We start from the raw sequence: 229,873 nt of genomic DNA, 5'->3' as shown, positions 1-229,873 counted from the left end.
TGCGCGACGAGGATATTCGCACCCAGCACGGTCAACGCACCCAGGACGACGCCGCTGCGGCTCCCGTATCGCACGACCCCGCAACGGAGTCTGCGGACGACTGGCGGTCGGAGAAAGCACTGACGGGTCATGCGGATTCCGACCGCACCGATCCGGGCTCGCGGACACCGCGCGCCGCCACCCGCGGAGCCGCGAGTGACGTAGTTGCATCCGTGCGATCCGCCGGGCGCAAGATCGCCCAGTCCGCGCCGGCCCGGAAGATCCCCACGCAAATGGACGCCATGATGAAGGGCGCCTCGTTCGTGATGTCCTCGGGTAAGCGGATGTCACTTGCGGAAAAGGGCCTGCCGCTGGGTCGTGTGGTTGCGGGTCGTGATCATGCAATCGGTTGGCTGCCCGGTGTGGTGGGTGGTTGGACCGACCAGCGTGACGTTCCAGAACCGCCCAAGCAGTCCTTCCGCAACTGGTGGAAGAAGCACGAAGGTGAGACCGAGCAGCGGCTGGCCCAGGACGGCGTGGTCGCTTCCGACCCCAGCGACGGTTCTGCGGACGGGCCCGCGACCGAGCCGCCCCAGTCCAGCAACGGCAACAACGATCAGGACGGAGCGCAGCGATGAACGCGGACGCCAAAACCGAGATCTTGGCCCGCATCCGCGGCGCACTGACCGACCAGCCGGTTGTGCCGGAGACGCCGCGCGCCTACCGGAAGACGTCGGAGCTGTCCCGCGAGGAGATCGTGGAGATGCTCGAGGACCGGCTGCTCGATTACAAGGCGAATGTATTTCGTGAAACGGCGGAGTCCGTGGCCGAGCGCATCGCAACCCAACTGGGCGCATCGGCTCGCTACGTGATTCCGGAGGGATTCGATACGGCGTTCCTACCGGAGGACACGGCCGCCCGCCGTGTGATCATGGATCCCAATGATGCCCGTAAGGCGTCGGCTCTGAGTGTGCGGGAACTGAACCAGGTGGATGCGGTGGTGACATCCTCCACGGTGTCCTGCGCGCAGACGGGGACGATCTTCCTGTCCGGTCGCCCGGATGAGGGCCGCCGCGCCATCACGCTGGTTCCGGATCACCACATTTGCATTGTGCCGTTGGACTCGATCGTGGAACTGGTCCCGGAAGCCATGGCGCGGGTGGAACCGACCGCACCCACCACCATGATTTCCGGCCCGTCCGCCACATCGGACATCGAGTTGGAACGAGTGGAGGGCGTCCACGGTCCCCGCACCCTGGACGTGATCCTGCTGGGTTGATCCGCAGGGCCGCCCGCGACGGATCGGGCGGCCGTGCGGCTCACCAGGAGGAGTCGCCGCGGGTCAGTGCGTCGTAGCCGGAATCCACGAACAACACCTGACCGGTGATCTTGCCGGCTGCGGTGGAGGTCAGGAAGCAGATGGCGGCGGCGATGTCCTCGGCGCGGGCCGGACCGTTCAGGGGAGAGGGCATGCCCTGCTCCATTTGCTGGCGGCCCTCTTCGGTGGCGAAGAGCTGCTCGGTCATGGGCGTGATGACCACACCGGGAGCTACGGCGTTGAGCGAGATCCCCGCACCGGCGAACCCTTCGGTGGTGGCATTGCTGCGGATCCAGCGGGTCACGGCCTGCTTGGAGGAGGAATAGTTGAGATAACCGGCCATTCCGCCCGCGGCCACCAGCTGCTCGCCGATCGCTGCGGCGGTTGCACGGTCACCGTTGAGCATCGCCTCGAGGAGGTCGTCATGGGCTGGGTGCAACGACGCCGCGCTGGCGGTGATGCATACCCGCGGCGCATCCGACTGGTTGAGCAGGGGGAGCAGGCCCTCTACCGTTCCCACCGCGCCGAAGAAGTTGACGGCCACGTCCAGGGGAGCCTGCAACGAGGTTCCGGCATTGGCGATCACGCCGTCCACCACGGAGGTCAGTTGCGAGATCTCTTCCGCCATCCCGGCGATGCCCTCCTCGGTGGAGAGGTCCGCGACCACTTCCGTATTCTTGAGATCAACGCCGATGACCCGGTGGCCTTCTTCGATGAGCTGAGCGGCAGAGGCCTGACCGATGCCGGATCCGGCTCCGGTGACCACATAGACGCGAGGGGCAGCAACTTCAGTGTTGGGCACGATCTCTCCTCAGTGACACGGCCGGCCCCAGTGACTCGACCGTCAGTTTCATGGTGACACGTGTGACTGTTAAGGCCCCGAGAAGCTCTCCATATCGTCGATCTGGGCAGAACCCCTCCCACCCTGAAGTCTGGTGTGAGGTAACTGCAGCGGCGCAATCTGGTGTGAGGTCAGTGCAGAATTCTGGCCCACATCCCGCATTTGCCTCCCTTGAAACTGCCGGCAGCGTTAGTAGCGCGGCAGTGACGGGTCCACCTGGTCGATCCAGGCGAGCACACCGCCGTCCAGGTGCTTCACCGTGTCCTCCCGCAGCGCGTAGTCCCCCCGCAATGCACCGAGAGCCTGAGCGGAGCGCACTCCCGCCTTGCAGTGCAGAATCACATTGCCCTCCGCCGAATCCGGCAACGCGGACACACCGCGGTCCAGGATTTCCTGCAGCGGGACCTGTATTGATCCCGGGATGGAGACCAGATCCCGTTCCCAGTCTTCACGCACGTCGATCAGCGTGAAGGACGTTTCACCCAGGGAGCGGGAGGTCAGCAGCCCGGCCAGCTCCGGGGCGGTGACGGTTTCGTGGGAGGCGGGGGCGGCGTCGTCGGCGGGAGGGACCCCGCAGGCCACGGCGACCTGCGAGAGATCGGTGACCGGAGGGCGATCGGGATCCGGTAGAACGGTGAGTTCGCGCCAGGTCTGGGCGAGGGCGTCGTGGATGAGCACACGCCCCACCAGCGGGCGGCCGACACCGGTGATCAGTTTGAGCGCCTCGGTGACCATGACCGACCCGATGGTGGCCGGGAGCATGCCGAGCACGCCGCCCTCGGCGCAGGAAGGAACCTGACCGGGTGCCGGTGCCTCCGCGAAGAGGTCGCGATACACCGGGCCGTGGCCGGACCAGAACACGGACACCTGCCCGTCGAAGCGCAGGATGGACCCCCAGACCACCGGGATCCCCACGAGTTCGGCGGCGTCGGACACCAGATACCGCGTGCCGAAGTTGTCCGCGCCGTCCATGACCAGGTCGTAGCCGGAGATGACCTCCACGGCGTTCTCGGTGCTCAGGCGCTCGCCGTGCGTGATGACGGTGACCAGGGGATTCAGGCGAGCCACGGCGTCAGCGGCGGAATCAACCTTGGCGCGGCCGATGTCGGGCATCCCGTGTATCACCTGACGTTGCAGGTTGGACACGGAAACCACGTCGTCATCGACCACACCGAGGGTCCCCACTCCGGCCGCCGCAAGGTATTGCAGGGCGGGTGCCCCCAGGCCTCCGGCGCCGACCACCAGAACGCGCGCGTTCTTCAGTCGCCGCTGGCCATCGACTCCGAGTTGCGGGAGCGTGAGGTGGCGGGAATAGCGTTCGAGTTCATCGCGGCTGAGCTCTGGGGCGGGCTCGACGAGGGGCGGGAAGGGGGACGGTGCGGTCATGAAACGTGCGACTCCGAGTCTGACGGGGCGGGTGAGGACAACGGTGAAGACGACGAGACGGGGGAGGGCGCCGGCCAGTCCCCGCGGGGCACATCAGCTCCAGAGGTAGCGGACCCGGCAGTATCATTCCCCGTGCCGATCCGTCCGGCCATCGGTGACGACGCCACAGCGTGCGTGCGGCGTGCGATTCGGCCCGCTCCGCGCGCCAACCGCCCGGCATCCACCGCGTACCGCATGGCCTGAGCCATAGCCACGGGGTCCTGGGCGCGAGTCACGGCGGAGGCGAGCAGCACGGCGTCGCAACCCAGTTCCATGGCCAGTGCCGCCTCGGATGCCGTGCCGATCCCCGCATCCAGCACCACGGGAACGCTCGTCCGAGAGGCGATCAGCTCAATGTTGTGGGGGTTCAAAATGCCCAGTCCGGTTCCGATCGGCGCGCCCAGCGGCATCACCGCGGTGGCCCCGGCCCGTTCGAGGTGCAGCGCCAGAACGGGGTCGTCCGAGGTGTACGCGAACACTTTGAAACCCCGCGCCACGAGTTGTTCGGTGGCGTCGAGCAGTTCCACGCCGTCCGGGAGCAGGGTGTCCTCGTCCGCAATGACCTCCAGTTTCACCCAGTCCGTTTCCAGCGCTTCCCGCCCCAGCTCCGCGGTCAGCAGCGCATCCCTGGCGGTGTAGCAGCCGGCCGTATTGGGCAGCACCTTGATGTCGTTGCGGTGCAGGATTCCGTAGAGACTGTCCCGTGGCGACGACGCCGCGGCCCCGTGGTCGGCAGCATTGGTTCCGTTGCGCGGCGCCACCTCTTCAGCGTTCCGGCCGGCGCGGCCGGTGCCCGCGCCAAGGCCCGATCCGGGCGCGTAACGCCGCACCGCCACGGTGGTCAGTTCGGTGCCCGATGCCAGGAGCGCACGCTCCAACATCGCCAGATCCGTGAGACCGCCGGTGCCCATGATGAGTCGGGAGCCCAGGCTCACGCCGTCGATGATCAACTGATCGCTCGCCATCTCAGCCTCCCTGCACCGCGGTGACGATTTCCACGGTCTGGTTGGCTTCGAGCATGGTGTCGGACCAGCGGGCCCGGGGGATCACCGCGTGATCGAGCGCCACAGCAATGCCCAGCGGCTTGCCGTCGGCCGCGCGGCCCGCGGCGGTGATGTCGCGGCCGGTCAGGTCGGCCACGGCATCGGCCACCGACAGGCCCTCTGTGAGGGGTACGGGGTTTCCATTGACCAGGATGGTGTCCTGCGGGGCGGTATTCATGGCGTCACCTGCTACATCTCGGGGTGCGCGGGAGAATGCCGCGCGGGGTCTGTCGAGGTCAAGAAGTCGTGGTCGCGTTCGTGGCTGACGACCGGGTCCAACTCGCCGGTGGCCAGTTCGGCGGCGAGCCGTGAAGCCACGGGCGTGAGTAGGATGCCGTGCCGGAAGTGGCCGGTGCTGATAATCAGCCCGTTCACGGAACACAGCCCCACGTAGGGCAGATCGTCCGGGGTTCCGGGGCGGGCGCGGGCAATCATTTCCAGGACATCGCAGTCGTCCACGGCGGGCATAATTGCTCGCGCGTCCCGCAATAATTGATGCACGCCGCCAGCCAGCACCGAGTCGCGGCCGTCCTCACGGCTCGTTGCGCCCAGCACCAGCGTGCGGTCCGCGCGGGGCACCAGATAGACGGGCCGCCCGCCGACCCGCCCGCGCACCGTTCGCGCGATCAGGTTCTCCTCGCCCGGCAACAGCAACGAATCGGGTACCCGGAGCCTGAGAACATCGCCGTACACGGGGCGCAGTCGCAAATTCAAGTCAGGCGGCAGCTGTCCGGTGTCACCGGCGTTCAGACCGGTCGCCAGGACCACCGCGTCGCCCTCGACCGTCTCGCCGCCGTCCAGGAACACTCCGCTCACCCGGCGTTCGGGTCCGCGCGTCGAGAGAACCCGGTCCACCCTCGCATGGAACCAGCGCACGGGGCCGGGATCGGTGGCACCGTTCAGTGTGTCGATGACGGGCGCATCGAGCGCGTGCATCAGCGAGGCCGCGAGTAACCGGGGATCCACCTGGTGATCCGTGGGAATCCTGATGGCAGCGGCGAGATGCGGTGCGAGAGCGGGTTCGAGTTTTCGGGCCTCGCGGGCGGTGATGTTGTCCACCTGCATGCCGGCGGCCCGCTGATGATTCGTAAGATCCTGGAGGCTCTGCGCGTCCGCGGAATCCGCCCCGACCACCAGGGTCTCCTCCGTGCAGTAACCGCTGGGTAGTCCCGATGCCGCGGAGACACGCTCGATGAACGCCGGATACTCCACGGCCGAGGCGGCCATGAGCGGGTAGAGACCCTCTTGCCCGTACTGTGTTTCGGCAATGGGAGCCAACATGCCGGCGGCTGCGTAGGTGGCTCCCGAGGCAGGTTCGGGATCGGCGAGCGTCACGGCAACCCCGCGGCGTCGTAATTCGAAAGCGGTTGCCAGGCCGATCAGGCCGGCGCCCGCGACCACTGCGTGCCGTGGCGCACCGTGGTGACCAACGGGTGGCATAAGTACCACTTCACTCCCTCCGGCGGCATGATCCGCATCAGGTTTCCGGTCGGCGGCTCACGCCCTCTCAGCCCGCTGCGGTGGTTGCCGAGACAACAAGTGCGGACTCCCGTGGAACTACCGGCCGTGCGACCGATACCTGCCAGTGTAGCCGTGACCCGTGGCACCATGGCCACATGAGTGAGGAGCAGAATCTGGGAACCCGCAGGCGTGACGCGTTCGCGAAGGCCAAGCTGTACGTGTGCGTCACCGCGCGGCAAGACCGCGGCGACCTGCGGGAATTCCTGCATGCCGCGTACGAGGGCGGCGTGGACATCATCCAACTGCGTGACAAGACCCTCGAGGCCGCGGCCGAGATCCGGGCCATCGAGGTGCTCGCGGACGTTGCTCGGGACCACGGCAAGCTCTTCGCGGTCAACGACCGGGCGGACGTCGCCCTGCTCACCGGCGCGGACGTTTTTCACGTGGGACAGGGCGACCTCACCACCCCGCAGGCGCGCCGGCTACTGGGTGATGACGTGATCATCGGCCGTTCGTGCCTGTCCCGCGAACAGGTGGACGGCGCCATCGCGGATGAAGGGCTCGATTATTTCTGCACCGGGCCCGTGTGGGAGACGCCCACCAAACCCGGCCGAGCGGCCGTGGGCCTGGAACTGCCCACGTACGCGGCGGAGCACGCGGGCGACAAGGCGTTCTTCGCCATCGGCGGGATTGACGCGCAGCGGTTGCCGTCCGTGCTCGAGAGTGGTGCGTCTCGGATCGTGGTGGTTCGGGCGGTCACGGACGCCGCCGATCCCGAAGCTGCCGCCCGAGAGCTCCGGGCATTCTTGTAATTACGTGGTTCTGGTCGAGCATTGCCCCGGATGCTGCTCGCACCACGGAGTCACACCGGGGAACTTTCCGCGGTGGTCGGCAACCCACTGGTAGACACGATCCTGAAGCATTCGCGCCGGCGGGACGCGATACAGCCGGCCGAAGATGCGTGTGCCGAGGGCGGTGTCCAGGGTGGCGGCCACGGCGGCCGCGCCGGCTGTTTTCGTCTGGCCAGCCACGGCCCAAACTGCCGCGTGCGCTTGTGATTCGGTGAGACCGAAACGTTCCAGCACGTCCGGTTGTTGGTACGCGTGGGTGGTGATGCGGCCGTGCCGGTCGAGGATGCGTACCCACCCCACGGCGCGGGTGCAGAAGCCGCAGCGGCCATCGAAGATCAGGTCCAGTTCGCCCTTGCCGGGTCCGCTGTGCCGGTCGCTCACAGCAGCGCCGATCCGCTGATGCACGTGGTGCAGTGCCCGCCCACCCACACGGTGTCCTGGGCGTCCGAGGTCGCGGTCACACGCCCGCGGCGTCCCATGGCCGTGCCCTGTTGAGCGACGTACGACGACGGCGCACGGCCGGTTCTCATGAGCCACTGCGCCAGACTCGCGTTGAGACTCCCCGTGACGGGATCCTCGTACCCGCCGGTGCCGGTCACGAAGGCGCGGACTTCGAACTGTTGCGGGCTGCCCTCCGGATAGGGGCCCACCACGCCGATCTTGTAATTTCCCAGTGCCGGGTAATCCGGTTCGATGGCCAGGACGTCGGCGGCGGAGGGGAGCAGAACGGCTGCCCAGCCCGGTCCGTTGTCGACCCACTGATGAGCCACAATTTCCTCGTCATCCAGGCCCAGCCCGGCCGTGACTTGTTCGAGCATGGCCGGGTCGAAGCTCCCCGTCCGCGAGGTGGGCGGCGCGGCGAAGGTCAGCGCGCCGTCGTCGGTGGCTCGAATCTCGACCAGTCCGGCGGCGCATTCCTGCACGATGACATTGCCGGAGCGGGCGGCGTTTCCCGCCTGGAGCCAGGCGTGCGCCGAGCCGAGCGTGGGGTGACCCGCGAAGGGGAGTTCGCCGCCGGGGGTCCAGATCCGCATCCGGTAGTCAGCGTCCGGCGAGGTGGGTGGCAGGACGAACGTGGTTTCGGACAGATTGGTCCACCGGGCGAACCGGGCCATGTCCCGATCGCTGAGATCCGTGCCGTCGAGCACCACCGCGACCGGATTGCCCATGTGGGGCTCGCGGGAGAAGACATCGACCTGGGCGAACGGACGCCGGCGTTGCTGATCAGTCATGGGTTGATTCCATCACATGCCGATCCGGGACCGCGCCAGCCGTCGCAGCGGATGCGTCCCGGGCGGCCAGTTGGGGAACCTGCTCTTCGTCGCGGCAGTCCCGCGGGATGCGCACGGAGGCCTCCGGACATGAAAAATCCCCTTGCCGTCACGGACAGTGATGACAAGGGGAAATTTGGTCGGGATGACAGGATTTGAACCTGCGACCTCGTCGTCCCGAACGACGCGCGCTACCAAGCTGCGCCACATCCCGATGTTGGCAGGCGTACCCGCAAACAACTGCTCCAGCATAGCGGGACTCAAGTGTGATTGTGAAATCCACGTTTGGCCATGGTGGGCGACCCGTGGACGACTCACTATCTCCAGTGTCGAGCATCACAGGTAAGGTCTCCACTATGACTGCGCGGCCCGCCATCGGTGACAAGAACTCCCCGTCCCGAGGCGGCGCCATGACCTCTCGCACCTGGATCCGCGTGGGACTCGCAATGTTCGCGGTGGGGTTCGGCACCAACCTGTTCGCGCCCATGCTCAAGGTGTACCGCGATCAGGACGGCATCTCCGAAGCCTCCGTGACGGCGATGTTCGGTATTTACGCTGTCGGTCTGGTGCCCGCGTTGCTGATTTTCGGTCCCGTCTCCGACCACTACGGCCGCCGGGCAGTGGTGCGGTCGGCGCTGATTCTGGTCGCTGTGGCCTCGGGCATTCTCGCGGCCGGTAGTGAGGCCCCCGAATGGGTGCTGTACGTGGGCCGCTGGATCATGGGCTTCGGGGTGGGCATGGCCATGTCCTCGGGGTCCGCGTGGATCAAGCAGCTGTCCGTGGACCGCCCAGCGGCCGGCCCGCGACGTGCCACGATCGTGCTGTCCGCGGGCTTCGGTGGAGGACCCCTGATCGCCGCGCAATTCGCCCAGTTCGTGCCCGCCCCCCAGGTCACCCCGTATCTGCTGCACATTGCCCTGGTCCTCGTGACCGTCCCGCTGGTGTGGGGTGTCCCCGAAACGCAGTTCCCCGGTGAGGGGCGCATCAAGCGGCCACCTTTGGTGCCGCGGATCGCACTCACCGGCCGCTTCTTCTGGGCGGTCGCCGCGTGGGCACCGTGGGTCTTCGGCACGGCCACGGTCGCGTTCACGAGCATCCCGGGTTTCGTCACGGACAACGTCGCGTATCCGGTCGCCTACCTGGGCCTGATCTCCGGCGTGGGCATGTTTTCGGGTATCTTCATCCAGCCGGTCGCCGCGCGACTCGCCTCGCACGGCTGGTTGCCGTTGTCGGTCGTGGGCCTGGGCACCGCGAGCGTGGGTCTGCTGACCGGTGGCATCGCCGTCGAGCTGGACAGCGCACTCCTGGTGGTTCCCGCCGCCATCATTCTGGGGTGCAGCTACGGCATCATGATGGTTTCCGGTTTGCGGGAGGTGGAGATCATCGCCGAACCACACGAATTGGGCGCGCTCATCGGCGTCTTCTACACCCTGACCTACACGGGTTTCGCGGTGCCGTTCGTTCTCGCGGTGCTGGGCCCGTTCGTGGGCGAGATCCTCGGGATCGGCCCGGTCAGGGGCTTCATCGCGTGCTTGGCTGTCGGCGTGGTCGTATGCCTCGTCTCGGCCGTCCCCGTGGCGCGGGCCGCCTCCCAAGCCGTGCCGCACCCGCGCCGTGAGGTTTGACCGCGCCGTTCTGAACTGACCCGGCCGCCCGTCACCTGCTCGCACGCTCGAGTACCTGCAACACGTGCTCGTAGGGCTTGCCGGTGGCTTCGGTCATGCCCTGTTCGCACGTGCGATTGAGAGAGACGTAGGCGTCGTAGTGTGTGGCGTTCACCTCGGCGGCTTCCGGAGCCGTGGCCGCAGCCGTCAGTTCCGGGTGCAGCATGCCGCGGTCACCCGCGTAGCCGCAGCAACCCCAGGCAAAGGGCACGGTCGCCTGCTCCGCTGCGGCGTTGGCCAAGCGCATCAAGTGGTCGTTGATGCCCAACTGCACGGAGGAACAGGTGGGGTGCACGGCCACCGAACGCACCCGCTCGGAGACGGTCAACCGATCCAACACGTGGTCCGAGACGAACTCCACGGCGTCCACAAAGCGCAACGGCGCGTACTTCTCGGTCTCCCGCGCCAACTGCTGCATGGTTTCCAACCCCTCGGTGCACGATGACGCATCGCACACCACTGGCAGCCGGCCGTGATCGGAGGCCTCCCACAGGGTCTCCAGCGTGCGGTGGGACATGGTCTTGTAGCCGGTGGGTAGTCCCTTGGACTTCCACGGCGTGCCGCAACACGTGGCCGTGATGCCCTCGGGAATGCTCACTCCCACGCCCGCCCGCCGGCACAGCTTCAGGAAAGCTTCCGACACGGACGGGCCGGCGCCCTCGACCGTTCCGAACATGGCCCCGATGCACGCGGGGAAGAACACGGCACGGGCCTGTTCCGCAGGAACGTCCGCGGGCGACGTCGTCAAGAAATCCCGCGAGCGGCCACCCGCCGGAAGTTGAGGCTTGTACTGCGGAACGTTGTCCGCGCCCAGAGCCGCCCGCGCCACCGCGGTCGCGCTGACCGGCAGCACCGCGGGCAGCCGTTTGGCCACGGACAACGCAAAGGCGGCACCGGGAGCCGTCACGGACCAGGACCGCGCCAGACCCGCCCAGACGGCATCCGCGACCCTGGAATGATTTTCCGCGCGCAACCGACGCACCAGGTCGCCCGTGTTGATGTGCACGGGGCAGGCGGTCACGCACATGCCGTCCACGGCGCACGTGTCCAGGCCGGCGTAGTCGTACTCGCGGGACAGCCGGGCGGCCAGCGCCTGGTTTCCGGCGTGCTCCGCCTCCGCGATCTCGCGGCGCCCCGCAATCCGCTGCCGCGGCGTGAGCGTGAGGTTCTGCGAGGGGCACACGGGCTCGCAGTAACCGCACTCCACACAGCGGTCGACCTCTTCCTCCACGGTGGGCGCCGTCTTGAGGTCACGCAAGTACGCGGTGGGGTCATCGGTGAGGATCACGCCCGGGTTGAAGCGATATTCCGGGTCGATCAGGCGTTTGAGCTCGATCATCACCTCGTAAAGTTCATCGCCGTACTGCCGCCGCACGAACGGCGCCATGATGCGCCCGGTTCCGTGCTCCGCCTTCAGTGCGCCGCCGCGATCGAGGACCACATCCACCATGTCCTCGGTGAACCGTTCGTACCGCTTGAGTTTTGCCTGGTCAGTGAACTGCTCGTTGAGCATGAAGTGCACGTTGCCGTCCTTGGCGTGCCCGAAGATCACGGAATCCTCGTAACCGTGCGCGTCGAACAGCGCGGTCAGTTCCTCGCACGTCTCACCCAGTTGTGGCACCGGCACCACGATGTCCTCGAGCAGCGCGTTGGAGCCGGTCGGCCGGTTGCCCGCCACGGTCGTGTACAGGCCCTTGCGTACGGTCCACAGACTGGCGCGTTCCTTGGGGTCGGTGGTCAGTTGCGCGGGGGTTTCGAGTCCCAGGTCCGCGAACAACGACGACGCCGCCCGGGCCTGGTCCCGCACCTCGGCTTGCGAATCCGCCTGGTACTCGACCAGCAAAGCGGCCTGCTGATCCACGGCAATGTCCATGATCACCGGGGGAGCCTGGCCGGTGCGCTGGGAAACCTTCAGCGAGGTGGCGTCCAGCAACTCCACCGTGGCGGAGTGGGCGTCCACTAATTGCGGAACGGAGCTGGTGGCCGCCACCACCGTGGGGAACACGAGCAGGCCGGTGGCCACGAAGCGATGAATGGGTACGGTGCGGAACACCGCCTCGGCCACGAAACCCAGCGTGCCCTCCGAACCGATCATGAGGTGCTCGAGGATCCGCACGGGTTCTTCGAAATCGACGAACGCGTTGAGCCCGTAACCCATGGTGTTCTTCATGGCGAACAATCGCTCAATGGTGCGCACCGACTCGGGGTTCGCCACAACGCGTTGCCGCAACCGGAGCAGCCCCTCGTGGAGCTCGGGCTCGGCGGCGCGCAACCGGGCGTCCGCGTCCGCATCGGCGGTGTTGATCACCGTTCCGGAGGGCAGCACCACGGTCATGGATTCAAGGGTGCGGTAGGTGTTGAACTCGGTGCCGCACGCCATACCCGAGGAGTTGTTGGCCACCACGCCACCCACGGTGCACGCGGCCTCACTGGCCGGATCCGGGCCCAGCTTGTACCCGTGGGGCGCCAGGCGGGCGTTGACCTGACGGATGGTGACCCCGGGCTGAACGCGGGCCCTGGCGCCGCCGTCCAGTACTTCGACATCGCGGAAGTGACGGCGGGTGTCCACCAGAACCTGATCGGTGACGGCCTGCCCGGACAGTGACGTACCGCCCGAGCGCAATGTGAGTTCCACTCCGTAGCGGGCTGCAGCGGCAAAGACATGGCCCACGTGCCCAGCATCTCGGGGGCGCACCACGGCTTGGGGTTGCAGCAGGTAGTGGGACGCGTCGTGGGCCAGAACCCGTCGTTCTAGCTCACTCTCGGCAACCGATCCCGCGCCGCACGCCTCGCGTACCTGCGCCACGAATTGCTCGGTGGTAGTGCTGGACTGTTCCTGGACGGGTGCGCTCATGCGATGCTCCTGCGGGGTGTGAGGGTGCTAACACCCATGGTAGGACCAGAGGCCGACAACCGCGCGGAAGAGCTGCTCAGTCCGTGAGCGTCATGAGAACCGCTTGGGGCGGGCAGAACAATCGCACGGGGGCGAATCGTGATTCGCCCAACCCCTGGGAAATATTCACCGGAACACCGTGGTGATCGATCAGACCCTTACAGATGGCGGGATCCAGATCGCAGTTGCTCACCAGGGCGCGGCCACCAGGAAGGCAGACCTGACCGCCGTGGGTGTGACCCGCGAAAATGAGATCCGCGCCGTCTTCAACGAATCGGTCCAGGGTTCGCAGATACGGGGCGTGCGCCACGCCGATGCGGAGGGTGGCGACGTCGTCATCGGAACGTGTCTCCGGGAAACCGGGGTGACGATCATAAGCGAGGTGCGGGTCGTCCACGCCTGAGAAATCGAGCACGGTGTCCCGCACGCGCAGGTGATCGTGGCGATTGATCAGGCCTGTCCACCCGGCGGCGTCGAATGCGCGGTGCATGTCTTCGGTGGGTAACCGCGTGGTGTCCGCCGGATCTTCGCTGGCCGTGGTCCGCCACAGGTACCGGAGAGGATTCTTGGGCTGGGGTGCGAAGTAACAGTTGGAGCCCGGCACGTACACACCCGGGAACTCGAACAACGGCTCCAAGATCTCCAGCAGATACGGCAGTGCTCGCAGGTGCGAGAGATTGTCCCCGGTGTCGATCACCAGGTCCGGCCGCAGCGCCGCCAGTGACTGGACGAAACGCTTCTTGGTCTCTTGGCCGGGAACCGTGTGCAGGTCCGAAATGTGCAGGATGCGCAGCGGCCTGGAACCGGCGGGCAAAACCTGCACCCTCTCCTGCAGCAATTGGAACCGACGCCGCTCCCCGAACACCGCCCACGCGGCGGTGCTCGCGCCCGCAGCTGCTATCCCCGCGGTCAGTACTGCGGCTGCGCGGGCACCGCTACTCATGGAACTCATTTATTGGTGGAGAGCACACTGGACGGCGGATCCGAGAACTCGGACGTGTCGTAATCCCGGGCCACATCGTTCATGAAGTTCTGCCACTGTTCACCGGCGTACGTGGAACCATCGACCCAGTCGGTGCCGCTACCTCCCGTCCGGCCACCGATCGACAGGCCGTTCAATGACCGCGAGCCGAGCTCGTAGTTACCGACCCAGGACGCAGTGGACAGGCCCTTGGTGTAACCCATCATCCACGTCTGGGTGGAGTTGTCGGTGGTGCCGGTCTTGGCCGCGGAAGCCCCGGGCAGACCGATGTCACGCTGATAGCCGGAACCTCGGGTCAGGACTTGCTCCAGCGTGTAGTTCACGCCCTGGGCAACTTCTTCCTTGATGGCACGTTCACACTTGTCCGCGGGAATATCGTAGGTTTTCCCGGTGAAGTCCTCGACCTTGGTCATGGAACGAACCTCGCACAGCACGCCGTCGTTGGCGAAGGCCGAGAACGCACGGGCCATGGTCATGGGTGCGATGTCCACGGAGCCACCCAGCAAGGAGGACAAGATGGTGGTATCCACCGGCTCACCGGTCTTACCGTCGTGGATGCCCAAGTCCTCAGACATTTCTCCGATGTCGCACAGGTCCAGATCCGAGGCCATCGCGTACAACGCAGTGTTGATCGAGTTGTACAGGCCGTAGTCCACCTGCATTTGACGCTCATAGCCGCGCGTCGCGTTCTGGAACGAGAGGCCGTTTCCGTCATCACCGGGCTCGTACTTCACTCCGCCGGGCAGGCAGGAAGCCCGCCACTTGTAGTCGGCAGGGTAATTCGTGCGACGTGCATCAATGGTCGCCTTCACACCCTTGCCGGCGTTGATCCACTGGGCCAGCGTGATCGGCTTGTAGGTGGAGCCCACCTGGAAACCACCCGCACCACCCATGGTGGTGTCCACATTGAAGTTGTAGGTGGTGTTTGAAGCGCCCTCTTCACCGGAGTAGAACGTGTTTTGGGCCATGGCGGCGATGTGCCCGTTCTTGGGCTCCAGGGACACCAGAGCGGTGGAGACGTTGTCGGGGTTGTTGTCGCGCGGCTGGGTCCTGTTGACTTCGCGCTCCGCGGCACGCTGGGCGTTCATGTCCAGCGTGGTGTGAATGGTCAAACCGCCGCGCTGCAGGGTGGCCAGGCGCTCGTCGGGGGTTGCACCGAAGGCCTCGGACTGCATGACCTCGTTCTGTACGTAGTCACAGAAGTAGGGCGCGGTCGCGGCAGCGGAACAACCGGAATTGCTGGTGTGGATGTCCAGGTCCAGGGGAGCCGCGGCAGCTTGATCATGTTCCTGCTGCGTGATGGCACCGGTCTGCACCATGGTGTCCAACACCAGGTTGCGGCGCTGCTCGGAAGCTTCCGGATTGACCTGCGGGTTGTAGTAGTTGGGGGACTGCACCATGCCGGCCAAAGTGGCGGACTGCTGGATGTTCAGCTGCGAAGCGGGGATCCCCCAGAAGTACTGGGCGGCGGCTTCTACGCCGTAGTTCTGCCCACCGAACAACACGATATTTAGGTAGCCCTCCAGGATCTCGTCCTTGGACATTTCTTGTTCCATGGACAGGGCGAGCTTGATCTCCTTGATCTTGTCCACCACGCCCTTGTCCGCTCCAATGGTGCTGGCCTGTTCGCCGGCGCGCACCTGTTGGTCGATCAGCAGGTTGTTCACGTACTGCTGGGTGATGGTGGAGGCGCCTTGGCGGGCGCTGGGGCGCAAGATGTTGTTTCCCATGGCGCGAACGATGCCGCCGGTGTCCACGCCGCCGTGTTCGTAGAAGTCACGGTCCTCAATGGCCAGGATGGCGTGTTGCATGTCCTCGGACATGTCCTCCAGCGCAACCGGTTCTCGGTTCTGCGCGAAGAACGTGGCGAGCTTGGTTCCGTCGCGAGCCACCACCGTGGAGGAACGGGACAGCGGCCCCATCTCCATCTCGTCGGGGAGGGACTTGAACCAGCCAATGGATGCGTTGGCTGCCATGCCGGCTGCTGCTGCGGGGGGTACGAGTAGCCCTGCCGCCACGATGCCTGCGACGACTGCGGCGGCGAAGAAAGCCACAACATTGCCGAAGACCGAGGCGGGCTCGGAGTCCGAGTTCTTGCGTGATGCCATTGCGCCAGTGTACAAGCCGGGGCTGGAAGCGAGGGTGCTCCGGAGAGCACAGTCACAGGGGGTGATCAGGAACCGGTGAAGGGACACAACCCGGGGCTGGCACTAGGGTGGTGACCATGACCACTTGGGAGTACGCAACCGTTCCACTCATGATTCACGCTACTAAGCAGATCCTCGACAACTGGGGTGACGACGGCTGGGAGCTGGTGACCGTCCTGCCGGGCACCCAGGCCGCGGATGTGCCGGCCGCCAACGTCAATGCACCGGTCCAGACCAACCCCATTGCTTATTTCAAGCGACCCAAGAACTGATCGATCCGCGCCGAAAGGGCCCGTCATGACAACGAGCAGTTCCATTGATGACCGTATTGCAGAGCTGGGTCTCACCCTGCCCGAGGTCGCCGCGCCCGTCGCGGCGTACGCCCCGGCAGCGGTCTCCGGCAAGTACGTCTTCACGGCCGGCCAGTTGCCGTTCATCGACGGCGCTCTGCCCGCCGCCGGGGTGGTCAGTGAGACCGAGGGCGAGAATCACGTGAGCCCGGCACGCGCCCAGGAATTGGCCGCGCGGTGCGCGCTGAACGCGGTGGCCGCCGTGAAGGCGCAGATCGAAGACCTGGACCGCGTGGTCCGGGTGGTGAAGGTGACCGGTTTTGTGGCCTCCGCCCCCGATTTCTACGGCCAGCCCGGAGTCATCGACGGCGCGTCGACCCTCCTGGGGGACATCTTCGGCGAGGCAGGTCGACACGCCCGCTCGGCAGTGGGCGTGAGCGTACTGCCGTTGAACTCGCCCGTGGAGGTCGAACTGATTGTCGAGTTCAGCTGACCTAGCTGCCCGCGGATCCTCCGAACGGCTGTTTCACGTTCCGCTGGCTCACCGGAAGGCCGCGTTGGCCTGGCTGGACCGGGGTGTGGGAATCCACGGCTCGGCTCCCAGGCACGCGGCCTCCGTAGTGGTGGTGCGTGACGGTGAGCACGGCGTGGAGGCCCTCATGATCCACCGCCCGGAGCGGCCTTCCTTGGGGCAACTGTCCTTCCCGGGCGGCCTCCTGGAACCCAGCGACGACGAGCCATTGGTGTGGTCCGGGCCCGGCCCCACCGAGTGGGCCAAGCGGCTCGGCTCCGAGGACATCGGCTTGTCACGCCGCTCGGTCGTGGCCGCGGCGCGCCGTGCCTTTGTGGAAACGGGGTTGCTCTTCGCGGGTTCCGAGGGGGACGTCGTGGCGGAGAACGTGGACGGGGCGGACTGGATGCTGGCTCGTGAGCAGCTCTGCGCCCTGGACATCTCTTTCGCGGAGGTGCTCGCCAACAGGTTGTTCGTTTTCCGATCAGAGCTGTTGAAACCCCTCGCCCGGTGGATGACTTCCGATTTCGTGCACCAGAGGGTGGACTTGAGGTACTTTGCCGCCGTGCTCCCCGTGGGCCAGCGCTGCGCACCCCTGCAGCCCCGCGGTCAGGGTCCCTGGCTGGGGTGGGTGGATGCGGCGACCCTGCTGGAGAATCCCGGCGAATCACCGGTGTCAGCGCTCTTTGCGGGGGAGGGTGACTCACACCAGGAATTCGACCTGGGTGAGGTGGCGAACCCGGGGGTCCAGGCGATCCTGGAGATGATCGCGCAGGCGGGTTCCGCGATCGCGTTCCTCAGCGCTCGCCGGGACATGACCGTTCGGACCCCCACTCTCGAGGTGCGTGACGGAGACCCGGTCCTGGTGCTCAGGACCTGATCACCGATGCTCATATGCTGCCCCGTAGGGGCGGACAGCACCGAATCAACGACCACGGTCCGCCTCACCTTTTGGGAAGGCTGCATCCGAAACGCCGCGGCACCCGAGTGGGTGCCGCAGCATCGTCGGTGAGGCAGCGCGTCAGAGGCGACGCGATGCTGACGTCTTAGCGTGAACGCTGCTTGAGGCGCTGCAGGTCCAGGATGACCACGGCGCGAGCTTCCAGGCGGATCCAGCCGCGCTGCACGAATTCCGCAAGGGCCTTGTTCACGGTTTCGCGGGAGGCGCCCACGAGCTGGGCCAGCTCTTCCTGGGTGAGCTCGTGAGCCACCAGGATGCCGTCCGTGGCGGGGCGGCCGAAGCGGTCCGCGAGGTCCAGCAGGGCCTTGGCCACGCGGCCGGGGACATCGGAGAAGACCAGGTCGGCCAGGTTCTCGTTGGTGCGACGCAAGCGGCGGGCCAGAGCCTGCAGCAACTGGGCGGAAACCTCGGGTGAGCGGGTGATGACCTTGCGCAGGTTCTCATGCTTGAGACCTGCCAGGCGAGTTTCGGACACCGCGGTGGCGGAGGTCGACCGGGGGCTCGGATCGAACAGGGCCATCTCGCCGAAGATCTCACCGGGTCCCATGATGGCCACCAAGTTCTCACGGCCGTCGCTGGCGGTGCGACCCAGCTTGATCTTGCCGGAGACGATGAAGTACAGCTGATCCCCGGGATCGCCTTCGTAGAAAAGGGCGGAGCCGCGGGAGAGGTCAACCTCGGTGATCTCCTCGGTCAGCGCGGCAAAAGCCTCATCGTCCAGCGAAGCAAACAGTGGGGCGCGGCGGAGGACGTCGGTATCCAAGGTGGTTCTCCTCAACAGTTGGGGGTGCGCCGATCGAAAGCGCTATTTAGCACCATCGTAACGAGTTTCACACTTCACGGGGCTGACAAGCTCTTGCGCTGAGTGTGAACGTGACGTTTGACGGTTTTATGACGGTCTGTGATTAGCGTAACGCACGGTCCGGTTTCACGATTTTCACAGACCTGACCCCTAAGCTCACTAACTACTTGTTGACCGCCCGCGGTCTGCGGCGCGACGAAGAAGGACATTCATGAACCTGGCCCTCAACCTGCTGGACGTCATCTTGGTGATGGTGTTGGTGGGCTACTTGATCGCCGGGCTGTCCAGGGGTTTCTTTCGTTCCCTCGCCTCGCTGGCGGGTTTCGTACTCGGCGCCGTGGCCGCATTCTGGGCGGGGCCGTGGATCTCCGCACAGGTCGGTTCGGAACTGCGGATTCCCTTTGTGCTCGTCACCGTGTTGGGGTTGCTGGCCCTCGGGCAAATCGTGGGTGGCATCGTCGGAAACTTTCTGGCGCGACTGACCGAAAAGACAGGTTTGGGGATCTTGGACCGCCTCGGCGGTGGGGTCCTGAACGTTGCGGTCGCGGCCATCGTGCTGGCTCTGCTCGGTTCCCTGGTGGGCCAGTTGGGTATTCCCTCGCTGTCTCAGCAGGTGGCGGGCTCCTCGGTGTTGCGCACCATTGAGAAGTACACCCCCGAACCCGTGCGCGAGGCCATGACCCACACCCGCGACACGGTCAGCGGCTCACAGGGGATCCGCCAACTCGACTCCTTACTGTTCCCGGCCGAGGAGGCCCCCGAACCTGAACAGGCCTCGGATTCCAACGCCGTCGAAGCCGCGGGCCAGTCGGTCGTGCAGGTCTACGGCACCGCCGATCGGTGCGCCCAGAACCAGACGGGTTCCGGTTTCGTGGCCGCGTCCGGCCTGGTCGTCACCAACGCCCACGTGGTGGCCGGTGTCGATGAGCCAGTGGTCCAGACCCGCGACGGTCGCGTCTACCCGGCGCAAGCCGTCCAGTACGACGACGCCGCGGACCTCGCCGTGCTCTACGCCCCGGATCTACCGGAGGCCCCGCTGTCGCTGAGCAACGCCGTGGAACGCGGCCAACAGGTCTCGTTCGCGGGCTACCCCCTGGGCGGCCCGTACACGGTGCGTCCGGCCACGATCCAGGGTGAAGCGGTTGCGCCCGTTCAAAACGTGTCCACCGGTGAGACCTTGTCGCGCAGCATCATCCAGATCGCCGGTCGCGTGGAACAGGGCAACTCCGGCGGGCCCATGTTGGACGCCAACGGCAACGTGGTGGGCGTGATTTTCGCCAAGGCCGTGGAGGGCGAAGCCGGCTACGCGATCCCCATGGAACAGGTCACCAACATCCTCGAAGCCACCGGCGGGTCAACCGCCCCGGCGTCCACCGGCGAGTGCGTGCTCTCCTGATCACACGAACCAGGCGTTGACCGTCTCCGGGTTGCGTTCCAGCCACTCCCGGGCGGCTTCCAGCGGATTCTTGCCGTCGAGGTTCACGGCGCGGTCCATCTCGTTGACGGCGGCCAGGGGGTAATGGATCCGGGACACCACGCGGCGGGTTTCTTCCGGCATGTTCTCCCAGCTCTTTCGGTGGGCCAGAAGCGAGGCGCGATCCGGGGCGGGGAAGGCGCCGAGCGGATCCGCCAGCGGGCGCAAATCATAGACGTCGTTGAGGTACTGCGGCTGCCACAGGGGAGTGGCGAACCAGTCACCGGCAGTCATCCGCTGGTTCATGGTGTCGATGATGGCCTGCAGGTCCCCGATGTTCTGCTGCCACCCGACCGTGGCCAAACCGTAGGACTCGATGAGCTTCTCCGAACGCATGGTCAGACCCGCCCCCGGGGTGGTGCCCTGCACCGTGAGCGTGGTCATCCGGTCGGCCACCTCCGGGTTGGCCAGATCCTCGAGTGACGAGATCAGGCTCTCAGGAATGTAGGCCGGGACGGCCCAGTAGAACATGCAACCCTCGTAAAGCACCGCGGCCTCCACGGCAGTGTCCCTGACCTGTTCCCAGTACACCTCGTGTCCGCCGGGCAGCCACGCGTCCGCGAACAGGTCCATGTCACCGGCGGCCAGTTGCGGGTACATCTCCGGATGCGGTCCCTCGACCACATTCACGGTGTGGCCCAGTCGCAGCAGAACGTCCTCCACCACGGCGGCGGCCACCTGATGGAAGGACTCGTTGATGCGCCCGTAGCCCAGGGTGAGGGGGAAACGGTTTTCAGCGGAGGTCATGGGGAGTCCTAACTCGTGGACGATATTTTGCGCAGTTCGTTGGCCACTACGTGCACGCCCAGCTCATACCCGAGCACGCCGGCCCCGGCGATCACGGCAGTGGCCTGCGGGGACACGTACGAGACGTGCCGGAAGGATTCCCGCCGATGCACATTGGAGATGTGGACCTCCACAATGGGGATCTCGCACATCTCCAGTGCGTCGTGGATGGCGATCGAATAGTGAGTCAGGGCTGCGGGGTTGATCACGATCCCGCAGGCCTCGGTGCGTGCCCGCTGAATCCATTCGACGATCTGGCCCTCGTAATTGGACTGTTCGAACATCACGTCCAATCCGAATTCTGCGGCCTTGGCCCGCACCTTGGCCTCGACGTCGCTCAGCGTGGTGTGCCCGTAGATCTCGGGCTTGCGCGTTCCGAGGGTGTTGAGGTTGGGGCCGTTCAGGACGAAAATCGGGAGCTCGCTCATGGGTCCATTCAACACGACTACAAGATGACGACGCCGCCCGGTGGCCACTTCGAGCGAAAGGCCACCGAGCGGCGTCGTCGGTCGGTCTGCACGATCGGCTACTTGGCGCCGAGCGAATCCACGATTTGCTGCATGACCGTCTGGTCCGCCAGCGTGGAGACATCGCCCACGGGGCGGTCCTCGGCGACGTCCTTGAGCAGACGACGCATGATCTTGCCGGAACGGGTCTTGGGCAGTTCCGGAACGATCAGGACCTTCTTGGGTTTGGCGATCGGGGAGATCTCCTTACCCACGTGTCCGCGAATCTCCTCGGACAGCTCGGTTTCATCCCGACCCTCGGTGGTGGCGTGATCGGAGAGGATCACGAACGCGAACACGGCCTGTCCGGTGGTTTCATCCGCGGCCCCGACCACCGCGGCCTCCGCCACGGACGGGTGTGAGACCAACGCGGACTCGATCTCCGGGGTGGACAGGCGGTGACCGGACACGTTCATCACATCGTCCACGCGGCCCAGGATCCACACATCGCCGTCCGCGTCTCGCTTGGCTCCGTCACCGGCGAAGTACTTGTCCCCGAACTGAGCCCAGTAGGTGTTGACGAATCGATCGTCGTCGCCCCAGATGGTGCGCAGCATGGACGGCCATGGTTTGCGGACCACCAGGAAACCGTCGGTCTCGTTCGGCAGGGACGTACCGGCGTCGTCCACGACGTCCACGGCGATACCGGGCAGCGGGATCTGCGCGGAACCCGGCTTGGTCTCGGTGACGCCCGGGAGCGGGGAGATCATGATGGCCCCGGTCTCGGTCTGCCACCAGGTGTCCACGATGGGGCACTTCTCGGCGCCGATGTACTTGCGGAACCAGGTCCAGGCCTCCGGGTTGATGGCCTCGCCCACGGTGCCCAGCAAGCGGAGCGAGCTCAGGTCGAACTCTGCGGGGATTTCCTCGCCCCACTTCATCATGGTGCGAATGGCGGTGGGGGAGGTGTAAAGGATGGTCACCCCGTACTTCTGCACGATCTCCCAGAACCGGCCGCGGTGCGGGGAGTCCGGGGTGCCCTCGTAAATCACCTGGGTGGCGCCGTTGAGCAGCGGGCCGTACGCAATGTAGGTGTGCCCGGTGACCCATCCGACGTCAGCGGTGCACCAGTAGACGTCCGTTTCGGGCTTGAGGTCGAACACGTTCTTGTGGGTATACGCGGCCTGGGTCAGATAGCCACCGGTGGTGTGCAGGATGCCCTTGGGCTTACCGGTGGTGCCGGAGGTGTAGAGGATGAACAGGGGATCCTCGGCGCCCTGCTCGGACGGGGTGTGTTCCGTGCTCGCGGCCTCGAGGGCTTCGTGCCACCACACGTCGCGACCGTTCTCGAAGGGGACATCACTACCGTTGCGCTTGACCACCAGCACGTGCTTGACGCTCTCGCCGCCCTTGGACAAGGCCTCGTCCACTGCGGGTTTGAGCTGGGTGGGCTTGCCGCGGCGGAAAGAACCGTCCGCGGTGACCACGAGCTTGGCCTCGCCGTCATCGATGCGCGAACGCAGCGCGTCCGCGGAGAAACCGCCGAAGACCACGGAGTGGATCGCTCCGATGCGAGCGCAGGCCAACATGGTGATTACGGCCTCGGCGATCATGGGCATGTACACGGCCACGCGGTCACCCTTGGACACACCCAGGGCCTCCATGGCATTCGCGGCCTTGGACACCTCGTCCTTGAGTTCCGAGTAGGTGTAGGACTTGCTGTCCCCGGGCTCACCCTCGAAGTGCAACGCCACGCGGTCGCCGTTGCCGGCCTCCACATGGCGGTCCACGGCGTTGTACGCCGCGTTGAGTTTGCCGTCCTCGAACCACTTGGCGAACGGTGGGTTGGACCAGTCCAGGACGGAGTTGAACGGGGTGGACCAGCTCAACAGATCGCGGGCCTGGTTCGCCCAGAACTCCTCACCCTGCTCCTCGGCCTGCTTGTACAGGTCCGCGGTGGCGTTTGCTTGCGCGGCAAATTCCTTACTGGGTGCGTACGTGCGCTGTTTCGTTGAGTTCGAGTCCTGAGGCATGGCGCTCCTTAGTGTGTCGCTTCATGGCTAGAGGCCCCGCAAGTATTCCCTGCGTGGCGCAGTTCACATTTGAATCCAGCGTAGTAGAGATTTCGGCGCCACATCGAACCGAATCGCGGGCACGAAATATCAAGTCGTGGTGTGACCTCCGGGGTCGTCGCACGGGTTTGACCCTGGTTGCCCGGCCCAGCATGATCGAGACCATGGACAACCCCGCAGCTGCCGAGCACATTCGCTACGTGTCGCCGGATGAGGCGGCCACGGCGGCCGCGCGGCGTCGTCGGGCGGGGCAGCAAAGCCGCTTGTCCGTGACCCGGCGTGCGCGCAAGATCCAGCGGATTCTCGCCGAAACCTACCCGTACGCCGTGGCCGAATTGGATTTCGACGACGCTTGGCAACTTCTCGTGGCCACGGTGCTGTCCGCGCAGACCACCGACGTGCGCGTGAACTCGGTGACGCCCATCCTGTTTGCGACCTTCCCCGGGCCCCGAGAACTGGCCGAGGCCGAGTCCGAATCGGTGCAGGAGATCGTGCGGCCCCTGGGCTTCTACCGTTCCAAGGCGCGCTCCATCCAGGCACTCGCCAACCGGGTGGTGGACGAATACGACGGCGAGGTGCCCGGAAAGCTCAAGGACCTGGTCACGCTGCCGGGCGTGGGGCGAAAGACCGCCAACGTGGTGCTGGGTAACGCGTTCGGGGTGCCAGGTGTCACCGTTGACACGCATTTCGGGCGCCTTGCGCGCAGACTGGGCTGGACCACCCAGGAGGACCCGGTCAAGGTCGAGAAAGATGTCACCGCACTGTTCCCGGCCAAGGTCTGGACCGAGCTGTCCCATCAGCTGATCTATCACGGGCGGCGCATCTGCCACTCCCGGAAACCGGCCTGCGGGGTGTGCCCGATCGCGGACCTGTGCCCCTCGTACGGTGCAGGACCCACGGACCCGCACGTGGCGCGCAAGCTGCTGGCTTACGAATTGAAACCCGGCCGTGAGCACCTGCTGGACCGGTACATCAACGGGGCCACGCGACGCGAGCTGCGGGCCCAGGGGCACACGCTCAGCGCGTGACCCGCGAAAGGATAACCATGAAACCCACCTCGCCCGGCACCGAGCACGCGCGCGAGCAGTTGTTGAAGCTGGCCCAAGAGGGGCACACCGTGTACATGGAGGACCGCGAGCCCTGGCGGATCGGAACGCTTTCCGAGGACTACCGGCAATCCGCGGTGTTGATTCTCTTCGGTGCTCTGGACGAGATCCCCTCCCGGTACCACGAGCACGGTGAAGGCCCCGGCCGGGACCTGGACGTGCTGCTCGTGCAGCGCTCGGCCACCCTGCGCTCACACCCCGGGCAGGTAGCTTTCCCGGGCGGCCGGCTGGACCCGCCCGACGGTGAACCCGGCGAAGTCATGATCGTGCCCGGCGGCGAGGTGAGCGCACCCCACGTGCGCGGTGCGCTGCGTGAGGCCCACGAGGAAACCGGGTTGGATCCGGAGGGTGTGGAGGTGCTCGGAACCCTCAGCCCCGTGCCGCTGCCGGTCAGCAACCATATGGTTACCCCGGTCATTGGGTGGTGGCAACGCCAGTCCGAGGTGGACGTGGTCGATCACGCGGAATCCTCGCTCGTATTCCGGGTCCCGGTGCTGGACCTGATCAACCCGGCCCACCGTTACTACGCGACCGTGACCCGCGGGAACCAAACGTACAAATCCCCGGCGTTCGATGTCCGCGTGACGGAAACCGGGGAAACCGTTACCGTGTGGGGCTTCACGGGCATCGTGATGGATCGCATCCTGGAGTGGCTTGATTGGTCCGTCGACTGGGACCGCAACGACAAACGTCCCGCGCCCCTGTGATGACCCATTGTGCCGGGATTGGTTACTTGGCGTCCGCGTAGCTGGTAACCACGCTGGTCGTCACCGGAACCTCGACCGGCACTCGGCCGAACACGGTGCGCACCGCCTGCTCAGCGGCGTCCAGGACCACCTGCTTGACCCGTTCGGACTGGTCCTGGGCGCAGTGCACCATGACCTCGTCATGCAGGAAAAAGACCAGGTGGGCATCCAGACCTTCACGGTGCAGCCCATGCCGGATGTGCCCCAGCCAGGCCAGAGCCCACTCCGCGGCCGATCCCTGCACCACGAAGTTGCGGGAGAAGCGCCCATGGGTCCTAGCCGCTTGGGCCGCGCGGCGCTCGCCGGCGGCGGTGTCCGTGGCGCGCTGAATTTCGAACCACTCCGGTTCCGGCAAGGGCGACCAGCGCCCGAGATAGGTACAGACCTGCTCTCCTCGTTCGCCCACGCGAGCGGCGTGTTCCACATAGCCCACGGCCCGGGGGAACATTCGGGTGAGGTGCGGCATGAACCGGCCCGCAGCCCCCTGGGTGGCGCCGTACATGGCACCCAGCAGCGCGACCTTGGCGTGAGGCCGTTCCTTCAGTTCCGAACCCCGTTCCAGGCCCTGCTGGGCCATGGACTCGTAGAGGTCCCGATCCCGTGAGGCCTGGGCCAGCGCATCGTCGCGGGCCAGGATGGCGAGCACGCGGGGCTCCAGTTGAGCGGCGTCGGCGACGACCAAGGTGCGGCCGGGATCGGCGCGGACGGCGTCACGAATGAACTTGGGGATCTGCAGTGCTCCGCCGCCGCGAGCGGCCCAACGGCCGGTGACCACGCCGCCCACCACGTACTCGGGGTGAAAGCGGCCGTTGTCGACCCAGGTGTCAAGCCAGTGCCAGCCCGTCGCGGAGAAAATGCGGGACAGTTTCTTGTATTCGAGCACGGGGGTCACGAGTTCGACCCGGTGCGGATCGGGTTGGCCCGCGACCATCGCCCAGTCCTTGAGCACCCAGGCGCGGGTGGATGCAATGTCGATGCCCGCGGTGCGCAGGGCCTTGAGGAGCTCATGCGGGGAATCGGGATTCAGCGTGGGAGCGGCCAGAACCCGGCGGATGTCCTCGGCCAGTTCTTGCATGCGGGCGGGACGCTCACCCTCCTTGGGGCGGGAACCCATGGCGGCAACGAGGATCTGCTCGTGGATGTCCGGGTCCCACGGGATCCCCTGATGTCGCATGGTGGCGGCGACCAGTGCGCCCTGAGATTCGAGGCCCAGGAGCATGTCCAGCCGTTTGGGATTGCGGGCCGTGCTCACGGCGCGGATCTGCTCTGCCAGTTCGGCGACCAGATCGTCGAGCCCCGGCCCGCGGTCCGTGGCCATGGCGAACAGTGAGGTTTGCGAGTCCGCCACCGGGCGTGGGCGCGGTCCCGGAACATGTCGGGGGTCTGCCGGGTCGATCACCGGGGTGTAGCGCATGGGCCGGGGCTCACCGGAGTTTGGGTCCGGTGCTCCGGAACCGGGCGCGTCGGAGGCGGTGGCGAGGATGGTGGCGCACAAACCTAGATCGCGGCATTTGGTGGCCCATACGTCAGCTTCGCAGAGCAGCGCGGCGGGTACGGACGTGTCCATCCAGGTCCAGACCGGCGGCTGCACGCCCGCTTCCAGTGCGGCGGCTTCTCGCTGGGCCACGACGCCGGGAAAATCCTGGTCCGTCACCGTGAGTGGTTGCCCCGCCCGCCGGCCGTTGGCCGTGACCACCTGCAAGGTCCAGCCTCCGGCCCCGGTCTCCGCCGGAGCCACCACTATGTGCATGCGCTCATTATCCCGTGGGGCACCGACATGCAGTGGGTGGGGTCCGCGCTGCGCCGCTTCCTCAAGCCGGCGACGCCGCACCGTCCAGTAGGTCCGCGACCTTCCGGACGGTGCGCATGTTCCGGGCGGTGATGGTCATGTCCGGCAGCTGCCTACCGAGTGCGACCGGCAGTTTGGACGCGTGGATGCCCTTGTCGCTGCCGTACCAGACATAGATTTCCGAACCGTTGACCACGATTCGTTCGTCCTGGTGGATCGGGAGTGCGGCCAGGTCCAGCTCGAGCACGGGGCGGTCACAGAAGTGCACCTGGTACAGCTTGTCGTCGGTGGCGATCTGACGCAGCGGGTCCGCGGCGAGCACGGCCGAGAGATCTTCGAGTGTCCGGTGAATGACCGGGCTCCTGACGCCGAATTCGGATTCGATGGCGGCTGCAAGGTCTCCCGCGAATTCCGCGGGATCGCCCGGAGGAACACACACCACATTGCCGCTCTGCAGGTAGGTCGTCACCTGGTGGGCACCGAGCTGCTGCGTCAGCAGAACCCGCAGTTCCACCATCGGAACCCTGTTGTTGACCCCCACGTTGATTCCACGCAAGAAGTACGCCGTGGGCTGGTTCATGGCCACATCCTACGACCCGGGGGTGCGCCGCTTCTTGTTCCCCACGGGCGACACCGCGCGGTCCAGAACGGACTTCACCGCACCGTGGATGGGCGGATAAATGACACCCAGTGTTTCCGGTTTCAAGGGTTTGGAGAGCACCGCGCGTTGGTGGGTGAAGGTGTCTCGTGACCATGTGCCGTGATATCTTCCTTGGCCGCTGGTGCCTTTACCGCCGAAGGGCAGGTAGGGGCTGCCCACGTGCGCGACCGGGACGCCGATGCTCACACCACCGGACGGGACCTCAGCCATGATGTGGTTCCGTACTGACGTGTCCTCCGCGAAGATGTAGAGGGCCAGCGGAGTGTCCCGGGCGGTCATGCGTTGTACCGCCTCTTGCGGCCCGCGCACCGGCAGGACGGGCAGCACCGGACCGAAAATTTCCTCGCCCATGACCGGATCGGATTCCGCCGCGGGATACAGGACGGTCGGGGCAATGTAGCGATTTTGCCTGTCCACCTGGCCACCACAGACGACGTTGTCCGAGCCGACCGGCGGGATCATGGCACTCACACGGTCCACCGCGCCGGTGTGAATCATGCGCCCGAAATCCTCGGATTCCTCCGGCCGCGCGCCAAAACTCTCGCGCACGGCAGTCGCGATTTCCGCGGCCAGGGCAGCCGCAATGTCCTGGTGCGCGTAAATGTGATCCGGTGCCACGCAGGTCTGACCGGCATTGATGAACTTGCCCCACGTGATCCGACGGGCAGTGGCACGGAGGTCCACGTCATGGTGAACATAGGTCGGGGACTTCCCGCCTAGCTCGAGCGTGACGGGAACCAGTTGGCGCGCCGCGCGCTCGGCCACGGCGGTGCCGGTGCGAGTGGAACCGGTGAAAAACACGTGATCGGGACGGGCGTCGATGAGGGCGGTGGCGGCGTCGGCCGGGCCGGTGACCACCGCGATGGCTTCTTGATCGAAGTAGCGCGGGGCCAACTCGGCAAACAGCTGTTCCACGGCAGAACTGACCTCACTGGGCTTGATGACCACGCAGTTACCCGCGGCCAAAGCTCCGATCAATGGGGAGAGCTGCAGTTGCAGAGGGTAGTTCCACGGGGAAATGATGACGACCACACCCAGCGGGTCGTAACGCACCCACGAACGGCCCGGGAAGAACTGCAGGGGGGTGCGGACCGGCTGGTCCTTGTACCACTTCTTGAGGTTCCGGCGGGTGTGTTTAAGCTCGGTGATCACCGGATAGATTTCGGTCATCGTGGCTTCGAAGGCGGACTTGCCCAGGTCCTGTCCCAGCGCGATCTGCCACTGCTCGCGATGGTTGACCAACATGGCCTCCAGCGCGTTGAGCTGGCCCCGGCGCCATTCCAGGGGCCGGGTCCGTCCGGTACGGAAGGTACTGCGGAGTCTGGCCACAACGTCAGCGTTCATGGATCCAGGCTACGGGTGGTCCCTGACAGGCATACCGCAACGACGGCTGTGGGGAGTGTGGCTGCCGCGTGGCACAGTGGAAGGATGTCCGAGCAGATTCCCGATGACCACGACATTCCCTGGGCCATGCAGCTGGTGGTGCACCGGGATCGGCAGTCTCCCGCGCGGCAAGTGGACGTGGCCGAGGCCGCCGCGCGCGCCGTCGTCGCCCTGCTCGCCGACCCACGGTGCGCACCGGACGGGACCTGGTACCCGGCCATGAAGTACTGGCGGGACGCGCGCATTCGCAAACTGGTGCGGCGCGCGGACGGCAAGCGATGGACCGATGTGCAGCAACTGCCCGGCGTGACGGTCACCCAGCAGGGCAGCGGCGAATTCGGCGACGCCGCCGTGCGCGCCTTCGTGCCGGGCCCGGTCAAACCGCTGCCCAGGGAACTGAACAAACTTCAAGTCTCGGGCACGACTTTTCCCGACGACGGCGCCTCGCACTCGAGTGACGCCATGGTCACCGTGGAGGTGCGGCCGGGGCTGGAGATGACCAGCGGCAAGCTCGCGGCCCAGTGCGCCCACGCCGCGCAATTGGCATGGGAGACCATGTCGGATGCCGATAAAGAGCGGTGGCGGGACGATGCGTTCCGTGTGCGCGTGGACTACCCGAGTCAGGAGGAATGGGCCGCCATCACGCGTCCGGTTGCGGTTGTCGACGCCGGACTCACCGAACTTGACGGGCCCACCGAGACGACCAGGGCGTGGTGGTGACCGGGCAGCATCCGGTCATGACCGTTCTTGGTCAGTCTGGCTCACGGCTGACCGCCCCGCGAGGGTGATAGCTCGCGGTGACGCCACTGCACAGGCTCGAGCCATTCCGTGAAGGGGTGGGTCCGGCTCCACAATCGGAGCCCGGTTAACCCTCGGCGCGGCTGATCCGACGACTGTAAGGGCATGACCCCTTCAACGCACAGGTCCCCGGACACGGTGGTGATTCCGCGGACCCGCAGAGCCCAGCGCACCGCCATCGATCGTGCGGTCGTCGATCGTCGAGGCTCCGCTGAGCCGGTGTCTGGCCTGACCAAGACGGTCCACCTATTGAGCGAGGATCCGCAGCTCATCGAAGCCGTGGAGGCCGTGTGCGTGAGCTGTCGCGTGGAGCTGGCCGCCGTGGAAAATCTCGGGGACGCCAAAGACGCGCAGACGCTGCTGATCGATGCGACCGCGGAGGTGGCACACGCCCCCAAAGGCGCCATGATTGTGGCGCTGTCCTCCCACACCGCAGCCTGGGAGCTTGCGGCGCGCAGCGCGGCCAGCGCCGTGGTTGTCCTCCCCGACGCCGCCGAGTGGCTCGCAGAGATGCTCTCCAGCGATGACCACGATGCGAACGCGGTTGACCTCGGACGCGTCATCGGCGTGGTTGGTGCCGCCGGCGGGGTGGGAGCGTCGACGTTTGCGTGCTGGCTCGCCCAGGAACTCTCGGGGACCGGCGCGCCCACGGCGGTGGTTGATGCGGATCCCGGCGCGGCGGGTCTGGACCTGGTGCTGGGCACCGAATCGGAGGAAGGTCTGCGGTGGCCGGAACTGCAGCAGTTCTCCGGTGCTGTAGCTGCGGACCAATTGTGGGCCGCTATGCCGAGCACGGGACCCCTGCGTTACCTCTCCTGGGATCGCCACGGCACACACGCCACCAGGGTGCCCGTGAGCACCGTGATCCACGCGCTGCGACGTGCGGCGAGCTATCTGGTCGTTGACCTGACAGCGGACTGCCTCGAGGAACAAGCTCGCTGGTGCTCCACCGTGCTGGTGCTCACGCCACGCACCGTCAGGGGAGTGTTGGCGGCAACACTGGCGGTTCAGCGCTGCGGTGACATTCCCGCCATGACGGTCCTGACCGGGCTCAACGTGGCGGACGTGGATACCGCTCTGGTGGAATCGGCGTGCGGAGTCGGGTGTGCCGGGTCACTGAGTTTCGACCCTCGCCTGCCGCAAGAACTCGACAACGGTGCCGCGCTGCAGCGGGGCCGGCGCTCCAAGCATGCGAAAGCCGTGCGCGCCATCGCCCAGAGGCTGGAGGCGGGCTCATGAGCGGCACGGAACTCGATCCCCGGTTCCTGGACGACGTCCGCAACCGCTTGCTGCAAGAAGGTGGTGCCCTCACCGATACCCGGATTGCCCGCGCCATCCGGGACACCGGACGGGTGCTGGGCGCGGTGGGATCCATCAGGGCCGTACAACACGTCAGGGCCGAACTCACCGGGCTCGGTCCGTTGGAACCACTCTTACCCACCACGGGTCTCAGCGACGTGTACGTCAACGGGCACGAGAACGTCTTCATCGAGACCCTCGGGGGTGTGCAACGGGTCCCCTCACCCTTCACAGCGGAGGCTGAGGTTCGAGCGCTCGCGGTGCGTCTCATCACGGCCGCGGGACGCCGGCTCGACGACGCCAATCCGTGCGTCGACGTGCAGACCGCCACCGGGCTTCGCGTTCATGCGGTGATCCCGCCAGTCTCCACGAGCGGCACGTTGCTGTCCATCAGATTCCGGGCACCCCAGCGTTTGTCCCTGTCCGACCTGGTGCTCCGCGGGGCCATCCATCCGTTCATGGCGGATGTGCTGTGCTCGGCCATGAGAGCGGGGGCGAACCTCATGATCAGCGGGGCCACGGGATCCGGGAAAACCACGGTGCTCTCCGCGCTGCTGTCCCAGAGCCGCCCGTCGGAACGTCTGGTCCTCATTGAGGACGCCGCCGAGCTCGATCCCGACCATCCTCACGTGGTGGGGCTGCAGGCCCGCCATGACAACGTGGAAGGCAGCGGCGGCGTCGACCTGGCGGAGCTGGTGCGGCAGGCCCTGCGCATGCGACCCGACCGCCTGGTGGTCGGGGAATGCCGCGGGGCCGAGGTACGTGAGCTTCTCACGGCCCTGAACACCGGCCACGCCGGTGCCGGCACCGTGCACGCGAACTCCGCGCAGGCGGTCCCTGCTCGATTGGCGGCACTGGGATCCCTGGCGGGTATGAACCGAGAGGCCGTTGACCTGCAGGCATTCAGCGCCCTCGATCTGATCGCCCATGTCAGCAGGGGACCCCAGGGCCGGCGACTGGAGACCCTGTGCACGCTCGAACTATCGAGCGGGCGACTCAGCACCCGGTCCGCCCTGACCTGTGTCGATGGAGAACCGGTCAAGGGTCCGGGGTGGCCACGTGTGGCGCAGCTGTTGTCGAGCGCTACAACTCACGTGAGCGCACCCGAAGCTGCACGTACGGCCGCTGCGAGCGCGCGAGGTGCGTCATGATTCTTACGCTGGCCGTGGGAATCCTGGTCGCCGCAGCCGGTCTGATCTGGGCCGGTGGGACCGGGGACCGCGCGCTCGTCCATCACGGCGCTGCGGTGGCGAGGAACCATCACAGAGCACACGGGGGAACGACTCTGGCCCTGAGGTCTTTCGTGTCCCGGCGGTGGCGTCGGGACCGCGCGGCCGAAGCAGCCCAGTGGGTCACGCTGGTGCGGCGGCTGGCAGCCTTACTCAGCGCCGGGCGCAGCCCGTCCCTTGTGTTCGGCCATGCATCCCGGGCAACCGGTCACAGTCACGCCAACCCCACGGCGGTGTGGATCGACCGGTTGTGCAGAGAGGTTCACGCAGCATCGGAGCTCGGCGTTCCAGCATCGGGCACGCTGGGTCGCGTTGCCCACACCGCGCCGGACGTGTCCGACCATGAACTGGCCCGTTGGGCCCGCTCCGCCAGCATGCAGCTCGCGGCCTGCTGGGAGATCTCCGAACGATCCGGCGCCTCACTGTCCAAGACCCTCCACGGGTTGGCCGACTCCGTGGAGTCCCAGATCGACGCCCAAGCCGCGCGAGAGAGCGCGCTCGCCGGTCCCCGTGCCACGGTCCGGGTGCTGGCCTGGCTGCCGGTACTCGCCCTCGGGCTCGGCATGCTCATGGGAACCGACCCGATCACCACGTTGATCACCACTCCGTGGGGACGGATAGCTCTGGTCGTGGGAGCCGTTCTCACCGTGGCCGGCCGGTTGTGGACCCGCCAGCTCATGCGCCATGCCGAGGGGGTGGACGGGCCATGATGGTCGCCCTCAGCGCGGGCCTTTGTCTGGCCGCAGCGTTTTTCGTCTGGTCCTCTCCTCGGCTCGTTGGTGCTTCCGTGGTCACCGCTGCCACCTCACGAGCAGGCATGTCCGACGACGCCGCCGCGTCGCCTCCGCCAAGTAAGTCTCCCGGGTTGCCGGCGGCCACACTGGTGGAACTCACCGCCACGCAGCTGGATGCCGGGCTGCCCCTCGCGGAAGCCGTGTCGATCCTGGCCCACAGCACCGCGGGTTCCGGTTACCCGGAGCTGCGGCCGGTCGCCGCTGCGCTGCGGTTGGGGCTGGACTGGGACAGCGCGTGGTCCTCGGCCGACGGGGCGTCTGGAGCGTTACTGGATTACCGCGATGCGCTCGAATTCACGGCCACGTCCGGGGCGGCCTCGGCATCGGTCCTCCGGGGCCAAGCCGAGCAGGTGCGGCGCGCCCAGTTCCGCCGGGCAGAACGTGCGGCGGAGGCGCTGTCGGTTCGGCTGGTCCTGCCGCTGGGGCTGTGCTGCCTCCCCGCCTTCATGTGCTGGGGTGTGCTGCCCGTGCTCATGAGCCTGTTGCCCAAGGTGTTCGGATCATGATTCGCAACCGAGCGCCGCCCGGGTGCGGCGACAACACGTTCGTTCAGCCATCACCCCACACCTTTGAACCACAGGAGAACCCCATGTCCACCATCGTTGCCTCCACTTCCACCCCCGCCGCACCTCCAACCATCGCGCCCGACGCCGTCCTGGAACCTCACGGCACGGACCTCGCCTTACGGGCGGATCACCCCGACCTCGGGGCGTCCACGGCGGAGTACGCGGTGATTGTCCTGGCCGCCGCCGCCTTCGGCGGTGTGATGGCAGCCGTGCTGTCCTCCGACTCGGTCTCGGGACTGCTGCTGGGCATCATCCAGAAGGCGCTGTCGGTGTAATCCGATGGGACGCCCCGTGGGGCGCGTGTCCACCACGAGGCGCGCCCCACGGCCCCTCGCGAAGTCTCGGAAAGGTACCGACATGCGACCACATCACATCGCGACCGCGCGCTTCTCACACGGCTGCCGGCCCGGACGCGGAACCCCGGACGGGCGGGAGAGGGGAGCGGTCACCGTGGAAACCGCGGTCGTCATGCCCGCACTCGTGCTCCTCCTCGCGGTCATGTTGGCCGCCGCCGCGGCGGGGATGACACTGGTCCGTTTCGAAGAGGCGGCTCGGGCATCCGCGCGGGCGGCCGCCCGCGGCGAATCCGTGGCCGTGGCCCAGGACAGGGCGCGTGAGATCGCTGGCGAAGACTCCGCGGTGACCGTGGCTGCCGGGGCGGACCGTGTGACCGTGACCGTCAGCGGACCCGCGCCCGGGATCCTGGGCACATGGAGTCACTGGACGTTACAGGCGGATGCCATGGCCGTGACCGAAGGGGCGAGGAACGCAGATGCGGGCCACTAACCGTCGTTCAGCTGCCCCGAATCCCCCGAGATCCGTGCTCGGCGGGCCCGCCGAGCACGGTCATCCGGACGAAGGGTCGGGAACCGTCCACGGCATGAGCATTGCCGTGCTCATGTGCGCAATGCTGATCGTGATTCTGCTGCTCGGTCAGGCCGGGATCTCGATGCACCGTGCTGTCAAAGCCGCGGACCTCGCGGCGTTGGCGGCGGCGGACACGGCCCGCGGATTGGCCAGTGGCGTGCCGTGCGATGTGGCACGTGCCGTGGCTGCGGAAAACGGTGCCGTCATGGATCACTGCGAGCTGGCCACGCGGGAACAAACCACGGTGGATGTCCGCACGAGCATTGCGTTGTTCGGTCCGCTGGAGCCACTCGGTCCGGCCATGGGTGTCTCACGCGCCGGCCCGCCGCCGGGAGGGCCGTGATTGATGGCGGGAATCCCTTGGTACCGTCCGCCCGTGACTACAGCCGTGTTGTTCGCGCCACTATCATTGCCCAGCCATGACATCCGGGGCGAAGCGCAGCACCCCGTTCAGCAGTTTGAGCGCGCCGGCCTTGTCCAGCGGATTGTTGCGGTTCCCGCACTTGGGGGACTGCACGCAGGAGGGGCAGCCGGCCTCGCATTCGCACGCGGCAACGGCGTCCCGGGTGGCGGTGATCCAGCGGTGGAACATGTCGTAGCCGCGCTCGGCGAAGCCCGCTCCGCCGGGGTGGCCGTCATGGACGAAGATGGTGGGTAATTCGGTGTCCACGTGCAACGCCGTGGACAGGCCACCCACATCCCAGCGGTCGCACGAGGCCAGCAGCGGGAGTAAACCGATCATGGCGTGTTCGGCGGCGTGCAGTGAACCGGGGATGTCCGGCTCCTCGATCCCCATGGCGGCCAACCGGGGCTGATCCACGGTGAACCACGTGGCGGTGGTGGCCAACTGGCGGGGCGGTAGCTCCAGCGGTTCTTCACCCACCATCTCGTTGGAGGCCGTGAGCTTTCGCTGAAAACTCGTCACCTGAGTCGTCACGTCCACCCCGCCGCGGTGAATGGTGATGGGACCCCAGCGCTGGGTGTCGGCCACGGAGCGCACCCGCACCTCGGTCACATCGCGGGCCACCGTGTAGAAATCCGGGAACGCGTGCCGCACGGATGCCACGTTGAGTTCCTGGTCCAGGTCCTCGACCAGGTACGTGCGGCCCTGGTGCACGTACACCGCCCCGGGGTGCGCCTGGTAGTGGGACTGGGGCGCGCCCATGGTCCCCAGCACAACACCGGTTTCCGACTCCATGATCTGCACGGGCCCGCCGTCACCCGAACGAATGGAAATCATGTCGGCCGGGTGCTCGGATCGGCTCCAGAACCACCCGCTGGGGCGGCGCCTGAGGTGCCCTGCCGCCTCCAGCGACTGCACCACGTCGTGCGCCGTGGGACCGAACTGGTTGAGCTCCGTTGCACGAAGGGGCAGTTCGGCCGCCGCTGCACACAGATGCGGTGCAAGCACGTACGGATTGGACGCCTCGAACACCGTGGCCTCCACGGGCACGTCAAAAATGGCCTCGGGGTGATTCACCAAGTAGGTGTCGAGCGGATCATCGCCGGCGATCAACGCTGCCAGAGCATGCTGGCCCGCACGCCCAGCACGGCCGATCTGTTGCGCGAACGAGGCACGAGTGCCGGGCCACCCCGCAACCAGAACGGCGTCGAGCCCGGCGATGTCGATGCCCAGTTCCAGGGCGGAGGTACTGGCCACCCCGAGCAGCCGACCGTCCCGCAGGGCCTGTTCCAACTCGCGCCGTTCCTCGGGAAGAAAACCCGCGCGATAGGCGGCCACCCGGTGCGCGAGCGAGGGATCAACCTCTTCGAGTTGCCGGCGGGCGATCTGCGCAATGGTCTCCGCACCCCGGCGTGAACGAATGAACGCGATCGTGCGGATCTGTTGCAGCACCAGATCGGTGAGCATGTCCGCGGATTCGGCGGTCACGGTACGCCGGGAGGGCGCATCGTTTTCCGATCCGCCCGGCGATTGCTCCGGCTCCCACAACACGACCGTGCGCGAACCATGGGGAGAGGTATCGCGCTCCACGGCGGTCACCTCGGCGGGGGAGACGCCGATCAACCGCGCGAAAGAATCCTGCGGGGACGCACTCGTGGCGGACGCGCCGATAAAGATCGGATCCGCGCCGTAATGGGCCGCGACCCGTGTGAGCCGCTTCATGAGCACGGCCACGTGAGAGCCGAACACCCCCCGATAGGAGTGGGCTTCGTCGATGATCACGTAGCGCAGCCGCCGGAAGAACCGCGACCACCCCGTGTGATGGGGCAGCACCCCGTGATGGAGCATGTCCGGGTTGCACAGGATCACGTCAGCGTGGTCGCGGATCCAGCGGCGTTCACCGGTCTCGGTGTCGCCGTCGTAGGTGGCCGCGCGCACGCGGTCGAACCCCAGGGAGCGCAGCGACGTCAACTGATCGGCGGCGAGTGCCTTGGTGGGCGACAAGTACAGCGCGGTGGCTTCCTCGGGGTGGTGCAGCAGCCCGGGACGCGAAGCGATGGCGATCTTGCCACGGTGGACCGCATTGAGAACCAGCGATTGGTAGACCAGCGATTTTCCGGAGGCGGTCCCGGTGGCCACAATCGTGTGCCGCGGTGCGGTCATGGCGGCCACCTGGTGGGCGAAAGGCTCGTGAATGCCCAACCGCTCGTACGCCGCACGAACGTCCGGATGAATCCCCTCGGGCCACGGCGCGTACTCGGCCTCACGCGCGGGCAGTTCGCGGACGTGACGGACCTGCTCGGGCCGCGGTCCGCGGCCGAGCAGGTTGACCATCTCCTGGGAAGAACTCACGATCCCATTCTCCCGCACGCGGCCGCACGCGGGCATCACTCACTGGCGCGCACTGGCCGCCGACGCCGCCGCCCCGGCCGTCACCCGTGCCGCTCGCCCTCCACCGCAGGCCCCAGCGCGTCATGGGACCGTGATCTGCGCCTTTTTGGCGGTGGTCTCCCCGCGAACGCAGCGCGCATGGAATTATGAAGACATGAGCACTCCGGAGCAGGGACACCCCATGAACATCGCCAAGGCCCACGACGAACAGGACGAACCCAAGCAGCCGCCCATCCAGGAACTGTCCGAACAGGAGAGTTGGGATCTGCTCAAGCAGGCGCGGTTTGCCCGGTTGGCCACTCGAGACGGCGATGACATCGACATCACCCCACTGAACATCGTGACCGATGGTGAGCGACTCTACTTCCGCTCGGCCAAGGGCACCAAGGTGCTCCAGTTGCAGCTGAACCCCAGCGTGACCCTTGAGATCGACCGCGCCACCGGTTCCGAGGCCCACTCGGTGGTAGTGCGCGGCACCGCTCGGATGCTGACCGAGACCGCCGACACCGAGCGTGTGGAGTCGTTGGGGCTGCGCCCGTGGCTCGAGACCGAGAAACTCGAATACGTGGAGATCACACCCACGCGCATCACCGGTCGCAAATTCCGCCTGGGCCACTGAGCGTTGGCTGATTCCCCCGCCGCTGCCGCGCCGTTCAGCGCGGTGGCTAACTCGCCGCGCTCGCAGGAACCCCGGGCGGTCCTGGACCTTCACCGGGATCTGACCGACAGCAATTTCACCGTGGACGGGGTCACCGACTTGCTCGGTGATCGCGCCATGGACGCGTGGCTGCGTGAACAGCCGGTCCCGGCCCGCGTGGCACTCGATCGCGTGGGTGCCACCCAACCGCGGCTGGCCGCCATGATCGCCCTGTTCCTGCTCGGGGATCCCGTGCCCGCCGCGGCTGTCGACACCGCACTGCCGACCGTGGGCGCCTCGGGCCTTGCTCGCCTGGGACTGCTGGAGGACGGTAACGGCGGTGATGATGCAACGGTGCGCGCCGCCGTGGACCTGCGCCCCTATTCCACTGATGTGTCCGGCGAGCTTTACGTGGTCAGTGACCTGGGCGCTTTCCAACGTCCCGGCGTGCTGCGTCATGATCATGTGCTGGGTATCGGAGGCGCCTCACTGACCCTGGTCCGCGCCACTGAAAGGCGAGAGGTGGAAACCGCCCTGGACGTGGGGACCGGGTGCGGGATCCAGACCTTTCACTTGCTCTCCCACGCCCGCCACGTCACGGCCACGGATCTCTCGGAGCGCGCGCTGGCCACCACGCGGTTCAACCTGCTGCTCAACGCCCGGGCCTTGGGTCTGGACCCGTTCGACCTGGAGGCTCGCGTCGCGCTGCTGCACGGCAGTCTCCTGGAACCGGTCGCGGGCCGGACCTTCGACCTGGTGGTCTCCAATCCGCCGTTCGTCATCACCCCGCGCCGCACTCGCGAAACGGACGAGGATCGTTTCACCTACCGCGACGGCGGTAAGGCGGGCGACCGGCTCGTGTCCGAACTGATCACCGCACTGCCCAGCGTGATGGCATCCGGGGCGTCCGCCCACTTACTGGCCAACTGGGAAATCCCGGACGCACCGGGCACGGACCCGACAAAGACCTGGTCGGAGCGCGTGGAACAGTGGTTGACGCCGGGTACGGGCGCATGGGTCATTCAACGCGAGATCCAAGACGTGTGCGAATACGCCGAGACCTGGTTGCGGGATGCCTCGCAGCAGCGCGATCCTGAGGCCTACGAAGCCGCCTACCGCGATTACCTGGCCGACTTCGCCTCCCGCGGTGTGGGCGCCGTCGGTTTCGGTATGGTTCGGCTCGCGCAGCCCCAACATCCCAGCCCCGACCACGACCCCCTGAGGATTTTCGAGCACATCGACCATCCCATCCAGCAACCCATTGCGGCGACCTTGGCGGCGGAGTGGCACCGCGCGGACGTCATGTTCCGGGCGAAGGGCGCGAGCGGCGTCGTCGCGGGCGCGTGGCAGGACAAGCATTACGACGTCGCTCAGGACGTTACCGAGGAACGTCACGGTCGCCCCGGCGCGGAGGATCCGGCCCTGATCCTGCTGCGTCAGGGCGGGGGACTGCGGCGAACGGTGGTGCTCAGCAGCGAGGCCGCGGGATTCGTGGGGGTGTGCGACGGAGAACTCAGTGCGCGTCAGATCCTGACGGCCCTGGGATCGTTGCTGGGTTGGCAGGGCGGTCCGTCGGAGCAATTATTACGTGAAATCAGGGCGCTCATCACCCACGGCCTGTTGGTGGAAGTGTAAGACTGATGGCATGAGCACCGGCGAAACCTACAATCCGATTCTGCCCCTCGACAGCACAGCGGTGTGGGAGCTCTTGGGAGAACTCCCGTTCGGGCGATTGGCCGTGCAAGCCGCAGGCATCGTTGACATCTTCCCGGTCAACTATGTGGCCAAAGACCGTAAACTGTATTTCCGGACCGCGCAGGGCACCAAGCTGGCGAGCCTGGTGGTCAACAACCAGGTGGCCTTCGAAGTGGATCGCGTGGTCGGGGATCACGTGCGCTCCGTAGTGGTACACGGTCGCGCGCGGCGGTTGGAAACCCAGGCCGAACGAGAAACTGCCGAACAGCTTCCGTTGAAGGCTTGGGCGCCCACGTACAAGTACCACTTTGTGGTGATAGACGTTGACTCGGCCACCGGCCGGGAGTTCACCATGACCACCGAGCCGGATCACGATCCGGCCTAAGCATCGAAACGCGTGGTAAAACCTTTCGTGTGAGACGGTTGTGACCACGGGGCATCCGTGCAGCCCCCAACCGGAAGGACCAGACCCGCTCGAATCCACGGGTCATGACGAGGAGTACCGTGCCAACTAAGGCCACCAAGAACGCTGAGACCGGCAAGAGCCTGCTGATCGTGGAGTCACCGTCCAAGGTGAAGACCATTGCGGGTTACCTGGGTGACGCCTACGAGGTCGAATCCTCGATGGGTCATATCCGGGACCTGCCGCAGCCTTCTGAGCTGCCCACGGACATGAAGAAGGGCCCGTACGGCAAGTTCGCGGTGGACGTGGAACACGGATTCGACCCCTACTACGTGGTCAACCCGGACAAGAAGAAAAAGGTCACCGAGCTGCGTCGCAAGCTCAAGGATGCGGACGCCCTCTACCTCGCAACCGATGGCGATCGCGAGGGCGAGGCCATCGCGTGGCACCTGATGCAGGTGCTCAAGCCCAAGGTCCCGGTGTACAGGCTGACCTTCCCGGAAATCACCCGTGAAGCCATCGAGCGCGCGTTCGGGCAGCTGCGCGAACTCGACAAGGACCTCGTGGACGCCCAGGAGACCCGCCGCATCCTGGACCGTCTCTACGGCTACGAAATCTCCCCGGTGCTGTGGCGCAAGGTGTCCTCGGGCCTGTCCGCCGGCCGCGTGCAGTCAGTGGCCACCCGCCTGGTGGTGCAGCGTGAACGCGAGCGCATGGCGTTCGTCCCCGCTGATTACTGGGACCTCACCGGCACGTTCGCCCGTCCCGAGGGCCAGGACGCAGGCCGCGGGTTCACCGCTCGGTTGTCGTCCCTGAACTCTCAACGCGTGGCCACGGGCAAGGATTTCTCCGATCGCGGCGAACTCAAGAGCGCCCGCGGTGGCACCATGGCTCACCTGGACGAGGCCTCAGCCACCGCGCTGGCCGCCGGGCTACAGGATGCCGAGTTCACGGTTCGATCGCTCGAGACCAAGCCCTACACCCGCCGCCCTGCCGCGCCGTTCACCACCTCCACGCTGCAGCAGGAAGCCGCGCGCAAGCTGCGTTTCACGTCCCGCACCACCATGCGGGTGGCCCAGCGGCTGTACGAGAACGGCTACATCACGTACATGCGTACGGACTCCGTGGCGCTGTCCGACCAGGCCGTCAATGCTGCCCGTCGCCAGGCCAAGGAGCTCTACGGCGAGGATTTCGTGCCGGGCAAGCCACGCGTGTATTCCTCCAAGTCGAAGAACGCGCAGGAAGCTCACGAGGCCGTGCGACCCGCGGGTGACTCGTTCCGCACCCCCTCGCAGGTTCGCTCGCAGTTGTCGGTGGACGAATACAAGCTGTACGAGCTGATTTGGAAACGCACCGTCGCGTCCCAAATGGAGGACGCGAAGGGCTCGACCGCAACGGTCAGGTTGGGTGCCTCGGCATCTCCGGCCGCCGGTGAGCTTGCGGGCGCCGACGCCGAGTTCTCCGCTTCCGGTACGGTCATCACCTTCCGTGGCTTCCTGGCCGCGTACGAAGAAGGCAAGGACGAGAACCCCGAGACCGCCTCCGGTCAGGGCAAGGACGAGGACAAGCGGCTGCCGGTCATGGCCGAGGGCGATGCCCTGGACGCCACGGACGTCACCGCGGACGGTCACACCACCACCCCGCCGGCCCGTTACACTGAGGCCTCGCTGGTGAAGACCCTGGACGAGCTGGGCATCGGCCGGCCGTCCACTTACGCGGCCACGATCTCCACGATCATGGACCGCGGGTACGTGCAGGTGCGCGGATCCGCGCTGATCCCATCCTGGCTGGCGTTCTCCGTGGTGCGGTTGTTGGAGGACCATTTCACGGACTACGTGGACTACGACTTCACGGCCGAGCTCGAAGACGACCTGGACCGCATTGCCCGCGGCGAGGAAGAACGGGTCAAGTGGTTGACCGGTTTCTACTTCGGCGACGGCCAGAAGGAACCCGGGCTCAAGCCCATCGTGGAGGATTTGGGCGAGATCGACGCCCGCGCGGTGAACTCGATCCCCATCACGGACGAGATCACCCTGCGCGTGGGTAAGTTCGGCCCGTACCTGGAGGTGGCCGGAACCGTTGATCCGGAGACCGGGGAGGTCACCGACCCGGTGCGCGCCAATGTTCCCCTGGACCTGGCCCCGGACGAGCTGGACGCGGCCAAGGCCCAGGAACTCATGGAAGTCGGCAAGGCAGACGGCCGGGAGTTGGGGGTCGATCCGGAGTCCGGTCGCATGATCGTGGCCAAGGACGGCCGTTATGGTCCGTACGTGACGGAGATCGTCCCCGAGCCCACTCAGGAAGAGCTCGACGCGATCCCCACCGAGTACTACAAGAACGGCAACCCCAAGCCAAAGAAGGTCGAGAAGCCCAAGCCCCGCACGGCGTCCTTGTTCTCGTCCATGAAGCTGCAGGACGTGACCCTGGACGACGCCCTCAAATTGCTGTCGCTACCGCGAGAACTGGGCGCGGACACGGACGGTGAAACCATCACCGTGCAGAACGGTCGCTACGGCCCGTACCTGAAGAAGGGCTCGGATTCCCGTTCGATCGGTTCCGAGGATCAGATCTTCACGATCACCCTGGACGAGGCCAAAGCCATCTACTCCCAGCCCAAGCAGCGTGGCCGCCAAGCGGCCAAACCACCGCTCGCGGATCTGGGCGCGGACCCCATCACCGAGAAGCACATGGTGATCAAGGACGGTCGCTTCGGTCCGTACATCACGGATGGCGAAACCAACGTGACGGTTCCCCGCGCGGAAAGCATTGAGCAAATAACCAATGCGCGCGCCTCCCAGTTGCTGGCCGAGAAGCGCGCCAAGGGCCCCGCTCCCAAGAAGACGACCACGCGCGCCCGCTCCACCAAAACCGCAACGAAGTCCAAGACCTCGAGTAAGGCCAAGGCGGGGACCAAGGCAGCGACCACCCGCAAGGCATCGGCCAGCAAGAAGTAATCCACCGCGGATCACGATCCGCGGTGGAGTAAAGGAACCACATGCGGCTCTCAGTCCTGGACGTCGGCTCCAACACGGTCCATTTGCTCCTGTTAGATGTGTATCCGGGGTCCAAACCGGAACCGTACGCGTCCCACAAAATGGCCCTGCGGCTCGTGGAACACCAGGACGAGCAGGGGCGGATCACCGATCACGGGCGGGATCTGCTAACGGCATTCGTCATCGAGGCGCGAAACTTCGCGGTGGACCACGACGCCGAGGATCTGCTGGCCTTCGCCACATCTGCCATTCGCGAGGCCGCCAACGGTGGCGATGTGCTGGACCATGTGCAGTCCCGGTCGGGGGTCACCCTCACGGAGATCTCCGGCGATCAAGAATCCGCGATCACCTTTTACGCCGTGCGCCGCTGGTTCGGCTGGGGTGTCGGGCGCATCATGGACTTCGACATCGGCGGGGGCTCGTTCGAGATGGCCGTGGGCACCAACGCCCTACCCACCGTGGCCACCTCGGTCCCGTTGGGTGCCGGGCGGATGCACCGAACGTTCCTGGGCAGCAGCGACGCCGCCTCGCCGGCAGACGTGAAGAAGTTGCGCCGGCATGTTCGCACCACACTGAAGCCCGCGGTGGAGAAGATCGAGAGGGGTGGCCGCCCGAACCTGGTCGTGGGAACGTCCAAGACGTTCCGGTCACTGGCGCGAATCTGCGGTGCGGCGCCGTCGGCCCAGGGGCCGTACGTACCGCGCACCATGCACGCGGAAGACCTGCGGTTGTGGACCCGGCGGATGGAGGCCATGACCGTCTCCGAGCGCGCCGAACTGCCAGGTGTCTCCGACCATCGTGCGGCCCAGGTGCTCGCGGGCGCTATCGTTGCCGAAACCGCAATGGATATGCTCGACATCGGAACCCTGCATATTTCCCCGTGGGCGTTGCGCGAAGGGCTCATTCTGCGTCGACTGGACCGGTTGACCACCGGGGCAGCGATCCACACCGTCAACCCCAAGAATTTGGTGGCCAAGTGATGTCCCAGAACGAGGATCCGTATCGCCCGCACGTGGCGCTGTCCACCAGTTCGCTCTATCCCAAGGGCGTGCCCGAGACGTTCGACGCCGCTCGGCGCCTAGGGTACGACAGCGTGGAAGTGCTCGTCACCCATGAGCGGATAAGTCAGTTGACGCACCGACTCCTGAATCACATCCAGGAGTACCAGGTGCCCATCTCCACGATTCACGCGCCCACGTTGTTGTTCACCCAGCAGGTCTGGGGCAAGGCCTGGACCAAGGTTCAAATGGCCGCCAAACTCACCGAGCAGGTGGGCGCCGAGGTGGTCGTGGTGCACCCACCGTTCCGATGGCAGGCCAAGTACGCGCGCAACTTCGTGCAGGGGGTGCGCGAGGTGTCCCGGATGACGGGCATCAAGATTTCGGTCGAGAACATGTACCCGTGGCGTGTGGCGGGCCGCAAGGCGGTGGTGTACTCACCGCACTACAGCCCGCTGGGCCAGGACTACGACTGGGTCACCTGGGACTTCTCCCACGCGGCCACCGCGCACATGGATTCCCTGGCGGCAGTGCAAGAACTGGGCTCCCGCCTGGGCCATGTGCACCTCACCGACGGTTCGGGGGAAACCATGGCGGATGAGCATCTGCTGCCCGGGCTCGGCGTGCAGCCGGTGGCTCAGACACTGCAGTACTTGCGCGACACCCGCTGGCAGGGAGTGGTGGGCGTGGAAGTGTCCACCCGGAAAGCCAAAAATGCCGACGAGCGGGACGCCTGGTTGTCCGAATCCTTGGCGTTCGCTCGCCGGCACATGGAGGAAACGAACTAGGGGACCGTTTCCTGTTTTATCCACTCGCACCAATCGAGGTGGAATCAGCATAAGTACCCGGGTGGGGAACGAGCAGGGCGCAGCCTGATGATCCTCTGGCAACTGCGGGCCGTGTTCGCCGGGAACGGTTCCCACTCGCGTTTCCAAGGCCTCCGCCGGCGCGATACGGTCGAGGAAAACCCAGATTCTTCAGCGAAAGGAGCTTTCGCATGAGCGAGCTCGTCCTGTCTTTCCTCGGTACGGGATCCATGAACGGATCCATCCTGCGCGGCGTCCTGGCCGGTGGTACACCCGCCGAGCAGGTACGCGCAACCACCAAGTCCGCCGCATCGGCTGAAACATTGCGCGAGGACACCGGTGTCACCGTGTTTTCCGGGGAGGAGAACGAGAAGGCCAACCTCGAGGCGGTCAAGGGCGCGGACGTGGTGTTGTTGGGAGTCAAGCCCTACGCCATTCTGGATCTCGCCCGTGAGATCGCTCCCGCGCTGGAGCCCAAGACTGTGGTGGCATCCGTGGCCGCGGGCATCACCCTCGGCGCACTCGAGAAAGCGCTGCCCGAAGGCCAACCCGTGGTGCGCACCATGCCCAACACCCCCTCCAGTGTGGGCCGCGGTGTCATCTCCGTGACCCCCGGAACCCACACCACCCGGGACCAGCTGGACGCCGTGAAGGAGGTGCTCTCCTCCGTGGCCACCATGGTCGAGGTTGAGGAGCACCTGGTTCGCGCCGTCACCGGTGTTTCCGGATCCGGCCCGGCCTATGTCTTTTACCTGGCCGAGGCCATGCAGCAGGCGGGCGAGAAGCTCGGGTTGCCCAGCGACGTCGCGCGTGTGCTGGCCAAGGAGACCGTCGCGGGCGCGGGCGTGCTGCTCAGCCCCGACGACGCCGATCCCGCCGCCCTGCGCAAAGCCGTCACGAGCCCCGGGGGCACCACGGAGAAAGCCATCAACACCTTTGACGAGCGCGGTCTCCGCGACGTGATCGCCGCCGGTGCCACGGCTTCCGCCGAGCGCGGCGACGAGATGGAACAGGAATACTGCGGGCACTGATGCCCGACACTCACCCCGTCCGGCACGGTGGCCGGGGGCGGCCGGACGGGCTAGGGTCGCGCGGCGAAACGCTCGATGAGGTCCACGTGGCCCGAGACGATCAGTAGGTCTCGCGAAGTCACCATGGTTTCCGGGCGGGCGTAGGTGAAGTCCTCGCCGGGGGATTTCACGCCCACCACGGTCACGCCGTACTTGGAGCGGATGTCCGATTCACCCAGCGTGAAGCCCTGGGTCTCGCGGGGCGGGTACATTTTGACGATCGCGAAGTCGTCGTCGAATTCGATGTAGTCCAGTAGCCGCCCGGACACGAGATGTGCGGTGCGGCGGCCGGCGTCGGCCTCGGGGAAAATCACGTGATGAGCGCCGATGCGCGCCAGGATCTTGCCGTGGGCTGGGGAGATGGCCTTGGCCCAGATCCGGTCGATCCCCAGGTCCACCAGGTTGGCGGTGATCAACACGGACGATTCAATGGACGTGCCCACGCCCACGACGGCCGCGGTGAAATCGGTGGCCCCCACCTGACGTAGGGCGTCGATATCGGTGGCTTCCGCCTCGACCACGTGCGTCAGCTGCCCGGACATCTTCTGGACCAGGGTGGCGTCCCGTTCGACTCCCAGGACTTCATTGCCCTGTCGCACCAGCTGCATAGCTGTGGCGGACCCGAAACGACCCAGACCGATCACCATGACCGGTGCGGAGTGGGATGAGTTCTTAGCCAATGATGGGCCTTTCTTCCGGGTAGGAATACAACCGACGCCGTGAGCGCAGCGCAAGTGCCGTGGCCACCGTGTTGGTGCCGATACGGCCGATGAGCATGATGACCGCCAGAACGTATTTTCCGGCATCCGGGGCGTCCGCGGAAACTCCCACGCTGAGTCCGCACGTCGCGTAGGCGGAGATGACCTCGAACAATACGTGGTCCAAGGGGCGGCCGGTGAGCCCCACCAGGATCGCGGAACCGGTGAGCACCACGGTGGCGCCCATCATGATCACGGAGATGGCAATGCGCAGCACGGAATCGGGGATGGTGCGGAAGAACGCGATCACGGATTTATCACCGCGTGCTTCGGCCAGGATTGCCAGAAACACCACGGCCAACGTGGTCACTTTGATGCCGCCGGCGGTCGATGCAGAACCGCCACCCACGAACATCAACGCGTCCGTGAGCAGCAGGGTCACCTGAGAAGTGTCGGGCATGTCCACCAGGTTGAAACCGCCCGAACGCATCATCACGGACGCGAAAAAGCCATGGAAAATGCGTTCGCTGGCGGGTTTGTCACCGATCGTGGCGGTGTTGTCCCACTCGAAGCTCGAAAACAGGAGCCAGCCGACCAACAACAGGATCCCGGTGGTCAACAGCGTCAGCTTGGCGTTGAGATTCCAGCGACTGAACCGGAACCCTGCCTCGCGCAACACCAGGATCACGGGGAAACCCAGCGAGCCGATGAACACACCAATGCAAATGGGAAACAGGATCAGCCAGGAGTCCAACCCGGTGTGGTCATAGGGCACCAGGCCGTCACTGTGCGGAGTGAACCCGGCGTTGTTGAAGCTCGAGATCCCGTAGAACGCCCCGTGCCACAGGGCGGTATGAAGTGGTTCCCCGGCCACCAGGAAGCCCACGGTCAGCACCACCGTGAGAGCCGCTTCAATGGAAATGGACGTCACCACAATGATGCGCAGCAGCGAACCCACCTCGCCCAGCCGGCCGATGTTGAGCGCCTCCTGGGTGATCAGTTTGGATTTGAGGCCCAGTTTGCGGCCGATGGCCAGGGCCAAGAGGGATGTCATGGTGAGGGTGCCCAGACCGCCGATCTGGATGGCCACCAGGATGATCACCTGGCCGAACAGGGACCACTGATCCGCGGTGGACACCGTGGTCAACCCGGTCACGGTCACGGCGGAGGTTGCGGTGAATACGGCGTCCGCTACGCCGGTGTCCTTCCCCGGAGCGGCCGAGACGGGCAACCACAACAACGCGGCAAAGGCCAGATCCACGATCACGAAGACCATGACCGCCAGTCTCGCGGGGGAGGAGTTGGCAATTCCGTCCACGAAATCCCGTACCCCGAGTGCTATCCGCGTGGGGAACGGGTCACTATTGGACGGGGGGTGTTCCGGGGCCGGATCGGCCTCTTCCAACTCGCTCACCGCACCTCCTCCAGCGTCGCATTCCGATGTATTGATAGTGGCCCCACACACGAGCGGTCAGCACATTATTGCCCTAAATCCGCCGTCACAGTGCAAACCACGGCCCGGTGAGGCGTGGTCAATGATCTAATGGTCGTGTGAGCCCCGCAACAAACGGTGAAGGCGCCGTGTACCCCACCAGCGTTTATTGGGATCCCCAGTTGCTCCAGTACAACTTTGGGGATTACCACCCCATGCGCCCGTCCCGGTTGGACGCCACCATGCGATTGGTGCAACAACTGGGTCTGGACACCGCAGAGAATGTTCGGGTCGAAATCCCAGAAGTCCCGGATGACCAGGTGCTTCAACTGGCTCACACCGCGGATTACGTGAAATCGGTGCACGCAGTATCTGCAGATCCCACCAAAGAGATTCCGGAATGCGGGTTGGGGACCGAGGACACCCCCGCGTACGAGGGCATTCACGAATCCAGCGCCAGACTGGTGGGAGGCACCTACCAGGGTGCCGTGGACATCCTCGAGGGCAGGGCCGTTCACGCCGTGAATTTCGGCGGCGGCATGCATCACGCCGCCAGGGACAGGGCCAGCGGGTTCTGCGTGTACAACGACTGCGCCGTGGCCATTCAGCACCTCCTGGACAACGGGGTGCAGCGCGTGGTGTACATCGACGTGGACGGCCATCACGGTGACGGCACCCAGTCCATTTTCTTCGAGGACCCTCGGGTCATGACCATTTCTCTCCACGAGACCGGGTTGTCGTTGTTTCCCGGAACGGGCTTCGCCAACGAGATCGGGGAGGGCCAGTGCGCGGGTACCTCGATCAACGTGGCCCTGCCCACACGAGCGGACGATTCCCAGTGGCTGCGCGCGTTCGACGCCGTGGTGCCCCAGCTGGTGCGCGAGTTCCGTCCCGAGGTGATCGTGTCCCAGCACGGCTGCGATTCCCACTTCCAGGACGAACTGACCCACCTGCGCGTGAGCGTTGACGGGCAGCGGCAGGTCGCCCTGGCGGTCTCCCATCTCGCGGACGAGGTGTGCGAGGGTCGGTGGATCGCCACGGGCGGGGGCGGCTACGACTGCCACGACGCCGTGCCGCGCTCGTGGGCACACCTGGTGGGTATTTCCGGCGGTCATCCCGTGGCGGTGAGCACTCCCGTTCCGCAGGAATGGCGCACGTACATGAACGAGAAGTACGGCGGCCACGCACCCGAAATGATGGGTGACAACGTGGACCTGTGGTGGCGATCGTGGGAGATCGGATTCGACCCCAACGACGAGACCGACCGGTCCATCATGGCCACCCGCAAGGAAGTCTTCCCCCACTGGGGCCTGGACCCCTGGTACGACTGAGGCTGATTGGGGCCTGATCGGGGTTCACGATTAGGGTGAATCCCATGGCCAACGACTCATATTCAGCTCTTTCCGACCCCACTCGACGCCGGATCCTGTCCGCATTGCGCCATGGCTCCCGTCCGGTGGGAGAGTTGGTCGAAGAACTGGAAGTCTCCCAGCCCACCGTGTCCAAACACCTCAAGGTGCTGCGGGACACAGGACTGGTGGCAACGCGCGCCGAGGGACAGAAACGCTTCTACAGCGTGCAAGCGCAGCCCCTGCGTGAGGTGGTTGTCTGGATCGAGGATCTGCTGTCGGCGGCCGAAGTCCCCGTGGCCCCCGATACCGGTGACGAACCACGTCATCTTCCCTGGTTCGGCGCACCAGAGGCCGTGGAAGAACCTGCGCAGGATGCCGGGCAAACCGTCACCAACGAAATCTCCGAATCCATGGAGCTCGACTCCGAGATTGCAGAAACTCCCGTGTTTGGTGTGATCTCGGATGATAACGAAACTTCGGAGCGCGAAAACGTGCAAGAAACCCCGGAAGAACCCGAGGTGTCGGACACATCAAGCCTCCCCGATGCCGTTGCCTTGGGCGCGGAGGTGGAAGTCACAGGCGCTAGTGTGGAAGCCAACACCGACGTTACTTCCGCTGAGCCCAGCGCGGATTCAGTCGAGTCCGATGGTTCGAACACCGTGAAACCCGAATACGGGATTCCACCTGTGCGCAGCGGAGGCGCACACCGGCGTCAGAGTGGTCTGCTGTCCACTCTCACCGGGTTCCGGCGTCGTGGGCGGAGCTCGCGGCGATGATGGCACGGTGAGCATGTACAACCGATAGACGGCAGGAGACCCATGCACGAGAATCTGATTCCGATTCGGCAAGCAGTGATTGCTCGCAACCCCGGAGAGTCCGAGTTCCATCAAGCAGTGGACGAAGTCTTTGAATCCCTGGGCCCCGTGGTGGCGCGCCACCCCGACCTACTCGAATCGGCCATCCTGGAACGCATCTGCGAACCCGAACGACAGATCATTTTCCGCGTGCCGTGGACCGATGACAACGGTCAGGTGCATATCAACCGCGGTTTCCGGGTGGAGTTCAATTCAGCATTGGGCCCCTACAAGGGTGGCCTGCGGTTCCACCCGTCGGTCTACCTGGGCATTGTCAAGTTCCTGGGCTTCGAGCAGATCTTCAAGAACTCCCTGACCGGCATGCCCATTGGCGGCGGTAAGGGTGGTTCGGACTTCGATCCCTCCGGGCGCTCCGACGCCGAGATCATGCGGTTCTGCCAGTCCTTCATGACCGAGCTGTACCGCCACATCGGCGAGTACACGGATGTTCCCGCCGGTGATATCGGTGTGGGTGGACGTGAGATCGGCTACCTGTTCGGCCAGTACAAACGCATCACCAACCGCTACGAATCCGGTGTCCTCACCGGCAAGGGCTTGGCCTGGGGTGGTTCACTGGTGCGCACCGAAGCCACCGGCTACGGCACCGTAATGTTCGCGGAGGAGATGCTCAAGACCCGCGGCCAGGACATGGACGGCCGGGAGATCATCGTGTCCGGTTCCGGCAACGTGGCGATCTACGCCGTTGAGCGCGCGCAGTCGTTGGGTGCCAAGGTGCTGACCGCCTCCGACTCGAGCGGGTACGTGATGGATCCCGACGGCATCGACCTGGATCTGCTGAAACAGGTCAAAGAGGTGGAGCGCGCACGCATCAGCCAGTACGCCGAGCGCAAGGGCGGTCGTGCACGATTCATCTCGGACGGTTCCGTGTGGGACGTTCCCGGCTCCGTGGCGTTGCCGTGTGCCACCCAGAACGAGCTCAACGGCCGTCAGGCCAAGAAGCTGTTGGCCAACGGGGTGGAGGTCGTGGCCGAGGGGGCAAACATGCCCACCACCGCCGAAGCGATCCGCCTGTTCCAGGACGCGGACGTGCTCTTCGCTCCGGGCAAGGCTGCCAACGCCGGCGGCGTGGCCACATCCGCTCTGGAAATGCAGCAAAATGCTTCTCGCGACTCGTGGACCTTCGACTACACGCAGCAGCGTCTGCAGGAAATCATGCGCGGAATTCATCACCGTTGCGCAGAAACGGCCGATGAATACGGAATGCCCGGTAACTATGTGGCCGGCGCCAACATTGCGGGATTCATCAAGGTGGCGCGCGCAATGTCGGCCCAGGGTCTAATCTGATTTCTCGGCGATACCCAGTAAGCTCATGAGTCGAAGCACATGCTGTGATTGGCACGTGCTCGACACACGACTTTAGGTTGGTGACCATGGCAACGCATCGTGAGGTTCTGCAATGGCTCGAGAACGAGCTGTTCGACGGCAACCTCGTGCTGGGTCAGCAGTTGCCCATCGACAAAGACCTCGCAGCAATCTTCAGGGTCTCCCGTAACTCCATGCGGGAAACCCTGAAGGGGCTGGAAGCTCGGGGGATTGTCAAGTTGTTCGACGGCCCGCACCGGTCCATCCTGCCCATTCTGGTGCGAGAACCGGCCGCCTCCGCCGGTCCCGCGTTGCGACTGCACATGGCTACTTCCGAGTATCCGCTGCGGGACATTGTTCAGGCGCGGGTGCAGTTGGAATCCTGGGCATTGGAAAACGCTACAAGAGCCAATGTCCCCATCACAGAATTACGATCCATCATGGTGGAAATGGACCGAGATGATGTGGGGCTGAAGCAATTCCACAACTTATACGTGAGCTTTCATATTGCTCTGGTGAAGTCCTGCGGTAATACGGCCCTCACGGCTCTGTTCACGGCGCTACGCGATTCCATGTACGAATACACCATGGCCCTGGTCGGTCATGTTCCGTTGTGGTCCACCACGTCCAGCCGCATCCGTGCCGAGCACCGTGCGATCTGCGGCGCGTTGGAAGCGGGTGACTTCCACATGGCATCTCGCTTGACCACTGAACACATCATTTTTCAGTACCGGGAAGCCGGGCTCGATCCGGACCGAGGCCGCGACGGTGAGATCGATGATCACGGTGATGCGGCGGAGTCGAGGGACAATCCGCCCGTGGGTCTGAAGCGCGCCCGCCAGGCCAGTGCGTGAGCACCCATTTTCAAGGATTCGGTGCACAGGCGGTAGGGTAGATCAATAGTTTGCCGTTCATGCGGATTTTGCCGTCCGGTTAGCCGGCCGGCGGGGTTGCGTTCAGGCGCGACCCGTTCAAACAGTCATCGTCTACAACAATGCGAGGGATCCTATGGGTTCAGTCATTAAGAAGCGCCGCAAGCGTATGTCCAAGAAGAAGCACCGCAAGCTGCTTCGTAAGACTCGTCACCAGCGTCGTAACAAGAAGTAAAACGACATCGCGGTAGGCCTCGTTCTTCACCGAACGGGGCCTTTTGCGTGCCCGTAGCATGGGTCCATGAGCTCGCCCCAAAAACCCCAGAAACCCCAGAAGCCCCTGTTGTCCGCAGAAAACTGGACGGCGGCCGCCCCCGCGCATCACGTGACGTTGCTCACCAAGGACGGATGCCATTTGTGTGCGGACGCCCGCACCGTGGTCGCGGCCGCGTGCCGGGACACCGGTAGCGAGTTCTCGGAAGTGGACATCACCACGGACGCAGCCCTGCTGCGCGACTACGCGCATGTCATTCCTGTCGTGTTCGTGGACGGGGTCCCGTGGGATCAGCTGCGCATTGACGAGCGGCGCTTGCGGGACGTATTGGGCTGACGGGGGCGGGGAGCAAAGGATCCTCGGCCTTGCAGCGGGCGGGTTCACACGGTTCGCGGGCGTTGCCTTGGAGGCCCCTGAATTGGGAGGTGGCCGGGGTTTTGAGAGACTGTCATCATGTCCTCCGCCACCGTTCATTTACTGCGCCACGGCCAGGTTCACAACCCTGACGCGATTGTTTACGGGCGCATGCCGGATTTCCATTTGTCCGAGCTCGGCGCGCGCATGGCAGAAGCCGCCGCCGCGGACTTCAGGGCCCGCGTGAACCAGGGGGACCGCTACGTCTTGCTGGCGTCGTCCCCGTTGACACGGGCACGGGAGACCGCCGCGCCCGTGGCCCGTGAGCTGGGATTGGACGTGGTCACCGATGAGCGCATCATTGAGCCCCGTAATCACTTCCAAGGTCTGCACGTGGACGAGAAAGTGCTGTCGCATCCCAAGCACTGGCCCTTCATGCTCAACCCGCTGCGTCCCTCGTGGGGGGAACCCTACCGGCAGCAGGTGACCCGCATGGCCGAAGCCGTCCGCGATCTGGCCCGCCGCGCGGTGGGCATCGGTGGCGACGGCGCCCAGGTGATCGCGGTGTCCCACCAGCTACCCATCTGGTTGACACGCTTATCCGTCGAGGGCCGGCCACTGCCGCACGATCCCCGCCGCCGTCAGTGCAACCTCGCGTCCATCACGTCCCTGACCTTCGACGACGTGGCCGAGCCGGGGCTCCCGCGGCTGAACTACCGGGAACCGGCAGCCCACCTCTACCCAGGGGTCAACCAGCTTCCCGGCTCATAATTGCTCCCGAATCCCACTCCGTACCGTCAGGTGACATACCCGTGAAATTGGCCCGAGTCCGTTCCGCTCAAACCGCCCGATCCCGCCGCTCGCGCACGCGCGTGGCGGCGGCGTCGTTGTCCGTGTGCGCCGCGCTGGCGCTGACCGCGTGCGGTGGCTCGGAATCGGACAACCTCGCGCAGCAGGCGAACGAGGGCGGCAGTAAGGGCTATGTGGCCGGCGACGGCTCCGTGAGCGAGTATGCCCCCGAGGAGCGCGGCGAACCGGTCGAGTTCGACGCCAAGATGTTCGACGGTTCCACGGTTTCCGCCGAGCAACTGCGCGGTGAACCCGCCGTCCTGAACTTCTGGTACGCGGGTTGCGCCCCCTGCCGGGCGGAGGCACCGGATCTGGTGAGCCTGGCCGAGGAATATGAGGGCGACGCCCAATTCATGGGCGTGAACCTGCGTGACCAGCAAGCCACCTCCGAGGCCTTCGAGCGCACCTTCGGGATTCCGTACCCTTCCGCGTCCGATCTGAACGGTGAGGTGCTGTTGGCGTTGAGCGACTATGTTCCGCCGCAGGCCGTGCCCACCACTTTGGTACTGGACTCGGAGGGTCGTGTGGCCGCCCGCGTGTTGGGTAAGGCGGACCATTCCACTCTGGACGCGCTCATCAAGGACACGGTGGCCGAGAAAGTATGACGGGCAATCCCTTCGCCGAGGTCATCCTCGACGGCTCACTGATTGCCGCGCTACCGGTGGCACTCATCGCGGGGCTCGTTTCCTTCGCTTCCCCCTGCGTGCTTCCCCTGGTCCCCGGTTACCTGGGGTACGTGACCGGCCTGACGGGTGTGGATCTGCAGGAGCAGAGGCGCGGGCGCGTGGTCTTGGGTGTGGTGCTGTTCGTGCTCGGATTCTCCGCGGTGTTCGTGGTGATGTCCGTGGTGCTGGCCCAGCTGGGGGCATTCGCCTGGTTCCTGGGGCAGCAGTGGATCATGGTGGTGCTGGGCATCCTGGTGATCCTCATGGGCATTGTGTTCATGGGCGGTTTTTCGTGGTTCCAGCGTGACCGCAAAATCGAACGTCGGCCACCTCCCGGTCTGTGGGGTGCGCCCCTGCTGGGCATGACCTTCGGGTTGGGGTGGGCGCCGTGCATCGGCCCCACTTTCGCCGCCGTTCAGGCGCTGGTGTACGTGGACGGTGCCTCCACGGGCAAGGCCGTGATCCTCACGACCGCCTATTGTTTGGGACTGGGCATCCCGTTCGTCCTCATCGCACTGGCCCTGCGCCGGGGGATGGGTGCCATGACATTCTTCCGCCGTCACCGTCTCACGCTTCAGCGTGTGGGCGGTGCGGTTCTCGTCCTGATTGGTCTGGCCATGGCCACGGGCGTATGGTCCGCACTGGTTTTCTGGATCCAGGCCGAGTTCGTTACCGATTGGGTGATGCCGATATGACGCAGGTGCGCGATGACCGCGACCAGAAGGGCAACGGCAGCGATTCCGTTGCGGTGCCCGCACTCGGTCCCCTGGGTATGCTGCGGTGGGCATGGACGCAGCTGACCAAGATGTCCACGGCGTTGGTGCTGCTGCTCATGCTGGCCATCGCGGCCGTGCCGGGTTCCCTGTTCCCGCAGCGGATTCAGGATCCCGATGCCGTCAACAGTTACATCGAGGCCAACCCCACCTCGGGCCCGTGGCTGGAGCGGTTCCAGATGTTCGACGTTTTCTCGTCCTACTGGTTCTCGGCGATCTACCTGTTGCTGTTCATCTCCCTGATCGGTTGCGTCATTCCGCGGGCGATCCAGCACTACAGGGCGTGGCGGGCCAAGCCGCCGCGCACCCCCAAGCGGCTCACCCGCCTGCCGCAGTACCGCCGGGTGTTGTTGGGCGCGCGCGACGGCGCCGCAGCGCCGCTGCCGTCGGAGGCCATCCAGGACGCGGCCAAGGCCTTGAAAAAGCGCGGCTACCGCGTGGACGTCCGTGATTTGGACGGCGATGCACCGTCCGTGGGTGCCGAACGCGGCATGTGGAAAGAAGTGGGCAATATCCTGTTCCACGTGGCGCTGTTGGGAGTGCTGGTCTCGGTGGGAATCGGCTCGTTGTTCGGGTACAAGGGCCAGAAAATCATCGTCGAGGACGAGTCCTTCGTGAACACCCTGGTCGCGTACGATTCGTTCACCCCCGGCACCAATTTCACCGCTGACTGGCTCAACCCGTTCTCGGTGCGCCTGGACAAGTTCCAGGCTGATTTCAACCGTGACACCACGGATCCCGACCAGTACGGGGCTCCCACGGATTTCGAGGCGGACGTGTCCGTGACCGACGAACCCGGCGCGGAGCCCACGAGCCAGAAACTGAAGGTCAACGAGCCCCTCAACGTGGGCGGCACCAAGATTTACTTGGTGGGTAACGGTTACGCCCCGGTGATCCGGGTGACGGACGGTGAGGGCAAAGTGGCCTACGAGGGTCCCGTGGTGACCATCCCGACCGACTCGGTCTATACGTCCTCGTTGGTGCTCAAAGTGCCCGACGCCGCTCCGGATCAGCTCGGTTTCGTGGGCCTGCTCCTGCCCACGGCCGTCATGAGCGAGGGTTCCATGCCCCGGTCGGTGGATCCGGGGTTGAGCAATCCGGTGCTGATCATGTCCTCATACTTCGGGGATCTGGGCCTGGACAACGGTCAAGCCCAGAACGTCTACGTGCTGGATGTGGACTCGCTGACCGAACTGAATTCCATGATGTCCGACAACGGCGCCATTACCCTGGACGGCGCCAACCGCAGCGCCGAGCTACCGGACGGGAAGGGCACCATCGAATTCGTGGACGTCAAGCGCTACGTGGGTTTGGACATCCACAACGATCCCGGACGTATTCCCGCGTTCATCTCGTTCGTGGCCGCTTTCGTGGGGCTCATCATGACCCTGTTCATCGCCCGTCGCCGGGCATGGGTGCGCGCGTTTGTGGGCCGGGACCACAATGGCGTGCAGTGTACTGTTCTGGAATACGGACTGTTGGCTCGCGGTGAGGATCACCGCTTGGGCGCGGAAGCCGAGAAACTGACAGCTTTGTGGACCTCGCTGTGGGAAGACCGCGGTGTGCGCGATTTCCCCCTCAACTCGTCAGATAAGGCGTGAGTGATCTATGGGTAGCAACATCAATGAAACGTTAGGCGTCTGGAGCGAATGGTTCATGCTCCTGGCCGCATTCACCTACCTGGTCGCGTTCGTGGCCTTCGTGTGGGACATGGCCTCGCACTCCAAGGCGATCGGTGACGCTGAGCGCGCCGCGCAGCGTCAGAACGCCGTGGGCCGGGAGGATTCCAAGGAACTCGTGGGCGCAGGTTCGCGCGGTGGTTCCGTGAGTGCCTCCGCGGCCGCGCCCGGGCGTACCGTGGGCCACCACGGCGCTCATAACGGGGCCGTGGACAACGGTTCCGTGGCCGGCGAGTTCCGCACCACTGCGGACGCGCGACCCAAGGGCGCGGACGAGTTCGAGGCCCTCAATTACAAGGACTCCGTCAGTCGCCCCGCCGCTCGTGCGGCCGTGGTGGTCATGGGCATTGCATTCGTGTTGCACGCCTTCGCGGTGGTGGCCCGTGGAATTGCCGCGGACCGCGTGCCCTGGGCCAACATGTACGAGTTCTGTTCCACGGGTGCTCTCGTGGTGGCGGGCGTCTATCTGGTCACGTTGAGCTTCAAGGATCTGCGTTTTGTGGGACCCATGGTTTCCGGGTTGGTGCTGCTCATGCTGTGTGCGGCCACCATTGCGTTCCCCACCCCGGTTTCCCCGTTGCCGCCGGCGCTGCAGTCCTACTGGCTGGTCATCCACGTGTCCATTGCCGTGGCGGCATCCGGCCTATTCACCATTACGTTCGCCATGGCGGTGCTGCAGTTGCTGCAGTCCCGTCGCGAGAAGAACGCGGCCGCGGGGGAGGACACCAAACTGGGGTTCCTGCGCGTTGTCCCCAACTCGACCACCCTGGAGAACTTCGCGTTCCGCCTCAACTCCGTGGGTTTCGTGTTCTGGACCTTCACCCTTGCCGCCGGTGCGATCTGGGCCGATCAGGCCTGGGGTCGTTTCTGGGGTTGGGACACCAAGGAGGTCTGGACGTTCGTGATCTGGACCGTGTACGCCGCCTACATGCACGCCCGCGTGACCCGCGGCTGGAACGGGAACCGTTCCGCGTGGTTGTCGATCGCCGGTTACATGTGCGTGGTCTTCAACTTCACCGTGGTCAACGTGTACTTCCCGGGTCTGCACTCGTACTCGGGTCTGTAAGCATGTGACCCATGGTTCCCCGTGACCGGTTCCGCGGCGAGAATCGAGCACGGCCAACCATGGTCTGACGAAAGCCCCCCCCCCCGCACCTCTTTACAGGTGCGGGGGGCTTTTCGGCGGGGTACTTCTGCGGCGTGGGGTTTCTGGTGGATCCCTAAGCGCGGTGGCCGGGGGCCGTGTCCGGTTCCGGACCCTCGTCGGTGTCGCCTGGACCATTCTTTCCGGTGCCGGCTGCGGTACTTCCACCATCACCGGGGGATTCGTCACGGGGGTGTTCCATGCCCCGGGTGTCCGTTTCGGAGGCGCCGTCGGCGTGGTCCGGGGACTCTCCGCTCAGGCGGGGGTCATCCGGGTCCAGCGGTTGAGGCTTTTCTCCCGCGGGACGTCCCGTTCGTTTGAGCTCGTTCTCCCACTCCTGGAGTCTGCGCTCGTGCGCCTGCTGCCTGCGCCGCTCCTCCAAGTTCCGCAGGAACTGGGGGTCGTCGTCCGGGCCGCGACCGCGCTGCGGCTGGGTGCCGGGCTCCTCCTTCTTGGGGCGGCCGAAGAACAACCAGAGGACCGCGCCAATGACGGGAAGCAGCAGGATCACCAAGATCCACGCACCCTTGGGGAGGGACCTGACCTTGTACTTCTCTGTTTGGGAGCATTCGATGAGTGAATAAATGATCACACCCACGGCGAGGGCGCCTGCTCCGATAATGAGTATCGCTCTGCCCATGGTGCCAATCCTAGGGCAGCATGCTGATGGTCAGCGCATCGGTTTCTGGGCGTTATGTCATGGGCGTAGCCGCGATGACACGTTGCACTGATGATCGCGTGCGGAAGCGGCATGGGGCGGGCGTCCAGGGCGTGGCGGTAGACTGACTCGCGTGAATTTCCTCAAGTACTCCCTGTTGCGGTTGGGCATCCTGGTCGTGGTGTTCGTGATCGCCATGTACGTGGGTGCGGGGCTGATCCTGTCCGGCATCGCTGCGGTGGTGGCCGCCTTCGCGATTTGTTACATCTTCTTCCCCAAGCTCCATTTGGCGGCCAGCCAGGACTTCCACCGCTGGATCGACCGCTCTCCCAAGCCCAGGAACCGCGTGGCCTTGGAGGATCAGGAAATCGAGGATTCCTACACGGATCAGCAGGCCCGCAGGGACATCTGATTCATCGACGTACGTCCCGGGGCTAGACGTACTGGTTGACCAGCACGGCCAGCGCGTAGAGCACGGTGAAGCCCAGGTTCACCAGCCCGCATTGTTTGAGCACGGGGATCAAGGCCCGGCGGTCGCTACTCTTGAGCACCGTGGCGCTGGCCGCCAGGGCCAACGGGGTCATTGCGTAGACGAGCAGGACCCAGGGATTGTACGGCACCAGCAGCAGCGGTAAAAGCATGCCCACGGTCATCTCCGTGGCGAACGTCAGGCGTGCGGCCGGGTCGCCCAGCCGGACGGCCAGCGTCTTCTTGCCCACCTCGCGGTCGCCGGGAATGTCACGCACGTTATTGGCCATCAACAGCGCGCACGCGAACAAGCCCGTGGAGATCGCCATGAGCCAGGCGTCCAGGTTCAGCCGACCGGCCTGCGTGAGCGTTGTACCCAGCGTGGCCACGGGGCCGAAGAAGATGAACACGAAGATATCGCCCAGTCCCAGATAGCCGTAGGGCTTCTTGCCGCCCGTGTATCCCCAGGCCGCGAAGACAGCGGCCACACCCACGATCGCGAACCACCACTGCTGGGACAGCACCACGAGCGCGGCACCGGCCAGGGCCGCCATGCCGAAGCACACGAAGGCCGCGCGCTTCACATGCGCGGGCCGCGCCGCTCCGGAGCCGGTGAGACGCAGCGGGCCCACGCGGTCATCGTCGGTGCCGCGCACACCGTCGGAGTAATCGTTGGCGTAGTTCACGCCGATCTGCAGGAACAGCGCCACGAGCAGCGCCAACCCGGCGTGCCCCAGGTGCACGGCGTGCATTTGCTGGGCGGCTGCGGTGCCGGCAATCACGGGAGCCGCGGCCATGGGCAGGGTCCTGAGGCGTGCGCCCTCCACCCACTGTGCTGGCGTGGCCACGGATGTACCTCCGAAAACTGGGGAACTGAATCGAGTCATTCTCTCACGCAGGGCACCGCCCGGGAGCTGAGGTACCCGTCACCTCCAGGCCCGGGGCGGTGCCTAGGCCTCGCGGGTGGAGGTCTTCTGCTCGGGATCCCACCGACGCAGCTCGGTGGCGGTCACGGTGGTCGGTGCAGGCCGGTCATGCAGTACTCCCAGCGCCCGCCCCACCTGCGAAGCACTCAAACGCTTGGCCAGGGTCACGTGGGGTGTCCACGGGCGCAGCCACCGGGAGTTCCCGTCCACCCGGCGCTGCCACTGCCCCACAATGCCGTGCATCTCGGACGGGGCAACTACGTGCTCTGCCAGGACGAACGGCCCGGAGCCCAGCACTACCACACCGTTGAGGGCCAACGGCAGCGGGAGGGCGTCCGAAAAATGGGCGCGGGCGCGGTCCAGTACGTCGGCGGGAATCCGGGCTGCCGCGAGAACGGTGATGTGCGGGGCGTTGAAGGCCCCTCGGTGGTCGGCCAGGCTCGGCAAACCCGCCGCGCGCAATGCCTGCCAGCGATCCCGGAACACGAAGTCGTCCTGCGGGGCGAAGGTCAGATCCAATGAATGAGCGGGCATATCGATATCAGCCATTCTCTGGGCGTGGTGCATCGGCGTCGGCATCGGCGGTGTCGAACAGCTGCGCGGCGGCGAGGCGGTCCGGTTTGCCGGTGCTGAGCAGGGGGAGCTCCGCTACGCAGCGCCAGTACTTGGGAACGGCCGGGGAGCCGTGGTGTTCGCGAACCAGGTCAGTGAGTTCTCTGCGCAGCTCGTTCGTGAATTCCCCGTCCCGCGGTACCACCAGCGCCGCCACGGCGTGGCCCCACTCGGCATCCGGTACCGGAACCACGAGCGCCCCACGGACTCGGGGGTGCGAGGTGAGCGCTGCGGTCACGACACCGGCCGAGACCTTGATCCCGCCGGTATTGATCACGTCATCCGTGCGGCCCAAGACGCTCAGCCCGCCGTCATCGTCGATGCTTCCCAGATCGTCCGTGCGGTACCAGCGCTGCCCGTCGATCACGCGGAAATGCTCACCGGTCTGCCGGGGGTCGTCCAGATAGCCCCCGGCAACCACGTGGCCGCCCAACCAGATGCGCCCTTCTCCCGGCCCGTGGCTGGACGGGGAGGTGAAGTGGGAAAGGTCGTCTGCGGCGTCGTTGGGCACCGTGCGGATCCGGACCGTGTCCAAGGGACGCCCGTTGTACACACAGCCGCCGCACGTCTCCGACATGCCGTACGTGCTGATCAGGGTGAGGCCGGCGTCGCTGGCTCGTTGGGCGAGGGCGGGGGACAGGGCGGAGCCGCCCACCAGGATCGCGTCGAAACGCGCGAGAGCGTTGACGGCTTCGCGGTGGGGAGCGCCGTCGGCGGGGTCCAGGATGCGTTGCAGCTGGGTGGGAACCACGGACACGTACCGCGTCTCGTGGTTCATCTCCGAGACCGCCCGTGCAAACCCCTCCGGTGTGAAGGGCCCGGGCGCCATGAGCACGGGGGTGGTGCCGGCCAGTACGGACCGCGCCAGCACCTGGACGCCCGCGACGTAATGCGCGGGCAGACACAGCAGCCACTGGCCGGGCCCGGCGGTGGCTCGTTCGGTGGCCCGCCCGGATGCCGTGAGAGCCTCCGTGGTCAGGACCGTCTTCTTGGGGCGGCCCGTGGACCCGGAGGTCGAGACGATCACCGCGGGGCCGGGGCGGGCCAGCGCACGGTCGAGGGGTTCGAGGAGCGCGAGCGGATCACCCGTCACGGGGCCGTCGAACGCGACGGTGTCCCATGGCACGTTGTCGCTGGTGGGTGCGCTCAGGGGTTTTCCGGGAAGTTCAGACATGGGTGCTGTCACGGAGAAGAAGTGGGCGGATCAGAAGTAGTAGGGGAACGCGGACCAGTCCGGGTCCCGCTTTTGCAGGAAGGCGTCGCGGCCCTCAACGGCCTCGTCGGTCATGTAACCCATGCGCGTGGCTTCACCGGCGAAGACCTGCTGACCAACCATGCCGTCGTCCGGGAGGTTGAACGCGTACTTGAGCATGCGCACGGCCTGCGGGGACTGGGCGGTGATCTTACGAGCCCATTCCAGCGCGGACGTTTCCAGATCCTCGTGGGGGACCACCTTGTTGACGGCGCCCATGCGGAACATGTCCTCGGCGGAATATTCATCGGCCAGGAAGAAGATTTCCCGAGCGAACTTCTGACCCACCTGACGGGCGAGCAACGCGGAACCGTAGCCGGCGTCAAAGGAGCCAACGGTGGCGTCCGTCTGCTTGAACTTGCCGTGCTCGGCGGAAGCAATGGTCATGTCGCAGACCACGTGCAGTGAGTGACCGCCGCCGGCCGCCCAGCCGGAGACCGCCGCGATGACCACCTTGGGCATGGTGCGAATCAGGCGCTGGACCTCCAGGATGTGCAGGCGGCCCGCACGGGCGGGATCGATGGAATCGGCCGTCTCGCCCTCCGCGTAGTGGTAACCGTCGCGGCCGCGAATGCGCTGATCGCCGCCGGAGCAGAATGCCCAGCCGCCGTCCTTTGCGGAGGGCCCGTTGCCCGTGAGGATCACCGCCCCCACGTCCGAGGACATGCGCGCGTGATCGAGCGTGCGGTACAGCTCGTCCACCGTGCCGGGCCGGAAGGCATTGCGGACCTCGGGGCGGTCGAACGCAATGCGCACCCACGGCAGAACCTTGACCACTTCACCGCTGCCATCCCGTTCGACGCCGCGGTGGTACGTGATGTCCTGCAGGTCTTCGAAGCCCTGCACCTGCCGCCACTGCTGGGGGTCGAAGATCTCGGATACCTGCTCGGGGAGTTGCGCGTTGGTCATGGGTACCACTTTAGGTGGAAGGGCGGACGGGCAGAGGCGGTTCGTGTGAACCTCCGCGCGCAATCGCTCCTTCAACTAGGGGTTTCCACCGTAACAACCGTGTCCGAGGTCTCGGCAATACTTGAAACCATGAGTGCCGTCCCCTTCGACCTGGAGCGGATCGGTCGCGGCCTGCCCTTCGCGGAGTCCGTGCCCGATCTGGAAACCGCGCTCCACCAGGGGGTCGCGGTGGTGCAGGCGCCTCCGGGGACGGGCAAGACCACGCTGGTTCCTCCCGTGATCGCCAACGTTCTTGCCCGCGCAACTGCCGTCTCGCAGACCCATGGCCGCGTGGTCGTGGTGCAGCCGCGCAGGGTCGCGGCCAGGGCGGCCGCTCGACGATTGACTGCGCTGACGGGAACGAAACCGGGCGACGTCGTCGGGTGGAGTGTGCGTGGGGAAAGCACCACCCAACCGGGCACGCGCATTGAGTTCGTGACCCCCGGGATCATGCTGCGTCGTCTGCTGAGGGACCCGGATCTGCCCGGTACGGCGGCCGTGGTTCTGGATGAGGTTCATGAGCGGGGCGTCGAATCCGACCTGCTCGTGGGCATGCTCGCGGAGCTGCGGGAACTGCGAGAGGATCTGACCGTTGTGGCGATGTCCGCGACCGTGGACGCTGCGCGTTTCGCCGAGCTGCTGGGCACGGATAACCCCGCGCCCATCGTGGATTGCCCGTCCGCGCTGTATCCGCTGGACGTCGAATGGGCACCGGGGCCACTACGCCTGGACGAACGCGGGGTGACTCCCGCGTTCCTGTCACACGTGGCGCGGACGGCCGCGGCGGCTCATGCAAAAGCCCTCAAGGCGCACGCCGGAACGGACGCGCTGGTGTTCTTACCCGGCGCGCGCGAGGTCGCCCGCGTGGCGAGCGAACTCCACAGGCTCACCGATGCCGAAATCCTGGAATTACACGGCCAGCTCTCGCCACGGGAGCAGGACCGGGCGGTCGCGGGACGCGCACCGGGGGATCCGCCGCGCATCGTCGTGACGACGTCCCTCGCGGAATCGTCCCTGACGGTCAACGGTGTGCGGCTGGTAATCGATTCGGGCCTGGCGCGCCAACCGCGTCGCGATGCCGGACGCGGAATTTCGGGGCTGGTCACGGTCTCGGCGTCCAAGGCATCGGCCGACCAGCGGGCCGGCCGCGCCGCACGCCAGGGGCCGGGCGCGGTGGTGCGTTGCTACGACGACGCCACGTGGGGTGCCATGCCCGCCCACACCGTTCCCGAGGTGCGGACCGCCGATCTCACATTCGCCTGTCTGGCACTTGCCGTGTGGGGCGCACCCGGTGGTGAAGGGTTGTCCCTGCCGGACCCGCTGCCTTCGCGTGCCCGTGCGGATGCGGACGCGGAATTGCGGCGCCTGGGTGCCATCGACGCGGACGGTCGCGCCACCGACCTCGGCCGAGTTCTGGTCGGCATGCCTGTGGAACCCCGGTGGGGCAGAGCCCTGCTGGACGGCGCCGCTCTGGTCGGGCGGCGCGCCGCCGCGGAGGTCATAGCCGCCATCGCCGACGGCGCTCGTATCCCCGCCGCAGACATCCCCGCCTTCGTGAGGCGGTTGCGCTCGGGCGGGGGAGCGGAGTCCGCACGGTGGAAGCGGGAGGTGGCCCGGCTGGAACGGATTTCCGGGGAGAGCGGTGCCGCTGCTGAGCCCGGCGTTGAGCGGTCCAATGCCGGGCACGGCGCTCTCGTGGAGGGCGACACGCACGGCGAGGTGTCCCGGGAAGCGCGGGAGGGCGCCGTCGTCGGCCTGGGGAAACCCGAGTGGATCGCCAAGCGCGTGGACACAGCGGGGGAGCAGTGGTTGCTGGCATCGGGTACGCGCGCGGGTCTCGAGCCGGGCAGCCCGTTGCGGCAGCATGAGTGGCTTGCCGTAGCGGAGTTGAGTCGCGCCGCGGGAAGGGCGGCCGCCGGGACCGGTGCCGTGATTCGCGCGGCTGCGCCGTTGGACGAGCCCACGGCGCTGCTCATTGCGGGTTCGTTGGTGAGCGAGCAGACGCGCGGCGAATTCGTGAACGGGAAGGTTCGAGCGCGTCGCGTGCGAGCCGTCGGAGCAATCGAACTGTCCTCCACGCCGATCTCCGCCGATCCCCACACCGCCCTGCCGGCCGTGCGCAGCGCGCTGCACAGCCAAGGCCTGGAGCTATTGCCCTGGGACGACGCCGCACGCTCCCTCCGATCGCGCCTCGCGTTATTGCACCGACACCTGGGCGACCCGTGGCCCGCCATGGACGATGCGGCGCTGTTGGACCGGCTCGACGAATGGCTGAGCGTGGAATTACAGGGCATCGCGCGGGGCGCTTCGCTGCGATCCATCAAGCTGGCGGATGCCCTGCGCCGGCTGTTGCCGTGGCCGGAAGCCGGCCGCCTGGAGGAGTTGGTCCCGCAGCGATTGGCGGTGCCCAGCGGGAACACGGCGCGGGTCGATTACCCGAAGATCTACTCACCGGACGAACCGGAACTACCTCCCGTGGTCGCCGTGAAATTACAAGAATGTTTTGGCTGGGCGGACACGCCACGGTTGGTGGAGGGCCGAGTGCCCGTGCAGTTCCATCTGCTGTCTCCCGCGCGGAGGCCGTTGGCGATCACGGACGATCTTCAGTCGTTCTGGTCCGGTCCGTATCAGCAGGTCCGTTCCGAAATGCGCGGCCGCTACCCCAAACACCCGTGGCCGGAGGACCCGTGGAACGCCGTGGCCACGGCGCGGACCAAGAAGCGCAGTGGTGGGTGAGAGACGAACCGCCCGCCTGCACACCGATCGACGCTACGGCCGCCCGCCCGGGCCGAGTGCACATCGATCGACGCTACGGCCCGGTACGTCGAAGATCTTGGCTTTACCGTCAACCCGTGTGCAGCGGCCCGGGGAAGGGGGGTTGCTCCGTCGATCACCGTGCACTGCGCCGCGCGAAGGACCCAAGTTGAGTCTCGGTGTGATCTTGGTTACGGTAGCCCTACCGCTTTTGCCCGGCGTGGCATCTCTCACGCGTAGGTCGTCAACGCACCGAACTGGTGCCGCTCGTCCTGGGGCTTTCTACTGGCAGCTGACCCGCTCCGACCGCATCATCTCTCAGGCCGGTTCGGGTGTTCGGCTGACCCGCGCTATCACCGCACAGCAGGTGCGGGAGCGTGTCCGTTCTTAGACACAGATCGAGAAGTGAATTATGTCCACCACCTTGTCAGAAACCATTGAAAAGACCACGGCGACCACTGAGAATCCAGGGGTCGGCCCGGAGCTGGCCCGTTCGTGGCTGCTCGTCAACGGTGCGCAGCCCGCCCGCTTCGACGCGGCCGCCAGCAGCGCAGCGGATGTCGTGGTCCTCGATGTCGAGGACTCGGTGGCTCCCGCGGACAAAACCGCAGCCCGTCAGCACGTGATCGAGTGGCTGTCCTCGCGCAACGAGAATCGCGAGCTCAATCACGGCTGGGTCCGCATCAACGGTTTCGGTACTGCCTGGTGGGAAGAAGATCTCCGTGCCATGCGTGAAGCTCCCGGTCTGGAAGGCGTCATGCTGGCCATGACCGAATCCCCGGAACACGTGACCCGCACGGCGGAGATGCTGCGCGGCACGCGCATTGTGGCCCTCGTGGAAACGGCCCGCGGCGTGCAGAACCTGCAGGACATCGCAACCGCGCGTTCCACGTACAGGTTGGCTTTCGGAATCGGCGATTATCGCCGTGACACAGGATTCGGCGAGAGCCCCATGGTTTTGGCCTACACCCGTTCGCAGTTCACCATTGCCTCGCGTGCGGCCAATTTGCCGGGCCCGATCGACGGCCCCGCTGTGGGTGCACTGGGTGCCAAGCTCGCGGAGGCCACCGGTGTCACGTCCGAATTCGGGATGACCGGCAAGCTTTGCCTGATGCCCGAGCAGACCGCCACGGTCAACGAGGGCCTGTCCCCGAGCCTCAACGAACTGTCCTGGGCCACGGACTTCCTGCAGGAGTTCGAGGCGGACGGCGGTCAGATCCGCAACGGCTCGGACCTGCCCCGCTTGGCCCGTGCGCGCAAGGTGCTGGGATTGGCCACCTCGTTCGGCATGAGCATCCCGGAGGGCTACGACGTGCATTTCGAGGCGCCCACCGACACCTATCACTGCTAGTCAACACGGGTGCTTCGCTCACCGCTCGCGACCAGTGAGCGGATCAAGTTGTCTGTCGCCCCAGTCACAAGGACTGTCCCCGGCGCGGCGGATACGTCAGAATGAATGTGGCAAGACCACATGAACCCACTGCATCCCACACATCACATGGGCATGCGGGACGTATCCGCCGTAACCGGGGAGTTTCTATGACCGCCAGCACTGAAGCCACCGTCCGTAGAACCAAGATCGGCATTGTGGGAGCGGGGTCGGTGGGCACCTCATTGGCGTACGCGGCCATGATCCGCGGCACCGCCACGGACATTGCCCTCTACGACCTCGACACCGCCAGGGTGGAGGCCGAGGCGCTGGACCTGTCCCACGGCCAGCTATTCGCCTCGGATACTCGCGTGGCGGGCTCCGATGACATTGCCGTGCTCCAAAACTCGGACGTCATCCTGGTCACCGCCGGCGCCAAACAGAAACCGGGTCAGACGCGGCTGGATCTGGCCGGCGCCAACACCGAGATCCTCAAATCACTCATGCCTCAGCTCATGGAGCACGCGCCCCACGCAATTTTCGTGCTCGTGACCAACCCCTGCGATGTGCTCACCGTGGTGGCCCAGAAGATCACGGGGCTCCCGCGCCGACAGGTCCTCAGCTCCGGCACCGTGCTTGACACCTCGCGCCTGCGCTGGATGATCGCCAATGAGGCCCGGGTCAACACCACCAGCGTGCACGCATACATCATTGGTGAACACGGGGATTCCGAGTTCCCCGTGTGGTCCTCCGCCTCCATCGGCCAGGTTCCGTTGCGCGAGTGGGAGATCGACGGCCGCAAGCCGTTCACCGAGCAGCGCCTTGCCGAGATGACGGAGCAGGTGGTCAACGCCGCGTACAAGGTGATCGCGGGTAAGGGCGCCACCAACTACGCAATCGGGCTGTCCGGCATCCGTATTGCGGAGGCGATCCTGCGCGACCTGCGCTCCGTACTGCCCGTCTCGTCCATCCTGGACGACTTCCACGGCATCAGCGGACTCGCGCTCTCCGTTCCGTCCATTGTGGGTCGCCGCGGAGTGGAACAACCGCTCGCGATCCCCATGGGCGAGCACGAGGAACAGCAGCTGCGCGATTCGGCCCGGGCAATGCGCACGGCCCTCGTCTCCCTCGGCTTCTGATCCCGCCCGCCCGGCCACGGCGCGCGAGGGGGGACGACGCCGTGAGCGCCGTCGTTCTCGAAAGGTCACAGAAGATTCCGTTTCACCGGCCGGGCGGGCCCTTCTCGTTACGGGGCGTGGCCGTGCGTTCCATGAGATCGGCGAGGTAGCGCGCATCCTGGTGCCGCATGAGGGATAGACGATCGGCGGTGCTCGCAACCTCGTTCGCGGCTCGGTTCTGGCCGATTTTCGACTTGAACTCCATGGTCCGGGGGCGCAGCCGGAAACCCGCGATGGCACTCAGCAGCCGCCCCATCGTCGCCTCGGCGCTGGCGTCCAGCCGCCACGGCCCGGAAGGCCCGGCGGACGGAGTGGTATCGGGGCCCTCCTGTTGCGGGCGCACCTGCTTCTCATGGTGGTCTGTGAGTCGCCGCAGGTGATCCTCCAGCGCGGGTTGGTCCATCATGGTGGCTCGGCCGCGAATGTGGACGGGCTCGAAATCGTAGGTGGGTAATCCCGCATGGGTGTACCAGTCCGGACTGATGTAAGCGGAGGGGCCGGGGAAGATCAACAGCACCTCACGGCCCTGGGCCAACACCGTGTGCAACGGATCGGCCCGGGGGATGTGGCCCTCGATGGCCACGGAACCATCGGCTTCTCGGACCGTCAGCATTGGCATGTGGGCGGCCACCAGGTCGGAACCCACAATGATCCCCAGGGGGTAGTCGGCAATGACATGGGTGAAATCGTGGCCGGCCACGGGTTGGTAGAGCGCATTGATCAGCATGGTTGCATTAACGCCGTGATCGGATGACAAAGCAAGGCGCCCGCTCACCGGGTGGTGAGCGGGCGCCAAGCTTCGTGGGCGGGGAAGCTACCCCGGCCGTGGGTGGAACTTAGTTGCGGCCGGCGGCCGCGTCGGATTCGATGCGCGTGGCGGCAGCGGCGTCCGTGGGTGCCGGGTGGGGGTCGGTGGCCAGGCGCACGGCCTGGTCGAACTCGGCCTCGATCTCCGGGTCACGCTTGTAGGTGGCCAGGGAACCGATAATCGCGGCCAGCATGCCCAGGAAGAAGCCGGGGATAATCTCGTAGAGGTCGCTCCACGGGGTGTACTGCCAGACGAACACGGTCACGGCGCCCACGATCATCGCGGTGATTGCACCGGTGTTGGTGAGCTTGCGCCAGAAAAGGCTCAGGATGACCACGGGGCCGAAGGCAGAGCCGAACCCGGCCCACGCGAAGCCCACGAGTTCCAGGATGGTCGCGTTCTGTTCCCACGCGAGTGCCGCGGCAATGACGGCCACCAGGAGCACGCCGGCGCGGCCCATCCACACCTGGGCCTTGGGAGACGGGGTCTTCTTGGCGGCCAGGTTGTACAGGTCTTCCACCAGTGCGGAGGAGGACACGATCAGCTGCGAGGACACGGTGGACATGATTGCCGCCAGCACCGCCGCCAGCACCAGGCCGGCCAGGGCGGGGTGGAACAGGATCTGCGACAGGTCCAGGAACACGGCCTCCGGGTCGGTGGGCTCCTGATCCGGGCGGTTACCGAAGTAGGCGATACCCACCAGGGCGGTCGAGATGGCACCGATCACGGTGAGGATCATCCATCCCACGCCGATGCGCCGGCCGGACTTGGCATCGGCCGGGCTGCGCAGGGCCATGAAACGCACAATGATGTGGGGCTGACCGAAATAGCCAAGGCCCCAGGCCAACGCGGAGATGACGCCCACGGCGGTGCCGCCGGCCAGCAGGGACAGCGCGTCCGGCTGGGCGCTCTGGATACTGTCCACCATTTCGGCGGGGCCGCCCACCAAGAACAGACCCACGACCGGGACCGTGAGCAGCGCCAGCAGCATGAGTATGCCCTGGAAAAGGTCCGTGTAGGAGGCGCCCAGGAAGCCACCGAAGAATGTGTAGAGCACGGTCACGCCCGCGATCAGCAGCATGCCGACCAGGTAGGAGGAGCCGAATGAGGACATGAAGAACACGCCACCGGCGACCATGCCGGAGGAGACGTAGAACGTGAAGAACACCAGGATGATCACACCGGACACCACGCGCAGCATGCGGGTGTTGCCCTTGAGTCGATTGTCCAGGAAGGACGGGATGGTGATCGAGTTGTTGGAGACCTCGGTGTACGCACGTAGCCGCGGGGCCACGAACTTCCAGTTCAGCCACGCACCGATAGTCAGACCAATGGCGATCCAGGCTTCGACCACGCCCGCCAGGTACACGGCCCCGGGCAGGCCCATGAGCAACCAGCCGGACATATCCGAAGCACCCGCGGACAGCGCGGCCACGCCGGGCTTGAGATTCCTTCCCCCCAACATGTAATCATCGAGGTCCTTTGTCTTACTGTTGGCCCACAGGCCGATCGCGATCATGCCCAAGAAATAAATCACGATCGCAATAAGTTGATACGCCTGGTCGGACATGGGTGTCCCTTCCGGTGCGAGGTATTTGAACGGCGTCCACTGTAGGGGACGCTATTTAGCTCCCCAAAGCGGTCAGGAGTTATGACTGGCCCGAGGATGGGGTCGAACTCGCTTTTCGGGCCATTCCGTAAAGGTGGCGGGTTCTGTGTCCCAGACCCCGGGATTCCAGTCCTTCAGCAAGTCAGCCGTGGAATTCAAGGCGTGGGCGACCCCCAACGATTCACCGAGCCACACGAGCACGTCGCGCGTTGTGTAACCCAGAGCATGCAATTCATCAAGTGTTACAGCTCCGTCGCGTTTAGCCAACCGTACACCGGTCGGTCCCAGCACCAGGGGGACATGAACGTACTCGGGTGCTCGATAGCCCAACAGTCCGGCCAGGTAGGCCTGCCGCGGTGCCGAGGAGAGCAGATCGTCCCCGCGCACCACCTGATCGATCCCCTGGTGGGCGTCATCCACGACCACGGCCAGGTTGTAGGCGGGGGTGCCGTCGTTACGCACCAACACCATGTCATCCACGGCGCCCGTGTAGACACCTGCGAAATAGTCGTGCACGGCGAATTCATTCACGGCTGCGCGCAGGCGGATGGCCGGCGGCCGCTCTTGCCGACGCCGCTCGCGAGCCTCCGCGCTCAGGTTCCGGCACGTACCGGGATAAGCCCCGGGAATGCCGTGCGGCGCCGATGCCGCCGCGTGGATCTCCTTACGTGTGCAAAAGCACTCGTAGGTGAGACCCGCGTCCGTGAGCCGTTGGACCTCGCCCAGGAACTGGGGAATCCGGGGTGCTTGGTAATCGACCGGGCCGTCCCACTCCAGGCCCAGCTCCACCAAGTCCGCCACGTTACGTTCCGCGGCGCCCACCTTCACCCGATCCAGATCTTCCACCCGGAGGAAGAACTTCCGGCCCGTGGCACGAGCAAAGCCCCACGCTGCCAGCGCGGTGCGCAGATTACCCAGGTGAAGATCCCCCGACGGGGAGGGCGCGAACCGCCCGGCCGGCGGTAGGGCGGCGTCGGACGGGGGCGGTGAGACGGGCTGGGAGGGGAACACGCCGGACAGGCTAGCACCGCCGGATTTCCATCGTCGGGTTGATGTGGAGGGGGTTCCGGGCGGTTAGGCTGTCCGCATGGCACGCATCCACGAGTTGCGCGACGGCGTCTACGTGATTGGCACGGATAACTGGAGATTGAACTCCGGGCTCATCGTGGGATCTCAGCGTGCCCTGGTCATTGATACGGGCGCGGGACCCCGGCAAGGCCGGGAGATCCTGGCGGCCGTCCGAGAGATCACGCAACTGCCCCTCACCGTGGTCAACACTCACGCGCACTACGACCATTACATGGGCAACGCGGCATTTCAGCGTGCCGGGGTGGTGGAGTTCTGGGCCCACAAGGCCTGCGGCGCAGCCATGCGTCAGCACGGTGATTTCCAGCGCAGTTTCGTGAGCACCCAGGAACCTGAAATGGGCGACGGTGAGGGGCTGGACACCCAGCTCGTGTTCCCCACCAACACGGTGCCCGGCAACGGCCGCAGACCATCGCTGACACGTATTGAACTTGGGGACAAGCTCGTGACCCTGTTCTTCCTGGGGTTGGGTCACACCGACAACGACGTGTGCGTGGGCGTGGCGGACATCGTCTTCTGCGGTGACCTGGTCGAGGAAGGGGCGGACCCCAGTTTCGAGGATTCGTACCCGCAACGCTGGGTGGAGACCCTGCGCGCACTGGCCGCCCTGGAGCGGTACAAGGTGTTCGTGCCCGGCCACGGCAGCCCGGTCTCCAGCACGTTCGTGCTGCAACAAGCCGACACCATGGCCCTTGCCTTGAAGCGCGCCGAGCAATCCGATACCGCGGCGCACGGCACACTGACCGCCTCCATGTACCGGCTGCCGTATCAGGCCGGCGTGGCCCGGATCTTCCTGGATCGGTTGGCTACCGTCAGGACAGAGACCGCAGCCAGCGAGCCACAGCCCGCCAACTCAGAGCAGATGCAGCCGCAATCCCAAGGTATCCGGCAATAACGGTGGCACGGCCGGTTCCCGTACCGGACACCGCGGGCCAGGGCAGCAGGGCCACGGTCACTGTCACGCCTGCTGCCAGGACGATCAGCGTGATCACCGCACCCAGACGCGGGCGCACCGGCGCGGCATAGCCGTAACCGGGGCGACCGTACTGCGAAGAGGTGCCCTGCTGGTATCCCGGGTGCTGGTATCCCGGGTGCTGGTACTGGTGCGGTTGGGGCGGCTGCTGCCGGGGTGCTGCTGGCGGAATGAAGGCGCTGTCGCCCCGATCCTCCCGCTGCAGGAGGTTCCCGCGGCGGACAGCCATCTTCTGCCGCACCCTGCGGTACGCATCGGTGGGACGGACTCCGGGGCGGGACAGGGCGCCGTCGACGAGCCTGATCGTCAGGACCGCGAGCACACCCCAGGCACCCACCACGAGGAGGGCGGCGGCGGCGTCGGAGGGGCGGTGCCAGCCGTTAAGGACGGTGAGCATGCCCGTGATGGCCGCCATTACCCATCCCCAGGTGGCTGTCTTGGCGCGTAAATGCGGGGGAGCGACCAGCAGGAGCGTCACGAGAATTGTGGCCGTGGCTGTGGTGTGACCGGACGGAAACGAGTTGTGCACAATCTGCTGGATGCCGTAATCGGGCTTGTCCAGAAGCACACGTTTGAGGAACTGCGTGGTGAGGTTCGCCCCCAGGATCATTCCCAGGCCGACAAGCGCGGGAATCCAGCGGCGGGTACGCACCGTCCACACGAGAGCCAGAACAGCGGCAGCAATCGACACCAGCTCCGGCACGTGCCGGGCCGCAGCCAGGAAGATCCACGGGAAGAAGGTGGTGCGATCGGCCTTGGCCTGCGTGAGCGCCTCATCGTCCAGGGACTGGCCCGTCATGGTCATGAGACTGATGTAGCTGGTCAGGGCCACGCAAGCACTCAACACCGCCACGGTGAGCAGCGGTCGGAGCACGGTTGGCAGAGAGAGTGAACGAGCGGGCGCGGGAGGGTATGACAACGGGCAGCCTTATCGGGGGAAGTCAACGAAGTTGGTTGGATCCGGGTGATCGACCATCGCATCATCTTCCCACGGACGGCTTTGGTGGGGCTGAGAAGACTGAGACCAAGGGGCGGAAACCCGGCCGACCATGCGTGCGGTGGCCGTACAGCTCAGGTTCGCGGTGCTGGCACCGACCATCAATCGATACGAATCGGCTCACAATGTGGAATACGCGTAGTCTCACCCTTTCGCCGTGTTGGGTTGTGTGCTAGCTGCCACATTTTTCGAACTCTTTTCCGCCGTGTGCCTCTGATTTGGTTGTGATGACTCTACGGCCGTTCCTAGCGTGTGATGCACGACATACGGAATTACCCCGTCCGCACACAGAGGAGATCTCGTGCAGTTTCATGTTGATGGTTACCAGACAGGCGATCCGATGACCATGCCCGCTCAGGGCTACGGAGTGGACCGTCCCGAAAAGCTCCCCGAGACCATGGATGTCTTGATTGTGGGTTGCGGCCCGGCCGGATCCATCGCGGCGGCGCAGTTGTCCCGGTTCCCTCAGGTCAATACGCGGTTGATCGAGCGTCGCGGACATCGGTTGCCATTGGCTAACGCGGACGGAGTGCACTCCCGGACCATGGAGACGTTCCAGGCATTCGGTTTCGCCCACGAGATCTACGAGGAGGCCCACACAATCACGGACATGGCGTTCTGGAAGCCGGATCCCCAGAATTCCCAGCGCATCGTCCGCGAGATGAGCACTCGCGAACTCCCGCCGGAATTCAGCGAGTGGCCCATGATGCTGATAACCCAGGTGCGCATCATCGACCATTTCAACCGTTTCATGAAGAACGCGCCGACCCGCATGGAGCCGGACTACGGCTACGAATTCGTGGACATGGAGGTGGCTCCCGACTCGGAAGAGCGGGAGTACCCGATCACCGTGACCCTGCGTCGTTCCGCGGGACCGGACGAAGGCCAGGAAATCCAGGTTCACACCAAATACGTGGTGGGTGCTGACGGCGCTCGTAGTAATGTTCGGAAGTCGCTGGGATACCGCCTGCACGGTAAGCAGGCCAACCACGCGTGGGGCGTCATGGACATCTACGCGGACACCGATTTCCCGGACGTGAGGAAGAAGTGCACCATCAAGTCCTCGACCGGCCGCACGATCTTGCTGATCCCGCGCGAAGGTGGATTCCTGTTCAGGCTGTATGTGGATTTGGGCGAGGTTGCGGAGGGTGACCGTTCGGTGCGTGAGACCCCGCTCGAGGACGTGATCGCCACTGCGCAGCAGATCATGAGCCCCTACAAACTGGATGTCAAGGACGTGGTGTGGCATTCCATCTACGAGGTGGGCCACCGCGTGTCAGACCACTTTGACGACCGCGCCTCGGAGAAGACCACTAGCGAGGATCCCCGTGTGTTCATCACGGGCGACGCGTGCCACACCCACTCCGCCAAGGCCGGCCAGGGGATGAACGTGTCCATGCAGGACGGGTTCAACCTGGGCTGGAAGCTGGGCCATGTGTTGTCGGGGCACAGCCCCAAATCGCTCTTGCGCACCTACGCGGAGGAGCGTAAGGACATCGCGCACCGTCTGATCGAATTCGACAAGGCCTGGTCCACGCTCATGGCGCAGCCCAGTGACCAGTTCGAGAACCCGCGTGAACTTGAAGAGTTCTACATTCAGAACGCCGAGTTCAACGCTGGGTATCTCACCGAGTATGAGCCGTCCATGATCACCACGGACGACCGCCACCAGCAGCTCGCGAAAGGCTACCCGCTGGGGCGGCGTTTCAAGTCGGCCATGACGGGTCGCGTGTGCGACCTGGTTCCGATGCACATTGGCCATGACCACTTTGCAGATGGCCGCTGGCGCATCTACGTTTTCGCGGACGACGACGCTCCGGGCACCTCCCTGCCCCTGCAGGACTGGGCCCGCTGGGCCGAGGGGGCCCTGTCACCCGAATTGTTCGACACCAAGCTGATCCACCGGCAGCTGCACACTGAGTTCGATGTCTCGGACGTTCCCGAGGCATTCAAGCCTAAGACCGGCAAGTTGCAGCTGACGGACATGGAAAAGGTTTTCGGCACCTTGGAGGACCACGACATCTTCGAGGAGCGAGGCATCGGTAAGAACGGTGCCGTGGTGGTCGTCCGCCCGGACCAGTACGTAGCCGGTGTGTTCCCGCTGGCGGACACCGGCGAGATCGAGACCTTTCTGTCGGGCGTGATGCCGGCCGTGCGGGCGGAGGCTCCGGTGGCGGGCTGATGCCCATGTATTACCGCAGCGAGGCTGACCGCTGACGGACATGGAGTGTGGCTCCGGACTTTTGGTCCGGGGCCACACACTGCGTGGTGCGGTCTCGGGGCCTAACCCGATTTCTTACTACTCACCCACGACGCGATGTGCATGCGTGACGTGAAATCCAGTTTGGTGAGGATCCGTCCCACATGTCCGTCCACAGTGCGGGGAGATACCACCAGTTCCTGGGCCACTTGGCGGTTGGTCAGTCCTTGCGCCACCAGTTCCGCGACTTCCCATTCCTTGCGGGTAAGGGGCGCGATGTCCGCATCGGTGGAGGCGCCTTCTCTCGGTTCCGTCAGGGCAACCTCAATGGCTGCCTCCTTGGACAGCGGCCGTTGGTCGAAGGGACGGGAATCCCGGTGGGCAGGGTCCAGACCTTGCCGCACTCGACGGGCCGATGCCTGAGAGATTTGTTCAATATGGGGCCCAAAGGCACCAATGGTGGTGCCCAAACCACGCCACACGTTGGCTGCCGCGCCGGAAAGTTCGAGTGCGCGCGGAAAATCCCGCGTGGATGCGGCCACCCACGAGAGCAATTCGATGGTCAGAGCGGTGCAGATGGCGTCCTGAAAGTGCTTCTGGATTGTGAGGGCCTCAGTGGCGGCGGCATGAGCGGCCACATGATCACCCAGCATCCAGTGGCAGATCCCGCTGATCCACAACGCGTATGCGCGGTTCCATAGTTCATCGTGTTCGCTGGCTATTTCGATGGCTCGGTCGCACGTGGCCAGAGCGATCCGGGGGTCACCGTGAAGGACCTGCGCCATCCCGAGTTGGAACTGCGCCGTGAGGCTCGCCCCCGTGTCACCCACGCGGTCATGGGCCGTCACAGCACGCTCGTACTGGCTGATCGACGTTGTCAGATCACCCGTGAACAGACTATGCAGACCGGCCCAGTGCCGGGTGTGGGCGAGTAATCCGTCATCGTGCAGTGCCGTAGCTACGCTGCGGCACTCGGTCAAATACTCGGCACCGGCCTCATGATCCCCTTGCAGCAGGCTGACCCAGCTGACCACCCACAGGGCCGCACCGCGCTCGGGCGTGGCTGCGGCGTCGTCGTGTCCGTCCAGAACACGGTCGAGCCAGTACCGACCTTCGCTGAGGTAACCGTCCGAAACCCAGTGGTGACGTAATGCGACCGCAAGGCGCGTGGCGGAGATCAACTCGCCCGGCGTGCTCACCGACCACTCCAGGGCGGCCATCGAATTGTGACGTTCGGTGCGCGCTCGAAGGATGAATTCGCTTTGTCGCGGACTGCACCATTGCGCGACCATGGTTTCCGCCCGCCGCAGGAAACAGTCCCGATGTCGATGGTGCAATTCACCGGCCGCACCTTCCCCCAACCGCTCGGCACCGTATTCCCGGACCGTCATGAGCTGGCGGTAACGCACGGTTTCCCCGGTGCGTTCCGTGAGGAGAATGGACTTTGCGACGAGGCGGTCCAGGAGGTCCAAAATCAGGTCAGGGCTCAGGTCGCCGAAACCACAAACTTCCTCTGCGGCGTCCAGGTCGAAGCTGCCCGGGAATACTGTGAGCCGCTGCCACAGGACCTGTTCCTCCGGGCTGCACAGCTCGTAGCTCCAGTCGATCAAGGCCTGAAGCGTCCGGTGGCGCGGTTGCGCCGTTCGCGAGCCCCGGGACAGGAGACGGAACCTCTGATCCAGCCTCTCCAATAACTGAGTTACGGACATGCTTTGTAGCCGCGCCGCTGCGAATTCAAGGGCCAGCGGCATCCCGTCGAGACGAGTGCACAGCTCAATGACGGCGTGTCGGTTCTGCGGGGTGATCGCGAAGTCCCCGATCACGTTGCGGGCTCGGTCCACCAGGAACGCAACGGATTCGAACTGCTCCAGGTTTCGATCTGAGAGCTCGTCATTGGTCGAGGGCAGGGTCAGGGGCGGAACGGGAAGGACAGTTTCGCCCGCGATATTCAGGGGTTCGCGGCTCGTGGTCAGAACTTTCACGCCGGGAGCTGTGGCTAGCACCCGGTCGACGAGTTCCACGGCCGCGGGGAGCACATGTTCGCAGTTGTCCAGGAACAACAACAGTTCTTTGTCACGCAGGTAGGTCACCACGCGCTCCAAAGCCGTGCGATGGGACTGGTCGGGAATGGCCAGCGTCGAGGCGACGGCGGGACTGATTGGTGCGCCGCAGTTCAGGGACCCTAGGTCCACCATCCATGTGCCGTCGTTGAACTGACGGCGAAATCGTTGAGTGACCTCAATGCCCAGCCGGGTCTTGCCGACCCCGCCCGGCCCGGCCAACGTGGTGAGCCTGGATCGCGTGAGCGTAGCCCGCGCCTCGCTCAATTCCTTGCGGCGGCCCACGAATGTGGTCACGGCGGCGCTGCTCGGCAAGGAATCCTGACCGGTTAGTTGGGCGCTCATGCCAACATTTTCTCCCGACCGAGCGGGGAAGCGAATCGGCGCCCCGGCACGAGGTGTGTGCCGGGGCGCCGTCAGGGTTGTGCATTGCTTACTTGCGCTTACGGGTGAACGCGGAGATCCCGGTGATTTCGCGGCCCACGATGAGCGCCTGCATGGAATCGGTGCCCTCGTAGGTGGAGACCACTTCCATGTCCGTTAGGTGGCGGCCAATGTGGTTCTCCAGCAGAATGCCGTTGCCGGCGAGCATGTCGCGGGCGGTGCGGCACATGTCCAGGGCCTTGCGGGAGGTGAACATCTTGACCATGGACGCCATGGCATCGGTGAGCTGATCATTCTCCGCCAGGTGGGCCATGCGGGTGCACATGAGCTGCATGGCGGTGAGGTCCGAGAGCATCGTGGCAAGCTTTTCCTGAACGAGCTGGAAGCTGCCGATGGGGGCGCCGAACTGCTCGCGTTCCAGGGCGTAGCGTGCGGCGATCTCGAAGGCCGACATGCCGTGGCCCAGGGCCTCCCAGGACGCGCCACCTCGGGTTGCTTTGAGAACCAGGTTCACGTCCTTGAAGCTGTTGCAGTTGGGCAGGCGGTTCTCGTCGGGGATCTTCAGGTTCTCGATCACGATGTCTGCCTGGTTGATGGCGCGCTTGGCGATCTTGCCGTTGATGACCTCGGGGCGGAAGCCCTCGGGGTATTCACCGTTGCCCTGCTTCTCGACCACGAACGCCTTGACCTGACCGTCGGCCTCGTCGCGGGCGTAGAGCACAATGACGTTCGCGGCGTGACCGTTACCGATCCAGCGCTTGTGGCCGTTGATGACCCACTGGTTACCCTCCTTGCGGGCGGAGGTCTCCAAGGACACGGAGTCGGAGCCGTGGTCCGGTTCGGTCAGGGCAAACGCGCCGGTCTTCTCCAGCGTGGCCATGAGCGGAAGCCAGCGGTTGCGTTGTTCCTCGTTGCCGAGCATGTAGATACTTCCCATGCACAGGTTCGAGTGCACACCCAAGAACGTGTTGAAAGAGCCATCGATGCGGCCGAATTCGCGCGCCACGATGCCCGCGGTCTGACGCGAGAACCCGGGGCAGCCGTAGCCGGGAATGAAGGACCCGATGATGCCCAACTCCGGCAGCTTGGCGAACACCGGTTCAGGGTGCTCGGCGCGCTCCCAGTAGTCATTGATGATCGGCAGAATTTCTCTCTGGCCGAAGGCCCGCACGTTGTCCCGCAGCTCGATGTCTTCGGGGGAGAGGTCCTGGTCCAGGAGGAAGAAGTCGGGGTGATCAATGATGGCGGTCATGGCGGGCCTTTCGGTCTGAGGGAACACGTGGTGGTTGCCGCAGCGGGGCGGCGGAGAAGGTCAGTTCTGCGGCGTGATCAGGGCGGCACCCAGGGCCTGCCGCATGTGGTCATCCAGGGGTTCGGGCTTCTGGGTGTCGGGGTTGAGCTGCACGATCACGGTTTCCGCTACCACGCAGGCTTTGTCGTGTTGATGGAGTTCGTGGTGCACGGTGTAGGACGTGGAGCCGATGCGCGAGATCCACACGTGGGCCCACAGCTCGGGTCCGTAGTTGATGGGGCGGAAGAAGTCCACGTTCAAGGAGCGCACCACGCGTGGCCGCGCGCCGTTGGGAATTGTTCCGGTCCACTGCAGAGCGGCGCGCACGCGCGCTTCCTCGACCAGGGTGATGGCGCGGGCGTTGTTGACGTGGCCGTTGGCGTCCTGATCCGACCAGCGCAGCTCGATGTGCCGGGAGAATTTTTTGCCCTGCTCCCGCGGTGCTTCAGCCATCACGACGTCGCTCCTCGAGCCAGGCGAGCACGGTCGCCTGATCCGCGCCCAACGCGGGCGGCGCCTTGTCGTATCCGACGGGCGTGCGGCTGAAGGAAATGGGGTTCTTAATGGTCGGCACGGCCTGGTCCCCGCTGCCGGTTTCCACCACTGGACGCAGACCCAGACGGTCCGCGTACTCAACGCCCTCGTCAATGTCGAGGATGGGCGCGCACGGAATGCCCTGGGCCTGCAACCGGGTGAACCACTCGTCCGCGGTTGCTCGGGACAGCGCGTCCACCAGCATCGGCCGGAGAACGTCGCGGTGGTTGTTGCGGTCCTTCATGGTGGCAAAACGTTCGTCCTCCGCCAGGTGTGGGACACCTAAAGTGCCCACCAACCGTGCGAACTGATTGTCGTTGCCCACGGTGATGATCAGGTCCTTGTCGCTGGTGGGGAACGGGCCATAGGGGTAGAGGCTCGGGTGATCGTTACCCAAGCGCTGGGGCACGTTGCCGCACGCCGCGTAGCCGGTGGTCTGATTGACCAAGCCGGACAGCGCGGAGGACAGCAGGTCCAGTTGCAGGTGTTGTCCCTGGCCGGACTGGGCCCGTTCGTGCAGGGCACCCATGATCCCGAGGGCGGTGTGCAAACCGGTGATCACGTCGAACATGGCCACCCCGGCGCGCTGCGGCGGGCCGTCCGGGCTGCCGGTGACGGACATGAACCCGGACATGCCCTGCACCAGCAGGTCGTAACCGGGCATGGTGCGACCACCCTCGGTTCCGAATCCCGTGATGCTGGCGTGAATCAGATGAGGCCAGCGCTCGGCGACCGAAGCGGCGTCGAGCCCGAATTGCTCCAGGCCACCCGGCTTGAAGTTCTCGATGAACACATCTGCGGAATCCACGATCTGGTGGGCCGTCTCCAAGTCCGCCGGATCCTTCAGATCCAGCACCACCGAATGCTTGTTGCGGTTCACGGACAAGAAATAGGTGCTGACGCCGTCCCGGTGGGGAGGGATCCACTGGCGGGAATCGTCACCGCCGGGCCCTTCGACCTTGATGACCGTGGCGCCCATGTCCGCCAGGAGCATGGTGCAGTACGGTCCCGCGAGAATGCGGGTGAAATCAGCAATGACCACTCCGCTGAGAGGGCCGCGGGAGACCTCGGTGAGGGGCAACGTCATGAAGGTGACCTCGAGTGATGGAGTCGAATGCGTTTTGAACCACATAACCATCGGGATTAGGCTCTGTCTAATATAAATTGCGTCCCCCGGTGATGCTCAAAACGCAATAAAGGTGGTTATTGATGGAGGTTCACCAGGCCAAGGCTTTCCTCGCGGTGGCGGAGGAACTACATTTCGGCCGGGCCGCCACCAAATTGCGGGTGGCCCAACCGCCGCTGAGCAGGCTCATTAAGCAACTCGAGAAGAGCATGGGCGCAGAGCTGTTCGAACGGAGCACCCGGCACGTGGCGTTGACCCCGCCGGGTAAGGCCTTGATCGAACCGGCCACGCGACTCGTGGCCGCCTCGGAGGAGGCAAGGCAGGCCGTTCGTCATGCCCTGAGCGGTGAGACGGGGCGGGTGAGACTGGGATTCGCCGGAGCCTCCATCAACCATAAGGTGGGCGAGCTCGCCAGACAGGTGAAGGCCAAACGGCCGGGACTCATGCTCGAGCTGCACAGTTCGCAGTTCTCGCATCTTGGCCTGGAACGGCTCCTGGACAACTCGCTGGATTTGGTCATCGGACGGTGGGACTTCATTCCCGCGGAACTCAATTCCTGCGTCCTCGCTCACGAAGAAGTCATGGTGGTGCTGCCCAAGAATCACCGCTTGGCTCAACAGCCCCGGGTGAGCATGGCCAGCCTGTCCGAGGAATCGTGGGTCACTCTGCCGGGCGGCGCGGTGTCCGCGCTGTCGAACCGGTTGAACTCCTTGGCCATGAGCGCCGGTTTTGTGCCCCGCGTGGTGCAGACCGCCCCGGACTCCTGGACGTTGGTGGTGCTGGTCGGTGCGGAAATCGGATGCGCCGTCAGCTTGGACTCCGTGCGGGACAATGTTTCGTCGGACGGCGTGGTGTTCCTGCCGCTCGCCGAGGAGCAGCGTCCGTTGGAAGTCAGACTCGTGTGGCGAGCATCGGACCGGAACCCCGCACTGCGATCGGTGGTTCAGATCGCGCGCACGATGTTCGCCGATGCCCGCCCCGCCGGGGAGCTCAATGCTCAGTCGTAGCTGTACCAACCCTGTCCGGACTTCCGCCCGAAGCGACCGGCTTCGTAGAGTTCCTTGATCGCCGGGCGGGGAAGACTCTCCGGGTTGCCGGTCTGCTCGTACTCAGCCATGCGGATCAAATACACGACATCCACGCCCACCAGATCCATCAATTCGAACGGGCCCATGGGGTGACGCAGCGCGGTCTTCGCGGCGACGTCGATGTCCTCGAAGTCCGCGATGCCCTCTTCATAGAGCTTGAGCGCTTCCGTGCGCAGGGCCCCCAACAGGCGATTGGCCACGAAACCGGGCGTTTCCCGTTTCAGCGTGACGGGTTTCTTGCCGAAGGACTGGGCCAGCGCCACGGCGGTCTCGACCGTCTCCTGGGAGGTGTGGCCATTGGGGACCACTTCCACGCATTCCATGACCAGTGCGGGATTGAAGAAGTGGAAGTTGCAGACCTTGTCCGGTCGGCCGGTCGCATCCGCCACGCGGGAGGAGACGATGTTGGAAGAGTTCGTGGCCAGAATCGTGTGCGGCGGGCAGATCCGATCCAGGTCCGCGAACAGCTCCCGTTTGATCCCCAGATCCTCCACGGCGGCCTCGATGACAAAGTCCGTGTGGGCGGCGCTGCCCTCGCGGTCGGTGGTGAACGTGAGCCGATCGAATGCGGCCGTGACGTCCTCCCGGGTGCGGCGGTTCTTGTCGACATCGCGATTCATGTGGGATTCCAGTTGCGACTTGGCGCGCGCCACGTACTCGTCGGCGATGTCCACGAGGTCGGTGGTGTACCCGGCCAGGGCGGAGACCATGGCGATCTGGGAACCCATGGCGCCGGCGCCGATCACGGTGACGTGTTTGATGTCGGCCAGGGGATTGCTGGATTCGCTCACGCCTCATCGTCCTTTCGCTGGGCTGCTCGGTAGTCCGGGGTGCGCTTCTCCAGGAACGCGTTGGTGCCCTCGACTTTCTCTGCGCTGCTGTAAAGCACCGCTTGGGCGAGGCGTTCCAACAGGATCCCGGTGCCGTGGTCTGCATCGAAGCCGTGGCGCACCACGGTTTTGGCCAGCTGGGTGGCCAGCGGTCCCTTGGACAGGATCGTCCGCGCGGTGTCCTTGGCCTTGGGCATGAGTTCTTCGGGTTCGACGACGTCGGTCACCAGCCCCATGGCCAGGGCTTCCCGGGCTGTGATGCGCCTGCTGGTCAGGATCATTTCGGTGGCTCTACCCACTCCCACCAACCGTGCCAGGCGTTGGGTACCACCCGCGGCGGGCATGATGCCCAGGCTGGTCTCGGGCAGGGCGAACTGCGCGTTGGTGGACGCGATCCTGATGTCACAGGCAAGAGCCAGTTCGTGTCCGCCGCCAAAGGCATAACCGTTGACCGCCGCAATGGTCGGCTTGTGGAACTGCTCGACCTTTTCGTAAACGCCCTGCATTGCGGCGCGCAGTCCGTCCTTCGGCTTGCGGACGGCCAACTCGTTGATGTCCGCCCCGGCCACGAAGGCCTTGTCACCGGCGCCCGTGAAGATCACGATCTGAGCTTCGTCGTTGTCGGCAAGTTCGTCCAAGGCCCGTGAGATGTTGCCGAGCACCGAGGCGTTGATTGCGTTGCGTACCTCGGGGCGGTCGATCGTGATCACGGCCATGCCGTCCTGGATGTCCACCGTCACGGTGTCGTCAGCGGAAGTCACTGAGCGGGCTCCTTTTCTTCGGTTTGGGGAACTCGGGATATCTCACCGGTCTCGGGGTCGATGACCGGCGTGGGTTTCATGGCCCGGACGAGCAGCGAGGTGGCCACCACAATGGCCAACCCGATCAGCGTGACCAGCAGGCCCGGGAGGAACATCATGAACCCGCCCACGGCCAGCATCACACGGAAGGCAAGGGGCACCTGGCGCTCCACGAAGGTCAACCAGCCGCCAATGGCACCGGCCAGCGCATACACGGCAATGATGCTGAACACGAAGGCCAGGATGACCTTGCCCGGCGAGTCCTGAGCGACCAAGGCGGGGTTCAGGGCGAAGCCGAACGGCACCACGTACTTGACCGCGCCGAGCCTCATGGCTGAGAAGCACGTGGCCATGGGTGAGGCCTTGGAAATGCCCGCGGCGGCAAACGCGGCCAGCCCCACGGGAGGGGTGATGTAGGAGACCGAGGCCCAGTAAATGACGAACAAGTGGGCGGCAATGGGATCCACACCGAGCGCAATCACGGCCGGGGCCATCACGATGGCCAGGAACACGTAGGCCGCGGAAATGGTCAGGCCCATACCGAGCACGAAACACACGGCCGCGCCGGCGATGAGCAACAGCACCACGTTCTCGCCGACCAGGGCCACGAGGTCGCGGGACAGGGACAGCGCCACCCCGGTGGCGCTCAGACCGCCGAGGATCAGGCCCACGCCGGCAATGATGGCCACGATCTGGCCCAGGGTCTTTCCGACATCGATGCCCATCTCGACCCACTGTTCGGGGCCGAACGTCAGGCTCGGCTTCACCAGGGCGATCAGCAGAAGCACACCGACCACCCAGTAGGGCACCTGGGACTCGGAGTCTCCGGTGAACAGCAGCACGGTCAACAGGGCAAGGGCGCCGAGATAGGGCCAGCCCTCGATCAGGGCTGCGCCCGCGCGGGGCAGCAGGTTGCGGGGCGTTCCGCGCAGACCACGCTGGGCCGCGTACCCGTCGATCTGCAGGAAGATACCCAGGTAGTAGAGGACTGCCGGGATGGTCGCAGCCATCAGGATGGTGGTGTAGGGCACGCCCACGAAGGAGACCATCAGGAACGCCGCGGTGCCCATGATGGGCGGGGTGATGGAGCCGCCAGAGGATGCCGTGGCTTCCACCGCGCCGGCCACCTTGGCGCTGAACCCGGATTTCTTCATGGCCGGAATGGTCATGGGGCCCGTGGTCAACACGTTGGACACCGCCGAGCCGCTCATCATGCCCATGGCTGCGGAGCTGGCGACGGAGACCTTGGCCGAACCACCGCGGTAGCGGCCGAAGATGGCCATGGAGAGGTTGTGGAAGAAGTCTGCGCCGCCGGTGTGTTGCAGTACGGTTCCGAACAACAGGAAGCCCACCAGGATGGTGCCCGCGGTCTGCAGGGGTAAGCCGAGAACACTGTCCGTGCCCATGGTGTGCACCTGGGCCAGGGTGGGTAGGTCGTAGGAGATGCCCTGCAGGAAGGACAGCGGGATCTGCCCCGCGAACAACGGGTACACCGAGAACAAGAAGGCAATGACGGTCACGATCCAGCCGGAACCGCGGCGCAGGCCTTCCAGGACGATCAGCCAGAACACGAAGCTCAGCACGGTTGCCAAGGTCGGGGCGATGAACTGCCAGCCGTACTCCTGAATGCGTACACCGTTCACGGAGAAGTAAACGCACGTGCCAATGGTGACCAGGATCAGAAGGATGTCGTACCACGGGACGCCGCGAGCGCCGTCGTGCTTGCTGGGCCCGGCCGCCGTGGAACCCGAGCCGTCGCTGGACTCGGTGACGGCCACGCCACCGGCCGGCGCGGACTTCTTACGCAGCGGATTGACGATGAACACGATCGGTATGAAGCACGCCATCAACAGGTACAGGAACGAATTGGTGAGCACCGCCAGGTCGCCCAGGTTCCAGAAGAACACCTGGTTCATGGTCAGCAGGATGCCCGCCACGGTGAGCACAATGATGATCGCGCGCCAGAGCGGGGTCAGGCGGGGGTTGTGGTCGTGGAGGACCGCGTCACCGGCGTGCATGAACTCCTCGCCTGCCGGGTCCGAGGTTTGCCCGGAAGTGATACGCGAGGCCCGGGGAGCTTGCTCGGCCGGTTGCTGGACAGTGCTCATGCCGCACCTCCGTTTTCTGACGGTTCGGGAACATCGTTAATAGGGGGAAGCGCGGGGAGATTATCGCGTTTCCACTCGACCCACATGGTGCGCACGTTGTCGTTGTCGCCGTTCTCCTCCCAGAACCCGGGCCATTCCGCCATCATGAGGCGCTCGCGTTCGAGCAGCGCGTCATTGCGTGTCTGCAGGCCGGGGGTCCAGCGCTTCTTTTGTTTGAGGAACTCGACCATCGCCTCGTGGAACGGCACCACCAGGGGTTCCAGCAGGATTCGGTCGAAGGCGAAGTTCTTGGCGTCCGGGGTGGCGCTCTTGAAGTAGTCGAAGTTTTCGTCCAGGGCGGTGACCAGGCGAGTGACCTCGTCACTGGGGCGTTCGGCGAGCGTGGTCAGGGGGATCGTGTATTGCATGTTGACGGCCGAGTCGCCCTCGTCCATGCCCGCGCCGTTCACGAATCGGCCCGGCCGCACCATGGGTGCCAGTTCTTCCCAGGTCTCGTACTTGGACTGGTCGTTGCCGCCCAGATCCAGCCAGTGCACCGGGTACTGCGAGGCCAGTTCCTCGATATTCGCGCCGACAACGTTCTGGTACAGCGCGTCGATCTGTCCCGTTTTCAGGCCCTCGATCTGGCCACCGTAGGAGATGTCCACGAACTCGACATCCGAACCCGTCAGTCCGCCGTAATTGAGAATGCCCTCGAGTTTGCGGTTCATGGAGGTGCTCGCGACCAGGCGGGGGTACTTCTTGCCCTTGAGGTCTTCGACCTTGTCGATACCGCTGTCCTTGCGGACCAGCACGCCGTAGTTGCCCGGGGGAGTCCAGACCAGGCGGACGGGCTGAGGACCCCAGGTCTCGGACGTGAACTCGTCATTGCCTTCAAAGGCGTAGTAGTACTCGTCCCCGGCGCGGGAGTACTGCGCGGTGCCGTTGATCAGCGGGGCCAGCCGGCCAATGCCGGTGTCCGAGGTCATCAGGCGGATCTGGCGCCCCGTGCGGCCGGTCAGGGTGTTGGCCACGGCCGCAAGGTCGTTATACGTGCCGGTGCCCACGCCGTAGGTGGACCACACGAGCTGCTCGGACCGATCGGTTGCGCGAGGGCCGGATGAACAGCCCGAAAGCATCGCCAATGCAGACACCGACGACATGCCCATGAGCAATGAGCGTCGACTAATGGGACGTGGCATGTTGCCTCCATGGATCACAGGTGGAGAGGTATCGCTCGGCAGACGCTCAAGGAGCGAGGGGACGTTGCGCGGTCTCGGAAACCGGCGTGGTCCATTCTTACCGCCATTGCGTGATGCATAACACTACGCGGGGTGATTCATGTTGAACCGGTCATAATTCGGTTCATGTGAGGCAATGGGCCGTTCGTCTCCGTGCGCCCACCACGCGTGCCTGACCTTTACTCGGTGAATGACCGGACTTTCTCCCGCAACCCCAGACGAACGGTCGGCCACTCGCGGTCGATGATTGAAAAAACGACGACGTCGCGCACCGTTCCGTCTCGCCACACGTCATGATTGCGCAGGACACCGTCCTGTTTGGCACCGAGCGCCGCAATCGCGGCGCGGGAGCGACGGTTGTGCCAGTGCGTACGGAACTCCACCGCGATGCAGCCCAGGGTCTCGAAGGCGTGGGCCAGCAGCAGTAGTTTTGCTTCCGCGTTGATCCCCGTGCCTTGCGCACTCGAGGCCAACCATGTGGAGCCGATTTCCAACCGCCTGTTGTCCGGTCTGATGTGCAAGAACGTGGTGACACCCACTGCCCGGTTATCACTCCTGCGGCGGACGGCCCACGGAACACACTGCTGGGCCGTATGCCGTTCCAGCGTGCTCTCAATATCCGCGAGCATCCCGTCCGGGGAGGGGAGGCGGGCGAACCAGACCTTGTAGAGGTCGTCTTCCGCAATGGCCTCCGCGAGCTCCGGTGCGTGCTCGACGGTCAGTGGTTCGAGGTCGACCAAATCTCCGCTGAGGTGCGGGATCGTGTAGAAGTCCATGAGCTCAAGGCTAAGCGAGGGGTCTGAACTTGTCTGGCCGTAGCCAGCCGAAGCAGCAGATCTGCGATGTCTTGGGTGGCTTCTCAAGGCCGGCGCCGACGTCGTTCTACAGGCCGCGTCGATCGGGCCGGTCGTAACGCTGGCTCACTCCAGTGGCTTTGCCTGCGGGTTCCGCCCCACGACGAGGCGGCGCGTTCCCTTGGCGCCGAAGGCGACCACCCGCTCAAGCGGTCCCTGGCCCAGGGTCAGCTTCCACACGACTGCGAAACAAGCGGCCACCAGCAGATGCACGGTCCACCAAAGGTACGGGGCGTCCTCGTGCAGGCCCAGGGACAACACCAGCAGGTGCGCCGTGTAGAGGGTGAGCGTCATGGAGCCCATCGCGTACAACGGCAGGAGCCAGTCCCCGATTTTCCGGCTGATCAGCAGGAACACCCCCAGCACCGTCAGGCCCACCCCCAAGCTGGCCGCGATGGCGAGCGGTGTGTTGGAGTGCGGGGTCGTGATGGCCAGCCACCACCCGGTGGTGGTCGGCAGTGAACCCGCGCCCCACACCAGGATCTCGTCGAGTTTCTCCTCGCTCAGATGCGATGCCGCCTGCAACTTGAAGTATCCCTCGAAGCCGTAGAGAAGCACGTAGGAGATGGTCTGGGCGGCGATCCACAGCGACGCACCCACGACAATTAGGCGGACCTGGGTGCTCACGGCCCGCAAGTCCAGGCGACCCAGCCCCATTCCGACCAGCAGATAGGTCATGTACGGCAGCGCCGGGTAGCTACCGGTCAGCAGCAACTGGGATGCGGTGCCCGCGGGATTGCTCAGCACATTGCTCAGCGTGGGGTTGTAGTACCACCACTCAGGGAGCACATCCAACAGGCCCTGCATCAGGAGGGGAGCAAAAATTCCGAATCCGGCCGCCCACATGAACAGGGCTGGGGCCTTCGCATGCAGGAACGGGATGGCCAGGAGGAAGAACACGCCGTAGTAGAACAGAATGTCGTACGCGGGAGGGTTCTCCGGCATCACGGCGTTGATGCACAGACCGACCGTGGTGATCAGCAGGGCGCGTACCAGGACACCCACGCGCTCGCCGGTCAGGGCACGCCCTTCGCGCGGGTGCCGCCCGCCGGACCCGAGGGCCAGGCCCACCCCGGCCAGTAGCGCGAACAATGCCGCCGAATCGCCCGAGAACAGGCGCCAGGACCAGGTGGCCTCTCCGGTCTCCGTGTTCCACGAAGGGAGGATGTGGATGGCCATGAGCCCGATCAACGCCAACCCGCGAGCGGCGTCGATTCCCACCAGTCGCCGTCCGGAGCGCACTGCTTGCCCCGTCGTGGCTTCCTGGATAGTGGCGCCCCCAAGCCGTGTGGAGCGCACTGCTGGCTCCCTTGTGGCTGTCTTATCTGTGGCGTTCCCGCGCCGTGTGGTATCCACCCGTTCTCCTGTGTTCCCCCCCGGCCCCGGTACGGGGCGTATGAGCTTTCGTTCACAGGTCACGGGCGTCGTTGGCCGAGACCGTCCCGGCGCTTTGTCCCGCCGGTGCCCCCAAAGGCTAGGGCGTCGATGATTAGAGGAGCCTGAGAAACGCTCGACGGGCACCCGCGAGATTCGACAGAGTCTCCGGTGATGGTCGTCCGGATTCCCCGCGCGGCCGTGACCCCGCGTTTGTCCGGTTCCTCAGGTGGCGGGGTGTAACGTGCGGATGCCATGAGCCGCAGCCGGTCCATGGTGATCGCCACGGGCGGGCCGGGGCCGGGTAGAAACAGCCTAAGGGGCCGGGGGAGGAAAAAGGCATGGAGACAATCAGGTCACGGAGGCGGGGGAGCACAGCCCGTCGCATTGGTGCGCTCGCGATCCTGGGGGTGGGACTACTGACCGGGTGCGCAGGCCAGGGGGGCGGCGGGGTGCCGGAAAGTGCGTGGTTCGGCGGCTACGTTAACGTGACGTCGGTCCCCCGGTACGAGTTCGAGAGCCAGGACACCGCCAGCCAGGGCCGCACCGTGCTGTCGTTCGTGGTCTCGGACACCGACGACGCGTGCACCCCCTCGTGGGGCGGCTATTACGGGCTCGACGACGCCGCGGAAAAACTTGACCTGGACACCCGGATCGACACGTTGCGCAGCAACGGCGGCGACGTGGTCGTCTCCTTCGGGGGACAGTCCGGAACCGAACTGGCCACCGGCTGTGAGGATGCGGACGAGCTGTACGAGGCGTACAGCGCCGTCGTCGAGCGCTACGACCTTGACGCCGTGGACCTCGACATCGAGATGGACGACCTGCAGAACAGCGACGCCGGCAGCCGCCGCGCGGAGGCCGTGGCCCGGTTGCAGGAGGAGCGGCCCGATGACGATCCCCTCGAGGTGTGGGTGACCCTGCCGGTGGGCAAGGAGGGACTGGACGAGCAGTCCCAGCAGACCGTGGCGCAGTTGCTGGAGGCCGGCGTGGACCTGGCCGGGGTGAACCTCATGACCATGAACTACGGGGATGGCAAGGATTCTGACCAGAGTTCCTACGACGCGTCCGTGGCCGCAGCTCGCGCCGCGCAGACGCAGGTGAAAGAGCTCTACGGCAGTGCCGGGCAGGAGTTGTCGGACGAGCAGGCCTGGCAGCACCTCGGGTTGACGCCGATGATCGGCCGCAACGACGTCGACGGGGAGGTCTTCGATCTTGCCGCCGCGCAGCAGTTGAACGAGTTCGCGCGTGAGCAGGGCGTCGGCCGGCTCTCCCTGTGGTCCCTCGACCGGGATCGCGCCTGCACCACGGACGAGTCCGCGGCGCAGCGGGCCAGCGGCGTGTGCAGTGGCGTCGAACAGCAGGACGGGGACTTCACCCGGGCACTTGCGGAACAGTACCCGCGGTAGCCCTTTCCCCAGCCACCCTGCGGCGTCCGCCGCCGTGCCCCACCCCGAGCGGAGCCTCAGTAGGTTCTCAGTACCCCCGTGGTCCGATGAATGCATGCACGGCCCCACCGGGGTCGGTGCATAGGGGGAGAAGCAGCCCCATACCCGAGCCGGGGGGCCGGGCATGGGATGACTGCATCCACGGGTTCCTGCGCCATGTCCATGGGGGGCGGCGCAGGAACCCTACCCGACGGGGACCTGCATGGTGAGCCGTGAGCCGAGACCTCAGCGAGGACCGTTCACGCGCGCCATGGCGGGCCCCACGGGCCGGGGCATCCGGGGGATGCGCCGGCAGATCCGTCCGAGGGGACGGATCGCCAACTGGGGATGGGGATGTCATGGCACGTTTTTTTCACAATCGGGGTGTGCACCGGGCTGGCCGGCGCACGGGGGGCTCGGGGCTCGGGCGCACGGGCAGCACGGCTGTCACACCGGTGTTCTTCGATTCCAGCGGGAAACGCTGGCGCCGGATCCTCGTGGGGCTGGTGCTGGTCCTGCTGATCCTGGCGGGTTCACTGTCGTGGCTGGTGCCGCAGGCGCTGGCACCCACCCCCACCCAGACGAAGAACCAGGACGCCGAGTACGCCCAGGAATTGCTGGCCAGCGGGGACGAGGAAGACATCCCGGTGCTGGGGGACGAGGACGGATACGCGTTCTCGCGCATCGGCCTGATCGAGGAGGTCGACGGGCAGAAGGTCCTGGCCGATCCGTTCAGCGATGACGTCTTCCGGGTGCTGACCGATGACGAGATCGCCACGGTGGGGGACAGTCCCTACGCCCTGGAGCACTTCGGGGCTGCCGCCGACGGGCAGCTGGTGCTGACCTTCGACGACGGGCCGGACGCCGAATACACCAATGAGATCCTCAACGTGCTCTCCGAGGAGGGCGTGCCCGCCACGTTCTTCACGATCGGCACCAATGTGGCGGCGAACCCCGACGTGTTCCAGCGCATCATCAAGGAGGGGCATTCCGTGGGCAATCACACCATGACCCACGCAACCTCCGACACCAACAGCTTGTTCAACCGCGAGGAAGTGATCAGCACCGACCGGGAGATGCGCGCGGTGGGCGGCTACGCCTCGTCCCTGTTCCGCATCCCGGAGGCCGACGCCGATAACAACCCGCTGCCGCTGTTGCAGGCTCAGCAGCTGGGATACCTGCACGTCAACTTCGACATCGACACCGAGGACTGGAGCTACGCCGCGGGCGAGGACGTCCCGGTGCCCGAACTGGACGGGAAAGGACACGTGGTGCTGATGCACGACGGCGGCGGGGACCGCACCGCCTCGGTCGAGGCCCTGCGGGAGCTCATCCAGGAGGCCAAGGACAAGGGCTATACGTTCGCCACGGTCGACAGCATCGCCCCGGAGCAGTACCAGGCGGAGAAGGACGTGCAAACCACGGTCGGGGACGAGACCGTTGCCGCGACGGTCGCGGGGGTCTCGGTGGCTCCGTCCGTGGTGATGAGCTGGCTGTTCTGGTTCGGCATCGGCTCCCTCACGATCATGTCGGTCCTCTACATCGTGCTGGCGCTCGTGGGTAATCGGCGGCAGAAGAAGCGGGTGTGGCGAGAACTGCCGGAGCATGAGCTGCCGCTGGTGAGCGTGATCCTGCCGGTGTACAACGAGGAACCGGTGGTGGCCCGCACACTGGCTTCGCTGCGGGCCAGCGACTACCCGAACCTGGAGGTCATCGTCGTCGACGACGGCTCCACCGACAACACGGGTGCCATCCTGCGCGAGGTCGCCGCCGAGTGGCCGCAACTGCGGGTGCTCACCCAACCCAACTCCGGCAAGTCGGTCGCCTCCAACCAGGCCATCCTGGCCGCGAACGGGGAGATCGTGGTGACCCTCGACGGGGACACCATCTTCGAGCCGCAGACCATCCGGATGCTCACCCGTCACTTCTACGACACCGACGGCGATCGCCGGGTGGGCGCGGTGGCCGGGCACATCAAGGTGGGCAATCGTTCCAACCTGCTGACCATGTGGCAGTCGCTGGAGTACATCTCCGGCATCTGCGTGACCAGGGTGGCCGAGGGTGTGATCGGGGCGATCTCCATCGTGCCCGGCGCGTGCGCGGCATGGCGGAAGGAAGCCTTGCAGGCCGCCGGGGGATACTCCCACGACACCCTGGCGGAGGACGCGGACCTGACCATGACCCTGCAGAAACTGGGGTACACGGTGGTCCAGGAGAACCGGGCCGTGGCGTGGACCGAAGCCCCCGTCACGGCCAAGGGGTTGGCCAAGCAGCGGCTGCGCTGGACCTACGGCAACATCCAGGCCCTGTGGAAGCATTCGGACATGCTCTTCCGCCCCCGCTACCGGGCGCTGGGCATGCTCACCCTGCCCTACACGATGCTCGCCACCGTGGTCCCGCTGCTCTTCCTGCCCCTGACCGTGCTGATGGCGGCCCTGAGCCTGGTCTCCGGCAACTGGCAGGCGATCGCGATCTTCGCGGCCTTCGTGGCCGGGCTGCACGGGCTGATCTGCGTGCTGGCCCTGCGCATGGTCGGGGAGTCCTGGACCCACTTGCTGGTGGTGCCGGTCTACCGGGTAATCTACGAACCCCTGCGCGCCTACCTGCTCTACGCTTCCCTGTTGCAGGCGCTCAAGGGACGGATGGTCGGCTGGTACAAGCCGGAGCGCACCAACAGTGTGCTGGACCTCTCCTCGCTGGAGACCAAGGCCGGACGCCCCTGAGATTCGGGGTTCTGCCGGAGGGGCTGCGGGTGGCTTACCCCGCCTCCCGCAGCCGCTCCCACAGGTTGAACGCCATGGCCAGGTCCACCAGCTGCGCGGAGGACAGCTCCTGGAAGCGCTTGGCAATCGCCTCGGACTGGCGGTTCTGGCTCCACACGCTGTCCTCCAGCACCACCGGCAGCCGCGGCGAGAACGCGAAGTCCGCCTTGGTGTTGTTCCGCGCCTGCTGGCGCAACTCCTCGTTCCCGGCGACCTCGCTGACCAGCAGCTCCGCGGCGCTGAGCTTGTGCTCGTCCGAGGCGTCCAGGTCCCCGAGGTACTTGTTGACCTTCTCCACCAGCTCCGCCTTGGCCGCCCGCTCCCGCTCCTGCTGCCTGGCCATCCCGGCCTCGGTCATGCCCTGCAGCCCCCGGCCCTCGCCGTCCCGCAGGTCCAGGTCCTCGCCCCGCTGCTTCTCCAGCCGGTAATGGGTCAGCACCACGTCCTCCGCGGTCACGGTCTCGCGCTCGCCGGTGTCCAGTTGCTCGCGCAGCAGCCGCCCCAGCAGGTCCGCGAACACCGAGAGCTTCAGGTAGTACGGATCCCCGAAGTTCAGGATCTGGGAGAAGAACGCGTAAGAAGTCACGTACTGGGCCAGCAGGGAACGGAACTCGTCGAGCTCATCGCGCGCGGCGGCGTCGTTGTCCTCCAGCGCGAGAGACCAGCGGCGCATGAAGCGCTCGACCGCCGGAGTCAGCCCCGAGGTCAGCGCGCCGCGCTTGCCGTTCCTGTTCGACCACGCCGCCCACACCCGGTCGACCTCCGCGGGCGTGTAGATGTTGGCGGCATCCAGCTTGGTCATCTGCTTGGCCACGAGGTCCGGGTCCGAGTCCGTCTCGATGCGCGCGTCCTCGTAGTAGTCCTGGAACGCCGCCAGGATCTGCGCGGGGTCGTTGACGAAGTCCAGCACGTACGTGTTCTTCTTGCCGTCCCCGCGCCGGTTGAGCCGCGACAGCGTCTGCACCGCCGCGATCCCGGAGAGCTGCTTGTCCACGTACATGGCCGTGAGCAGTGGCTGGTCGAAGCCCGTCTGGTACTTGTTCGCCACGATCAGGATGTTCTGGTCCTCCTGCCCGAACACCCCGGCCAGGTCCCGTCCGCGCAGTTCCGGGTTCATGGATGTCTCGGTCACCTCGGGCACCGGCGCATGGCCGATCGCGGTGACGTCCGGGTCCGGCAGCGACCCCGAGAACGCCACGAGCGTCTTCAGCGGCAGCTTCTCCCGTTCGATGTGCTTCTGGAACGCCCGCTGGTACTTCACCGCCGCCGCGCGCGAGCCGGTGACCACCATTGCCTTGGCGCGCCCGCCCAGCTCCTGCTTCACGGTGTGCTGGTAATGCTCGAGGATCACGTCCACCTTGGAGGCAACATTCGTCGGATGCAGCTCCACGAACCCGATGTACGCGCGCGTTCCCCGCCGCACGTCCACTTCCTCGTCCGACGACGACGCGCCCGTCCTGCCCTCCGGCAGCGTCGCCGGGTCCGCGCCCTTCAGAGCGATCCGGGCGGCCATCTCGTAGGACGTGTAGTTCTTGAGCACGTCCAGGATGAAGCCCTCCTGGATGGCCTGCTTCATCGAGTACAGGTCGAACGGCTGGGGTTTGCCGTCCGAGCCAGGGGTGCCGAACAGGTCCAGGGTCTTGGCCTTGGGGGTGGCCGTGAAAGCGACGTAGCTGATCCGCCGGCCGTCGTCCGCTTGCGCGGCCATTTGGATCAGGGCGTCCTGGTCCGCGCCGGGTTCCAGCTCGGTCTCCTCGTCCAGCCCCGCAGCGGACGGGTCGTTGCGGTACAGCAGGTCCTTAACCGAGGACGCCGCCGCGCCCGTCTGCGACGAATGCGCCTCGTCCGCGATCACCGCGAAGCGCTTACCCTCGAACGTGCCGCCTTTTTCTCGGATCTTGGCTAGGGCGTACGGGAAGGTCTGCAGGGTCACGCCGATGATCTGCGTGCCCGCCCGCAGCGCCTCCAGCAGGCGTTCGGTCTTGGAACCCTCGGAACCAGAGGTGATGGGCTCGAAGGTCCCGGTGGCGACCACCAGTTGGTCCACCGCGTCCTGGAGCTGACGGTCCAGCACCTGCCGGTCCGCGATGACGAACACGGTGTCGAAGACCTTCTTACCCTCCGGGGTGTGCAGGGACGCCATGCGGTGGGCGGTCCACGCGATCGAATCCGTCTTGCCCGAGCCCGCCGAGTGCTGGATCAGGTACTTCTGCCCCGGGCCGTCCGCGCGGGCGGCCTCGGTCAGCTTGGTGACGGCGCGCCACTGATGGAAGCGGGGGAACCGGATCTGGCTGGACTCCGTGATCCGCCCGGTCCTGGGGTCCCGCTTCTTCTCGTGGTTGACGTAGACGAACTTGGTGAGGATGCTCAGCCACGCGTCCCGCTGCAGCACCTCGCGCCAGAAGTAGGAGGTGCGCACCCCATCGGGCGAGGGCGGGTTGCCCGCCCCGTTGTGGTGGCCCCGGTTGAAGGGGAGGAAGAAGGTGTCCGGGCCCTTGAGCTCGGTGGTCATGTAGACGTCGTCGTCGGTCAGGGCGAAGTGCACGAGCGCCCCGCGGAACGGGGTGAGCAACGGCTCGCCCTCCGGGCGGCGGTCGGTGCGGTACTAACGCAATTCCCGGTGTCGCCCCATCAGTCGGGATTTGCTCATCGCCGCAGACGCTTTTTCAATCGAAGCACCAACTGTGCGGCAGGAGGCACAGCCAGAATGCAGAAATAGCGTATTGACGCCGGTAATGTGAGTCCGACGAAGACAACCAGGACCCCCGCTTTGGAACTGGGTGTCACAGGAGGCTGCGAGGAGCACGATGGCGCGCACACGGTTGGAACTGACCTGGGCTCACAAGGACAAGGCGCTGATCCCTGCGGAGCACGGTCGCTACGGCTACACGTGGGTAGATCCGCGCGACCCGAGGTACTGCGAAGTGCGCCCGCTCGTATTCGGCGAGCAGATCATAGGAATCCAGTCGCCCAAGGGCGAGAACGGCGCCTACACAGACCGCGCCGAGCTAAAGCCGCAGACAGACAACCTCCTGATCCATGGCGAGTCCGGCGACATCCTGGAGGCACTCACGCAGGTCCCTGAACTGGCCGAGAAGTACGTGGGCGAGGTGAAGTGCATCTATATCGACCCACCGTTCAACACGGCTCAGACCTTCGCGCACTACGAGGACAACCTTGAGCACTCCATCTGGCTGACCATGATGCGGGACCGCCTCCTGCACCTGCGAAAGCTGCTCGTCAAGGAGGGGTCCATTTGGGTACACCTCGACGATGTGGAGGTCCACCGTATGCGCGTACTGATGGACGAGGTGTTCGGAGCGGGGAACTTTATGGCGGAGGTGGTGTGGCAAAAGTCGGATTCGCCCCGCTCCGATGCCAAAGGTTTCTCGGCTGATCACGATACTTTGCTGGTATACGGCCGTGACGCTGGCGCCGCCCTCAACCGCATGCCGCGTTCAGAGGCAGAAAACTCCCGGTTTTCCAACCCGGACGATGATCCGGTTGGGCGTTGGTTTTCTGATAATCGGACAGCACCGGGCGCAGCTACTCACCAGGGCATGGTGTACGCCATTCAACATCCAGTGACGGGAGAACTCGTCTACCCTGCACAAGGACGACACTGGGCCTTCTCGCAGTCGGACATTTTCAACGCCCTCCGCGAGTGGGCTGACTACGAATTGCGCGATATCCACGACGAAACCAAGCGCGCCGAACTCTGCGGAACTTCGGTTGACACGGTTCGTCGCGCGGTCCCCGCCATCATGCTCGCAACGAATCTGGAGGAATCAGCAAGAAGATATCGTCAGAGGAAAGAACAGGGATCTTGGACGGCCTTCTACATCACCGACACCTCGTTCGGCCGAAAGTCATACATTCCCTCAACAGGCCAGCCACCCCGTACTTGGTGGACCAACCGCGAGGTCGGTCACAACCGTGAGGCGAAGTCCGAGATCAAGGCGCTCTTCCCCGGCCAGAATCCTTTCGCCACCCCGAAGCCCGAGCGGCTCCTCGAACGTGTCATCCATATTGCCTCGAACCCCGGGGACATTGTGCTGGATGTGTTTGCTGGCTCGGGCACCACGGCTGCCGTCGCGCAGAAGATGGGCCGGCGTTGGGTGACCTGCGAACTCCTCGAAGACACCATGCATCGCTTCACTCGTCCCCGTCTGGAAAAGGTAGTAAACGGCCAGGACCCGGGCGGCATCACTTCCGTGGACGGTGGGCGCTTGGCAGCGAACGAGGTCGTACTTCCCGAGGGCATGAGTGCTGAGGACGCGCAAACCTTTACCTACCTGCTGAACAAGGTCATCAAAGACAACCCAGACGGCCTAAAGACCAGCGCCGCGGTGAAGCAGCTGAAGGCACTCACCAAAACCACGAAGACCAAATCGGCCCTGAACTGGCGCGGAGGCGGCGGCTTCACGACCGCCACGCTCGCTCCCTCGGTGTTCGAATACGACCCCGCGTTGAACCTCGTCACCCTCACCGAGCACGCCACAGGAAAAGCCCTCGTCCGATCCGTAGCCGCTAACCTCGGCTTCCGTCTCACCCCTGAACATCCATACTTTGACGGGGTGAAGAACAGCATGCGACTGACCGTCATCGAGGGCACGCTCACCGAGCAACTCGCCTTGGATCTCGCCAGTCACCTCGCCGAAGACGAGGGTCTAACCATCGCCGCTTCCGGCCGCGCAGACGGCGTGCAGACCATCCTCCGCCGCAGCGCCCGCGGCGTGCGCGTGCTGCATATCCCGGACGATCTGTTCTTTCACCACGACGCCGAACCCGCCCCTATCGCCGAGGAAGCGACCGTATGAGCATCCCCGCCGCAATTGCCCCTCGCCTACATCTCACCCGGGATCAGGCCATAATCGACCAGATCAGCCGCGAGTTCGGACTCCGCCCCCACAACACCGTCGGCCTGCGGGTCCTCATAGACGCCCTCGCCGGTGACTATGACCCGGCCGTGCCCCAGGTGATGGACATGTGCACTGGATCCGGCAAGACCTACCTGATGGCCGGGTTCATCGAGTACCTGCGCCGGCAGGGCATCCGCCACGTCATGGTGGTGACCCCTTCCACCGTGGTACAGGCCAAGACTGTGCAGAACTTCACCCCCGGCACGCGCCGCCACATCTCGGGGGCCGCCGTCGAGCCCCAGGTCACCACACCCCAGGATTACTCGGCCTGGCGTGCCGCCCAGACCGCCCCCGGCAGTCAGCTCTTCCGGGCTGAAGAGGCCTCCCAGCTTTTCGTTTTCAATATCCAGCAGCTGATTGCCCCCAGGGAGGCAGAGGGCGAAACCCAGGGGGCGGGAGTGCAGGCCACCCAGCGGCGCATCCGCCGGTTCGACGAGACCTCCGGCAACCTGTTCGAGTACCTGCGTGACCAGGAGGACCTGGTTGTGTTCGCAGACGAATCCCACCTGTACGGTGCCCAGGCCAAGGCCTTCCACCAGGCCATCAAGGACCTGCAACCTGCCGCCACCGTGGGCCTTACCGCGTCCGCGTCCAAGAATGACCACGTGGTGTTCCGCTACCCGCTGTGGCAGGCTATCGCGGACGGGATGGTGAAGACCCCAGTCATCGCGTACCGCGCCTCCGGCTACCCGGAGATCGGCGGCGAGGAGCTGCAGCTCCAGGACGCCCTTGTGTTACTGCGTATCAAGCAGGACGCCTACAAGAACCACGTGCTCGCGCATCCCCACTCGAAGAAGATCAACCCCGTCCTGTTCGTGGTGTGTGCCGATGTCTCCCACGCCACGGACGTTGCCCAGCTGCTCCGGACACCTGCCTACCTCGGATCCGATGATGCCGTGCTCCAGGTAGACAATACCCACGACGACGCGCTCACCCAGCAGCGCCTCGAAGATCTCGACCAGCCCTACTCCACCGTACGGGCGGTGGTGAGCGTGAACAAGCTCAAGGAGGGCTGGGACGTGAAGTCCATCGCCGTGATGGTCACACTGCGTGCCCTCGCCTCCGAGACGCTCACCCAGCAAACCATCGGGCGCGGACTCCGCCTTCCCTTTGGCGCGATCACCGGTGACAAACAGGTGGACACCTTGGACATCCTCAGCCACGCCTCTGTTAAAGCGCACCTGAGCGCGGAGAAGGTCCTCAAGGAGTTCGGCCTCGAGAAGGCGGTGACCCCGGAGCAGAGGAAGACCAGGCCTGTACCCGTGCCGCCGTCGGCGTTGACCGCAGGTCGACAGGACGCCATCTCACCGGATGAATCCGAGGATGCCCCCGGGACGGGCGGTGATCAGCCCGCCGAGTCCGGCATCGGATTACCCAATGTCCGTTTCGTAGAAATCAACGATGACACGGACCTCGATCGCACCGTGCGCGTGCCCGAGCGTGAAGTGGTCCGCCTCGCCGAGCGGTACCGCAACGCCGGAGGCTTTCACGTCCGCTTCCCCCGGGTCACCATGGCCCGCACCGTGCCCCCGCTGAACCTGGCCGAGATCGCGGACGAGACCATCCGCTACTACGCCCGGAAAGTTCATGATCCCGGGGATGTGCTTGAGCGCGAGCAGGTGCTGGTCAACACGCTCAAGACCCGCCTGCGTCTGCGCTCAGTGGAGCAGGCCAATGTGGAGTCCACCCCCGTGTCGTTCGGTGACGTCGCCCTCGAACTTGAGCGCGCCGCCCTTACCCTGCAGGCACTGCCCCGTACACAGGACAACCACACCTTGGTACGTGCCATTGTGGTGCCCACGTTCCTGCGCGAGGCCAACACCACCGACTGGACCGTGAAATCCCTGGCTTCTGCCACCGGACGCATCCGAGACATGCTGACCCAGGTAATCCGGGACCACGAGGCCACCGCTCGGACCAGCACCACCGTCGCCTCCGTGGACGTGCCCCACACTTGGGAGATCACACTCCCCTCAGGGGATCGCGTCCACGAACAGATCGACGACCGTACGAGGTTTAAGGTCCGCCGCTGGTACGGGGGCTGGTCGAAGAACGTGTTCGTCGCCGCCCGTTTCGACTCCTATTCCGGCGAATACGCTCTCGCGCAGGTGCTGGACAAGTCTCAGGACATCAACTGGTGGCTGCGCCTGGAACGTCAAGACGGCGCGAGCATCGCTTACACACCGCGGAACACCTACTACCCAGACTTCCTCGCCCTGGACACAGACGGTGTGCACTGGATCATCGAGGGAAAGAACGACGCCGGAGAGCACGACGAGACCGTACAAGCCAAGCGAACCGCCGCCCAACGTCACATCCGCGAGCTGCTCACCGTGCCCGAATTCGCGGACCAGCGGTGGGGCTACCTGATCGCCTACGAGACCGAGGTGCAGAAGGCTGCCTCTTGGCGAGACCTCGTCTCCAGCAGCAGCCCGGTAGTGACGCCATGAAATCGACCAGCAAATCTCGATCTTAAATCGGCCCAAGGCCTCCGCCCAAGATATTTGACGCCGGCCTGGATCTCTGGATGTGGGGCGGAAAGAAATACAAAGACAGCTACTGGACCATGAGCATCAGCGGATTCCAACGCGCCTGGACGGATTGGAGCACCTGGTAACCGTATCCGTGGGACCAGAGACGAAGGCGCTGTCGCCACCCAGGATGGTCGAGCGTCGGGCACTGCTGGTATACGGTCGGCCCCGGGCGACCCCCGCCCGGGCGGGGCCGCGAATCCGAGCGCGAGGAATTGCAAGCGCAACGATCGTGGCTGCATCAACTGAAATCAACTATTGCACTCTAATACCATTGCTCGCAGCAGCTCAAAATGACCCTAGAATAGCTCCCACCACCTCAGAATAAGGGGACACCAGTCGAGATCAGCTGCTTGTTTTGAAATTTATAGGACCGTAAAGCGAAGGAAGATAAACACGCCCGTAGTGGATGAGGTTTTGCCCAGCACGAGTTTTAGGAAAAGACTCGGACAGCTGTTCCGGCCTGTACCCAGCTTCGACTAAACAACGTGCAGCCACCAGCAGCGTGAGCGATGAGGCCAGTACCCGCGTTAGGCCAGATTCGAATTCATCCCGCAGCGCATGGGCGTAGTCGTTTCGTAGCCTTACTACTTTTTGAGACCAACAATTTTGCAACTCTGGAGTAGGACCGCACAAAAACTGAGTGAGGGGCTGGAGATCATCCTGGAGCTGCGCGATGCGATTTCGAAAGCTTGGTTGACTTAATTGTCCTCCCAGCAACGATGAAAGCTTCTCCTTGGTGGCCTCGTCAATATCCGTGGCCGCTTTGATGGCTCGCTTGGCCGCATTAGTTTGTGCGCGAGTGAGCCCGCACTTTTCGGGGTGAAGGTTGCGGTGCAAACCTTCTGAGGTCATGGCCATCGTGGTGAATTTACCGTCGAGGAAGGGATAGTGACCGGCTAATGCATTTGCCGTGGTGGTAGGCGCCCGCCCGAGAGTTTTGTAGCGCTCTAACCACCTGGCGATGGGTTCCACACCGGTCTCTGTCCTGCGGACTGCGTTCGTTTCGTGGCGTCGCTCCTCAATGGAGTCAGCTACCATCCAGCCATCGACTTCCAGGGAAATGCCAGCAACGTCAGCAACGCGGAGCCGGTATCGGTCGATGACAGCTGGCCCGGTGCGGATGAGGGCGAAGAACTGCTTGAGGGGAATAACGATGTTCTCAGTAACGTCCTCGCAAGTCATAGGTTCGGCCGCTACCCATTCCAGTTGAGCAGTCCTTTTCGTAGCCGTCAGACCCATCTCGACAGTGTGCTCCGCCCGGAATTTCAACCGCAAGCTACCAAGCTGGGCCCCTTCTAGAGAGGTCAAGGCAATAGCTGGAACTTCCGGCTGTTTGCCGGGGCCTTCGAGGCATGGTTCCACCGAGGGAGGGGGTACTTGTGCCCAGGTATCCAGGCCGGTGAGGTGAACAAACGCGTGTGTTACACGACTTTGTTCGGTAAGCCAGTGCCCGTACACGATCCAACTGGCTTGCAGGGTTTGCCCGGTAAGATCTACACTGCAGGCATTGAAAACTCCTGGCTGGGATTCCGAATCGATTACCGCGTCGAAAAGCGTGATAAACGGTTGTCCAGCGACCAGCGCACCGTGGATGATGGGGATACGCGGTGCAGAAAAAAGGCCCAGCTGCCCTAACAGAATCAAAATAGGTTTGTGGTTGTGAACGCACAACAGCCCGGCTACGGTGTCGTCGGGGCGTTCAGGGAGCCAGAAATCACCTAGCCATTCATTATCACCGAGATGCTTCATTTCCTATCCCTCCACAATATATAGTGACTGTCCGCCCCTTCGGGAAGATGCCCTTTGATTACACCATTGATCGGTGGATTGAGTCTTAGTGCGGTGTTCCATGAGGGCATCGACTTGCGCGCAAAGGCCGGACCGTAGACGTCGCGGCCGATGCCGGGGGTGGTGAGCTCCTCGTCGTCGTGGAGCAGCAGCGTGACCATGAGGTCGATGACCTCGCGCGGGGTGAAGTGCTCACCGGCGGTCTCGTTGGAGGCCTCCGCGAATTTGCGGATCAGTTCCTCGAAGATATGGCCCATCTGCTCATTGGACACCGCGTCCGGGTGCAGGTTGGCCTTGGTGAAGTGCTGCAGGATTTGGAGCAGGAGGTCATGGTGGGCGAGGCCGGAGATGGTCTGCTCGAACTCGTACTTCTGGAAGATCTCCCGCACGTTCTCGGAGAACGCGTTGACGTAGTCGCGCAGGTTCTCCTCGAGGTTGTCCGGGTCCCCCTGCAAGGTCTTGAGCGTGTGTCGCGAGCGGTTGAAGAAGTTATAGGTGTGCTCGTTGCCGGCCTGCTTGGTGCGGTTGCGGATCATCGCCAGGGGCGGCTCGGTGTCCACGTAGGTGGGGCCGATGGCCTCCAGCACGTCCTCCTTGGTGGGGGTGAGCACTGCGTCCAGGCGGAACAGGACGGTGAACGGCAGGATCACATCGCCGTACTGGTGCTGCTTGTAGGTGCCGCGCAGGATGTCCGCGGCACCCCAAATGAAGGAGGCGTGGTTGAACACGGGAGTGGGTGCCTTACTCGTGGGGTCGGGGGTCTCGTAGGCAGTCTACGAGGGGGACCGCTTCGCGCCCGGAACTGAACCAGATGCGGCTCCAGCATCCCTGCCCGCGAGTTCTAGCGAAGTCTAGGGGAGTATAGCAAAACGCTATACTCCCCTAGACTTCGCTATCCCCCGGGAGGGCCTTAATGGATCCTGTGCGCAACCCCTACTCCCCAGGAGCCGGTCGCAAGCCGTCTGCCCTGGTCGGACGCAACGATGTCATCGATGCCTGGAGCGTTTCCCTGCAACGAGCTGAACGAGGCAAGACGGATCAGCCGATAATTCTCTATGGCCTACGCGGAGTCGGGAAGACAGTTCTCCTGTCGCGGCTGCGCCGAGATGCCGAGACGCGGGATTGGATCACCGTTCAGCTCGAAGCTGGTTCTGGTCGCGCTCTGCGCGAGATGGTGGGCGAAGGGCTGTACGGCCCCCTGTCGGACCTGGCGCGACCGTCTGCGGGGAAGAGGCTCCTTCGCGCCCTGAAGACTGCTCTCTCATTCAAGGCTTCGTACGACACCACAGGCACTTGGAACTTCGGTGTCGACCTGAGCGGCGCTACTGGTGGCGCCGCAGACAGCGGCTTTCTGCTGACTGATCTGGGCAAACTGGTCCGCGATGTCTCCTTGGCTGCCAGTGAAGACGGGGTAAGTCTGGCGTTGCTCATCGATGAGGCTCAAGACCTCAGCTCCGAGGAGATCCAGACCCTTGCGGCCGTCATGCAGTCCGCTGCGACCGACGACCTGCCGGTACTGTTCGCTCTGGCGGGTCTACCCAGCCTGCCCCAGACCCTGGCGGAGGCGAAATCGTACTCGGAGCGTTTCCGTTACAGCGTGATCAAGAAACTCGACAGCGACGGTGCCCGCGAGGCCATCCTCAAACCCGCTCGCAAGGAAGGTGTTGACTGGAGTGCCGATGCTCTTGATTACGTCGTCACGACGTCAGGTCGCTACCCGTACTTCATCCAACAGTTCGGTCAGGAGACATGGAACGCAGCGACCGGGGCCGCGATCGAGTTCGAAGACGCTCGGATGGGGGTAGCTGTCGGCCAGGGACAACTGGACAACGGCTTCTTCCGCGCCCGGTGGGACCGGACAACCGCGGCGGAGAAGCAGTACCTGCGGGCCATGTGCCCTGAAGGAGACGACGGGGTCGGATCAGGCGAAGTTGCTAACCGGCTGAAGCGGAAAGGCAGGAGCCTGGGACCGACCCGTGCAAATCTGATCAGCAAGGGGCTGATCTACGCACCGGACCACGGGGTCGTCGCCTTCACAGTCCCCGGGATGGCGGGATTCATCTCCCGCCAGCACGATTGATCGACATCTTCTGCGAGGGCTTCACGCCCGGTCCAGCACTATGCGTTGTCGGCGGTGCCCCAGAAGTCCTCCCGTTACGCTCCGTTGCGCATCCCGACCTCCCGATCTGGCAAGATCGCCTGCGGAATCAAGGGCTCCAACCCCTGGCCCTGGCTGGTTGGACGGCAACCCTCGTCGCTTTAGCGGGGCGCCCCAGGTGACGATTCGACGCCGGCCCGGCCGGGCGGCGTAAGTAAGGCGCTCCGCCCCGGCGTGCGCCGAGAGGAAGGACTCCGTCATGACCGAAACAGCTCTGCGTGACCTCGCCCAGGATCGTGCCGACCGTCTGGACGAGGCGGGTACCGCCTGGTCCGGCACCATCGCCAAGAGCCCCGCCAGCGCCAAGCTGACGTTCAAGATCACGGGCGAGGGCACCGGCCCGGTGGCCACGCGCATCACTGCAGGCAAGCACGAGTTCTCCGTGGACGAGCCCGCGGCCCTGGCCGGCGAGGACACCGCCGCCAGCCCCGTCGAGTACGCCCTGGGCGCGCTGATCTCCTGCCAGGTGGTGGTCTACCGGCTCTACGCCCACCAGCTGGGCATCCGCTTCGACGGGATCGACATCGGCGCCGAGGGCGACCTGGACGTCCGCGGCCTGTTCGGCGCGGACGAGACCGTCCGCCCGGGCTTCAGCGAGGTCCGGTTGACTGTGTCCATCACGGGCCCGGAGTCGCAAAAGCGCTACGAGGAGCTCGGGCGCACCGTGGAGGCCCGCTGCCCGGTGCAGGACATCTTCGCCAACCACACCCCCGTCACCGCCCGGGTCGTCAAGAGGTAGCCGCCGGCGCGGGCCGGTGAGCGGGCCCGGGCGGAGGGTTGACCGGCCGCTGGTGCCTACGCCTAGAGTCTGCTCATGACTTCCTCTCTTGACTGGATCGGCCGCCTCGTCTCCTTCGATACCACCTCGCGCAACTCCAACGTGGAGCTCATCGAGTGGGTGGCGGAAAAGCTGCGGCGCGCCGGCGTCGAACCGCTGGTCCTGCCCGAGGAAGACGCCGCCGGGGTGCGTAAGGCCAACCTCTTCGCAACCATCCCGGCCCGCGACGGCAGCACCGAGGGCGGCGTGGTGCTTTCCGGGCACACCGACGTGGTGCCCGTGGACGGGCAGGACTGGCACAGTGACCCGTTCACCACCGAGCAGCGGGACGGCCGGCTCTACGGCCGGGGCACCACGGACATGAAGGGCTTCCTGGGCGTGGTCCTCAGCAGGCTGCCGCGGATGCTCGAGGCGGAGCTGGCCGAGCCCCTGCACCTGGCCCTCTCCTACGACGAGGAGGTCGGCCTGCTCGGAGCGCAGCAGATGATCGGCCGTCTGGGGGAGCGGGGCATCCGGCCGTGGTGCTGCATCGTGGGCGAGCCCACCGGCATGCGGGTGGTGCGTGGACACAAGTCCATCAACTTGTTCGAGGCCCGCTTCCACGGGGTGGCGGCCCACTCCTCCCTCACCCCGAACGGGGTCAACGCCATCCACTACGCGGGGCGGTTTACTGAGTTCTACCGGAAATTGGCGACGGACTGGCGGGAGAACGGCCCCTTCGACGATGCCTACCCCGTGCCGTTCACCACCGGCGGGGTGAACCAAATCGCGGGCGGCATCGCGAACAATACTGTCCCGGACGCGTGCACTGCCGAATTCGAGTTCCGGGCGCTGGGCACCGTCGATCCCGGGCCGGTCGTCGAGAAGATCCGCGGCTTCCTCTTCGATGAACTAGAGCCCGAGATGCGCGCGGAGAACCCCGCGGCCCGCATAGAGCTGGCCGTCAAGGCCCAGGGCCCCGGCCTGGAGACCGCCGCGGATGCCGACGTCGTGCGGCTGGCCCGGGACTGCGGCGGGCTGCCCTCGGATGAGAAGGTCACCTACGGTACCGAGGCAGGCCTGTTCCACGGGGCCGGGATCGAGACCGTGGTGTGCGGCCCCGGGAACATTGCGGTGGCCCACACCGCGAACGAGTATGTGGAACTGGAGCAGCTGCAGGCCTGCGAGGCCTTTGTAAACGCCTTGATCGACCGGCTCGACGCCGCGTCGTGACGCACCGTCTCGGCATTCTCGTCCGGACCCGAACAGATGGAGAAACAGCATGAGCACGGCTGCAGAAAACCCGGGCGCGAGAACGCACGGAACGCCCGTCACGGCGCAGGACCGCTCGCGAGCGCGGCGGGCCGTGGTGGCGTCGTCCATCGGGAATGCCCTGGAGTGGTTCGACGTGATCGTCTACTCGTCGTTCGCCGTGGTGATCTCCGCGCTGTTCTTCGAGCCCGCGGGCAGTGAAGGCGGTCAGGTCCTCGGCATCCTGCTGACTTTCGGCACCTTTGGCGTGTCCTACCTGATCCGCCCGCTGGGGGCCATGGTGCTGGGCTCCTACGCAGACCGACACGGGCGCAAGGGCGCGCTGACGTTGACCATTCTGCTGATGATGCTGGGCACGCTGATCATGGCCACCGCTCCCACCACGGCCGTCCTGGGCCCGGCGGCGGCCCTGGTGATCCTGGTGGCCCGGCTCATCCAGGGTTTCTCCGCCGGTGGCGAGTTCGGCACGGCCACGGCGTTCCTGATCGAGAACGCCCCGGATCGCAAGGCGTTCTACGGCAGCTGGCAGGTGGCCACCCAGGGCGTGGCCATGTTCCTGGCCTCCGGCTTCGGCTTCACCCTCAACACCTTCCTGAGCCATGAAGCGCTCTACAGCTGGGGTTGGCGCGTGCCGTTCTTCGTTGGCCTGCTCATCGGCCCGGTGGGCCTGTATATCCGGCTGAGGATGGAGGAGACCCCGGACTTCCAGCAGGCCCGGGGTGAGCAGGTGAAGTCACCCCTGGGCGCCACCCTCATTCATGCGGCACCGAGGTGGCTGACCTCCGCGGCGGTCGTGGGCCTGGCATCGGTGTCGGTCTACCTCATCCTGTTCATGCCCACCTACGCCGTGCAGAACCTGCACCTGCCCGGGTACGCCGGATACCTGGGCGGCATCATCTCCGGGATCGTCACCCTGATCGGGGCGCCCCTGGTGGGCAAGCTCGCGGACCGGGTGGGGCCCGCACGGGTGATGACGGTCGCGGCGGTAGCCGCCGTCGTGGTGGCCTACCCGCTGTTCGTGATCTTGGTGGCCTCCCCAGGCGTAGGGATGCTGACCGCGGTGCAGGTGGTCCTGGGTGCGCTGATGGCGCTGTACTTCGGCCCGCTGCCGGCGCTGCTGTCGGAGATGTTCCCCACCAACATCCGCACCACCGGCATGTCGATCGCCTACAACGTGGGCGTGACGCTGTTCGGGGGCTTTGCCCCGCTCGTGTTGGCGTGGCTGGTGAACTCTACGGGCTCGCTACTGGCCCCCAGCTATTACTACATCGCCATCGCACTGATCTCGCTGCTGGGCCTGGTGGTGACGCGGACGAAGTTCGGCAAGCGCTGAGCCGGCCGGGCATGCGCGCGGGCCACCCGTTCAACGGTGCCGAGTGGCAGACTCGGACCCTGATTTACGTACTACAATATTTAGTATGAGAATGATCAACGGCCGCCCTGTTGGAGACGAGCAGATTCAGACCTGGGCTGACGAGGCCGAGGCCGGCTACGACGTGGAGGAGATGCGTCGTCGGGGACGACCACTGGTGCTGGGCAAGACCGCCGGTAGCGTGGTTCAGTTCCGCATGGATCAAGAACTGTTGGAATTGTTGGCACGGAAGGCCCAAGACCAGCACATGAACCGCTCGGAGGCTCTACGCGCCGCAGTACGCGCCTGGGTCGATGCTGCCTGAATAGCATGGAGATCCACGCGATGAAGGCACGGAAAAAGTATTACGAGCTTCTTCGGACTCCCGGAAGCTGCTCCTGAACCCGGCGGGGCCTAAGGTGGCCGGCCCCACGGGAACACACGTTGCGGTGGATCAGACTACTGCCCGCCCGGCGGAAAACACAGTAATCTATTCGAACATCAACCCCCGCGGAGAGAGGCCACCATGCGCCGGCTACTGCTCACCGAGAACATCACCGTTGACGGACGCATCGAGATGCTTGACGACTGGTTCGACCCCTCACCCCAGGGTGATGTCGGTGACCTCCAGGAAGAACTGGACCGCCAGGGCGCGTCCTCGGACGCGGTGTTGCTGGGGCGGCAGACGTTCGAGGACTTTCGCGGCTACTGGCCCCACCACACGGACGAATCGGCCGGCGCCTACCTCGACCAGGTGCAGAAGTACGTGGTCTCTTCGTCGATGACCGATCCACGGTGGCGCAACTCGACCGTTCTCTCCGGCGACCCGGTGGAGGAAGTGCGCCGTCTCAAGACCACCGCCGGCGGTGACATCGTACTGACCGGCAGCATCACCCTGACACATGAGGTGATCGCCGCCGGACTCGTCGACGAGATCCGGCTGTTCGTGTACCCGGCCGTCCAGGGGCGCGGGAAGGGGCTCGTCGCCGAGAACAGCTCGTTGCCGGGTCTTGAACTGATCGGCACGCGAACCTTCCGCTCCGGCGTGGTACTGCTCCGCTACACCGTCACCGCGGGCGGAGGTTCCCGGGAATCGAGCACGGAATCCGGCCGCTGACCCTGAATGCACCCACTCACGCCGCCGCGGCCTTCGGCGCCACCCGACGCCGCCCCCGCAGCACCACATACAGCACGAACGCCTGCACGAGCCCGGAAAGTACGAGTACGAACACGGCCGCGCCGGGGCCGAAGGCGTCGAAGGGGCCCGTGACGGGAAGCAGGAGCAGCGACGTCGGCGCCGTCAGCGCAATGGCGGGCAGCCCCTCGAACGTGGCACCGATCGCGTCCGGGCCAGGGTAGACCAGGAAGTACAGCAGATAAGCGAGGGCCAGGGCCACCAGGAACAGGTAGGCCCCCGCCGCAACGATCGCCAAGACGCCCAGGTTGTAATTGCGGAAATTCAGTTGCCGTCGGAAGAAGTTCATGTGGGCTCCTTATCCACGATTCCCGGCGCGGCGGGGGCGTTCAGCCGCGCTCATCGGTCTGGACCACCTCGCCGTGCCCGAGCTTCGCGTGTCGATAGCCGTATAAGCCGTAGACCGCCGCCCCGATCACGAACCAGACGGCGAACCGGACCCAGGTGGCGGGCTGCAGCTGAGTCACCAGCCAGATCGAGAAGCCGATGCCCAGGATTGGGGTGACGGGCATGAACGGGGTGCGGAAGGTCCGCGGTAGGTCCGGGGAGCGATAGCGCAGCACGATCACGGCGGCGGAGACGACGATGACGGCCAACAGAATGCCGATGTTGGTGAGCTCGGCCGCCTCCCCGATCGGCACGAAGCCCGCAATCCCGGCGGAGACGATCCCCACGATCCACACCGGCCGCGAGGGGGACTGGTGCTTGTTCAGGTGCGCGAACCACCGCGGCAGCAGTCCGTCGCGGCTGATGGCGTACCAGACGCGGGACGCGCCCAGGCTGAAGGAGAACAGCACCGTAATGATGCCCACGATCGCCCCGACCGCCACGATCCGGGCGAAGATCGGCAGGTTCACGGCCTCGAACACGAACGCGAACGCCGCGGTGTCGGACAGCTCGCTGTAGCGCTGCATCCCGGTCAGCACGGTGCAGGCCAGCAGGTAGAGGATCATGGCGATCGCCAGGGACAGGATGATCGCCTTGGGCAGGTTCTTCTCCGCGTCCTTGCTCTCTTCGGCGGCGGTGCTCATCGCGTCGTAGCCGAACACCGCGAAGAAGACCGTGGCCGCCCCGGTGGCCACGCCGCCGAACCCGTACGGCATGAACGGTGAGAGGTTCTCCGGCTGGATGTAGAACGCGCCGACCACGATCACCGCCAGCACGATCGCGATCTTCACGAACACCAGCGCGCTCTCCACCCGCGCGCTGCTCTTGATCCCGCGGTTGAGCAGCCATGCGACCCCCAGGCACAACACCACCGCGAAGAGGTCCATCACGTGCCCGTCCCCGGTGCCCGGCGTCCGTTTTCGCGACCGTGCCGGTGAGGGCGAAGATGCCCGCGCCGATGATGGCGCCCAGGCCAATGGCGGTAAGTTGCCACAGGCCGATTGTTCGTTCCAGGGGAGCGTCGTCGTCGGGATCCGCGGCGATTGGCTTGCGCCGGAAAATTCCTCGCACGGGCTGCTGCTCTGCACTCACTGGTGCCTCCTCGGTGCACCGGGCGCCCTGACGTCACGCTCGGACCATTGTGATGAAGAACAGTGTGCGCCGCGCGCGCGGCCGTGTCGAGACCCAAATGCACCACCACCACCCCACCCGGGACAACGCCGTGGCCCTGATCCTGGGCCATGAACCGGTGGCTTACTACTTCAGCTCCGTCACCGGCACGAACTCGTACCCCAACTCCCGGATGCCCTCCACCGTCTGCCGCAGATAATCAATGTCCAGGTAGGGGTGGAAGAAGAAGCTCGCCGTGGATTCGCGAACGGCCAGGTGCGCCGCGGCTCGGGAGATCAGGAACTCCGGATCGCGGGTGGCGTGATTGTTCTGTTCCGACTCGGTGATGTTACCCAGGTTCTCCGGGTACACCTTGCTGCCGTAAATATCGTGCACGGTGTACGGGAAGTGCTGGCTGTAGGCTTGGCCCGCCTCACTGGGCTCGCCCGAGAGGATGCCCGCAAAGTAGTCGCTCTGCTCGTAGCGGGCGTCATAGACATCGGCCATGGCCGCGTACGCGTTGGGCGAGGCCGCGTAGTGCGGGGTCTCGAAGATCTCCGGTTCGCCCAACCCGGCGTCGACCATCACTTGCCGGCCCTTTTCGATCCGCTCGGTGTGCTGCTCCACGGTGTCCTCGGAAACCCGGCCGATCTGGCGGATGTAGGAGGTGTTCTCGCACTCCCCGAACTCGTAGGGCTGCCGCGCCGTCGCACTGCATCCGTAGCGGTAGAACTCGTAATCCTCACCCGTGCGGCCGCTGTAGGGATTGTCCAGCGTGCCGAACTGGTGCGTGGTGCCGTGTTGAATCAGCGTTCCACCGCGCTCCTGCATGTACTTGAGCGCATCCACCACCTCGGGGCGATCCAGCAGACTCAGCCCGTACCAATCGTTTCCCTCGGGAGTCTTGGCCATGTGGATCGGCATCACGGCCACCTGGAACGGCACGCCGGCTTCCTGGAAGTAGTCGGCCATAGTGCGCAGGTCGGAGGGATCGGACTCCGGCCCCACGTCCTCCAATCGCACCGCGGCCTGCTTCACCGGGGCGGTATCCGGCGCCAGCAGGCCGTAGAACAAATCCGAATAAATGAGATAGACGTCATTCTCGTCGATGTAATCCAACGGGATCTCGCTCACGAACGTCAGATTCCCGGAACGCACCGCCCACGGAACGTCCTGGGCGCCGTCGGCATTGCCGGGCTCGCAGGAAACCGGGGCGTCGTCCTTCCGGCACTGCGCACTGGCCAGCACCTCCACGGAGCTGGCGGGTTCCACGACGGGCGATTCCAAGGTCTCCGTGGAATCGGTGTACCGCGCCACGTCCTTGTCGTTGTAGCGGACCGAATGGAGCAGGTCGCTTCTGACGGCCTGTGTCTGGCCCGCATCCCACCCGAATTCGGAACGGAACTGCGCCGTTCGGTCGCTCTGCCCGCTCGTCATCGTGTTCAGGTTCTCGCCCACCCACATCACCGGGGTGTCCAAGGTCAGAACATCGTCCAGGAACGCCGGCGGGGGAGTGGCCGCGGCATCCGTGCCGATGTACACCACGGCGTCATAGTCGGTCATGGCGTTGTGCACGTACTCGGCCACCGGTTTGATCTCCGCCGTTCCGAAATGGGTCACCAAGTTGCCGGTGGCCACGGCGTACAGCTCACCGTTGGAGGAAGAATCATCCGTCTTGTCGTACAGCACCAGTGTTGAGGCTTTACCGTCCTCGCCGAACGTGGCGGGGAAGCTGGCTTCCGAACCCTCCCCGTCGGCGTCGGAGACCGTTGTGTACTCCCTGACCAGAGGTGAACCCTGGCCTTCGCGCAGCGAATCATTGGTCAACCCGAAAACTATCGCGGTGGACACGAGCAGCAGAACGAGCAGTCCCGCCACCCAGGCGGCGCGTTGGCCCCTCGACAATTGAAAAGATGTGCTCATGGCTCCCCCGCCTGAACGTGATGTGGATCGTGAAATATAGGTGTTCGCCCCAGTTCGAACACCGTGTGAAAACTCAGCGGGCGGTGGCCCGGGTGAACGGTGGTTGATCGAAGGAGAACTCGTTCACGGCATCCCCCATGCCGAAGTAACGAGCCACCGCGTGCACCGTGCGTTCCGCCGCACGGCCGTCCCCGTAGGGATTGAGCCCCCGCGCCATGCGACCGTACGCGAGACTGTTGCTGAGCAACGTGGAAACCTCTCGGGCAATGGTGCTCTCATCGGTTCCGACCAACTTCACCATGCCGGTTTCAACGGCTTCCGGGCGCTCAGTGGTCTCACGTAGCACCAGGACCGGTTTGCCCAATGACGGACCTTCCTCCTGCACACCGCCACTGTCGGTCAGGATGATCTTGGACCGTTGCATCAGGGCGCAGAATTGCGCGTAGGGCAACGGATCAATCAGCACCACGTTGTCCCGCCCCCCGAGGGCGGGCTGGATCGCCTCGCGCACCCGTGGATTCGGTTGCGCGGGGACAATGAAGTCGTGGTCGGGGTGCCTCCTGGCCAGCGTGGCAATGGCCCGTCCCACGGCCTTCCACGGTTCACCCCACGATTGCCCGTGGTGGGCCGTGACCAGAACCACCGGGCGACCGCGGTCCAGGCGCCGGGCCAGGGCGGCGTCGGCGATCCTGGGCTGGGACGCCACGGTGGCCAACAGCGCGTCGATGCCCGAATTGCCCGTGACCACAATGTCCGACGCCGCCACGTTCTCCCGCAGCAGATTCTCGCGGCTTGCCGCGGTGGGGGTCAGGTGCAGGCTGGCGATCTGCCCGGTGAGACGCCGGTTGATTTCCTCCGGGAACGGCGAGGACCTGTTGCCCGTGCGCAGCCCGGCCTCAGTATGAATCACCGGAATCTCCGCGTAGGAGGCCGCGAGCGCGCCCGTGAACGAAGTGGTCGTGTCGCCCTGGACCAGCACCGCATCGGGACGCTCGGTCTGCAGGACCTGCGTCAGCCCTTCGAGGATGCGGGCGCTGATCTGTGTGAGTGGCTGTCCGCGCGAAGGGATGTCCAGGTCGTGATCCGGCACGATCCCGAAATCCTCGTTGACCTGCTCCAATACCTCGCGGTGCTGCCCCGTGACGACCACGCGCACCCGGAAACGCGGATCGTTGCGCAGCGCCAGGATCAGCGGCGCCATTTTGATGGCCTCGGGAAGGGTCCCGTAGACCGCCATGACGGTGACCGGTTGAAAGGGGGGTGTTCGTACCATGAATTCTCCTCTGGGATGCCGGCCCACGGCACCCCGATTGTTAGCGTCAATCTCCCGGCGCGGTGGCCACGCTGAGGTCCATGAAACGGACCCGGGCGTCCTCCGTGTACAGCCCGATGGAGCCACCGCGGTACGGCCGCTCCGAATCAGTCACCGTGGCCAATACGTAACCGTCCACCTTGACGGTCATCCGGGGCCAGTCCTGCTCGATCTCCACTCGGTAGTCCTGGCCGACGGGAAATTGCACGTCATCCCCGGTGGCCAGGAAACGTTGGCTTCCCGGGTACTCGGGGTCCTGTTTGGAAATTTCCCAGCCGTTGGGCTTGAGCGCCACGGCGTAGAAATGCTCGTTGTCCCGGAAATTCCACAGCACCCAACCCACCTCCCACACGTTGGGAGAGCCCTTGCGCACCTGCTCCTCGGTGTTCATGGTGATCTCGAAGTCCGCGTCCTGATACGTCTCAGTGGTGCGCACCAGTGACGCGTGTGTGACGTCCGCCGACGTCGCCGCGTTGGGTTCCAGCACCACCTGCTGGTCCGTACCGACCGTCCGGCCGTGCCCGTTGTAGACCGCCGTCCACCGGCCGTGGGTTTCCCCGTCCGCCCAGGGTTGGAGCCGCCACACGTTATTGACCCCTGCCATGACCAACAGCGCGAGGAGCAGAACTCCCAGTAGCACCGCCGGCAATTTCCTCGGGTATGGCCTCACCTGTCAGCTCCTCCGCGGACACGTCCACTTGATTTTTACTTTCGACATTGCGTTCCGTCTTGGCCCACGAGTTCTTGCCGAGGACGGCGCGGTAGGCCGCCTTCCAGCCCGCCACATACCAGAGCACCGCGTAGAGGACGTACCCGTGGATCAGCGCCACGGCCACGAACGGGTTCAATCCCTGCTGTTTCTCCTGCGACCAGTACACGAATCCGAACAGCACGGCGGGCCCGAACGCCACTAGATAGGCGGAGAGCCACCAGGGGGAGACCACCGCCTGTCCCAGGGCGATGTCGAGCAGGACGTCCAGGACCCAGAACGCGAATGCCGCACTCAGGAAGGACGTGACCAGGAGCAGGAACGGGCTGGTCAGGTGGTACAGAATGTCTGTCCTGCGCGTCCCGGTCAGATCGCGCAGCACCCAGGGCACCAGGTTCCAGGACTGAAGGTGCCCCTGGAACCAGCGGGTGCGCTGTTTGATCCACCGCTTGACGTCCACCAGGCCCTGCTGGTGCACGGACGAGGTGGAGCAGAACTCGATGTCCCACTCGTCGATGTGCAACCGGACCCCCAGGTCCAGGTCCTCCGTGAGACTGTGCGACCACGGAGCCGGGCCCAACCCTGTGAGTGCGGACAACCGTACGAACTGACCGTTGCCGCCCAGGCCCACACTGCCCAAATGCCGGCGACCGCGCTGGAACACGTGAGTGAACAGCACGAATTCGATGTCTTGCATGCGGGCCAACAAGTTCTGCTGGCGGTTGTTGATACGAACACCGACCTGCACGGCACCCAGCTGATCATCCCGGAACAGGGGCATGACCTCATCCAGAGCGTGGGGATCGAGGCGCCCGTCCGCATCCATGACGCACACGATCACTTCCGACTGGGGCAATCCGGCGAGCAATTCGCTGCCCACGAGGTGTCGAACGGCTGCGTTCAACGCTTCGCCCTTGCCCTGACGGGCCTCCGGGAGAACACGTTGGAACAGGCGAACCCGCGGATCCGGGTGTGAGCGAACGATGTCCGCGGTCCCGTCATCGGAACCGTCATCAATCACGAGAATATGAATTCTGGGATAATCAAGACTGGTCAGGCGGTCCAGACTTGCTTTCAGAACGCGATCCTCGTTCAAACACGGGACCACGAAGACCACGGTTTTTTCAGAGCCCACATCCTGAGTCTGACCAGCGGAAATTCCCCGACCGCGGGGTTCAAAACGAGAAAGCACCAATAACGTCAAACCGTACAGAACACTAATTAGCACCAGCGCAATAACGAGCCACAGGACCAAATCGATCCTGTTTCCGAAAAACATAATCATGACGGATGCTCTACCGCTGACCGTGGTATTGGGCCGAACCGGTTTTCACGTGGGCACCCCGCACGCGGTGACCCGTGTGTTGCACGTGCGATCCGCCGGTGAGGGCCGCCACAGTGCGGGATCCGGGGTGCTGCCGAAGCGAGGTCCACGTGGTGAACGCGCTTGAGATGGCTACTGCGCACACCATGAACAGCATGTAGGCCAAGAAAAGCGCCATGGCGATCATGAGCAGTAGTCGCCCGCCACTTTGCAGGATTGAATGAGTGTATTCCGGCATACTGCCCACGCCGTTCAATGGCGCGTTTGTAGCTACGAGCATCTGTTTCCCCCAAATGGATCAGTCCCGTTCCCCAACAGGACTCTTGGCGCCATTCATCGATGAGGCGCCGGATTAGGCCAGTGTGCCATTACCCACTTGTTATCGCAAGAATTTCCAACGTGTTTGAATCATGTGCCCGCACAACAGGGGACTAAAACATTGGGGTCTAAAAATACTCACAAACGAGGAATACCCGTTCTACCTGCGGAAACGTTGTCGGAACGTGGGTACGGGTCCTCGGTTCGTGGCTGGCCGGGTGGGCCGTTCGGTGGTCCGGCCTCCTAGCGGGGCCTCCTAGCGGATGGGGTCGGGTTGCTCCCACCGGGTGTTGTGGAGCTCACGCCCGCCAGCACGCAAAAAATTGTCCAAACCTTTTGATGAGTAACTCAAAATATGACATAGTGTCGTTATGACCTCGACCACTTTCTCTGCGCAGCAGCCGCAGCACGAGAACGCCGGCACCACCGCCGTCGCTCCCGGGGCGTGGGCCGCGCGGATCCGGGAGGCTGGACTGCGTGTCACCAAACCTCGGCTGGCCGTGCTGGACGCCTTGGAGCGTTCCCCGCATGCCACTGCCGATGAGGTGCTCTCCGCGGTCCGCACAGTGATGCCCAGCATCACCGTGCAATCCGTCTACGTGGTGTTGCACTCGCTCACCAAGGCCGGTCTGTTGCGTCAGCTTGACCTGGCACACTCTCCGGCCCGTTACGAGACGCGGGTGGCCGACAACCATCACCATGCGGTGTGCACGGTGTGTGGGCGCATTGAGGACGTCGCCTGCGCCGTCGGGCACGCTCCCTGTCTGGCCCCCACCGAAACCCATGGGATGAACATCCACGTTGCGGATGTCGTATACCAAGGCGTCTGTTCCGACTGCTCGGCTCAAGAATCCGACACGGCGACAGCGCAGAGCTAGCCCCTTAGTCCTCCGCGAGGCCCATCCAGGGCCGACCGGTTCACCCACCCGTCCCAGCCCAACCAAGGAGTACGTGATGACGGACACCACCCCACACGGTACAGGTTCGACCACCCAGGCCGGCATCCCCGCAGTCAGCGACCGCAACTCGCTGACCACCGGTCCCAACGGAGCGATCGTGCTTCACGACCACCACCTGGTGGAGACCCTGCAGCACTTCAACCGCATGAACGTTCCCGAGCGTCGTCCGCACGCTAAGGGCTCCGGCGCATTCGGTACTTTCGAGGTCACCGAGGACGTTTCCCAGTGGACCAAGGCGGACTTCCTGCAGCCCGGCAAGAAGACCGAGATGCTTGCTCGCTTCTCCACGGTGGCAGGCGAGCTGGGTTCCCCGGACACCTGGCGCGACGTCCGCGGCTTCGCCCTGAAGTTCTATACCCAAGAGGGCAACTTCGACCTGGTCGGTAACAACACCCCCGTCTTCTTCGTGCGCGACCCCATGAAGTTCACCCACTTCATCCGCTCGCAGAAGCGTTTGCCGGACTCCGGTCTGCGTGACGGCACCATGCAGTGGGACTTCTGGACCCAGAACCCCGAGTCCGCTCACCAGGTGACCTACCTGATGGGTCAGCGTGGTCTGCCCAAGACCTGGCGTCACATGAACGGCTACGGTTCCCACACGTTCATGTGGGTCAACGAAGCCGGCGAGAAGTTCTGGGTCAAGTGGCACTTCGAGTCGAACCAGGGCGTGGACTTCCTCTCCAACGACGAGGCCGAGGCCCTGGCCGGTGCCGACGCCGAGGCTCACCGCCGTGACCTGTTCGACGCCATCGAGCGCGGCGAGCACCCCTCGTGGGACCTGTACGTGCAGGTCATGCCGTACGAGGAGGCCAAGACCTACCGCTTCAACCCGTTCGATCTCACCAAGACCTGGTCGAAGAAGGACTACCCGCGTCACAAGGTCGGCACCATGACCTTGAACCGCAACCCGGAGAACTTCTTCGCGCAGATCGAGCAGGCCGCGTTCTCCCCGGCCAACGTGGTTCCCGGTATCGGCATGAGCCCGGACAAGATGCTGCTGGGCCGCAACTTCGCCTACGCGGATGCTCAGCGCTACCGCATCGGCACCAACTTCCAGCAGCTGCCGGTGAACCGCCCAATCAACGAGGTCCACACCTACAACTTCGAGGGCAATATGTGGTATGAGCACAGCGGCAACCGCAGCGTGTACGCACCCAACTCCTTCGGTGATTCCTGGTCGGACGAGGTCGGACCGGTCGACACCGGCTGGGAGGACGACGGCGCCCTGGTGCGCGAGGCTTACACCCTCCGCGAGGACGACGGCGACTTCGTCCAGGCAGGCATCTTGGTCCGCGAGGTGTTCTCCGACGCCCAGCGCGACGAGTTCGTCGAGACCGTTGCCGGCGCCCTGGACGGTGTGAAGGAACCGGTGTTGTCCAACGCCTTCCAGTACTGGAAGAACGTGGACGAGACCATCGGTCAGCGCATCGAAGAGGCCGTCAAGGCCGGAGCCACCGGCACCGAAGTCCCGGGTATGGGCGTTGACGAGGACGAGAACGTCGCCGCCCCGGTCAACTGACGAGTAGCGTTAGTCTGACTCACTGAGCAAACGCCCGGCTGGATTCCTCCAGCCGGGCGTTTGTTTGCCCGGCGAACTGTGAGCGGTGCTGACCGAGGGCCGCTCCGGCGAGACTTACCCTAGATTCATGACCTCCGCTCACGCTCTGAACCTGCCGCCCGTTGCCGACCTCCTGGACACCGTTCGCGTGGTTGCCCTTCCGATGCGCGTGACGTTCCGGGGCGTCACGGTCCGCGAGACCGCCATCTTCCGGGGGCCCGCCGGGTGGGGTGAATTCGGCCCGTTCCCGGAATACGGGGACGTCGAGGCCGCCCAGTGGCTTCGTGCCGGTCTTGAAACCGCGTGGCGGGGATTCCCCGACCCCGTGCGTTCGACCATCCCCGTCAACGCCACCGTCCCGGCCGTGCCCGCCAGCCGGGTGGCCGAGGTGCTCGCCGGGTACGGCGGTGCGGTACCCGCCGTGAAGATCAAGGTCGCCGAGCGCGGTCAAGCCCTGGCGGACGACGTCGCTCGAGTGGCCGCCGTCCGCGACCTCCTTCCCGACGCGCGGCTTCGCGTGGACGCGAACATGGGCTGGGGTGACGATGAGGCCGTCGCGGCGCTCACGGAGTTGGCGGCGTTCGACCTGGAATACGCAGAACAGCCCGTGGCCGGCATCGCAGGGTTGGCAGAGGTGCGCGGGCGACTGCGGGACAAGAATATCGACCTGAAGATCGCCGCGGACGAGTCGGTGCGTAAGGCCGAAGATCCCCTCGCGGTGGCCCGTGCCGGTGCCGCCGACCTGATCATCGTGAAGGTGGCCCCGCTCGGGGGAGTGCGCCGGGCGCTGGGGATCGTGCGGGACGCGGGCCTACCCGCCGTGGTGAGTTCCGCGATCGACAGCTCCGTGGGGATTCGGGCGGGTGTCGCCCTGGCAGCCGCGCTGCCCGAGCTGCCGTACGCGTGCGGGCTGGGAACGCTGTCACTCATGGAGGCGGATGTGACCCGTGAGCCACTCAAACCGCAGGACGGCTTCATTCCAGTGCGGGACGTAGCCGTGGATCAGGATCTCGTGGCGGAATTCGCGGTGACGGGTGAGCGGCGGGACTGGTGGCTCGACCGGATCCGCAGGACGCATGCGGTGCTGGCGGGTTAGCGCTGCCCGGCTCGGTCAATTAACCTCCCGTTTCACCTGGCGTCGTACTCAGCTCACTCTCAGGTGGTGAGCTAGGCAGCGGAACAACTCGCTGACATGTGTATTTGCATGTCCTCACCCAGGGGATCCCATGACGCAGACACCCGAACGCCGCAAACTCCTGCCCATGCTGGGCCATGTCAAGGGCAAGCGCAGCCCGCTGACCTGTGAGCTCAAGTGCGGCAGTCAGTGCACGAACCCGGACTGCAACCAGTCCGGAAACGAGTACGCGCACGACATCATTTCCGCGGCCGTGAGCCGCCGTTCCGCCCTGGGCCTGGGGTTGGCAGGTGCCGTCACGGTGGGGGTCGTGGCCGGAACCGCTGACCCGGCCAACGCAACCTACGCGTACTGGGGCAAGGGCCGCGGTCGCTTGGACTTCACCCCGATCAAACCCGTGGGCATGACCGTGGACGACTTCAATGTCCCAGAGGGCTATGACTGGTCCCCGATCATCCGCTGGGGCGACCCGCTGTTCTACGACGCCCCGGAGTTCGATCCCAAGAACCAGACCCCGGAGGCCCAGGCCAAGCAGTTCGGTTTCAACGCCGACTATCTGGACATCATTCCGGACCCCAACGGGCTGACCGGTGTGCTGGTCAACAACCACGAGTACACCAATGAGAACACCATGTTCCCCACGGGGGAGCAGGAGAAGAACCTGGCCAACGTGGTGCGCACCGCCATGGCCGCACACGGTATGTCGGTCGTGGAGATCACCCGCGCCAAGGTGGGTGAACCGTGGTCCTACGTGCGCGGTGGTGCCCGTAACCGTCGCATCACCCTGAGCACCCCGTTCGTGGTGGACGGCCCCGCCGCCGGTTCGGACCTGCTCAAGACGCAGGACGATCCCACGGGCAAGCGCATTGCGGGCACTCAGAACAACTGTTCCGGCGGTGTGACCCCGTGGGGCACGATCCTCTCCGGCGAGGAGAACGTGCACCAGTACTTCATCACCTCCGGCACCCCGGAGGAGAAGCGCTACGGATTCCCCACTACCATGCCCTCGCGCCGCTGGCCCGAGGTCGAGAAGCGTTTCGACGCCCGCGTCGAGGACTACAAGAACGAGCCCAACCGCTTCGGCTGGATCGTGGAGATCGACCCGCAGAACCCGAACTCCGCACCGGTCAAGCACACCTCGCTGGGCCGCTTCAAGCACGAGGGCGCCAACGTCCACGTGGGTGATGACGGCACGGTGGTCGCCTACTCCGGTGACGACGAGAAGTTCGAGTACATCTACAAGTTCGTCTCCTCCCGCAAGTACAAGGAGGGGGACAAGCGCCACAACATGACGCTGCTCTCCGAGGGCGACCTATACGTGGCCAAGCTCACGGGTAACTCCTCCCCGGCCCAGATCACCGGTGACGGCACCCTGCCCGCGGACGGTGAGTTCGACGGCTCCGGCCAATGGCTGCCCCTGATCAAGGGCGGCAAGTCCATGATCGAGGGGATGGCCGTGGACGAGGTTCTCGTGTACACCCGCCTGGCTGCGGACAAGGCCGGCGCCACCAAGATGGACCGCCCCGAGGACGTGGAACCCAACCCGCACACCGGCAAGGTGTACGCCGCGCTGACCAACAACTCCGACCGCGGCAAGCCCGGCTTCGCTCCGGTGGACGAAGCCAACCCGCGCACCGGCAACCGCGACGGCTACGTCCTGGAACTCACCGAACGCCATGGTCGCGTGAACGCCACGCGTTTCGACTGGAACCTGCTGCTGGTCTGCGGTGATCCCACCAAGGACTCCGGCACGTACTTCGGTGGTTACCCCAAGGAGCAGGTTTCACCCATCTCTTGCCCGGACAACGTGGCCTTCGACCGCGCGGGTAACCTGTGGATCTCCACGGACGGCGCGCCGTCCAAGATCGGCTACAACGACGGCCTGTTCAAGGTGGGCCTGACCGGTTCCGAGCGCGGCCGTGTGCAGCAGTTCTTGTCGGTCCCGCAGGATGCCGAAACCTGCGGCCCGGTCATCCATGACACCGAGGACATGGCCTACGTGGCAGTGCAGCACCCGGGTGAGGACGGCTCGTTCGAGGAGCCCCGGTCTTACTTCCCGGACTACGCGCTGCCCACCCGCCTCGAGGAGGGTGAGTTCTCCATGCCTCGCCCCGCGGTGGTGCAGGTCTTCAAGCTCGAGCGTGGCAAGGATCCCGAGTTCCCGGGCGGTGTCAGCGACAAGCCGGGCCACGGACACGGCCGCGGCAAGCGCCGCAAGAACGGGCCCAAGGGTCCCAAGTACCGCGGCTACCGGGGCAAGTCCAATCCGGAGACCCGCGACCGCGCTCGCCGGGCCCGCCGCTCCTACGACGGCTGATTCGGGCAGGGGCGCGAGCAGCCACACCGGCCGCTCGCGCCCGCGGGTGCCGACCCGCACCCTTGGGGGTGCGCCGCGCCCGACATGCCACAGGGCCGAGCGGCGGCGTCGTGACGTCCGCCGACCTATGTGACGCCCTGTGACACCTGGCTACCGGGGATGGCCGGGCATCGGTAGTTTTTACGCAACGGGTCACGCAGAACTGTGCCGCTCGGGGACCTCACCCGTACCCCCGAAGTCTCGTGGCGCACCTGACGATCACTAGTTTGCGTTCAAGGAGCTGCCATGGCCGCGCACACGACCTCAACCGAGAGCCCTGCCACGTCGGCCGCCCCGCGCGTGCGCGGACCGCGCCCCGGCACCAACCTGGGGCAATGGAAGATCAGCGGTAAGGACCCCCTCAACCACAACGAGGAGTTCAAGGCCGAGGGCGATCCGCTCGCCGTCCGTGAGCGCATCATCGACACCTACTCCAAGCAGGGTTTCGATTCGATCCCCACGGATGACGTGCACGGGCGGTTCCGCTGGATGGGGCTCTACACCCAGCGCAAGCAAGGCGTTGACGGCGCCTCCACCTCCAAGCTGGACGCGGAGTCCCTGTCCGACAAGTACTTCATGATGCGCATCCGCACGGACGGCGGCCGGCTGAGCGTGGCGCAGGCCCGCGTGATCGGTGAAATCTCCCGGGACTTCGCCCGGGACACCGCCGATGTCAGCGACCGCCAGAACATCCAGTTGCACTGGATCCGCATCGAGGACGTCCCCGAGATCTGGGAGCGCCTGGATTCCGTGGGTCTGTTGAGCGTCGAGGCGTGCGGCGACACACCGCGCGTGTTCCTGGGCAGCCCGGTGGCCGGTGTGGATGCCCACGAGATCATCGACTGCACACCGCAGCTTGACGCCCTGGGCGAGGCGTTCGTGGGCAACCCGGACTTCGTGAACCTGCCCCGCAAGTTCAAGACCGCGATCACCGGCAGCAAGAGCCTGGACGTGGTGCACGAGATCAACGACGTCAGCTTCGTGGGCGTCGAACACCCCGAACTCGGGGTCGGATACGACCTGTGGGTGGGTGGCGCGCTGTCCATCACCCCGCGCCTGGCCGAGCGGCTCGGCGTGTTCGTGGCGCCGGAGGACGTGGTTCCCGTGTGGGCCGCCGTGGCCGGCATCTTCCGCGACTACGGGTACCGCAAGCAGCGCACCAAGGCCCGCCTCAAGTTCCTGCTGGCCGAATGGGGCATCGAGAAGTTCCGCCAGGTGCTCCAGGACGAGTACCTGGGCCGCGAGCTCCCGGACGGCCCCGCGCCCGCCCGCGCCGTGGGTCGCCCCGATCACGTGGGTGTCCACGAGCAGCACGACGGCAAGAAATACGTGGGCTTCGCCCTCACCGTGGGTCGTCTCAACTCCGCCGCGCTGTTGGCGCTCGCCCAGGCAGCCGAGGCCGTGGGTTCCGACCGTATCCGCCTGACGCCCTACCAGAAGATCCTGGTCCTGGACGTCCCCGGGGATCGTGTGGCGGAGCTGACCACCGCGCTCGAACCCCACGGCTTGGACGCGCACCCCAGCCCGTTCCGCCGCGCGACCATTGCGTGCACGGGCATTGAATTCTGCAAGCTCGCGTTCGTGGAGACCAAGGGCCTGGCGGCCCAGGTGATCGATCAGCTCGAAGAGCGGCTCACGGACCTCGAGATCACGAACCCCATTTCCCTGCACATCAACGGCTGCCCCAACTCGTGCGCGCGCATCCAGACCGCGGACATCGGGCTCAAGGGCCAGTTCATCGGCGAGGAGTTCGTGTTCCAGGTGCACCTGGGCGGCGGGCTCGCCTCCGCCGACCGCGAGGAGGGCGGGCTGGGGCGCACCGTGCGGGGCCTGAAGGTCACGTCCGACGGCCTGACCGATTATGTGGAGCGCGTGACCCGCCGCTACATGGCAGAGACCAACGGCGAACTCACCTTTGCCGAGTGGGCACAGAACGCCGAGGAGGATTGCCTGCGATGACCACCCCCACTACTCCATCCCCGACGACGCCGCCGGAGGCACCTGCCCCGGGCACGGCACCGGCCGCACCCGGCCGGGCCGGGGCGCCCGACGCGGCGTCGGCACCCCAGCGAACTCGCTCCGAGGCGGAGCTGAAGGCCCTGGTCGAGGAGGCCAACGAGTTGTTCGGTCAGCGCAACGCGGACACCCAGGAACTGCTGGCCTGGGCCGGCAGGACGTTCGGGAAGTCGCTTGCGGTGGCGTGCTCCATGGCCTCGGACACCGTGGTGCCCGCCCTGGTCAGCCAGCACATCAAGAACGTGGACGTGCTGTTCCTGGACACCGGCTACCACTTCCAGGAAACCATCGACACCCGGGACTCGTTCGCTTCGGACTGGCCCGTGAATGTGCGCACCCTGCTGCCGCGGCTGACCGTACCCGAGCAGGACGCCGAGTTCGGTGCGAAACTCCACGACCGCGAGCCCGCCATGTGCTGCGGGATGCGCAAGGTCGAGCCGTTGGACAACGCCCTTGCGGGCTACGAGGCCTGGGTGACCGGGCTGCGCCGCGAGGAGACTCCCCATCGCGCCAACGCTGCGCCGGTGGAATGGGACGAACGCCATCACATGGTCAAGATCAACGCAATCGTGGACTGGACCTTCGACGACGTCGTGAGCTGGGCCGAGACCAACCTGGTGGTGGTCAACCCACTGCTGACGCAGGGTTACCCGTCCATTGGTTGCGCTCCGTGCACACGAAAGGTTGCCCCCGGTGAGGACCCGCGCGCTGGTCGCTGGTCCGGGCTGGGCAAGACAGAATGCGGGATTCACGTATGACCACCACAGTGACCTCCACCTCGGCACCGCACGCGGCCGCGCTCTCCCAGTTGCAGCGGCTTGAAGCCGAGTCCATGCACATTTTCCGCGAGACCGCCTCCGAGGGTGAACGTCCCGTGCTGCTGTTCAGCGGCGGCAAGGACTCCGTGGTGATGTTGCACTTGGCCGCCAAGGCCTTCTGGCCCTGCCCCATCCCGTTCCCCGTGCTGCACGTGGACACCGGGCACAACTTCCCGGAAGTTCTCGAGTTCCGCGACCGAACCGCCGAGCGGCTCAAGGTGCGCCTGGAAGTGGCCAGCGTGCAGGACTACCTCGACGACGGGCGGTTGAGCGAGCGCCCGGACGGCACCCGTAACCCGTTGCAGACCGTGCCGTTGTTGGACGCGATCACGGACGGACGCCACGACGTGGTCTACGGCGGTGCCCGCCGTGACGAAGAGAAGGCCCGGGCCAAGGAACGCATCATCAGCCTGCGCGACGAGTTCGGCCAGTGGAACCCGCGCGATCAACGCCCCGAGTTGTGGAGCCTGTACAACACCCGCCACCGCCCGGGAGAGCACGTGCGGGTGTTCCCGCTGTCCAACTGGACCGAGCTGGACATTTGGCGCTACATCGCCGCGGAGAACATCGAGCTGCCGCCGCTGTATTACGCACACGAACGGGACGTGATCCTGCGCGACGGCATGCTGCTGGCCGTGGGGGAGTACGTGAGCGCGCGCGAGGGCGAGAACATCGAACGCCGCACCGTCCGCTACCGCACCGTGGGTGACATGAGCTGCACCGGAGCCGTGGAATCACCGGCCGCGAATGCCCAGGATGTGCTGGCGGAGGTCGCGACCAGCACACTCACCGAACGCGGTGCCACGCGAGCGGATGACCGCATGTCCGAGGCCGCCATGGAAGACCGCAAGCGAGAGGGCTATTTCTAAAATGAGCGTCGACACCCGAGGAAGCCTGCTGCGCATTGCCACGGCGGGCAGCGTGGACGATGGCAAGTCCACCCTGGTGGGGCGCTTGCTCCACGACACCAAGAACATCCTGGTCGACCAGCTCGAGGCCATCGAGCGGGTGAGCCAGGCGCGCGGTCTCGACTCGGCGGACCTGGCGCTGCTGACCGACGGTCTGCGGGCCGAACGCGAGCAGGGAATCACGATCGACGTGGCCTACCGGTACTTCGCCACGCCCGCCCGCAACTTCATCCTGGCCGACTGCCCGGGACACGTGCAGTACACCCGCAACACCGTGACGGGCGCCTCCACCGCGGATGCGCTCATCATCCTGGTGGACGTGGAACACGGGATCGTGGAGCAGACCCGACGCCACCTGGCTGTGGCCGCGCTGCTGGGTGTGCCGCACTTGATCGTGGCGCTCAACAAGATCGACCTGGTCCCGGACGCCGAGCAACGGTTCGCGCGGTTGAACACGGACCTGCACGAGCTGGCCGACCAATTCGGTGTGTTGGCGTTGCAGACCATCCCCATTTCCGCGCTGCGCGGTGACAACGTGGCGGAGAAATCGCCCAACACCCCGTGGTACGAGGGCCCCAGCCTGCTGGAATGGCTCGAGACGCTGCCGGATTCGGCCGAGCTCACCCGGTCCGAGGATTTCGCGTTCCCCGTGCAGACGGTGCTGCGCCCGCAGTCCGCCGCGGTGGATCCCGCATTGGTGGACTATCGCGGTTACGCGGGACAGATCGCCTCCGGAACCGTGCACGTGGGAGATACCGTCGCGGTGCAGCCGGCCGGCCGTCGGACCACGGTCGAGGCCATCGACCTGGCCGGTCAGCCCCTGGAGGTGGCCGTGGCCGGGCAGTCCGTGACCCTGCGGTTGAGTGACCAGATCGACATCACCCGCGGCGATCTCATCTCCGGTGTGGAGGCGGGCGCCGAACCCAGCCAGTCCGTGGAAGCCGTGGTCTGCTGGCTGGACGAGAAGCCGCTGCACGAGGGTCAGCGCGTACTGCTCAAGCACACCACGCGGGTGGTTCGTGGGATCGTCGGGTCGATCGACGGTCGCCTGAACCTGGACAGCCTCAGTGCAGAATCCGTAGATTCTTTCGGACTCAATGACATCGGCCGGATCACGGTGCGGGTGGCCGAGCCGATCTTCGCCACCGGCTACACCCGGTCGCATGCTCTGGGCTCGTTCCTGCTGATCGACCCCCAGACCGGCCGCACGCAGGCTGCGGGCATGATCCAGGACGACAGCATCGAGACTCCCGGAGTGCTGGGAAGCCTCAAGGCAGAGAACAGCGACTGGCGGATCTGAGGCTCGCGCGGCGGCGTCGTCCTTAATCGGGGGGCGCCGCCCACGTCAGGTGCGCGCGTGACCTCGTCCTGAAGGCCCGCGTGATGCGGGCGGCTGTGGGTGTCCGAGGGGCTCACTAGAGTGGGCTCCATGATCACTCCGAGCCTGCTGACGGCCACCACCGCACTGAGTGCCCTCGCGCGCGCGGGCATGGAGCACATGGTAATAGCACCGGGTTCTCGCTCGGCACCCGTGGCCTATGCCGCCGCAGCGGCCCGGGAGAGCGGGGCGCTGCGCGTTCACGTGCGTATCGACGAGCGCGCGGCGGCCTTCACTGCCCTGGGGATTTCCCGTTCCACCGGCCGACCCGTCGCGGTGCTCACCACCAGCGGCACCGCGGTGGGCAACCTCTTGCCCGCGGTCATGGAGGCCTCGCACTCGGGGACTCCGCTCGTCGCCCTCACGGCTGACCGGCCGCCCGAACTGCGCGGCACCGGCGCCAACCAGACCACGTTCCAACCGGGAGTGTTCGCGGCTTTCGTGCGCGCCCAAGTGGATCTCGTGCCCGACGATCAGAACCCTGCCGCGGAGACGTTGGATCGCACGCTCGCGGCCGCCGGGGGACATGACACCACCGCACCGGGCCCGGTACACCTCAATCTGGGGTTGCGGGACCCGCTGTACCCGCGGGCAGAGGAAGACCACCTGTTCCTCACGAACTGGGCGGCGGAACTGGCCGCGGAATTGGCCGAGAATCGCCCCGCACGCATCGCCCACCCCTGGGCCGCCTTCGATGAGTCCCTGGTGGTTGAAAGCCCGGACGTTGCTACCACCGAGCTGCTCCGGAACATCGGCTCACAGGACCGCGGCCAAGACGAGCGCGGTAGCGATGATCCGTCACCCTCGGCTGAGAACCCCGGGAAGCGACCGACTACCCCGCACGGCGCCCGGGCCGTGGTCATGGCCGGTGACGGCGCCGGACCGGCTGCCGCGCGGTTCGCAGCGGATGCCGGACTGCCGCTCATGGCCGAACCGTCCTCGAACGCGCGTTTCGGCCCCTCCGCCGTGCCCTCCTACCAGAACGTGTTGGAGCTGGACCTGGTCGATCAGGTGGACACCGTGGTGCTCGTGGGCCGTCCCACGCTGTCCCGGCACGTTGCGGCCCTGCTGCGGCGCGAGGACGTGCGTGTCCTGGCCGTGCGGCCCGAGCCGGTTGCGTGGTTCGAGGAGGGGCGCCGTGACGAGGAGGTTGTCCGCTCCTTCCACGAAGCCCTCGACCGTCTCGGACCCGTGCGTGACGGGTGGTTCGAGTTATGGGAGGCCACCGGCGTGGCCGCGGGCGAGGCCCTGCGGACGCAGACCAATTCCGCACCCGCCCTCACCGGCCTGCACGTGGCTCACGCCGTGTGGGATGCGTGCGCGGCAGACGGTGCCGTGCTCGTGGCCGGTTCGTCCAACCCGATCCGCGACCTGGACCTCGTCGCTTGGCCGGGGGACCCCGTGGCCGTGGTGGCCAACCGCGGTGTGTCCGGGATCGACGGCACCGTGGCCACCGCCCACGGTGTGGGATTGGGAACGGGGCGTCCGGTGCGCGTGTTCCTGGGCGACCTCACGTTCCTGCATGACGCCGGCGCGTTACTCGTGGGCGATGGCGAGGACGTCCCGAACGTCCAGCTCGTGGTCCTCAACGACAACGGCGGGGGAATCTTCGGGAAACTCGAACACGGTGCCGTGGCTCAGGACACCCGGTACACCAGTACCGTGGAGCGCTTCTTCGGAACACCGCACCGGGTGTCCCTGCCGGACCTGTGTGCGGCCTACGGGGTCGAGTACAGTCGTGCGGACACCGCCATCGAGTTGGCCGCACTGTTTGCAGCCCCTGTCCGTGGTCGCCGCGTGATCGAAGTCCCGATCGACCGCGCCGGTCTGCGGGAGTTCCACCAGGGTCTTCGTGAGGCAGCGCAAGATGCGGCCAGGCAGTTCCTGGCCAAGTACCCCGTGGAGAAGTAGGTGCGTGCTGCTGGAGCGATTGCCGCTGATTCGCCCGGGGTGCAGCGATCGCGGGTGAGCCCCTCGTGGCTAGCATGGGTCCATGACTGATCAGCAGATTATTTCCAGCGCGTCACCGCGCACCGCCCTGGTCACCGGGGCCACCCGGGGTATCGGGCGAGCCGTGGCCGAGGATCTCGCCCGTGACCACGTAGTGTTCGTGGGCGGCCGGCGTTCCGGGGACGTCGAGCGGGTGCGTTCCGAACTCGAGGGGCTCGGCCCGGGCACTCGACCGTTCGTTGCCGAGCTCACCGACGACGCCGCGGTCGAGGCCGCGTGGGCGCCCCTGGCCCACGAGTTTTCGGGACTGAACGTGGTGGTGCACTCCGCCGGTATCGCACCCATGGCCCGCGTGGAAGAGGCCACTCGTGAGCAGTGGCGCGAGATTTTCGAGGTCAATGTCTTCTCCGTGGCGGAACTGACCAAGTTGGTGTTGCCGCAGCTGCGAGCCGTCGGCGGGGACGTGGTGGCTATCAACTCGGGTTCGGGTTTCACCGCAGGGCCGGCGTCGTCGTTGTATTCCGGCACCAAATTTGCCCTGCGAGCCTTCACGGACGCGCTGCGCGAAGAAGAACGCGAGAACGGCGTGCGGGTGTCGTCGGTGCATCCGGGTCGGGTGGCCACGGACATGCAGGAAGAGCTGCACGCTTACCTGGACAAGGAATATCGCGCCGAGGAGTGGATCCAGCCGACCCAGATCGCAGCCGCCGTGCGCCTCGTTGTCGATGCCGAGCCAACGGCGCAGGTGGAGGTCATCACCGTGCGGCCGTCGGGCACGCATTAGGTAGTTATGGCTGCAAATTAGCATCCACTCATATGCAGAGGGACATTAACACCCCCTGGCGAAACCCTGGGGGTTATCCCCGTGTGGTAAGGCTCACAGTGCTTCAGGATTAAGTTCTAACGCGCAACCATTTTGGGAAACGCACCGGGGGTCTAGGGGCTCTCCGGAAGATCTTTGATCCGAGAGGACCACCACCATGAGCAACACGCTCGTTGCCGCCAACCCGCGAAAAGAGGCGAGGACCGCCGCCTGGGTCGCCGGTATCGCCTGCGCCGCACTGATTTTCGACGGTTTCGACCTCACCATTTACGGGACCGTCCTCACCACATTGATGGCAGATCCCTCCCACATCGGCGCACTTGACGCCGCCACCGCGGGAAGCCTGGGTTCCTACGCCCTGATCGGCGTGCTCATCGGCGCCCTGATCTGCGGCTCCATCGGTGATTACGTGGGCCGCCGTCGCATCATCCTGGTGGGTATTGCCTGGTTCTCTATCGGCATGTTCGTCACCTCGCTCTCCACCTCGATTTTCGCGTTCGGTGCGCTGCGCTTGCTCACCGGCATCGGCCTGGGCGCGATCCTCGCCACGGCCGGCGCCACCATTGCGGAGTTCGCTCCCGCCGGACGTCGTAACTTCTACAACGCCATCGTGTACTCGGGTATCCCCGCCGGCGGCGTGCTCGCCGCACTGCTGGGCATGCTCCTTCTTGAGCCCTTGGGCTGGCGTGGTCTGTTCATGATCGGCGCGACTCCCATCCTGTTCCTGTTGCCCATTGCGTTCTTCAAGCTCCCTGAGTCCCCGCGCTGGTTGCTCTCCCGTGGTCGCCGTGAAGAGGCGGAGGCCGTTTCCGCCAAGACCGGCACATCGTTGTTGGAAGAAGTCGTTGTCCAGAAAGCCGGCGCCACTCCCGCCAAGACCGGTTTCGCGGCCGTGTTCTCCTCGCAGTTCCGTGTGGGCGCCATCCTGTTGGGCTTCATGTCCTTCTCCGGCCTACTGCTGACCTACGGTCTGAACACCTGGCTCCCCAAGATCATGGAGGGCTACGGCTACGGCAAGACCTACTCGCTGGCATTCCTGCTGGTGCTCAACTCCGGCGCCGTCATCGGTGGTGTGGTGGCCTCCAAGCTGGCCGACCGCCGCGGACCCCAGTTCATCGTCTCCACCACCTTCGTGGTGGCAGCCATCACGCTGGTGCTGATGACCTTCCACTTCCCGCTGCCGGTGCTGTTCATGTTCATCGCCGTGGCCGGTGTGGGCACCCTGGGCACCCAGGTACTGATCTACGGCTTCACCTCCAACTACTTCACCACCAACGCTCGTGCAGCCGGTGTGGCCTGGTGCTCCGGCTTCGGCCGACTGGGCGGCATCTTCGGCCCGCTCATCGGTGGCTGGCTGGTTGCAGCCGGTCTGGGTGGTGCCACTGCGTTCTACATCTTCGGTGGCGTGGCACTGTTCGGCGCACTCGTGACCGTGTTGGTTCCCCGCCAGAAGGCCGTGGAAGCCGCCAAGGAAAAGGCAGAGGAAATCCTGGAGTCTTCCGACAACCAGGACGTCAACACTCCCTCGACCGTCCTGAACTGACGTTCCGGGAACGACAGTCGGCCGGCGCACCAGCGCGCTGACCCCGACTGCCTCGGGATACAGAGAAACACCAAGGGTGCCGTTGCTCATGGCGAGCAACGGCACCCTGCTTTTGTGTTCCCCACGTGTCCCGCGTCCCCGCGGCCGTACCCTGCTGCCACGCTCCGCCACTCCACGTGCAGTCAGGGCCGTGCCGCGCATCTGAGGGGCCGTTGGAACCTTTTGGCGGGCGGAGAAGGGCTTCACCCTCACTTGAGGTGGGTTCGACGGCGCCACCGGCCCCTGTCGTGCGTAGCGCGCGTTCGCCATCGTGTCACCGCCGCTCACATCAGCGCCGCACCGGGTCACACCGCACCCGCAGATGGGTGCCCTCTTAATCGCAGCGCCGATCGCCGCGCGGAGCGCCCTCCACAGGTGCCGGGGTGACAACAGCTGGGGTGGGGAGACGGCGTGAACCGAGAATCCGACGACCGAGCGGCGTCGTCGGGCTCTAAGGTCCGTCCCATGCGAACTCTCGAAGCAATGGACCTGGGACCGAAACTGACGGCGCTGAGCGCCCGGGAATGGGAACGACGACCGCGGGAGCTGCGGCGCAGGCCGTACATGCACCACCTGGCCAGGGGAGCGTGGGTGCGCAGCGCTGAACCGCTGAGCGTTCAGCAGCGGTCGGTTCTGCTGCGGGAGCACCTGGAACGACACCGCGGTCAGGTGGCAGTGACCGGGCTGACGGCGCTCGAGATGTTGAACCTCCCTGTCGGTCACTCGTACGGCTGGGAACAACGCCTCTTGGGCCACGCCCCGGCGCCACGGGCTCGGGAGTACGCGGCGCGATCACACACAACACACTTGGCGTGGAACGGCACCAGGTTGTCATCGAGTCAACGACTGACGTGCGTATCCAAGTCGCTGGGGCTGCCGGGGATCGTGGGCCCGTGGGATTGTCCTCTGACCCACCCGGTGGAGGCACTCGTGGTCGCAGCTCCGGTCCTTCCCCTGTGGCGCATCACCGCGTGCGTGGATGCCCTGATGTCCCTGCGGGTCATGGCCGAGGGGCGCACGGTGGTCCAACCGCTTGCTGTGGATCATGTGGGGGAGCTGCTGAATCAGCTACCGCAGCGGGCCCAGAGCGTGGTGCGGGTTCGGCAGGCCCTGAAACTGGCTCAGGGGCCCACGATTTCTGCCATGGAAACTCTGCTCCGTTTGGTGCTCCTCACCTGCGGACTACCGCCCATGGAGACCAACCATCCGGTCATGATGGACGGAAAATATGTGTACCCGGACCTTGCCTGGCCCGCAGAAATGGTTGCCCTGGAATACAACGGGCGCCCGCACTGGGAGAACGGGAAGGCATACGGGGACGAGAATTATCGGATTCAACGCCTGCGGGATCACGGGTGGCAGGTCCGCGTGGTGGTCCTCAACGACCTCAGGGATCCCAAGCGACGCAGGGAACTCCTGCAGTGGTTGTTCCAGCACCTGGACCGAGAGCGCGCCAGGCGTACCCAGAGCCCACTGCAACACCTGCGGGGCCGTTAGAGCCCTCTCGCCAGCGAGAACAGGTTCTAACGGCCCCTCACGTGTGGTTGACGGTCCTGGCGGCCCCCAAGCCCGATCGGCGGCGCTTACTCCGGCGCGTCCACCTTGGTGGGGTTGAGCACGCGGGAGAGGAAGGACCGGGTGCGTTCGTGCTTGGGGGAGCCGATGACCTCGCGGGCGGGTCCCTCCTCGACCACCACGCCACCGTCCATGAAGACCACGCGATCGGCGACGTCGCGGGCGAAAGACATCTCGTGGGTCACCACGAGCATGGTCATGCCCTCGTTGGCGAGGGTGCGCATGATGGCCAGCACATCGCCTACGGTTTCCGGGTCCAGTGCGGAGGTGGGCTCATCGAAGAGCATCAAATCCGGGTTCATGGACAGTGCACGGGCAATGGCCACGCGCTGCTGCTGACCGCCGGAGAGCTGCCCGGGTCGCTGCTGGGCCTTCTCCGCCAGACCCACGCGTTCCAGGTTGGTCATGGCGGTCCGCTCGGCCTCCGTCTTGGAGCGTTTGAGCACCTTGACCTGGGACACGGTGCAGTTTTCCAGCACGGTCAGGTGCGGGAACAGGTTGAACTGCTGGAACACCATGCCCACGTTGCGGCGCATGGCATCCACGTCGATGTCCGGGTCGGTCACGTCAAAGCCGCTGACCGTGATGTCACCGGACTGCGGTTCTTCCAGCAGGTTGAGGCAGCGCAGCAGGGTGGACTTGCCGGACCCGGAGGGCCCGATCAAACACACCACTTCACCGGGGTGAACGGTCAGGTCGATGCCGCGCAGCACCTCGAGGTCCCCGTAGGCCTTGTTGAGTCCGCGTACGGACACGGCGGGTGCCTGAGATCCGGGGGTCGCCGGAGTGTTGTCGGTTGCAGATGTGGACACCGTGGCTCCTAGGAGGACTTCTTGACGCGGTCGGTCTTGGTTTCAAAGCGGCGGGACAGGAGACCCAGCGGCACGGTGATGATCAGGTAGCAGATGCCCGCCGCAACCAGCGGCGTCAGGCCCGCGCCGGCGCCGGAAATACCTTCGCGGCCGAACTTGGTGAGCTCATACTGGGCAAGTCCCATGCCCAACAGGTAGACCAGGGAGGAGTCCTTGGTCAGCAGGATGACCTCGTTGGTCAGCGGCGGCAACACGATGCGCAGGGCCTGGGGGATGACAATGGTCACCATGGCGCGGGTGTGGGACATGCCCAGGGACCGGGCGGCTTCGTACTGGCCCGCGGGAACGGCTTGCAGGCCGGCGCGCAGGGATTCGGCGATGTACGCCGCGGCCACCACGCCCAGGGCGATCATCACGGTCACGTAGTGATTGAACCGGAAGCCGAACGCCAACGGGATGCCGTAGCCCAGGGCCAGGAACACCAACAAGGCGGGGACGCCGCGGAAGAACTCGATGTAGAGGGTTGCGATCCACCGGTACGGCGCCACGGAGGACAGTTTCATGAGCGCCAGGATCACACCCAGGCTCAACCCCACCACGAAACCCAGTGCCGTATAGATGAGCGTGTTCTTCAAGGCAATGGTGATGATCCCGGGGAACTGATCCGCAATCACCGCGGGGTTGAACACTCGTTCGTACAGAATCTGCCAGTCCGCGAGAACGACCAGGGCGATCAACACCAGTATCAGCACGGCGTACTGGATGCCCCGCGACAGCTTGGCACGCTGTCGGGTGGTCATGGCCATCAGTTTTCTCCCTCAGTCATCACAAAAGTCATCCCAGAAATTCTCGTTCCATCATCTCGCACCGCGCTGACAACGGGTGCCGGGCGAGAGACTCGCCCGGCACCCGTTGCAGATCGACTCAGCTTCTACCATCAGCGGTTCGCCGGATCAGAGTCCGATCCACTCTTCGCGCATCTTGTCCATGGTGCCGTCCTCGTTGAGGCGGTCCAGGGTCTTGTTCACGGAATCGAGTAGTTCGGTGTTGCCCTTCTTCACGGCCACACCCAGGTTCTCGCCGGTGTCCACGGTCTCCACGATTTCGAGGTTCTCGTTGTCCTCCACGCGGTTGCCCAGCGTGGAGATGTTACCGGACACGGCCTTCACGCCGCCGGTCTCCAGGGACTGGAACATGAGCTCCACGTCCTCGAACTGCTGGACGGTGGCACCCTTTTCCTCGGCGTACTTCTCACCGGAGGTGGCCTGCTGCACTCCCACAGCGGCGTCGCCAATGGAGTCGAAGCTGGTGATGCCGGAATCCTTAGTGGTCAACAAGCCGATCTCGTCATTGAAGTACGGCTTGGAGAAGTCCATGGAGGCCTTGCGCTCATCGGTGATCCCCATGCCGGAAATGACCATTTCGCACTGGTCGGTATCCAGGGCAGCGCCGGACTCCAAGGTTTCGAAGTTCGCCTGGATGAACTCCTTTTCCTTGCCCTGGTCCTTGGCGATCTCGTCCGCCAGGGCCATGTCGAAGCCCACGACCTCGCCGTCGCGCTCGAACTCGAACGGGGGATAGGGCGAATTGGCGCACACGGTGAGCTTGCCGCCCTCGCCGCCGGCCTGGGAATCGGACTCGGACGTGGATTCGCAGCCGCTCAGGATCAGCCCGGTAGCGGACAGCAGGGCCAGTGCGGGCATTACGCGGCGAAGCTTGAACATGGGATCTCCCTCGGGAAGCAGTAACGCTGTGTAGTTTGTGGCAAACCTTACTACGCCGTTATTTCCGGCGCCCCGAACGCGGAGGGACTCAGGCGCGCGTAGCAGGCAGGGACTCGAGCATGGGTCGCAGTTTGGCCCAGGTCTCGGCCAGTTCGGCCCGGGGGTCGGATTCCGCAACGATCCCGCACCCTGCACTCACCCGGGCCCGCCGCGCATCGAGTTGCACCGCACCGCGCAGCGCGATACCCCATTCACCGTTACCGGAGGCATCGAGCCAGCCCACGGGGCCGGCGTACAAACCGCGATCCATGCGTTCGAGGTCTTCGATCACACCGCCGGCCACATCGGTCGGGGTTCCGCACACGGCCGCGGTCGGGTGAACGGCCTCGGCCAGTTCGAGCGGTGATGGCAAGGTGCCGTCGACACCGGTGCGCAGTTCGGCGCGGACGTCGGAGGCCAGGTGCCACACGTTGGGCAGGGCCAGGATGAAGGGTTCAGTCTCGCCGTGCACGGTCTCGGCATACGGTGACAGCCCCGCGAGCAGGGAGTCCACGGCGAACTTGTGCTCGCGTTGCTGCTTGTCGGATCCGCCCAGGGCCACACCGGCGAAGTCCTCCGGATTGGCGCCTTCCGGGAGGTCGCGCCGGTCCAGGGTTCCCGCGAGCACGCGCGCAGAGGCGGTGCCCTGCTTCACGCGGATCAGCATTTCCGGGGTCGCACCCAGCAGCCGCCCCGCGTCCGGGTCGTCGGTGCCACCGGGGCGCACGCAATACGTCCAGCACGAGTCGTACCGCTCACTCAGCCGCGCAAGTATCGCACTGAGCTCGATGGGCCGCCCCGCATCAACCACCACGTCGCGCGCCAGCACCAGCTTGTCCAGGTCACCCGCGCGGATCATGTCGACACCGTCCGCCACGGCGGCCATCCAGCGGTCCTCGTCCAGGGCACCCGGGGTCGCGGTGGGGTACGACGCCGCCGCCCGCTCCGTCTCGGGCGCATCTCGCGTGGGGAGCGCGGTCGGTGATTCGACCACGTGAGCCCGCCACGCGGCGTCGGCGTCGGAGACCGTGAGTGCCGCGCCACCGGTGCGGATCAGCGTGACCCACGCGCCGTGATCGTCGGAACCGATCACCAGTTCCGGGACCACGAGCCCCGAATCAGCGGTGGACGAGGGCGAAAAGGCGAAGGCCCCGAAAGCCAGCAGGCCGGTGCCGGGACGGTTTACACGGTCGTCCACGGCGGCGGAGTCACGCACGGCGTCCCACCACACGCGAGCGGAGGTGAAGCGGGTCCCGCCGCGCACCCGGAACTCGGCGGACCGGCCCAGCCCCACCACCCCTTGCCCGCGCAGGATCCACGTGGCCGGATCGCGGCTACCCAGGAGGCGGCGGACGTCCGAGTGGGTGGCGAAATGTGCGGCGGCCGGCACATCGGCCGCGGGCACCGTGAGAACGCTCATGCTGGGTGGGAAAGTATCGATGGTCATTGCCCTCCAGCATAGGTCGGCCGCGGGCGGAGAAAGCTCATCGGCAATGACACAATGGACGACGGACCGAGCAGTAACGGCTAGGGGCACACGGAGGGCCACAGCACAGTGAAGGTATTGATCAGCGGGGGCGGGCCCGCCGGAGCCACCGCGGCCTACTGGCTGGCCTCCCAGGGAATCTCCGTCACGGTGTTGGAGAAAATCAGCTATCCGCGCGAGAAAGTGTGCGGTGACGGATTGACCCCGCGCGCCGTGAAGCAAATGCAGCTCATGGGTCTGCCCCACCAGGCCGAGCACGGTTACAAGCGCAATCAGGGGCTGCGCCTGGTGGCCGCCGGGCGCACCGTGGAATTCCCGTGGCCCGAGCTCACCGACTTTCCCTCCTACGGGCTGGTGCGCACGCGTGCCGGTTTCGACGAGGATCTCATCCGGCATGCCCAGGGCGCCGGCGCCACCGTGATCGAACACCGTTCCGTGCAGGACGTGTTACGCGATGACACCGGTCGGATCGCGGGCCTGCGAGCCACCGTGATGGACCCCGCCACCGGGCGCCGGACCTCGCAGACCGAGGATCACCACGCGGATCTCGTGATGGCCGCGGACGGCAACTCGACCCGCACAGCGGTCGCGGCCGGTCTGCACCGCCGCAAGGACCGGCCCATGGGTGTGGCCGTGCGCACCTATTACCGCTCTCCGCGTTCGGAACTGGACTGGATGGAGGGCTGGCTCGAACTCGTGGACGGCACCGATCCCAAGCGGTCACTGCTGCCCGGCTACGGCTGGGTTTTCGGCGTGGGGGACGGCACCGCCAACGTGGGCCTGGGCATCCTGGACACCTCACCCGCGTTCGGCACCCTCGACTATCGCGCCGTGCTGCGCGACTGGGCGGCGTCCACGCCCGCCGAGTGGACCTTCGACCCCGAGCATCAAGAGGGCCGCGTGGGTTCGGCCGCCCTGCCCATGGCCGCCAACCGCACTCCGCACTACGTTCCCGGCCTCATGCTGCTCGGTGATTCCGCCGGGTTGGTGTCTCCGTTCAACGGCGAGGGCATTTCCAACGCCATGGAATCGGCGCTGTTCGCGGCCTCCTGCGTGGTGGATGCCGCAGCGGCCCACGGACCCCAACAGCGCGAGAATGCGCTGGCTCGCTATCCGCAGCTGGTACAGCACGAATGGGGCGCCCACTTCGTGCAGGGCCGTGCGCTCGCCGAACTCATCGGGCACCCGGCTTTATTGAGCGCGGGGGTGCGCGCGGGGATGCGCATGCCCCAGTTGATGCGGTTCGCGGTGCAGATCATGACAGAGCTCTCGGACCGCCCCGCCCGAACCGTGACCGACCGTGCCGTAGCGCTCATCGATGCGCTAACACCGGCCCGCTGAATTGTCGATAGAGTGGTACACCGTGACTGAAACCAGCCGACTGAATGGCTCATTGCGTTTGCCCGCAGGATTTGAGCTCATTGCCCGGGACGACCGCCTGGGTCCGCTCGTCGTGGAATCACTCGCGCAGATCGAAACGCGGCTGGAAGAGGCCCTGCGCTCGACCGATCACCTGGCGGACGTCACCGCGCGTCACCTGCTGCAAGCCGGCGGCAAACGCGTGCGCCCGCTGCTCACACTGCTTGCCGCGGAGGTGGCCGGCCAGGTCAATCAAAAGGTGATCGAAGCTGCGGCCGTGGTGGAAATGACGCACTTGGCCACGCTCTACCACGACGACGTGATGGATTCCGCCCCCCTGCGACGCGGTGTCGAGACCGCGCAGACGGTGTGGGGCAACTCCGTGGCGATCCTCACCGGTGATCTGATCTTTGCCCGCGCCTCCGCCATGGTCTCCGCACTGGGCCAGGAGCCCTTGTTGATCCAGGCTAAGACGTTCGAACGGCTGGTCATCGGGCAGTTGCAGGAAACCACGGGCCCCACGCAGGGCGAGGATCCCGTGGCCCATTACCTCAAGGTGCTGGCGGGTAAGACCGGTTCGCTGATTGCCGCCAGTGGACAGTACGGTTCCCTGTTGGGCGGAGCCCCGGGAGACGTCATCGACATGCTGGTCGAGTACGGCGAGAAGGTGGGCCTGGCCTTCCAGCTCGCGGACGACATCATTGATCTCACGGGACACGACGACGTCTCCGGCAAGACCCCGGGCACCGACCTGCGCGAAGGCGTGGACACGCTGCCCGTGCTCCTGCTGCGCCGGGATGCGAAGAGCGAGAACCCGTCGGTTGCGGATGCCGCCCGGGAGGTCCTGGACCTCATCGACGGTGACCTGGCCAGCGATGACGCACTGGCCCGAGCGGTGGCGGCCGTGGCCGCCCATCCCGTGTCCGAGGAGGCGTGGGACACGGCCAACCGGTGGGCCGATGATGCCATTGCCGCGATCCGGCCCCTGCCGGACACCGTGGCCAAGGCGGCACTGATCGAATTCGCCCACGCGGTGGTGCACAGAGAAGGCTGACACGTCAGTAAGCTGGGGACCATCCAAGAACCGCCCCGCTTTTCGCTGTGATCCAGTCGGATGCTCGGGCGGCATGTGTTCCCCCTGTGAGGATCATTGAATGTCCACTAAATCTTTACGTGGTGGCGCTTCCAACGAGGCTTTCTCCGGACGCACCATGTTCATCTTTGCCGCCATCGGTTCCGCCGTTGGTCTGGGCAATATCTGGCGTTTCCCCTATGTCGCGTACGACAACGGTGGCGGCGCATTCCTTATCCCTTACCTGGTCGCGCTGCTGACCGCGGGCATCCCGCTGTTGATGCTCGACTACGCGGTGGGCCACCGCTATCGGGGCTCCGCTCCGTTGGCGTACCGCCGGCTGCATCCCAAGCTCGAGGCCATCGGGTGGTGGCAGCTGGGTATCTGCGTGGTCATCGCACTGTATTACGCCGTGATTTTGGCGTGGGCCATGCAGTACACGATCTTCTCCTTCACCAAGGCGTGGGGGGATGATCCGGCGGCCTTCTTCATGTCCGACTACATGCGGGTCTCGGAAGAAGTCACCATCGGCTTCAACTTCATCTGGCCGGTCTTCATCGCCACGGCCATTGCCTGGTTGGCCGTGCTGGTCGTGCTCACGATGGGTGTGCAGAAGGGCATCGGCCGGATCAACTCAATCCTCATCCCGCTGCTCGTGGTCATGTTCCTGATCATGGTGGGCATCGCTCTGACCCTGCCCGGTGCCGCCGGCGGTCTCAACGCCCTGTTCACCCCGTCCTGGGAGGCCCTGGGTGACTCATCGGTGTGGGTTGCCGCGTACGGGCAGATCTTCTTCTCCCTGTCGGTGGGCTTCGGCATCATGATCACCTACGCCGCCTACCTCAAGCCCAAGTCGGACCTGACCGGGTCCGCGCTGGTGGTTGGTTTCGCCAACTCGAGTTTCGAGATCCTGGCGGGTATCGGCGTGTTCGCGGCACTGGGCTTCATGGCCTCGGCCGCGGGCACCGGCGTGGACGAGGTCGCGACCTCCGGTATCGGCCTGGCGTTCATCGCGTTCCCGACCATCATTTCGGAAGCGCCGTTCGGCGTGCTGATCGGTGTGTTGTTCTTCGGCGCGCTGGCCTTCGCGGGTTTCACGTCCATGATCTCGATCGTGGAAGTGATCGTGGCCGGTATTCGCGACAAGCTGGGCCTGAGTCGTCGCACCGCGGTGGCCGTGGTGGTGATCCCGTTGGCGGCCGTGTCGCTGCTGTTCTTCCCCACCACCACGGGTCTGAACCTGCTGGACGTCACCGACGCATTCGTCAACAACTTCGGCATTGTGGCGGCATCGCTGGTGTCGGTGCTCATGTTGACCGCCGGATTCTCCGCGCTACCCACCCTGCGAGATCACCTCAACTCGGTGTCCTCATTCAAATTGGGCCGCACCTGGATGATCGTGGCCGGTGCCGTGACACCCGTGGTGCTCGGGTACATACTGATCGACCAGCTCACCCTGAACCTGGCCGAGGGTTACAACGACATGCCCGCGTGGTTCGTCAACGTGTTCGGCTGGGGCATGGCCGGCGGCCTGGTGGTCATCGCGTACCTGCTGTCCAAGCTGCCCTGGTCCCGTCGCACGGCGGCCGCCTTCACCAGCCCCGCGCCCAGCGTGCAGGACGCCTACCTGGACCGCGACCTGCTGACCCAGGACAGATCCTTCACCCACTACCGGGACACCGCCATGCGCAGCCCGGCGCTGGACCAGGATTACTCGCTGCGTGCTATCCAGCACGGCACGGTTGTCCGCCAGCGGGCTCCGTGGGAAGACGACAGGACAGTCACCAACGACGCCGCCGCGGCGTCCCGTTCCGCGGGTCAGCCCACCCGTGACAACCACGAAGGAGGTGCCCGATGAGCACCACCGCCATTGTCATGTTGATCGTTGCCATCGTGTTGGTGTGGGGTGGGCTACTGCTGTCCATCGTCAACATCCGGCGCTCACCGGAAGAAGTCGACGAGCTGGACCCTGACTACCCGGAGCAGCCCGACGAATTCGGTCACCCGGAACCGGAGGAGCGCTCCCGAGTGGGTGAACCGAGCCGCTGACCGGGCGTCGTCGTCACCCGGCGAACATATGTGCGAAGGCCGGGGCGCACCCGGATCCCACGAGGGAGGCAGGTGCGCCCCGGCCTTTGTGCTACCCAAGAAAGAACGGTGCTTAAGCGGTAGCCCGCTTCCGTTGCAGCCGGCGTGCGCGGGGCGCGCGAACGGCGTCGAGAATCATGAGGAGCACGGCGCACCAGACGATACCGAACCCGATCCAGCGTTCCAACGGCATGGATTCGCCCAGGACGGCGATAGCCAGAATGAACTGACCGATGGGGGCCACATATTGGATCATGCCCACGGTGCTCAGGGGAAGCCGGGCGGCTGCGGAACCGAACAGCAGCAGGGGCACCGCGGTGATGATGCCAGAGGAGGCCAGCAGCCAGAAGTGGCCGGCGCCTTCGGAGAACAGCGTGACCTGGCCCTGCGAGTTCAACAAGATCATGCCGGCCAGGGCCAGGGGAGCGATGGCGACGGTTTCGCCGGTGAGTGTCACGAGTGCCGGGTAGCGACCGCCGATGGTGGACTTCACCAGTCCGTAGAATCCGAACGAGAACGCGAGCCCCAGGGACAGCCACGGCACGGAACCGTAGAACACGGACATCACCAGCACCGCCAGGAACCCCATGACAATGGCGGCCCATTGCAAGGGCCGCAGTTTTTCACGCAACACGATGACACCCAGCAGCACGGCCACGATGGGGTTGATGAAGTATCCCAGGGAAGCTTCCAGCGTGCGCTCGGTGGTGGTGGCCACGGTGTAGAGCAGCCAGTTCCCGGCGATCAGCAACCCCGCAATCATGAGAGCGATGACCGCCTTGCCATCCCGGAAGAGCTGCTTCATGGTGCCCAGGGAGCGCGTGAGCGCCAGTAGGATCAGGCAGAAGATCAGGGAGAACAGCACGCGCGCCGATACGATCTCGTACGCGGTGGCGGGCAACAGCAGAATGAAATACAGGGGTAGCAGACCCCAGATGCCGTAGGCACCAAAACCATAGAGAAAACCGGCCCGGGTCCTTTTCTTCCGATCAGGTCCCGGACCGGTTTCCACGTTGTAAGTCACCATCCGATCCTAACGGTGGACGGCCCTACGGTCACACACCGAAGAAGCGGCTGAAGAATCCCTTCTTCTTCTCGCCCTTCTTCTCCAACTGCTCATTGGTCTCGACCTCTTCGCCGTCGACCACGGCGGGTGCGGAGATGTCCTCGACCGCGTCGGGGCCGGCCACGGTTTCGCGGCGGGCGGCGGTGTCGTGCCCGCGTTCCTCCCGGACTTCGGTAATGCGAGGCTCGTCACGGGTCGCGCGCTCGTCGCGGTCAACCATGGCGGGCTCCTCCTCCCGGGAGACACCCGGCTGAGAGGCCGCGAGGTCCGGCTCGGGGATACGCGCCATGGTGGTGGTGTTCGGCTGCGGAGAAGCCTCGGGGCCCGCGGTGGTTTCGGGCACCTCTTCCGGGTCCGGCAGCACGGTGGTCTGCACCCGACCGGGGACGGCCGGCTCCCGGGTGGGTTCCTGGTCGAAGGGGCGGTCGCCGTCGCGCAGCTCGCCGGCGGCAACGGCAACGTCCTCCGCGGGCTGTTCCGGTTCCGGGGCGGAGATGTCCTCCGCGGACAGTTCCTCGGGCAGGGGCTCCTCTTCCGGGGCCGACGCCGCCTTGGCCGCCTCGCGCTCGCGGCGCTCGTTCTCCGCGGACTCGCGTTCCCGCTCGTTCTGCTCCTCTGCCTCGGCGCGTTGGAGTTCACCCAACTGCACGGCGAGCTTCATGGCGACCCGGCGGTCCTCGCTCAGTGCCTCCCGGTGGGTCTCGGCCTGACGCTCCAGATCTTCGAGTTCCGCACTGCCCACGGAGGGCTCCGCGGGTTCCACACCGGTAATCTGGTGGTCGTCGAACCAGAAGCGCTGAGCGCCGTCGTGAACGGTGACCACGCAGGTGGCGTCCGTGTCCCACTCGACGTGGGCGCCGCGCAGGGCGGCGTAACTGTTCACGGCCAGGTTGTGGTCCACGGCGGTGTCGGTGGTCAGTGACTCACCGATGACCTGCATCATGCGCTGTTCGCTCAAACGTGGCAGCTGGAAGGCCTCACCCTCGAGGAGCAGCCACGCGGTGATGTTGCCGCCGGCGCGGGCAGGGTAGTGGGCGTACAGGCCCGTGACCGCTTTGGCCGCCAACGTGAGGCGGCGGGCAAGCCCGTCCTGGAGGGGCTGCTCATCGGTGGTCAGCTCTTCGACCTCCAACCGCTGGCCGGCCTCCCTGGCCTGGACGGCGGCGGAGACGACCTCCGGGTTGAAATGGCCCAGCTCCTGCCAGGACCAGATCCAGCTACCGCGCGAAGCGGATTCGGTGCCCAGCAGGTACGGGGTGAGCGTGACCGGCGGGGTGGTTTGCAGGGTGAACGACGGCGCGGAAAAATCCACGTCCCAATCCGCACCCTGAGACAGCTCCGCCAGCACTGCCTGGTATTCGGTGGAGATGAAAATAGAAGCGTCGATCAGCTCCTGCAACGTTTTTGTCATAGCACCCAGGCTAACAACTGGCACGGCACCTCCGCGCAGCCCCTGCCGGTTTTCACCTCCTCTGGCAGAAACATCCCAGGCTGCAGACCCTCCCGCCGCGTTGGATAAGGTTGCTGCACAAGGACCGCGGGGAAGCCCGCGTCAGTCAACGGGCACCGGACGGCCGGGCCGAAGGGAACACAACGAACCATGACCTCAGCTCCGCACGCCGAACAGGACCCGGGTACACGCAGCGAACGCGAGCTGGTGGCGGAGATCGGACGTTGGGTTTTGTCGGTCTTGCGGACCGAGCCCGGATGGGATTCCACACGCGTCGATTTCAAACCGCAGGGCGACCGGGTGTATTTGCGGGTCGCCGAAAACCGGGGCGGAACGGCGATCCCGGGTGCAGCGGGACCCATCAAGCAGGGCAGCCCCGTGCTGGAATCTCTGGCCGAATTGCAGCGCAGTTGTTACTTGAAGGGCCGTGGAACGTGGTTCACCGTCACCATCACGATTATCGCCGTGGGGTGGCCCGAACCCGACTATCGCTTTGCCGCGCGGTACAACTTCCACGATCTGCCGCAGCCGTTCTTGGACGAGGGCCGCTACGAGGCTCAGGACATCGCCGCGCATCTGGGTGAGTTCCCTCGCACTGCGGCACGCACACCGGAGTGGGCTACCGGCATCGCCGCAGAACAGGGCATCGATCTCGAGTTCGTGGACCCGAGCGAGGACCACAGTGCCCAGGCTGAGCACGCCCACCCCCGCTTGCGCGCGGCGATCGCCGAGTACGTGGCACACCCCGTGGACCAGGCAATGGCCAACGTCCTGCGAGAGGCCATGACCGGCACGGTACTGCTGGACATCACCGGGTCGGACCTGGTGCCGGGTGAGGGCGGTCAACCGGTGGGGCCGGAATCGCACATCCGGGTGCAGGCACTGAGCCAGAAAGAGGGCACTCGTGCCTTGGCGGTGTATACGACCACGGATGAGGCGCGCACAGTGTTCAGGGAGAACAACAAGGATCACGAGAGGACGGAACCGGTGTTGTTCCGGCAGCAGTCCGCGGCCGTGCTCAACATGGTGGCCACGGACCCGCAGTACGACGAACTGGTCCTCGATCCCGGGGGAGAGAACCCCATGCGCATCGGGCGGGAACAAATTCAATGGGTCAACCGGACCCCGCACAACCTCGCGGTCAAGGAAGCCCTGCTGGACAACAACATGTCCGGGTTGCTGGCGGCGCTCCTCAATCCCAACGGCCAGTTGCTCTTCGGCACGCGTGACCGTGACGGAAAATCCATGCCCGTCATGGTCCAACCCCAGGATCCGAACGCCGCACCGGACACCATCATGGTGTTCACCTCGGCCGCGGAAATCGCCGCACTGGACACCAGCCTTCAGGTTCGTGCCGCGCCGTCACGTGAAGTCCTCAAGTTCGCGGTGGACTCTGGGGCGGCCGGGGTGTGCGTCAACGCTCTGCCCCCGGTGGCCACCATCCCCGCGCAGCAGGTACGAGAGCTCCTGGATCTCGTGGCCCAGCAGGAGAAGCAGCGGCACGACGAACAGCGTTAATCCCCGCGCTGCCGGTTCATGCGGCCATGACTGCGTTCCTGATCCGGGCCACCAGCATCTTGTCCGAGGAAATCACCGTTCGCTATGGCTACGTCCAGGTCGCGCCGTGTATCGGGGGATCCCTGCTCGCCGAACGCAACGTGCTTTCCCCGCTGGTCGCTGTGGGCGTCTCAACGAAGGTTTCAAAATTTCTTTCTGATCTCGCGTCACGATTCGGGTGCCGGGCTGTCTACATAGTGAATCGCGCGCGGGCTGCACGCGATTCCGGACGGTCTTAGCGCTCGGGGGCCGACGTACCGCCGCAGTTGGAGCATGAGGACCGGGGAGGGCCCTGCGCAGCGGTGGGCTAGAGCGACCACATTCCGAGCGGGCTGCTCGGAAGGGGGGAGGGACGGGTGAGATAGGAGACGGGGGTGCGGGTCTGGGGAGTAACCGCACCCCCGGCCCACCTTCCGGGCTGAATAGTCTCAGTTGTGTCACAGTCGGTATCTCGGCCTGACAACCGCCGATGTGCTGACACAATGGGTGGACCCGTCAGCACTGCGAAGGCGCCATGGAAGACACTCGACGACCCACCCCGCGGGATGGCCAACAAAATTCGACATCAGCGGCCAATGATGAGCCATTACTCGATGCTGTCCGCAACGGCGATCGTCAGGCCTTCGCGGAACTGTACAAGCGCCACTGCGGGGCTGTGTTCGCTGTTGCCCGCCTTCACACCAACAGCCACGCCGAGGCGGAGGACATCACCTCGGAGGCCTTCACCCGGGTACTTGCGCTCCTGCAGTCCGGTGGTGGTCCACAGCAGTTCTTGCGCGCATACCTGGTCACCGCTGTGTCCCGCCTGGCGGCCGATCGCGCAAATGACCTCAATCGGGCCCAGCCTCAGGAGCCCCACGAGCAGGGCAAACTGGACCGGGTCCAACTCTTCGACGACATCGTGGTGCGTCAAGTGGACGCCGCTGTCGTCGCGCGGGCCTTCGCATCCCTGCCCGAGCGTTGGCAAGAGGTGCTCTGGTACCTCGAGATCGAGGGTTATCGGCCGCGCCAAGTGGCCTCCGTGGTGGGCATTCGACCCAACGCCGTCTCCGCACTGGGCAAGCGCGCTCGCGAGGGCCTCCGGACGGCGTACATGCAACAACACGTATCTGCGCAGGCCCTTGAGGAGTGCGGCGAATACTCCACGCAGCTGGGGGCCTTCGTGCGTGGCACGCTCACACCGTCCAAGATGAAGCTCATGCAGGACCACCTTGATTCCTGCCAACGATGCACGGCGGAGTACCTTCAACTGCAGGATCTGGGTGTGGGCCTGCGCGGTTGGATCCTGCCCGTCCTGGCGGGTCTGCCGCTTTGGGGTGATGCCCCTGATCGCTTGATTGCCGCACTCGGCACGGCGGGTGCCGGCAGCGCCGCCGGTGCTTCCGGCGTAATGTCCGCTACCACGACGCCGCTCGGGGCCTACGCCCCAGGGGCCTCGGTTCCCGCTGCGGCAACAGCAACCACGGCGGCGTCGGCAACGGCAGCGTCCACCGCCTCGGTTTCGGCAGTCACCGCTGCGGCGGGCGGAGTCATCACCGGTTCGACCACAAAGGTCATTCTTGCTGCCGCCGGAGTGGCCGTTGCGGGGACCGGCACCGCCGGCATCGTGGCCACCGCCCAGCAGGACTCGTCAGAGGTGGTGAACTCTCAACCGGCGCAACCGGCGCAACCGGCCACGAACGGCCATGGCGGCGGTTCTATGGGTTCTGTGGGAGATCCGCATAGTACGGGCGCTCCCGATAGAGGCGACGAATCCATCGGGTCGTTGCGGTCCCCGGCGCCTGAACCCTCGGCCGCCAGAGACGACCCTTCAGGAATCCGTCTACCCGCAGCCCGTGAAGATTCGGTGGTCCCGCAGCTCGAGGTGCCGTTGACGCCCGTGCTGCCCGGCCCCGTGGCGCTCGGTGAATCTCCGGGCCCAGAAGTGGCAGGCCCGCCTGACAACCCGGCCGAAGACTCGTCCGATGACGTCGGGGACGGTGGGACGCCCGAGGTCCCCGGACCCGTCGAGACGTCGGATCCGGTGGTGCCTTCGATCCCCGAGGTGCCCGGGCCCGTTGAAACTCCGGATCCGTTGATCACCCCCGTCCCCGAGATTCGCGAGCCGGTCGAGACATCGGATTCGGTGGTGCCTTCGGTCCCGGAGGTTCTCGAGCTGGTTGAGACGCCGGGTCCGGTGGTGCCTTCGGTCCCCGAGATTCCCGGGCTGGTTGAGACGCCGGATTCGGTGGCGCCTCCGGTCCCCGAGATTCCCGGGCTGGTTGAGACGCCGGATTCGGTGGCGCCTTCGGTTCCGGAGGTTCCCGGGCTGGTTGAGTCGCCGGATTCGGTGGTGCCTTCGGTTCCGGAGGCTCCCGGGTCGGCTGAGATGCCGGATCCGGTGGTGCCTCTAGTCCCCGAGGTTCCCGGTACAGATGATGCCGGCACGGATGATCCCGGTCCGGCCGATCCGAACGGCACGAGCGGGAACGAAAACCGCACCGACACCCCCGTCACGCCCGACACCTCGGTAATTCCCGACACTCCCGGAGCCCAGCCGAGCACGCCGGAAATCGAAGCCCCTGCGACGCCCGGAGCGCCGTCGTTGCCCGAGGAACCGCCGCTGACCGGGCCGGACACCGAGCCGGCGGTTCCAGCCATCGACCCAACCGTGTCGTCGCCGACTGTTCCGGTAACCGAACCAACGCAACCCGCGCCGGATCCCACTGACTCGTTGGCTGCCCCGGACGTGACGGTGCCCGAGAATCCCAGCGACGTTACAGGGCGGTGGGGAACAGTTCCCAGCGGATGGACGTTGACTGATTGGATCGCGTATTTACTCACCGGTGTGCGCCCGTAATTGCTGCGCGGTAGGCCCGGTGCGGAGGAGAAGGTGGAATGCATAAGCATTACAACGGGCTGAAAACCGTGTTGCTACTGGGCGGCATGTGGGCGGTGTTGCTGGTGATCGGCGCGGTCATTGCCGGAGCGACCCGTAGCTCGGTGTTCATCGTGATTTTCGCGGTGGTCGGTCTGATCGGCACGGCCTACAGCTACTGGAACTCGGACAAACTGGCCATCCGTTCCATGCGGGCAATCCAGGTGACACCGCAGCAAGCACCCAGCATGTACCGCATCGTGCATGAACTGTCGCAGCGGGCGGGTCAGCCCATGCCGCGTTTGTACATTGCCCCCACCATGAGTCCCAATGCGTTTGCGACCGGCCGAAACCCGGAGAACGCTGCCGTGTGCTGCACGGAAGGAATCCTCCAGATCTTGGACGAGCGGGAGCTGCGCGGGGTCCTGGGCCACGAGCTGATGCATGTTTACAACCGCGATATTTTGACCTCTTCGGTGGCGGCAGCCGTGGCGGGGCTCATCACGTCAGCCGCGCAATTCCTGCAGTTCGCCGCCATCTTCGGTGGCCGCGGCGGGGATCGCGGTGGCAACCCGCTGGTGACCTTGCTCATGGCCTTCTTGGCTCCCGTTGCCGCCATGGTCATCCAAATGGCCATCTCACGGACCCGCGAATACGACGCCGACCAGGACGGCTCGCAGCTCACCGGTGACCCGCTGGCGCTCGCATCCGCACTGCGCAAAATCGAGGGCGGCGCCTCCCAACGCCCGATGAATCCTGACGATCAAAAACTCGTCAACACCTCGCACCTGATGATCGCCAACCCGTTCCGGGGTGGCGGACTCAAAAGCATGTTCCGCACCCACCCGTCGACCGATGACCGCGTGGCTCGGTTGGAGAACATGGCGCGCAGCGGAGGTTTTTACGGCCGCACCAACTGACGAGTGAGCATCCACAGAAAAAAGCCGTGACCCCAATCCGGGTCACGGCTTCCTTCTTTCCCGCCAGGGCGGGCTCATCTTAGCGGTAATTGACGAACTGCAAATCCACGTCGAGTTCTGCTCCCTTGAGCAGGGCAATGATGTCCTGCAAATCATCGCGAGACTTGGAGGACACGCGTAGCTCGTCGCCCTGGATGGTGGCCTTCACTCCCTTGGGCCCTTCATCACGAATGAGCTTGGTGATCTTCTTGGCCTGGTCCTGGGCGATGCCCTCCTTGATGGTGGACTCGATGCGGTACTCCTTGCCGGAGGCGTAAGGTTCACCGTCGTCCAAGGACTTGAGGGAAATGCCGCGTTTGACGAGCTTGGACTGGAACACGTCCAGAACGGCCTGGGCTCGTTCCTCGGAGTTGGCTTTGATCAAGATCTTCTCGCCTGAGAAGTCGATCTCGGCACCCACCCCGCGGAAGTCGTAGCGCTGGGACACCTCTTTCTGGGCCTGATTGAGGGCATTGGAAACTTCCTGCTTGTCTACCTTGCTGACCACGTCGAACGAAGATTCTGAAGCCACGATGTTCCTTTCGCTGGGTGTTGGAGGCGTTCTGCTGACTCTTACGGACCAGCCTAGTGCTCGTCCCGGTCCCGCCGTCGTTATCAACTTGTCACCGGGAGCACAGGCGGGGTTCAGGACCACGGGTAAGGATGAGTCCATGACTCAGATCGACCGTAGCCGTTCTGCTTCTGCCCATCATTCTTCCTTGTCAGGACGGGTTTTACCCATGAAAAAGCCGCGTATCCGTGTGCCCGGTGTCGAGGCGTCCAAGTCCGCACTCCGCCGGGGCAGTGGCGCCCTCGCGGGAACTGCGCTTGCCGCGGGACTCATCGTCGGCGGTTCCGGAGCGGCCCAGGCCCAACCACCCCGCGTGCTGCCAACTCCTCCCGCTGTTCAGCCCAATGCGGTGACCGTCCAGAGCGTGGCGGTGCAGCGGCGCCTGGCCGGCATTCGTCAGGACCTGGATCGCGCGGTCGCTGTGGGTGATGTCACTCGGGAGCAAGCGGATGCTTTTGCGACCAAAATTGTTCGTCATATGAACTGATCGGGCTAATTTTGGACTCGGGGTCATCCCTGTGTAATGTTGAGGTGCTCCCGCTTGCGGGGGCACCTTATTGCTCATTCACGTGAGTGATGCCGCGGCAGATTACCCGAGCGGCCAAAGGGGGCTGACTGTAAATCAGCTGGCTATGCCTACGGGGGTTCGAATCCCTCATCTGCCACAGCGAAAAACCCGGACCGGACGGCCCGGGTTTTTTCATGTCCGCGTTCCAAGACTTCCCAGCTGGATTCTACGAATCCGATGAGCTGTAACCCGCGGCTGAGCGGTGCCGAGATCTCCTACGCAATGGATTCGTCTACCAGAGCACCCAATCCTGCCAACACGCACTGAGTGCCAAAGCTGTAATTGCTGCCGGCGTCGTAGGTTCCGCCCCGGGCCCGGCCCGCCGCGGTGCCAACGCGCGTGGCCAGCGGGTAGTCACTGCCAGAAACCAGCTCCTCAAGGGTTGGCCCCGCAGCCTCCCACCAGTCCCTACCGGAAAGTGCCAGGGTCTCTTGTCCGATGAGGTCCGCTGCGGCCGAACGTGCAAAATTGCTGACGAAAGTCAGCGTCGCGTCCAAGGTCACATCGTTGAGCCCCAGAGGTTGAAGGCATTGCAGCTGGCGTTCGTATCTTCCCAAAAAGCCGGGGCCCAGTACCGGCTGTTCAGTATGAACGGTCAGGAGCCAAGGGTGGGACGAGTACAGCTGAAATGTGTCGTCCATGACGGCCCGCACTTGATCGCGCCAGGGCGAAGAATGGGGCAAGGTTGCGGCTGAATCAGCGAACACTTGGTCGGTCATCAGTGCGAGCAGGCTCGCCTTGTCAGGGACATGGGAGTACAACGTCATGGGTTTCACCCCCAGATCCGCAGCCAGCTCCCGCATGGTCAGATTTTCCAGCCCAGCCGAGTCGGCCCTGGAGATGGCCGCTGACACCACGCCCGTTGTGGTGATCCTGGGACGGGGCCCGGGGCGCTCAGGTTGGTTCGTGCGGGGTCGCCACAGCAGGCGGAGATGTTTCTTGACGGCGTCGCGATCGAGGGAGGCGGAAGATTCTGGAATTAATCGTGACATGAAGGCATCCTAGTTATTATCGTACGTTGTACGCTAATAATCTTAGGGGTCAGCCATGAACATCACCGCTTCCGCCATCTCCCTCAACGTCGCGGACGTTTCTGCGTCTGCACTGTTCCTTGCTGAACACTTCGGCTTCCGTGAGGTCATGTCCCAGGACGGATTTGCGTCGCTGGCACATGACGATGCCGGGTTCAACGTGGTGTTTCTTCGCGCGGGGTTAAAAACGTTCAAACCTCGCAGCCACGCGGGCGCGGTGGGTCCCGGTCTGCTCGTCGTTTTCGAAGTGGACGACATAGATGCAGAATGGGACCGCTTGCGGTCCCGGAACCTGACCATCCCGACCCCCATAGAGACCGAGCCCTGGGGTGAGCGCTACTTCCAGGTTCTGGATCCCAATGGCGTGATCATCCAGCTGGTCCAGTGGGTGCAGGCTCCCTGAGGGGAAGTTCCGGATGCGGTTACCGGTCCCGGCCGTGCATGTGCTTTTCGCGCAGCTGCGGCAGCACCTGTTCACCCAGCAGACGAACCGTACGGATGGCCGTGTCATGCGGTAGCCCGTTGACGTCCACGCGCAGCAAGATTCTTTCCAGGTCCAGTTCACGATGCAGCATGGAAAGCTTTTCGACCACGTTGCTCACACCGCCCACCAGGAGCGACCCGGCCGGGGCGCACTGAGCCGCGAATTCCTCGAGGGTCCATATCGGGTCCTCCGGAGAGGCCGCCCCGTAGGTGCGGGCACCCGCCGAGAAGTAGGGGTGCGCCAGCTCGACGGCCGCTTGCCAGGGGTCGGTTGTGAAGTCGTCGGGGACCACCAGGGCGGGTAAAGCGAGACCCACCCGCGCCGAGGTGTGATCCCCGAAACCGCGCAGGGCTTCGCGGTAGGCCTTGATGTACGGCATGAGGTTGCGCCATTCGCCCTCCATGACGTTGAGCACGACACCGAGTCCGTGCCCCGCCGCGCGCAGGACCGACCTGGGCGAGCCCGACGACGCCGCCCACACCAGATCTCGTGGGTCCCGCCCGGTAGCGGGTAGTTCGACGTTGCGGGCATGGTCGCGGAAGTCGCCGAGCAACTCGGACGGGCCCGGGCGAAGTACCTCGAGGAGCTGATCAAGGCGTTCCTCGAAAATTTCTTCCTGCAGGTGCGACTCGACGGCAAACATGTCCAGGTCCCGGGGGAGTGCGCCCCTTCCGGCCACGAGGTCCGCGCGGCCGTTGGAGAGCAATGACAGGAGGCTGAGCTGTTCGGCAATGCGAATCGGGTCCGCGGTCGTGAGCACGCTGGCGGTAGCGCTCAACCGGATCCGCTCGGTGACCTGGGAGAGCGCGGCAAGCAACAGGAACGGGTCCTGATTGATCCGATGAGGCCCGTGACCCTCACCGATACCCATAATGTGTAGCCCCACGGATTCTGCCGTTCTGGCCAACTCCAACACGTTCGTAAGGCGTTCCGAGGGACTCGGGCGCTGACCCGTCGAAAGATCCGGGGCGATCTCTCCCCACGTCATGATGCCAAGCTGTGGGTTCACGCGGTTCCTTTCGGGATCGCTTATCGGGCGGGCTCTTGTGCCAGCAGTGAACGCTCTGGGGTTGCGGGTGGCGGCGTTTTAGGCTGGGTCCATGGCTACTGTAGACATCACCCAAGACACTCTGGGCCAGACCATCTCCGACAATGACATCGTGTTGTTGGACTGGTGGGCGGACTGGTGCGGACCCTGCAAGCAGTTTGCTCCCACCTACGAGGCCGCTTCCGAGCAGCACTCGGACATCGTGTTCGGCAAGGTGGACACCGAGGACCAGCAGGGGCTGGCTGCTGCCGCACAGATTTCATCCATTCCCACTCTCATGGCGTTCCGTGAGGGCATCCTGGTCTTCTCACAACCCGGTGCCATGCCGGGCAACGCTTTGGACCAGGTCATTGACGCGGTCAAGGGGTTGAACATGGAAGAGGTTCGCGCCGAGGTCGAGAAGCAGGCCGCCGAGGGCGAGCAGGCCAACTGACCCAGCACAAGACTTAAACCCCGCGGGGGCGCTCTCTCATGGGAGAGCGCCCCCGCGTCTGTCCACGGTCGAACTCTTCGGGTGCATCAACCCCTGCCCGGCCACCCCTCACGTTCACGAATGGTGCCTAAGCGGCGGTGACGCCCAGCAGTGATCCTATGAGGAACGTGGCTCCGAGGGCGAGTGCACCACCTATGGCCACGCGAGCGGACGCGCGCCCCACGTGCGGGGTGCCACCCAGCCGGGCGCCCAGAGTGCCCGTGATTGCCAGGGCAGCGAGCACGGCAACGAATGTGACGGGAATCCGCCATTCCGGCGGGGGTAGCAGGATGGCGAGCATGGGGAGAATCGAGCCGAGCAGGAAAGCCAGCGCCGATGCCCACGCCGCAGCCCACGGGCTGGGAATGTCCTCGGGATCGATACCCAACTCGGCATCCAGGTGCGCGAGCAGCGCATTGCGTTCGGTGAGTTCAACCGCCACTTGCCGGGCCGTGTCGCGAGACAGGCCGCGAGACCGGTAGATGTCGGTCAGCTCTTCCAGCTCGGCCTCCGGCATCTGCTGGAGCTCCAGCACTTCTTTGGCGATCAGGGCCTCTTGCGAGTCCTTCTGGCTGGACACCGACACGTATTCTCCCAGGGCCATGGACAGTGCGCCGCCGATGACCGCAGCTGAGCCGGCAACGAGAACTGGCCAAGAATCGGAGGTCGCACCGGCGACGCCGACCACCGTGGCAGCCACGGACACAATGCCGTCGTTCGCGCCCAGGACCCCGGCGCGGAGCTTGTTGAGTTTATCGGCGTACTTGTCGTTGTGGGGTTCGGTGAGGACATGCTCGCTCATGCGCCAAGTCTGCTCCGCCACCCCACGGTTAGCTAGCTAGGTTAACCAACCCTCACTTGGCTCGGGGCCGGAGACAGCGCAACCGTCACCGTCAATGCCGGCGGTGGTCCGCGGGAGTCAAACGTGGTCCGAACGCCGGTTTACGGTGGCCGCTGGCCTTGATCAACCGCACCACGCGCTGCCGGTGCCCCCGCCACGGTTCCAGCAATTCCTCCATCCGATCGTCCGAGCCCGGTGCGCCATCGAAGAACCAGCACACATAATCCGCCAGGTGGTAGTCACGCACGCTGATGCCATCCGGGTCCGCGTGCGTGCACTGTGTGATCTCCGCAGCCGTCCATACCCCTATGCCGTTGAGCGTTTGAAGCGTGGCACGCACCCGCGCGGGATCAGTGAGCGTGCCCAGTCGCTCCAGCGCACTCGCGCGCTGCACCGTTCGCATGACGGTGGCGGAGCGTCGCGGATCCACACCCGCTCGGTGCCACTGCCACGAGGGAATGCTCCGCCATTGCTCCGCGGTGGGAGGGACGTACATCCCGGTCGGGGCGGGACCCGGTGCGCGCTCACCGGCCAGGCGCATCAGGTAGCGGTAGGCCCTGATCGCCTCGATGGCCGTCACACGCTGCTCAATGATGGAGATGACCGCCCGGTCGGTGACCGCACCGGTTGCGGGCAGCCTCAAACCGGGGTGCCGACGCCGCGCCAGTTGCAGTCGCTCCGGCAACAGGTGGTATGCGGCGGACGTCTCGAAAACCGTCCAGTCGTCTGCGGTACCGCACCAGTTGGGGGCACTGTCGATCCAGGTGGCCGCGCCCGGTCCCCACGCGTCTACCACGATGTCCCGCTCCAAGGGGGCGCTCCCCGCGCTGGCGGGTGCCCGAGTGAAGCGAGCAGAGACCGCCAGATCGTGATGTCTGGTGGTGACCCATACGCACTCGGGGGACAACACACGTACCGTGGGGTCAGTGCTACCGCGCCCGAGCACGGAGAGGGTCTGCCCCAGATGGACAGCTCCTGCCGGCGACCATTGGAGCCGGGCGGACTCCACCACGGGGACAACGGTCGCGTGCAAGGACATGCCCACATCTTTCCACGTACCCACGACATGCACAGGCCTCGGGCGCCTTTGAGGACAGGCCGGGGCGGAGAGTGCCCCGCGCGACAAGAACGATCCGCCGCATGCGTGTTCACCGGCGCAAGGGGCCGCTGGGATATCCTGCCCACGACCGCACCCCACGTCAGGAGGTCCCGTGTCCACAGCGCTTGAGTATTCTGCGTCCCCGACGGCTGTGTTCTTCGGGCGTAACTCAGGGGTCCGTGGTCGCCGGCGCTGGTGGCCAGTCGGGATGGGCGTGGCCTTCACGCTGCTCTACACGCTGTTCTCCCTCACACAATGGCACCAGTGGGAGGTGCCTTCGTGGGACAACGCGATCTTCACGCAGCTGCTGCAGTCCTACGCCGCCGGACAGCCACCAGTGGTGAATATCAAGGGCCATGATTTCAACCTGCTCGGCGATCACTTCCACCCGTTGCTGGCGGTGCTGGCGCCCGCCTATTGGCTGTTTCCGTCCGCTCTGACGCCGATGATTCTTCAGGACGTCCTGCTGGGATGGTCCGTGGGTGTGGTTTCCTGGTGCGCCGCTCGTGCCCTGCGGCCCGCGCCGGCCGGGGCCCTCTCGGCGGCCTACGGATTAAGTTTCGGGCTGCAGAACGCGGTGGCCGTGCAGTTCCACGAGGTCGCGCTGGCGGTGCCGCTGCTTGCCCTCTCGCTGTGCGCCCTGAGGCAACGGCGCTGGCCGTCGGCGGTTTTGTGGGCCGCCCCGGTCGCCCTTGTGAAGGAAGACCTGGGGATGACGGTCGCCGCCGTGGGGGCCGTGATGGTGGGGCACGCATTCCGGCCCACCGTGCGGGCGTCAGCGCGGTGGTTGCATCGCGTGTACGAACCGCCAGGCCGCGCCGCGGGAGGTGGGCTGGCGGCGGCGTCGTCGGCCAAAGAATTTGCCACGGCACTGAGCCGCACCTCGCAGCAACCGGCCGTGCTCGGAGCGCTCCTGATAGCGTGGGGAATCGGGTTGAGTCTGCTGGCGGTCTGGGTGATCCTGCCGGGGCTGAACCCGCACGGTGCGTTCGCGTACGCGGACACCTTGGATGTCGCCGGTGCCCTGCGTGACCCGGCCGGGGCGGTGATCACGTTGTTCGTGCCCGACCAGAAACTCGGCACGTGGTTGCTCACCCTTGTGGCGGGGGCGGTGGTCGCGGTGCGCTCCCCGCTGGCCCTGGTGGCCCTGCCCACGCTCGCGTGGAGAATGCTCTCACCCAATCACGGATACTGGGGCCCGGGGTGGCATTACAACGCGGTGATCATGCCCATTGTGTTCATCGCCGTGATCGACGCGGTGGTGAGACTCCGGGCGGGGGGCACCCGTTCTCGGACCGCACGGGCAGCGGCGCAGCTCGGGCCGTGGGTTGCGCTGGTCGTGGCGCTCGCGGTCGCGACGCAGCAACCGCTCGCCCAACTGGTGACGGGGGAGGCCTGGCGCGAGGACCCCCGAGCGGACATCAAGGCCGCCACGGTCCAGGCCGTCCCGGAAGGAGCATCGGTGGCCACGGACCTGACGCTGATCAATGGGTTGGTGTCCCGAGCGGACGTGCATTGGATCGGCAATGCGGACGATCCTGCCCCCGACTTCGTGGTGATCGACCGCGAAAGTGGCACGTGGGGGCAAAATCCTCCGGAGGATCCCGCAGCGTATGCCCAAGAATTGTATGGCGAGCAGTATGCCACCCAACGTGACGAGGGGAACATCATTCTGCTGGGGCGGGAGTCTCCGTAACGCAACGAAGTGCGCTAGACTTTGGCGTTATCATCCCGGTTTTTCTGTCCTCATTAAATCGTTTCGCCGTAGCAGGCATGTCGATCAGGGGCACACGCGGTAGGACCGCACGCACCGGTGTCAATCATTTCCACCCCACCGAAGCGAGGTTCACCCATGCCCACTGAATCCACTCCCGAAACTGCTGCAGAGCTTGAGACGCCCACTACTACCGAGGCTCCCCAGGGCACCGAAAGCGCCGCTGAGCCCGCCGCAGCCAAGCCCGACACTCCCACCTTCGCCGAACTCGGCGTCGACGGCCGCATTCTGGCCGCACTCGACGACGTCGGGTACGAGTACCCCTCGCCCATCCAGGCAGCCACCATTCCCGCTCTGCTGAGCGGCCGCGACGTGGTGGGTCTGGCCCAGACCGGTACCGGCAAGACCGCTGCCTTCGCGGTTCCCGCGCTGTCCAAGTTGGCGGAGCTGTCCGACCTGCACGGTCCCCAGCGCTCCACCCGTGTGCTGGTGCTGGCGCCCACGCGTGAGCTCGCACTGCAGGTGGCCGAGGCCTTTGGTTCCTACGCGACCCACCTTGACGACTTCACCGTGCTGCCCGTGTACGGTGGTTCTTCCTACGGCCCGCAGCTGGCCGGTCTGCGCCGCGGCGCCCAGGTTGTAGTGGGTACCCCCGGTCGCGTGATCGATCACCTGAGTAAGGGTTCGCTCAAGCTCGACGACATTGCCTACGTGGTGCTCGACGAGGCAGACGAGATGCTTCGCATGGGCTTCTCCGAGGACGTCGAGAAGATCCTCAGCCAGACCCCGGAGGAGAAGCAGGTCGCCCTGTTCTCCGCCACGATGCCCAAGGCCATTCGCCGGATCGCGCAGCAATATTTGCGCGATCCCAAGGAAATCACGGTCAAGGCCAAGACCACCACCGGCACCAACACGCGTCAGCGCTTCATGCAGGTCATGGGCCCGCACAAGTTGGACGCCATGACCCGCGTGCTCGAGGTCGAGGACTACGACGGCGTGATCGTCTTCGTCCGCACCAAGGCCGCGACCGAGGAGATCGCCGACAAGCTCAAGGCCCGCGGTTACACCGCGGCTGCGATCAACGGTGACATCCCGCAGAATCTGCGCGAGCGCACCGTGGACTCGTTGCGTGAGGGCAAGGTGGACATCCTGGTCGCCACCGACGTCGCCGCGCGCGGTCTGGACGTCGAGCGCATTTCCCTGGTCGTCAACTACGACATTCCCCACGACACCGAGTCCTACGTGCACCGCATCGGCCGCACCGGCCGTGCGGGCCGCAAGGGCGAGGCCATTCTCTTCATGACCCCGCGGGAGAAGTACCTGCTGCGCGCCATCGAGAAGGCCACGCGTCAGCCGGTCGAGCAGATGCGCATGCCGTCCGTCGAGGACGTCAACCGCACCCGCAAGGAGAACTTCGCCAACCAGATCGCGGAGACCATCGAGTCCGAGGACCTGTCCTTCTTCCGCGAGCTCGTGAAGCACTACGAGAACGAGCACGACGTGGACGCCGCGGAGATCGCAGCAGCGTTGGCCGTGATCGCTCAGGACGGCCGTCCGTTCCTGGCCGAAGAGCTTCCCGAGCTCCCGCAGCGTAAGCGCGACCGTGACCGCCGTGAGCGTTCCGACGGCCCGCGTGGCGGTGCTCGCCGCGGCCCCGAGGCCGGCATGCGTACCTACAAGCTGGCGGTTGGACACCGTGACCGCGTGGCACCGGGCGCCATTGTGGGCGCGCTGACGCACGAGGGTGGCCTGAACGGTTCGCAGATCGGCGCGATCGACATTCACCCCAACTTCACGTTGGTGGGCCTGTCCGAGAACCTGCCCGCGGGCACCATGGACAAGCTGTCCAACACCCGCATCAATGGCTCCCCGATCCGGATCCAGGAGGACCGCGGCCCCGGTGGCGGCGGCTCTCGTGGTGGCTCTCGTGAGGGCGGCCGATTCCGTGACCGTGATGGCGACCGCGGCGGTCGGTTCGACCGTGGCGATCGCTCGGATCGCGGCGGGTACCGCGGTGGGGACCGTTCCCGTGGTGGTGGCTCCTCGTACCAGGACCGCCCGCGCAAGAAAGGCTTCCCCAAGGGCAACGGTGGCTTCCGCGACCGCTGACAGACCCCGCTGACCGCCCGGATTCGGGCGGTCGGCACCCCGCGGATACGCTGCGGATTCGGTGGGTTCAGCTCGTTTTTGCAACTCGCCGAAATGCTGTTAGAGTTTTCCGCGTTGCCCCGATAGCTCAGTGGTAGAGCGCCATCTTGGTAAGATGGAGGTCCCGGGATCGATTCCCGGTCGGGGCTCTCATGATGAGGGCCTGCGGCTTGTGCACACGAGCCGCAGGTTCATTCGTGAAATGGCGGTGTAGCTCAGCTGGTTAGAGCGCACGACTCATAATCGTGAGGTCGACGGATCGAGCCCGTCCACCGCTACTTCCAAGACGTCGTTCCATGCGGAACGGCGTCTTTGTCTTTGCCCGGACGCTCCGCCCAGTAGGCTGGGGGAAAATTTTCACCCGACCGAGGAGAGCCATGGCCATTTCAGAAGAGGTAGTGGGCCGCACGTATCCGGCTGCGCCCGCCTACCAGGTGTCCCGAGAGAAGATCCGCGAGTTCGCCTCCGCGGTCAAGGCCACGGACAACGTCCATTTCGACGTCGAGTCCGCTCAGGCCGCCGGGTACGACGATCTCGTGGCCCCGCCCACCTTTGCGATCATCGTGTCCCAGCGCGCCGACGCCGCCCTGATCCAGGATCCGAGCGCGGGTATCGATTTCTCCCGCGTGGTACACACCGAGCAGCGTTTTACACATCACCGCCCCATCGTGGCCGGTGACGAGCTCCTGGCGGCCGTCACGGTCGACCAGGTGCGGCCCATGGGGTCGGGTGCCATGATCACCTCCCGGGTGGAAATCACCACCGTGGCGGGCGAGCAGGTGGCCACCACCACGTCGTCGTTGTTGGTACGCGGGGAGGATCAGTAATGAATGTTGCATTCGAGCAACTCGACAAGGGCCAGCCCATCGGCGAGCGCACCGTGCCGGTGTCCCGTGCGGATCTCGTGAAGTACGCCGGTGCCTCCGGCGACTTCAACCCGATCCACTGGAACCAGGACTTCGCCCAGAACGTGGGTCTTCCCAACGTGATTGCCCACGGGATGTTCACCATGGGTGCCGCTGTGGGTCTGGTGACCGAGTGGGCAGGTGACGCGGGCGCCGTGGTCGATTATCAAACTCGGTTCACCAAGCCCGTGGTCGTCCCCAACCGTTTCGACACGGAAGTCCGATCCAGTACCGAGTTGTCCGTGAGCGGCGCGATCGGTGCGGTGGACCAGGAGGCCCGCACCGTGCGCGTGGACCTCACGGTGACGGCACCCGACCTGGCCGAGGAGGGTACGGATCCGGCCGAGGCCAAGGCGCTCAAGGTCTTGGTCAAGGCTCAGGTTGTTGTGAAGTTCTAGCACTAGAGTTAACGATCATGAATGCACCCCGACTGGCCGATCTGACCACCACCGCGGTGGGCGGCCCCGCTTCCCGCTACGTCAAGGCGGAGACCGAAGAGCAACTGATTCATGCGGTGGCCACGGCGGACGACGCCGGCGAGCCGGTTCTGATCGTGGGCGGGGGCTCCAACATTCTTGCCTCGGACAATGGCTTCGAGGGGACCGTGGTGCACGTGGCCACGGAGGGTATCCAGGTGGTGGAGACATCGCCCGCCCACGGCTGTCTGGTCGAGTTCCAGGCCGGGCACTCGTGGGAGCAGGCGGTTCAATGGAGCGTTCAACGGGGCCTGGCGGGCCTGGAAACGCTGTCCGGCATTCCCGGGACCACGGGAGCCACTCCCGTGCAGAATGTGGGTGCGTACGGCACGGAGGTGTCGCAGACCATCCACAGCGTCCGCACCTGGGATCGGCAGGCCCGTGAGCTGCGCACTTTCGGCACCGATGACCTCGAGTTCTCCTACCGCGATTCCGTGCTCAAGCGCAGTATGAAGCACGGGTCCCCGCGTTACGTGGTGCTCACCGTGACATTCCGGTTGCTGCCCCAGGACGTGGGGTTGCCCGTGCGCTACGGGCAGCTGGCCTCGGCACTGGGCGTGGAGATCGGTGAGTGTGCACCACTGGAAACGGTGCGCGAGACCGTACTGCGGTTGCGAGCCTCCAAGGGAATGGTGCTCAACCCGGAGGACCGGGACACGTACAGCACCGGTTCATTTTTCACGAACCCCATCGTGGAGGACCCGGCCCGCCTGGAGGGCCTCCCTGCTGACGCACCGCGCTACCCCGTGCTCGACGCCGCGGGTGACCAGATCCCCGGGGCCACCAAATTGTCCGCCGCGTGGCTCATCGACCAATCCGGATTCGGTAAGGGGTTCGGGCTCCCAGGCTCGCGGAATCAGCAGCTGGACCTCGACGGCGAGTCCGTGGCCGCCGGCCGCGCCGCCGTCTCGACCAAACACACCCTGGCCATGACCAATCGCGGTAGGGCCTCCTCCGACGACCTGGCATCTTTGGCCCGTACCGTGCGTGACGGCGTGGAGCACGTGTTCGGCGTGCGATTGGTCGCCGAACCGGTCCTCGTGGGGATGAGCCTCTAGGTGCTCCCGACAGCATGAGTTCAGACCTCCAGGAAGAGATCCGGCGTGGAGAGCAAGGCGGCCGGATCCATCGGGCCGTGCTGCGAGTCAGGGAGTTCTCCCACAAACACCCCGCCCTGCGCGCAATTCACCTGACGTTGGTGACGGTGCTGGGCGCGCTCTTCGTGGTCTTGGGAATCATCATGTTGGTCACGCCGGGTCCCGGGTGGTTGTTCATCTTCCTGGGTATCGGTCTGTGGAGCACCGAATTCGCGTGGGCGCACCGGCTCAATCAGCGGGTCAAGCGGCTGGCCCTCAAGGCCTGGCGCTGGTGGTCGAACATTGTGGCCGAGTGGCGGTTCCGCCGCGCCCGTGACAAACCACATCACCTACTCCAAGGGCCGCGACACCTGCGTGTCGCGGCCCTTGGAACGAGCGCGAAATAGGCGGCGAGGCCTACAGCGTGCCGGTCACGATCTTGAGCATGCGACGCAGGGGTTCTGCGGCACCCCACAGCAATTGATCTCCCACGGTGAAGGCGGAGATGTACTCCGGGCCCATGGAGAGTTTGCGGATGCGGCCCACCGGGATGTCCAGCGAACCGGAGGCGGCCACCGGCGTCAGGTCCTGCATGCTGGCTTCCTTGGTATTGGGAATGACCTTGGCCCACTGGTTCTCGGCGTCGATGATCCGCTCGATCTCCGCCACCGGAAGGTCCTCGCGCAACTTGATGGTCAGCGCCTGGGAGTGGCTGCGCATTGCGGCGATGCGCACGCACAACCCGTCCACGGGAATCAAGTCATCGCCGGAGCGACCCAGGATCTTGTTGGTCTCGGCCTCGGCCTTCCATTCCTCGCGGGACTGGCCGTTGCCCAGATCGGCGTCGATCCATGGAATGAGCGAACCGGACAGCGGGACCCCGAACTGTGAGGCGTCCAAATCACCGGAACGCTGCTTGGCGAGCACGGCGCGGTCGATCTCGAGAATGGCCGAGGCGGCGTCGGTGAGCTGATCCGAGACGGAACCGTGGATGTCCCCGAACTGTTGAATGACCTCGCGCATGTGGCGGGCGCCGCCACCGGACGCGGCCTGGTAGGTCATGGAGGTGGTCCACTCCACCAGGTTGTTGTTGAACAGCCCGCCCAGGCCCATGAGCATGCACGAGACCGTGCAATTACCGCCGGTGAAGTCCTTTACTCCGCGTGCCAGACCCGCATCGATCACGTCGCGGTTGACCGGATCCAACGGGATGATGGAGGACTCTTCCATGCGCAGGGTGGAGGCCGCGTCGATCCAGATGCCGTCCCAGCCGGCCTCGCGCAGCTTGGAGTGCACGGCCTTCGTGTAGTCGCCACCCTGGGCGGTCACCAGAATGGGAAGTGCGGACAGCGCCTCAATGTCGTAGGCGTCCTGCAACGTCCCGGCGTCACCCATGCCCTCAATGGTGGGTGCGGTGCCTCCGGCATTGGAGGTGGAGAAAAAGACGGGGTCGAGGCTTGCGAAGTCGTTTTCGACGCGCAGTCGGTCCATCAGAACGGAACCGACCATGCCGCGCCAGCCAATGAAGCCTACGGCTGAGGGTTGTGAAGTCATGCCGCCCAGTCTATGACCCGGAGATCGGGCGTGCCCCACGGTTACTCCTGGTTGCGCGGATCCGGGGTTTCGGCCACCAGATCCTGATAGCTCGGGAAGCGCCGCAGGTAGTCGAGCACGTACGTGCATGTGGGGCGGATCTGCACGCCCTGTTCACGGAACTGGTCGAGGACGAAGGTCACCAGGGTTCGGGCGTAGCCCTGACGGCCGAAAGCCTCGGCCACAATGGTGTGCTGCACGTCCACGGTGCCGTCCTCAAGGATTTCAACCCCCAGGAAGCCGATGAACTGCTGATCGTCCCACAGCTCATAGCGGCCACGATCGGGATTGGCGCGGAGCTCGAGCGTGGGGCTCTCATGGATGCTCGGTGTGGGGCCAGTGGTCACGGCAGCTCAATCCTCCAAGATAGAAGTGGTCAAGATCACGCTATCTCATGTTCCGTCGAGGTGCCGTGGCACCTCTCACGGGGACTTATCCGCGCGTGTACTCGTCCACGCGGAAACGGGGCCCCTTGCTGGACTCGGCCCAGTCGGCCAGTTCGCATTGGTGCCATGTGTCATCCAGCCGCGGCGCTACGGTGTCGCCGTCCACCGCGAGGTCCACGGTGGTCACGTAGGCGCGTGTCAACGGCAGCGTTTCGTGGGCGAGGGCGTCTGCCCAGATCCGGGTCCCGCCAATGGCCCAGATCTCGCCGTTCGGGTCCTCGAGCAGCGACAGCGCAAGTTCCAGGGCTTGCGCGTACGACGCCGCCGTCCACACGTTTTCACGCTCGCTCGCCACGGTCTCGGGGCGGCTGGTCACCACGATGTTGGCCCGCCCCGGAAGCGGTCGGAATCGGGGGGGGAACGATTCCCAGGTGCGGCGCCCCATGATTACCGGGTGGCCGGTGGTGGTGCTCGAGAAGAACCGCAGGTCCTCCGGTACGTGCCAGGGGATCGTACCGTCCTTGCCGATGATGCCCTGGGGATTTTGGGCCCAGATAGCACCCACGGTGGGGCCGTTCCGGCTCGTCGCGGGTCGAGACGCGGATCGTGCGGCGCTCATACCGCCACCGGTGCCTTGATGCCGGGGTGGTGCTGGTAGTTGACCACTTCGAAGTCCTCGTACTCGTAGTCGAAGATGGAATCCGGGGTGCGCAGGATCTTCAATTGCGGATACGGGTAGGGTTCGCGGGCCAGTTGCCGGGTGACCTGCTCCACATGATTGGTGTAGATGTGGCAGTCTCCTCCGGTCCAGATGAACTCACCCGGGACCAGATTGCATTGCTGGGCCACCATCATGGTGAGCAGCGCGTAGGAAGCAATATTGAAGGGCACGCCCAGGAAAAGGTCCGCGGAACGTTGGTACAGCTGGCAACTGAGGGCGTCGGGCCCGTCCTCGCGGGGTTGCACGTAGAACTGGAACAGGGCGTGGCACGGCGGCAATGCCATGCTCTCGACCTCGGCGGGGTTCCACGCGGTCACCACGTGACGGCGAGAATGCGGCGAGTTCCTGATGGATTCCACCACGCGCGCGATCTGGTCGATGCTCTCACCGTGACCGGCCGGCCAGCTGCGCCACTGCACGCCGTACACGGGGCCGAGGTCACCGTTCTCGTCCGCCCATTCGTCCCAGATGCTCACACCCCGTTCCTGCAACCAGCGCACGTTGGAGGACCCGGACAGGAACCACAACAGTTCCAGGGCAAGAGATTTGAAGTGCACGCGTTTAGTGGTCAGCAGGGGAAACGATTCGGAGAGGTCGTAGCGGATCTGCCGGCCGAACACGGAGCGCGTACCCGTGCCGGTCCGGTCGGACTTCAGGGCACCGTGGGCCATGACTTCGGCCAGAAGATCTTCGTAGGGCGTGGGAATGGCAGACATGGTTTCCTTTGTGCTGAATACGGGCCCGCAGACCGGCCACGGGTCCGGCCGGTGTTACCGGGCCGGAGGCCGCCGGCCGCACTGACTCACGGGTCAGTCGTCGAACGGGGTGATGATCTCACAACTCACGGCCCGGCCCTTGTGGTTCCGTGGCATCTGAAGCACGATCATTTGACCGGGGGAAAGGTACGGATCCGCATCGGGTAACTGCTCGACCATGGAGCCGGGCATGTGACGGGCAAGTACTTTGAGCACCGTGGGTAGGACCGGACGATGGGTGCACAGCACCGCGGGGTGCTCCGTGTCGAAAAGCTGCTCGACCACCGCTGCGGCCTTCTTGGGGGAGCGCTTGTGGGCCGCCTCCGTCAACTGCGAGCGTTCCTTGACCTTGGCGTTGTACTTCTTGGCGTACGGAATCACCGTGGACATGCAACGCAACCACGGGGAGGTGTGAACCCTCCTGGGTTGCCAGGCGGCCAACAACCGTGTGACGGCCAGGGCCTGCCGCTTGCCGGTGGCCGCCAGGGGACGATCGCCCTCCGCGCGCTGCCAGGAGGAACGGGGCTTCGCCTTGGCGTGACGCACAATGATGACGGGGCGGGTCGCCAGGGTGCCGTTGCGATGCAGGGCCACCAGTTCGTCGAGGGGTTCACGGTCGGCCGCGTTGCTGAGCATTGTGTGAGCCCGGTCCGCACTCACCCACCGCAGCTCGTCCACCTCACCGTGATCCGGTGTGGCCCGCGCGGAAGCCGAGATCTCCGCGGCCCAGTACTTCACCAGTTTGGCCTGGTCCTTGACCTGGTAACGGATCGCCGGCAGCGGCACACCCAAGCGCACGGACAGGCCTACTTCTTCGCGCAGTTCACGCACAGCGGTCTCCGGGAGGGTCTCACCGTTGTCCTGTTTGCCTTTGGGCCAGGACCAGTCGTCATAACGCGGCCGGTGGATGACCAGCACCTGAAGCTCGCCCGCACTGCGGCGCCAACACAGACAGCCTGCGGCGTAGACGTCAAACTTTCCGGAGGCATTACTTCTTGCCATGACCCGCTCTCTGTCTGATGGACCAAGGTGGCACGCGTTCCTTCACCCGATGGGGCGGGACGGCGCCTCTCAGATGTTATCCGGTGATCTCGCCCCGGAACATCACATCCAGGTGCCACCGTTCGAAACCAAGCTTTTCGTACAGGGCCATGGCGGCAGTGTTGTCCCCATCCACGTACAACATCACGTTCTCAAGGTCCTGGTCGGCCAGGTAATTGACGCCCGCGGCGGTCAGCGCCTTGCCGAGTCCTCGGCCCTGTTGTTCCGGGGCGATACCCACGGCGTAGACCTCACCCATTGCGGGGGAGCCGTCCGATGCGGGGTGGATCTTGGTCCAGTGAAAGCCCTGGATGTCCTCGGGGTCATCGGCCCTTACGGCCAGTAGGAATCCGGGCGCGTCGAACCATTCCTCGGCCTCTCGCTGATGGAGGTCGTCCAGGGTCATTTTGCCCTGCTCCGGGTGATCCGAGAACGCCTGTGCATTGACTCTCAGCCACCCGTTCTCGTCGCGGCCCGGTTCGAACGGCCGGATCTCGAGATCCTCGGTCAGATCCACCGGCAAGGGAAGGTCGGAGGACCCGCGCAGTTGTCGCCTCAAACGGTGCAGGTCGCGTACCGCCGTCAGCCCGTAGGTCTCGGCGAGTCGCCGGGCCCCCGGATGATCACCGTGGCCCCAGGCTTCCACCGTGCCCTCGACCTGCCCGCGCACCTCTCGTACCAGGGCTGTGCCGATCCCGGCGCCGCGACGTTCGGGGTCCACCACGAGTTCCACGGTGAAGGTGGAGGCCTGGTCCGAGTCCGGGTTGATGACCGCGACACCCACCAGGGCGCCGTCCTCGGTCGCGATAACCGAGCGAAGCCCCGCCCTGGCCGACCGCACGTCAACGAGCGTCTGATCCGAGAACGGGGGATCGCCGTCGGCGCGGGTGGCTCGTTGAGCCAGATCCGTCAAGGCTGCGGGATCGGGAACCCCGTCCTGACTGAGAATGGTCACGGCCATGACATACCTCCACTGTGAGCGGTTGGACGGCGCGTCAGGACTCGCTGTCCCGGCCCGCCGTGAAGCTGTACCCCACGTTACGCACCGTGGTGATCAGGTGTTCGTGATCGGCCCCCAATTTCGCGCGCAGCCTTCGAATGTGGACATCCACCGTGCGTGTACCGCCGTAATAGTCGTACCCCCACACCTGCGACAACAACTGGGCGCGGGTGAAGACACGGCCCACGTTCTGTGCAAGGTATTTGAGCAGCTCGAACTCCTTGTACGTGAGGTTCAGCGGGGCACCGCCGATCTTGACGGTGTACGAGCCGTCGTCGATGGTCACGTTACCGGCCCTGATCACGGACTCGTCCTGCGCCTCGTCCGGGCCTCGGACGCTCGCCAGTCGCAATCTGGCCTCGATCTCCGCGGGCCCGGCAGTGTGCAGCACCACGTCCGTGACACACCACGACGCCGCCACGGCCGCCATCCCGCCCTCGGTCAAAGCCAGGAGCACGGGAACGGATGTGTCTCGGGCGGCCAAACTCTGGGCGGTGTTGCGCGCGGCCACCATGTTGGTGGTGCCGTCCAGGACCACGACATCCGGTTGCCGCACGCGTTTAAGGGCCCCCGAGGAACTGAGCGGCACTACGTCTATTTGGTGCGAGAGAAGTTCCAAACCGGGAAGAACAGTGGCGAGCGCATTGGTTTCATCGCTGAGCAGCACAATCTGGAGCACGGATCATCCCGTTGATGGTGAGGGGAGTCCACCAAGGGAATTCCCCCGGGCGGCTATGACGACCATTATAAATATTTCACCGGTGCCGTAACTTTCACGGACATGGGGAACCTCGTTGCCCGGGCCAGTAGGCGTGCTGACCCGTTCCCACGTTCGGGGCGGTTAGGCTGAAGGGAACATCTGCCCCAGACCGTGCGCGGAGGACACCCATGAGATACGCAAGGATCATCGGCGCGGCTGCCGGCTCGCTGATTCTTGCCCTCGGTGCCAGTGTGCTGGGTGGATTGCTTCCGCTGATCGTCTCCGTGGTGATGGCCGTGGTGATCGCGGTGGGGTGGCCCGCGGCTACAGGGATCAAGGCCCGCCGCCGGCACAACGTGATCATTGCCGCGGCCGGCGTGGGCGCGTGTTCCCTGGTGAACTTCGTCCCGGATCAGCAGCTCATCTGGCTCCCGGCCGTGGTGGGCGTGGCCTTCATGATCGTGTGCGTGGCCGAATTGGTGCGAGGTGAAGGAGCCACGGGCCGGTTGGAATCCACCCTGGCCTCCGTGACGGGTGTCCTGGCCGCCGTGAGCGCCTCGGGCTGGATCGGGCTCAGTCACGTGGAGGAGCTCTACGGGCTGGGCACCTGGGTCACCATGACCGGCGTGGGTTTGCCGCTCGCCCTCATCATCGGTGTGGTGGGTGTGCGGATCATTTCCGCGGCACCGGAGACACCTGAGCGCAGGGGGTTGCTGACCCTGGGCGTAACACCCGTTGCACTACTCGGTGTGGCAGCGCTGTTCGCCGGTCGGATACTGGCCACCGTGGTAGCTTAGAACCATGCTTGCACTCGAAATCTTTTACCTCGTCCTGTTGGTTCTGGCCGGTCTCGCGATCGGCGGTATTGCTCTGAAGGTCATCACCGGTCTCTTCAAGGGCCAGCTCTAAACCCATGCCCGTCGAGATCCCCACCAATCTCACTCCGGAGCTCGTGCCGTTCGCTTGGCTCCTGGGGACCTGGGAGGGCGAGGGCTTCATGGGCTACGGAGACGCCGAACAGCGCGCGTTCCTGCAGCGGGTCACGTTCGAGCAACACAATCTGCCGTTCGTCGTGTACCGCGCGCAGACCACGCTCCTCAATGACGAGGGCGAACCCCAACGCGAAGCCACCTACGAACAGGGTTTCTGGGAACTCGCTCGCCCTCGCGAGGACGGGGATATCGGCCCCGGCATGCTGCCTCCCGACCCCGTGCCGGTCCTGAAGACCGCTCAGGACGTCGAGGACCTGCGTAATGCTGACGGTGGTTTCGACATCTCCGTCTCCATGCTTCACCCGGGTGGTATTTCCGAGCTCTACCTCGGGCAGATCAAGGGACCCCGTGTGGACCTCGCCACGGACGCCGTGATGCGTGCCCAGGGGTCCAAGGAGTACGCCTCCGGAACCAGGCTGTACGGCTTGGTCAACGGGAACCTCATGTGGGCGTGGGACATGGCCGCCAACGGTCATGAATTGGCCACGCACGCCTCCGCCGAACTGAAAAAGGTTGATTCGCACCAGTGACTTCCGCTGATTCCTCGTACCGATCCGTTCTCCTCTCGCGCCCCGGCGCTGTGGCGGCAGACAACCTGGACGAGGGGGTGGCCGGCCACTACGGGGACCCCGTTCCCGAACAGCGCGCGCTGGATCGCGGCACGGGGTACGTGGACCAATCCCAGCGCGGGGTTGTGACGGTGACCGGCGCGGACCGGCTCAGCTGGCTCACCACGCTGTCCTCGCAGGTGCTCACGGGTCTCCAGCCCGGGCAGAGCACCGAGACAATGTTCCTCAGCATCCAGGGCAGGGTCGAGTTCGCACCCCACGCCGTGGACGACGGAACCACCACGTGGCTCATTGCCGAGGCTCAGGAGGCTCCCGGGCTCGCGGCGTGGTTGGAGTCCATGAGGTTCGCCATGCGCGTCGAGGTCGCGGACGTCAGCTCCCAGTGGGCCGTGATCGCCGCGACCAAGGACCTGAGCGCGCAATTGACCGCCGCGCTGGAAGGCCCGCGGGCGGCGTCGGAGGCCGTGGTCGTGTGGCGCGACCCCTGGCCCGAGATCTCCCCCGGCGGCTATGCCTACAGCGCGGCCCCGGACCACCCCGGGTTCGAACGCCCGTGGTTCGAACACCTGGTCCCCATGAACGCTCTGGAGACCGCGGCCGCAGCCCTGGAGGAGCAGGATTGCACCCCGGCCGGGTCCTGGGCGGCGGAGGCGCTGCGTATCGCGGCCTGGCGACCACGCTGGGGTGCCGAGACGGACGCCAAGACCATTCCCCACGAGCTCGACTGGATGCGCACCGCGGTGCACCTGTCCAAGGGGTGCTACAAGGGCCAGGAGACCGTGGCCCGCGTGCACAACCTGGGGCACCCGCCGCGCAGACTCACGTTCCTGGACCTGGACGGTTCCCAGCACACGCTGCCGGCAGCCGGCGCGGACGTGGTCCTCAACGACAAGGTGGTCGGGCGCGTGACGTCCGCCCGGTTGCATCACGAAGCCGGCCCCATTGCCCTGGCGGTACTCAAGCGCAACGTGGACCCGCAGGCCGACCTGCTGGTGCGGGACACGGTCGAGCAGCACCCGGAGCAAGAAGGCACCCGGGGCAGCGATGTGGCCGAACAATGGTCTGCCGCTCAAACCGTGGTGGTTCAGCCGGATGCCGGTTCGGTGGTTGGCCGACCCAAGAACCTCATGCGGGGTCCGCGCGACGGCGGGATGCGACTCTGACGTCACACGGAAACGCCATTGCGGCGGATCGGGACTATTCCTGATCCGCCGCAATTCATTGTGAGCGCGGTTCGTGACCGCGCGGAGGTACGGCGGGACTCGCGATCGCTCTGGGGCCACCGTGCCCGCCGACGCCGCCGGGGGCCTACCGGCCGAACAGCACCTTGGCTTCTTCGTAACGCTCCAGCGGGACGGCTTTGAGGCCGTCGAGCGCCTCACTGAAGTCCACGCGGACCACGTCCGTGCCGCGCAGGGCGCACATCTTTCCCCACTCGTGTTCGGCGGCCATGCTGGCGGCAGCCATGCCCAGGCGGGTGGCGAGCACGCGGTCGAAACCGGTGGGGGCACCTCCGCGTTGGATGTGGCCCAGCGTGGTGTTGCGGGTTTCGATCCCGGTGATCTCCTCGATCTGCTGGGTCACGAAGTCACCCGCCCCGCCAAGGCGCGGCCGGCCGGAGGCCTCTTGTCCCTTACCGGCAATGGCCTCGTCGTAGCCCTCGGGGATGAACCCCTCGGCAACGACCACCAGGGGGGCACGACCTCGGTCGTACACTTCCTTGGCCCATTTGGAGACCTGTTCCATGGACTCGCGGTGCTCCGGGATCAGGATCGCGTGGGCGCCGGCGGCCATCCCCGAATGCAGGGCGATCCAGCCCACGTGGCGGCCCATGACCTCTGCCACCATGCAGCGGTGATGGGATTCGCCGGTGGTGCGCAGCCGGTCCATGGCGTCGGTTGCGATGGACACGGCGGTGTCGAAACCGAACGTGTAGTCGGTGGCCTTCAAATCGTTGTCAATGGTCTTGGGGACGCCCACCACGGGCAATCCCGCGTCCGCCAAGCGCTTGGCACCCGCAAGGGTGCCCTCGCCGCCGATAGCCACGATCGCATCGATCCGGTTGGCCTCAAGGACCTTGGCGATGTTCTCCGGGCCACCATGGGGGCCGTCGAAGGGGTTGGTCCGCGAGGTGCCCAGAATGGTGCCGCCCTGGCGTGCGAGGCCACGAACGCTTTGGCGGGGGAGCTCCATGATGTCCCCCTCGACCACACCGCGCCAACCGTCACGGAACCCCACGAAATCGTGATCGTAGGACTTGATCCCGTGCAGAACAGCACCGCGGATCACGGCGTTCAATCCGGGGCAATCTCCGCCGCTCGTCATCAGGCCAATTCTCATGCGTGCTTCAGCGCTCCTCGGTGATCGAGTGTTGAATCTTCACCGCTCAGTCTAATGAGTCGCGGGTGGGGCCGATAAGGAGAGCTACCGCGCCGTGTTCAAGACTCGTTAACCCCGCCACCTAGAATTGCTGGGGAGACGCACACAGGTGCCGCCCGCGGCACAAGCCACTAGGAGGACATATGACCCCGCAGCAGGAACCGGCACGGGAGAACCTCCGCGAGTTCATCGACAAACTTGTGGAACAGGGGTACACGGTGCGGGACGGTCAATCCCCGGACCCGGACCTCATTGATCCAGGTGGAAGCGCCGTGGAGACGTGGCGCGAGGGCTACCCGTACGACGAGCGGATGTCCCGGGAAGATTACGAGCTTGAGAAGTATCAGCTCCAGATCGAGTTGCTGAAGTTCCAGTACTGGGGCCAGGACAACGACCTCAAGCACGTGATCGTGTTCGAGGGCCGCGATGCCGCCGGCAAGGGTGGCACCATCAAGCGCTTCACCGAACACCTCAACCCGCGTGCCGCGCGTACCGTGGCGCTGAACAAGCCCTCGGACCGGGAACTGGGTCAGTGGTATTTCCAGCGCTACATCCAGCACCTGCCCACCAACGGTGAGATTGTGCTGTTCGACCGCTCGTGGTACAACCGGGCCAACGTGGAACGCGTCATGGGTTTCTGCACCGATGAGGAGTACGAGAGCTTCATGAAGCAGGCCCCCACGTTCGAGAAGATGCTCGTGGATGACGGTATCCACCTGACCAAGTTCTGGTTCTCCGTGACCCAGCACGAACAGCGCACACGCTTTGCCATCCGCCAGATCGATCCGGTGCGCCGCTGGAAACTCTCGCCCATGGACCTGGCGTCCCTGGACCGCTGGGAGGACTACACCGTGGCCAAGGAAGAGACCTTCCGACGCACGGACACGGACCACGCACCGTGGATCACCATCAAGTCCAATGACAAGAAGCGCGCTCGCCTCAACGCCATGCGCTACTTCCTCAACCAGTTCGACTACGAGGACAAGGACACCTCGGTGGTCTACCCGCCGGACCCGCTGATCGTCCGTCGTGGCCGCGACGCCGTGGACGACTGACGGCTACCGGTCGTGAACTACAAGCTGGGCCCCGCACCACGTGGTGCGGGGCCCAGCCCGTGTTGGGGGTCGCTCGGGCGAGCTCGTTCAGTGCTTCACCGTTCGGGCAAAGTTATGGCGGTCCACCAGGAACCAGGATGCCGCAGCGTTACCGGCGGCCACACCGAACACGGAGGGCCACGCGCCGATCTTCTTGGCCAGCGGGTGGGACACTCCGAAGCCCGCGAGGTACAGCACACTGAGTCCCGCGGTGGTGGCGGGCCCGGCCGATGTGTACCAGGTGCGCCCGGCCAGCACGCCGTTGGCCAGGAGCACCACTCCACCCAGGGCCCGAACCCTGGTCCACCGGGCCACGGCGTAACCGCCGGTCAGACCCCCGGCCACCACGGCCGCACTGGGCAGTTGCACGGGGGAGGGCAACTGCTGGTCCACGGCGTGCAGTGTTTGCTTGAGGTTCATTTACTTGGCTCCCAGAACGTTCTGCAGGCGGGACAAGCCCTCGGCGAGGTCGTCGTCGCCCAGAGCGTAGGACAGGCGCAGATACCCGGACGGGCCGAATGCCTCTCCCGGGACCACGGCCACTTCCGCGCGCTCCAAGATCATGTTGGCGAGCTCTGCACTGGTTCGGGGCGTGACACCGTCGAACTCGCGGCCCAGCAATCCGGTCACGTCGGGGTACGCGTAGAAAGCGCCGGTGGGAGTGGGGCAGACTACGCCGTCAATGGCATTGAGACCGTCCACGATCATCCGCCGACGTCGATCGAAGGCCTCGCGCATCCGCGTCACCTGGTCCGTGGGCCCGTTCAGGGCGGCCAGCGCCGCCCGTTGGGCCACATTGTTCACGTTGGAACTGAGGTGGGACTGCAGATTGGTGGCGGCCTTGATGACGTCCTTGGGGCCGACCATCCAGCCCACGCGCCAGCCGGTCATTGCATATGTTTTGGCCACGCCGTTGAGCAGGATCAGGTGCTCGCCCAGCTCGGGAGCGGCCTGGGCGATGGAGGTGAACTCCACGCCGTCGTAGGTGAGGTGCTGGTAGATCTCGTCGCTGATCACAAAGATGCCCTTGGACGCGGCCCATTCGCCCACAGCCTTGGTCTCCTCGGCGGTGTACACGGAACCCGTCGGGTTGGACGGTGAGCAGAACAGCAGCGCCTTGGTTTTCTCGGTGTGGGCGGCCTCGAGCTGCTCCGGGGTGACTTTGTAATCCTGATCCGCGCCGGCGAAGACCTCAACGGGGTTGCCGCCGGCCAGGCGGATGGCCTCCGGGTAGGTGGTCCAGTACGGGGCGGGCAACAGGACATCGTCGCCCTCGTCCACCACGGTCTGGAACGCCTCGTAGACCGCCTGCTTGCCCCCGTTGGTGACCAGCACCTGTGAGGGGTCCACGCTCCACCCGGAATCGCGGGCGGTGGCGTCCGCAATGGCCTGGCGCAACTCGGGAAGACCCGCGGCGGGGCTATATCGGAAGTTCTTGGGGTCCTCGAGTGCCTGCGCCGCGGCCTCGACAATGTAATCGGGGGTCGAGAAGTCCGGCTCGCCGGCCCCGAAACCGATCACGGGCCGCCCTTCGGCCTTGAGTGCCTTGGCCTTGGCGTCCACCGCGAGGGTCGCGGACTCGGCAATCGCGCCGATCTTGCGAGAAATTCGCTGCTGAGCTGGGGGCATGGTGGTCAACTCTCCTCGGTTCGGTGACAGCGTCCGCCTTGACTGCGCAGCCAGAAGGCGCTCGCGTCTCAGTTTAGGCGGGCATCCGCATTCTTTGCACGATAGCGGCCGTACGCGTAAGATCATTTGTTGGTGCGTTTACTTTCGCGCGCCCGGATGCGGACCCGTGCCGGATCCCTCGTGCGGAAGTGCTAAGCTCATGCACCGTGTTGGTGGTTTTGTGTGAGCAAGCCGCAAACTGAAGGGCAGTGGCGCAATTGGTAGCGCAGCGGTCTCCAAAACCGCAGGTTGCAGGTTCGAGTCCTGTCTGCCCTGCTTCAGACCTACAACGGCACATAAACCACCGCCGGGAACCAATCCACGCAGGGGAGAGCCGATGTCGCACACCGTTACCGGAGAAACCTCGGACCAACCCGCTGGATCGGACCAGCAGCGGGGCTTTTTTGGTCGCATCTGGTTGTTCTTTCGACAGGTCATCGGCGAGCTCAAGAAGGTCGTCGCGCCGTCGCGTCGCGAACTCGTCAACTTCGTTCTGGTCGTGCTGGTCTTCGTGGCCTTCATGATGTTGTTGATCTCCCTTCTGGATCTGGGCTTCGGCCAGGTAGCCATCTGGGTCTTCGGCAACGGCGACCAGGCCTGAGACCACCCCAACTTCTAGCCGTCCACAGAAAGCAGGAATCTCCAGTGACCGACCACGAGCTCGAAAACGAAGCCACCGGGCCAGCGCAGCCCGAGTCCGCCGCCGCGGATGCTGCGCAGTCGGAGGCTGCCGAGAGCGTGTCCGCCACTGCCGATGAGGTCGAGCAGACCCCGGCTGAGAACGAGACCTCTGACGCGGACCAGGCAGAGCCCTCGAACCCCGAGGATCAGGACGCCGAGGACCAGGACGCCGTCGACGAAGTGGACCCCGTGGAGGAGTTCAAGTCCCAGCTGCGCCGTCAGGAAGGCGACTGGTTCGTGATCCACACCTACGCCGGCTACGAGAACCGCGTGAAGACCAACCTGGAGACCCGTATCCAGTCCCTCAACATGGAAGAGGACATCTTCCAGATCGAGGTGCCCATGGAAGAGGTCGTGGAGATCAAGAACGCACAGCGCAAGACCGTGCGCCGCGTTCGCATCCCCGGATACGTGTTGGTTCGGATGAACCTCACCGACGCCTCATGGGGTGCCGTCCGCCACACACCGGGCGTCACAGGATTCGTGGGCCAGGACGCCTACAACCCCGTGCCGCTGCGCATGGACGAAGTGTTCGAGATGCTCGCACCGGTCTTCGAGACCCCGGAAAAGGCCAAGGGCCTGGGCGAGACTTCCGGTGGCGGTGCCGCTTCCGGCGCCGCGGAGCCTGCGGTCACCGTGGACTTCGAGGTCGGCGAGTCCGTGATCGTGAAGGAAGGCCCGTTCGAGACCCTCCCGGCCACGATCTCCGAGATCAAGGTGGAATCCCAGCAGCTCGTGGTGCTGGTGTCCATTTTCGAGCGCGAAACCCCGGTCACCTTGGGCTTCCACCAGGTCACCAAGATCTGATCTCGCCCCCAGTTTTCGGACACCCCCGGATGAGCTTTGGTCCGGGGCGTTTCCGTTCGGTCACCGCGCCACGGTGACCACCCGCCGTCGTACGCTCCTGTGCGGCGGTACGTACAGCAAGCAAAGGACCATCACATGGCTCCCAAGAAGAAGGTCGCTGGCCTGATCAAGCTGCAGATCCAGGCAGGTGCCGCCAACCCGGCCCCTCCCGTGGGTCCCGCACTCGGTCAGCACGGCGTCAACATCATGGAATTCTGCAAGGCCTACAACGCGGCCACGGAATCCCAGCGCGGCAACATCGTGCCGGTGGAAATCACCGTGTACGAGGACCGTTCGTTCACTTTCGTCACCAAGACCCCGCCGGCTGCGCAGCTGATCAAGAAGGCTGCTGGCGTCGCCAAGGGTTCCGGTGTGCCCCACACCAACAAGGTCGGCAAGATCACCATGGACCAGGTCCGTGAAATCGCCGAGACCAAGAAGGAAGACCTCAACGCCAACGATGTCGAGGCAGCTGCCAAGATCATCGCCGGCACCGCCCGTTCCATGGGCATCGAGGTTGCCTGAGCGCTCTAGCCGGCTCTCAGTACCAGACATTTTCCCGTGGCAGGGCCGAGCGCGGTCCGCAGACCACAACTGCACAAGGAGAACAAGCAGATGGCAAAGCGCAGCAAGGCATACCAGGCGGCTGCAGCCAAGATCGAAGAGGGCAAGTTCTACGCCCCCGCCGAGGCAGTCGCACTGGCCAAGGAATTGGCCGCAGGCAGCAAGTCCGACCCCACCGTCGAGGTGGCCATGCGATTGGGCGTTGACCCCCGCAAGGCCGATCAAATGGTTCGCGGCACCGTGAACCTGCCCCACGGCACCGGTAAGACCGCCCGCGTGGTCGTCTTCGCAACCGGGGACAAGGCTGCGGCTGCCGAGGCAGCCGGCGCCGATTACGTGGGTTCCGATGACCTGATCGCCAGGGTCCAGGACGGCTGGGTGGATTTCGACGCCGCCGTGGCCACCCCGGACATGATGGGCAAGGTCGGTCGTCTGGGTAAGGTTCTGGGTCCCCGTAACCTCATGCCGAACCCCAAGACCGGCACCGTGACCATGGACGTGGCCAAGGCTGTCGGTGACATCAAGGGCGGCAAGATCGACTTCCGTGTCGACAAGCACTCCAACTTGCACTTCATCATTGGCAAGGCGTCTTTCGACACCCAGAAGTTGGCGGAGAACTACGGTGCGGCTCTGGAAGAGGTGCTTCGTTTGAAGCCTTCCGCTTCCAAGGGTCGTTACGTCACCAAGGCCACCGTGGCCACCACGTTCGGCCCGGGTGTTCCCGTGGATCCGAATGCCACCGAGGTGGTCAACGAGCCGTGATCCTCGTTCGTGCCGGTGAACGGCCCGTTTGAAAAGCGTGACGGAAGGGCTCGGACCAATCATGGCCGGGCCCTTCCGCCGCACCATGGAGGGCCACGGTAAACTGAGCAGTACGCTTGCTATCTCGTGCCGAATGCAATGACGCATGATCGGCGGAGAGCGGGTTCGTTCCGAACAGGTCGGAACGCGGAAGGAGTTCCACGTGAGTCAGACATCAGCGCTGACCATTGAGCTGCTGCGTATCCCTGACGGGTTCGATGAGGCTGCACAGGATCAACTCGGGCAAGTGGCGGCCCTGGTGCAGCTGTCGAGACGTTACGTGTGGGGTACCGCGGAGCTCAGCAACGACGCCCACGACATTTTCCGGGACCTCAAGGACCCCTATGAGCGCGTCAATATTCTGTGCGCCTACATGGACGGCCGACTGGTCGGCCGCGCCGAGGTGCGCATGCCCCTGATCGCCGAGACGGACAGTGCGCAGATCGTGGTGGATGTCGACCCGGATGAATTGTCCGAAGGCATCGGGCGTTCCCTGCTGTCCGCGGCCGAACAGCTGGCCCACGGCGAGTCGCGGCGCGTGATCCGTCTCATCACCGAGCACCCGGCCTCCGAGCTACGGGCCCCGTCGGGGCCCGGCGACGGCAGTGTCATGGGTGGGGAGAGCAACGCAGTGGGCGTCCAATGGCTTAGCGCTGCGGACGGCTCCGGCCAACTGCCCGCGAGCCATCGTCAAACGCGTTTCGCGCAGCACGCCGGTTACGAGCTGCAGACGGTCAGCAGCTTTGCTCTGCTGGACGTGCCGCTGTCCCAGGACCGTCTCGACTCCATTGAGAGCTCATTGCAAGACGTTCCCTTCGTGGAACGCTACGCGCTTCACACGTGGGTGGGTTCCGCCCCGGAAGAACTGTTGGAGCCACTGGCTCGTCTGCATGCCCGCCTCCCCAGTGATTCATTCGTCAAACCGATCGTGAGCGATCCGGATCCCTGGGATGCGGAACGCGTACGTCGCACCGAGCGGCTGCGCGCGGAGGACGGCGACCGCTCGCTCATGGCCGTGGCCGAGGAGCGCGAGAGCGGCGAACTGGTGGGCATGACCGAGCTCATTCTGGCGCAACACCGTCCCACGCTGGCGTTGCAGGACGAGACCCTGGTAATCCGTGAGCATCGTGGGCGCAGGCTGGGGATGCGTCTGAAGATCACCAACCTCAAGCAGCTTTCCGAGGTGCAGCCGGAAGTGGACACGGTGTACTCGTGGACCCACACCGGTAATGACCGCATGAACTGGGTCAACGCGCAGCTGGGTTTCCAGGACGCCGGCCAGTCAGCCGTGTGGCTGCGGGACTTCCGAGCCGACTGACCCGTCCTACCAGGGCAGAACCAGCGCGGTGGTCCGGGCGCCCGCCGACAAACCCTCCACGGGCACGCTCAGCAGGGCATCGGCGCGGGACAATCCGCTGAGCATGTTGGCGCCGGTGTCCCGACACAGTGACCACGCGCCGTCGGCCCCCTGCACCGCGGGGAGTAGCCGTTCGCGGGGTGCCCCCGGAATGTCATGCGCCACGCACACGCGGGGGTTGGCCGGAACCGGTCGACCCAGGACTCCGTGCAGGAACGGAATCACCAACAGGGTCAGCGCGGTCATGGCGGCCAGGGGGTTACCGGGCAGGGCCAGGACCGCGGTGCCGGGAGAACATGCCGCAAACACTGTGGGGTGGCCCGGTTGTAGATCCAGCTCGTCGATGATCGCGGTCGCGTGCCGCTCGAGATGGGCCCGCACGTGATCGGTCCGTGAGCGAGCGGTGCCGCCGGTGGTGATCACCAGGGGCAGGTGATGGGCCACAGCGTCTTCGAGAGCGGATGCAAAGGCCGCCGCGTCATCGGGGAGGCGTTCCACGGCAGCCACGCGGGCCCCCAGGGTCTCGAGGACGGCGGGCAAGGACGGCGAGAAGGCATCACGGACGAACCCCGGTGCAGGAACCCCCGAGACCTGCACCTCCGAGCCGGTGAGGAGCAAGCGCGCGGCGGGCACCGGTGCCACAGGCAGGGTGTCCACTCCGCTCACCGCGGCGAAAGCCACGTCCGCGGGAGTCACCACCGTGCCGGCGGTGAGGATGACGTCACCGGCGGAACACTCGGCGCCCGCCTGCCGGATATGCCGCCCCGCCAGTTCCGAGCGGGGCCCGGATTCGTCGAATACCAGCTCGTTCCCGGAGCGCACCGCGTACTCGTCGCGAATGATGGTTTCGGCCCCTGCGGGGATCACACCGCCGGTGACCACGGGAACGGCCTGTCCGGGGGTCAACCGGACGGCAGCGGTCGAGGCGGCGTCATGGACAGTGGGATCACCGTCGACCAGTCGCCAGGGCCCGGAACCGCAGACCGCGTAGCCGTCCATTGCACTGGAGGTGTAGTGCGGTACGGGGCACAGCGCCCGCACATCCTGGGCGAGGGTGGCCCCCACTGCCGCGGGGAGTCCCACGGACGTGCTGGGAGGCAGGGTGGCGGCCACCGCTCGGCCCAGTTCATGGGCCAGCTGCTGCGCCTGAGTGCGGCGGGCGTGGGCGGCCGGGGTGATCCCGCGCCACCACGCGTGCGGGACCGGAGCGGGCTCAGCCACCGGCGAAGGGCGGCAGCACGTCCACGGTGGACGCCGGGGCAATGGTGGATTCCGGATCCTGGTGGCGCACCCCGTTGACCAGCCAGGAACACTGCGGCAGCACCTGCGCGAGGGTTTTCTCCCCGGGAGGGGCCACCGGGTGCAGAGTGGTGAGCACCTGCTGCAGTTCGGAGCGGGTCATGGTCGCGTGAGCGATCACCTCTTCCTGCTCGGTACCGGCGGATGCGGCCGCGGCCGCGAAGTAGCGAACGAGCACTGCTGTGTCAGCCTCCAATGGCGCTCATGCTGCGGTCTGGTTGCACGTAGTCCTCGGAGTCGAGTCCCGCGTGATCCATGCCGTGGGCCCGAGGTTTGACCCACATGGCGGCGCGCCAGCGTTGGGCAATGTCCTGATCGGTGGCATTGGAACGCAGTAACTGCATGAGATCCGTCTCGTGGTGGGAGAACAGGCAGGATCGCACGCGGCCTTCCGCGGTGACGCGTGTGCGGGTGCAGTCCGCGCAGAACGGCTCGGTCACGGAGGCAATGATGCCCACGGTGCCGAGCACTTCGGTGCCGCCGCGTACGCGCACGAGCATCTTCTCGGCGGGGGCACCGTTGCGGGGGGTCTCATCCGGGCTCAGGTCGAAGTGCTCGCTCAACTGCTCCCGGATCTCGGCCGCCGTGACCATGTTGGTGCGGGTCCAGCCGTGGTCCGCGTCCAGCGGCATTTGTTCAATGAACCGCAGGGAGCATTGGTGCTCGAGCGCCCAGCGCAGCAGTTCGGGTGCCTCGCGATCGTTGACGCCCCGCATGAGCACGGCATTGAGCTTCACGGGGGCCAAACCCGCGGCCTGCGCGGCGGCGACACCCTCGAGAGCCTCGCTGAGCTTGTGGCGGCGCGCGAGTTTCGCGTAGGTCTCGGCGCACAGGGTGTCCAGGGATACGTTCACGCGGGTCAGCCCGGCGGCGACCAGCCCCCGGGCGCGGTGGGCCAGCCCGATGCCGTTGGTGGTCATGGACACGGGAAACTCGGGCAGCGCCTCGGTCACCGCGGCCACGATGTCTTCGAGGTCGGGTCGGATCAGCGGCTCACCTCCGGTGAGGCGCAGTTCTTTGACCCCGAATTCCTGGGCGGCAATGCGGGTGAGCCGCACGATCTCGTCCGTGGTCATGAGGGACGTCTTAGGCAACCATGCCATGCCCTCCGCGGGCATGCAGTAGGTGCACCGCAAATTGCATTTGTCCGTGATGGAAATGCGCAGGTCCGTGGCCACGCGCCCGAAACGATCCGCCAGGGGGCCGTGATCGGGCACGCCCTGGACCGGTAGCGCCTGGGGGATACCGAGGAAAACGGACATGTGACCAGTCTAAAGCGTCTGTCCACCCCGCTTAGGGTAGGAGTATGAGTCGCAGCATCGAACACCACGCCTTAGCCGTCCGGGCAACGCTCGAGCTCGGGTACGACGCCGCCGCGGCCACTGTCGAATTACCCCTCGCCCGGGCGCGGGGCGCCGTTCTCGCGCGGGATCTCAGGGCGCCCATCCCCTTGCCGCCGTTCACCAATTCGCAGATGGACGGTTACGCGGTGCGCGCCGCCGATCTTCGGTCGGCGGGTCCTACCGAGCCCGCTATTACCCTGCCCGTGTCGGGAATGCAGGCCGCCGGGTCCGCCCCATCCGCGCTCGCGCCAGCGACCGCCGTGGCCGTGATGACCGGGGCCGCACTGCCCCGCGGCGCGGACGCGGTGATACCCGTGGAACGAGTGACCCCGCCGTCCTTCGACACGGATCGCATTGCCATTTCCGCGGAGGTGGCCGCCGACTCGGTGCCCGGAACGTTCGTGCGCGCCGAGGGCAGCGACGTCGCACGCGGCGCCGTGGCCTTACCCGCCGGTACCGTCCTGGGACCCGCAGCCCTGGGTGCGTGTGCGGCCCTGGGTATGGATGAGACCGCAACCGTTACCGTGCGGCGCGGCCCGTCGGTGCTGGTGATCACCGGCGGCGACGAAGTCCTCTGGCCCGGAACGCCGCTGACGCCGGGGGCCATTTACGACGCCAACGGTTCGCTGCTCACCTCGTGGCTCGGGGAAGCGGGAGCTTCCTCGGTCACCATGCTCAGCGTCACGGACGACCCGCACGAGTTCTCCCGGCGGCTGCGCGAGTACGTGGACAGCTCCGCCGTCCACTTGATCGTGACGAGCGGAGGGATCAGCGCCGGTGCCTTCGAAGTGGTTCGCGTGAGCCTGGAACGTGATGCGAACATGTGGTTCGGGCACGTGGCCATGCAACCGGGCGGGCCGCAAGGATGCGGTCAGTACCGAGGCGTGCCCGTGATCTGCTTCCCGGGGAACCCCGTGAGCACCTGGGTCTCGTGCGAAGTGTTCCTGCGGCCGGCGCTCTCGCGGGTGTGGGGCTGCTGTGCTCCACCGCTGTGGGGTTCTGCCGTCCTCACTGAACCGGTCCGGGGCCTGCCCGGCCGCACCCAGCTCCGCCGTGGTGTCCTCGACACCGCGGCGGAGGGGGCCGCCGGGGAACCTGCGGTGCGCTGTGTGGGGGGAGTGTCGTCGCACCTGTTGATGTCAGCCGCACGCGCTAACGTGGTGCTTTGGATCCCGGCGGGGGACCATGAGCTCCCGGCCGGGACACGCGTACACATGTTGCCCGTCCACGGCGGGACGATCGGAGGGGAGGCGGCCGGTGAATGAGCACCAGGACCGGTTGACGCACGTGCGCGAGGACGGCACGGCGCACATGGTGGACGTGAGCGAGAAGGCGGTGACCTCCCGCGAGGCCACGGCCGTGGCCGATGTGATCACCCGACCGGACGTCATTGCGCTGCTGGCCACCGGTGAGCTGCCCAAGGGGGATGCTCTGGCCGTGGCGCGGATCGCCGGGATCATGGCGGCCAAACGCACCCCCGACCTGATTCCGCTGTGTCACCCGCTGCCGCTGTCCAAAGTGACGGTGGACCTGACCCCGGGTGAGGACCGGGTGAGCATCACGGCCACGGTCAAAACGCGCGGCGTCACCGGTGTGGAGATGGAGGCACTGACAGCCGCCAGCGTGGCGGGACTCACGCTGTACGACATGATCAAGGCCGTGGACAAGGCTGCCCGGATCACGGGCATCCAGGTCGTGGCCAAATCCGGTGGTAAGAGCGGCGATTGGAGCAGATCGTGAACCGGGACCACCGAGCGGCCGGTGAGCGCCGGGCCACCTCGCACACGGACAAGGACCACGAGTCGCCCCGGGACGGGTCGCACGGAGTGCATTTGTCCGGGCGCCGCGCCTCGGTCGTGATCGTCTCTTCCTCCGCCGCGCGCGGTGAGGCCCAGGATCTGTGCGGGCCCATCCTGCACGACTGGCTGGTCGGCATGGGGCTGAGCGTGGACCCGGTGCGTGTGATCGCGGACGGCCCCGACGTGGAGGCGACCCTGCGGGAACTGACCGAACACACGCCACTGGCCGAACGCCCTCGATTCATCGTGACCAGCGGCGGCACCGGGCTGAACTCGGACGACGTCACCCCGGAGGCCACCGCACGGATCCTGGAACGGGAATCCCCCGGGATCATGCATGCCCTCTGGACCGAGGGCTTGGCCAAGACCCCCACCGCCGTGATGAGCCGCGGGGTGGCGGGTCACACGGGCAAGACGTTCGTGGTGAACCTGCCCGGCTCGAAGGGCGGCGTCAAAGACGGGATGGCGGTACTCGAGCCACTGTTGAATCACATCAGCGCCCAGTTGGAAGACGTCCACGGGCATGGCGACCAACGCAGTACCGGTCCGAGCGAGTCATCCGGCGGCGCACCGACCGCGGTGCGTGACCCTGCGGTGACGTCGGGAGTCCTGCACGCGCACATCACCACCGAGCCCCTCGACGCCGCCCGGGCACAGGATGCGGTGACCGCCGCCGAGTGCGGGGCCGTGGTGGGATTCAGCGGGGTCATCCGCGACCACGACGGCGGCCGCACCGGTGTGACCGGGCTGGAGTACAGCGCCCACCCGGACGCGGACACCGTGATGCGTCAGGTCGCGGAGGAAATCGCCGCGCAGTTCCCGGGCGTTAGGATCTGGGCCGAGCATCGCATCGGCGCCCTGGTCGTGGGGGACAGCGCCCTGGAGGCTGCGGTGGCCTCGGCCCACCGCAAGGAAGCCTTCACCGCGTGTGACGCGTTGGTGGATCTGATCAAGGCGCGCGTGCCCATCTGGAAACGACAGACGTACACGGACGGAACCCATTCGTGGGTGGGACTGGACGGATAAGTTCTCATGGTCAGCAGAATCGTGGTTCCGGCTCGCGTGCGCAGATTATCCGCCGCTGGTGAGGAGTTCACCGGCCCGGACAAACTCGCGGGGGAGGAGCCGCTGGAGATCCGGCTCAACGGCGAGCAGTTCACCGTGACCATGCGGACCCCCGGACATGACTTCGAACTGGTTCCCGGTTACCTGCTGAGCGAGGCCGTGGTACGAGACATGGCCCATATTGCGGGCATGGATTACAGCTCCGGAGTGGACCAGGACGGCCACCGCACCTACAACGTGATCGACGTGCGGCTCGTACCGGGCGCACCGGGCCCCACGAGGACCGCGGCGCGCAACGTATACACCTCGTCCTCGTGCGGGGTGTGCGGGACGTCGTCAATGGAGGAGATCGTCAAACCCAGTTCGTACCCCGTGCCTCCCGTACGCCCGGTCATGGGTGCCCGGCGACTCGTGGAGTTACCCGATGAACTGCGCACCCACCAGCGAGTCTTCGAGGCCACCGGGGGAGTGCACGCCGCGGGATTGTTCCTGGCGTCCTCGTCCGAGCCGCTCGTGGTCCGCGAGGACGTGGGCAGGCACAACGCGGTGGACAAAGTGATCGGCTGGGCCATGCATCACGACCGGCTACCCCTCAACGACTGCGTGCTGCAGGTCTCCGCCCGCGCATCCTTCGAACTGGTCAGCAAGGCCGCGATGGCGGGGATCCCGGTGCTGTCCGCGGTCAGTGCGCCCTCGGCGCTCGCGGTGAAACACGGCCGGGAACACGGCGTGACCGTGGTGGGCTTCAACCGCCGGGGTACCTGCAACGTCTACACGCACCCGGAGCGGATCACGGACTAGGATCGCCCCGCGCCGCCGGATCCGCTGCAGCAACGGCCGCGTTTCCGATTTGGCGCGGCCGGAATCGGTCGGGTACATTGGGACGTACCTAAGACCGCCGGTCATCACGCGTGCGCAAGCATGCGGGATCGAAGAGTTCTCCGGAAACGGGGAATGGCCAGCGCAGGTGAACCAGCACGAATCTTTTCAACAGCGTCTCGCGGTGCACACCGCGTGCGATGTGTATCAGGTCGAGCCCCGGGCATCTGCGCGGGGCTTTTTTGTGTTCCGAAGCGGATCACGAGAATCCGGCATACACAAGCAAGGAAGGAGCACCATGGCGAATCCTGAAAAGGCTGCCGCGGTTGCGGAGTTGAAGGAATTCTTCTCCAACTCGCACGCTGCCGTCCTGACGGAGTACCGCGGGCTCACCGTGGCTCAGCTGAAGACGCTGCGCCGCACGCTCGGTGAGAACGCTGAATACGCCGTGGTGAAGAACACGCTGACCGCAATTGCGGCCAAGGAAGTCGGCATTGACGCGTTCGAGGGCCAGCTCAACGGCCCCTCGGCCATCGCGTTCATCTCGGGTGACCCCGTCGAAGCTGCCAAGAGCTTGCGTGACTTCGCCAAGGACAACCCGGAGCTGATCGTCAAGGGCGGTTACCTCGACGGCGTCGCAATGGACGAAGCGGAGATCAAGAAGCTTGCGGACCTCGAGTCCCGCGAGGTTCTGCTGGCCAAGGTTGCAGGCGCTGCCAAGGCGTCCCTGTCCAAGGCTGCCGCGCTGTTCCAGGCCCCGCTGTCCAAGACCGTACGCACCGCAGAAGCCCTGCGTGCCAAGGTCGAGGAACAGGGCGAGAACGCCGCCTGATCCCTCACGGGACCCCTGGGTTTCGGGTTCCGGTTCCGGCCGGGCGAACCCGTGTTCTATCACCACGCAAAACCTCGTCGGTGCCCGCGGGTACTGACAATCACGTAAAAGAAGGAGCCAACACCATGGCTAAGCTGACCACCGAAGAATTGATCGAGGCTTTCAAGGAGCTCTCCCTCATCGAGCTGTCCGAGTTCGTCAAGGCCTTCGAGGAGACCTTCGACGTCACCGCTGCCGCCCCCGTGGCCGTGGCCGGTGGCGCTCCCGCAGCCGGCGGCGAAGCCGCTGCCGAGGAAGAGAAGACCGAGTTCGACGTCGTCCTGGAATCCGCAGGCGAGAAGAAGATCCAGGTCATCAAGGAAGTTCGTGCCCTGACCTCCCTCGGCCTGAAGGAAGCCAAGGACCTCGTGGACGGCGCTCCCAAGCCCGTTCTGGAAGGTGCCAACAAGGAGACCGCCGACAAGGCCAAGGAATCCCTCGAGGCTGCCGGCGCTACCGTCACCCTCAAGTAATTCCCCGCGCCTCGCGCGCGGCTCGTCCCGCGTAGCTCGACCCGTCAGGGCCGCTGCCGGTGACATCACCTCGCAAAGCCCCGCATCATTTTTCGGTGCGGGGCTTTGTGCTGCCCGGGGTTGTGCCAGACTAGGAGTGACCATATTGGCCGTCACAGTGCGGCGGGAGAGCATGGCGGGTGCGTGTGCACCGCGTCGTCGCCGAAGGAGCAAACCCTCCCCGGGAATCTCTCAGGCACCCGTACCGCCGCACCAGGCCACTCTGAAGAGCTCGCCCGCCGCAGTGACGCGGGCGGACACCGACGGGGCAAGCGGGTACGCACGGTTCTTGGTGCGCACCGGCGGAATCTCTCAGGTTGACGTACAGAGCGGGGAGGAACTCACCGGGACTTAGCACGCCCTCAAGTAACCCAGGAGACCCTCACATGTCTTTCCTGCCCCGTCACATCGGCCCCGACGCCGAAGACGTCACCACCATGCTCCGCGCCGTGGGCGTGGACGGTCTCGATCAACTCGTTGATCGCGCCGTTCCCGAGAGCATCCGATTCCGCGACACCCTGAACCTGCCCGAGCCCCGCAACGAGACCGAGGCGTTGGCCGCCATACGTCGGATTGCGGCCCAGAACACCGTGATGCGCCAAATGATCGGCCAGGGGTACTTCGATACGGTCACTCCCGCCGCGATTCGACGCAACATCCTGGAGAACCCGGGCTTCTACACCTCCTACACCCCGTACCAGCCGGAGATCTCCCAGGGCCGCTTGGAGTTGCTGCTCACCTTCCAGAACGCCGTGATCGACCTGACCGGCCTGGATGTCGCCAATGCTTCCCTGCTGGATGAGTCCTCCGCCGTGGCCGAGGCCGTCCTCATGATGCGCCGAGCCAACCGCAAGTCCCGCAGTGCGCGCGTGATCGTCGACAGCCGTTCGCTCCCGCAGACCCTGGCCATCCTCACGGGCCGGGCTCGTGCCGCCGGCATCGAGTTGGTCATTGCGGATCTCGGCGCCGACGACGCCGCGGCCACCTTGGCCTCGGACGGAGATTTCTTCGGTGTGGTCGTCGCGCAGATCGGCGCCGACGGCGACGTCATTGATCCCACATCCGTGATTGACGCCGCCCACGAGGCCGGCGCACTCGTCACAGTGAGCACCGATCTGCTGGCCCTGACCACGCTGGTGAGCCCCGGTTCCGTTGGTGCGGATGTTGCGGTGGGTTCGTCCCAGCGCTTCGGCGTGCCGCTGTTCTACGGCGGCCCGCACGCGGCGTTCATGGCCACCCGCACGGGCGTGGAACGGTCCATGCCCGGTCGCATCGTGGGCGTGTCCACGGAATCCTCCGGCGCCCCGGCCTACCGGCTGGCGCTGCAGACCCGTGAACAGCACATCCGTCGCGAGAAGGCGACCTCGAACATCTGCACCGCTCAGGCGTTACTGGCCATCGTGGCCGCCGCGTACGCGGTGTACCACGGTCCCGCCAAGCTGCGTGAGCTGGCCCACCGGCTGCACGGACTGGCCACCGACTTCGCCGAAGGGCTGCGCGAGCGCGGTATCGCCGTGGCCCACGAGCGGTTCTTCGACACCGTGACGTTCGCCGTGGCGGGTCGCGCGGACGACATTCTTGCCGCCGCCGCCACCCGCGGCATCAACCTGCGCCGCGTCGACGCGGACACCGTGGGCGTGAGCTTCGGCGAGTCCCACACCGGCCAGGACGTACAGGACGTGCTGGAGGCCGTCAGTGAGGCGTGTGGTATCGACGAGAACGTGGAGCCCAGCTCGAACGAGCTGGTGGGAATTCCCGAGCAGTGGCGCCGCACGGACGAGTACATGAGCCACCCGGTCTTCCACACCCATCGTTCCGAAACGTCCCTGATGCGTTGGCTGCGCCAACTCTCGGACAAGGACCTGGCGCTGGATCGCACCATGATTCCGCTGGGCTCGTGCACCATGAAGCTCAATGCCGCCGCGGAGATGGAGCCCATTTCCTGGCCCGAGTTCGCCAACATCCACCCGCTGGCACCGCGGGACCAGGCGCAGGGCTGGCACGAGTTGATCGAACAGCTCGAAGACTGGCTGGCGGAGATCACCGGTTATGCCGGGGTGTCCGTTCAGCCCAACGCGGGCTCGCAGGGTGAGCTGGCGGGTTTGTTGGCCATTCGCCGGTACCAGGTCGACCGCGGGGAATCCCAGCGCAAGACCATCCTGATCCCGGCCTCGGCGCACGGAACCAACGCGGCGTCGGCCGTCCTGGCGGACCTGCGGGTCGTGGTGGTCGCCACGGCGGCGGACGGGCTGATCGACCACGAAGACCTCAAGGCCAAGATCGAATCCGTGGGTGATGAACTCGCGGGCATCATGGTCACCTACCCCTCGACCCACGGCGTGTACGACACGGACATCTCCATGGTGTGCGAGGCGATTCACGACGCCGGTGGCCAGGTGTACGTGGACGGCGCCAACCTCAATGCGCTGATGGGTCTGGCGCGCCCGGGCCGGTTCGGCGGGGACGTATCGCACCTGAACCTGCACAAGACCTTCTGCATTCCGCACGGCGGCGGCGGTCCGGGGGTGGGTCCCGTGGCCGTGGCCGAGCACCTGGTGCCCTACCTGCCGGGCAACGCGGTGACGGCCGACCTCGACGAGCGCGGCGCGGGCTTCCCGGTGTCGCAGGCTCCCTTCGGTTCGGCGGGTGTCCTGCCCATCACCTGGATGTACATTGCCATGACCGGCGCCGAGGGCCTCACCGAGTCCACCCGCACGGCCGTTTTGAGCGCCAACTACATTTCCAAGGCGCTCTCGGATGCGTTCCCCACGCTGTACTCCGGCGACGGGGGACTGGTGGCCCACGAGTGCATCCTGGACCTGCGTCCCATGACCAAGGCGTCCGGCGTCACCGCTGAGGACGTGTGCAAGCGACTGATCGACTTCGGGTTCCACGCCCCCACCCTGGCGTTCCCGGTGGCCGGTACCCTCATGGTGGAGCCCACCGAGTCCGAGTCCCTGGAGGAGCTGGACCGCTTCATCGAGGCCATGCGCACCATCCACGCCGAAATGCAGGAGATCGCGGACGGCAAGATTGCGCTCGCCGATTCCGTGATCCGCAACGCCCCGCACACCGCCCAGGTGCTCACCGCGGATGAATGGGATCGTTCGTACTCGCGCTCACAGGCCGCGTACCCCGTGGCTTCGCTGCGGCGGGTGAAGTACTGGTCGCCCGTGGGCCGCGTGGACAACGCTGCCGGTGACCGCAACCTGGTGTGCTCGTGCCCGCCGATCGAGGCGTTCGACGCCGCCTACGCCGCTGCAGCGGGGGAGGAGAACTGATGAGCGAGAAGAAAACGCCCCTGTACGCCGCCCACGAGGAACTGGGTGCCCGGTTCACCGATTTCGGCGGCTGGTCCATGCCGGTGCGCTACGCCAGCGACACCGCCGAGCACCATGCCGTGCGGCGCGGTGCCGGAATTTTCGACCTCTCGCACATGGGCGAGGTCGAGGTCTCCGGGCCGCAGGCGGGGGCCTTCCTGGACTTCGCCCTGGTGGGCGTGCTGTCCACGGTCTCCGTGGGTCGCGCCAAGTACTCGATGATTGTGGATTCCGAGGGCCGTGTGCTCGACGACCTGATCACTTACCGGGTCGACGAGGACCGCTACCTGGTGGTCCCCAACGCGGGTAATCAAGAAGTAGTCGTGCGCGAGCTCACCGCTCGCGCCCAGGGTTTCGATGTCGCCGTGACCGACCAGGGTGCCGAGACGTCCCTGATCGCAGTTCAGGGTCCCCGCGCCCTCAAGGTCCTCAAGGCCACGGACCTGGACCCCAGCGACGTCGTCGAAAACCTCAAGTACTACGCCGCCGCTCCGGGACGTTGTGCGGGCATCGACGTGTTGATCGCCCGCACCGGCTACACCGGTGAGGACGGATTCGAGCTGTACTGCAGCAATCAGGACGCCCCGCAACTGTGGAGCGCGCTGCTGGCAACGGCGGGGGAGCTGTCCGCCGAGGACGCGCCGGTGTCCGCAGCGGGGCTGGCCGCGCGTGACTCGCTTCGCCTGGAGGCGGGCATGCCGTTGTACGGGCACGAGCTCTCCACCGAGATCACCCCGGCCGAGGCCGGCCTCGGTAAGCTCGTGGAAATAGCCCTGAGCAAGAAGGGCGAGGCGGGAACGGACACCGTGGGCCGTGAGGCACTTATGACCCTGATCGAATCCGATCCCGAGCGCACCCTGGTGGGTCTGGAGGGCGTGGGGCGCAAACCGATCCGGGCCGACTACACCGTGGTCTCGGGGGGCGAGACGGTGGGAGTGGTCACCAGTGGTCTTCCCTCGCCCACACTCGGTAAGCCCATTGCCATGGCACTGGTGGCCACCGCCGCGCTGTCCCGAATCGCCCACGGTGATGTCAGCGTTCGGGACGCCCGCGGCCGCGAGATCGAGGTCAAGCACACGGAGCTGCCGTTCTACAAGCGCGGCTGATTCGCGCGTCAGGCGCACCATTCGGAAACGGCTGACACGACCACGGGTCGGACACCTCGTTCAAGGTGGCCGGCCCGCGGTGTTTTTCGGAGTGCGCGCTCCAGGCACGTTGGTGGCCGACGGAACACGAGAACTTTCAGGATCGGTTGCTCAGTCCCGGTCCTTAGGGGGCATGAAGGCTCGCACCGTGGCCAGCTTGTGAGAACCGTCGCAGTGCGGGGCTATGCTGGTCATCCCGCAGCGGCACAGGGCAATCACCGTGCGCTCGGGAGGCAGCGGTTCGGCACCGGGCTCCGAGGCCAGCAGGAAATCTCCGCGAACCAGCAGCGGGCCCCTGGGGCACACGGTGATGACTGGGGGGTCCTCTGCCGGAGCCGGCGCCTGCGGCTCACCCGTGGCGGGTGCATCGTCAAGTTCGACCTCCTCGCGAGAGGATGCCGCCTTGTCGGAGGAGTCCGCGCTCATGTCCGGGGTTCCGGGGTGCGCAGCGAAGACCGGCCCGAGGACCAGGCCTCAAGCATGTGATCGCCCGCGCGTCCGTCCACGTAGAGGCATGCGGCCGCTCCGAAGAAAATGTCCTCGGTCAGGTGAGGTTCGTCATCGGCGAGGTTTCCCGCGAGTTCTCGCGCGGCCAACTGTTCATGCACGGCGTCGGCCTCGACGTGCTCGTCGAAGTACCAGGTGACGTCCTGGCCGTAACCGTTCTTGCGGAATGCGTTGCCGTAGTGCTTGTTGGGGATGGTCGAGGTCATCTCGAAGGCCGCCAGGTGGCCCACGTTGGCACCGCGCAAGCGGCGGTGGAGACCGAACATGCTGATGAGGTTGATCGATGCCAGGGTGCTGGCCGGCACCAGATCCAAGTAGGCATCAGGGGTGTCGTCCAGGCCGAAGTTGCGCATGGTGCGAGCAAAGATTTCGGAGTGCACCTTGTCCGGGTGGCCGCCACCGTATTCGTCGGCCTGGATCTCCACCATGGCTGCCTTGGCGCGTCCCTGGAGTTTGGGAATGGACCACGTGTGCGGATCCGCTTCGCGCAGGGTGTAAATGGATCGCTGAATGAGGAACTCACGCAGTAGTTCCTCGGTGGCGTTCTTGGCCAGCCAGATGGCGGTGCTCGGCTTGGCGGCGGGCTGGGTCATCTCGAAGAGAGCTTCCGCGGCGTCCTTGCCGTCGCGGGGCAACGGCGAGGGCAGCACCACGTGCGCGCGCAATTGCGCTTCAAAGCGTTCCTCGATCAGGGACCGTAACCGAATCAGCTCCGGATCCCATTCCCAGTCGCCACGCAGGAAATCGACCGGACCGTAGTGCAGGAGGTACAGCAGGAACAGGGTGAGCTGTAGGTCTTCGTCACCCAAGATGTCGTGGCACTCGTTCAGCGCTCGTTCGACCGCGGCACCTAATCCGAGCGTTGCATCGGGGGATTGCTGCCCTCCGGTCAATACGGCAATCACCGCGGAGCTCACAGGCCCTCGGGCAGTGGGAGTCTCGGTTTTCTCCGTCAATGTGGTCACCGGTCTCAACTTTCTGTCACTTACAGCGTCCCATGCGTCTACACGGACCCAACAGTGTGGCCCGTCATGCGTGACACCGCAGATGACGGACCGTAACCTATTGTAAGACGGCTTAGCGTGGGCCTGGTCGTCCACCGACAGTATGTGGTCCGAACTTCGCTCCGGGCGGGTCTGTCTGTGCACGGGTTACGGGCCGGAAGGAAAAATCATGTTCTTGAAAAATGTGGCCCCTGGGATCCATATGATCCAAAGCCATAACGTCAATTGCTACCTGCTCGAGGATGATCAGGGGCTCACCCTGGTGGACGCGGGTCTTCCGAGGGTCTGGACCGAACTGGGGCACGCGATCCGCGAACTCGGGCGAGTACCCGCGGACCTCAAGGCGCTGGTGCTGACCCACGCGCACTTCGACCACGTGGGAGTGGCCGCCAAACTCGTTGAGCGACTCGGTATTCCGGTGTACGCCCACCACGAAGAAGTGACCCTGGCCGCCCACCCCTATCGTTACGCGCATGAGAATCCAGTGGCCGCATATCCCGTGCAACATCCCCGGGCCATCCCGGTACTGCTGTCCATGGTGTTCGGTGGTGCGGCAGCGGTGAAGGGGGTGACGGTCTCGCGACGGCTCGAGGTGGGGCAGGAGGTTCCGGTTCCGGGCCGCCCCAGGGTGGTCCTCTCAGCCGGCCACACGTACGGGCACTGCGCCCTGCACTTGCCCCAATCCGACGCCCTCATCACCGGGGACGCGCTCGTCACGCTCGATCCGTATTCCGGGCTGACCGGACCGCGAATTGTCGCAAAGGCGGCCACTGCGGACAGCGCCATGGCCATCGAGTCCCTCCACGCCTTGGCGCAGACCGGTGCCACGGTGGTGCTTCCGGGACACGGGGATCCATGGCTGCGGGGGGTTGAACGAGCGGCCGACGAGGCGCGCCGCAACGGTGTCGCCTAGCTGTAGGAGGCCAGGACGTTGGTGACGCGCGACGGCGTCGCCGAGGCCGGCGGCTCTCCGCCGTGCGCACCGTGGGGCCGGTGGTAGTTGTAGTGCCGGTTCCATGTTGTGAGCGCACTGGAGCGTTCGGTCTCTGAGCTCCAAGTCCTGGCGTACAGGAACTCTTCGGCCAGGATGCGGTTGTAGCGCTCGACTTTACCGTTGTGCTTGGGCGTGTACGGCCTCGTGCGGCGGTGCTCTGCGCCCTTGAGAGCATCCGTGAATGCCTGGGCGCGGTAGCAGGCGCCGTTGTCAGTGACGATCCGCTCGATCTTCGTGATGCCGTGCTGGGCGAACCACTCGCGCGCTCGGCCGAGGAAAGCAACCGCGGTCGCTGCCTGTTCGTTCTCGAGGGCCTCGGTGTAAGCCAGGCGCGTGTGCCCGTCGATCGCGGAGTGTAGGTAGACGTATCCGCTGCGCGTACCTCGCTCCTTCGTTCGCGCGACGGCTCTGGCCTGAGCGCTCTCTCTTCCGTGCGCGCGCCAGCCGCCGCCGTCGGGGATGCGGCCCGTCTTCTTCACGTCGAGATGAACCATGTGCCCTGGGCGTGCCGCGACGATCTTCTGCGGCTGTCGATTTGTTTCGCCGTTCGGGTCGATGAACTTTCTACGGTTCAAGCCGAGCTCGGCGAGGAGCCTCGTGATCGTGCGACGGCTGACTGTTGTTCCTGCCTGTTCGAGCTCGAAGACGATGCGGGATGCCGGCCATTTGTGCTCGCGCCGCATCGACTCGATCTTGGCGACGATGTGGCCTTGTGTGGAGGTCGGCTGCCGCAGGGGTGTGGACGGGCGATCGCGGAGACCGAGCTCCCCGTACTGGCGATACCGGTTCACCCACTTCGATGCGGTTGCGCGGGAGATGCCCATCTCGGCAGCGACATGCGCGATCGGACGGCCCCGGCAGCGTTCGACGAGCCGGCGGCGTCCTTCAGGGGTGAGCGGTGCGTTGCGGTGCACCGTGCGGCTCCTCATGATTCCCGCGGGTGGAGGCGGGCGTTGGTGTGGATGTATTGGGCGCGCCCGTCGTGGAAGCCGAAGATCGCGGCGGTCTGCATGTCTTCGAGCGGCGTGTTCGGAGGCAGGAGGAAGTGAGTGTCGTCGATGGGGAGCAGGTCGTGGGTGATGCGGTCGGGTGTGCACATGATCGCGGCCTGCATGGGGTCGACGTCGAGGTGAAGCTGGAGGTGGCCGTGTTCACTGGTGACCTCGAAGCGGGTGCCGGGTCGTTCGTAGACGCCGATGTAGCGGGCCGGGTCCAGGGTCGGTGCCGGGTCGGGGACCGGCAGGGGCGGGATGGTGGCGGTGCCCAGCCGGGTGAGGATGAGGTCGAAGATCTCCCGGTGGCGTCCTTCGCGGGAGTCGCCGTTGCTGAGCAGGACGAGGGCGAGGTCGTCGTCGGGCAGGATGCGCATGCGGGCGTTCTGCCCGATCGTGCTCCCGTCGTGCCCGTAGACATCGTGCCCGTGCCAGTTGTCCACGACCAGGCCAAGTGCCCATTCCCGGCCGAGGGTGTAGGGATCGGGGATCGGCACCCGCGAGGTCATCATCTCTCGTATGGCGGCGGCCGAGACGATGCGCTGTCCGTTCGGGGCGAGACCAGCGTGCAGGTAGACGTGGGCGAGGGCGAGCACGTTGCGGACGGTGGAGGTGACTCCGCCGCCGGCCCCGAACGCACGGGGCAGGTCGTCCACCGGCGTAGGGATCGGCCCCTCGTCGAGCGACCGGATCAGATGACCTCGGGCCGCACGGGCCGGTTCGACCTCTTCGCGCCACGCGTGGGTGCTGGTCGCACCCATCGGGGTGAAGATCCGGTCGGTCATGATCCGATGCCAGGGTTTGCCGTCGATGACTTCCATGATGCGGGCGAGGATCGCGTAGCCCAGCGCGGCGCTGTATCCGTGGACCGAGCCGAGGGGGCTGACCTGGGGAGCATCCACGATCGCTGCGACCATCCGCCCATACACGTCATCGTCTTCGCCGGGGTCACCGTAGGATTCCTCGATCCCGCTCGTGTGATTGAGCAGCTGCCGTGGCGTCACCTGGGCGCTCACGGCCGGGTCGGCCACCTGAAAGTGCGGCAGGTAGCTTTGCACCGGTTCATCCAGGGCGGCTCTGCCTTCGTCGACAAGTTGCAGGAAGGCCAGCGCCGTCCACGACTTCGTCAGCGACCCGCACTGGAACACCATGCCGGATGTCACAGGCTCCCCCGTGGTGATGTCTTGCACGCCGTAGGCGAGTTCGGTCACCTCGCCACGGTGCAGGACGCCGATCACAGCGCCGGGCGTCTGATACTCGTCCAGAATCTGCCCGATCCGAAATTCGAGCTCTGCCAGCGGGTTCACACGTGGGCCTACTTGCCGAGTCCGATGGCGTTCGCCGCGTCGGCTTCGGTGTACTCGGTCACCGCTGCCGGTCCGGCATATCCGTCGAGCAGATCGCGCACCGCGTCGATCGAGTCGTGCCGGATCACGTTCACCGCCCTCGTCCCGTCCGTGCTCGCGACGGCGAACACCCACGCCGCACCTTTGGGCAGGCGGCCATGCGCCTTCTTCAGCCCGCTCCAGAACCGGTCGCTGTCGTTCACGGTCGAGATCGCCAAGACGTGCATGACACCCTCCTTTATGTTTCAGATCACCGAAACGCTACGTTGCGTTTCTTCAGACGTCAACGTAAAGTGCCAGGAATCAGAAGATCTTTGCGAGACTATGGTGGTGAACGCAATCCTGCGCGTTGCAGTGTGATCGGAGGACGGAATGGTGGTGAGCCGGCTGAGTCTCGAGGACCGGCAGACGATCGCGGCCGGGCTCGCCGAAGGACGCTCCTACGCGCAGATCGCACGACAGATCGGACGCCCCACCTCGACCGTCAGCCGCGAGGTAGCCCGCAATGGGCATCGCGACTACGACGCCGCCGACGCGCAACAGACGAAACGGCGGCGCACCTGCAAACGCGTCACCGTGGCACCGGCGAACAGCGCCGAGGACGTCCAGCACGCATTCATCACGGAACTCGCCTCCACGCTCACCGCGACGGGAATGCCCCGAATGGCCTCGCGCGTCTTCGCCAGCCTGGCCACGTCCACGACCGACACCATGACGGCTGCCGACCTCGTACGCGGCCTCGGCGTCAGCCCCGCATCGGTGTCGAAAGCGATCGGGTATCTCGAGGGCATAGAGCTGGTCGAACGCCACGTCGAGCCCGGGAGTCGCAAAGAGCGATACGGAGTCGGCGACGACGTCTGGACACGAGCGGTCCGCACTGATTCCAGCGGCCACGCGAGCGTCGCCGACGTGGCCGATCGCGGCATCGCCCTCTTCGGCGACGAAAGCCCGGCTGGCATCCGGCTCGCCCACATGGGCCGATTCTTCGCGAGCCTGACTGAGCAACTCCGCGGCAGCAACCTCGCGGACCCGACCGTCGACGACGCCATGACCATCGTCGCCGCGCTCGGCCACACGCGGCACCGGATGACCCGAGCACAACTGGCCACCACACTCGAATGGAGCCCTCGCCGACTCGACGACGCACTACAACAATTACGGCAACATCCGGTGTTCGCCGACCCGTTCACAGTCCACGAGAACAACGCAGGCTACTGCCTACAAGCCCGGCCCGACCGCCTCTCCGCACAGCAACACGCGGCCCTCCAGAAGCTGACGGCATCAACCGACGATCAATGACCCGACCGTCAACAACCTCATGGCCAGCAACACCTAGCGATCCCGTGGCCCGGCGGCGGTGACGATGGTGGCCTTGGGGCGATATTTAATGGGCGAATAATTAACGCTGTGTAGAAATTGATCAGTAGGGCTATTGAATGCTTGCCGCTCAGGCGTAACGTGGATTACACGAGACCCTTTGCCCACGATCACACCGGCGGAGCCGCTTCTGTACCCCCAGCAGAAATGCCCGGTTAGGACGCATCATGGTCATCCATGAATACACGGCAACCGAACGTCGCAGCCGCGCGAAAGTAGCCGCGGGTCCCCGCTCCAAGGGGCGGGTCATTGCCTCCTGGCTCACCTCCACCGATCACAAGACCATCGGGTACATGTACCTGATCGCCTCGTTCACGTTCTTCTGCCTAGGCGGCGTCATGGCGCTGCTGATCCGTGTGGAACTCTTCGATCCCGGTTTGCAGATTTTGGAAACCAAGGAACAGTACAACCAGTTGTTCACCATGCACGGCACGCTGATGCTGTTGATGTTCGGAACTCCCTTGTTCATTGGTTTCGCCAATGTGCTGGTGCCGTTGCAGCTCGGTTCACCCGACGTAGCCTTCCCTCGGCTCAATGCGCTCGCATTCTGGTTCTTCCTGTTCGGCTCTTTAGTGGCTATCGCGGGGTTCATCACCCCGCAGGGCGCCGCATCGTTTGGTTGGTTCGCGTACGCACCCCTGAATGACACCACGTTCAGTCCCGGGGTGGGTGGGGATCTCTGGACGTTTGGGCTCGCACTTCAGGGTTTTGGCACCATCATGGGTGGTGTCAACTTCATCACCACCATCCTGTGCATGCGCGCCCCCGGTATGACGATGTGGCGCATGCCCATCTTCACGTGGAACATTCTTCTCACATCCATGCTCGTGATCATGGCCTTCCCTCCACTGGCCGCAGCGCTCTTCGCGCTCGGCATGGACCGCCGTATGGGCGGGCACATCTTCGATCCGGAGAACGGCGGTGCCATTCTCTGGCAGCACCTGTTCTGGTTCTTCGGGCACCCCGAGGTGTACATCATCGCGCTGCCGTTCTTCGGCATCGTCTCCGAAATCATCCCGGTGTTCTCGCGGAAACCGATCTTTGGGTACAAGGGGCTGGTCTTCGCGACTATTGCGATTTCCGCGCTGTCCATCACGGTGTGGGCTCACCACATGTTCGTCACCGGCGCGGTGGCACTGAGCTTCTTCGCCTTTATGTCCATGATGATTGCGGTGCCCACCGGCGTGAAATTCTTCAACTGGATCGGCACCATGTGGCAGGGTTCTGTGACCTTTGAGACACCCATGTTGTGGTCCCTCGGATTCTTGTTCACGTTCCTCTTTGGTGGACTCACCGGCATCATCCTGGCCACACCCGTCCTGGATTTCCACGTCTCCGACACGTACTTCGTGGTGGCCCACTTCCACTACGTGGTGTTCGGCACCGTGGTGTTCTCCATGTTCGCCGGGTTCTACTTCTGGTGGTCCAAGTTCACCGGCAAGATGCTGAACGAGCGGCTGGGAAAAATCCACTTCTGGATGTTGTTCATCGGCTTCCACATGACCTTTCTCGTTCAGCACTGGCTGGGAGTGAGTGGGATGCCCCGCCGGTACGCGGACTACATGCCGGAGGACGGGTTCACGTGGATGAATCAGCTGTCGACCGCCGGTGCCATTCTGTTGGGGCTGTCCATGGTTCCGTTCTTCTGGAACGTGTACACCACTCATCGGCACGCGAAGAAGATCGAAGTGGATGACCCATGGGGCTTCGGGTGCTCTCTGGAATGGGCCACGTCCTGCCCGCCTCCGCGCCACAACTTTGTTTCTCTGCCGCGCATCCGGTCCGAGCGCCCAGCTCTGGATCTGCATCACCCGGAGCTGGCGGCGTTCGCAAGTCAGCAGTTCGACGCCGGCATACCGCTGGCCGGAGGTGGCGGGACGCGTGGCAGTTGACGAACGCAACAGGCCAAACGCGCCCGCGCGACGGCGTCTTCCTTCGGGATGAATCCCGGCGCGGAAGGCAAGGTAGGTAACCAGAGGGGGGGTATCGTACGACGAGTTGTCCAGTGCGTCCACTACTGGTGTGGACAACACGCAAAAGAAGCCGTAAACTAATAGCTTGCGTTGTCCCTTATACATGCGTGCCTTCATATAGCGGTGGGCGCCACCGGGGCGGGTTGCGCACACAGCCGACACCAGCCCCCAATTCTCATCTCGGGAACCTCGCGAATTCACTGCATGTCTGTGGAAGGATCACATCTTGGTCGCCTCGAGCACCGATTCGAACGTCACCGCCAATCACCCCACGAGCGATAACATTCCTCGTCGAATTTCTTTCGCAAAGATCCATGAGCCGCTGGACGTCCCCAACCTGCTTGCACTTCAGACGGACAGCTTCGACCGTCTGGTGGGCAATGAGCGTTGGCAGGCCCGCCTCGCACAGGCCCAAGAGACCGGCGAGACCGGAGTGGCCACCACGTCCGGACTGTCGGACATCTTCGAGGAAATCTCTCCCATTGAGGATTTCCAGGGGACCATGTCCCTGTCGTTCTCCGAACCGGAGTTCTACGACCCCAAATACACCATGGATGAGTGCAAGGACCGCGACGCCACCTACTCGGCGCCGTTGTACGTCAAGGCCGAGTTCATGAACAACACCACCGGCGAGATCAAGCAGCAGACCGTGTTCATGGGCGACTTCCCGCTCATGACCGAAAAGGGAACCTTTGTCATCAACGGTTCCGAGCGCGTGGTCGTCTCGCAGCTGGTGCGTTCCCCCGGTGCCTACTTCGAAAAGGGCCAGGACCGCACGTCGGACAAGGACATCTTCTCCGCGAAGATCATTCCGTCCCGCGGTGCGTGGTTCGAGCTCGAGATCGACAAGCGCGATCAGGTGGGCGTCCGTCTGGACCGTAAGCGTAAGCAGTCCGTGACCGTGCTGCTCAAGGCTCTGGGCTGGACCGAGTCCAAGATTCTCGAGGAGTTCGGCGAGTACGACTCGATCCGTGCCACCCTCGAAAAGGACACCACCGAGACCCGCGAAGAAGCTTTGTTGGACATTTACCGCAAGCTGCGTCCGGGGGAGCCGCCCACGGTTGATGCTGCCCAGTCCCTGCTGGACAACATGTACTTCAACCCCAAGCGTTACGACCTGGCCAAGGTGGGCCGTTACAAGATCAACCGCAAGCTGGGCCTGGACAAGGCCTTCACTGACGCGGACGCTTCGGTGCTGTCCGTGGACGACATCGTGGCCATGATCCGTTACCTGGTCACCCTGCACGCCGGTGGTTCCACCATGCAGGGCACGCGTGACGGTGAACCGCGCGAGATCCACGTGGACGTCGACGACATCGACCACTTCGGTAACCGCCGCATCCGCGCGGTGGGTGAGCTGATCGAGAACCAGATCCGCACCGGCCTGTCCCGTATGGAACGTGTGGTCCGTGAGCGGATGACCACCCAGGACGTCGAGGCCATCACGCCGCAGACCCTGATCAACATCCGCCCCGTGGTCGCCGCGATCAAGGAGTTCTTCGGAACCTCCCAGCTGTCGCAGTTCATGGACCAGAACAACCCGCTGGCCGGTCTGACGCACAAGCGCCGTCTCTCCGCGCTGGGCCCGGGTGGTCTGTCCCGTGACCGCGCCGGCATGGAAGTCCGTGACGTGCACCCCTCGCACTACGGCCGCATGTGCCCGATTGAAACCCCTGAGGGCTCCAACATCGGCCTGATCGGTTCGTTGGCGACCTACGCGCGCATCAACCCCTTCGGTTTCATCGAGACCCCCTACCGCAAGGTTGTCAACGGAGTCGTCACCGACGAGGTCAGCTACCTCACCGCGGACGACGAGCGCGGTGTCACCATTGCGCAGGCCAACGCCCCGTTGACCGAGGACAGCCACTTCGCCGAGGACGCCGTTCTGGCTCGTGCCTCCGATGGTTCCGGTGAAGCCGTGCTGGTGGAGCCCTCCGACGTCGAGTTCATGGACGTGTCTCCGCGCCAGATGGTGTCGGTGGCCACCGCCCTGATCCCGTACCTCGAGCACGACGACGCCAACCGCGCGTTGATGGGTGCCAACATGCAGCGTCAGGCTGTGCCGCTGTTGGTCTCGGAAGCACCGTTGGTCGGTACCGGTATGGAGCGTTACGCCGCGATGGACGCCGGCGATTCCGTGTTGGCGATCAAGCCCGGTGTGGTCGAGGAGGTCTCCGCCGATCAGGTGAAGGTCCTCAATGACGACGGCACCACCAAGCTCTACCCGATCAACAAGTTCGTTCGTTCGAACCCGGGTAACACCTACAATCAGCGCGTGATCGTTTCCGAGGGTGAGCGGATCGAGGACCGCACGGTCATCGCGGACGGCCCGTCGACCGATCAGGGTGAACTGGCGCTGGGTAAGAACCTGCTGGTTGCCTACATGTCCTGGGAAGGCCTCAACTACGAGGATGCGATCATCCTCTCCCAGCGGATGGTTTCCGAGGACGTCCTGACCTCGATCCACATCGAGGAGCACGAGATCGATGCTCGCGACACCAAGCTTGGTGCTGAGGAAATCACCCGTGACATCCCCAACGTGTCCGAGGAAGTGCTCTCCGCCCTGGACGAGCGCGGCATCATCCACATCGGTGCCGAGGTGCAGGCCGGTGACATCCTGGTGGGCAAGGTGACCCCCAAGGGTGAGACCGAATTGACCCCCGAGGAGCGCTTGCTGCGCGCCATTTTCGGTGAGAAGTCCCGCGAAGTGCGTGACACCTCCCTGAAGGTGCCCCACGGCGAGTCCGGTACGGTGATCGGCGTGCGCGTGTTCGACCGCGACGACGAGGACGACGACCTGCCCGCCGGCGTGAACCAGGTGGTTCGCGTGTACGTGGCGCAGAAGCGCAAGATCACCGACGGCGACAAGCTCGCGGGCCGGCACGGTAACAAGGGTGTGATTTCCAAGATCCTGCCCATGGAGGACATGCCGTTCCTCGCGGACGGTACCCCCGTGGACGTGATCCTGAACCCGCTGGGTGTGCCCGGCCGGATGAACTTGGGCCAGGTGCTCGAGGTTCACACCGGTTGGCTTGCCAAGCAGGGCTGGAACATTGAGGGCAACCCCGAGTGGTTGGACCGCCTGTCCAACTTCCCGAAGAGCTCCGGGCCCACCAACGTGGCCACCCCGGTGTTCGACGGAGCTCGTGAGGACGAGATCTTCGACCTGTTGGACCACACGAACCCCACCCGTGACGGCGATCGTCTGATCGACCGCAGCGGTAAGGCCCTGTTGTTCGACGGTCGTTCGGGTCAGCCGTTCCCGGATCCCGTGTCCGTGGGTTACCAGTACATCTTGAAGCTCCACCACTTGGTGGATGACAAGATTCACGCCCGTTCCACCGGCCCGTACTCCATGATCACCCAGCAGCCGCTGGGCGGTAAGGCCCAGTTCGGTGGTCAGCGCTTCGGTGAGATGGAGGTGTGGGCGTTGGAAGCGTACGGCGCCGCATACACCCTTCAGGAACTGCTCACCGTGAAGTCCGATGACGTCCACGGTCGCGTGAAGGTGTACGAAGCCATCGTCAAGGGTGAGAACATCCCGGAGCCGGGTGTGCCCGAATCCTTCAAGGTGCTCATCAAGGAAATGCAGTCCCTGTGCCTGAATGTCGAGGTTCTCTCGGCGGATGGTAATGCGGTGGAGATGCGTGACTCCGAAGATGACAGCTTCCGTGCAGCCGACGAGCTCGGCATTGACCTTTCGCACTCCGAGCCCAGCTCGGTCGAAGAGGTCTGATTCCTCAACTCGTAACCGGTAAGCACGAACCACTTCAGGATTTTCAGAAAGAGGGACAGGACCTTATGTCCAACGATTCTTCACTAGGCCTCATGCGCATTGGCCTGGCCACCGCGGACCAGATTCGTAGCTGGTCGTACGGCGAGGTCAAGAAGCCCGAAACCATCAACTACCGCACGCTCAAGCCCGAGAAGGACGGCTTGTTCTGTGAAAAGATCTTCGGCCCCACCCGGGACTGGGAGTGCTACTGCGGTAAGTACAAGCGTGTGCGCTACAAGGGCATCATCTGTGAGCGGTGCGGTGTCGAGGTAACTCGCGCCAAGGTGCGCCGTGAGCGGATGGGGCACATTGAACTGGCCGCCTCCGTGACCCACATCTGGTACTTCAAGGGCGTCCCGTCGCGCCTGGGCTACCTGCTGGATCTGGCGCCCAAGGACCTCGAGAAGGTCATTTACTTCGCCGCCTACATGATCACGTCCGTGGACGAGCAGGCCCGTCACGACGACCTGCCCAACCTGCAGGCCGCGATCGACCGCGAGAAGAAGCAGATGGAGGACACCCGCGACGCGGACATCGCCGCGATCGCTCGTGACCTCGAGACCGAGCTGGCGCGCGTCGAGGAAGAAGGCGGCAAGGCCGCTGAGAAGCGCAAGCTGCGTGACTCCGCAGACCGTCAGATGGCCAACGTGCGTAAGCGCGCCGATCGCGAAATCGATCACATCGACAAGGTGTGGGACCGCTTCAAGAACCTCAAGGTCAACGACCTCGAGGGTGACGAGGCCCTGTACCGCCAGATGGTGGACCGCTACGGCATGTACTTCGAGGGCTCCATGGGCGCCGAAGCGATCAAGAAGCGCCTGGAGACATTCGACCTGCAGGCCGAGGCCGAGTCGCTCAAGGAAACCATTGCCACGGGCAAGGGGCAGCGCAAGACCCGCGCCCTGAAGCGCCTCAAGGTGGTCAATGCGTTCCTGACCACGGACAACTCGCCGCTGGGTATGGTTCTGGATGCCGTCCCGGTGATCCCGCCGGAGCTGCGCCCCATGGTCCAGCTCGACGGTGGCCGTTTCGCCACCTCGGACCTCAACGACCTGTACCGTCGCGTGATCAACCGCAACAACCGCCTGAAGCGGCTGCTGGATCTCGGTGCTCCCGAGATCATCGTGAACAACGAGAAACGCATGCTCCAGGAAGCTGTTGACTCCCTGTTCGACAACGGCCGTCGCGGCCGCCCGGTCACCGGACCCGGTAACCGCGCGCTCAAGTCGCTGTCCGACATGCTCAAGGGTAAGCAGGGGCGGTTCCGTCAGAACCTGCTGGGTAAGCGCGTGGACTACTCGGGCCGCTCGGTCATCGTGGTGGGCCCGCAGTTGAAGCTGCACCAGTGCGGCCTGCCCAAGCAGATGGCTCTGGAACTGTTCAAGCCCTTCGTGATGAAGCGCCTGGTGGACCTCAACCACGCTCAGAACATCAAGTCCGCCAAGCGCATGGTGGAGCGTTACCGCCCGCAGGTGTGGGATGTCCTCGAAGAGGTCATCACCGAGCACCCGGTTCTGTTGAACCGCGCTCCCACCCTGCACCGTCTGGGCATTCAGGCGTTCGAGCCGCAGCTGGTGGAGGGTAAGGCCATTCAGCTGCACCCGCTCGTGTGTGGTGCGTTCAACGCCGACTTCGACGGTGACCAGATGGCAGTGCACCTGCCGCTGTCCCCTGAGGCTCAGGCCGAGGCCCGCGTCCTGATGTTGTCCTCGAACAACATCTTGAAGCCCTCGGACGGTAAGCCGATCGCCCTGCCTTCGCAGGACATGATCATCGGTCTGTACCACCTGACCACCGTCCGTAACGGCTCCGCGGGTGAGGGCAACAGCTACTCGTCCGTGGCCGAAGCCATCATGGCCTACGACTCCCGCGAGCTGCACTTGAACTCCAAGTGCAAGATCGAGCTGGACGGCTTCGTGCCGTACGCCGGCTGGGAGGCTCCCGAAGGCTGGGAACCCGGCCAGTCCGCCGTCGTGGAAACCACCCTGGGTCGCGTGCTCTTCAACGAGACGCTGCCCGAGGACTACCCGTGGGACGAGAACGTCGCCGACAAGAAGCACTTGTCCTCGTTGGTGAACGATCTGGCCGAGCGTTACCCGATGACTCAGGTGGCACACACCCTGGACCTGCTCAAGGACGCCGGTTTCCATTGGGCATCCCGCTCGGGCGTCACCGTGGCCATCTCGGACATCGCGACCCCGCCGGAGAAGCCCGCCATCATGGAGGGTTACGAGGCACAGGCCGCGAAGATCCAGGGCCAGTACGACAAGGGCCTGATCGACGACGACGAGCGCCGTTCCGAATTGATCGACATCTGGTCCAAGGCAACCGACGAGGTCGCCGAGGCCATGCGGAAGAACCTGACCCCGAGCAACACCATCAACCGCATGGTGTCCTCCGGTGCACGTGGTAACTGGATGCAGGTCCGTCAGATCGCGGGTATCCGTGGTTTGGTGGCCAACCCCAAGGGCGAGATCATGCCCCGTCCGATCAAGTCCTCCTACCGCGAGGGCCTGTCGGTGCTGGAGTACTTCATCGCCACCCACGGTGCTCGTAAGGGTCTGGCCGATACCGCGTTGCGTACCGCCAACTCGGGTTACCTGACCCGTCGTCTGGTGGATGTCTCCCAGGACGTCATTGTCCGTGAGGCCGACTGCCAGACCCGCCGCGGTCTGGTGCTGCCCGTGTCCGAGGTTGACGAGTCCGGCGTGCGTTCGTTGCACGAGGACGTCGAGAACACCGTGCACGGTCGTGTGCTGGCCACCGATGTGGTTGATGCGAACGGCGAGATCGTGGCCGACGCCGGGCAGGACATGTCCGACGCCTTGATCAACAAGCTGTTCACCGCCGGTATCGACGAGGTTCGTGTGCGCTCCGTGCTCACGTGCGAATCCGCCGTGGGTGTGTGTGCCGCGTGCTACGGTCGCTCCCTGGCCACCAACCAGTTGGTGGACATCGGTGAAGCCGTGGGCATCGTGGCTGCGCAGTCGATCGGTGAGCCCGGTACCCAGCTGACCATGCGTACCTTCCACACCGGTGGTGTTGCCTCCTCGGACGGTGACATCACCCAGGGTCTGCCCCGTATTCAGGAGCTCTTCGAGGCGCGTACCCCCAAGGGTGTCGCCCCGATCTCCGAGGTGGCCGGCCGCGTGCGCATCGAGGACACCGACAAGTCCCTCAAGATCGTCATTGTCCCGGACAACGGCGACGAGGAATTTGCCTACCCGGTGCTGCGTCGCGCCAAGCTGCTCGTGCACGATGGCGATTCCGTGGTGGTCGGTCAGCAGCTCGTGACCGGTGCGGTCGATCCCAAGGAGGTGCTGCGCATTCGCGGTCCTCGTGAGGCTCAGAAGCACCTGGTGGACGAGGTCCAGGGCGTGTACCGCTCCCAGGGTGTGGGCATCCACGACAAGCACGTGGAGGTCATCGTCCGTCAGATGCTGCGTCGCGTGACCATTATCGAGTCCGGCGACACCGCGTTGCTGCCGGGTGAGCTGGTGGACAGCGTGCGCTTCCTGGAGGCCAACCGCGGAGCGGTGTCCGAGAGTAAGCGTCCCGCCGCGGGTCGTCCGGAGCTGATGGGTATCACCAAGGCTTCGCTGGCCACCGACTCGTGGCTGTCCGCCGCGTCCTTCCAGGAGACCACCCGCGTGCTGACGCAGGCGGCCATGGAAGGTAAGTCGGATCCGCTGCTGGGTCTGAAGGAGAACGTGATCATCGGTAAGCTCATCCCGGCCGGCACCGGCCTGGCACGGTACAACAACGTGGACGTTGAGCCCACCGAGGAAGCCAAGGCATCCATGTTCACCGATCCTTCCGCGTTCGCTGACTTCAGCTACGCCGAGGAGAACTCGGGTGCGTTGGGTTCGGAGTTCCAGGCCATCCCGTTGGATGACTACGACTTCGGCACCAACTGATTGTTCGCTCCGGTAGCTGAGCTGCCGTAGCCGTTCGACCGAAGGCCGGCCCCCACACGTGTGGGGGCCGGCCTTCGGCGTTGGTCGGGAGACTACGCTGAGAACAATGCATGTCGGTAGCCGTATCCACTGATGCGGCGGGGGAGGAGGCTGGGATGGCGAATTCGACGTCGGGGGATTCGGTTCTCGCCCGCGTAGAACGGATCCTCGCCGCGTTCGGTTCCGACACCCCGGTGCTCCAGCTCAGGGACATTGCCCGGTTCGCCCAGCTTCCGCCGTCCACCGCGCATCGATTGTTGGCCGAGATGAAACGGATCGGGTGGATCGAGCCCACCGGAGGCCAGGGCTACCGTGTGGGAACCCGGTTGTGGGAATTGGCCTCTCGGGCGGCGCTGGCGGAAGACTTGGCGTCCGTGGCCATTCCGTTCATGTCGGACGTGCACGCGGTGCTGCGCCAGCACGTGCACGTGGGCGTGGTGGAGGGCGATGACGTCCTGTTCGCCGAACGTATCCTCGGTAAGAATTCGGATGTGCCCCTGCGCTCGAACGTGGCCGGTCGATTGCCCCTGCACCAGTCGGCGGCGGGACTGGTGCTCCTGTCCCAGTACCCCGAGTCATTCGTCGGGGAATATTGCCAACGAGTGCGGGACGAGACGTTCCCCGAGGGAATTCCCGCCGACCGTCTCATGACCGATCTGCGGCGTTTTGCCCAGCGTGGCTACGCTCTGCAACGTGGCCGGATTGATGAGGGCACCGGCGGAATCTCGGTCCCGGTTCGGGTTCCGCAGGCCCACCGCCCGGTGGCCCTGGGCGTGGTCATGGCGTTGGAGGACATGGGCGCTGCGGAGGTGCCCGGGATCGTACAAACGTTACGGGTTGCATCTCACGGAATTTCCCGTGCCATGGGGGCCCTCTAACAACTTGATGAGGTTGTTCTTGGGCTTGTTCCGGGAGTGCGCCCCCGGGAGTCATACTCCCGCATGTTCCCATTGAATGGAACAACTGTGATGCGGACCATGGCCGCCCAGCATAATGTGAGTGACACGTGCGCAAGGAGGACACATGGTCAAAGAGCGAACAATTGTGGAGACCCAGGTGGGCATCGTGGGTGCCGGCCCCGCCGGACTGATGCTTTCCCACCTGCTGTACAAGGCGGGCATCGACAGCGTTGTGGTGGAGGCCCGCTCCCACGACGAGATCGCGAATACCCACCGCGCCGGCATTCTTGAGGCCGGCACCGTCAGGATGTTGGCGGAAACCGGAGTGGGTGGTCGGGTCCTGACCGAAGGCCACGAGCACGAGGGCACCACTTTGCGGTTCGAAGGTGTCAGTCACCGCATCGACTTCCAGAAACTCGTGGGCGAGTCCGTGTGGCTCTATCCGCAGAACGAGGTGTTCGTCGATCTTGCCGCGGCGCGCAAGCGCGACGGCGGCGACGTCCGCTACGAGGTCACCGACACCCAGATCAGTGACCTCACCTCCGACCAGCCCAAGATCCTGAGCACCACGGCCGACGGCGAGGAGCTCGAGATCCGTTGCAGGATCCTGGTCGGAGCGGACGGTTCCAAGGGCATTTCCAAGCGTCAGATCCCCGCCGACGTCCGTAGGGACAACTTCATCGAGTACCCGTTCGCGTGGTTCGGCATTCTGTGCGAGGCCCCGGCCTCCGCTCCCGAGTTGATTTACGCGAACTCGGAGCACGGCTTTGCCCTGATCTCCCAGCGCAGTGACACGGTCCAGCGCATGTATTTCCAGTGTGATCCCAATGAGAACGTGGCGGACTGGGACGATGAGCGCATCTGGGCGGAGTTGCAGCGTCGCATCGACGGCCCGGACGGTCTGCAGTTGCAGCGCGGCAAAATTTTCGACAAGACCGTCCTGCCGTTCCGTTCCTACGTCTGTGAACCGCTGCGCTACGGGAACATGTTCCTGGTGGGGGACGCCGGTCACACGGTTCCGCCCACGGGTGCCAAGGGCTTGAACCTGGCCTTCTGCGATGTGCGCGTGCTGGCCCCGGCCATTATCGACTTCTTCGACAACGGTGATGAAAGCGGCCTGGCGGAGTATTCGGCCAAGGCCCTGGAACGCATTTGGAAGGCTCAGAACTTCTCGTACTGGGCCACCAACCTCATGCACATCCAGCCCGGGGAGAATCCCTTCAATCAGAAGCGCCGCCGCGGCGAGTTCGCGTCCATCACCGGATCGGAGCGCGGATCCGCCTACTTCGCGGAGTGCTACACCGGCTGGCCGGATCAATGAGCCACACACTATCCACCGCAGCTCTGTCCATAAGGAGATGAATGATGGCAGCTGAGAATCCAGAGGACGCCTTCGAGCCGCTCACGGCCAAGGGCGCCGATGACGCCGCTGACAGCCAGGACCAGCTCAACAACGAGATGGCCGGAATCACCAAGCAGTACGAGGAGTCCGGTCGTACGGAAACCCAGCCGCGGCTGGACTACGCGCCCTACCGCAGCTCCATCCTGCGCCACCCGACCAAGGACCCGCGCCACGCGGACCCGGAGACCATCGAGCTTTACGCTCCGGCCTTCGGTGAGCGGGACGTGCACAAGCTCGAGTCGGATTTGACCATTCAGGACGGCGGTGAACCGATCGGTGAGCGCATCCGCATCAACGGCCGCGTGCTGGACGGTGATGGCCGCCCCGTGCGCAATCAGCTGGTGGAGATCTGGCAGGCCAACGCGGCCGGTCGCTACATTCACAAGCGCGATCAGCACCCCGCGCCCATTGATCCGAACTTCACGGGCGTGGGCCGCTGCATCACCGGTGATGACGGGTCCTATTCGTTCGTGACGATCAAGCCCGGACCGTATCCGTGGAAGAACCACCAGAACGCATGGCGCCCGGCGCACGTGCACTTCTCACTGTTCGGCACGGACTTCACCCAGCGCATGATCACCCAGATGTACTTCCCGGGCGATCCACTGTTCGCGTTGGATCCCATTTACCAGTCGATCGTGGATCCCAAGGCCCGTGACCGCCTCGTGGCCGACTACGACCACAACGTGTCCGAGCACGAGTGGCTGCTGGGCTACACATGGGACATCGTGTTGAGCGGTTCCAACCGGACCTGGACGGAGGACGACAGCAATGTCTGAGAACACCCAACGCCTGGTACCCACCCCGGGTCAAACCATTGGCCCGTTCTACGGGTACGCGCTTCCGTACGAGAACGGCGAAAATCTGGTGGACCGATCCCGCCCCGGCGCCGTGCGCCTGCACGGCACCGTCTACGACGGCCACGGCGTACCAGTGCCCGACTCCATGCTGGAGATCTGGCAGGCGGACGAGGAAGGCAACGTCTCCCAGGAGACCGGCTCGTTGCTCCGCGACGGCTACACGTTCACCGGATTCGGCCGCGTGGCCGTGGACAACGAGGGCCACTACACCTTCACCACGGTCAACCCCGGCCCCACCGAGGCCGGCAAGGCGCCGTTCATCTGCCTGACCGTGTTCGCCCGCGGCCTGCTCAATCGGCTGTTCACGCGCATCTACCTGCCCGAGGACACCGACGCACTCGGCAATGACCCGCTGCTGTCGGGCCTGTCGGACGACGAGCGAGCCACCCTGGTTGCCACTCGCGAAGCGGACGGCTCGTTGCGCTTCGACGTGCACCTGCAGGGTGACGGAGAGACCGTGTTCCTGGCCTACCCGGGGCTTGAATGATCACCACGGGTCTTCTCACTCCGGGAGGCCACCGGGCGGCCGAGCTGCTCGACGATCGTGCCGTGGCCCGCGCCGTTCTCCGCACGGAGGCGGCGTGGGTCGCGGCCCAGTCGCGTCTGGGACTCGTGCCGAGACGCATCGCTGACATTGCTCGTGACGCGGTGGACCACGTCACTTTGGACGAGGCATCACTTGACCGGTTGGCGGTCGCTTCCGAGGGCGGCGGCAATCCGGTCATTCCGCTGCTCGCCGACTACCGCGCCGCGGTCACCGAACTGCACGGTTCCCCGGTGGCCGCAGTGCACAAGTCCCTCACGAGCCAGGACGTCATGGACACCGCGCTCGCCATCGTGCTCAAGGCCGCGCGAAACAGTCTGGTGTCGGATCTGACCCGCACCGGGGACGCTCTCGCCGGCCTGGTCGAGGCCCACACGGACACCGTGATGGTCGGGCGCACCCTCACCCAGCACGCGCTGCCCATTGCTTTCGGTGTCAAGGCGGCCTCGTGGCTTGCGGGGGTCGACGACGCCGCGCGCGACGTGCTGGACCGGGCTCACCTCCCCGTGTCCTATGGGGGAGCCGCCGGAACCCTGGCGGCGGGTATGGCCCTGTGCGATCAGGGGGGAAGTACCGAGCAAACCGCTGACAGGCTTTTCACCCTGATCGGGTACTGGGGCGAGGAACTCGGACTGGGGGTACCGGATCACGTCTGGCACACCGATCGCGTTCCGGTCCTGCGGGTTGCCGGAGCGCTTGCGGAAACGACCGCGGCACTGGGGCGCATGGCCAACGACGTGCTGTTGCTGTCCCGGCCCGAGGTGGGCGAATTGCGCGAGCCCACCGCCGAGGGTCGCGGGGTCTCGTCCGCAATGCCCCAAAAACAGAATCCCGTGTTGAGCGTTTTGCTCAAGCGCACGGCGTTGGCCGCGCCCCACCTCCTGAGCCAGGTCACCTCCGGTGCCGCGGCGGCCGTGGATGAGCGTCCGGACGGCGGGTGGCATGCGGAATGGCCCGCGCTGCGTGAGCTAGCGGTGCTGGCGACCGCGGCGGCGTCGCACGCTGCGGAACTCGCCGACGGTCTGACCGTCAACGCCGAACGCATGGCGCAGAACCTGCGCCGGGCAGGCACCGGTGTGATGGCCGAACGACTCGGTGCCGCTCTGACGCCGGTGCTGTCAAAATTCGACGGTTCCACGGCCAAGCAGCGAGTGCAGGCCGCTGTGCGTGAGCATCCCCTCGACGCCGAGGCGCTCGTGGACCACCTGACCGACCTGATCACGGGTGAGGACTCGCGGTCATTTCCGGACGGTGTGAACCCGCGGGAACGGGCCAGCGTGGGAGCGTGGGTACGGCAGCTGTTGGACCCCCGCGGTTATCTGGGCGCCGCGCAGCAGCTGTGCGACCGTGCCGTGAAAAACCACCGCGAAAGGTTGATTGCATGAGCGTGCCCGAGCTTGGACTCGTGGAGTTCTCGAACCCCGAACAGCTTCCCGATGACGCACCCCTGGTGGTCCTGGGGCCCGGAATCGGCACGTCCGTGGCCAATCTTTACGGCGGTGTGGTCTCCCGCCTGGCCCACGAGATGCGCGTGGTCGGATGGGATCTCCCCGGCCACGGCGTGAGTGGACCGACCCGCGACTTCACGGTGGCGGAGCTCGCTCAGGGTGTCCTGGCCGCGGTTGCGGGGCAGCTGTCTTCCGGGCCCTTCCACTACGTGGGCACATCCATTGGCGGTGCGGTGGGGCAGCAACTGCTTGCGGATCCTTCGGACCGGCTGGCCTCACTGACATTGATTGCCACGACCGATTACTTCCCGGACCCGCAGGGCTGGAACGAACGCGCGGACCTCGTGGCCCGGGCGGGAACTCCCACCCAGGTGATCAACTCCGCAAAGTTGTGGTTCGCCCCGCATTTCCTGGCGCATCACCCGGAGGTCGGCACCGCCCTGCTGCACGACCTGCAGAACGCGGATCGGTACAGCTACGCCGCCGCGTGCCGCTCGCTGGCCGGCTTCGACCTGCGCGAAACTCAGCCCGGAACAGAGGTACCCGTTCTGGCGCTGTCCGGACCGGGCGACGTCGTTGCTGGGCCCGAGACCGTGCAGGCACTGGCCAAGAAGTTGGGCGCTCGCCACGAGACGATCGCGAATACGTCTCACTTATTGGCTGCGGAGGCGCCGGAAGTCACCGCCGGACACATCACCCGATTCATCTCGGCCCACCGCTGAGCAGAAAGGACTCCATGACCGATCGTTCAGAACGCACCCAGTCCCAGGCCCACCAGGACGGCATGACCGTGCGCCGCGAGGTGCTCTCCGACGCGCACGTGGATCGCGCCGAGGCCGGCAAGACGGAATTCACCGAGCAGTTCCAGGACTTCATCACCCGCTACGCGTGGGGCGAGATCTGGACCCGGCCGGGCCTGGATCGCCGAATGCGCAGCGCGTGCGTCCTCACGGCACTGATTGCGGCCGGGCACTGGGAAGAGTTCGAGATGCACGTGCGGGCTGCAATCGGCAACGGGCTGTCCCCGGACGAGATCAAGGAAATCCTTCTCCAGTCGGCCATCTACTTATCGGTGCCGTCCGCGAACAACGCGTTCAAGCATGCTCAAAAGGTGCTGTCGGACATGGGGGCGCTGGGGGAGTAGCCCGGGGCGCGAGGTGCACCACGGCGCGGATCGCATCTAATGTTCGCCATGCGTACAGGTGTTCACATGGCGCGCACATTGGGGGTATTCTGGAACCACGCAATGCGGCGTCGTCGGCCCATGGAGACGGTGTCGCCCCGGGAGACCGGGTGAGCCCAACCTGTGAGGATTTACATGAACCACGCTTACGTGTACGACGCAGTCCGCACCCCGTTCGGCAAGGTGGGCGGTGCGTTGTCCAGCCACCGCCCCGATGATCTGGCCGCCCTCGTGGTCAAGACCATGGTGGAGCGCGCTCCCCAGCTGGATCCTTCCGCCATCGACGAGGTCTACTTCGGCAACGCCAACGGCGCCGGCGAAGAGAACCGCAACGTGGCCCGCATGGCCACCCTGCTCGCGGGACTGCCCACCTCCGTTCCCGGATCCACGATCAACCGCCTGTGCGGTTCCTCCCTGGACGCCGCCATGATGGCCTCGCGTCAGATCGAAGTGGGCGAGGGTGACCTGCTGCTCGTGGGTGGTGTGGAATCCATGTCCCGCGCCCCCTGGGTGCTCCCCAAGACCGAGCGCGCCTTCCCCATGCAGGACCTCAAGCTCGCCAACACCACCCTGGGGTGGCGCCTGGTCAACCCGGAAATGCCGGATGCCTGGACCGTCTCGCTGGGCGAGGCCACCGAGCAGTTGCGTGAGAAGCACCAGATTTCCCGTGAGGATCAGGATGAGTTCGCCGCTCGTTCGCATCAGCTCGCCGCGAAGGCCTGGGACGAGGGCAAGTACGACAACCTCACCGTGAGCGTGCAGTCCAACACCAAGCGCGGTGTGGAACTCACCCGTGACGAGACGGTCCGTGCGGATTCCACCGCCCAGACCCTCTCCGGCCTGCGCACCGTGTTCCGCACGGGTGAGGACGCGACGGTGACCGCCGGAAATGCCTCGCCCATGAATGACGGCGCCTCCGCGGCGTGGTTGGGCAGTGAAAAGGGCGCTGACCTGCTCGGCATCGCACCCATTGCACGCATCGCCGGTCGCGGCGCCGCGGCCAACGAGCCGCAGTACTTCGGTGAGGCACCCGTGGCGGCCGCCAACCTCGCGCTCAAGCGGGCGGGGATCACCTGGGGAGACGTCGCGGCCGTGGAGCTCAATGAAGCGTTCGCCGCGCAGTCGCTCGCGTGCCTGCGCCAGTGGGGCGTGGACCAGAGCATCGTGAACACGTGGGGCGGTGCCATCGCGATCGGTCACCCGCTCGGCGCCTCCGGTACCCGCGTGCTCGGCACCCTGGCACGCCGTCTCGAAGAGTCTGGCGAGCGCTGGGGCGTGGCCAGCCTGTGCATCGGCGTGGGCCAGGGCCTGGCCGTGGTACTCGAGAACGAGAACGCCCAGGGCTGAGCAACCCCACCCCAGACCAAACGAGGAAAGGCATACAGCTCATGCTGAACATTGCAGACAGCGTGGCCGCGGCCGTGGAGCCCATCCACGACGGCGCCTGCGTGATGATCGGTGGCTTCGGTGTTGCCGGGCAGCCCGTTGAGCTCATTGACGCGCTCATCGAGAACGGCGCCAAGGATCTCACCGTGGTCAACAACAACGCCGGTAACGGAGACGTGGGACTGGCCAAGCTCATCCAGCTCGGCCGCGTGAAGAAAATCATTTGCTCCTTCCCGCGCCAGTCGGACTCGTGGCACTTCGACGAGAAGTACCACGCCGGCGAGATCGAGCTCGAGGTCGTACCGCAGGGCAACCTGGCCGAGCGCATCCGCGCCGCCGGTGCGGGTATCGGCGCGTTCTACACCCCCACCGGCTACGGCACCCCGTTGGCGGAGGGCAAGGAAGTACGTGAACTGGACGACAAGCACCAGGTGCTCGAATACCCCATCCACGCGGACTTCTCCCTGACCAAGGCACACACCGCGGACACCGCGGGCAACCTGGTCTACCGCAAGACCGCGCGCAACTTCGGCCCCATCATGGCGGCCGCCGCAAAACGCTCCATCGTGCAGGTGAGCGAGATCGTGGAGCGCGGTCAGCTCGACCCCGAGGTCGTGGTGACCCCCGGGATCTACGTGGACACCGTGGTCAGGCTCGAAGCTCCCAAGCAGGTAGACCCGCGAGAGGAAGGTGCGGCATGAGCGCCCCGCAGAACAGTGATCACGCCCTGAGCCCCGAAGAGCTCGCCGAGGTTGTGGCCCGCGACATTCCCGCCGGCGCCTACGTCAACCTGGGAATCGGCCAGCCCACGCTGGTCTCCAACTACTTGTCCCCCGAGGACGACGTCACCCTGCACACCGAGAACGGCATGCTGGGTATGGGTGCGGAGGCCAAGGGCGACGAGGTCGACCCGGATCTCATCAACGCGGGCAAGATTCCCGTGGTCGAGACGGAGGGCTGCTCCTATTTCCACCATGCGGATTCCTTCGCGATGATGCGCGGCGGTCACCTGGACTGCTGTGTCCTGGGTGCCTTCCAGGTGGACCAGAAGGGCAACCTGGCCAACTGGCACACCGGCAAGCCCGGCGCCATCCCCGCGGTGGGCGGTGCCATGGACCTGGCCACCGGCGCCAAGCAGACGTTCGTGATGATGACCCTGCAGACCAAGAAGGGCCAGCCCAAGCTGGTGGCTGAGTGCGATATGCCGCTGACCGGTGTGGGTTGCGTGTCCCGCATCTACACGGACAAGGCCGTGTTCCTCATCGAGGATGACGGCGTGCGGGTGCGCGAGACCTTCGGTATCGGTTTTGACGAACTCACCGAGTTGATCGACATCGAACTCAAGCCCGCCAATTGACGTGGGCGCGGGGGTGGAGTCGATCGGGTTCCACCCCCGCTTTTCGTTAATCCCGTGTACTTCCCGCAACCCCCAGTAGCCGACCCGTGTGATTTGGAGCCCCCCGTGAGCGCTGACGCAGACTCCGCCGACAAGAGCCAGTACGTTCAATCGCTCGCGCGCGGGCTGTCGGTGATTGCCGCTTTCGACGCCGCTCAGCCCGTCATGACGCTCTCCGACGTTGCACGACACACGGGTTTGACGCGCGCCACCGCGCGCCGGTTCCTCCTCACGCTCGAATCACTGGGGTACGTCCGTTCCGACGGGCGGATGTTCGAACTCACGCCCAAGGTGCTGCAATTGGGGTACTCGTATCTTTCGGCGCTGTCACTGCCGCAGGTCGCAAGCCCGCATCTGAAGCGGCTCTCGGACACCCTGCAGGAATCCACGTCCTTGTCCGTGCTCGACGGACAGGACATCGTGTACGTGGCGCGCGTGGCCACGCACCGCATCATGACGGTGGCGATTGCCGTGGGAACCCGCTTCCCCGCTTATGCCACCTCCATGGGTCGGGTGCTGCTCGCGGACCTCAGCGCCCAGGAACTGGCGGAGTACCTCTCGGCAGCGCAACTGTCACCGTTGACCCGGCGGACCACCACCGAGCGCGACGCCCTGGCGCAGCAGCTGCAGCGTGTGCGCGAGCAGGGCTACGCCGTGGTGGATCAAGAACTGGAAGTGGGGCTGCGCTCGGCCGCAGTGCCGGTCAGGGACCGCGCCGGCCGCACAATTGCCGCGATCAATGTGTCCATGCGCGTGGGGATGCCCGGGGTGGACACCGATCACCCCGAGACCCAGGTGATCCCGGAGCTGCTTGCCTGCGCGGATGCCATTTCTCAGGACCTCGCGGCGTCGGGCCACTGAGCTCCCGTGCTCGGCGGCGGGCTCGCCCGCACACCGGTTCGCGGCGGTGAGCGGTAACTGCTACACTGGGCAGGAATTGCTCGGTCACGAGCGCGCGCATTTTCGAATTAATGGCAAATTGGACCCTGTCCTGTGGTACGCACCTTGTACCTAGATGCCATTTTTTGTCGTGCCTGCTTCCGTGACTCACCAATCCGCAGTCAGCAGACCGTTCACCCGGTGAACGCAAGGTCTGCCCAAACAGGAGGCACTGTGCCAACTATTCAGCAGCTGGTCCGTAAGGGCCGGACGTCCAAGGTCATGCAGACCAAAGCCCCCGCGCTCAAGGGCAACCCCATGAAGCGCGGCGTGTGCACCCGTGTGTTCACCACCACCCCCAAGAAGCCGAACTCGGCTCTGCGCAAGGTGGCCCGTGTCAAGCTCAACGGCGGCGTGGAAGTTACCGCGTACATCCCCGGTGAGGGACACAACCTGCAGGAACACTCCATCGTGCTGGTGCGCGGTGGTCGTGTGAAGGACCTGCCGGGTGTTCGCTACAAGATCGTGCGCGGCGCACTCGACACACAGGGTGTCAAGGGCCGCCAGCAGGCTCGTTCCCGCTACGGCGCCAAGAAGGAGAAGAAGTAATGCCTCGTAAAGGTCCCGCTCCCAAGCGCCCCCTCGTCGTAGACCCCGTCTACGGCTCTCCCGTGGTCACCCAGTTGATCAACAAGGTTCTGCAGGACGGCAAGAAGTCCACCGCAGAGCGCATTGTCTACGGTGCCCTCGAAGGCGTTCGTCACAAGACCAACGCAGATCCGGTCGTCACTCTGAAGAAGGCCCTCGACAACGTCAAGCCGGCCCTCGAGGTCCGCTCCCGTCGTGTCGGTGGCGCCACCTACCAGGTCCCGGTCGAGGTCAAGGCAGGCCGCGCCACCGCGCTGTCCCTGCGTTGGCTCGTTGGCTACGCCAAGGTCCGCCGCGAAAACACCATGACTGAGCGTCTCCAGAACGAGATCCTCGACGCCTCCAACGGCCTGGGTGCCGCTGTGAAGCGCCGCGAGGACACCCACAAGATGGCTGAGTCCAACAAGGCCTTCGCCCACTATCGCTGGTAAAATCCGATAGGCGTGTCGGCCCCGTCAACAACGGGGCCGACCATGGGCCCGGCACCAACCTTTACGAAGGGAACCATCGTGGCACTTGACGTGCTTACCGACCTGAACAAGGTCCGCAATATCGGCATCATGGCTCACATTGATGCCGGTAAGACCACGACCACCGAACGAATCCTGTTCTACACGGGCATCAACCACAAGCTCGGCGAGACGCACGACGGTGCATCCACGATGGACTGGATGGCGCAGGAGCAGGAACGCGGCATCACCATTACCTCCGCCGCGACCTCTTGCTACTGGCACGACAACCAGATCAACATCATCGACACCCCGGGCCACGTGGACTTCACGGTCGAGGTCGAGCGCTCCCTGCGTGTGCTCGACGGCGCCGTGGCAGTCTTCGACGGCAAGGAAGGCGTTGAGCCGCAGTCGGAGACCGTGTGGCGCCAGGCTGACAAGTACGAAGTTCCGCGCATCTGCTTTGTCAACAAGATGGACAAGCTCGGTGCCGACTTCTACTTCACCGTGGACACCATCAAGTCCCGCCTGGGTGCAACCCCGCTCGTTCTGCAGCTGCCCATCGGCGCCGAGAACGACTTCGTGGGCGTTGTCGACCTGCTCACCATGAAGGCGTTCGTTTGGGAAGGCGACTCCAAGGGTGACGTGTCCCTGGGCGCCAAGTACGAGATCCGCGAGATCCCCGAGGATCTGCAGGAGCGTGCCGAGGAGTACCGCAACCAGCTGGTCGAATCCGTGGCTGAAGCCGATGACGCGCTCATGGAGAAGTACCTCAACGGTGAAGAGCTCACCCAGGATGAGATCAAGCACGGCATTCGCGAGCTGACGATCAACTCCAAGGCCTACCCGGTGCTGTGTGGTTCCGCGTTCAAGAACCGCGGCGTGCAGCCCATGCTCGACGCTGTGATCGATTACCTCCCCACGCCGTTGGACGTCCTCTCCGTGCAGGGTCACTCCGTGAAGGACGAGGAAGAGGTCATGACCCGTCCGGCGGACGCGAACGCACCGTTCGCCGCGCTGGCGTTCAAGGTCGCGGCCCACCCGTTCTACGGTCAGCTCACCTACATCCGCGTGTACTCGGGTAAGGCTAAGGCCGGCGAGCAGGTGCTCAACTCCACCAAGGGCAAGAAGGAGCGCATCGGCAAGCTGTTCCAGATGCACTCCAACAAGGAGAACCCGGTGGACGAGATCTCGGCCGGTCACATCTACGCGGCCATTGGTCTCAAGGACACCACCACAGGTGACACCCTGTGCGATGCGCAGAACCCCATCGTGCTGGAGTCCATGAGCTTCCCCGAGCCCGTCATCTTCGTGGCTATCGAGCCCAAGACCAAGGGCGACCAGGAAAAGCTCTCCACCGCGATCCAGAAGCTCTCCGCTGAGGACCCCACCTTCACGGTGTCCCTCAACGACGAGACCGGCCAGACCGAGATCGGCGGCATGGGCGAGCTTCACCTGGACATCCTGGTGGACCGCATGAAGCGCGAATTCAAGGTGGAAGCCAACGTGGGCAAGCCGCAGGTGGCTTACCGCGAGACCATCAAGAAGGCCGTGGACAAGGTCGACTACACCCACAAGAAGCAGACCGGTGGTTCCGGCCAGTTCGCCAAGGTGCAGGTGGCTTTCGAGCCGCTCCCGCTGGACTCCGAAGAACTCTACGAGTTCGACAACAAGGTGACCGGTGGCCGCGTTCCTCGCGAGTACATTCCGTCCGTGGATTCCGGTATCCAGGACGCCATGCAGCTGGGTGTTCTTGCCGGATACCCCATGGTCGGCGTGAAGGCCACCCTGCTCGACGGCGCCTACCACGACGTCGACTCGTCCGAAATGGCGTTCAAGATCGCCGGTTCCATGGTGTTCAAGGAAGGCGTTCGTCGCGCCAACCCTGTGCTCCTGGAGCCGCTGATGTCCGTGGAGGTTCGCACCCCCGAGGAGTACATGGGCGACGTAATCGGTGACCTGAACTCCCGTCGCGGTCAGATCCAGTCCATGGAGGATGTCACCGGCGTCAAGCTGGTGAAGGCCCTCGTGCCGCTGTCCGAAATGTTCGGCTACATCGGTGACCTCCGGTCCAAGACCCAGGGTCGTGCCGTGTACTCCATGCAGTTCGACAGCTATTCAGAGGTCCCGAAGGCCGTTGCCGACGAGATCATTCAAAAGAACCGCGGCGAGTAGGCCCACCGGGGACCCGTCCCCGAATTTCGATAAACCACTAAAGCCAAAGTAGACTTGCACAGGTTTCGACTGCAGCAGCGCCCTGCGCTGTGATAGTACGCTCCGAGTCTTCGGAGCAGTCGAGTAAGTCTCACCTCAATGTTCTAGGAGGAACACATCATGGCGAAGGCCAAGTTCGAGCGCACCAAGCCGCACCTCAACATCGGCACCATCGGCCACGTTGACCACGGCAAGACCACGCTCACCGCTGCCATCTCCAAGGTGCTTGCTGACAAGTACCCGGATCTCAACGAGCAGCGCGACTTCGGTGCAATTGACTCCGCTCCGGAGGAGAAGCAGCGCGGCATCACCATCAACATCTCTCACATCGAGTACCAGACCGAGAAGCGTCACTACGCTCACGTTGACGCCCCCGGTCACGCGGACTACGTGAAGAACATGATCACCGGTGCTGCTCAGATGGACGGCGCGATCCTCGTGGTTGCTGCCACCGACGGCCCCATGGCTCAGACCCGTGAGCACGTTCTGCTGGCCCGCCAGGTGGGCGTTCCCTACCTGTTGGTGGCACTGAACAAGTCCGACATGGTCGACGATGAGGAACTGCTGGACCTCGTCGAGATGGAAGTTCGTGAACTGCTGTCCGACCAGGGCTTCGACGGCGACAACGCACCCGTGGTGCGCGTGTCCGCCCTGAAGGCTCTCGAGGGCGACGCTCAGTGGGTCAAGTCCGTTGAGGACCTCATGGAGGCCGTGGACGAGAACATCCCCGAGCCGGTGCGCGACACCGACAAGCCGTTCCTGATGCCCGTCGAGGACGTCTTCACCATCACCGGTCGTGGCACCGTGGTGACCGGCCGTGCCGAGCGTGGCACCCTGCCGATCAACTCGGAGGTCGAGATCGTTGGCATCCGCCCGATCCAGAAGACCACCGTGACCGGTATCGAGATGTTCCACAAGCAGATGGACGAAGCCCTCGCGGGCGAGAACTGTGGTCTGCTGCTGCGTGGGCTCAAGCGCGACGATGTCGAGCGTGGCCAGGTCGTGTGCAAGCCGGGTTCCATCACCCCGCACACCGACTTCGAGGCCAACGTCTACATCCTGTCCAAGGAAGAGGGCGGGCGTCACAACCCGTTCTACTCGAACTACCGTCCGCAGTTCTACTTCCGCACCACCGACGTCACCGGCGTCATCACGCTGCCCGAGGGCACCGAGATGGTCATGCCCGGTGACAACACCGAAATGAGCGTTGAGCTGATCCAGCCCATCGCCATGGAGGACGGCCTCGGCTTCGCTATCCGTGAGGGTGGCCGCACCGTTGGTTCCGGCAAGGTGACCAAGATCAACAAGTAATCATCCGATTACGCTGCTGATCGCCGGCTAGCCCGGCACGCCACGTAAGGCCCCGCCAGTTTCGTACCGGCGGGGCCTTACGCGTTCGCGCACCGCCGCCACGACGACGTCGCTTCACGCCCGCCGCACGGCGTCGGCGCGTTGCTCAAAGCGTCCGACGGGGTGGGAGCACCCGCGTTTGCAAAGGTGCGTAATTTTCTGGCAGAATGGTCGCTGTTGTTCACGTGTCGGTGTGTGCCCGTGAAAAGGCCCCGACCGCGTCGGGCGAACCGGTACATCGAAGCAGCCGCAACGAGCCATGGTCTTCATGGGATCACGTCAACAACCATCCAACCGGCACCATAGAAATTAGTTGTGCGAACTCGTGTTTGCGTTTTATGCGACACGCCCGAGTTCGGGTGTCGGTGCTTCAGCAGGGTGAGGAACCCGGTTACACCGGATTCAGTCTGTGTGAAGTGGCGATAAAAACGCCGAACACAAGGGGCTTTGGCTCCACACAGGGAAGTACTTGAAGAAAGAGAGTCACGACGCCATGGCGGGACAAAAAATCCGCATCCGGCTGAAGTCCTATGACCACGAGGTCATTGACGTCTCGGCCCGGAAAATCGTTGAGACGGTGACGCGCGCAGGCGCCACGGTGGTGGGACCCGTCCCGCTGCCCACGGAGAAGAACGTCTACTGCGTGATCCGCTCGCCGCACAAGTACAAGGACAGCCGTGAGCACTTCGAAATGCGCACACACAAGCGGCTGATCGACATCATCGACCCCACGCCCAAGGCTGTCGACTCGCTCATGCGTCTCGACCTGCCGGCTGACGTGAACATCGAAATCAAGCTGTAAAAAGGATCGCACCCCAATGACTACCACTTTCGAACGCCAGGTTAAGGGCCTGCTGGGCACCAAGCTCGGCATGACCCAGGTCTGGGACGAGAACGGGAAGTTCGTGCCGGTGACCGTGGTCAAGGCCGACTCCAACGTCGTGACGCAGCTGCGCAACGAGGACAATGACGGCTACAACGCCGTTCAGATCGGCTTCGGTGCGATCGATCCCCGCAAGGTTTCCAAGCCGCTGGCTGGCCACTTCGCCGCCGCCGGAGTGACCCCGCGCCGCCACGTCGTCGAACTTCGTACTTCCGATTCCGCTGACTACGAGCTCGGCCAGGAACTGTCCGTCGAAATCTTCGACGCCGGGACCAAGGTCGATGTTGTCGGCACCACCAAGGGCAAGGGCACCGCCGGTGTTATGAAGCGTCACGGCTTCGCCGGCGTGGGCGCCTCCCACGGTGCACACAAGAACCACCGCAAGCCGGGATCCATCGGCGGCGCATCGTACCCCGCACGTGTTTTCAAGGGCATGAAGATGGCCGGCCGGATGGGCAACGTCCGTCACACCACCATGAACCTGACCGTTCACGCTGTCGACGCCGACAACTCCCTGCTGCTCATCAAGGGCGCCCTGCCGGGCCCCAAGGGATCGGTCGTCCTCGTCCGAACCGCAGTGAAGGGAGCCTGATAAGCCATGGCAACTGAAACCGTAAACGTCGAGCTGCCCGCTGAGATCTTCGACGCGCAGACCAACGTGGCACTGCTTCACCAGGTCGTCGTCGCTCAGTTGGCCGCAGCACGCCAGGGCACGCACAAGACCAAGACTCGCGCGGAAGTTTCCGGTGCAGGTCGCAAGCCGTTCAAGCAGAAGGGCACGGGTCGCGCTCGTCAGGGCTCCATCCGCGCACCGCACATGACCGGCGGTGGCGTTGTCCACGGCCCGACCCCGCGTGACTACTCCCAGCGCACGCCCAAGAAGATGAAGGCAGCTGCCCTGCGCGGTGCCCTCTCGGACCGGGCTCGCAACAACCGCATCCACGTGGTCGCGGATCTGGTGACCGGCGCCGAGCCGTCCACCAAGGCCGCCAAGGTTGCCCTGCGCTCGGTCACCGAGCGTAAGAACGTGCTGGTTGTTCTGGACCGCGGTGACGACGTCGCTGCATTGTCCGTGCGCAACCTGGTCAACACGCACGCCGTGTACGCAGACCAGCTCAACACGTACGACGTGCTCGTCTCGGACGACGTGATCTTCACCAAGGCCGCTTACGATTCGTTCGTTGCTGCTGCGTCCGCTACGGGTAAGAACCAGGAGGACGCCAAGTGAGCGCGATCTACAACAAGGACCCGCGCGATGTGATTATTCGCCCGGTCGTCTCCGAGAAGTCCTACGGACTGATCGACGAGGGTAAGTACACCTTCCAGGTGGCGCCCTCGGCCAACAAGACCGAAATCAAGTACGCCGTGGAGACGATCTTCGGCGTCAAGGTCGAGTCCGTCAACACCCTCAATCGTCCCGGTAAGCGCAAGCGCACTCGCTTCGGCTGGGGACAGCGTAAGGCCACCAAGCGTGCCATCGTGTCCCTTCGGGAAGGTTCCATCGACATCTTCGGCGGTCCGCTCGCCTGAGCGGAGACCACTTTAACGAGGAATATCAATTATGGCTATCCGTAAGCACAAGCCGACAACCCCGGGCCGTCGCGGCTCGTCGGTTGCCGACTTCGTAGAAATCACGCGCAATACGCCCGAGAAGTCACTGGTGCGTCCGCTGCCCAAGAAGGGCGGTCGCAACAACACTGGTCGTATCACCACCCGTCACAAGGGCGGTGGGCACAAGCGCCAGTACCGTGTCATCGACTTCCGTCGTCACGACAAGGACGGCGTCGACGCCAAGGTCGCTCACATCGAGTACGACCCCAACCGCACGGCGCGCATTGCGCTGCTGCACTACGTCGACGGCACCAAGCGCTACATCGTGGCCCCGAACAGGCTCAAGCAGGGCGATATTGTCGAGTCCGGTCCGTCCGCCGACATCAAGCCCGGCAACAACCTGCCGCTGCGCAACATCCCCGTGGGCACCGTGCTCCACGCCGTGGAGCTGCGCCCGGGCGGCGGCGCGAAGCTGGCCCGCTCGGCCGGTGCATCCGTGCAGCTCGTCGCCAAGGAAGGTAAGTACGGCCAGCTCCGTCTGCCCTCCGGCGAAATCCGCAACGTCGACGTTCGTTGCCGCGCAACAGTGGGCGAGGTCGGCAACGCCGAGCAGTCCAACATCAACTGGGGCAAGGCCGGACGTAACCGCTGGAAGGGCATCCGCCCGACCGTCCGCGGTGTCGTCATGAACCCCGTCGACCACCCGCACGGTGGTGGTGAGGGTAAGACCTCCGGTGGCCGCCACCCGGTCAACCCGAACGGCAAGCCCGAGGGACGCACCCGTCGCCCCAACAAGGAAAGCGACAAGCTCATCGTCCGTCGTCGTCGTACCGGCAAGAACAAGCGCTAAGGAGCCTGACTAATGCCACGCAGCCTCAAGAAGGGCCCTTTCGTTGATCAGCACCTCTACCTGAAGGTCGCCAAGGAGAACGAGAAGGGTACCAAGAACGTCATCAAGACGTGGTCCCGCCGCTCGATGATCGTGCCCGACATGCTTGGACACACGATTGCCGTGCACGACGGACGCAAGCACATCCCGGTGTTCATCACGGAGTCGATGGTCGGGCACAAGCTCGGCGAATTCGCTCCCACCCGCACGTTCCGCGGCCATGTGAAGGACGACAAGAAGGGCAAGCGTCGCTGACCCACGGGTTAGCACGTAGCACTTCTTCGACAAGACGAGAGAAGGAAAGCAATGGAAGCCAAGGCATCTGCGCGCTACATCCGCGTGACGCCTATGAAGGCCCGGCGCGTCGTCAACCTGATTCGTGGCCAGCAGGCGAATGAGGCATTGGCGATTCTGAAGTTTGCCCCCCAGGCAGCTTCCGAGCCGGTGTTCAAGGTTCTCGAATCCGCCGTGGCCAACGCCCGGCAGACGGCCGAGCGTGAAGGCCTCGCGTTCAAGCAGGAAGACCTCGTTGTCTCCGCTGCTTACGTGGATGAAGGACCCACCATGAAGCGGTTCCAGCCGCGCGCCCAGGGCCGTGCGTACCGCATCAACAAGCGCACGAGCCACGTGACCGTGGTCGTGGCGACCCCGGAGAAGGAGGAGGTCCGCTAAGTGGGACAGAAAATCAACCCCAACGGATTCCGTCTGGGTATCACCACCGACCACATCTCGCACTGGTACGCCGACTCCAACCAGCCGGGCCAGCGCTACAAGGACTACATCCGCGAGGATGTGAAGATCCGCGAGCTGATGTCCAAGGGCATGGAGCGCGCAGGCATTTCCAAGGTCGAAATCGAACGTACCCGCGACCGTGTGCGTGTGGACATCCACACCGCTCGCCCGGGCATCGTGATCGGCCGCCGCGGCGCCGAAGCTGACCGCATCCGCGGTGAGCTCGAGAAGCTGACCGGCAAGCAGATCCAGCTGAACATCCTGGAAGTCAAGAACCCCGAGACCGACGCGCAGTTGGTCGCTCAGGGTGTCGCCGAGCAGCTCGCTTCTCGCGTGGCTTTCCGCCGCGCCATGAAGAAGGCCATTCAGTCCGCACAGCGTGCGGGTGCCAAGGGTATTCGTATCCAGTGCGCCGGCCGCCTCGGTGGTGCTGAAATGTCCCGCTCGGAGTTCTACCGCGAAGGCCGTGTGCCCCTGCACACCCTGCGCGCGAACATCGACTACGGCTTCTTCGAGGCAAAGACCACCTTCGGCCGTATCGGCGTGAAGGTCTGGATCTACAAGGGTGACCTGACCTCCAAGGAACTGGCAGCACAGCAGGCCGCTGCTCCGTCTTCGCGCGGACGCAACGACCGCCGCGGTGGCGCCGGGGGCGGCGAGCGTCGTCGTCGTGGGGGCAATGACCGTAACGACCGTGGCGGGCGCCGTGAGCGTAACGACTCCGCCGCAGCCCCGCAGCAGAACAACGCTGCGGAGGCGTCCAACGCAGAGGGTGGTAAGTAATGCTTATCCCACGTCGTGTTAAGTTCCGCAAGCAGCACCACCCCAAGCGACGGGGTCAGGCCAAGGGCGGAACCCAGGTATCGTTCGGCGAGTGGGGCATCCAGGCATTGAGCCCGGCATATGTCACCAACCGTCAGATCGAAGCCGCGCGTATCGCAATGACCCGCCACATCAAGCGTGGCGGTAAGGTCTGGATCAACATTTACCCGGACCGTCCCCTGACCAAGAAGCCCGCCGAAACCCGCATGGGTTCCGGTAAGGGCTCACCCGAATGGTGGGTCGCCAACGTCAAGCCCGGACGCATCATGTTCGAGATCTCCGGCGTGACCGAGGAAGTCGCCCGTGAGGCGCTTCGTCTGGCAATCCACAAGCTCCCGATGAAGGCACGTATCGTGCGTCGCGAAGGTGGTGAATGATCAATGGCCATTGGATCCAAGGATCTGAACATGGAAAACCTCGCGGCACTGGACAACGGTGCTCTGACCGAGCAGTTGCGCAAGTCCAAGGAAGAGCTGTTCAACCTGCGCTTCCAGTCCGCAACCGGTCAGCTCGAGAGCAACGGTCGCCTGAAGTCCGTCAAGCGTGATATCGCCCGCATCTACACCGTGCTCCGTGAGCGCGAGCTGGGCATCCGCGAAGAGGTCGAGGCGAGTGCTGTAGAGACCGACAAGAAGGCAGCCAAGGCAAGCAAGAAGGCCGCCAAGTCTGAGGATGATGCCAAGTGAGCGAGCAGGTTAACAACGAGGCGACGGCCAAGCGCGGTGACCGTAAGACCCGTCGCGGCTACGTAGTCTCCGACAAGATGGACAAGACCGTGGTCGTGCAGGTGGAGGACCGTGTGAAGCACGCCCTCTACGGCAAGGTCATGCGCAAGTCCAAGCGAGTCAAGGCTCACGACGAGGAGAACACCGCCGGTATCGGCGACCTCGTGCGTATCGCCGAGACCCGTCCGCTGTCCGCCAGCAAGAACTGGCGCATCGTGGAGATCATCGAGAAGGCCAAGTAAGGTCGTTTCGATCGACACAGCAGGTCGGCGGCGCGCCGGCCAGCGGGCCCCCATCCTCGGATGGGGGCCCGCTTCTTTTGCGCAGCGGCCAGTTGGACCCAGCGGGGCCTGGGCTGTAGAGTAGATCAGTACGCGTGTGGCACACGTGTGTCCATATCACTGACTTCGACACTGCTGAGTCAGAATCCTCTATGCCCCACCAACCGCCTGGCGGTTCACGTTCTCGAAAGAGAATTCGGGGTATGAACCGGCGTATTCGCGTGTTCCGACATGCGATGTAACGCGGCATCGTCAAGCGATGATCACCGCGCCTCCGCTGCCCGTTCACGGATTCTGGTTGCGCAGACCGATCCGCAGTGGGGCAGCGAAGCAGATGACCCGTTCGTCTGAATCACTTCGAATCACTGACGCCACAAACCCAGCGCGTACGTGCTTTGCGAAAACGCCTCGGGCCCCTCCTACGGTCACGGGGAGCACCGTTCAGCAAAGCGTTCAAATATCTACCGTTCCGCAAGGCTCGACATCGTCCAGATATGGATGAGAACCGGCGCGACGACAGGAGAAATCAGTGATTCAGCAGGAGTCGCGGCTTAGGGTCGCCGATAACACGGGTGCAAAGGAAATCCTCACCATCCGTGTGCTCGGTGGATCCGGACGCCGTTACGCAGGCATTGGCGACGTTATTGTCGCCACCGTAAAGGACGCAATCCCCGGCGGCAACGTCAAGAAGGGCGACGTTGTCAAGGCCGTTGTGGTCCGTACCAAGAAGCAGAGGCGCCGTTCCGACGGCTCCTACATTCGTTTCGACGAGAACGCCGCAGTGATCTTGAAGACCGACGGGGATCCCCGTGGCACGCGCATCTTCGGCCCCGTGGGTCGCGAGCTGCGCGACAAGAAGTTCATGAAGATCATCTCGCTGGCTCCGGAGGTGCTCTGACATGGCAAAATTCAAGATCAAGACCGGAGACCTGGTTCAGGTCATTTCCGGCAGTAAGCAGAACAAGGGCAAGCAGGGCAAGGTCCTGCACGTAAACACCGAAACCTCCCGCGTGGTGGTTGAGGGTGTCAACGTGGTGACCAAGCACAAGCGTGCCAACGCCCAGGGCGAAGCCGGTGGCATCGTCAAGACCGAGGCTCCCATTCACATCTCCAACGTGATGCTCGTGGACCCGGAGACCGGCAAGCCGACCCGCGTGGGCTACCGCACCGAGACCGTGGAGCGTGACGGCAAGCAGAAGACCGTTCGCGTTCGCGTGTCCAAGAGCACCGGCAAGGATCTGTGATGAGCGAA

At 65.2% G+C, this 229,873-nt stretch carries 210 protein-coding genes, 5 tRNA genes and 3 riboswitches (2 of these 218 only partly in view); of the genes, 136 read left to right on the top strand and 79 right to left on the bottom strand.

Going from position 1 to position 229,873, the window contains the following annotated elements; translation table 11 throughout:
• Together AC3ENJ_RS06825 and AC3ENJ_RS06820 are read left to right on the top strand one after the other, a co-directional pair.
• Positions 1–617, top strand: the final stretch of a protein-coding gene (locus AC3ENJ_RS06825; RefSeq protein ID WP_431813502.1) for a lactate utilization protein B. Its footprint begins 1,210 nt before the window's first position; 617 of the gene's 1,827 nt are visible here — the last part of the coding sequence; the start codon falls outside the window, past its left edge; its stop codon occupies positions 615–617.
• Entirely contained in the window at positions 614–1,258 is a 645-nt protein-coding gene (locus AC3ENJ_RS06820) for a LutC/YkgG family protein (protein WP_190806736.1), read from the top strand. The genes AC3ENJ_RS06825 and AC3ENJ_RS06820 overlap by 4 nt, the downstream gene beginning before the upstream one ends.
• A 40-nt stretch (positions 1,259–1,298) precedes the next feature.
• Here the strand turns inward: AC3ENJ_RS06820 and AC3ENJ_RS06815 are convergent, their stop codons facing one another.
• From AC3ENJ_RS06815 to thiO, 5 genes are all read right to left on the bottom strand, one after another.
• Positions 1,299–2,099 carry an SDR family oxidoreductase gene (locus AC3ENJ_RS06815; RefSeq protein ID WP_431813501.1) on the bottom strand — a complete coding sequence of 267 codons (801 nt, stop codon included), beginning with the start codon at positions 2,097–2,099 and terminating at the stop codon, positions 1,299–1,301.
• 228 nt (positions 2,100–2,327) lie between these two features.
• A complete protein-coding gene (gene moeB / locus AC3ENJ_RS06810) occupies positions 2,328–3,524 on the bottom strand; it encodes a molybdopterin-synthase adenylyltransferase MoeB (RefSeq protein ID WP_431813500.1) in 1,197 nt (398 codons plus the stop codon).
• Positions 3,521–4,528 carry a thiazole synthase gene (locus AC3ENJ_RS06805; RefSeq protein ID WP_431813499.1) on the bottom strand — a complete coding sequence of 336 codons (1,008 nt, stop codon included), beginning with the start codon at positions 4,526–4,528 and terminating at the stop codon, positions 3,521–3,523. The genes moeB and AC3ENJ_RS06805 overlap by 4 nt, the downstream gene beginning before the upstream one ends.
• Before the next feature lies 1 nt (position 4,529).
• Complete coding sequence (gene thiS, locus AC3ENJ_RS06800) at positions 4,530–4,784, bottom strand: sulfur carrier protein ThiS (RefSeq protein ID WP_190806740.1); 255 nt, start codon at positions 4,782–4,784, stop codon at positions 4,530–4,532.
• Positions 4,785–4,795: 11 nt separating this feature from the next.
• A complete protein-coding gene (gene thiO / locus AC3ENJ_RS06795) occupies positions 4,796–6,046 on the bottom strand; it encodes a glycine oxidase ThiO (protein ID WP_431813498.1) in 1,251 nt (416 codons plus the stop codon).
• A gap of 176 nt (positions 6,047–6,222) precedes the next feature.
• On the opposite strand from thiO, the gene thiE reads away from it, so the two are divergent.
• On the top strand, positions 6,223–6,879 hold the full coding sequence (gene thiE, locus AC3ENJ_RS06790) for a thiamine phosphate synthase (RefSeq protein WP_190806742.1): 657 nt from the start codon (positions 6,223–6,225) through the stop codon (positions 6,877–6,879).
• On the opposite strand, the gene AC3ENJ_RS06785 is transcribed toward thiE, so the two are convergent.
• From AC3ENJ_RS06785 to AC3ENJ_RS06775, 3 genes are all read right to left on the bottom strand, one after another.
• The gene (locus AC3ENJ_RS06785; protein WP_308495797.1) at positions 6,880–7,299 is read right to left on the bottom strand and encodes a thiol-disulfide oxidoreductase DCC family protein; all 420 of its coding nucleotides are present in this window, start codon (positions 7,297–7,299) and stop codon (positions 6,880–6,882) included. It lies immediately after the preceding gene.
• Complete coding sequence (locus AC3ENJ_RS06780; RefSeq protein ID WP_431813497.1) at positions 7,296–8,150, bottom strand: PhzF family phenazine biosynthesis protein; 855 nt, start codon at positions 8,148–8,150, stop codon at positions 7,296–7,298. Before AC3ENJ_RS06780 ends, AC3ENJ_RS06785 begins: the two co-directional genes overlap by 4 nt.
• Positions 8,151–8,326: 176 nt before the next feature.
• A tRNA-Pro gene (locus AC3ENJ_RS06775) sits at positions 8,327–8,403 on the bottom strand.
• 142 nt (positions 8,404–8,545) lie between these two features.
• Here AC3ENJ_RS06775 and AC3ENJ_RS06770 point away from each other — a divergent pair.
• The gene (locus AC3ENJ_RS06770; protein ID WP_431813496.1) at positions 8,546–9,814 is read left to right on the top strand and encodes an MFS transporter; all 1,269 of its coding nucleotides are present in this window, start codon (positions 8,546–8,548) and stop codon (positions 9,812–9,814) included.
• A gap of 31 nt (positions 9,815–9,845) precedes the next feature.
• On the opposite strand, the gene AC3ENJ_RS06765 is transcribed toward AC3ENJ_RS06770, so the two are convergent.
• From AC3ENJ_RS06765 to AC3ENJ_RS06755, 3 genes are all read right to left on the bottom strand, one after another.
• Complete coding sequence (locus AC3ENJ_RS06765; RefSeq protein ID WP_431813495.1) at positions 9,846–12,707, bottom strand: FAD-binding and (Fe-S)-binding domain-containing protein; 2,862 nt, start codon at positions 12,705–12,707, stop codon at positions 9,846–9,848.
• A 76-nt stretch (positions 12,708–12,783) separates the two neighbouring features.
• Positions 12,784–13,689, bottom strand: a complete 906-nt coding sequence (locus tag AC3ENJ_RS06760) for a metallophosphoesterase (protein ID WP_431813494.1) — start codon at positions 13,687–13,689, stop codon at positions 12,784–12,786.
• Between the two features lie 5 nt (positions 13,690–13,694).
• A complete protein-coding gene (locus AC3ENJ_RS06755; RefSeq protein WP_431813493.1) occupies positions 13,695–15,836 on the bottom strand; it encodes a transglycosylase domain-containing protein in 2,142 nt (713 codons plus the stop codon).
• 116 nt (positions 15,837–15,952) lie between these two features.
• Between AC3ENJ_RS06755 and AC3ENJ_RS06750 the strand changes: the two genes are divergently transcribed.
• The 3 genes from AC3ENJ_RS06750 to AC3ENJ_RS06740 are packed head-to-tail and all read left to right on the top strand — an operon-like array spanning position 15,953 to position 17,556.
• On the top strand, positions 15,953–16,147 hold the full coding sequence (locus AC3ENJ_RS06750) for a DUF4177 domain-containing protein (protein WP_031272633.1): 195 nt from the start codon (positions 15,953–15,955) through the stop codon (positions 16,145–16,147).
• A 25-nt stretch (positions 16,148–16,172) separates the two neighbouring features.
• Positions 16,173–16,658: a RidA family protein gene (locus AC3ENJ_RS06745; protein WP_190781205.1), complete on the top strand. Its 486-nt coding sequence runs from the start codon at positions 16,173–16,175 to the stop codon at positions 16,656–16,658.
• Entirely contained in the window at positions 16,642–17,556 is a 915-nt protein-coding gene (locus AC3ENJ_RS06740; protein ID WP_431813492.1) for an NUDIX hydrolase, read from the top strand. The genes AC3ENJ_RS06745 and AC3ENJ_RS06740 overlap by 17 nt, the downstream gene beginning before the upstream one ends.
• Positions 17,557–17,722: 166 nt before the next feature.
• On the opposite strand, the gene AC3ENJ_RS06735 is transcribed toward AC3ENJ_RS06740, so the two are convergent.
• Positions 17,723–18,400, bottom strand: coding sequence for a Crp/Fnr family transcriptional regulator (locus AC3ENJ_RS06735; RefSeq protein WP_190781206.1), 678 nt, complete (start codon positions 18,398–18,400; stop codon positions 17,723–17,725).
• A gap of 250 nt (positions 18,401–18,650) precedes the next feature.
• On the opposite strand from AC3ENJ_RS06735, the gene AC3ENJ_RS06730 reads away from it, so the two are divergent.
• A complete protein-coding gene (locus AC3ENJ_RS06730; RefSeq protein WP_190781207.1) occupies positions 18,651–19,835 on the top strand; it encodes a MarP family serine protease in 1,185 nt (394 codons plus the stop codon).
• Here the strand turns inward: AC3ENJ_RS06730 and AC3ENJ_RS06725 are convergent, their stop codons facing one another.
• The 3 genes from AC3ENJ_RS06725 to acs form a co-directional block, all read right to left on the bottom strand.
• Positions 19,836–20,660, bottom strand: coding sequence for a glycine betaine ABC transporter substrate-binding protein (locus tag AC3ENJ_RS06725; RefSeq protein ID WP_431813491.1), 825 nt, complete (start codon positions 20,658–20,660; stop codon positions 19,836–19,838).
• Positions 20,661–20,668: 8 nt separating this feature from the next.
• A complete protein-coding gene (aroQ, locus tag AC3ENJ_RS06720) occupies positions 20,669–21,127 on the bottom strand; it encodes a type II 3-dehydroquinate dehydratase (protein ID WP_190781209.1) in 459 nt (152 codons plus the stop codon).
• Between the two features lie 98 nt (positions 21,128–21,225).
• On the bottom strand, positions 21,226–23,178 hold the full coding sequence (gene acs / locus AC3ENJ_RS06715) for an acetate--CoA ligase (RefSeq protein WP_431813490.1): 1,953 nt from the start codon (positions 23,176–23,178) through the stop codon (positions 21,226–21,228).
• Between the two features lie 203 nt (positions 23,179–23,381).
• On the opposite strand from acs, the gene nth reads away from it, so the two are divergent.
• Both nth and AC3ENJ_RS06705 read left to right on the top strand, forming a co-directional pair.
• Positions 23,382–24,245, top strand: a complete 864-nt coding sequence (gene nth, locus AC3ENJ_RS06710) for an endonuclease III (RefSeq protein WP_431813489.1) — start codon at positions 23,382–23,384, stop codon at positions 24,243–24,245.
• 17 nt (positions 24,246–24,262) lie between these two features.
• Positions 24,263–25,030: an NUDIX hydrolase gene (locus AC3ENJ_RS06705; RefSeq protein ID WP_431813488.1), complete on the top strand. Its 768-nt coding sequence runs from the start codon at positions 24,263–24,265 to the stop codon at positions 25,028–25,030.
• 22 nt (positions 25,031–25,052) lie between these two features.
• Here the strand turns inward: AC3ENJ_RS06705 and AC3ENJ_RS06700 are convergent, their stop codons facing one another.
• The 3 genes from AC3ENJ_RS06700 to AC3ENJ_RS06690 form a co-directional block, all read right to left on the bottom strand.
• On the bottom strand, positions 25,053–26,819 hold the full coding sequence (locus tag AC3ENJ_RS06700) for a bifunctional 3'-5' exonuclease/DNA polymerase (RefSeq protein WP_431813487.1): 1,767 nt from the start codon (positions 26,817–26,819) through the stop codon (positions 25,053–25,055).
• Between the two features lie 61 nt (positions 26,820–26,880).
• Positions 26,881–27,438 (bottom strand): DUF1697 domain-containing protein, encoded by a 558-nt coding sequence (locus AC3ENJ_RS06695; RefSeq protein WP_431813486.1) that lies wholly within the window; start codon positions 27,436–27,438, stop codon positions 26,881–26,883.
• A gap of 9 nt (positions 27,439–27,447) precedes the next feature.
• A complete protein-coding gene (locus AC3ENJ_RS06690; RefSeq protein WP_431813485.1) occupies positions 27,448–28,863 on the bottom strand; it encodes an aldehyde dehydrogenase family protein in 1,416 nt (471 codons plus the stop codon).
• Positions 28,864–28,947: 84 nt separating this feature from the next.
• Between AC3ENJ_RS06690 and AC3ENJ_RS06685 the strand changes: the two genes are divergently transcribed.
• From AC3ENJ_RS06685 to AC3ENJ_RS06650, 8 genes are all read left to right on the top strand, one after another.
• Positions 28,948–29,622 (top strand): peptidyl-tRNA hydrolase, encoded by a 675-nt coding sequence (locus AC3ENJ_RS06685; protein WP_190781216.1) that lies wholly within the window; start codon positions 28,948–28,950, stop codon positions 29,620–29,622.
• A 183-nt stretch (positions 29,623–29,805) separates the two neighbouring features.
• Positions 29,806–30,939, top strand: a complete 1,134-nt coding sequence (ssd, locus tag AC3ENJ_RS06680; RefSeq protein ID WP_431813484.1) for a septum site-determining protein Ssd — start codon at positions 29,806–29,808, stop codon at positions 30,937–30,939.
• The gene (locus tag AC3ENJ_RS06675; RefSeq protein ID WP_431813483.1) at positions 30,936–32,150 is read left to right on the top strand and encodes a TadA family conjugal transfer-associated ATPase; all 1,215 of its coding nucleotides are present in this window, start codon (positions 30,936–30,938) and stop codon (positions 32,148–32,150) included. The genes ssd and AC3ENJ_RS06675 overlap by 4 nt, the downstream gene beginning before the upstream one ends.
• Entirely contained in the window at positions 32,147–32,938 is a 792-nt protein-coding gene (locus tag AC3ENJ_RS06670; RefSeq protein WP_431813482.1) for a type II secretion system F family protein, read from the top strand. Before AC3ENJ_RS06675 ends, AC3ENJ_RS06670 begins: the two co-directional genes overlap by 4 nt.
• Before the next feature lie 77 nt (positions 32,939–33,015).
• On the top strand, positions 33,016–33,528 hold the full coding sequence (locus tag AC3ENJ_RS06665; protein ID WP_431813481.1) for a type II secretion system F family protein: 513 nt from the start codon (positions 33,016–33,018) through the stop codon (positions 33,526–33,528).
• An 83-nt stretch (positions 33,529–33,611) separates the two neighbouring features.
• The gene (locus tag AC3ENJ_RS06660) at positions 33,612–33,863 is read left to right on the top strand and encodes a DUF4244 domain-containing protein (protein WP_190806752.1); all 252 of its coding nucleotides are present in this window, start codon (positions 33,612–33,614) and stop codon (positions 33,861–33,863) included.
• An 82-nt stretch (positions 33,864–33,945) separates the two neighbouring features.
• Entirely contained in the window at positions 33,946–34,374 is a 429-nt protein-coding gene (locus AC3ENJ_RS06655; protein WP_223841184.1) for a TadE family type IV pilus minor pilin, read from the top strand.
• A complete protein-coding gene (locus AC3ENJ_RS06650) occupies positions 34,361–34,798 on the top strand; it encodes an Rv3654c family TadE-like protein (RefSeq protein ID WP_431813480.1) in 438 nt (145 codons plus the stop codon). The genes AC3ENJ_RS06655 and AC3ENJ_RS06650 overlap by 14 nt, the downstream gene beginning before the upstream one ends.
• A gap of 63 nt (positions 34,799–34,861) precedes the next feature.
• Here AC3ENJ_RS06650 and AC3ENJ_RS06645 read toward each other — a convergent pair whose 3' ends face one another.
• Positions 34,862–37,210, bottom strand: a complete 2,349-nt coding sequence (locus AC3ENJ_RS06645; RefSeq protein ID WP_431813479.1) for a DEAD/DEAH box helicase — start codon at positions 37,208–37,210, stop codon at positions 34,862–34,864.
• 193 nt (positions 37,211–37,403) lie between these two features.
• On the opposite strand from AC3ENJ_RS06645, the gene AC3ENJ_RS06640 reads away from it, so the two are divergent.
• The 7 genes from AC3ENJ_RS06640 (at position 37,404) to proC (ending at position 45,812) form a co-directional block, all read left to right on the top strand.
• Positions 37,404–37,868, top strand: coding sequence for a pyridoxamine 5'-phosphate oxidase family protein (locus tag AC3ENJ_RS06640; protein ID WP_190781223.1), 465 nt, complete (start codon positions 37,404–37,406; stop codon positions 37,866–37,868).
• 3 nt (positions 37,869–37,871) lie between these two features.
• The gene (locus AC3ENJ_RS06635; RefSeq protein WP_431813478.1) at positions 37,872–39,521 is read left to right on the top strand and encodes a DUF7059 domain-containing protein; all 1,650 of its coding nucleotides are present in this window, start codon (positions 37,872–37,874) and stop codon (positions 39,519–39,521) included.
• 10 nt (positions 39,522–39,531) lie between these two features.
• Positions 39,532–39,966: a pyridoxamine 5'-phosphate oxidase family protein gene (locus tag AC3ENJ_RS06630; protein ID WP_431813477.1), complete on the top strand. Its 435-nt coding sequence runs from the start codon at positions 39,532–39,534 to the stop codon at positions 39,964–39,966.
• A gap of 119 nt (positions 39,967–40,085) precedes the next feature.
• Positions 40,086–42,938, top strand: coding sequence for a type I DNA topoisomerase (gene topA, locus AC3ENJ_RS06625; RefSeq protein ID WP_431813476.1), 2,853 nt, complete (start codon positions 40,086–40,088; stop codon positions 42,936–42,938).
• 41 nt (positions 42,939–42,979) lie between these two features.
• On the top strand, positions 42,980–43,957 hold the full coding sequence (locus tag AC3ENJ_RS06620; protein WP_190781227.1) for a Ppx/GppA family phosphatase: 978 nt from the start codon (positions 42,980–42,982) through the stop codon (positions 43,955–43,957).
• Positions 43,957–44,763 carry a sugar phosphate isomerase/epimerase family protein gene (locus AC3ENJ_RS06615; protein WP_190781228.1) on the top strand — a complete coding sequence of 269 codons (807 nt, stop codon included), beginning with the start codon at positions 43,957–43,959 and terminating at the stop codon, positions 44,761–44,763. Before AC3ENJ_RS06620 ends, AC3ENJ_RS06615 begins: the two co-directional genes overlap by 1 nt.
• 209 nt (positions 44,764–44,972) lie before the next feature.
• A complete protein-coding gene (gene proC, locus AC3ENJ_RS06610; RefSeq protein WP_431813475.1) occupies positions 44,973–45,812 on the top strand; it encodes a pyrroline-5-carboxylate reductase in 840 nt (279 codons plus the stop codon).
• A gap of 50 nt (positions 45,813–45,862) precedes the next feature.
• On the opposite strand, the gene AC3ENJ_RS06605 is transcribed toward proC, so the two are convergent.
• Together AC3ENJ_RS06605 and AC3ENJ_RS06600 are read right to left on the bottom strand one after the other, a co-directional pair.
• Entirely contained in the window at positions 45,863–46,531 is a 669-nt protein-coding gene (locus AC3ENJ_RS06605; protein ID WP_190781230.1) for a potassium channel family protein, read from the bottom strand.
• A complete protein-coding gene (locus AC3ENJ_RS06600) occupies positions 46,524–47,963 on the bottom strand; it encodes a TrkH family potassium uptake protein (RefSeq protein ID WP_190806757.1) in 1,440 nt (479 codons plus the stop codon). The genes AC3ENJ_RS06605 and AC3ENJ_RS06600 overlap by 8 nt, the downstream gene beginning before the upstream one ends.
• Before the next feature lie 137 nt (positions 47,964–48,100).
• Between AC3ENJ_RS06600 and AC3ENJ_RS06595 the strand changes: the two genes are divergently transcribed.
• From AC3ENJ_RS06595 to ccsB, 11 genes are all read left to right on the top strand, one after another.
• Positions 48,101–49,312, top strand: a complete 1,212-nt coding sequence (locus tag AC3ENJ_RS06595; protein ID WP_431813474.1) for an acetoin utilization protein AcuC — start codon at positions 48,101–48,103, stop codon at positions 49,310–49,312.
• 44 nt (positions 49,313–49,356) lie between these two features.
• Entirely contained in the window at positions 49,357–50,109 is a 753-nt protein-coding gene (locus AC3ENJ_RS06590) for an ArsR/SmtB family transcription factor (protein WP_431813473.1), read from the top strand.
• 42 nt (positions 50,110–50,151) lie between these two features.
• The gene (gene gdhA / locus AC3ENJ_RS06585) at positions 50,152–51,492 is read left to right on the top strand and encodes an NADP-specific glutamate dehydrogenase (protein ID WP_431813472.1); all 1,341 of its coding nucleotides are present in this window, start codon (positions 50,152–50,154) and stop codon (positions 51,490–51,492) included.
• Between the two features lie 86 nt (positions 51,493–51,578).
• Positions 51,579–52,364 (top strand): FadR/GntR family transcriptional regulator, encoded by a 786-nt coding sequence (locus AC3ENJ_RS06580; protein ID WP_431813471.1) that lies wholly within the window; start codon positions 51,579–51,581, stop codon positions 52,362–52,364.
• Positions 52,365–52,518: 154 nt separating this feature from the next.
• Entirely contained in the window at positions 52,519–52,617 is a 99-nt protein-coding gene (locus tag AC3ENJ_RS06575) for a 30S ribosomal protein bS22 (RefSeq protein ID WP_005504750.1), read from the top strand.
• Positions 52,618–52,683: 66 nt separating this feature from the next.
• Complete coding sequence (locus tag AC3ENJ_RS06570) at positions 52,684–52,992, top strand: glutaredoxin family protein (protein WP_431813470.1); 309 nt, start codon at positions 52,684–52,686, stop codon at positions 52,990–52,992.
• 117 nt (positions 52,993–53,109) lie between these two features.
• Positions 53,110–53,781, top strand: a complete 672-nt coding sequence (locus AC3ENJ_RS06565) for a histidine phosphatase family protein (RefSeq protein WP_431813469.1) — start codon at positions 53,110–53,112, stop codon at positions 53,779–53,781.
• Positions 53,782–53,822: 41 nt separating this feature from the next.
• Positions 53,823–54,464 (top strand): TlpA family protein disulfide reductase, encoded by a 642-nt coding sequence (locus AC3ENJ_RS06560; protein WP_320414949.1) that lies wholly within the window; start codon positions 53,823–53,825, stop codon positions 54,462–54,464.
• Positions 54,461–55,219: a cytochrome c biogenesis CcdA family protein gene (locus AC3ENJ_RS06555; RefSeq protein WP_431813468.1), complete on the top strand. Its 759-nt coding sequence runs from the start codon at positions 54,461–54,463 to the stop codon at positions 55,217–55,219. The genes AC3ENJ_RS06560 and AC3ENJ_RS06555 overlap by 4 nt, the downstream gene beginning before the upstream one ends.
• On the top strand, positions 55,216–56,898 hold the full coding sequence (gene resB, locus AC3ENJ_RS06550) for a cytochrome c biogenesis protein ResB (RefSeq protein WP_431813467.1): 1,683 nt from the start codon (positions 55,216–55,218) through the stop codon (positions 56,896–56,898). The genes AC3ENJ_RS06555 and resB overlap by 4 nt, the downstream gene beginning before the upstream one ends.
• A gap of 7 nt (positions 56,899–56,905) precedes the next feature.
• The gene (gene ccsB, locus AC3ENJ_RS06545; RefSeq protein WP_431813466.1) at positions 56,906–58,042 is read left to right on the top strand and encodes a c-type cytochrome biogenesis protein CcsB; all 1,137 of its coding nucleotides are present in this window, start codon (positions 56,906–56,908) and stop codon (positions 58,040–58,042) included.
• Between the two features lie 154 nt (positions 58,043–58,196).
• On the opposite strand, the gene AC3ENJ_RS06540 is transcribed toward ccsB, so the two are convergent.
• On the bottom strand, positions 58,197–58,760 hold the full coding sequence (locus AC3ENJ_RS06540; RefSeq protein ID WP_431813465.1) for a PLD nuclease N-terminal domain-containing protein: 564 nt from the start codon (positions 58,758–58,760) through the stop codon (positions 58,197–58,199).
• Positions 58,761–58,911: 151 nt separating this feature from the next.
• On the opposite strand from AC3ENJ_RS06540, the gene AC3ENJ_RS06535 reads away from it, so the two are divergent.
• A complete protein-coding gene (locus tag AC3ENJ_RS06535) occupies positions 58,912–59,190 on the top strand; it encodes a DUF4229 domain-containing protein (RefSeq protein ID WP_190781240.1) in 279 nt (92 codons plus the stop codon).
• A gap of 22 nt (positions 59,191–59,212) precedes the next feature.
• Here AC3ENJ_RS06535 and AC3ENJ_RS06530 read toward each other — a convergent pair whose 3' ends face one another.
• The 4 genes from AC3ENJ_RS06530 to AC3ENJ_RS06515 form a co-directional block, all read right to left on the bottom strand.
• A complete protein-coding gene (locus AC3ENJ_RS06530) occupies positions 59,213–60,094 on the bottom strand; it encodes a 1,4-dihydroxy-2-naphthoate polyprenyltransferase (protein WP_431813464.1) in 882 nt (293 codons plus the stop codon).
• Positions 60,095–60,196: 102 nt separating this feature from the next.
• Positions 60,197–60,721, bottom strand: a complete 525-nt coding sequence (locus tag AC3ENJ_RS06525; RefSeq protein ID WP_431813463.1) for a 2'-5' RNA ligase family protein — start codon at positions 60,719–60,721, stop codon at positions 60,197–60,199.
• Positions 60,714–61,958, bottom strand: a complete 1,245-nt coding sequence (locus AC3ENJ_RS06520; protein WP_431813462.1) for an AMP-binding protein — start codon at positions 61,956–61,958, stop codon at positions 60,714–60,716. The genes AC3ENJ_RS06525 and AC3ENJ_RS06520 overlap by 8 nt, the downstream gene beginning before the upstream one ends.
• Positions 61,959–61,988: 30 nt before the next feature.
• The gene (locus AC3ENJ_RS06515) at positions 61,989–62,945 is read right to left on the bottom strand and encodes a 1,4-dihydroxy-2-naphthoyl-CoA synthase (protein WP_431813461.1); all 957 of its coding nucleotides are present in this window, start codon (positions 62,943–62,945) and stop codon (positions 61,989–61,991) included.
• Between the two features lie 129 nt (positions 62,946–63,074).
• On the opposite strand from AC3ENJ_RS06515, the gene hrpB reads away from it, so the two are divergent.
• From hrpB to AC3ENJ_RS06500, 3 genes are all read left to right on the top strand, one after another.
• A complete protein-coding gene (hrpB, locus tag AC3ENJ_RS06510; RefSeq protein WP_431813460.1) occupies positions 63,075–65,720 on the top strand; it encodes an ATP-dependent helicase HrpB in 2,646 nt (881 codons plus the stop codon).
• A 430-nt stretch (positions 65,721–66,150) separates the two neighbouring features.
• Complete coding sequence (locus AC3ENJ_RS06505) at positions 66,151–67,089, top strand: HpcH/HpaI aldolase/citrate lyase family protein (protein ID WP_431813459.1); 939 nt, start codon at positions 66,151–66,153, stop codon at positions 67,087–67,089.
• 188 nt (positions 67,090–67,277) lie between these two features.
• Complete coding sequence (locus AC3ENJ_RS06500; protein WP_431813458.1) at positions 67,278–68,246, top strand: L-lactate dehydrogenase; 969 nt, start codon at positions 67,278–67,280, stop codon at positions 68,244–68,246.
• 82 nt (positions 68,247–68,328) lie between these two features.
• Here AC3ENJ_RS06500 and AC3ENJ_RS06495 read toward each other — a convergent pair whose 3' ends face one another.
• The 3 genes from AC3ENJ_RS06495 to gluQRS form a co-directional block, all read right to left on the bottom strand.
• Complete coding sequence (locus AC3ENJ_RS06495; RefSeq protein ID WP_431813457.1) at positions 68,329–69,012, bottom strand: FMN-binding negative transcriptional regulator; 684 nt, start codon at positions 69,010–69,012, stop codon at positions 68,329–68,331.
• Between the two features lie 109 nt (positions 69,013–69,121).
• Positions 69,122–70,663, bottom strand: coding sequence for a sodium/proline symporter PutP (gene putP, locus AC3ENJ_RS06490; RefSeq protein WP_190781249.1), 1,542 nt, complete (start codon positions 70,661–70,663; stop codon positions 69,122–69,124).
• A gap of 72 nt (positions 70,664–70,735) precedes the next feature.
• Positions 70,736–71,713: a tRNA glutamyl-Q(34) synthetase GluQRS gene (gene gluQRS / locus AC3ENJ_RS06485; protein ID WP_431813456.1), complete on the bottom strand. Its 978-nt coding sequence runs from the start codon at positions 71,711–71,713 to the stop codon at positions 70,736–70,738.
• A gap of 76 nt (positions 71,714–71,789) precedes the next feature.
• Between gluQRS and AC3ENJ_RS06480 the strand changes: the two genes are divergently transcribed.
• Positions 71,790–72,683, top strand: coding sequence for an MBL fold metallo-hydrolase (locus AC3ENJ_RS06480; protein ID WP_190806771.1), 894 nt, complete (start codon positions 71,790–71,792; stop codon positions 72,681–72,683).
• Here AC3ENJ_RS06480 and AC3ENJ_RS06475 read toward each other — a convergent pair.
• A complete protein-coding gene (locus AC3ENJ_RS06475) occupies positions 72,601–73,593 on the bottom strand; it encodes a phosphatase PAP2 family protein (protein ID WP_431813455.1) in 993 nt (330 codons plus the stop codon). The genes AC3ENJ_RS06480 and AC3ENJ_RS06475 overlap by 83 nt on opposite strands.
• Positions 73,594–74,059: 466 nt before the next feature.
• Here AC3ENJ_RS06475 and AC3ENJ_RS06470 point away from each other — a divergent pair, with 466 nt between their 5' ends.
• Entirely contained in the window at positions 74,060–75,940 is a 1,881-nt protein-coding gene (locus AC3ENJ_RS06470) for an FAD-dependent monooxygenase (RefSeq protein WP_431813454.1), read from the top strand.
• A 101-nt stretch (positions 75,941–76,041) separates the two neighbouring features.
• On the opposite strand, the gene AC3ENJ_RS06465 is transcribed toward AC3ENJ_RS06470, so the two are convergent.
• From AC3ENJ_RS06465 to AC3ENJ_RS06450, 4 genes are all read right to left on the bottom strand, one after another.
• The gene (locus tag AC3ENJ_RS06465) at positions 76,042–78,363 is read right to left on the bottom strand and encodes an ATP-binding protein (protein WP_431813453.1); all 2,322 of its coding nucleotides are present in this window, start codon (positions 78,361–78,363) and stop codon (positions 76,042–76,044) included.
• Between the two features lie 88 nt (positions 78,364–78,451).
• A complete protein-coding gene (locus tag AC3ENJ_RS06460; RefSeq protein WP_431813452.1) occupies positions 78,452–79,654 on the bottom strand; it encodes an acyl-CoA dehydrogenase family protein in 1,203 nt (400 codons plus the stop codon).
• Positions 79,655–79,714: 60 nt separating this feature from the next.
• A complete protein-coding gene (locus AC3ENJ_RS06455) occupies positions 79,715–80,146 on the bottom strand; it encodes an acyl-CoA thioesterase (RefSeq protein WP_431813451.1) in 432 nt (143 codons plus the stop codon).
• Positions 80,139–81,314 (bottom strand): CaiB/BaiF CoA transferase family protein, encoded by a 1,176-nt coding sequence (locus AC3ENJ_RS06450; RefSeq protein WP_431813450.1) that lies wholly within the window; start codon positions 81,312–81,314, stop codon positions 80,139–80,141. The genes AC3ENJ_RS06455 and AC3ENJ_RS06450 overlap by 8 nt, the downstream gene beginning before the upstream one ends.
• A gap of 122 nt (positions 81,315–81,436) precedes the next feature.
• Here AC3ENJ_RS06450 and AC3ENJ_RS06445 point away from each other — a divergent pair, with 122 nt between their 5' ends.
• Positions 81,437–82,360 carry a LysR substrate-binding domain-containing protein gene (locus AC3ENJ_RS06445; RefSeq protein WP_431813449.1) on the top strand — a complete coding sequence of 308 codons (924 nt, stop codon included), beginning with the start codon at positions 81,437–81,439 and terminating at the stop codon, positions 82,358–82,360.
• Here the strand turns inward: AC3ENJ_RS06445 and AC3ENJ_RS06440 are convergent.
• The 6 genes from AC3ENJ_RS06440 to AC3ENJ_RS06415 all read right to left on the bottom strand — a co-directional run bounded on the left by AC3ENJ_RS06440 (position 82,351) and on the right by AC3ENJ_RS06415 (position 89,552).
• Positions 82,351–83,232 carry a 3-hydroxyacyl-CoA dehydrogenase family protein gene (locus AC3ENJ_RS06440; protein ID WP_431813448.1) on the bottom strand — a complete coding sequence of 294 codons (882 nt, stop codon included), beginning with the start codon at positions 83,230–83,232 and terminating at the stop codon, positions 82,351–82,353. The two genes, AC3ENJ_RS06445 and AC3ENJ_RS06440, sit on opposite strands and share 10 nt — an antisense overlap.
• Positions 83,229–84,032, bottom strand: coding sequence for an enoyl-CoA hydratase/isomerase family protein (locus tag AC3ENJ_RS06435; protein ID WP_431813447.1), 804 nt, complete (start codon positions 84,030–84,032; stop codon positions 83,229–83,231). The genes AC3ENJ_RS06440 and AC3ENJ_RS06435 overlap by 4 nt, the downstream gene beginning before the upstream one ends.
• Positions 84,029–86,179: a TRAP transporter permease gene (locus AC3ENJ_RS06430; RefSeq protein ID WP_431813446.1), complete on the bottom strand. Its 2,151-nt coding sequence runs from the start codon at positions 86,177–86,179 to the stop codon at positions 84,029–84,031. The genes AC3ENJ_RS06435 and AC3ENJ_RS06430 overlap by 4 nt, the downstream gene beginning before the upstream one ends.
• Positions 86,176–87,360: a TAXI family TRAP transporter solute-binding subunit gene (locus AC3ENJ_RS06425; protein WP_431813445.1), complete on the bottom strand. Its 1,185-nt coding sequence runs from the start codon at positions 87,358–87,360 to the stop codon at positions 86,176–86,178. The genes AC3ENJ_RS06430 and AC3ENJ_RS06425 overlap by 4 nt, the downstream gene beginning before the upstream one ends.
• A gap of 218 nt (positions 87,361–87,578) precedes the next feature.
• The gene (locus tag AC3ENJ_RS06420; protein ID WP_431813444.1) at positions 87,579–88,175 is read right to left on the bottom strand and encodes a GNAT family N-acetyltransferase; all 597 of its coding nucleotides are present in this window, start codon (positions 88,173–88,175) and stop codon (positions 87,579–87,581) included.
• A gap of 144 nt (positions 88,176–88,319) precedes the next feature.
• Complete coding sequence (locus AC3ENJ_RS06415) at positions 88,320–89,552, bottom strand: heparan-alpha-glucosaminide N-acetyltransferase domain-containing protein (protein ID WP_320414951.1); 1,233 nt, start codon at positions 89,550–89,552, stop codon at positions 88,320–88,322.
• 416 nt (positions 89,553–89,968) lie between these two features.
• Here AC3ENJ_RS06415 and AC3ENJ_RS06410 point away from each other — a divergent pair, with 416 nt between their 5' ends.
• Entirely contained in the window at positions 89,969–91,036 is a 1,068-nt protein-coding gene (locus tag AC3ENJ_RS06410) for a chitinase (RefSeq protein ID WP_431813443.1), read from the top strand.
• 377 nt (positions 91,037–91,413) lie between these two features.
• Positions 91,414–93,777, top strand: coding sequence for a bifunctional polysaccharide deacetylase/glycosyltransferase family 2 protein (locus AC3ENJ_RS06405; protein ID WP_431813442.1), 2,364 nt, complete (start codon positions 91,414–91,416; stop codon positions 93,775–93,777).
• Positions 93,778–93,811: 34 nt separating this feature from the next.
• Here the strand turns inward: AC3ENJ_RS06405 and AC3ENJ_RS06400 are convergent, their stop codons facing one another.
• A complete protein-coding gene (locus tag AC3ENJ_RS06400) occupies positions 93,812–96,388 on the bottom strand; it encodes a type I restriction enzyme subunit R domain-containing protein (RefSeq protein WP_431813441.1) in 2,577 nt (858 codons plus the stop codon).
• 235 nt (positions 96,389–96,623) lie between these two features.
• On the opposite strand from AC3ENJ_RS06400, the gene AC3ENJ_RS06395 reads away from it, so the two are divergent.
• Positions 96,624–98,636, top strand: a complete 2,013-nt coding sequence (locus tag AC3ENJ_RS06395; RefSeq protein ID WP_431813440.1) for a site-specific DNA-methyltransferase — start codon at positions 96,624–96,626, stop codon at positions 98,634–98,636.
• Complete coding sequence (locus AC3ENJ_RS06390) at positions 98,633–101,188, top strand: DEAD/DEAH box helicase (protein ID WP_431813439.1); 2,556 nt, start codon at positions 98,633–98,635, stop codon at positions 101,186–101,188. Before AC3ENJ_RS06395 ends, AC3ENJ_RS06390 begins: the two co-directional genes overlap by 4 nt.
• Positions 101,189–101,614: 426 nt before the next feature.
• Here AC3ENJ_RS06390 and AC3ENJ_RS06385 read toward each other — a convergent pair whose 3' ends face one another.
• The gene (locus tag AC3ENJ_RS06385) at positions 101,615–103,021 is read right to left on the bottom strand and encodes an ApeA N-terminal domain 1-containing protein (protein WP_431813438.1); all 1,407 of its coding nucleotides are present in this window, start codon (positions 103,019–103,021) and stop codon (positions 101,615–101,617) included.
• Positions 103,018–103,788: a type I restriction-modification system subunit M N-terminal domain-containing protein gene (locus AC3ENJ_RS06380; protein ID WP_431813437.1), complete on the bottom strand. Its 771-nt coding sequence runs from the start codon at positions 103,786–103,788 to the stop codon at positions 103,018–103,020. Before AC3ENJ_RS06380 ends, AC3ENJ_RS06385 begins: the two co-directional genes overlap by 4 nt.
• A 194-nt stretch (positions 103,789–103,982) precedes the next feature.
• Between AC3ENJ_RS06380 and AC3ENJ_RS06375 the strand changes: the two genes are divergently transcribed.
• The 6 genes from AC3ENJ_RS06375 (at position 103,983) to AC3ENJ_RS06350 (ending at position 109,715) form a co-directional block, all read left to right on the top strand.
• The gene (locus tag AC3ENJ_RS06375) at positions 103,983–105,140 is read left to right on the top strand and encodes an ATP-binding protein (RefSeq protein WP_498957842.1); all 1,158 of its coding nucleotides are present in this window, start codon (positions 103,983–103,985) and stop codon (positions 105,138–105,140) included.
• 125 nt (positions 105,141–105,265) lie between these two features.
• A riboswitch (SAM riboswitch) is annotated at positions 105,266–105,381 on the top strand.
• Positions 105,382–105,417: 36 nt separating this feature from the next.
• Positions 105,418–105,957: an OsmC family protein gene (locus AC3ENJ_RS06370; protein ID WP_431813435.1), complete on the top strand. Its 540-nt coding sequence runs from the start codon at positions 105,418–105,420 to the stop codon at positions 105,955–105,957.
• Positions 105,958–106,032: 75 nt separating this feature from the next.
• Positions 106,033–107,208 (top strand): acetylornithine deacetylase, encoded by a 1,176-nt coding sequence (gene argE / locus AC3ENJ_RS06365; RefSeq protein WP_431813434.1) that lies wholly within the window; start codon positions 106,033–106,035, stop codon positions 107,206–107,208.
• 49 nt (positions 107,209–107,257) lie between these two features.
• Positions 107,258–108,580: an MFS transporter gene (locus AC3ENJ_RS06360; RefSeq protein ID WP_431813433.1), complete on the top strand. Its 1,323-nt coding sequence runs from the start codon at positions 107,258–107,260 to the stop codon at positions 108,578–108,580.
• A gap of 85 nt (positions 108,581–108,665) precedes the next feature.
• Positions 108,666–108,923: a ribbon-helix-helix protein, CopG family gene (locus AC3ENJ_RS06355; RefSeq protein ID WP_431813432.1), complete on the top strand. Its 258-nt coding sequence runs from the start codon at positions 108,666–108,668 to the stop codon at positions 108,921–108,923.
• A 201-nt stretch (positions 108,924–109,124) separates the two neighbouring features.
• A complete protein-coding gene (locus tag AC3ENJ_RS06350; RefSeq protein ID WP_431813431.1) occupies positions 109,125–109,715 on the top strand; it encodes a dihydrofolate reductase family protein in 591 nt (196 codons plus the stop codon).
• A 16-nt stretch (positions 109,716–109,731) separates the two neighbouring features.
• Here AC3ENJ_RS06350 and AC3ENJ_RS06345 read toward each other — a convergent pair whose 3' ends face one another.
• From AC3ENJ_RS06345 to AC3ENJ_RS06315, 7 genes are all read right to left on the bottom strand, one after another.
• Complete coding sequence (locus tag AC3ENJ_RS06345) at positions 109,732–110,082, bottom strand: SCO4225 family membrane protein (protein WP_431813430.1); 351 nt, start codon at positions 110,080–110,082, stop codon at positions 109,732–109,734.
• A gap of 40 nt (positions 110,083–110,122) precedes the next feature.
• Positions 110,123–111,268 carry an APC family permease gene (locus AC3ENJ_RS06340; protein WP_431813429.1) on the bottom strand — a complete coding sequence of 382 codons (1,146 nt, stop codon included), beginning with the start codon at positions 111,266–111,268 and terminating at the stop codon, positions 110,123–110,125.
• 169 nt (positions 111,269–111,437) lie between these two features.
• Complete coding sequence (locus tag AC3ENJ_RS06335) at positions 111,438–113,213, bottom strand: DUF2334 domain-containing protein (protein ID WP_431813428.1); 1,776 nt, start codon at positions 113,211–113,213, stop codon at positions 111,438–111,440.
• Positions 113,214–113,286: 73 nt separating this feature from the next.
• Positions 113,287–114,486: a non-hydrolyzing UDP-N-acetylglucosamine 2-epimerase gene (wecB, locus tag AC3ENJ_RS06330; protein WP_431813427.1), complete on the bottom strand. Its 1,200-nt coding sequence runs from the start codon at positions 114,484–114,486 to the stop codon at positions 113,287–113,289.
• Between the two features lie 46 nt (positions 114,487–114,532).
• Entirely contained in the window at positions 114,533–115,165 is a 633-nt protein-coding gene (locus AC3ENJ_RS06325; protein WP_431813426.1) for a 3-keto-alpha-glucoside-1,2-lyase-like domain-containing protein, read from the bottom strand.
• Positions 115,113–116,513 (bottom strand): glycosyltransferase family 2 protein, encoded by a 1,401-nt coding sequence (locus AC3ENJ_RS06320; RefSeq protein WP_498957851.1) that lies wholly within the window; start codon positions 116,511–116,513, stop codon positions 115,113–115,115. The genes AC3ENJ_RS06325 and AC3ENJ_RS06320 overlap by 53 nt, the downstream gene beginning before the upstream one ends.
• 16 nt (positions 116,514–116,529) lie before the next feature.
• Positions 116,530–116,796, bottom strand: a complete 267-nt coding sequence (locus AC3ENJ_RS06315) for a hypothetical protein (RefSeq protein ID WP_498957841.1) — start codon at positions 116,794–116,796, stop codon at positions 116,530–116,532.
• A 451-nt stretch (positions 116,797–117,247) separates the two neighbouring features.
• Here AC3ENJ_RS06315 and AC3ENJ_RS06310 point away from each other — a divergent pair, with 451 nt between their 5' ends.
• From AC3ENJ_RS06310 to AC3ENJ_RS06255, 12 genes are all read left to right on the top strand, one after another.
• Positions 117,248–117,754: a Fur family transcriptional regulator gene (locus AC3ENJ_RS06310; protein WP_190781272.1), complete on the top strand. Its 507-nt coding sequence runs from the start codon at positions 117,248–117,250 to the stop codon at positions 117,752–117,754.
• A gap of 76 nt (positions 117,755–117,830) precedes the next feature.
• On the top strand, positions 117,831–119,354 hold the full coding sequence (locus tag AC3ENJ_RS06305) for a catalase (RefSeq protein WP_431813423.1): 1,524 nt from the start codon (positions 117,831–117,833) through the stop codon (positions 119,352–119,354).
• Between the two features lie 127 nt (positions 119,355–119,481).
• On the top strand, positions 119,482–120,489 hold the full coding sequence (locus AC3ENJ_RS06300) for an o-succinylbenzoate synthase (protein ID WP_431813422.1): 1,008 nt from the start codon (positions 119,482–119,484) through the stop codon (positions 120,487–120,489).
• 130 nt (positions 120,490–120,619) lie between these two features.
• On the top strand, positions 120,620–122,845 hold the full coding sequence (locus AC3ENJ_RS06295) for a PhoX family protein (RefSeq protein ID WP_431813421.1): 2,226 nt from the start codon (positions 120,620–120,622) through the stop codon (positions 122,843–122,845).
• Positions 122,846–123,130: 285 nt separating this feature from the next.
• The gene (locus AC3ENJ_RS06290) at positions 123,131–124,843 is read left to right on the top strand and encodes a nitrite/sulfite reductase (protein WP_431813420.1); all 1,713 of its coding nucleotides are present in this window, start codon (positions 123,131–123,133) and stop codon (positions 124,841–124,843) included.
• Positions 124,840–125,658: a phosphoadenylyl-sulfate reductase gene (locus AC3ENJ_RS06285; RefSeq protein WP_223841192.1), complete on the top strand. Its 819-nt coding sequence runs from the start codon at positions 124,840–124,842 to the stop codon at positions 125,656–125,658. The genes AC3ENJ_RS06290 and AC3ENJ_RS06285 overlap by 4 nt, the downstream gene beginning before the upstream one ends.
• On the top strand, positions 125,655–126,587 hold the full coding sequence (gene cysD, locus AC3ENJ_RS06280) for a sulfate adenylyltransferase subunit CysD (RefSeq protein ID WP_431813419.1): 933 nt from the start codon (positions 125,655–125,657) through the stop codon (positions 126,585–126,587). Before AC3ENJ_RS06285 ends, cysD begins: the two co-directional genes overlap by 4 nt.
• 1 nt (position 126,588) lies before the next feature.
• Positions 126,589–127,926 carry a sulfate adenylyltransferase subunit 1 gene (locus AC3ENJ_RS06275; RefSeq protein WP_431813418.1) on the top strand — a complete coding sequence of 446 codons (1,338 nt, stop codon included), beginning with the start codon at positions 126,589–126,591 and terminating at the stop codon, positions 127,924–127,926.
• Between the two features lie 129 nt (positions 127,927–128,055).
• Complete coding sequence (menD, locus tag AC3ENJ_RS06270) at positions 128,056–129,915, top strand: 2-succinyl-5-enolpyruvyl-6-hydroxy-3-cyclohexene-1-carboxylic-acid synthase (RefSeq protein WP_431813417.1); 1,860 nt, start codon at positions 128,056–128,058, stop codon at positions 129,913–129,915.
• 82 nt (positions 129,916–129,997) lie between these two features.
• Positions 129,998–130,738: an SDR family oxidoreductase gene (locus AC3ENJ_RS06265; RefSeq protein ID WP_431813416.1), complete on the top strand. Its 741-nt coding sequence runs from the start codon at positions 129,998–130,000 to the stop codon at positions 130,736–130,738.
• 196 nt (positions 130,739–130,934) lie between these two features.
• Positions 130,935–132,320 carry an MFS transporter gene (locus AC3ENJ_RS06260; protein WP_431813415.1) on the top strand — a complete coding sequence of 462 codons (1,386 nt, stop codon included), beginning with the start codon at positions 130,935–130,937 and terminating at the stop codon, positions 132,318–132,320.
• A 450-nt stretch (positions 132,321–132,770) separates the two neighbouring features.
• A complete protein-coding gene (locus AC3ENJ_RS06255) occupies positions 132,771–133,856 on the top strand; it encodes a hypothetical protein (protein WP_431813414.1) in 1,086 nt (361 codons plus the stop codon).
• 86 nt (positions 133,857–133,942) lie between these two features.
• Here the strand turns inward: AC3ENJ_RS06255 and AC3ENJ_RS06250 are convergent, their stop codons facing one another.
• The 4 genes from AC3ENJ_RS06250 to AC3ENJ_RS06235 form a co-directional block, all read right to left on the bottom strand.
• Positions 133,943–134,746: an amino acid ABC transporter ATP-binding protein gene (locus AC3ENJ_RS06250; RefSeq protein WP_320414953.1), complete on the bottom strand. Its 804-nt coding sequence runs from the start codon at positions 134,744–134,746 to the stop codon at positions 133,943–133,945.
• Positions 134,747–134,754: 8 nt separating this feature from the next.
• Positions 134,755–135,546, bottom strand: coding sequence for an amino acid ABC transporter permease (locus AC3ENJ_RS06245; protein WP_431813413.1), 792 nt, complete (start codon positions 135,544–135,546; stop codon positions 134,755–134,757).
• A 153-nt stretch (positions 135,547–135,699) separates the two neighbouring features.
• On the bottom strand, positions 135,700–136,470 hold the full coding sequence (locus AC3ENJ_RS06240) for an ABC transporter substrate-binding protein (protein ID WP_223841193.1): 771 nt from the start codon (positions 136,468–136,470) through the stop codon (positions 135,700–135,702).
• Between the two features lie 88 nt (positions 136,471–136,558).
• The gene (locus tag AC3ENJ_RS06235; protein WP_431813412.1) at positions 136,559–137,956 is read right to left on the bottom strand and encodes an isochorismate synthase; all 1,398 of its coding nucleotides are present in this window, start codon (positions 137,954–137,956) and stop codon (positions 136,559–136,561) included.
• Between the two features lie 108 nt (positions 137,957–138,064).
• On the opposite strand from AC3ENJ_RS06235, the gene AC3ENJ_RS06230 reads away from it, so the two are divergent.
• The 4 genes from AC3ENJ_RS06230 (at position 138,065) to AC3ENJ_RS06215 (ending at position 142,475) form a co-directional block, all read left to right on the top strand.
• A complete protein-coding gene (locus tag AC3ENJ_RS06230; RefSeq protein WP_431813411.1) occupies positions 138,065–139,336 on the top strand; it encodes a geranylgeranyl reductase family protein in 1,272 nt (423 codons plus the stop codon).
• Between the two features lie 22 nt (positions 139,337–139,358).
• The gene (locus AC3ENJ_RS06225) at positions 139,359–140,408 is read left to right on the top strand and encodes a polyprenyl synthetase family protein (RefSeq protein ID WP_320414954.1); all 1,050 of its coding nucleotides are present in this window, start codon (positions 139,359–139,361) and stop codon (positions 140,406–140,408) included.
• 100 nt (positions 140,409–140,508) lie between these two features.
• A complete protein-coding gene (locus tag AC3ENJ_RS06220; RefSeq protein ID WP_431813410.1) occupies positions 140,509–142,284 on the top strand; it encodes a sodium-dependent transporter in 1,776 nt (591 codons plus the stop codon).
• Positions 142,281–142,475 (top strand): methionine/alanine import family NSS transporter small subunit, encoded by a 195-nt coding sequence (locus AC3ENJ_RS06215; protein ID WP_190806815.1) that lies wholly within the window; start codon positions 142,281–142,283, stop codon positions 142,473–142,475. Before AC3ENJ_RS06220 ends, AC3ENJ_RS06215 begins: the two co-directional genes overlap by 4 nt.
• Before the next feature lie 112 nt (positions 142,476–142,587).
• Here AC3ENJ_RS06215 and rarD read toward each other — a convergent pair whose 3' ends face one another.
• Positions 142,588–143,538: an EamA family transporter RarD gene (rarD, locus tag AC3ENJ_RS06210; RefSeq protein ID WP_431813409.1), complete on the bottom strand. Its 951-nt coding sequence runs from the start codon at positions 143,536–143,538 to the stop codon at positions 142,588–142,590.
• A gap of 31 nt (positions 143,539–143,569) precedes the next feature.
• A complete protein-coding gene (locus AC3ENJ_RS06205) occupies positions 143,570–144,991 on the bottom strand; it encodes a DUF6882 domain-containing protein (protein ID WP_431813408.1) in 1,422 nt (473 codons plus the stop codon).
• Positions 144,992–145,180: 189 nt separating this feature from the next.
• On the opposite strand from AC3ENJ_RS06205, the gene AC3ENJ_RS06200 reads away from it, so the two are divergent.
• From AC3ENJ_RS06200 to htpX, 3 genes are all read left to right on the top strand, one after another.
• On the top strand, positions 145,181–146,548 hold the full coding sequence (locus tag AC3ENJ_RS06200) for an SseB family protein (RefSeq protein WP_431813407.1): 1,368 nt from the start codon (positions 145,181–145,183) through the stop codon (positions 146,546–146,548).
• A 553-nt stretch (positions 146,549–147,101) separates the two neighbouring features.
• Positions 147,102–149,426 carry a sigma-70 family RNA polymerase sigma factor gene (locus AC3ENJ_RS06195; protein WP_431813406.1) on the top strand — a complete coding sequence of 775 codons (2,325 nt, stop codon included), beginning with the start codon at positions 147,102–147,104 and terminating at the stop codon, positions 149,424–149,426.
• A gap of 38 nt (positions 149,427–149,464) precedes the next feature.
• Positions 149,465–150,364 (top strand): zinc metalloprotease HtpX, encoded by a 900-nt coding sequence (gene htpX / locus AC3ENJ_RS06190; protein ID WP_190781296.1) that lies wholly within the window; start codon positions 149,465–149,467, stop codon positions 150,362–150,364.
• 79 nt (positions 150,365–150,443) lie between these two features.
• On the opposite strand, the gene AC3ENJ_RS06185 is transcribed toward htpX, so the two are convergent.
• On the bottom strand, positions 150,444–150,935 hold the full coding sequence (locus AC3ENJ_RS06185) for a YajQ family cyclic di-GMP-binding protein (protein ID WP_190781297.1): 492 nt from the start codon (positions 150,933–150,935) through the stop codon (positions 150,444–150,446).
• A 208-nt stretch (positions 150,936–151,143) separates the two neighbouring features.
• Between AC3ENJ_RS06185 and AC3ENJ_RS06180 the strand changes: the two genes are divergently transcribed.
• Positions 151,144–151,461: a hypothetical protein gene (locus AC3ENJ_RS06180; RefSeq protein ID WP_431813405.1), complete on the top strand. Its 318-nt coding sequence runs from the start codon at positions 151,144–151,146 to the stop codon at positions 151,459–151,461.
• 96 nt (positions 151,462–151,557) lie between these two features.
• Positions 151,558–151,639: transfer RNA gene (locus tag AC3ENJ_RS06175), tRNA-Tyr, on the top strand.
• A gap of 118 nt (positions 151,640–151,757) precedes the next feature.
• On the opposite strand, the gene AC3ENJ_RS06170 is transcribed toward AC3ENJ_RS06175, so the two are convergent.
• The gene (locus AC3ENJ_RS06170) at positions 151,758–152,534 is read right to left on the bottom strand and encodes a TetR/AcrR family transcriptional regulator (RefSeq protein WP_431813404.1); all 777 of its coding nucleotides are present in this window, start codon (positions 152,532–152,534) and stop codon (positions 151,758–151,760) included.
• Positions 152,535–152,589: 55 nt separating this feature from the next.
• Here AC3ENJ_RS06170 and AC3ENJ_RS06165 point away from each other — a divergent pair, with 55 nt between their 5' ends.
• Entirely contained in the window at positions 152,590–152,976 is a 387-nt protein-coding gene (locus AC3ENJ_RS06165; RefSeq protein ID WP_431813403.1) for a VOC family protein, read from the top strand.
• Positions 152,977–152,995: 19 nt separating this feature from the next.
• Here the strand turns inward: AC3ENJ_RS06165 and AC3ENJ_RS06160 are convergent, their stop codons facing one another.
• Complete coding sequence (locus AC3ENJ_RS06160; protein ID WP_431813402.1) at positions 152,996–154,066, bottom strand: LLM class flavin-dependent oxidoreductase; 1,071 nt, start codon at positions 154,064–154,066, stop codon at positions 152,996–152,998.
• A gap of 91 nt (positions 154,067–154,157) precedes the next feature.
• Between AC3ENJ_RS06160 and AC3ENJ_RS06155 the strand changes: the two genes are divergently transcribed.
• Complete coding sequence (locus tag AC3ENJ_RS06155; RefSeq protein ID WP_431813401.1) at positions 154,158–154,538, top strand: thioredoxin family protein; 381 nt, start codon at positions 154,158–154,160, stop codon at positions 154,536–154,538.
• Between the two features lie 127 nt (positions 154,539–154,665).
• On the opposite strand, the gene AC3ENJ_RS06150 is transcribed toward AC3ENJ_RS06155, so the two are convergent.
• Together AC3ENJ_RS06150 and AC3ENJ_RS06145 are read right to left on the bottom strand one after the other, a co-directional pair.
• Entirely contained in the window at positions 154,666–155,379 is a 714-nt protein-coding gene (locus AC3ENJ_RS06150; protein ID WP_431813400.1) for a VIT1/CCC1 transporter family protein, read from the bottom strand.
• A 91-nt stretch (positions 155,380–155,470) separates the two neighbouring features.
• Complete coding sequence (locus tag AC3ENJ_RS06145; protein ID WP_431813399.1) at positions 155,471–156,457, bottom strand: DNA-3-methyladenine glycosylase family protein; 987 nt, start codon at positions 156,455–156,457, stop codon at positions 155,471–155,473.
• Between the two features lie 274 nt (positions 156,458–156,731).
• On the opposite strand from AC3ENJ_RS06145, the gene AC3ENJ_RS06140 reads away from it, so the two are divergent.
• From AC3ENJ_RS06140 to AC3ENJ_RS06105, 8 genes are all read left to right on the top strand, one after another.
• Positions 156,732–158,213 (top strand): DUF2079 domain-containing protein, encoded by a 1,482-nt coding sequence (locus AC3ENJ_RS06140; RefSeq protein WP_431813398.1) that lies wholly within the window; start codon positions 156,732–156,734, stop codon positions 158,211–158,213.
• A gap of 156 nt (positions 158,214–158,369) precedes the next feature.
• Complete coding sequence (locus tag AC3ENJ_RS06135) at positions 158,370–160,340, top strand: DEAD/DEAH box helicase (RefSeq protein ID WP_431813397.1); 1,971 nt, start codon at positions 158,370–158,372, stop codon at positions 160,338–160,340.
• Positions 160,341–160,456: 116 nt separating this feature from the next.
• A tRNA-Thr gene (locus AC3ENJ_RS06130) sits at positions 160,457–160,528 on the top strand.
• A gap of 55 nt (positions 160,529–160,583) precedes the next feature.
• Positions 160,584–160,657 (top strand) — tRNA-Met (locus AC3ENJ_RS06125).
• Positions 160,658–160,756: 99 nt separating this feature from the next.
• Positions 160,757–161,206, top strand: a complete 450-nt coding sequence (locus tag AC3ENJ_RS06120; RefSeq protein WP_431813396.1) for an FAS1-like dehydratase domain-containing protein — start codon at positions 160,757–160,759, stop codon at positions 161,204–161,206.
• Positions 161,206–161,682 (top strand): MaoC family dehydratase, encoded by a 477-nt coding sequence (locus AC3ENJ_RS06115; RefSeq protein ID WP_431813395.1) that lies wholly within the window; start codon positions 161,206–161,208, stop codon positions 161,680–161,682. Before AC3ENJ_RS06120 ends, AC3ENJ_RS06115 begins: the two co-directional genes overlap by 1 nt.
• Positions 161,683–161,699: 17 nt before the next feature.
• On the top strand, positions 161,700–162,818 hold the full coding sequence (locus AC3ENJ_RS06110) for a UDP-N-acetylmuramate dehydrogenase (RefSeq protein ID WP_431813394.1): 1,119 nt from the start codon (positions 161,700–161,702) through the stop codon (positions 162,816–162,818).
• A gap of 14 nt (positions 162,819–162,832) precedes the next feature.
• Positions 162,833–163,243: a PGPGW domain-containing protein gene (locus AC3ENJ_RS06105; protein WP_431813393.1), complete on the top strand. Its 411-nt coding sequence runs from the start codon at positions 162,833–162,835 to the stop codon at positions 163,241–163,243.
• A 10-nt stretch (positions 163,244–163,253) separates the two neighbouring features.
• On the opposite strand, the gene asd is transcribed toward AC3ENJ_RS06105, so the two are convergent.
• From asd to AC3ENJ_RS06070, 7 genes are all read right to left on the bottom strand, one after another.
• The gene (gene asd / locus AC3ENJ_RS06100) at positions 163,254–164,390 is read right to left on the bottom strand and encodes an aspartate-semialdehyde dehydrogenase (protein WP_190781308.1); all 1,137 of its coding nucleotides are present in this window, start codon (positions 164,388–164,390) and stop codon (positions 163,254–163,256) included.
• 41 nt (positions 164,391–164,431) lie between these two features.
• Complete coding sequence (locus AC3ENJ_RS06095) at positions 164,432–164,776, bottom strand: GNAT family N-acetyltransferase (protein WP_190781309.1); 345 nt, start codon at positions 164,774–164,776, stop codon at positions 164,432–164,434.
• 85 nt (positions 164,777–164,861) lie between these two features.
• The gene (locus AC3ENJ_RS06090; RefSeq protein ID WP_190781310.1) at positions 164,862–165,434 is read right to left on the bottom strand and encodes a dihydrofolate reductase; all 573 of its coding nucleotides are present in this window, start codon (positions 165,432–165,434) and stop codon (positions 164,862–164,864) included.
• Positions 165,431–166,252: a thymidylate synthase gene (locus AC3ENJ_RS06085; protein ID WP_190781311.1), complete on the bottom strand. Its 822-nt coding sequence runs from the start codon at positions 166,250–166,252 to the stop codon at positions 165,431–165,433. Before AC3ENJ_RS06085 ends, AC3ENJ_RS06090 begins: the two co-directional genes overlap by 4 nt.
• A gap of 93 nt (positions 166,253–166,345) precedes the next feature.
• A complete protein-coding gene (locus AC3ENJ_RS06080) occupies positions 166,346–167,293 on the bottom strand; it encodes an NUDIX hydrolase (protein ID WP_190781312.1) in 948 nt (315 codons plus the stop codon).
• A gap of 76 nt (positions 167,294–167,369) precedes the next feature.
• Positions 167,370–168,293, bottom strand: coding sequence for a mycothiol synthase (gene mshD / locus AC3ENJ_RS06075; protein ID WP_190806826.1), 924 nt, complete (start codon positions 168,291–168,293; stop codon positions 167,370–167,372).
• 34 nt (positions 168,294–168,327) lie between these two features.
• On the bottom strand, positions 168,328–169,011 hold the full coding sequence (locus AC3ENJ_RS06070) for a response regulator transcription factor (RefSeq protein ID WP_190781314.1): 684 nt from the start codon (positions 169,009–169,011) through the stop codon (positions 168,328–168,330).
• 209 nt (positions 169,012–169,220) lie between these two features.
• On the opposite strand from AC3ENJ_RS06070, the gene AC3ENJ_RS06065 reads away from it, so the two are divergent.
• The 3 genes from AC3ENJ_RS06065 (at position 169,221) to ygfZ (ending at position 171,756) form a co-directional block, all read left to right on the top strand.
• Positions 169,221–169,829, top strand: a complete 609-nt coding sequence (locus AC3ENJ_RS06065; protein ID WP_190781315.1) for a hypothetical protein — start codon at positions 169,221–169,223, stop codon at positions 169,827–169,829.
• 116 nt (positions 169,830–169,945) lie between these two features.
• Positions 169,946–170,554 carry a nitrobindin family protein gene (locus AC3ENJ_RS06060; protein WP_431813392.1) on the top strand — a complete coding sequence of 203 codons (609 nt, stop codon included), beginning with the start codon at positions 169,946–169,948 and terminating at the stop codon, positions 170,552–170,554.
• Positions 170,551–171,756 carry a CAF17-like 4Fe-4S cluster assembly/insertion protein YgfZ gene (gene ygfZ, locus AC3ENJ_RS06055; RefSeq protein WP_190781317.1) on the top strand — a complete coding sequence of 402 codons (1,206 nt, stop codon included), beginning with the start codon at positions 170,551–170,553 and terminating at the stop codon, positions 171,754–171,756. The genes AC3ENJ_RS06060 and ygfZ overlap by 4 nt, the downstream gene beginning before the upstream one ends.
• Positions 171,757–171,901: 145 nt before the next feature.
• Here ygfZ and AC3ENJ_RS06050 read toward each other — a convergent pair whose 3' ends face one another.
• On the bottom strand, positions 171,902–172,933 hold the full coding sequence (locus AC3ENJ_RS06050; protein WP_190806830.1) for an ATP-dependent 6-phosphofructokinase: 1,032 nt from the start codon (positions 172,931–172,933) through the stop codon (positions 171,902–171,904).
• 182 nt (positions 172,934–173,115) lie between these two features.
• Between AC3ENJ_RS06050 and ppk2 the strand changes: the two genes are divergently transcribed.
• Positions 173,116–174,027: a polyphosphate kinase 2 gene (gene ppk2 / locus AC3ENJ_RS06045; RefSeq protein WP_190781319.1), complete on the top strand. Its 912-nt coding sequence runs from the start codon at positions 173,116–173,118 to the stop codon at positions 174,025–174,027.
• 87 nt (positions 174,028–174,114) lie between these two features.
• On the opposite strand, the gene AC3ENJ_RS06040 is transcribed toward ppk2, so the two are convergent.
• A complete protein-coding gene (locus AC3ENJ_RS06040) occupies positions 174,115–174,486 on the bottom strand; it encodes a hypothetical protein (RefSeq protein ID WP_190781320.1) in 372 nt (123 codons plus the stop codon).
• Complete coding sequence (locus AC3ENJ_RS06035; RefSeq protein ID WP_190781321.1) at positions 174,487–175,695, bottom strand: pyridoxal phosphate-dependent aminotransferase; 1,209 nt, start codon at positions 175,693–175,695, stop codon at positions 174,487–174,489.
• Between the two features lie 242 nt (positions 175,696–175,937).
• Between AC3ENJ_RS06035 and AC3ENJ_RS06030 the strand changes: the two genes are divergently transcribed.
• The 6 genes from AC3ENJ_RS06030 (at position 175,938) to AC3ENJ_RS06005 (ending at position 179,944) form a co-directional block, all read left to right on the top strand.
• Positions 175,938–176,010 (top strand) — tRNA-Trp (locus AC3ENJ_RS06030).
• A 61-nt stretch (positions 176,011–176,071) separates the two neighbouring features.
• A complete protein-coding gene (gene secE / locus AC3ENJ_RS06025; protein ID WP_190781322.1) occupies positions 176,072–176,335 on the top strand; it encodes a preprotein translocase subunit SecE in 264 nt (87 codons plus the stop codon).
• A 44-nt stretch (positions 176,336–176,379) separates the two neighbouring features.
• Complete coding sequence (nusG, locus tag AC3ENJ_RS06020; protein WP_431813391.1) at positions 176,380–177,222, top strand: transcription termination/antitermination protein NusG; 843 nt, start codon at positions 176,380–176,382, stop codon at positions 177,220–177,222.
• Positions 177,223–177,357: 135 nt separating this feature from the next.
• On the top strand, positions 177,358–177,786 hold the full coding sequence (gene rplK / locus AC3ENJ_RS06015) for a 50S ribosomal protein L11 (protein WP_190781324.1): 429 nt from the start codon (positions 177,358–177,360) through the stop codon (positions 177,784–177,786).
• A 90-nt stretch (positions 177,787–177,876) separates the two neighbouring features.
• Positions 177,877–178,587: a 50S ribosomal protein L1 gene (rplA, locus tag AC3ENJ_RS06010; RefSeq protein WP_431813390.1), complete on the top strand. Its 711-nt coding sequence runs from the start codon at positions 177,877–177,879 to the stop codon at positions 178,585–178,587.
• Positions 178,588–178,789: 202 nt separating this feature from the next.
• On the top strand, positions 178,790–179,944 hold the full coding sequence (locus AC3ENJ_RS06005; RefSeq protein ID WP_431813389.1) for a GNAT family N-acetyltransferase: 1,155 nt from the start codon (positions 178,790–178,792) through the stop codon (positions 179,942–179,944).
• A 6-nt stretch (positions 179,945–179,950) separates the two neighbouring features.
• Here AC3ENJ_RS06005 and AC3ENJ_RS06000 read toward each other — a convergent pair whose 3' ends face one another.
• The 3 genes from AC3ENJ_RS06000 to moaA are packed head-to-tail and all read right to left on the bottom strand — an operon-like array spanning position 179,951 to position 182,544.
• Entirely contained in the window at positions 179,951–181,204 is a 1,254-nt protein-coding gene (locus AC3ENJ_RS06000; protein WP_431813388.1) for a molybdopterin molybdotransferase MoeA, read from the bottom strand.
• Positions 181,197–181,460, bottom strand: a complete 264-nt coding sequence (locus AC3ENJ_RS05995) for a MoaD/ThiS family protein (RefSeq protein WP_431813387.1) — start codon at positions 181,458–181,460, stop codon at positions 181,197–181,199. The genes AC3ENJ_RS06000 and AC3ENJ_RS05995 overlap by 8 nt, the downstream gene beginning before the upstream one ends.
• A gap of 7 nt (positions 181,461–181,467) precedes the next feature.
• Positions 181,468–182,544 (bottom strand): GTP 3',8-cyclase MoaA, encoded by a 1,077-nt coding sequence (gene moaA, locus AC3ENJ_RS05990; RefSeq protein ID WP_431813386.1) that lies wholly within the window; start codon positions 182,542–182,544, stop codon positions 181,468–181,470.
• A gap of 44 nt (positions 182,545–182,588) precedes the next feature.
• On the opposite strand from moaA, the gene AC3ENJ_RS05985 reads away from it, so the two are divergent.
• From AC3ENJ_RS05985 to gcvT, 8 genes are all read left to right on the top strand, one after another.
• On the top strand, positions 182,589–183,890 hold the full coding sequence (locus tag AC3ENJ_RS05985; RefSeq protein WP_431813385.1) for a molybdopterin molybdotransferase MoeA: 1,302 nt from the start codon (positions 182,589–182,591) through the stop codon (positions 183,888–183,890).
• Positions 183,883–184,365 carry a cyclic pyranopterin monophosphate synthase MoaC gene (gene moaC, locus AC3ENJ_RS05980; protein ID WP_431813384.1) on the top strand — a complete coding sequence of 161 codons (483 nt, stop codon included), beginning with the start codon at positions 183,883–183,885 and terminating at the stop codon, positions 184,363–184,365. Before AC3ENJ_RS05985 ends, moaC begins: the two co-directional genes overlap by 8 nt.
• A complete protein-coding gene (locus tag AC3ENJ_RS05975) occupies positions 184,362–185,450 on the top strand; it encodes a molybdenum cofactor biosynthesis protein MoaE (RefSeq protein WP_431813383.1) in 1,089 nt (362 codons plus the stop codon). The genes moaC and AC3ENJ_RS05975 overlap by 4 nt, the downstream gene beginning before the upstream one ends.
• Positions 185,451–185,456: 6 nt before the next feature.
• Positions 185,457–186,290, top strand: a complete 834-nt coding sequence (gene fdhD, locus AC3ENJ_RS05970; RefSeq protein ID WP_190781332.1) for a formate dehydrogenase accessory sulfurtransferase FdhD — start codon at positions 185,457–185,459, stop codon at positions 186,288–186,290.
• Between the two features lie 316 nt (positions 186,291–186,606).
• Entirely contained in the window at positions 186,607–187,140 is a 534-nt protein-coding gene (rplJ, locus tag AC3ENJ_RS05965) for a 50S ribosomal protein L10 (protein ID WP_190781333.1), read from the top strand.
• A gap of 125 nt (positions 187,141–187,265) precedes the next feature.
• Positions 187,266–187,652 (top strand): 50S ribosomal protein L7/L12, encoded by a 387-nt coding sequence (rplL, locus tag AC3ENJ_RS05960; RefSeq protein ID WP_431813382.1) that lies wholly within the window; start codon positions 187,266–187,268, stop codon positions 187,650–187,652.
• A gap of 153 nt (positions 187,653–187,805) precedes the next feature.
• A riboswitch (glycine riboswitch) is annotated at positions 187,806–187,909 on the top strand.
• Positions 187,910–188,029, top strand: a riboswitch (glycine riboswitch).
• Positions 188,030–188,077: 48 nt separating this feature from the next.
• Positions 188,078–190,972 carry an aminomethyl-transferring glycine dehydrogenase gene (gene gcvP, locus AC3ENJ_RS05955; protein WP_431813381.1) on the top strand — a complete coding sequence of 965 codons (2,895 nt, stop codon included), beginning with the start codon at positions 188,078–188,080 and terminating at the stop codon, positions 190,970–190,972.
• On the top strand, positions 190,972–192,117 hold the full coding sequence (gene gcvT, locus AC3ENJ_RS05950; RefSeq protein WP_431813380.1) for a glycine cleavage system aminomethyltransferase GcvT: 1,146 nt from the start codon (positions 190,972–190,974) through the stop codon (positions 192,115–192,117). The genes gcvP and gcvT overlap by 1 nt, the downstream gene beginning before the upstream one ends.
• Positions 192,118–192,267: 150 nt before the next feature.
• Here gcvT and AC3ENJ_RS05945 read toward each other — a convergent pair whose 3' ends face one another.
• Both AC3ENJ_RS05945 and AC3ENJ_RS05940 read right to left on the bottom strand, forming a co-directional pair.
• The gene (locus AC3ENJ_RS05945) at positions 192,268–192,582 is read right to left on the bottom strand and encodes a CDGSH iron-sulfur domain-containing protein (RefSeq protein WP_190781337.1); all 315 of its coding nucleotides are present in this window, start codon (positions 192,580–192,582) and stop codon (positions 192,268–192,270) included.
• Positions 192,579–193,628, bottom strand: a complete 1,050-nt coding sequence (locus tag AC3ENJ_RS05940) for an iron-containing redox enzyme family protein (RefSeq protein ID WP_431813379.1) — start codon at positions 193,626–193,628, stop codon at positions 192,579–192,581. Before AC3ENJ_RS05940 ends, AC3ENJ_RS05945 begins: the two co-directional genes overlap by 4 nt.
• A 241-nt stretch (positions 193,629–193,869) precedes the next feature.
• On the opposite strand from AC3ENJ_RS05940, the gene AC3ENJ_RS05935 reads away from it, so the two are divergent.
• Complete coding sequence (locus AC3ENJ_RS05935; RefSeq protein ID WP_431813378.1) at positions 193,870–194,580, top strand: MBL fold metallo-hydrolase; 711 nt, start codon at positions 193,870–193,872, stop codon at positions 194,578–194,580.
• Here the strand turns inward: AC3ENJ_RS05935 and AC3ENJ_RS05930 are convergent.
• The 3 genes from AC3ENJ_RS05930 to AC3ENJ_RS05920 are packed head-to-tail and all read right to left on the bottom strand — an operon-like array spanning position 194,577 to position 197,226.
• On the bottom strand, positions 194,577–195,590 hold the full coding sequence (locus AC3ENJ_RS05930; protein ID WP_431813377.1) for an IS481 family transposase: 1,014 nt from the start codon (positions 195,588–195,590) through the stop codon (positions 194,577–194,579). The two genes, AC3ENJ_RS05935 and AC3ENJ_RS05930, sit on opposite strands and share 4 nt — an antisense overlap.
• Entirely contained in the window at positions 195,587–196,960 is a 1,374-nt protein-coding gene (locus AC3ENJ_RS05925; protein WP_431813376.1) for a serine hydrolase domain-containing protein, read from the bottom strand. Before AC3ENJ_RS05925 ends, AC3ENJ_RS05930 begins: the two co-directional genes overlap by 4 nt.
• 8 nt (positions 196,961–196,968) lie before the next feature.
• Positions 196,969–197,226 (bottom strand): hypothetical protein, encoded by a 258-nt coding sequence (locus AC3ENJ_RS05920; protein WP_190806843.1) that lies wholly within the window; start codon positions 197,224–197,226, stop codon positions 196,969–196,971.
• A gap of 151 nt (positions 197,227–197,377) precedes the next feature.
• Between AC3ENJ_RS05920 and AC3ENJ_RS05915 the strand changes: the two genes are divergently transcribed.
• The 33 genes from AC3ENJ_RS05915 to rplE all read left to right on the top strand — a co-directional run.
• Complete coding sequence (locus AC3ENJ_RS05915; RefSeq protein WP_431813375.1) at positions 197,378–198,298, top strand: GbsR/MarR family transcriptional regulator; 921 nt, start codon at positions 197,378–197,380, stop codon at positions 198,296–198,298.
• Between the two features lie 245 nt (positions 198,299–198,543).
• Positions 198,544–200,268, top strand: coding sequence for an aa3-type cytochrome oxidase subunit I (ctaD, locus tag AC3ENJ_RS05910; RefSeq protein ID WP_190781340.1), 1,725 nt, complete (start codon positions 198,544–198,546; stop codon positions 200,266–200,268).
• A gap of 307 nt (positions 200,269–200,575) precedes the next feature.
• Positions 200,576–204,085 (top strand): DNA-directed RNA polymerase subunit beta, encoded by a 3,510-nt coding sequence (gene rpoB, locus AC3ENJ_RS05905; RefSeq protein WP_431813374.1) that lies wholly within the window; start codon positions 200,576–200,578, stop codon positions 204,083–204,085.
• 65 nt (positions 204,086–204,150) lie between these two features.
• Complete coding sequence (locus AC3ENJ_RS05900) at positions 204,151–208,041, top strand: DNA-directed RNA polymerase subunit beta' (RefSeq protein ID WP_431813373.1); 3,891 nt, start codon at positions 204,151–204,153, stop codon at positions 208,039–208,041.
• Between the two features lie 155 nt (positions 208,042–208,196).
• Positions 208,197–208,958, top strand: coding sequence for an IclR family transcriptional regulator (locus AC3ENJ_RS05895; RefSeq protein WP_190781343.1), 762 nt, complete (start codon positions 208,197–208,199; stop codon positions 208,956–208,958).
• Between the two features lie 145 nt (positions 208,959–209,103).
• Complete coding sequence (locus AC3ENJ_RS05890; RefSeq protein WP_190781344.1) at positions 209,104–210,300, top strand: 4-hydroxybenzoate 3-monooxygenase; 1,197 nt, start codon at positions 209,104–209,106, stop codon at positions 210,298–210,300.
• Positions 210,301–210,344: 44 nt separating this feature from the next.
• On the top strand, positions 210,345–211,160 hold the full coding sequence (gene pcaH, locus AC3ENJ_RS05885) for a protocatechuate 3,4-dioxygenase subunit beta (protein WP_190781345.1): 816 nt from the start codon (positions 210,345–210,347) through the stop codon (positions 211,158–211,160).
• Positions 211,153–211,728 (top strand): protocatechuate 3,4-dioxygenase subunit alpha, encoded by a 576-nt coding sequence (pcaG, locus tag AC3ENJ_RS05880; RefSeq protein WP_190781346.1) that lies wholly within the window; start codon positions 211,153–211,155, stop codon positions 211,726–211,728. The genes pcaH and pcaG overlap by 8 nt, the downstream gene beginning before the upstream one ends.
• Positions 211,725–213,170 carry a lyase family protein gene (locus tag AC3ENJ_RS05875; RefSeq protein WP_431813372.1) on the top strand — a complete coding sequence of 482 codons (1,446 nt, stop codon included), beginning with the start codon at positions 211,725–211,727 and terminating at the stop codon, positions 213,168–213,170. Before pcaG ends, AC3ENJ_RS05875 begins: the two co-directional genes overlap by 4 nt.
• Positions 213,167–213,955: an alpha/beta fold hydrolase gene (locus AC3ENJ_RS05870; protein ID WP_190781348.1), complete on the top strand. Its 789-nt coding sequence runs from the start codon at positions 213,167–213,169 to the stop codon at positions 213,953–213,955. Before AC3ENJ_RS05875 ends, AC3ENJ_RS05870 begins: the two co-directional genes overlap by 4 nt.
• Positions 213,956–213,969: 14 nt before the next feature.
• A complete protein-coding gene (gene pcaC / locus AC3ENJ_RS05865) occupies positions 213,970–214,377 on the top strand; it encodes a 4-carboxymuconolactone decarboxylase (RefSeq protein WP_190781349.1) in 408 nt (135 codons plus the stop codon).
• Between the two features lie 174 nt (positions 214,378–214,551).
• On the top strand, positions 214,552–215,763 hold the full coding sequence (locus tag AC3ENJ_RS05860) for a thiolase family protein (protein ID WP_431813371.1): 1,212 nt from the start codon (positions 214,552–214,554) through the stop codon (positions 215,761–215,763).
• A 41-nt stretch (positions 215,764–215,804) separates the two neighbouring features.
• The gene (locus AC3ENJ_RS05855; protein WP_190781351.1) at positions 215,805–216,503 is read left to right on the top strand and encodes a 3-oxoacid CoA-transferase subunit A; all 699 of its coding nucleotides are present in this window, start codon (positions 215,805–215,807) and stop codon (positions 216,501–216,503) included.
• Positions 216,500–217,159, top strand: a complete 660-nt coding sequence (locus AC3ENJ_RS05850; RefSeq protein WP_190781352.1) for a 3-oxoacid CoA-transferase subunit B — start codon at positions 216,500–216,502, stop codon at positions 217,157–217,159. Before AC3ENJ_RS05855 ends, AC3ENJ_RS05850 begins: the two co-directional genes overlap by 4 nt.
• A 105-nt stretch (positions 217,160–217,264) precedes the next feature.
• On the top strand, positions 217,265–218,059 hold the full coding sequence (locus AC3ENJ_RS05845; RefSeq protein ID WP_190781353.1) for an IclR family transcriptional regulator domain-containing protein: 795 nt from the start codon (positions 217,265–217,267) through the stop codon (positions 218,057–218,059).
• A gap of 252 nt (positions 218,060–218,311) precedes the next feature.
• On the top strand, positions 218,312–218,686 hold the full coding sequence (rpsL, locus tag AC3ENJ_RS05840) for a 30S ribosomal protein S12 (protein ID WP_190781354.1): 375 nt from the start codon (positions 218,312–218,314) through the stop codon (positions 218,684–218,686).
• Positions 218,686–219,156 (top strand): 30S ribosomal protein S7, encoded by a 471-nt coding sequence (rpsG, locus tag AC3ENJ_RS05835; protein ID WP_190781355.1) that lies wholly within the window; start codon positions 218,686–218,688, stop codon positions 219,154–219,156. Before rpsL ends, rpsG begins: the two co-directional genes overlap by 1 nt.
• Before the next feature lie 78 nt (positions 219,157–219,234).
• Positions 219,235–221,349, top strand: a complete 2,115-nt coding sequence (gene fusA / locus AC3ENJ_RS05830; RefSeq protein ID WP_190781356.1) for an elongation factor G — start codon at positions 219,235–219,237, stop codon at positions 221,347–221,349.
• A 159-nt stretch (positions 221,350–221,508) separates the two neighbouring features.
• Positions 221,509–222,699, top strand: coding sequence for an elongation factor Tu (gene tuf, locus AC3ENJ_RS05825; RefSeq protein ID WP_190781357.1), 1,191 nt, complete (start codon positions 221,509–221,511; stop codon positions 222,697–222,699).
• 532 nt (positions 222,700–223,231) lie between these two features.
• Positions 223,232–223,540, top strand: coding sequence for a 30S ribosomal protein S10 (gene rpsJ, locus AC3ENJ_RS05820; protein WP_003803825.1), 309 nt, complete (start codon positions 223,232–223,234; stop codon positions 223,538–223,540).
• 16 nt (positions 223,541–223,556) lie between these two features.
• Complete coding sequence (gene rplC / locus AC3ENJ_RS05815; RefSeq protein ID WP_190781358.1) at positions 223,557–224,213, top strand: 50S ribosomal protein L3; 657 nt, start codon at positions 223,557–223,559, stop codon at positions 224,211–224,213.
• 6 nt (positions 224,214–224,219) lie between these two features.
• Positions 224,220–224,849, top strand: a complete 630-nt coding sequence (rplD, locus tag AC3ENJ_RS05810) for a 50S ribosomal protein L4 (protein ID WP_190781359.1) — start codon at positions 224,220–224,222, stop codon at positions 224,847–224,849.
• Positions 224,846–225,151 carry a 50S ribosomal protein L23 gene (gene rplW / locus AC3ENJ_RS05805; protein ID WP_190781360.1) on the top strand — a complete coding sequence of 102 codons (306 nt, stop codon included), beginning with the start codon at positions 224,846–224,848 and terminating at the stop codon, positions 225,149–225,151. The genes rplD and rplW overlap by 4 nt, the downstream gene beginning before the upstream one ends.
• A gap of 31 nt (positions 225,152–225,182) precedes the next feature.
• The gene (gene rplB, locus AC3ENJ_RS05800) at positions 225,183–226,022 is read left to right on the top strand and encodes a 50S ribosomal protein L2 (protein ID WP_190781361.1); all 840 of its coding nucleotides are present in this window, start codon (positions 225,183–225,185) and stop codon (positions 226,020–226,022) included.
• 12 nt (positions 226,023–226,034) lie between these two features.
• Entirely contained in the window at positions 226,035–226,316 is a 282-nt protein-coding gene (rpsS, locus tag AC3ENJ_RS05795; protein WP_016997047.1) for a 30S ribosomal protein S19, read from the top strand.
• Positions 226,317–226,367: 51 nt separating this feature from the next.
• Entirely contained in the window at positions 226,368–226,733 is a 366-nt protein-coding gene (rplV, locus tag AC3ENJ_RS05790) for a 50S ribosomal protein L22 (RefSeq protein WP_190781362.1), read from the top strand.
• On the top strand, positions 226,734–227,576 hold the full coding sequence (rpsC, locus tag AC3ENJ_RS05785) for a 30S ribosomal protein S3 (protein ID WP_190781363.1): 843 nt from the start codon (positions 226,734–226,736) through the stop codon (positions 227,574–227,576).
• Positions 227,576–227,992 (top strand): 50S ribosomal protein L16, encoded by a 417-nt coding sequence (gene rplP / locus AC3ENJ_RS05780; protein ID WP_190781364.1) that lies wholly within the window; start codon positions 227,576–227,578, stop codon positions 227,990–227,992. Before rpsC ends, rplP begins: the two co-directional genes overlap by 1 nt.
• A gap of 3 nt (positions 227,993–227,995) precedes the next feature.
• Positions 227,996–228,301: a 50S ribosomal protein L29 gene (rpmC, locus tag AC3ENJ_RS05775; RefSeq protein WP_431813370.1), complete on the top strand. Its 306-nt coding sequence runs from the start codon at positions 227,996–227,998 to the stop codon at positions 228,299–228,301.
• Positions 228,298–228,582, top strand: a complete 285-nt coding sequence (rpsQ, locus tag AC3ENJ_RS05770; RefSeq protein WP_190781365.1) for a 30S ribosomal protein S17 — start codon at positions 228,298–228,300, stop codon at positions 228,580–228,582. The genes rpmC and rpsQ overlap by 4 nt, the downstream gene beginning before the upstream one ends.
• 568 nt (positions 228,583–229,150) lie before the next feature.
• Positions 229,151–229,519, top strand: coding sequence for a 50S ribosomal protein L14 (rplN, locus tag AC3ENJ_RS05765; protein WP_095796586.1), 369 nt, complete (start codon positions 229,151–229,153; stop codon positions 229,517–229,519).
• A gap of 1 nt (position 229,520) precedes the next feature.
• Positions 229,521–229,865, top strand: a complete 345-nt coding sequence (gene rplX, locus AC3ENJ_RS05760; protein WP_431813369.1) for a 50S ribosomal protein L24 — start codon at positions 229,521–229,523, stop codon at positions 229,863–229,865.
• Positions 229,865–229,873, top strand: partial view of a 50S ribosomal protein L5 gene (gene rplE / locus AC3ENJ_RS05755; protein WP_431813368.1) — the beginning only. The gene runs 561 nt beyond the window's last position; 9 of the gene's 570 nt are visible here — the first part of the coding sequence; the start codon lies at positions 229,865–229,867; its stop codon lies off the right edge, out of view. The genes rplX and rplE overlap by 1 nt, the downstream gene beginning before the upstream one ends.

Source organism: Kocuria sp. cx-455, from assembly GCF_057707085.1.
The sequence above is the reverse complement of the archived record's forward strand: the minus strand, read 5'-3'. Positions and strand labels throughout refer to the sequence as shown.

Bases quoted from the DNA above. Each gene is read 5' to 3' on its own strand.
- AC3ENJ_RS06820 (WP_190806736.1), top strand. From the start codon at position 614: ATGAACGCGGACGCCAAAACCGAGATCTTGGCCCGCATCCGCGGCGCA.
- moeB (WP_431813500.1), bottom strand. From the start codon at position 3,524: ATGACCGCACCGTCCCCCTTCCCGCCCCTCGTCGAGCCCGCCCCAGAG.
- AC3ENJ_RS06805 (WP_431813499.1), bottom strand. From the start codon at position 4,528: ATGGCGAGCGATCAGTTGATCATCGACGGCGTGAGCCTGGGCTCCCGA.
- thiS (WP_190806740.1), bottom strand. From the start codon at position 4,784: ATGAATACCGCCCCGCAGGACACCATCCTGGTCAATGGAAACCCCGTA.
- thiO (WP_431813498.1), bottom strand. From the start codon at position 6,046: ATGCCACCCGTTGGTCACCACGGTGCGCCACGGCACGCAGTGGTCGCG.
- thiE (WP_190806742.1), top strand. From the start codon at position 6,223: ATGAGTGAGGAGCAGAATCTGGGAACCCGCAGGCGTGACGCGTTCGCG.
- AC3ENJ_RS06780 (WP_431813497.1), bottom strand. From the start codon at position 8,150: ATGACTGATCAGCAACGCCGGCGTCCGTTCGCCCAGGTCGATGTCTTC.
- AC3ENJ_RS06770 (WP_431813496.1), top strand. From the start codon at position 8,546: ATGACTGCGCGGCCCGCCATCGGTGACAAGAACTCCCCGTCCCGAGGC.
- AC3ENJ_RS06765 (WP_431813495.1), bottom strand. From the start codon at position 12,707: ATGAGCGCACCCGTCCAGGAACAGTCCAGCACTACCACCGAGCAATTC.
- AC3ENJ_RS06760 (WP_431813494.1), bottom strand. From the start codon at position 13,689: ATGAGTAGCGGTGCCCGCGCAGCCGCAGTACTGACCGCGGGGATAGCA.
- AC3ENJ_RS06755 (WP_431813493.1), bottom strand. From the start codon at position 15,836: ATGGCATCACGCAAGAACTCGGACTCCGAGCCCGCCTCGGTCTTCGGC.
- AC3ENJ_RS06750 (WP_031272633.1), top strand. From the start codon at position 15,953: ATGACCACTTGGGAGTACGCAACCGTTCCACTCATGATTCACGCTACT.
- AC3ENJ_RS06745 (WP_190781205.1), top strand. From the start codon at position 16,173: ATGACAACGAGCAGTTCCATTGATGACCGTATTGCAGAGCTGGGTCTC.
- AC3ENJ_RS06730 (WP_190781207.1), top strand. From the start codon at position 18,651: ATGAACCTGGCCCTCAACCTGCTGGACGTCATCTTGGTGATGGTGTTG.
- AC3ENJ_RS06725 (WP_431813491.1), bottom strand. From the start codon at position 20,660: ATGACCTCCGCTGAAAACCGTTTCCCCCTCACCCTGGGCTACGGGCGC.
- aroQ (WP_190781209.1), bottom strand. From the start codon at position 21,127: ATGAGCGAGCTCCCGATTTTCGTCCTGAACGGCCCCAACCTCAACACC.
- acs (WP_431813490.1), bottom strand. From the start codon at position 23,178: ATGCCTCAGGACTCGAACTCAACGAAACAGCGCACGTACGCACCCAGT.
- nth (WP_431813489.1), top strand. From the start codon at position 23,382: ATGGACAACCCCGCAGCTGCCGAGCACATTCGCTACGTGTCGCCGGAT.
- AC3ENJ_RS06705 (WP_431813488.1), top strand. From the start codon at position 24,263: ATGAAACCCACCTCGCCCGGCACCGAGCACGCGCGCGAGCAGTTGTTG.
- AC3ENJ_RS06700 (WP_431813487.1), bottom strand. From the start codon at position 26,819: ATGCACATAGTGGTGGCTCCGGCGGAGACCGGGGCCGGAGGCTGGACC.
- AC3ENJ_RS06695 (WP_431813486.1), bottom strand. From the start codon at position 27,438: ATGAACCAGCCCACGGCGTACTTCTTGCGTGGAATCAACGTGGGGGTC.
- AC3ENJ_RS06690 (WP_431813485.1), bottom strand. From the start codon at position 28,863: ATGAACGCTGACGTTGTGGCCAGACTCCGCAGTACCTTCCGTACCGGA.
- AC3ENJ_RS06685 (WP_190781216.1), top strand. From the start codon at position 28,948: ATGTCCGAGCAGATTCCCGATGACCACGACATTCCCTGGGCCATGCAG.
- ssd (WP_431813484.1), top strand. From the start codon at position 29,806: ATGACCCCTTCAACGCACAGGTCCCCGGACACGGTGGTGATTCCGCGG.
- AC3ENJ_RS06675 (WP_431813483.1), top strand. From the start codon at position 30,936: ATGAGCGGCACGGAACTCGATCCCCGGTTCCTGGACGACGTCCGCAAC.
- AC3ENJ_RS06670 (WP_431813482.1), top strand. From the start codon at position 32,147: ATGATTCTTACGCTGGCCGTGGGAATCCTGGTCGCCGCAGCCGGTCTG.
- AC3ENJ_RS06660 (WP_190806752.1), top strand. From the start codon at position 33,612: ATGTCCACCATCGTTGCCTCCACTTCCACCCCCGCCGCACCTCCAACC.
- AC3ENJ_RS06655 (WP_223841184.1), top strand. From the start codon at position 33,946: ATGCGACCACATCACATCGCGACCGCGCGCTTCTCACACGGCTGCCGG.
- AC3ENJ_RS06650 (WP_431813480.1), top strand. From the start codon at position 34,361: ATGCGGGCCACTAACCGTCGTTCAGCTGCCCCGAATCCCCCGAGATCC.
- AC3ENJ_RS06640 (WP_190781223.1), top strand. From the start codon at position 37,404: ATGAGCACTCCGGAGCAGGGACACCCCATGAACATCGCCAAGGCCCAC.
- AC3ENJ_RS06630 (WP_431813477.1), top strand. From the start codon at position 39,532: ATGAGCACCGGCGAAACCTACAATCCGATTCTGCCCCTCGACAGCACA.
- AC3ENJ_RS06620 (WP_190781227.1), top strand. From the start codon at position 42,980: ATGCGGCTCTCAGTCCTGGACGTCGGCTCCAACACGGTCCATTTGCTC.
- AC3ENJ_RS06615 (WP_190781228.1), top strand. From the start codon at position 43,957: ATGTCCCAGAACGAGGATCCGTATCGCCCGCACGTGGCGCTGTCCACC.
- proC (WP_431813475.1), top strand. From the start codon at position 44,973: ATGAGCGAGCTCGTCCTGTCTTTCCTCGGTACGGGATCCATGAACGGA.
- AC3ENJ_RS06590 (WP_431813473.1), top strand. From the start codon at position 49,357: ATGGCCAACGACTCATATTCAGCTCTTTCCGACCCCACTCGACGCCGG.
- gdhA (WP_431813472.1), top strand. From the start codon at position 50,152: ATGCACGAGAATCTGATTCCGATTCGGCAAGCAGTGATTGCTCGCAAC.
- AC3ENJ_RS06580 (WP_431813471.1), top strand. From the start codon at position 51,579: ATGGCAACGCATCGTGAGGTTCTGCAATGGCTCGAGAACGAGCTGTTC.
- AC3ENJ_RS06575 (WP_005504750.1), top strand. From the start codon at position 52,519: ATGGGTTCAGTCATTAAGAAGCGCCGCAAGCGTATGTCCAAGAAGAAG.
- AC3ENJ_RS06570 (WP_431813470.1), top strand. From the start codon at position 52,684: ATGAGCTCGCCCCAAAAACCCCAGAAACCCCAGAAGCCCCTGTTGTCC.
- AC3ENJ_RS06565 (WP_431813469.1), top strand. From the start codon at position 53,110: ATGTCCTCCGCCACCGTTCATTTACTGCGCCACGGCCAGGTTCACAAC.
- AC3ENJ_RS06555 (WP_431813468.1), top strand. From the start codon at position 54,461: ATGACGGGCAATCCCTTCGCCGAGGTCATCCTCGACGGCTCACTGATT.
- resB (WP_431813467.1), top strand. From the start codon at position 55,216: ATGACGCAGGTGCGCGATGACCGCGACCAGAAGGGCAACGGCAGCGAT.
- ccsB (WP_431813466.1), top strand. From the start codon at position 56,906: ATGGGTAGCAACATCAATGAAACGTTAGGCGTCTGGAGCGAATGGTTC.
- AC3ENJ_RS06540 (WP_431813465.1), bottom strand. From the start codon at position 58,760: ATGGGCAGAGCGATACTCATTATCGGAGCAGGCGCCCTCGCCGTGGGT.
- AC3ENJ_RS06525 (WP_431813463.1), bottom strand. From the start codon at position 60,721: ATGGCTGATATCGATATGCCCGCTCATTCATTGGATCTGACCTTCGCC.
- AC3ENJ_RS06520 (WP_431813462.1), bottom strand. From the start codon at position 61,958: ATGTCTGAACTTCCCGGAAAACCCCTGAGCGCACCCACCAGCGACAAC.
- AC3ENJ_RS06515 (WP_431813461.1), bottom strand. From the start codon at position 62,945: ATGACCAACGCGCAACTCCCCGAGCAGGTATCCGAGATCTTCGACCCC.
- hrpB (WP_431813460.1), top strand. From the start codon at position 63,075: ATGAGTGCCGTCCCCTTCGACCTGGAGCGGATCGGTCGCGGCCTGCCC.
- AC3ENJ_RS06505 (WP_431813459.1), top strand. From the start codon at position 66,151: ATGTCCACCACCTTGTCAGAAACCATTGAAAAGACCACGGCGACCACT.
- AC3ENJ_RS06500 (WP_431813458.1), top strand. From the start codon at position 67,278: ATGACCGCCAGCACTGAAGCCACCGTCCGTAGAACCAAGATCGGCATT.
- AC3ENJ_RS06495 (WP_431813457.1), bottom strand. From the start codon at position 69,012: ATGCTGATCAATGCGCTCTACCAACCCGTGGCCGGCCACGATTTCACC.
- putP (WP_190781249.1), bottom strand. From the start codon at position 70,663: ATGTCCGACCAGGCGTATCAACTTATTGCGATCGTGATTTATTTCTTG.
- AC3ENJ_RS06480 (WP_190806771.1), top strand. From the start codon at position 71,790: ATGGCACGCATCCACGAGTTGCGCGACGGCGTCTACGTGATTGGCACG.
- AC3ENJ_RS06465 (WP_431813453.1), bottom strand. From the start codon at position 78,363: ATGAGCGCCCAACTAACCGGTCAGGATTCCTTGCCGAGCAGCGCCGCC.
- AC3ENJ_RS06460 (WP_431813452.1), bottom strand. From the start codon at position 79,654: ATGACCGCCATCATTGATCACCCCGACTTCTTCCTCCTGGACCAGGAC.
- AC3ENJ_RS06455 (WP_431813451.1), bottom strand. From the start codon at position 80,146: ATGGCTGAAGCACCGCGGGAGCAGGGCAAAAAATTCTCCCGGCACATC.
- AC3ENJ_RS06450 (WP_431813450.1), bottom strand. From the start codon at position 81,314: ATGACGTTGCCCCTCACCGAGGTCTCCCGCGGCCCTCTCAGCGGAGTG.
- AC3ENJ_RS06445 (WP_431813449.1), top strand. From the start codon at position 81,437: ATGGAGGTTCACCAGGCCAAGGCTTTCCTCGCGGTGGCGGAGGAACTA.
- AC3ENJ_RS06430 (WP_431813446.1), bottom strand. From the start codon at position 86,179: ATGAGCACTGTCCAGCAACCGGCCGAGCAAGCTCCCCGGGCCTCGCGT.
- AC3ENJ_RS06425 (WP_431813445.1), bottom strand. From the start codon at position 87,360: ATGCCACGTCCCATTAGTCGACGCTCATTGCTCATGGGCATGTCGTCG.
- AC3ENJ_RS06420 (WP_431813444.1), bottom strand. From the start codon at position 88,175: ATGGACTTCTACACGATCCCGCACCTCAGCGGAGATTTGGTCGACCTC.
- AC3ENJ_RS06410 (WP_431813443.1), top strand. From the start codon at position 89,969: ATGGAGACAATCAGGTCACGGAGGCGGGGGAGCACAGCCCGTCGCATT.
- AC3ENJ_RS06405 (WP_431813442.1), top strand. From the start codon at position 91,414: ATGGCACGTTTTTTTCACAATCGGGGTGTGCACCGGGCTGGCCGGCGC.
- AC3ENJ_RS06395 (WP_431813440.1), top strand. From the start codon at position 96,624: ATGGCGCGCACACGGTTGGAACTGACCTGGGCTCACAAGGACAAGGCG.
- AC3ENJ_RS06390 (WP_431813439.1), top strand. From the start codon at position 98,633: ATGAGCATCCCCGCCGCAATTGCCCCTCGCCTACATCTCACCCGGGAT.
- AC3ENJ_RS06385 (WP_431813438.1), bottom strand. From the start codon at position 103,021: ATGAAGCATCTCGGTGATAATGAATGGCTAGGTGATTTCTGGCTCCCT.
- AC3ENJ_RS06370 (WP_431813435.1), top strand. From the start codon at position 105,418: ATGACCGAAACAGCTCTGCGTGACCTCGCCCAGGATCGTGCCGACCGT.
- argE (WP_431813434.1), top strand. From the start codon at position 106,033: ATGACTTCCTCTCTTGACTGGATCGGCCGCCTCGTCTCCTTCGATACC.
- AC3ENJ_RS06360 (WP_431813433.1), top strand. From the start codon at position 107,258: ATGAGCACGGCTGCAGAAAACCCGGGCGCGAGAACGCACGGAACGCCC.
- AC3ENJ_RS06355 (WP_431813432.1), top strand. From the start codon at position 108,666: ATGAGAATGATCAACGGCCGCCCTGTTGGAGACGAGCAGATTCAGACC.
- AC3ENJ_RS06350 (WP_431813431.1), top strand. From the start codon at position 109,125: ATGCGCCGGCTACTGCTCACCGAGAACATCACCGTTGACGGACGCATC.
- AC3ENJ_RS06345 (WP_431813430.1), bottom strand. From the start codon at position 110,082: ATGAACTTCTTCCGACGGCAACTGAATTTCCGCAATTACAACCTGGGC.
- AC3ENJ_RS06335 (WP_431813428.1), bottom strand. From the start codon at position 113,213: ATGAGCACATCTTTTCAATTGTCGAGGGGCCAACGCGCCGCCTGGGTG.
- wecB (WP_431813427.1), bottom strand. From the start codon at position 114,486: ATGGTACGAACACCCCCCTTTCAACCGGTCACCGTCATGGCGGTCTAC.
- AC3ENJ_RS06320 (WP_498957851.1), bottom strand. From the start codon at position 116,513: ATGTTTTTCGGAAACAGGATCGATTTGGTCCTGTGGCTCGTTATTGCG.
- AC3ENJ_RS06315 (WP_498957841.1), bottom strand. From the start codon at position 116,796: ATGCCGGAATACACTCATTCAATCCTGCAAAGTGGCGGGCGACTACTG.
- AC3ENJ_RS06310 (WP_190781272.1), top strand. From the start codon at position 117,248: ATGACCTCGACCACTTTCTCTGCGCAGCAGCCGCAGCACGAGAACGCC.
- AC3ENJ_RS06305 (WP_431813423.1), top strand. From the start codon at position 117,831: ATGACGGACACCACCCCACACGGTACAGGTTCGACCACCCAGGCCGGC.
- AC3ENJ_RS06300 (WP_431813422.1), top strand. From the start codon at position 119,482: ATGACCTCCGCTCACGCTCTGAACCTGCCGCCCGTTGCCGACCTCCTG.
- AC3ENJ_RS06295 (WP_431813421.1), top strand. From the start codon at position 120,620: ATGACGCAGACACCCGAACGCCGCAAACTCCTGCCCATGCTGGGCCAT.
- AC3ENJ_RS06290 (WP_431813420.1), top strand. From the start codon at position 123,131: ATGGCCGCGCACACGACCTCAACCGAGAGCCCTGCCACGTCGGCCGCC.
- AC3ENJ_RS06285 (WP_223841192.1), top strand. From the start codon at position 124,840: ATGACCACCCCCACTACTCCATCCCCGACGACGCCGCCGGAGGCACCT.
- cysD (WP_431813419.1), top strand. From the start codon at position 125,655: ATGACCACCACAGTGACCTCCACCTCGGCACCGCACGCGGCCGCGCTC.
- AC3ENJ_RS06275 (WP_431813418.1), top strand. From the start codon at position 126,589: ATGAGCGTCGACACCCGAGGAAGCCTGCTGCGCATTGCCACGGCGGGC.
- menD (WP_431813417.1), top strand. From the start codon at position 128,056: ATGATCACTCCGAGCCTGCTGACGGCCACCACCGCACTGAGTGCCCTC.
- AC3ENJ_RS06265 (WP_431813416.1), top strand. From the start codon at position 129,998: ATGACTGATCAGCAGATTATTTCCAGCGCGTCACCGCGCACCGCCCTG.
- AC3ENJ_RS06260 (WP_431813415.1), top strand. From the start codon at position 130,935: ATGAGCAACACGCTCGTTGCCGCCAACCCGCGAAAAGAGGCGAGGACC.
- AC3ENJ_RS06245 (WP_431813413.1), bottom strand. From the start codon at position 135,546: ATGACCACCCGACAGCGTGCCAAGCTGTCGCGGGGCATCCAGTACGCC.
- AC3ENJ_RS06240 (WP_223841193.1), bottom strand. From the start codon at position 136,470: ATGTTCAAGCTTCGCCGCGTAATGCCCGCACTGGCCCTGCTGTCCGCT.
- AC3ENJ_RS06235 (WP_431813412.1), bottom strand. From the start codon at position 137,956: ATGACCATCGATACTTTCCCACCCAGCATGAGCGTTCTCACGGTGCCC.
- AC3ENJ_RS06220 (WP_431813410.1), top strand. From the start codon at position 140,509: ATGTCCACTAAATCTTTACGTGGTGGCGCTTCCAACGAGGCTTTCTCC.
- AC3ENJ_RS06215 (WP_190806815.1), top strand. From the start codon at position 142,281: ATGAGCACCACCGCCATTGTCATGTTGATCGTTGCCATCGTGTTGGTG.
- AC3ENJ_RS06205 (WP_431813408.1), bottom strand. From the start codon at position 144,991: ATGACAAAAACGTTGCAGGAGCTGATCGACGCTTCTATTTTCATCTCC.
- AC3ENJ_RS06200 (WP_431813407.1), top strand. From the start codon at position 145,181: ATGACCTCAGCTCCGCACGCCGAACAGGACCCGGGTACACGCAGCGAA.
- AC3ENJ_RS06195 (WP_431813406.1), top strand. From the start codon at position 147,102: ATGGAAGACACTCGACGACCCACCCCGCGGGATGGCCAACAAAATTCG.
- htpX (WP_190781296.1), top strand. From the start codon at position 149,465: ATGCATAAGCATTACAACGGGCTGAAAACCGTGTTGCTACTGGGCGGC.
- AC3ENJ_RS06180 (WP_431813405.1), top strand. From the start codon at position 151,144: ATGAAAAAGCCGCGTATCCGTGTGCCCGGTGTCGAGGCGTCCAAGTCC.
- AC3ENJ_RS06170 (WP_431813404.1), bottom strand. From the start codon at position 152,534: ATGTCACGATTAATTCCAGAATCTTCCGCCTCCCTCGATCGCGACGCC.
- AC3ENJ_RS06165 (WP_431813403.1), top strand. From the start codon at position 152,590: ATGAACATCACCGCTTCCGCCATCTCCCTCAACGTCGCGGACGTTTCT.
- AC3ENJ_RS06155 (WP_431813401.1), top strand. From the start codon at position 154,158: ATGGCTACTGTAGACATCACCCAAGACACTCTGGGCCAGACCATCTCC.
- AC3ENJ_RS06150 (WP_431813400.1), bottom strand. From the start codon at position 155,379: ATGAGCGAGCATGTCCTCACCGAACCCCACAACGACAAGTACGCCGAT.
- AC3ENJ_RS06145 (WP_431813399.1), bottom strand. From the start codon at position 156,457: ATGTCCTTGCACGCGACCGTTGTCCCCGTGGTGGAGTCCGCCCGGCTC.
- AC3ENJ_RS06135 (WP_431813397.1), top strand. From the start codon at position 158,370: ATGCCCACTGAATCCACTCCCGAAACTGCTGCAGAGCTTGAGACGCCC.
- AC3ENJ_RS06120 (WP_431813396.1), top strand. From the start codon at position 160,757: ATGGCCATTTCAGAAGAGGTAGTGGGCCGCACGTATCCGGCTGCGCCC.
- AC3ENJ_RS06115 (WP_431813395.1), top strand. From the start codon at position 161,206: ATGAATGTTGCATTCGAGCAACTCGACAAGGGCCAGCCCATCGGCGAG.
- AC3ENJ_RS06110 (WP_431813394.1), top strand. From the start codon at position 161,700: ATGAATGCACCCCGACTGGCCGATCTGACCACCACCGCGGTGGGCGGC.
- AC3ENJ_RS06105 (WP_431813393.1), top strand. From the start codon at position 162,833: ATGAGTTCAGACCTCCAGGAAGAGATCCGGCGTGGAGAGCAAGGCGGC.
- asd (WP_190781308.1), bottom strand. From the start codon at position 164,390: ATGACTTCACAACCCTCAGCCGTAGGCTTCATTGGCTGGCGCGGCATG.
- AC3ENJ_RS06090 (WP_190781310.1), bottom strand. From the start codon at position 165,434: ATGAGCGCCGCACGATCCGCGTCTCGACCCGCGACGAGCCGGAACGGC.
- AC3ENJ_RS06085 (WP_190781311.1), bottom strand. From the start codon at position 166,252: ATGTCTGCCATTCCCACGCCCTACGAAGATCTTCTGGCCGAAGTCATG.
- AC3ENJ_RS06080 (WP_190781312.1), bottom strand. From the start codon at position 167,293: ATGGCAAGAAGTAATGCCTCCGGAAAGTTTGACGTCTACGCCGCAGGC.
- mshD (WP_190806826.1), bottom strand. From the start codon at position 168,293: ATGGCCGTGACCATTCTCAGTCAGGACGGGGTTCCCGATCCCGCAGCC.
- AC3ENJ_RS06065 (WP_190781315.1), top strand. From the start codon at position 169,221: ATGAGATACGCAAGGATCATCGGCGCGGCTGCCGGCTCGCTGATTCTT.
- AC3ENJ_RS06060 (WP_431813392.1), top strand. From the start codon at position 169,946: ATGCCCGTCGAGATCCCCACCAATCTCACTCCGGAGCTCGTGCCGTTC.
- AC3ENJ_RS06050 (WP_190806830.1), bottom strand. From the start codon at position 172,933: ATGAGAATTGGCCTGATGACGAGCGGCGGAGATTGCCCCGGATTGAAC.
- ppk2 (WP_190781319.1), top strand. From the start codon at position 173,116: ATGACCCCGCAGCAGGAACCGGCACGGGAGAACCTCCGCGAGTTCATC.
- AC3ENJ_RS06040 (WP_190781320.1), bottom strand. From the start codon at position 174,486: ATGAACCTCAAGCAAACACTGCACGCCGTGGACCAGCAGTTGCCCTCC.
- AC3ENJ_RS06035 (WP_190781321.1), bottom strand. From the start codon at position 175,695: ATGCCCCCAGCTCAGCAGCGAATTTCTCGCAAGATCGGCGCGATTGCC.
- secE (WP_190781322.1), top strand. From the start codon at position 176,072: ATGTCGCACACCGTTACCGGAGAAACCTCGGACCAACCCGCTGGATCG.
- rplK (WP_190781324.1), top strand. From the start codon at position 177,358: ATGGCTCCCAAGAAGAAGGTCGCTGGCCTGATCAAGCTGCAGATCCAG.
- rplA (WP_431813390.1), top strand. From the start codon at position 177,877: ATGGCAAAGCGCAGCAAGGCATACCAGGCGGCTGCAGCCAAGATCGAA.
- moaA (WP_431813386.1), bottom strand. From the start codon at position 182,544: ATGTCCGTTTTCCTCGGTATCCCCCAGGCGCTACCGGTCCAGGGCGTG.
- AC3ENJ_RS05985 (WP_431813385.1), top strand. From the start codon at position 182,589: ATGAGTCGCAGCATCGAACACCACGCCTTAGCCGTCCGGGCAACGCTC.
- fdhD (WP_190781332.1), top strand. From the start codon at position 185,457: ATGGTCAGCAGAATCGTGGTTCCGGCTCGCGTGCGCAGATTATCCGCC.
- rplJ (WP_190781333.1), top strand. From the start codon at position 186,607: ATGGCGAATCCTGAAAAGGCTGCCGCGGTTGCGGAGTTGAAGGAATTC.
- rplL (WP_431813382.1), top strand. From the start codon at position 187,266: ATGGCTAAGCTGACCACCGAAGAATTGATCGAGGCTTTCAAGGAGCTC.
- gcvP (WP_431813381.1), top strand. From the start codon at position 188,078: ATGTCTTTCCTGCCCCGTCACATCGGCCCCGACGCCGAAGACGTCACC.
- gcvT (WP_431813380.1), top strand. From the start codon at position 190,972: ATGAGCGAGAAGAAAACGCCCCTGTACGCCGCCCACGAGGAACTGGGT.
- AC3ENJ_RS05945 (WP_190781337.1), bottom strand. From the start codon at position 192,582: ATGAGCGCGGACTCCTCCGACAAGGCGGCATCCTCTCGCGAGGAGGTC.
- AC3ENJ_RS05935 (WP_431813378.1), top strand. From the start codon at position 193,870: ATGATCCAAAGCCATAACGTCAATTGCTACCTGCTCGAGGATGATCAG.
- AC3ENJ_RS05930 (WP_431813377.1), bottom strand. From the start codon at position 195,590: ATGAGGAGCCGCACGGTGCACCGCAACGCACCGCTCACCCCTGAAGGA.
- AC3ENJ_RS05920 (WP_190806843.1), bottom strand. From the start codon at position 197,226: ATGCACGTCTTGGCGATCTCGACCGTGAACGACAGCGACCGGTTCTGG.
- ctaD (WP_190781340.1), top strand. From the start codon at position 198,544: ATGGTCATCCATGAATACACGGCAACCGAACGTCGCAGCCGCGCGAAA.
- AC3ENJ_RS05900 (WP_431813373.1), top strand. From the start codon at position 204,151: ATGTCCAACGATTCTTCACTAGGCCTCATGCGCATTGGCCTGGCCACC.
- AC3ENJ_RS05895 (WP_190781343.1), top strand. From the start codon at position 208,197: ATGGCGAATTCGACGTCGGGGGATTCGGTTCTCGCCCGCGTAGAACGG.
- AC3ENJ_RS05890 (WP_190781344.1), top strand. From the start codon at position 209,104: ATGGTCAAAGAGCGAACAATTGTGGAGACCCAGGTGGGCATCGTGGGT.
- pcaH (WP_190781345.1), top strand. From the start codon at position 210,345: ATGGCAGCTGAGAATCCAGAGGACGCCTTCGAGCCGCTCACGGCCAAG.
- pcaG (WP_190781346.1), top strand. From the start codon at position 211,153: ATGTCTGAGAACACCCAACGCCTGGTACCCACCCCGGGTCAAACCATT.
- AC3ENJ_RS05875 (WP_431813372.1), top strand. From the start codon at position 211,725: ATGATCACCACGGGTCTTCTCACTCCGGGAGGCCACCGGGCGGCCGAG.
- AC3ENJ_RS05870 (WP_190781348.1), top strand. From the start codon at position 213,167: ATGAGCGTGCCCGAGCTTGGACTCGTGGAGTTCTCGAACCCCGAACAG.
- pcaC (WP_190781349.1), top strand. From the start codon at position 213,970: ATGACCGATCGTTCAGAACGCACCCAGTCCCAGGCCCACCAGGACGGC.
- AC3ENJ_RS05860 (WP_431813371.1), top strand. From the start codon at position 214,552: ATGAACCACGCTTACGTGTACGACGCAGTCCGCACCCCGTTCGGCAAG.
- AC3ENJ_RS05855 (WP_190781351.1), top strand. From the start codon at position 215,805: ATGCTGAACATTGCAGACAGCGTGGCCGCGGCCGTGGAGCCCATCCAC.
- AC3ENJ_RS05850 (WP_190781352.1), top strand. From the start codon at position 216,500: ATGAGCGCCCCGCAGAACAGTGATCACGCCCTGAGCCCCGAAGAGCTC.
- rpsG (WP_190781355.1), top strand. From the start codon at position 218,686: ATGCCTCGTAAAGGTCCCGCTCCCAAGCGCCCCCTCGTCGTAGACCCC.
- tuf (WP_190781357.1), top strand. From the start codon at position 221,509: ATGGCGAAGGCCAAGTTCGAGCGCACCAAGCCGCACCTCAACATCGGC.
- rpsJ (WP_003803825.1), top strand. From the start codon at position 223,232: ATGGCGGGACAAAAAATCCGCATCCGGCTGAAGTCCTATGACCACGAG.
- rplC (WP_190781358.1), top strand. From the start codon at position 223,557: ATGACTACCACTTTCGAACGCCAGGTTAAGGGCCTGCTGGGCACCAAG.
- rplD (WP_190781359.1), top strand. From the start codon at position 224,220: ATGGCAACTGAAACCGTAAACGTCGAGCTGCCCGCTGAGATCTTCGAC.
- rplB (WP_190781361.1), top strand. From the start codon at position 225,183: ATGGCTATCCGTAAGCACAAGCCGACAACCCCGGGCCGTCGCGGCTCG.
- rpsS (WP_016997047.1), top strand. From the start codon at position 226,035: ATGCCACGCAGCCTCAAGAAGGGCCCTTTCGTTGATCAGCACCTCTAC.
- rplV (WP_190781362.1), top strand. From the start codon at position 226,368: ATGGAAGCCAAGGCATCTGCGCGCTACATCCGCGTGACGCCTATGAAG.
- rplP (WP_190781364.1), top strand. From the start codon at position 227,576: ATGCTTATCCCACGTCGTGTTAAGTTCCGCAAGCAGCACCACCCCAAG.
- rpmC (WP_431813370.1), top strand. From the start codon at position 227,996: ATGGCCATTGGATCCAAGGATCTGAACATGGAAAACCTCGCGGCACTG.
- rplX (WP_431813369.1), top strand. From the start codon at position 229,521: ATGGCAAAATTCAAGATCAAGACCGGAGACCTGGTTCAGGTCATTTCC.